The sequence below is a fragment of the Salipiger marinus genome (assembly GCF_035481585.1).
Taxonomy (GTDB): domain Bacteria; phylum Pseudomonadota; class Alphaproteobacteria; order Rhodobacterales; family Rhodobacteraceae; genus Salipiger; species Salipiger marinus.
The window spans coordinates 114,276-278,992 of sequence record NZ_JAYKSL010000007.1 but is presented as its reverse complement, the minus strand read 5'-3'; the positions used below and the strand labels follow the sequence as shown (position 1 = coordinate 278,992).

The window sequence follows — 164,717 nt, the reverse complement described above, 5'->3', positions numbered from 1 at the left end:
TCTCGATGACAATGCTGGGTCAGTTCTCAGTGACATCCAACATCCTCGGCCATGCGCGGCTTGAAGTAGACACCGTCGGCCCAGATGTAGAGGAACCGCCGGGTTCCGAGGTCGCGCTTTTCCCAAGCCTCGTATTCGGACCACCAGTTGGCTTTCAGGCGGGTGACGGTCTTAGCCGACAGGCCCTTGGCGTCCGGCCCCAGCAGGGCGGCCAGCGCCTCGCCGAAATCGCCGGTGGAGACCCCCTTGAGGTAGAGCCAGGGCAGCAGTTCCTCGACCGATTTGGCCTTGCGCAGGTAGCGCGGCAGGATGCTGGGCGTGAAGGAGATCCTCTCCGCTCCCGGCTTGCGATCCCGCACCCGCGGCACCTTCACGGCGACCGGACCGACCCCGGTCAGGATTTCGCGCTCCGGCAAATGTCCGTGCCGCACCAGCCTGGCCCGACCGTCATCGAGCCTTTCCTCAGCGAACGCGGCGAGGAGCGTTGCCAGCTCGGCCTCAACCGCTTGTTCGATCAGCTTGCGCGCACCCTCCCGGATGAGGTCCGTCAGCGGATCCGGCGAAAACCCGGATGGATCGGGCAGCGTGCTGATGGTAGTCTCCGACATGTGGCATATCCCTTTCTCGGCTGAGAATTGACGGCGTCTGAACACCGCCATGGTATGCCGCCCCTCAGGGCATCACCAACTTTCGCGCGTTACTCGCGGAGAATCTCCCAGATCCCAGGTCCCAGATCACAGCGTCCTGTTGGCCGGCAGAGGCTATGATGTTGACTCAATTAAAAAAAGGAGGTGCGGAACGTCTTCACCCAAATTCCAATGCGCAAATCACGCAGAATGCGCATCGGAGTCGATCATGCGCTGTATGCCCTGCGGAACTTGGTCGAGCGGTGCTTCAACATGCTGAAGAACGCTCGCCGCGTCGCAACCCGCTACGACAAGACCGCCGAGAGCTTCCTTGGCTCCATAGACATCACGTCCATCCGCCTCTGGGTCCGTCTTTTGTCAACATGACCCAGCTTCCGGCGAGCTCGACGCTGTTCGATTGGTTTGGTCACAACAGCCTTCTGCAAATTAGAATTTGGTATAAAGTTGAACATTTTCAGTTGATTGGCGATGTCTTAAATATCTTCAACAGGTTTCCGAGACGCCATTTCCAATCTTTCAACCACATGCAGTCCTTGACAGACTGGTTCCTCCGCCTGCACAGTATTGGTAACGTTCCCAAAGAGTCTTGTGGAGGAGGTTCTCTTGGGGTCGTCTTGGAAACCGGCGTGAACTGAAACGTGCCGGGCCATTTTATCAGGGAGGAGATTATGCGCGATTTGAATGCGGCGCTGGTAGGCGCCTTGTTGCTCGCCGGTATGGCGACGACAGTGAGCCATCCTGCAATTGCACAGAGCAGCGACCCTGTCAGGGGCGGGATCTTAATACAATCCACGGATGTCGAGCCAGCAAGTTTTGATCCCGGGTTTGGTAACGCACCGGGTACAGACATTCGAGCCTACCGCCTGATCTATGAAAATCTTTTCATTCAGGATGAGCAGGGAAAGCTGATACCACAGCTCGCAACGGATTGGTCCATCTCTGAAGACGATACCACCATGACGTTCCAGCTGCGCGAGGGTGTGACATTCCACGACGGAACGCCGCTCAACGCTGAGGCTGTTACCTATAACCTCAACCGGATGATCAGTAGCGAAAACCCGACGCGGAACGGTGAATTTCTAGGGGACTTGGCGTCGGCCGAGGCGGTAGACGAATATACACTGAAGCTGACAATGAAACAGCCATCAGCGGTCATCATTTCGGCTCTTGCCAATGAATCCGGAATGATTGGATCGCCAACTGCAATGGAAGAGCATGGCTCCGATTTCGGACGCAACCCGGTCGGAACTGGTCCATTCAAATTCGAATCCTGGTCGAGCGGTGATCATATTTCGTTCACGAAATTCGAAGACTACTGGCAGACGGGTGAGAATGGTGACGACCTTCCGTATCTGGACGGGGTTGAAGTGCGCGTCATCGTGGATGCGACGTCGAAACTGATCGCGGCCGAGGCTGGGACGGTGCATATCATCGACACGATTCAGCCCCGCGATTATGCCAAGATCGAGGAAAACCCTGAGCTGTCGTTGGTTGCCGGTCCCGAGACGCTGTTCAATCTGGTGTCTTTCAACCTAACTCAACCGCCCTTTGACAACGTCAAGCTTCGTCAGGCGGTCGCTCATGCGATCGACCGCGAATCTCTCCTCAAAGTGATCTATCCGGAAACCGGTATGGTCATGAAGGGTCGCTTTCCTCCCTATGCTCAAGAATATGCCGAGAATCTGAATGATGTGACCTATGATCCAGAGTTGGCGGCAGAACTCTACGCCGAGTCTGGATATGATGGCCCCCCCATCACGTTGACGCTGATTCAGCGTGACCCTGATACGACCATTGCGCAGGTTCTTCTGGCACAACTTCAGCAGGCTGGAATTCCGGCCAAATTGGAGCTGCTCGAACGCCTGTCCTGGACCGACAAGGTCTATGGTCACCGTTACGAAATGGCGCTTCACCGCTGGGGCTCTCCGGCTGCCAATTCGGATATTTCCAATCTCTATGGCCGGAACGGCGGGGCAAACCATACGGGTGTTGATGCTCTATACGACCTTGTCGACCAGATTCGGGGCACGCTTGACGATGATAAACGCAATGGCCTGTTAGCCGATCTTCAACAGTACCTAATCGACAATGCCATTCAGGTGACACTTGTCGGACAGAGGGAGCACTGGATCGTCAACAACAAGGTACATGGTCTGACCCAGGAACAGAACGGCGCGTTCAATCTCAAGGCCGCCTGGCTCGAACAGTGAGGATTGGAAGATGACCGATGCCCGGCCCGTGCTTGTCGAACTCAAAGACCTCAGTATTTCCTTCGGAAGCCGTTCAAACCCGATCCAGGTTATTCAGGATGTGAACCTGATTATTCGAAAGGGAGAAACTGTTGCCCTGGTAGGCGAGTCGGGGTCGGGCAAATCGGTCACCAGCCTTGCCATCATGCAACTGCTGCCATCGGTACGCATAGGTGGCAGCGTCCTCTGGCACTCCGAGAGTGGTGTGAGCGACCTACTCACACTGTCACCCAAACAAATGCGCGCATTCCGCGGCGGCGCAATCGGCATGATCTTTCAAGAGCCGATGACCTCGCTCAATCCTCTGTTCAAGGTTGGTGACCAGATCATCGAGGCCGTGCGGCTCCACAGGAGCGTCAGTCGGCGCGAGGCCCGCCAGATTGCCGAAGATGCACTCAGGCTGGTGGGTATTCCTGAGCCTGCAACCCGGCTGGACAACATGCCGTTCGAAATGTCCGGTGGTATGCGGCAGCGGGTTATGATCGCGATGAGTCTGGTCTGTCGGCCTGCCCTGCTGATCGCTGACGAGCCGACAACGGCACTGGATGTGACAATCCAGGCGCAGATCCTCGAATTGTTGCGTAGGCTGCAGGCCGAACTCGGCATGTCGATGTTGTTCATTACTCACGATTTTGGCGTTGTGTCGGAAATCGCCGAAAGAATAGCTGTGATGTATGCGGGACAGATCGTGGAAACCGGCACGGCAGAGCAGGTGCTTCACGCACCGGTCCATCCCTATACTGCGGCCCTGTTGGAAGCCATCCCACGGACGGATTTCAAAGTCGACAGGCTAGCGTCGATCGAAGGTGTCGTGCCTGACCCGATGTTTTGGCCCACTGGCTGCCGGTTCGCGCCCCGCTGCACGGCGGCAAAGACGGGGCTTTGCACCGACAACGTTCCGCCCCTTGCCGAGGCCGACCCAGGCAGGCGTGTACGTTGCGCGCGGTGGAAGGAATTTGTGGAGAAAGCCTATGCCTGAGAATTCAGAAACACTTCTGGATGTCCAAGGGCTGACAAAGCTGTTCCCTGTCCGGGGCAAGACCGTTCTGCCAACCTACAGGTATGTGCAGGCTGTCAAGGACGTGTCGTTTCAGGTCCGACGCGGCGAAGTGCTCGCGATTGTCGGAGAAAGCGGATCGGGCAAGACGACGCTTGGGCGGATGCTGATACGATTGCTTGAACCCACCGCCGGCAGCATAGATTTCGACGGCACCAGTCTCTTGGCCCTGAACAAGACACAGCTTCGTCTTGCGCGCAGCCGGGTGCAGTTCATATTTCAGGATCCGTATTCGTCTCTCAATCCCTACATTTCCGTTGGCGAGGCCATCGGAGAAGTGCTGGAAGTCCATAAGATCACCCACACGCCCCATGAGCGTGATGCCCGTGTAGCCGAACTGCTTGAAATGGTCGGTCTACGGGGTTCAGCGGCAACCCGGTATCCCCATGAATTCTCGGGGGGTCAGCGTCAGCGCGTGGGCATCGCCAGAGCAATTGCCGCAAATCCCGATTTCATTGTCGCCGACGAGCCGGTTTCGGCCTTGGACGTTTCAGTGCAGGCGCAGATCTTGAACCTGATGTCAGACCTGCGTGCCCGCATGGGGCTGACGATGGTTTTCATCTCTCATGATCTCGCGGTCGTGCGGCACATCGCCGACCGTGTCGCGGTGATGTATCTCGGGCACTTGATGGAGATTGCCACGGCCGAGGATCTGTTCCGGAAACCGATGCATCCTTATACGGAGGCGCTGTTATCGGCCGTTCCGGCAATCGACCGCAACAAGGTGAAAGAACGTCAGGTTCTGCACGGCGACATTCCCTCGCCGCTCTCTCCGCCGTCCGGATGCGTGTTCCGCACGCGCTGTCCCTATGCCATCGAAGCTTGCGCCAAAACCGTTCCGGTCCTTGAAACCTGCGGGTCGACCCGCTCACGCGCCTGCATTCGACAGGACATCATGAACCTCTCCGAGAGGGAACCGGCATGATAGGGCAAGGAAATGGAACCGCGTATGTGGCGAGGGAGGTATCGATGCGGGAAAGGGTAAAGCGCCCTCCGTCATCGACGATGACAGAAAGTTTCTGGAAGCCCAAAACGGATAGCGCCGTCGAGCACCGTTTCAGCCATGAACTCTGGATTCACCTAGTTCACGTGCGCATGCTCGAAAAGCAGGGAATAGTGTCGTCTTCCCATTGCTCCGACATTTCTGCGGTAATCGTGGAGCTTGAGGACCTCGGAGCCGGGGTGCTGGAAATAGACGGCACGGTCGAAGATCTATATTCCTATACAGAACGGTATCTTGCGCGTCGGCTGGGGCCTGATGTGGGAGGGAGGCTTCATACCGGCCGTAGCCGCAACGACCTCGGCGCCACGTCTGGACGGATGGTGTTGCGCGAGACGATGCTGCGCCTTCTCAGCGAATTCGCAAGGCTGCGACATGCGGTTCTAGATCTTGCCGAAGATCATCGTGAAACCGTGATGCCGGGCTACACGCACTGCCAGCACGCTCAGCCCATAACGATGGGATACTATTTCCTCGCATTTGCCGATCACCTGCAACGCGACTGGCATCGGTGTATGGAGGCGCTGCGCCACACCAATCAGTCACCTCTCGGCGCCGGTGCCTTGGCCGGAACCAGCTTTCCGCTAGATCGGGTCTATTGCGCGGAAAACTTGGCTTTCGATGGCCTGCTCGAAACAGCCTATGATGCCGTATCCAGCCGTGACGACGGGCAAGAGGCCACCGCCGCTCTGGCCGTGCTGATGACCGCGGTTTCCCGGCTGGCCGTCGATCTGCAAAGCTGGAGCACGCAGGAGTTCGGGTTCATCGAGCTGGCAGACGAACATTCGTCGGTTTCAAGCATCATGCCGCAGAAGAAGAACCCGATTTGCCTTGAACATCTTCGGGCTGAAGCGGCGCGCGTTACCGGATGTCTGACGGCGGCGCTTGCCGTTGCCAAGAACACGACGTTCTCCGAAGTGATCGACGGTGCTGCGGGGGTTGAAACCCCCGTTCGGGAAGCGGCTGAGATCACGATCCGCAGCCTCCGTCTGATGACAGAAGTGCTGGAACGGATGTCAGTTTTTCCCGAACGCATGGCAATTTCGGCGGCCAGGGGGTTCGGGACGGCGACGGAACTGGCGGATACGATGGTGCGGGACTTTGGCCTGTCGTTCCGCACCTCCCACAATATCGTTGCGGCGGTGGTTGGCAAGGCAATCGGGAATGGCAAGCGGGCCGACCAGATCACGGTTTGCGATGTCATCGATGCGGGACAGGCCGTTCTTGGCAGGCGGCTCGACATCTCGGAAGCATCCCTGCGCCAAGCGCTGAATCCGGTGCTGAACGTGGCCCGCCGCGACATTATCGGTGGGCCTGCTCCCCATGTCGTAAGCGAATGTCTGCGCGACCGCCGTAAGGTGCTCTCTGACCACCGTGCCATGATCGACGCGATGCAGACGAAGATAAGGGAAAGTCGGGCCGCCGTCTTTGCCCGGGAACGCGCGGGGGGGCTGGGATGAGCTCCTTTTTATGGACCCGTCGATGTAAAGGAGGACGCGCGGATGCTAAGACTTCTCGTTCGTAGATTGCTTCAGGCAATACCGGTCATGCTGATTGTCAGCGCCGTGATCTTTGCAGTGGCGGTGGCGCTGCCCGGCGATCCGAGCCTAATTATCCTTGGGGAAAATGCCCCCGAGGCGGCACGCGAGCGGATCAGACAAGAATTGGGTCTCGATGATCCGATCGTCATCCAGTTCTGGAACTGGTTGACAAACGCAATCACCGGCGATCTGGGCAAATCTTTCAAGTCTGGCGAGGCTGTCGTCAGTATCCTGATGGACCGAATTCCGGTCACGCTTGAACTTGCGACCCTCTCGCTGGTGTTTTCCGTCGTGATTGGTGTGCCGCTCGGAATGATCGCAGCGATCCGGCGCAACACCTGGGTCGATGCCGCAGTTAGCGTACTTTCGGTTTCGGCCTTGGCGATGCCATTTTTCTGGGTCGGCATCCTGTTGATCATGCTGTTCACCCTTCGCTTGGGCCTGCTACCGCCTTCTGGCTACGTGCCCTTCACCGAAGACCCCGTGGCGAACCTGACCCACATGATCATGCCGGTCGTCACGCTTGGATCCGCCTATGTGGCCATTGTCGCCAGGCAGACGCGAGCGGCGATGATCCAGGTTCTTTCAGCCGATTACGTCCGCACGGCACGTGCTAAAGGGGCAAGTGAATTCCGCGTGGTGGCCATCCACGGGTTCCGGAACGCCCTGGTCGCGATCGTGACGGTCGTCGGGTTGCAGTTCGCCGGTATGATGGGGGGCGCCGTGGTGACGGAGACGGTGTTCCAGCTTCCGGGGCTCGGGCGGATGATCACGAATTCGATCTTCGACCGTGACTATGGGCTTCTTCAGGGCGGTGTGCTGATCGTCGTTTTGGGGGTCATCATTGTCAATCTTCTGACCGATCTTCTTTACAACTTGCTTGACCCGAGAACGGAACAATGACCCTTTCCCCCTCTTCCGTGGCAGACGAGCACAAGTCCCGGCCCAGAAAGCGCAACCAGGCCATCGGCGCCACCATTCGGGTGTTTCGCCACCGACTGGGGATGATTGGCGGCACGGTCATGGTCCTGCTTGTTCTGGCGGCGGTTCTTGCCCCCGTGATATCGCCGCACTCTCCCTTTGAGATCAATTACGAAAGCTTCCTTCAACCGCCGTCCTGGACACATCCGTTCGGCACCGACGAACTTGGACGCGACATCCTGACCCGTGTTCTATACGGGAGTCAGGCATCCCTGCAGGTTATGGCGATCTCGATCATTGGGGCTCTCCTGATCGGTTCGGCCGTGGGTGTCATCTCGGGTTATTTCGGTGGCTGGTTGGACGAGATCCTGATGCGGATCGTCGACGGTCTGCTCAGCTTTCCGGCAATCGTCCTCGCGTTGGCGATTGTGGCCGCACTGGGGCCCAGCCTGACCAACGCCATCATCGCCATCGCGATCGTCAATGTGCCCGATTTCGCCCGACTGGTCCGAGGTCAGGTCATCGCGATCCGCAGCTTTGAGTATGTGCAGGCAGCCAAGGCCATCGGCCTGTCGCCTGTGCGGCTGATGTGGCGGCATGTGTGGCCCAGCGTGCGTGGCAGCGTCATCATCTATTCTACGCTGAAGGCCGCGCAGGCAATCATCACCGAAAGCGCGCTGTCGTTTCTAGGACTTGGCGTTCAGCCGCCGCAGCCAACCTGGGGCTCCATGCTGTCGACGGCCATGCGTTATGGCGACCAGTGGTGGATGAGCGTTTTTCCCGGCCTTGCCATCTTCGTAACCGTGCTGGCGCTGAACCTACTCGGTGATGCGCTGAGGGATGTGCTCGATGCGACGACACGCTGACGGTGCCAAGGCCCGCGCAGCTGAATCAGAGACTGAAACCCGAGAACGCCTCTGCCCCGTCAGACGGCATGACCCTAACCGACTGGAATTGAGTAATGTTGCTTGAAGGAGTGAGCGTCGTTGAGTGGAGCGATGACATCGCCTCACAGTTTGCGGCCCGGTTGCTGACTGATATGGGGGCGACGACCCTAAAGCTGGAGCCGCCCGGCGGTTCGGCCCAACGACGCAAGGGGCCATTCTGGCCACAACAGGAGAACGGCCAGTCCGATCCGGCAAGTGCCTTTTTCGATTTCCTGAACGCGGGTAAATCCTGTCGCACCGCCGGTTCGGCAACTCAGGACGCGGCCAACGAGCTGCTGGGCGCCTTGGAAACGGCAGGTGTTCTGGTGGAAAGTGGGCTTGACGCCGCATTAGGCAGTCAGGGCATCACGACCGAAAGCCTGCGCCGAAAATTTCCGGGGCTGGTGGTCCTGAGCATCTCTCCGCTGGGGCTTGAAGCGAAGGCGGATGTGCCGGACAGCGATTTCCTGCTTCAGCACCGCTCGGGCTTGACCCATTGCATGGCCCGGCCCGTAAGTGATCCGGCCAGTCAGCCCCCTCTGGCGGCCGCGGATCATGAGGCGCCGCTCGCCGTCGGCGTCTGTGGCGCGCTTTCAGTGGTCTGGGGGCTTCTTGTCGCCGAAACCGGAGAGAACGCACCGCGGATAGATCTTGCCAGTCAGGATTTCTACACGAGTCTTTTGCTCGACGAGTTTCGGCAATGGATACGCGGCGAACGCAACTTCGCGCGCGGGCGCGGCCCGCGTCAGGGCGTAGCGCCAGCGGGGGGAATAAGCTGGCTGCTGCCGGCGCGGAATGGCTATTTCATGGTGTCGCCCCGCGAACAGCATCAATGGGAACGGTGGGTGGAGGTTCTGGGCAGCCCTGACTGGGCCCGCGATCGAGATCTTTGTGGCACCGTCGACGTGCGCAAAAGCCAATGGGAAGAGCTTCTGGCGCTGATGAGCGATTGGTCTGCATCTCAGGCTGCGGAGGATATCGCGGAAAAGGCGCAGGCCGCCGGCGTCGCCTGCTTTCCGGTCAGCAGACCCGCGCAGCTGCTCTCGAATGCCCAGCTTCTTCACCGTCAGTTCTTTGACCGGCTGTCTGGCCCGGACGGGACCAAGGTTCCGGTTCCCGGGCTGCCCGGGCAGATCGTCACGACCTCCGGGAGGCGCTTGGGGCGGAACCGCCTGCTTTGATGCCTTGTCGTGCTCCAACCGTTTAGAAATTCAGAAGGACCCTGAGATGTCCAAAGAAAAACTTACCGGTCTCATGCCCCTCAAGGGTGTGCGGATCGTGGACTTCAGTTGGGTCGTCGCCGGTCCGATGACGACGAAGATGTTGGCGCTGATGGGCGCCGAGGTCATCAAGATCGAATCCCACACCCGAGCCGAACACCGCAATCGGGGCGATTCATTCCAGATGCTGAACAATAACAAGCTGAGCTGCACCATCGACATCAGAACCGAGGCTGGCCAGGATCTGTTGCACCGGTTGGTGGCTGTCAGCGACGTGGTGGTCGAGAATTTCTCGGCAAGGGTGCTTCAGAAATACCGCCTTGGGTACGACGAGCTGAGCCGGATCCGCAATGACCTGATCTATGTTTCGGCCTCGGGCGTTGGCCGCAGCGGGCCACAGCGCAACGCCCTCGCCTATGGCACCATGCTTCAGGCCTATAGTGGTCGGGCGGGGCTGATCGGAGAGCCAAACCCCATGGTCGAGGCGATGGGAATTCTGCCCATCTGGACCGATCCCGTCACCGCGATGTGGGAGACATTCTCGATACTCGCGGCGATCCGCCATCGTCGCAAGACGGGTGAAGGGGCATACATTGATCTTTCAATGCTCGAAAGCACGGTCAGCCTGCTGCCCGAGGCGATCCTGCGGCTGTCGCTGGACAGCGCGGGAGACGGGCCCGGCGGAACCTCCGACGGGCAATCCGCCCCGGGCGGATGTTTCCGCTGCGCCGGCGCCGATGACTGGCTTGCTCTGGCGGTGCAGTCAGATGATCAATGGTCGGCGCTTTGCAGTCTGATGGGCAAGCCCGATTTGGCGGCCCGTTTCCCGACGCACGGGGATCGTCTTGCCGCACGCGAAACTTTGCACGAAACGATCGCTCGCTGGTGCGCGACAAGCGATTCACGGGAGCTGGAGCGTCGGCTCGCCGCGACCGCGGTCCCAGCCATGCGCACCCGGAACTTCAGCGAAGCCATCGAGGATCCGGACCTGAGCCTCCGGGGCGGCTTCGTCGAGATGGAACCCGGCAAGTACAGCTATTCCTTGCCCTGGCGCGATGCCGACACGGGCTGGCGCGGCAATCTGGAGCCTGCGCCGGAACTGGGCGCCGATAACGACCACGTCTTCAGGTCAATCCTCGGCCTTTCTGACACCGAAATCGAAACGCTCAAAGAGAAGGGACTCGTCGGGTGAATCCCTGCCTGCACGGTTCCCGTCCACAACTGAAAGAACAAGCATGCCGATAAACTTCGAGAAACGCGATGGTGTCGCCTACATCACCCTGAACAACCCGGCTCAGGCCAACGTCATGGACCGTGAAACCTCTGACGAATTGGCCGAGGCCTGGCAGGATCTGTGGGAAGACCGCGACATCCGTTGCGCCATCCTGACCGGCGCGGGCGACCGGCATTTCTGCGGGGGTCACAAGTTGCACTTGGCCCCCGAAATCACCGAGGAGGAACGAGAATACCTTCAGACCCGGCGGGCGTTCTGGCCCTTGGGCCGCACGATAAATGGCGAGAAGATCGGCACCGATGGCCGCATGGGGGATCATTACCCGCGCGTCTGGAAGCCCGTGATCGCTGCAGTGAACGGTTGGGCTGCGGGTGCCGGATTCTACACATTGTTGTCCTCGACGGACATTCGCATCGCCAGTGCCGAGAACGCGAGGTTCAAATTCGCGCTGCTTTCCCAAGGCTGGGTCGGCCACGGGCCGGGCGCGACGCTGCTGACACGTCAAATCCGCTATGCCGATGCCATGCGAATTCTGCTGACGGACGAACCCTTCGACGCGCACGAGGCGCTGCGCATCGGCATCGTCAATGAGGTGGTTCCCCATGAAAAGCTGATGGAGCGGGCAGAGGAAATCGCCCGGAAGATCGTCGAGCTGCCTCCCGTCGCGGTGCGCATGATGAAGGAGTTCGTGATCCGCTTCGGCGAAATGCCGACGGATCAAGCCTGGCAGGTTCAGACGATGATGAACTCTCTTCTGATCCACGCCACAGCCGACGGCGAGGAAGGGCGCCGCGCCTTTACCGAAAAGCGAAAGCCGGAATTCACTGGAGCGCTTCGGCGCCGCGGAGAGTCGTGGGAAGAGCCGACGGGGGAGGATGCCGAGCGCCTCGACCGGGTTTTCCGGAGCGGCAACTACTGAACGCCTTCAGGCGGAACAGACACAACGAGGTGCGCGATGAACTCGGATCCACGGTTTCCCGAGCGGATGAAGGTTGTCGAAATGCAGGGTCCCGGCGGCCCCGGGGTGCTGGCCCTGGGGCTCCGGCCGATGCCCGCGGTCCGAGCGGGTGGTTTGGTCGTTCAGGTCGCGGCAGCAGGCGTCAATGGGCCCGACATCATGCAGCGTCTGGGTTTGTATCCGCCGCCCGAGGGGGCCTCGGATCTGCTGGGCCTGGAGGTCTCGGGAACGGTGGTGCAGGTTGGCGACAATGTGTCAGGATGGAGTGTGGGCGATACCCTGACCGCCCTGACGAACGGGGGCGGTTACGCCGAATATGTCGCGGTCGACGCTGCCCATTGTTTGCCTCTTCCGCCAGGTGTCTCGCTGCGCGACGCTGCCGGTTTGCCCGAGACCTTCTTCACAGTCTGGAGCAACATCTTTTCCGGCGGCATCCTGCCTGAGGGCGGGACACTTCTGGTCCATGGCGGTGCGGGCGGCATCGGTTCGACGGCCATCCAGATCGCGAAAGCATGCAATGCCCGCATCTTCGTCACAGAAAGTCCCCAAGAACGCTGCGCTTTCTGTCGCAGGCTAGGGGCTGACCGGGTTATCGACTATGCCGAGGAGGATTTTGTCACTGTTTTGCGCTCCGAGGCAGGTGGCGCAGATGTAATCCTCGATATCGTCGGTGGCCCCTACATCGCGCGCAACATCAAGGCAGCGGCACCCGGAGCGACGATCGTGCAGCTTGCCTTTGCACAGGGGTCAAAGGTCGAGATCGACCTCATGCCGGTCATGCTGAAACGGCTGAAGCTTACGGGTTCAACCTTGCGGAGCCGCAGCGATGCCTCCAAGGCAGAGATAGCAGCGCAACTCGTGCGCCATGTGTGGCCCCTGTTCGCAGACGGTCGTGTCAAGCCCCTGACCGGCACCGTCCTGCCGATGTCAGAGGCACGGGCGGCCCATGAACTAATGCAGTCGGCGGGACATGTAGGCAAGATTCTTCTCGTTCCTGACTCCCGGATGGCATCGGGGGACCAGGCATGACCGCCGCCTGTCGTCACTGCCGCACATTGTGCCCGGTAGAGTTGCGGACAACGACATCGCCGGGCGCGACGCGGATAATTTCGGGCGACGGTCGGTGATCGTCGATGATGGACCTGAACAATCTGATGAGCTCCCGGACAATCGTATCCCGTGGCATCCGCAGTGTCGTCAAAGAGTGCGAAGGCCAACCCGCCATCGCGATGTCGTCGCAACCGGCGATCGAAATATCTTCGGGAACCGAGACATGAAAATGGTGCCGCATCCCGTCCATCAGTCCAAGCGCCAGAATATCTGCGGCGCAGAATACGGCATCAAGGTCGTCCAGCCGCGCCACGACGTCCGCCGCCGCTGCCATTCCCGCCTCATAGGTGAAACCCTTGGTTCCGAACAGCAATGGCTGGTTCAAACCCGTTTCGGCACAACGTGCGCTGAATCCCTGATGCCTCTCATGATCGGTAGAGGAGTCCATCCCCGAGGAAAGATATGCCAACCGACGATGACCGAGGCCGATCAGGTAATCTGCCATACGGGCGCCTGCGGCTCGGTTATCATATGCAACGCCCAAAACAAGGGAATCCGCAGGCACCCGGTTGAAATAAAGCAATTTATTCCGGGCTGTCGGCGACAGCGCGATCGAATCCGCATCCGAAAAGCTGGATATCACCAGCACAGCAAGAGGATCATATGCCATCAGCATATTCAGGCCCTCCTGCAATTCATGGACATGCTCACCAGCGACAAGCATCAGCGTCAAATTATCCTCGCGCAAATGCTCGGCTATACGGTTGAGAATCTCGTAATAGAATGGCGAACTGATCCGCGACACCAGCACGCCGACGATGCGGCTTTTCTTGCCGACAAGACTTCTGGCGAAAGGATTTGCTTTGTAGTCCATTTCAGCGGCGCGGGTCAGAACTATTTCCCGGGCGCGATCAGAGATCGGCGAACCTTTCTGAAAGGCGCGACTGACCGTCGAAACCGACATACCGAGATCCTCGGCAAGATCCTTGAGCGTCACACGCGGATGCGGCGGGCGGTCTTTTTCGGATCTGTCTTTACCGTTCACTCTGTCCCCACCCAACGTCGATTGCAAATCCAGCGGATGATCAACTGCATGTCACTCCGCCTGCCAATTTTGGTTTCAGATGCCATTTTCGTCCAGCCTTTATCGTGTGGCGCCGCGCCGATTCCAAGCTGGCGAACTCTAAGGGAACCACGCGGTAGGCGCATCCGGAAACTTCACCGATCCGGCGGGCGCCTTCGCGCTACGACCGTCAGCAGACCTAAATGAAAGGGAGGAAACCATGTCAGATTATGCATCCACCGCAAGCCGCGTCAAGGATCCCGGAATTCGGGAACTCTATACCGTCGAATGCCGCTGGCAGGCCTGGCTTGATGTCGAGGCGGCACTGGCGCGCGCCCAGGCCGAAATCGGCATGATACCGGCCGAAGCGGCCGAGGCCATCACCGCTGCAGCCCATCTTGATCTTCTGGACCGCGGGCGCATCGACGAAGCCTTTGACCGCACCGCACACACTTTGGTGCCGCTGATCTGGGAACTTTCCCGGAAGGTTGGTGAACCACACGGTGGCTGGGTCCACTGGGGGGCCACGACGCAGAACATTATGGAAAGCGGCGACCTGCTGATCCTGCGGAAGGTGCACGAAAAACTGCGCGGTCAGCTTCGCACGATCCTCGCCGCCATGGCGGACATGGCCGAGCAAACAGCCGATATGCCGCTGGCAGGCCGCACCCATGGCCAGCATGCGGTCCCGGTCACCTTCGGCTTCAAGGTTGCAGGATGGATCGATCAGCTTTTGCGGCAGTTGCAACGTATGGACGAGGCCGAGCCGCGCATCTTTTCCGCCGTGCTCGGCGGTGCGGCCGGCACCTTTGCCTCGCTCGGAAAGGACGGGCGCAAGGTCCAGGAGGGCCTTGCGCGTGAACTGAACATGACGGCCCGCAACGTTCCATCGCGGGCAATCATGGATGGCTTCGCCGAGAACATCCTGCACATGGGCATGCTCGCGTCGATCTGCAGCCGGATCGGACGCGAAGTCTATGAACTCATGAAGACCGAATTCGGTGAAGTCGAGGAGCCTGTGCCCGCCGGAACAGTGGGCAGCTCTACCATGCCGCAGAAGCGCAATCCCAAATTCGCCCAGGACATCGTCGGCTATGCCGCCGAGATCCGCTCGCAGGTGCCGCTTGCGCTTGAAGCGATGCAGACAGAGCACGAGGCCGATCGCACCACTCACCTGATGATCGGAACGGCCGAAAGCAGGGCGTGTATCGCGGTCGGCGACATGTTGGCCCGGATGGTCGAGCTGTTCCCTGGTCTTGAACTGCACCCCGAACGGATGCGCCAGAACCTGGACATGAGCGGTGGTCTGATCATGGCCGAGGCAGTGATGCTGGAACTCGGACGCCAGATCGGCCGACAGGAGGCGCATGATGTCGTCTATGACGCGGCCCAGGACACAGTGACCCGGAAGCGGTCTTTCTCGGAACTGCTGTCCGAGGATCCCAGGGTCAACGCACACCTCGACGCTGCTGCCATCGAACGGCTTCTCGATCCCACGGCCTATACAGGATTGTGTGCCGAAACCGCACGCGCGACCGCGCAGCAGGTGCGCGACTATTTTCGGTGATTTTTAGTCAGCCGACCGGTGACGCGCCGGTCGGTCATCCTCCCCCTGATCTTTCCGGACAATCCAACCAGTCACAGGAGCTCTCATGATAATCACCGAAATCATCACCGAAGAATACAGATGGCCCCGGGCCCGTCCGATCACCAACGGGCTGCATACCTACACTGATGTCGAATTCGCGCTGGTGCGAGTCAGAACCGATGAGGGGATCGAGGGTATCGGCCTCGGTAGTGGTGGTGACATCTGGCGCGCGACCATAGAGCATCTCAAACCGCTGCTGATCGGCCAGGATCCGGTCAATGTCGAACGTCTCTGGGCACGTATGTGGGTGCCGAAACTGATCGGTCGGCGTGGCCTGACCACGCGCGCCATTTCATCCATAGACATCGGATTGTGGGACATCCGCGCCAAGGTTGCCAATCTTCCGCTCTACAAGCTGCTTGGCGGCTACAGGGATTCCGTGCCGACCTATATCGCTGGCGGCTACTACGAAGACGGCAAGGGCCTGAAGGAACTTGCGGCCGAGATGGAGGAAAACGTCAGACTTGGCGCGCGCGCGATCAAAATTAAAGTCGGTGCTGTCCCGATTGCTGAGGATGTTGAACGTATCAGGGTCGTCCGCGATGCCATCGGACCCGAGGTCAAGCTTCTGGTCGATGCCAACTGTGCGTATCGCTGGTACGATGCCGTCCAGTTGGCCCGCCGCATTGAACGCTATGATATCTTTTGGTTCGAAGAGCCCGTGGCCCCCGACGATTACGCAGGACACCGTAAACTTGCGAACCAGACAATTATCCCCATCGCGACTGGCGAGAACGAATATACACGCTATGGCTTCCGTGATCTCATCGCCCATGAAGCTGCAGCCATCTTCAATGCAGATGCGAAGATCCTGGGCGGTGTAACTGAATTCATGAAAGTTGCCGCTCTTGCGCAGGCTAACGATCTGGACATCGCTCCCCATGGTTCACAGGACATCCATGTTCACCTTGTTGCCGCGATACCGAACGGTTTGATTCTAGAATATTACCGCGAGAATTTTGATCCCATGTGGGGTGAGATTTATCGCGACACGCTGGTTCTGAACAAGGACGGCACCGTCAGTCCTCCGAACGTGGCCGGGATCGGTGTCGATCCGAATTATGACGTGCTGAAGCAGTACCGCGTTGCCTGAATTCAGCTTTCCGCCGGAGAACGGCCGAAGATAACCAGCTCGATATCTCATCTGTTTAACTTGAAACTTGGGAGCTGACCATGCGTATTGAATCTGTCGAAAGCCTGTTGATCGATAGGTATTTCTTCGTCCGCATCACAGCCGAAGACGGCACTGTGGGAATTGGCGAAGGTGGCGCTTGGGGATTCCAGGAGGCGACGGCCGGAGCCGTCATCCGCTTCAGGGACTATCTGCTGGGAAAGGACCCCTTGCAGATTGAACACCACTGGCAGTACATGTACCGCTGGGCGCACTTCAGAGGGTCGGCGGTGATGGCGGCGATCAGCGCCATCGACATTGCCTTATGGGATATTGCGGGCAAACGGTTCGGTGTGCCCGTGCACCAGCTTCTTGGCGGAAAGATCAGAAACCGCGCACGGTGCTACTATCACGTATTTGGAGAGACCAAAGAGGAACTTTTTTCAGGTATCGAACGGGCCAAGTCTCTTGGTTTTACCGCTGTCGGTCATCTGACGCCATTCCTCGACACACCACGTCAAGAGCCATACTATCAGTCCCATGCCGAACTTATCGGTGACGCCATCGACACCGTTCGACAATACCGCGACATTGCCGGTCGGGAGGTGGATTTGTGCATCGAAATACATCGTCGATTAAAACCCTACGAGGCGGTACAGCTTGGCCGCGGCATAGAGGACTTTCACCCGCTGTTCATCGAGGATCCTGTAACTCCCGACAATCTTGACGAGATGTCCTATGTAGCCGGCAAGATTGCGATACCCGTGGCAACTGGTGAGCGACTAACGTCGCTCTGGGAGTTTCAGATGCTCCTGGCGCGGAACGCCGTTCAACTGGTGCGACCGGACGTCTGCATTGTTGGCGGGATTTCGGGCGCCAGGAAGATCGCCGTCTTGGCGGAGGCTTCCCATGCGGGTGTCGTGCCGCACAATCCGCTCAGTGCGGTCTCCACGGCGGCCTGTCTCCAGATAGCCGCAACGGCACCAACCTTCGTGGTGCAAGAGTTTCCGAACGATACATGGAACGTGACGGAGCAGCGGCCAGAGACGGACCTTCTGTTCGAGGGCGCCGCACGTCACGATGGCGAAGGATTTCTGAAGATCAGCGACACGCCGGGGATAGGAATCGCCCTGCGTGACGATGCCGAACAGAAATTCCCTTACAGACCACTTGGCCTGGTCACCAGATTGCACAAGGATGGTTCGGTGGTTGATCAGTGAGACGAGCTCAAGCTTGGTTCACGGTCTCGCTCCACCTCCCTGGGTGGACGATCTCGGGACTGGGAACCTGCCGGGCCTGTGGTTGGTGACACGCGTGGCCGCGACCTGTGCACAGAGGGCGGCCAAACGCCGGCGGGCGCGGGGTATCGCCATCGGCTGATGGGAGTTGTCCCACTCACTCGCTGGGAGAAGATGATGCGAAATTTTCGAATCAGCGTTCCGCAGTTGAAACACACCCTGCTGATCTATGCGGGCGCGGTTCTCTGCGGGGCCATCGGTAACTGGCTTGATCTGCCGTTGCCTTGGATGACGGGCGCGATGGCCTTCGCCACAGTCGTGCGCCTTTCGGACCTACCAGTTCAGGTGCCGCTGGTCACGCGTCCAATAGGCCAGATGATTGTGGCCACCTCGGTAGGCCTCTCGTTTACACCAACTGCAGTTGCAGCGCTGTCTACCCTGTTCGCTCCGATGATCACTGCGGCGCTTCTCACCATAGTCGCTGGTTTCACCGTAGCCGCCCTTCTGATGCGCATGGCACGGGTGGATGTCATCACGGCGACACTTTCCTCGATCCCAATGGGACCGGTCGAGAGCGCCAATCTGGCCCAGCATCATGGCGTTGCACCCGGACCGGTCATCCTTGCTCAGACCTTACGCATCATGATGCTGGTGATCTTCATCCCGCCGGCCTTGGTTGCGTTGTCCGACGGCATTCACGACCCTATTGCAGTGCTCCGCATGATCCCTTGGACGGTAACTGGGGCGTTGTTGTTGTGCAGTTTTGGGGTGGCTGGGGCGTTCGTGGCCCGTGCGCTGAAGTTGGGAAACCCCTTCTTCGTGGGATCGCTCGGCGGTGCCGCTTTGGCAGCATCGCTGGGTTTTCCGGTTACGGCCTATCCTTATCCGCTTCTGGTCGGCGCCCAGATCTTTCTTGGAGTCTGGTTGGGCGCGGTGTTTGATCGCGATCTTTTGCGCCAGTCGGGTAACTTCGTCCTCGCTGCGATAGGATCTTCGCTCGCCATGGTAACGCTCTGCGCCGGAATGGGCTTGGGCTTAGCCTGGATCACCGGTCAGCACTGGCCGGTGATGATTTTATCAACCGCTCCCGGCAGCGTGACCGAAATGGCGCTGACTGCCAAGGTGCTGCAGGAGGGTATCGCCGTGGTGACCGCGTTTCACCTGGTCCGGATTTTCATCATCCTGCCGACCGCCCCATGGATCATCGGCATGACCGCCCGGTTGGCGGTTTTATGGGGACTGCATCCCCACAGTGGGGAGTCAGGGGGCTCTGCTTCGCAAAAGGAGTGAAGGCCCAGAGTTCCATGCTCTTCGAACTGATGGCCAGGCGCTACGAGATCAAGAGCCTCGTGATCGCCGAGGTTCCATGTCTACNTCGCAAAAGGAGTGAAGGCCCAGAGTTCCATGCTCTTCGAACTGATGGCCAGGCGCTACGAGATCAAGAGCCTCGTGATCGCCGAGGTTCCATGTCTACGACTAGTTCTACGCCTATGCCTGCGACTGGTAGCTTGCAGTTGGTCGAGGCGTTCGTTGAGCGGCTGGACGGTGCGCCGGTCGGCGAGCGGCGTCGGTGGTCGGATGAGTTCAAGGCGCAGGCTGTCATAGCGGCGCTGGAGCCTGGCACCAATGTTTCCGCGTTGGCCCGCCGTCTGGGGATTTCGCCTCCGCAGCTGTTCGGCTGGCGTAAGGCCTTCCTGGACAAGCAGAAAGAGGATGTCTCCCCAGAGGCGCCTGTGCCGCTGGTAGAAATCGTTGTAGGCGATGTCATCATCCGCGTCGGGCCCGATCTTGGCGAGGCTGCGTTGCGCCGCCTCAACCGGGCGGTGCGCCGGGTGATCGTCACCCGCCGCCCCAAATACGTGTTCAAGGTGTTCAAGGTCACGTCCAGTCCGCATGATGGCCCCGCCCCCTCGATTGGAGGGGGCGGACCCGGATCGGGAAACTCCGGTCAACTGTTGGTGGCACCGGCCCAGAGGTTGATGTCGCCCTCGACGGCGTACCGGTCGATCTCGGCCAATTCCTCGGCAGTGAATTCGACGTTGCCCAGTGCACTTACACAGTCGATGACCTGCTGCGGCTTCGATGCGCCAATCAGCGCCGAGGTGATCGTCCCGCCCCGCAAGCACCATGCAATCGCCATCTGCGCCAGTGACTGGCCGCGGCTTTCGGCGATACGGTTGAGTTGACGGATGTTCTCGATGTTATCTTCCGACAGGAAGTCCTCGCTCAGGGTGGCACCGCGTGAGCCACGGCTGCCTTCCGGCATGCCTTTGAGGTATTTGTTGGTGAGCATCCCCTGCGCCAGCGGCGTGAAGACGATCGACCCCATGCCAAGCTCGGCCAGCGTTTGCTTCAGACCGTCGCGCTCGAGCCAGCGGTTGAGCATGTTGTAGCTGGGTTGGTGGATCAGGCAGGGCGTGCCGAGTTCCTTGAGGATCGCGGCGGCCTTGCGGGTCATCTCGGAGTTGTAGCTCGAGATCCCCACATAGAGCGCCTTGCCCTGACGCACGATGCTGTCGAGCGCGCCCATGGTCTCCTCCAGCGGCGTGTTCGGATCGAAGCGGTGCGAGTAAAAGATATCCACGTAGTCCACGCCCAGACGTTTCAGTGACTGGTCGCAGGAAGACATCAGATACTTGCGCGACCCGCCATCGCCGTAGGGCCCGGGCCACATGTCCCAGCCGGCCTTGGAGGAGATCAACAGCTCGTCGCGGTAGCCCTTGAAATCGGTGCGCAGGATTTCCCCGAAGGCTTCCTCGGCCGAGCCGGCGGGCGGGCCGTAGTTATTGGCCAGATCGAAATGGGTGATCCCGAGGTCGAAGGCGGTCTGGCAGATCGCGCGCTTCGTGTCATGGGCGGTGTCATGGCCAAAATTGTGCCACAGGCCCAGCGAGATCGCCGGAAGCTTGAGACCGCTGGTTCCACAAATGTTGTAGATCATGCTGTCATAGCGGGTGTCGCTCGGGACGTAGCTCATGGATATTCCTTCCATTTCTGGTCATAGGATGGCAAGCGGGGCAGTCCCCCGCATCGGGGCCGGTCAGGCTGACGCCTGTTGTGGCCCCCATGTTGCGAAGCGCTTCGTGGAACGGAAGCGATTGTATTTGAAGGGGGCGGGGTCGACCGTGGGGCGTGTGCCCGTCACCAGTTCGGACATGAGCTGCCCCACCGCCGGCCCTGCCCCGAAGCCGTGGCCCGACAGGCCCGCAGCGATATAGAGGCCCGGCACCTGCTCGACACCGTCGATCACCGGCACACCGTCCGCCGTGGCATCGATTGCCCCGCCCCAGGCGTGGGTGACCTTCGCGTCCTTGAACGCGGGGAGCGTCTCTCGCATGCCCTTCAGCGCACGTTCGAGCATCCAGTCGGAGGGATCGGGGTTCAGCACCCGCACCGCCTCGAAGGGGGTGACCTGATCGAGGGACCAGCGCTTGCGCGCCATCAGTTCGTCGAAGAAGTCCTTGCCGAACCGCAGACGCAGCTCGCGCCAGCTTTTCATGAAAACCGGCAGGTAATCGGAGAACAGGCGGAAGCTGTCGGGCGTGATCGGGGCGATGTTGATGTTGCGCGGACCCACGGTATAGCCGCCGTCAGAGCGTTTGCGCAGGCCGAAGTCTGCACCGCCCATGGGGAAATCGGGTCCATTGTGCTGGTTGGCCGCCACCTCCAGCCGCGCCGCCGCGGCAATGATGTTGAGCTGCGGCAGATGCACGCCCATGTTGAGCAGGAACGGACGCGTCCAGACGCCGCCCGCGACCACCACCGAAGTGCACCGGATCGTGCCCTTTTCTGTGACGACCGCCGAAATCGCGCCGCCAGATTTCTCGAAGCCACGCACCGCGCATTGGGTGACGATCTTGGCGCCCAAACGGCGGGCCGCCTCGGCGAAGGCGGGAACGGCAAGCGCGGGTTCCGCACGTCCGTCGGTCGCGGTATGCAGCCCATAGTTCTGGCCGCTGGCGATGCCCGGAATCATGTCCTTGATCTCGCGGGATGTCAGCTCCCGCAGAGGCAGGCCGTGTTCCTTGCCGGTCTTGGCCCACCCCTTCGCCTGCTGGATCTCCCAGTCCTTCTTGCAGACGTAGACGATACCGGTTTCCTTATAGCCCGCTTCGATGCCGAAACGATTCTTGAGCGTCCGCCAGAGGTTGAGGCTCTGGATCGTGAGCGGCATCTCGAGCGGATCGCGCCCCATCTGACGCGTCCATCCCCAGTTGCGTGACGACTGCTCGGCGGCAATCTCGCCTTTTTCACAGAGGGTAACGCGAACGCCCTTCTCCGCGAGGAAAAGCGCGGTCGACACGCCTGCCGTCCCCCCGCCGATGACGACGACATCAGTTTCGGCCGGAAGATCGGACTCGCTCACGACGGTGTTCAGCGAGGGGACAAACCCTCTGGTTTCACTGTTAATCATGGGAATTTCTTTGCTCAGGAGGAGATGGAACGGGCGAAGAAGCGGGGCGCGGGAAGACACGCCCCGCAAAGGGGGGCAGACCCTTCAGGCCCCCAGACCATAGGTCGCCTTGGCGATCTCCGCGCTGATGCGACCCTCCGCGATGTCGCGTAGGACAGCCGCTTCGGGGCGTTTCGCAGGGTCGCCGTAGCCACCGCCACCGGGGGTGGTGATCGAGACGATCTGCCCGGGCTTCAGGTCAACCATCCCCGCGAAACTCGTGCGCCCGTCGCCGAAATCGAGCGTGGTGCCCTTGGCGCTCAGGCCCCCGTCGAGACCCCAGGGCTGCGAGCCCACGCGGGAGCTCTCGACGGTGAAGCGGCAGGCTTTCTCGGCACGGTAGACGCGCCGCACCCCCATACCGCCGCGGAACTCGCCCAGGCCGGCGCTGTCGTCCACGAGTTCGTAGCGCAGCAAGGTGAGCGGGTATTCCAGTTCCAGCGCCTCGACCGGAAGGTTCGAGGTGTTGGTCAGACCGACATGGATGCCCGAGAGTCCGTCCGCAGTGGGACGCGCCCCGCCGCCCCCGCCGATGGTCTCGAGGTAGACCCACATGTTGCCGTCCTCGTCCGCACCGTTGAAGATTGCGCCGGTACAGCAGCCGTTGCCCGCCGCCATGACCTTGCCGGGCAGCGCCTTGGCCAGCGCGCCGTAGACCAGATCGGTCACACGCTGGGACGCAGCGATCCGCCCCTCGACCGCGGCCGGATGGGCACAGTTGAGGATCGAGCCCTTGGGCGCCGTCACCGTCAGCGGGCGCGCGAGACCCGCGTTCGGCAGAACGGTCGGATCGAGTACGGATTTCACCGTGAAATAGGCCGCAGCCAGAAGCGAGGTGTAGATCAGGTTCAACCCGCCACGGACCTGCGGCGGTCCGTCGAAGGCCAGCAGCATCTCGTCACCCTTGACGGTGATGTCGACCTTGAAGGTCATCGCGCCGGGCCACTGGTTGCTGTCGAACTGGTCCTCGAAGCGGTAGGTGCCATCGGGGATCGCCTCGATCGCCGTACGCATCTTGCGCTCGGCATAGTCCTGCAGGGCGTCACCTGCTGCTAGGACTTTCCCAGTGCCGTATTTGGCACAGAGGTCGCTCATCCGCTGCACGCAGAGCCGGTTGGCGGACATCTGGGCCCGCAGGTCCGATATGCGTTCGCGCGGCACCTGACAGTTGAGCAGGAACATCTCCTGCAGGTCCTTGTTCAGAACGCCTTCGCGGTAGAGGCGCACCGGGGGAATGCGGATGCCTTCCTGATAGATGTGCTCGTGGCCACGGTCGGCGAAGTCCGAGTGGTGCGCAGTGTTGACCGCCCATGCCACCAGCATGCCGTCGACGAAAATCGGCTCGGCCAATACGATGTCGGGCAGGTGCGTCGCACCGCCGGCATAGGCGTCGTTGGCCATGAACACATCGCCCGGCTTAATGTCGGACATCTCGAAGCGGTCTTGTATCGCGGGTATTACTCCGAGGAAGGAGCCGAGGTGCATCGGGATATGTTCGGCTTGGCACAGGGTGTTGCCGCGATGATCGAAGAGTGCGGTGGAGCAATCGCGCCGCTCCTTGATGTTGGTCGAGTAGGACGCGCGTACCAGCGCCTCGCCCATTTCCTCGACGATCGATTGCAGGGCGGAGCCGATCACCTCGACCGTGATCGGGTCGATGGCCATTTTCTCGGTCGCGGTCATGCCTTCACCTCCAAGATCAGGTTGAGATAGCTGTCCACGATGCCCGTCATATCGGGTAGGATGACCGTGGTTGTATCCATTTGTTCAACGATTGCAGGGCCTTGGATCACGTTCCCCGGGCGCAGCTTTTCGCGGGCGTAGACCGCGCAGGACAGGAAGTCCGCAGCCTCCGCCATATAGACATCGCGGGTGGCGATCTGCGCGGCGGAGGCGTCGGGGCCCTCTTCCGGCTGAGGCTTGAACTGGGCCTTGTTGACGACACCAGCGGCCTCCAGGCGCAGGGTGACGAGCTGGATCTGCTCGCCTTCCGCCACGAAGCCGAAGCGTTGGCGGTGGGCCGCCTCGAACCCTTCCTCGAGCGCCTTGAAGGTCGCGGAGGTGATCGGACCGGCGGGCACGGCCACGGAAAGCTCGTAGTTCTGGCCCATGTAGCGCATGTCGGCGGTGCGCGTCATCACGCGGCGGTCGGCGGCAATGTCCTCGGCATCGAACCACGCGGTGGCCTGCCCCATAAGGTCGGCGAAGCCTGCGTCGATGGAGGCCAGCGCGCTGTCGTCGAGCGGCAGCAGGCGCGAGATCGCGAAGTCCGCGCGCAGGTCGGTGAGCAGCAGGCCGAGTGCGCAAAGCGTTCCCGGCGTCAGCGGCACGATGACCTTGCCCATATCGAGCTCGCGGGCCAGACGGGCCGCGTGCAGCGGCCCCGCGCCGCCGAAGGCCATCAACGCGTAGTCCCGCGGGTCATGGCCGCGCTGCACGGAGATCACGCGGATTGCCTTCGCCATGTTGGCAGTCACGACCGAGATGATACCCTGCGCGGTTTCCATAACGCCGAGACCGAGCTTGTCGGCGAGACGCTGCACGCTCTCGACGGCCAGATCGCGGCGCACCTTCATGCGGCCGCCGAGGATCTCGACGGGATTGAGGGTCTGGAGCACGATGTTGGCGTCGGTCACCGTGGGTTCGGTCGACCCGAGCCCGTAGCATACCGGCCCCGGATGGGCGCCGGCCGACCGCGGTCCGACCTTGAGCAGGCCGCCGCTGTCGACGTTGGCGATGGAGCCGCCGCCAGCCCCCACGGTATGGATGTCGAGCATGGGAGCCTTGATCGGGTAACCATGGACATCGGCCTCGCCGGTGAGCTGGCAGACGCCATTCTGCAGCAAGGCCACGTCGGACGAGGTGCCTCCGACATCGAAGGTGATGATATTGTCGAAGCCGGACATCTTGCCGATGGCCTGCGCCGCGACCACGCCGGTGGAGGGACCGGACAGCACAGTTCGCACCGGCAGGTTCGCCGCGGTGTCAAAGCCGATCACGCCGCCGTTTGACTGGGTGAGCTGCGGCGCGATTTCAAGACCGATCTCCGCGAGGTTCTCCTTAAGACGGCGGATGTAGCGCTGCATGACCGGACCGAGGTAGGCGTTGACCACGGTGGTCGACAGCCGCTCGAACTCGCGGAACTCGGGCGCGACATCATGCGAGGTCGAGACGAAGACGTCGGGAAGCTCCTCGGCGATCACGCGTTTGGCCAAGTCCTCGTGCTCGGTATTGAGGAAGCCGTAGAGGAAGCAGACTGCGAGCGATTTGATGTCCTGACCGGCAAGCGCGCGCAGCTCGGCGCGCAGCGCGGCCTCGTCAAGCGGCACATCGACTGTACCATCGTATTTCATCCGCTCCGGGACTTCGCGGCGCAGGTCGCGCGATACGAGCTGTTCGGGCTTTTCCGCGTTCATGTCGTAGAGGTTCGGGCGTTTCTGCCGGCCGATTTCCAGCAGGTCTCGAAAGCCATCGGAGACGATGAGACCAGTCTTCACGCCGCGCAGCTCGATCAGCGCGTTGGTGGCAACCGTAGTGCCGTGACCTAGGAAGGACAGGTCTTTGGCGGTCTTGCCGACCTGGTCAAGGCCCTCGACCACCCCCGTGGTGATGCCGCGCGAAGGATCGTCTGGCGTGGACGAGACCTTCCAAATTTCGACCTTGCCGCTGTCTTCATCGAAGAGGCACACGTCGGTGAACGTGCCTCCGGAATCTACGCCAATTCTCCAGGCCATTTCTGCCTTCCTACCTTTGGTTCAGGCCGCGCGCGCGGCCGATTTCTGGAATATGTCGCGCCGCGGCGCGACACGTGAGGACGCCTTTTGCTTCCGTAGAGGGAAGGGACTCCGGCCTCGGTTCACACGAAAAGTCGGTTTATCCCCGCCCACCCACGAATTGAACGTTCTGCAAAACGTGCAGACAAAGCGATCAAGAAGCGTCACTGCAAGATCAAGGCAGCCGCAGTTCTTACGGCGCTCCTGCACCGTGCGTGCACCCAAGCGAAGCAGGGTGCCGAGTGCGTTCGGCATAGTGCCAGAGCACGCGCTACGGTGAACTGACAGGATTTCAGTAATCGACGGCATCGACCTCTGCCTTGCTCGTATGTGGTGCCGGAGAATCGTGATCGTCTCCGCTGCAGAGCCTACCGTTGCTCATTTGTGGTAGAAAGTGAACGAAAATTTTTTCTTGGGTGACATATTGCGTGGATCTCGGCGCAAATTTACTGAAAGATCCGAAATTCATGCCAAAAGTGAGCAAATTCTATCATATTTTGTGACGTTAAGTGAAACTTTCTTGACGAAAGAGGTTCGGTTGTGCCTGCATGCACGCATCATTGTGTACGCATCAATGATCGGCGCGGCGTACGCCTCCGTCCGAAACGATAGCAATCGCAGGGAGCTTTACCATGACACTCACTCGTCGCGCGTTCATGCGCACCGCCACCGCTACCGGCGCGCTCGTCGCGTTCGCCAGTCCCGCCCTAGCCAATGTCCGCTGGGACATGTCGGACGAATACGGTGCGACATCCTCCACCGGTCAGGCGTGCAGCTTCTTCATCAAAGAGATGAACAGGCGGGTCGGCGACCAGCTGACTATCAACTATCAGGGCGGTGGCGCGCTCGGCTATAAGTCGATCGACCACTTCGACGCCGTGCAGGATGGCGGTGTGCAGGCAGCGGTCACGCTGATGACGCAGCTTGGCGGCATCGACCCGCTGTTCAACCTCTCCTCGCTGCCTTTCATCGCCGCCAATCTCGACGAGGCCTATCTGCTCTGGCAGGCCGCGCGAGAGGAGTACGCGAAAGTGTTCGAGGAAAACGACATGGTGCTGCTCTGGGCCATGCCCAACGCGCCTTCGGGCATCCACGCCAAGATGCCCATCACCTCGACCGATGCTCTCTCCGGCCTGCGCATCCGCACCTATGACGTGAACGGCACGCAGACCCTCAAGAACGCCGGCGCGGCACCGTTGCAGGTGGCATGGTCCGACCTGATCCCGCAGCTGTCGACTGGAGGCCTCGACGCCGTCCTGACCTCCGCGGATGGCGCGATCCAGCTGTCGATCTGGGACTACCTCAGCGACTTCAGCGAACTCAGCTATGCCATGGGCTTGTTCATGTGCCACGTAAACAAGGACGAGTTCGACGCCCTGCCCGAAGAGGTTCAGATCGCGATGCTCGAGAGCGTCGATGCCTGCGACGCCTTCAACTGGGACACCATCCGCGCCTCCATCGACACCGCCTACACCACGATGGCCGAGAACGGCATGACGGTCACCCGCAATGGGGATGTTCCGGCAGAGGTCTTCGAACATCTGCAGGCCGCTGGCGAACAGGTCCGCGAGAGCTGGCTGGCCGAGACCGGCGAGCGCGGCGCGGCGATCCTCGCACGTTTCGAGGAGCTGAAGTCCCAACAGGGCTGAGCCACTCCTTCCCCGCTGCGTCCCCTTCCGGGGGCGCGGTTCTTGCGACTGTTGAACCATGGAGCACGCCGTGAGCCCAGAACTCCCCGAGATCGAAGAGCACCATCACCCCGACCGCAACGACGATCCGGTCTGGCTTGCCGCCATTGCCCGCGTCTCGACGATCCTCAACCGGACCGCAGCCGTCGTCTCTGCCGCCCTTCTGGTTGGAATGACGCTGCTCATCCTGCTCGAGATCTGCATGCGGATGTTCTCCACCTCGACCTATATGGCTGATGTCCTTGTCGGCTTCGGCGTTGCCGCCATTACTTTCCTCGCGGCTCCCTGGGCTCTCGAGGAGGGCGCCATGATCCGCGTGACCGCGCTCACCGACCAGCTGTCGGGCGTGCTGCGTTGGATCGTTGAAGCCTTCGCGATCTCGACCTCCGCCGGCATCATGGCCTTCCTCGCGATACACCAGTGGTCCGCGGTCACGAAACTCTTCGCGCGCGGCTCGGTGAGCGAACACCTGATTCCGATTCCTCTGTGGATCCCTGAAAGCTTCTTCTTCGTCGGCCTCGTCCTGCTCCTGCTGCAGATGGTCGTGCGTGCGACCCGTCTCGTCGTGGTCGGCCATGCCGACGAACACGCCCTGACCCTCTGACCGGAGAGACCCCATGTCCATCACGTTTTCCGCCACGGTCATCCTGCTGCTTCTCGTCGTCTTTCTTGGCTCCGGCGCATGGATCTTTTCCGGCCTGATGCTGGTCGGCGCCTCGGCGATGTATTTCGTCCTCGATTTCAGCGACGCCCGCATCGGCACCATCGCCACCAAGGTGATCTCTTCCTCCGCCATTTCCTGGGAGCTGGCCGCCATCCCAATTTTCATGTGGATGGGCGACATCATCTTCCGCACCGATATCTCGCAACGCCTCTTCCGTGGCCTTGCGCCGCTGGTCGCACGCATCCCCGGCGGCCTGCTGCATACCAACGTCTTCGGCTGTACCGTCTTCGCGGCGATCTCGGGGTCCTCCACCGCCACCACTGCGACGGTCGGCAAGATCACCATCCCCGAATTGCAAAAGCGCGGCTACGACTTGCGCCTCGCCGCAGGCTCTCTCGCCGGCGCGGGCTCTTTCGGTCTGCTGATCCCGCCCTCGATCGCCATGATTGTCTACGGAGTGCTTGCCGAAGTCTCCATTGCCAAGCTCTTTGCCGGCGGTGTCCTTCCCGGTCTAATGATGGCCGGCCTCTATGCGGGCTACATTGCGCTCATCGCGATCCTACATCCCGAGCGCGCCCCGCGTTTCGAAGGCACCGTAAACGCGCGCGCCATTGGCCGTGGGCTCGTGGAACTGCTGCCGATCATGCTGCTGATGTTCGTCGTGCTCGGTTCGATATACTCGGGCATCGCCACGCCTTCCGAGGCGGCGGCGGTCGGTGTCTTCGGGGCGATGGTGATCACCGTGGTCACCGGGCAGTTCACGCTCAAACTCATGCGGGACAGTCTAGCGGCGACCATCCGCGTCTCGGCAATGATCCTCATGCTGATCGCTGCGTCCTCGTTCCTCTCCGCTGCCATCGCGTTCCTGCAGCTGCCCAATCAGATTACCGGAGCCATCTCGGCACTCGACCTGTCGCCTTACGGCGTCCTGCTGATCCTCGCGGGTCTCTACATTGTGCTGGGCATGTTCCTTGATGGCACCTCGATGACCGTGATGACGGTGCCCATCGCGGTTCCGCTCATCGTGCAGGCTGGCTTCGACCCGCTATGGTTTGGCATCTACCTCGTCATCATGATCGAGATGAGCGCCCTCACACCTCCGGTCGGACTAAACCTCTTTGTTCTGCAGGGTCTTACCCAGCGATCGCTTGGCGAAACCGTGCTCGCAACGATGCCCTTCTTCCTGCTGCTGTGCCTCGGAACGGTCATTCTTGCCGTCTTTCCGCAGATCGTTCTCTGGTTACCTAGCCTGCTTTGACGCAAATAGCTTAGATACCGGTAACTTCATCACACCGACTAAGCACCAGATTAGGAGGTCCACTTGCGGAAGTCAGAGGACACATTGAATGAAGAGATGCTGCCGGCAGAACGTCGTCAACATCTCATCGACTGGTTCAAGCAGAACCAAGCGGGATCCGGTCAGGATCTTGCCCGGATGCTGGGCATTTCAGTATCAACCATTCGCCGCGATCTTGACGTCTTGGCGAGCGAGGGTCTCGTTCGGCGCACCCATGGTGGCGCAGTGGCGATCCGTTCGCGCTCGAGCTACGAGCCGTCCACCGATCTGTCACAGCGGATAGCGGTCGAGGAAAAGCTGGCTATCGTGGGTGAGGCTCTTACTCTCATCGAGCCGGGCCAGTCCCTCCTGATCGATACTGGCGCGGTCATTTGTCACCGTCTGGCCGACGAGATCGCAAAGATTGACTTTCCACTGACGGTCATCACAAACGATCTCTACGTAGCCAAGCAATTGACGTACCGCGACAATATTACCCTGATCGTGCCAGGAGGCGCATGTCGTGTCGGCTCTTTCAGCTTGTTGGGGGAACCCGGCCTGGGTTTCCTGAAGAATATCCACTGCGATATCTTCTTTACGTCGGCCACCGCAATCGACGAAAGCGGCACGTCGGAGACAAATCTGGAGCTGGGGCACATGAAGCGAGCAATGGTCGCCGCGGCAAGAGAGGTCGTGCTCATTGCGGACAGCAGCCGGTTCATGTCCTGCGCGCTCCACCGCACGGTCCCCATCAACTCCATTGATCTCATCATAACAGACGGAGGGCTGCTCGAAGAGGACCGCGCTAAGTTTCCGCCGCACAAGCCGCGCTTCAAGATCATCGACAGGCCTCAATTGGCCGTGCCGGACGCGGATGATGTTGGTCCGAATACGCCCTCCTGAATTGTAGATTTAGAGATGCCGAACATCTGAGCCAGCCCCATTGCTCTGCCCCCTGAAAACTGGACCGTTCGAAGCTGGAGTTTTCGGCTAAGCTTTCCTGGCTGGGAGAGCAGCGCAAACCCCCAAGGACTCTCGTTATGAACGAGAGACGACCGGGGGCAGGTCAGCGGTCGTCCTCGGCGCCCCAGAGATTTCTGGTGCTGGCAGACGGCACGTAGTTTGAAGCTCGAAATGCCGAGCGTCTTGGCGCCGACTTCGGAATTCTAGCAATAAAAGCCCAGGAAATAGAGAGCGGGCGATCCGTCCGGCAACTGGCCGGCCTCGTTCGGAAGGAGGTTGTCGACCGGCTCTGTTGCACAAAAGAGCCTTTCCTCGCGTTCCGCAAAGCAAAGGCTATGGCCTTTGAGCGCCGTGGCCGAAGGTGAGAGATATGTGGGAGGCATTCCGCCAGAACTCCGAAACCATCGGGGTCCGACCGGAGCGGACACTCCCGCTGCGACGGCGGCCTCCTCGCTGAACAGCCCCGCTGCAATCTCCCGCCAGAACCGGCACAGATGCTCACGCTGCCAGACTGGCGGCCGACCTGGCGAGGATAATTTGCTTCGCGTCAAGCGCTCTGACTTCCGTCTTCCAGTCGTCATCTACACCTCCAAGGTCAAGGTGTTGCGACGACCGGTTGAATCCGCCCAATACTGTTCGCACGACTATAAGAAGATCCTGCGCGAGCATGGGTTCAAGGTGTCGATGAGCGGCAAGGGCAATTGCTACGATAACGCCGCCGTTGAGACCTTCTTCAAGACGATCAAGGCCGAACTGATCTGGCGCCGCACGTGGGAGACCCGACGCCAGGCCGAAACCGCCATCTTCCAATACATCAACGGCTTCTATAACCCGCGCCGTCGGCACTCAGCATTGGGAGGCAAAAGCCCCTTGGCCTTCGAACGCCAAGTGGCCTAAACGAGCACTCGGAGCGGCACAAGTACGTGACAGGTCCAGTCTTACGGTACATCCAGCCCCGGTTCAGACCGACAGCGTCGCCTCGACCGCCCTGCGCCATGCGGCGTGGCGTGTTTCGCGCAGCGCGGTGGGCAGGGACGGGGTGAAACGGGTGCCGCAGGTCCAGTCCTCCGAGAGGCGCTCCGCGTCAGGGTAGATCCCGGCCCGATGCCCGGCAAGCCACGCGGCCCCGAGCGCCGTCGTTTCGAGCCCCTGAGGCCGATCCACCGGCGCGCCGATGATGTCGCTGAGGAACTGCATGGCGTAATCCGAGGCGCTCATGCCGCCGTCCACCCGAAGGATGGCATCAGGACTGTCGCGCATCGCCGCCTCGAACCTGCCGCCCATGTCGGCGCGCATCGCGTCCAGAAGGTCACGGGTCTGGAAGCCGACCGACTCCAGCGCAGCACGGGCGATTTCCGCAGGGCCCGAGCCACGCGTAAGGCCAAAGACCGCGCCGCGGCACTCTGCGTTCCAGTAAGGCGCGCCGAGCCCGGTGAAGGCAGGAACGAAGATCAGATCCTGTGCCGGATCGGCGCGCTCTGCCAGCCTCTGCGTCTCGGAGGCCTCGCGCACGATCATCAGCCCGTCGCGCAGCCATTGCACCACAGCCCCTGCGATGAAGATCGACCCTTCGAGCGCGTAGGTCGGCTTGCCGTCGAGCTGGTAGGCGATGGTCGTCAGCAGCCGGTGCGTGCTGCGAACGGGCGTGTCGCCGGTATTGAGCAGGGCGAAACATCCGGTGCCGTAGGTGGATTTCATCATGCCAGGGCGAAAGCAGGCCTGCCCGACGGTCGCCGCCTGCTGGTCCCCCGCGATCCCCAGAATGGGGATGGGCCGGCCAAAGAGATCGGGGCGCGTCATCCCAAACTCGGCCGCGCAATCGCGCACCTCGGGCAACATCGCGGCGGGAATGCCCAGCCGGTCGCAGATGGTGGTGGACCAGCGCCCCTTGTGAATGTCGTAGAGCATGGTCCGCGCGGCATTGGTCGCATCGGTCGCGTGCACCGCCCCGCCGGTGAGGTTCCACACCAGCCAGCTGTCGACGGTGCCGAAAAGCAGTTCTCCGGCTTCGGCCCTGGCGCGGGCGCCGTCGATATGTTCAAGAATCCACGCGATCTTGGTGGCCGAGAAATACGGATCAAGCAGCAGGCCCGTGCGGTCCGTCACCGTTTCTTCGAAACCCTCGGCTTTCAGGCGGCGGCACAGGTCGGCGGTGCGCCGGTCCTGCCAGACAATGGCATTGTGAATGGGTCGCCCGCTGGCGCGCTCCCAGACCAGAGTCGTTTCGCGCTGGTTGGTGATGCCGATGGCGGCGATCTCGGCGCCGCCCGCGCGTTCGATGGCGGCGCGGCAGGTCGCGGCGGTGGTGGACCACAGGTCCGACGGGTCGTGTTCGACCCAGCCCGAGGCGGGGAAATGCTGCGCGAACTCTTCCTGCGCCGAAGCTTTGATGCGCATCTTCTCGTCAAAGAGGACGGCGCGGGTGGACGTGGTGCCCTGGTCGATGGCGAGGATATGGCGCATGGCAAGCCTTTCCCGTGAGGCCGGGAGCCTTTTCGGTTGGTCGGAATGTCTGGGGGGAGGGGATGCCGGGGCCAGCACATGGCCCCGGCGCGGCAGGTTTACTGCCAGCTCTTGATCAGCTCGTCATAGGAGATGGTCTTGGGTTCTTCATCCTCGTTCTCGAGCTTGGCCTTGGGCGAGCCTTCCTGAGACAGCCAGTATTCCGGGTCCTGCTCCTCGTTGAGCTTCGGACCAATGTCGCCCTGGATGCCCGCGCGCTCGAGACGCTCCATCACCCGCTCTTGGTCCGCGCAGAGCGCGTCGAGCGCCTCTTGCGGGGTCTTCGCGCCGGACATGGCGTCCCCGATATTCTGCCACCACAGCTGCGCCAGCTTGGGGTAGTCGGGAACGTTGGTGCCGGTCGGCGACCATGCCACCCGCGCGGGCGAGCGGTAGAATTCCACCAGGCCGCCCAGTTTCGGCGCGCGCTCGGTGAAGCTCTCGTGGTTGATCGAACTGTCGCGGATGAAGGTCAGACCCACATGCGACTTCTTGGTGTCCACGGTCTTCGACGTGACGAACTGCGCATAAAGCCATGCCGCCTTGGCGCGGTCCTCGGGGGTGGATTTCATCAGCGTCCAGCTGCCCACGTCCTGGTAGCCGATCTTGGTGCCTTCTTCCCAGTAGACGCCGTGCGGCGAGGGGGCCATGCGCCATTTCGGCGTGCCGTCCTCGTTCATCACCGGCAGGCCGGGTTTGACCGTGTCGGCGGTGAAGGCGGTGTACCAGAACATCTGCTGGGCGACGTTGCCCTGCGCCGGGACCGGGCCTGCCTCGGAGAAGGTCATGCCCATGGCGGCGGGCGGCGTGTATTTCTCCAGCCACTCGATGGCCTTTGTCACCGCATAGACCGCTGCGGGGCCGTTGGTCGCGCCGCCACGGGCCACGCAGGAGCCCACGGGCTGCGAGTTCTCGTTGACGCGGATGCCCCATTCATCGACCGGCAGGCCGTTGGGCTCGCCCTTCGATCCGGCACCGGCCATGGACAGCCACGCATCGGTGTAGCGCCAGCCGAGCGACGGGTCCTTCTTGCCGTAATCCATGTTGCCATAGACTTCGGTGTCGATGCCCATGTGCGACAGGTCGCGTCCGGTGAAGAATTCTGCGATGTCCTCGTAGGCGGACCAGTTCACCGGAACGCCGAGGTCATAGCCATAGGCTTCCTTGAAATCGGCCTTGTTCTTCTCGTCGTTGAACCAGTCGTAGCGGAACCAGTAAAGGTTCGCGAACTGCTGGGTCGGCAGCTGATACAGCTTGCCGTCCGGCGCCGTGGTGAAATCGGTGCCGATGAAATCGTCCAGATCCAGCGTGGGCGAAGTCACGTCCGCACCCTCGTTCGCCATCCAGTCGGTCAGGTTGCGCACCTGCTGATAGCGCCAGTGGGTGCCGATCAGATCGGAGTCGTTGACATAGGCGTCATAGATGTTCTCGCCCGACTGCATCTGCGTCTGCAGTTTCTCGACCACGTCGCCCTCGCCGATCAGGTCGTGGGTGAGGTTGATGCCGGTGATGTCCGAGAATGCCTTGGCCAGCACCTGACTTTCATATTCATGCGTGGTGATGGTTTCCGAGACGACCTTGATATCCATGCCGCGGAACTGCTCGGCGGCGTCGATGAACCACTGCATCTCGGCTTCCTGCTCCTCGCGGGTGAGCGCGGACTGGTCGCCGATCTCGGCATCGAGGAACGCGCGTGCGGCCTCCATGTCGGCGAAGGCGGCGGTGCCCATCAGGGTCATCGCCAGCGCCATCGCGGTGGTGTTTCTAAAGTTCATGGTTCTCCTCCCATTTTGAACCCGTTGGAATATGCCGCCCCGGCTACGCGGGGTCGGCGGATGCATCGTCAGACCCAGCGGAACACCGCTGCGGCGTAGACGAGACAGACGGCCATAGCCCAGGGCTGGGTGTCGACTCCGACAAGCCCCAGCCAGGCGAGATTGATGAAGGCGCTGCCAAGCAGCGTGACGAAAAGCCGGTCTCCGCGCGTGGTCTCGGTGCGCAGGATGCCGACACGCGGCGTTTCGGGAAATTTCACCGCAAGCACGGTGAAGATCACCAAGAGCAGCGCGATGATCGCGAAGAAGGCCGCCGTGGGCCAGGTCCATGCCATCCAGTCCATGTCAGGGCTCCTTCAGACTCGGCCCAGGGCAAAGCCCTTGGCGATGTAGTTGCGCACGAAATAGATCACGAGCGCGCCGGGGATGATGGTCAGGATGCCCGCCGCTGCCAGCAGCCCCCAGTCGATGCCGGATGCCCCCTGCGTGCGGGTCATGATCGCGGCGATGGGTTTCGCGTCCACCGTGGTGAGCGTGCGCGACAGCAGCAGTTCCACCCAAGAGAACATGAAGCAGAAGAAGGCCGCGACCCCGATGCCGCTGGCAATGAGCGGGGTGAAGATCTTGATGAAGAAGCCGCCGAAGCTGTAGCCGTCGATATAGGCGGTCTCGTCGATTTCCTTGGGCACGCCGCGCATGAAGCCTTCGAGGATCCACACCGCCAGCGGCACGTTGAACAGGCAATGCGCCAGCGCCACCGCGATATGGGTGTCGAAGAGCCCCACCGAGGAATAGAGCTGGAAGAAGGGCAGAGCGAAGACTGCCGGCGGCGCCATACGATTGGTCAGCAGCCAGAAGAACAGGTGCTTGTCGCCCATGAAGTGATAGCGGCTGAAGGCATAGGCCGCGGGCAAGGCCACCGCGAGGCTGATGACCGTGTTCATCACCACGTAGATCAGCGAGTTGACATAGCCCATGTACCAGCTCGCATCGGTGAAAATGGTCACATAGTTCTGGAAGGTCAGCTCGCGCGGGAAGAGGGTGAAGTCGCCGAGGATCTCGGCATTGGTCTTGAGGCTCATGTTCAGCAGCCAGTAGATCGGCAGAAGCAGGAACAGGAGATAGAGCGTCATCACCACGGCGCGGGAATTGACCCGGAAGCGGGGGCGTGTATTGGCGCCTCCGGCGGTGAGCTTTTCGGGGATGGCGGTGGCGGTCATCTTACATCCCCTTTTTGTCGAGGTTGGTCATCACGGTGTAGAACACCCAGGAAATCGCCAGGATCACCAGGAAGTACATCAGCGAGAAGGCGGCGGCGGGGCCGAGGTCGAACTGCCCGAGGGCCATCTTCACAAGGTCGATGGACAGCAGCGTGGTGGCGTTGCCCGGCCCGCCCCCGGTGACCACGAAAGGCTCGGTGTAAATCATGAAGCTGTCCATGAAGCGCAGCAGGATGGCGATCATCAGCACGCCCATCATCTTGGGCAGCTCGATGTAGCGGAACACCTTCCAGCGGCTGGCCTGGTCGATCCGCGCGGCCTGATAATAGGCGTCGGGGATGGATTTGAGGCCCGCAAAGGCCAGCAGCGCCACCAGCGAGGTCCAGTGCCAGACATCCATGACGATGATCGTGACCCAGGCGTCGAAGATGTTCTGGGTGTAGTTGTAATCCACCCCGAGCTTGGCCAGAGTATAGCCCAGCAGGCCGATGTCCACCCGCCCGAAGATCTGCCAGATGGTGCCGACCACGTTCCACGGGATCAGCAGCGGCAGCGACATCATCACCAGCACGAAGCTGGACCAGAAGCCCTTTTTCGGCATGTTGAGCGCCACGAAGATGCCCAAGGGAATCTCGATGGCAAGGATGATCGCCGAGAAGGTCAGCTGGCGGCGCAGCGCGTTCCAGATGCGCTCGTCGTTCAGCATCTCTTCGAACCATTCGAGCCCGGCCCAGAAGAACTGGTTGTTCCCGAAGGTGTCCTGCACGGAATAGTTCACCACCGTCATCAGCGGGATCACCGCCGAGAAGGCCACCAGCAGCAGCACCGGCAGCACGAGGAACCACGCCTTGTTGTTCTGTGTCTTGTTCATTGTTTCCTCCCCGGGGCGTCTCCCGCGCTCCTTCGGTGCTCAGGCGGCGCCCGGCACCCTCCAGTCGTTGACGTAGACGTTCACATGCGCCGGATCGAAGGTGACGCGGGTCATGTCGGGCGAAATGCTCTCGTCCTCTCCGGCAAGGACGTTCAGATCCTGCCCGAAGAAATCGGCGCGCACGATCTTGTGGCGGCCCACGTCCTCGACGCGGCGGATCTTGACCGGCAGGCCCTCGTCACGGCTGAGGCGCGCGAACTCGGGGCGCACCCCGATCTCGACCTTGCCCGACAGGCCGCTATACCCGCGCGTCAGGCGGATTTCCGAGCCATTGACCATCGCCGTGCTGCCGTTCACCTGCGCCGGGATCACGTTCATCCCGGGCGAGCCGATGAAATAGCCCACAAACGTATGCTCGGGTCGCTCGAACAACTCCTCGGGCGTGCCGATCTGCACCACGCGGCCGTCATACATCACCACTACTTTGTCGGCGAAGGTCAGCGCCTCGGTCTGGTCATGGGTGACATAGATCATCGTGTGCCCGAACTCGTGATGCAGGCGTTTCAGCTGGGTGCGCAGCTCCCATTTCATATGCGGGTCGATCACCGTCAGCGGCTCGTCGAAGAGCAGCGCGTTGACGTCCTTGCGCACCATGCCGCGCCCGAGGCTGATCTTCTGCTTCTCGTCCGCGCCAAGGCCGCGCGCCTTGCGCTTCAGCATGTGTTCCATGCCGATCATCTTGGCGATCTCGCCCACGCGCTCGGCCACATAGGCCTCGTCGCGGCCCCGGTTGCGCAGCGGAAAGGCGAGATTATCGTGCACCGTCATCGTGTCGTAGACGACCGGGAACTGGAACACCTGCGCGATGTTGCGCTCGGCGGTGGGGGCGTGGGTCACGTCCTTGCCGTCGAAGAGGATGCGCCCCTGCGACGGGTGCAGCAGGCCGGAGATGATGTTCAGCAGCGTGGACTTGCCGCAGCCGGAGGAGCCGAGCAGCGCGTAGGCCTCGCCGTCGATCCAGTCGTGGTTCAGTTCCTTCAGCGCGAAATCGTCCTCGGACACGGGCTGCGGCTTGTAGCTATGTGCAAGATTGTCGAGCGTGATGCGTGCCATGATCAGCCCCCCCTCAGGCCGCAAGCGCATAGGCGGCGGGCGCGACCAGCGCGCCGTCTTCGCCGAAGATGTAGACATGCCGGGCGTCGAGCCAGAGGTCGAGATCGGCGCCCAGCGTCAACTGGTGCACGCCGTGGATCAGGCCGACCCAGCGTTCGCCGTGGTGATCGAGATGCACGAAGGTTTCCGAGCCGGTCAGCTCTGTCACGGTCAGCTTCGCGGTGAACTTCATCGCATCGGGCGCGTGGCGGCGGATTTCCAGATGGTTGGGCCGGAACCCGGCGGTATAGCGCCCGTCGGGCAGCTCTGCGAGCTTGCCCTTGGCCTCGGTGCCCTGTCCGTCGCCGAACATCAGGCGGCCCCCCGTCTTTGACACGGGCAGGAAGTTCATCGGCGGATCGGAGAACACCCCCGCCGTGGTCGCGTCCACGGGCTGGCGATAGACCTGCGGCGTCGGGCCGAACTGGGTGATCCGCCCCTCATGCAGCGTGGCGACATTGCCGCCAAGCAGCAGCGCCTCTTCGGGTTCGGTCGTGGCATAAACGAAGATGGCGCCGGATTTCTCGAAGATCTTCGGGATCTCGACCCGCATCTCCTCGCGCAGCTTGTAATCGAGGTTCGCCAGCGGCTCGTCAAGCAAGACCAGCCCCGCGTTCTTCACCAGCGCCCGCGCCAGCGCGCACCGCTGCTGCTGGCCGCCGGACAGTTCCAGCGGCTTGCGGTCCAGCATTGGCGTCAGCTTCATCAGATCGGCGCTTTCACGCACGCGGGCGTCGATCTCGGACTTGCTCACGCCCATCAGCTTCATCGGAGAGGCGATGTTGTCATAGACCGTCATCGACGGGTAGTTGATGAACTGCTGGTAGACCATCGCCACCTTGCGGTCCTGCACGCGCATCCCCGTCACGTCAGCGCCCTGCCAGATCACCTTGCCGGTGGTCGGCACATCGAGTCCGGCCATAAGCCGCATCAGCGAGGTCTTGCCCGCAACGGTCCGCCCAAGCAGCACGTTCATCGTGCCGTTGTCCAGCGTCAGGTCGGTGGGGTGGATGTGAACCTGCCCCTCGACGACCTTCGACACGCCTTGAAGTTCAAGCGTCATCGCATCCTCCCTGTGACCGCTTCACCCGTCGGGCGCGCGGCATCTCCTCTTATTCCGCGGCGGCGTATCGCGCCTGCTCGCGGCTCATCCAGTCGTCGAGCGCGGCGACCTGATCCTCCTTCAGGCGCAGCCCCAGCTTGTTTCTGCGCCAGACCACATCCTCGGCGGTCCGGGCGTATTCCTTGCGCATGAGCCAGAGCACTTCGCGCTCGGTCAGCGTAGCGCCGAACGCGCGGCCCATATCATGTTCCGTAGCGGCACCCTCGCAGATCGTCGCCGCCTCGGTGCCGTAAGCACGGACGAGGCGGCGGGCCCAGGCGTCCGTCAGGAACGGGTGCGCGGCCTGCACCTCGCGGATCAGCCCGTCGACGCCGTCGACCGGGAAATCGCCGCCCGGCAGGGGCACCCCCGCCGTCCAAGGCGCGGTCTCGCGCCCCAGCGCGGTGCCGATCTTGTCCAGCGCGCTTTCGGCGAGCCGGCGATAGGTGGTGATCTTGCCGCCGAAGACGTTGAGCATTGGCGCGCCGCTCTGCTCCAGCGTCAGCGTGTAATCCCGCGTCGCCGCCGTGGCGCTGCTGGCGCCATCGTCATAAAGCGGCCGGACGCCGGAATAGGTCCAGACGATGTCCTCGCGGCCAAGCTGGCGTCTGAAATACTGGTTGGCGAAGGCCAACAGATAATCCTGTTCCTCGGGCGTGCATTCGGGGCGCTGCGCGGGGTCGAGGTGATCCTTGTCGGTGGTGCCGATCAGGGTGAAATCGGTCTCGTAGGGGATGGCGAAGATGATCCGCCCGTCGGTGCCCTGAAAGAAATAGCATTTATCGTGATCGGTCAGCCGCGGCACGACGATGTGGCTGCCGCGCACGAGGCGCACCCCCTCGCGGCTGTTGGCGCGGATGGTGCCGCGCAGGATCTCGCCCACCCACGGCCCGCCTGCGTTGACGATCATCCGGGCGCGGTGCCTGTGCTGCGCGCCGGCCGCATCCTGCGTCTGGATTTCCCAGTGATCGCCGCTGCGATCCGCCGAGATCACTTTGGTTCTGGTCAGGATCTGCGCGCCGCGCGCTTCGGCATCGCGGGCGTTGAGCACGACCAGCCGGGAATCCTCGATCCAGCAGTCGGAATATTCGTAAGCGGTCTCGAACCGGTCCTGCAGGGGCGCACCCTCGGGGCTGCCTTTCAGCGACAGCGAGGTGGTGCCCGGAAGGATCTTCCGCCCGCCGAGGTGGTCATACATGAAGAGCCCGAGCCGGATCAGCCAGGCGGGGCGGCGGCCCTTCATCCACGGCATCACGAAGGTGAGCAGCTTCGATGCGGGCGTTTCGGATTCGAAGCGCATCGACGGATGCCAAGGCAGCACGAAGCGCATCGGCCAGGAAATATGCGGCATGGCGCGCAGCAGGGTTTCGCGTTCGATCAGGGCCTCGCGGACGAGACGGAATTCGAAGAATTCGAGATAGCGCAGCCCGCCATGGAACAGCTTGGTGCTGGCCGAAGAGGTCGCGGAGGCAAGATCGTTCATCTCGGCAAGCGTCACGGAATAGCCCCGCCCCGCCGCGTCGCGGGCGATGCCGCAGCCGTTGATCCCGCCGCCGATCACGAACAGATCGACCATGCCGGACCGCCCCTCCTTCGTGTGATCGATGCCCCGCACAGTCTTCTCCTCACGCTGGCGTGCCGGATTTGTGCGCGGTTTCTTTCGAGAAAGCAAGAATGAACTTTCGCTCTCTTTCGTTTTTTGGCAAAACCGCACATAACCGCGCATACATCCACAGCAGGGTAAGGGACGCGGCAGGGTTGCGCCGCGCAAGGCAGCGTGCCAGTTTTCGCCATCAGCACGGGCCCGGACATGTCGCAGAACTTTCGCCACACAGAAATCCTCGAGATCGCCCGCAAGGACGGCAAGGTCACCGTCGAGGGCCTTGCGCAGCATTTCGGGGTGACGCTCCAGACCATCCGGCGGGACCTCACCGATCTGGCCGAGAACGGCAAGCTCGAGCGGGTGCACGGCGGCGCCATTCCAGCGTCGGGCACGGCGAATATCGGATACGAGGAACGGCGCAGCCTGCATGCCGAGGGCAAGCAGGCCATTGCGCGCGCCTGTGCCGCGCGCATTCCCAACGACATCTCGCTGTTCCTGAGCATCGGCACCACGACCGAAGCCGTGGCGCAGGAGCTGCTTCAGCATCGTGGGCTGCTTGTGGTCACCAACAACATGAACGTCGCGAATACGCTTGCGCTGAACCCTGCCTGCGAGGTCGTCGTCACCGGGGGCAGCCTGCGCCGTTTCGACGGCGGCCTGATCGGAAGCCTTGCCACCGAGACAATCCGGCAGTTCAAGTTCGACCTGTCGGTGATCGGCTGTTCCGCCATCGACCTCGACGGCGACCTGCTGGATTTCGACGTGCAGGAGGTCGGCGTCAGTCAGGCAATCCTGCGCCATTCGCGCAAGACCTTCCTCGTTTCGGATCACTCGAAACTGCACCGGAGCGCGCCGATCCGAATTGCCTCTCTGTCGCAAATCCAGAGCGTCTTCACCGACGCTCCGCTGCCGCAAGCCTTGGTGAAGTCCTGCGCAGACTGGAAAACCGAGCTGGTCGTGGCACCCGGGGGCGGTTGACGCATCAAAGCCCCTGTGACCTGCCGCCGGCAGGGCGGGCGCTGCGCGCTAGAAGGGCGGGATGGGCAGCAAGTCCATGCGCATCAGCGGACACAGCCAATAGCTCATGGGGGTCCAGATACCATCCGCGCTGCAGCTTGGTCAGGCCGGGACGGAACAGCGGGCTCTTCGGGATCAGCATCTGCATCATGCCGGTGAGCGGGCTTGCGCGAGCAGATCGTAGATCGGGATCTTCAGCAGCGCGAGGCCCCACCGTCCTGCGCGGCGGCCGAAAAGGGCAGCAGCGCGGTTCCGCGCGGTCAGTCGGACGGCGGAGGCGCGTCCGGACCCGGACGGCTGGCGCATTCGAGGAAGATCCGCTTGCGGCAGGCGGCGCAAATGGCGTCGTCAAGCTGAGGCACGATCCGGGCGATGGCGTCGCCCTTGGACAGGTGCAGCCGGTCGCGGGTCAGATTGCGGACGACCTTGAAGCGTGCAAGCTTGGTGAGGGTGCGCGGGGTCTTTACCTGAAGGTGCAGGGCTCCGCCCATGCGCTGGCGCCGCTGCGCCTCGTCAAGGATCAGATCGGCCCCGGCAAGGTCGATGTCGCCGCCACCCTTGACGATGAACAGCATGGTTTTCTGCAGCGGCCGCTCGCGGTCCAGCCGCCGGAACTCGCGGCGCAGGAATTCGACGGAACCGAAGAAAAGCGGCCCGTCAAGCCGACAGACCATCAGCTGCGGGCATTCTTCCAGCCCGTTGGGGGCGGCGTGTTTGAACACCCGGCCCGGTGTGGCGGGATCCGGGGCGCCCTGTCCGAGAAAGGGCCGCGCGGCGCTGCGCAGAAAGAAGCCCAGCGACAGCAGAACCCCCACATAGATCGCCGTTTCCAGATCGACCAGCAGCACGGTGACGAAGGTGACCCCGGCGATGATCGTCTCGGTCGAGGAAGAGGTGACGAGATGGCCGATCTCGCGGAAGTCGATCAGCCTCAGGGCGACCAGCATGATCACCCCGGCGATGCCCGGGATCGGCACCATGGCGAAGGCCGGCGCGACCATGAGCAGGATGCCGAACAGGAAGACACAGGAAAACAAGGCCGCAAGCGGCGTCCGCGCGCCTGCGTCATAGTTGATCCCGGACCGGGTGAAGGAGGCCGAACTGGGATAGCAGCGGAAGAAGCTGCCGATCACGTTCGACAGGCCCTGAGCGAGGAATTCGCGGTTGCCGTCGATCATCTGCCCCGAGCGCAGCGCCAGCGCCCGCGAGACCGACAGCGCCTCGAGCAGGCCGACGATGGCGATGGCCATGGCGCCGCCGCCAAATTCGCGCAGATCGCCCAGCGAGAGCTCGGGAAGGGCGGGGCTTGGCACGATCTCCCCCAAAGGGCCGATGGTGGCGATGCCCGCCCCGGCGCCGCCAAGCGCGAGGCTGAGGCCGGTGGCGCCCATCAGTGCCGCAAGATAGTTGGGCCATAGCGGCCGCCAGAGCCGGATCGCGAGTCCGATGGCAAAAGCCGCTCCGGACACCACGAGCGCCCGCCAGTCCGCCGCCAGCGCGCCCTGCGGCAGGGCCGACAGGAAGGCGCCAAGATCGCTCGCAGAGGGCAGCGGCGCTCCAAGCACATGCTGCAGCTGGCTCAGCGCGATGAGCAGGGCGGCGCCCGTCACGAAGCCGGTCATCACCGAATGCGAGACAAAATCCACCAGTGCGCCCAGTCGGGCGAGGGCGAAGGCCAGCTGGATGAGTCCGACCATCAGGCACAGGGTGATGGCGGCGGCAATGTAACCGGGCGATCCCGGCACATGGTGTTCCGAAAGCGTGGCGAAGAGCATGATCGACAGCGCCGTGGTCGGCCCGGACACCGCATGCCAGCTTGAGCCCAGCAGGGCCGCGATCAGGCACGAGACCATCGCGGTGTAAAACCCGTATTCCGCTGGCAGCCCGGCAATGGCGGCAAAGGCCACGCCCTGCGGCAACACCAGAGTGGCCCCGGTGAGTCCCGCCATGAGATCGGCGCGCAGCGCGGGACGGCTGCATTCTTCGATCCAGTCAGGCCTCAGGGCGGTCGCCCGCACCCGCAGAGGGCGCGGCGGCTGGCTTGCGCGGGGCATCGGATCAGGCGCGGGCGACGGGCGCCGGGGCGGTTTCGGCATGGGCCAGTTCGGCCTGCATCAGCTGTTCGAGCAGCCGCAGCTTGACCGGCCCGGCCTCGGGCGCGTCCCAGAGGTTTCTCAGCTCCGCCGGATCGGTCTCCAGATCATAAAGCTCGCCCCATCCCAGCCCCTGAAAGACCGAGAGCCGGTAGCGCGCATCGCGCAGGGTGCGGATATTGGGGCAGACATCCAGCCCGTCCATCCGCGCCTGATGGGCATACTGGATCAGCACGGCCTCGGGGGCGCTCGCCTCGGACAGCAGGTCGCGCCCCTGCATCCCCCAGGCCTGCTCGATGCGGGCGCGCTCGAGAATGGTGGCGCCGATGTCCAGCGTCTGGCCAAGCCGGTCGCTGCGCGTGCCTTGTTCGCCCTGCGGATCGGCCCAGACGAAGGGCACGCGGGTGATCTGCTCGTATTGCTCGGATCCCTTGAACAGCAGCCGGTGATCGCCGAGGTGATCGCCATGGTCAGAGGTGAAAATGGTGACGGTCCGCTCGCCACGCCCGCTGTCGGCCAGCGCCGCCTGCACCCGGCCCACCGCGTCGTCGATCATGCTGACCATGCCGCAGGTCAGCGCGTGCGCCTCCTGCGCCTCGCGCGCCGTGCAGCCGATGGCGTTCATCCCCTGCAGGTTGGCGGTCCCCGCCTCGCGCGCGCCCAGAACCCCCGCCACATGCGGCGGCGGCGTCCAGTCATTGGCGGTGAAGGCGGCGGGCACCGGCATGTCGGCGGGATCATACATGTCCCAATAGGCGCCCGGCGGGTTGAACGGGTGATGTGGGTCGGGCCAGCTGACCATCAGGAAGAAAGGCCGGTCACCATCCCTGCGCGCCTTGAGCCAGGCGCAGGCGCGTTCGGCGATGTAGGAGGTGGAATAGAGTTCGGGCGGGATCGCGGTGCGCACCGCCTGCGGACAGGTGTAATCATGCGGCAGCTGGTTCTTGGCCCCCATCTTGCCGCCCAGATCGGGATCGCGCGCCAGCGCCCAGCGGGTGTAGTCGCCGCCGACATGATCGCCATGGCCGGTGACCAGTTCGACATGGTCGAAGCCATAGAAGGGCACCGGCACCGCCGGCATCTCGCCGGACCAGAAATCCGGCTCCTCGACGTGATAGAGGGGCGCAGCGAAATCATGCCGCACGGCCTCGCGCAGCGCGCCGCCAGCCTTGTGATAGCCGGGCCGCGCTTCGGGCGGGGTCAGGACCGGGGCGATGCCGGTGAAGGTCTGCAGGTGGCTTTTGCCGATCAGCGCGGTGTCATAGCCCGCGTCGCGCAGCAGCTCGACAAAGGTCACGTTGCGCTGCGACAGCGGGATGCCGTTGAAGCGCACCCCGTGGCCCGAAGGCATGCGCCCGGTCATCAGGCTGGCGCGGTTCGGCATGCAGACCGGGCTTGCCACATAGAAGCGGTCGAAAGCGGTGCCGCGCGCCGCCATGGCATCGATATGGGGCGTCCGCACGACCGGATGGCCGTAACAGCCCAGATAATCGGCGCGGTGCTGGTCCGTGATGAACAGGATGAAGCTGGGACGGTCGGACATCAGGAGGCCTCGGCGGGTTGGAGTTTCGCGGCGCGGCGCCAGACGGCGAGCGCAACACCCAAGGCCAGCGCGGCAAGGCCAGCAAGCACATAGGGCGACAAAAGGGTGAAGGCGCAGGCAAGGCGCAGCAGGCGCTCCCAGACCGGCAGGCGCTGCCGGTCGAAGCCGATCAGCGCGCTGGAGGCGAGGTAGAGCGAGGCCGCGAGCGTCAGCAGCGAGAAGAGCAGGAAGCCGAGCGGGGCTGCGGCAGCCGCCTCTGTCCCCAAGAGCAGCGCCGGGTTGTAGACGAAGGCGAAGGGCACGAGGAAGATCATCGCGCCGATCCGTGTCGCCTCCACCGCCGTGCCGATGGGCCTGCCTTTGGAGATCGAGGCGGCGGCATAGGCGGCGATGGCTACCGGTGGGGTGATCACCGAGGCGACCCCGAAGAAGAAGACGAACATATGCGCGGTCAGCAGCTCCACGCCAAAGCCGGTGAGCGTGGGGCCCATCACCGCGACGATGGCGATATAGGCGGGCAGCGTCGGCATCCCCATGCCGAGCACGATGCAGCCCGCAGCGGCGATCAGCAGTGCCGCCATGAGCGAACTGCTGGCAGCATTGGCAAGAAGCACCGCAAATTTTGTGGGAATGCCCGTCGCATTCAGCGTGGAGACCACGATGCCCACGATGGCGATGGCGATGGCCAGCTGCGCGACGGTCTTGCCGCCCTCGGCCAGCGCCTCCACCAGCTTCCACGGCGCGCGGCGGATCTCGGGATTGATCAGGCTCATGGGGATCAGCAGCAGGATGGCCGCGATGGAGGCGCCCGCTGGCGAGAGGCCCGAGAGCAGCAGCCAGACGATCAGCGCGATGGGGCCGAAGACCAGCGCGAGGTTGATCCAGTCCTGTCCGGCGGGCGGGTCAAGCGCATCTTCGTCCGCGCCCGAGGTGATGCCCAGCTTTTCGGCCTCGAAGAACACCGCAAGGAAAAGGCTCACATAATAGGCGATTGCAGGGATCAGCACGGCAAGGATCACCGCAAGATAGCTGACCCCCACGATATCGGCCATGACCAGCGCCGCAGCCCCCATGATGGGCGGCAGGATCTGCCCGCCGGTGGAGGCGGCGGCCTCCACCGCGCCGGCGAAATTGCCGGAAAAGCCCCGGCGGCGGATCATCGGGATGGTCACCACGCCGGTGCCGACGACATTCGCCACGGCGCTGCCCGAGACGGTGCCGAACAGCGCCGAGGCGGAGATCGCCGCATAGGCCGGGCCGCCGCGGAACCTACGCATCAGGTGGAACGAGATGCGGATCATCGAGCCGCCCGCGCCGCAGCCTTCCAGCACGGCCCCAAGGATGATGAAGGGCAGCACCGTCGACAGCACGATGCCCATGATGTTGCCAAGGATGCCTTGGCTTGCGTCATACCAGATGTTCTGGGCGATGAACTCGTTCATGTCGCCGACAAGGGTCTGGAACACACCCGGCCAATAGGGGCCGGTGGCCAGATAGGCGAAAACCGCGGCGCCGAGCAGGGCGATGGGGGCCCCCCAGAGCCGCCAGCAGGCGATGATCGACAGCCCGGCGGGAAGCGTCGCCAGCCATGCCTCGCGCGCGGTGAAGAACATGAAGCTGTCCTTGAGGATCATCGACACCTGATAATAGTCCCAGGACACCCAGCTCATCAGCGCGAGTGCCAAGGCATAGCCGGGCAGATGGAAGACCGTCAGCCGGCCGTCCCGGGCCAGACGGTGGGCGTCCCAGAGCAGGAAGCTCAGGAAGCACAGCCAGTAGAAAAGCGGTCGGAACCAGTCGAGCGGGAAGGGGCCGACGCGTGGCAGAATTCCGTAGGTGGGCAGGACATTGGCCAGTCCGGCAAGGGCGATGACAAGTCCAACGGCGAGGCCTGCCCGATGCAGGGCCTTCACCCTGCCTGTGGTCATGTCGGTCATGAGCTGTTCTCCTGAGGCGGTCCGGGTCCGGCCCGCGCGGCCGCGATGCCCGGCCCTGTCCCGGGCCGGGCGCGGTCGCGCAGGATCGGGGCGGTGTTACTCGGCCTGCAGCGCCTCGGGGATGGCGATGCCCTGTTCCTCGTAATAGCGCGCCGCACCGGGATGGACCGGCATGTTGGCGCCTGCGAAGGGATCGTCGGTATTGATCCGCGCCAGCAGGGCATTGGCCGCCTTCATCTCGTCGAGATTGTCGAAGAACGACCTGGTCAGCGCGTAGGCCGCTTCCTCGGAGAGATCCTTGTGAGCGCCCATCATCATCACGGTGACCATGATGTGCTGGTCGGCGTCGCCATTGACCTGCCCCTGATAAGTGCCTGCGGGCACGACATCGGTCCGCACCGACTGATCCGCGAGATAGGCGGCCCAACCCTCGCCCGCCACGACCTCTTCGGGCACGCCCAGCACCCGGATGTCACGCTGCAGGCTGAGTTCCTGCACCGACTGCTGGCCGATGGCGGCGGACATGATGAACATGTCGAACTGACCGTCCTGAAAGGCCTGGCTGGAAGCTTCCCAAGGCAGGCGGATCCCTTCGTAATCGGGGCCATCCTCGAAGCCGCCGGTCGCCTCGTGCACCATTCCACGGGCCTGATCGGTCGCGGCCCCGGCGGGCGGGCCGATATAGACGCGCTTGCCCCGGATATCTTCCCAGCGTTCAATGCCGCTGTCGGCCCAGACGATGGGATGGAACGAACCGCCGGGGAAGGTGAACAGCATCCGCATATTGGCGGCGAAGGTCTTGGCCTGATCCGCTGCTTGGGCATAAGGGCCGGCGCCGCGGGTCATCGCGCCATAGGCGGGGGGCGGCACTACTGCAAGGTCAAGCTGGCCTGCGCCCACCTTCATCGCCGAGCGGGTCAGCGCCTGCCCCAGCGAGACCTGCAGGTCATAGCCTGCATCGCTGGTGAACTGCGCCCATGTCTGCGGTACGATGCCGGTGAGCGAGGCGCTGCCCGCCCCCTCTATGCTCAACGTTTCGGACTGGGCCGGAAGCGCCGCGCTGGCACACGCCACCGCCACGCCGATGACTCTCAGGGTCTTGAACATCCGCTCTCCTCCGGTTTCAATTTCTCCTCTGGGGCGGAAGGCTATATCCTGCGCGCAGGAATGACCTATTCCTTATTGGCTTCTTCCATATCAATATTGGTATGAAGCGGGGCGCGGGACAGGCGCTCTCTCAGCATGCCCATAAGCATCCGGAGCGCCGGACCCTCGGGAGATCCGGGCAGCGTGGTCAGCCCCACCGGTCCCTTGAGGGCCGGGTCATGGATGGGCAGGATCACCACATGCCCTGCCGCCCGCGCGTCGGCCACCAGCGCCTCGACGGTCACCACCACATGCGCCGAAGCGCGGATGGTCTTGTTGACGAAGCCCGCATCGATGGATTCCAGCGCAAAATCGGGCGCGACAAAGCCACTTCTGAACAGGAAGCGCTCCAGCTCCTGCCGGATGATCGTGCCGGGGATCGGCGCAAGCATCGGCTCCCTCAGCAGCGCGCCGAGATCTGGCGTGGCGCCGCCCTGTGCAAAGGGATGGTCCGCCCCCACGGCAAAGACGATCGACTCGTCGTAAAGATGCTGGAAACTCAGCCCATGCATGGCATTGGAATCCGCGAGCCGCCCGATCACGACATCCAGCCCGCCCTGACGCAGCCGCGCCAGCAGGTCGGAATTGGCCCCCGAGATCACGCGCACCGTGCTGCGGGGATAGAGCGTCTGGAAATCCTCTACGATCTTCGGCAGGGTCAGGCCGCAGACATTGGGCAGGGCCCCGACCCGCAGCAGTTCGCGGCTGTAACCCATGTCCTGCGTCGCCTGCAGCCCCTCGGTGAGCAGCGCCATCGCCGCCTCCGCCGCATCGAAGAGCTTGCGGCCATGCGCGGTCAGGATCGCGCCGCGCTGCGACCTGTCGAACAGGCTGACATCCAGCGTCGCCTCCAGTTCGCGGATCGACCGCGAGACGGCGGGCTGGGTCAGGCCCAGCACCTCGGCTGCCGCCATGAAACTGCCGCGCTGCGCCACCTCCAGAAAGCAGCGGACCTGCCGAAAGCGCAGCCGGGACAAAAGTCGTGCGGGTGTGTTGATGGCATGTCTCCCGATTGCCTCTGCCCCCAGCTTTAGCGGCATTCAGGGCACACTGCCAAGCCGGGCGCCGCCGTCACAGGCCGCTGACCTGCCGCATCCGGGAACGCGGCGCGCGGAAGTCCGGCGGCTCTGGCCGTCCTGCTGTGACCGCGCAGAAGGTCCGTGCGGTGAAGCAGCCGACTCTTGCGCCCGCCCGGCCTCGGGATCCTTCCTCGCGCGGGCGACGGCACAGCCGCAACCGGGAGGGGAGACACAGACGAAGGCGCCCGCGCCGATCGCCCTCCAGCGCCGCGCCGCCTCCAACCGGTCGTGCAGGGTGGAGGACCGGCCGTTCAAGGTCATCCCCGCTGGGCCAGACACTGCGTGCAGGTTCCGGCCCAGACTTTCTGGCCGCGGAACGTGGCGCGCGCGGCCTCCCTCGCCGAAACCCCCGGAGCCTGCAGAGACCGGGCAGGGCGCCGCACCGGCCTCGGATTTCCTGCCCGCCTCCATGCTGCGCCGCGTCGATGGTTCGGAGAGCGGGCCGTCATACTGCCCGTCGCGGGCCGGATCGTGCGACAGCGGGTCAGAGTCCCCGGTCCTGCCTGACGAAACACCCGGCGCGCCACCGGAAGCGCGCAGCGGGCCCGAGCAGTGCCGCTGAGCGCTCGAGCTGGCGGCCTGCCGAGACCTTCGCGGCCGCAGGTCAGGTCGCGCGGGACACTGCCGGGCCGGTTCATGGCTGCTCGGCTCGGCAGCGGCGCGCGCGGTCTTTGCGCAGCTGCAGCGGTTGGCGAGGTATGGAAAACCCGGCTCGACAGGAGGGCGGCGGCTTTCCTACGGTCGTTTGTATGTCAATGGATTTCATCACGCCTTCCGCTTTCGTCACCCGCCCGCGCATGATGGCGGGGCGGGCAGGGCCGCGGCACGGTCCTGCTGCAGGCAGTGTGGCGCTTCCGCGACGCGCGCAGGCCCGGCGCGCTGGTCGTCTTCAGAGCGGGCGCCCAGGGACGCGTGGCGCGTCTGTTCATGACTTTAGCCCGGGCCCGCCGGGCGGGGCGGTGGAGGCGGTCCTGGTCTCATGCGGCTGCGATGCCGCAGCGGCGCAAGGCCGCGCTCCGGCCCGGGCCCTGTCACCCCCGGGGCCCGACCTGAGGCAGCCCATGCCTGCCCCGCAGCCAACAGGTTTTCCATAACGATACAGGATTTCGAGATGAGGTATTTCCGGACCGGTCAGGTGCCTGGCCTTTTGCGGCGCCGCGCGCCGCGAGCCTTGCCATCGCAGACCCTCTGCCGCGGCGGGGCCGCGACATGACGATGGCCCGGTCAGCGGCTGGCTGGTCGATCCTTGGCGCGTTGTCGCGCCTGCGCGGGCCGTGGCGGGGGCGGCAGTTCGGCGATCCGGGCCGTCCGCGCGCGATCTCGCCGCGCCTGACGGCGGCGGAGGCGGAGGCGCTGCGGGTGCGGCTGACCCCGGTGCTGGCGCGGCTGACGGCCGAACGCGCCGCCATCTTCCGCCGGGCCGAGACCGAGCTGAGGCTCAAGACCGGGGTGGCGGCGCTGGCGGGGCTGGGGCTGGGCTGGACCATGGGGGGCCTTCCGGGCGCGCTGGGGCTGGCGGCGCTGGCCGCAGTCTTTGCCGTGCTGCTGCTGGTGGGCCGGGTGCAGGAGGCGCCGTGCAGCATCGCCAAACATGTGATCCTGAACAAGATGGGGCAGATGCTGCATGGTCTCTCTTCGGTCGCGCCGGGGGCACGGGCGCAGGCCCTGCCGCTGGGGCGGATCGACAGCTGGCGGCTTTTTGGCCCCGTCCATACCGTCACCATCGACGACTGGCTCGAAGGCCTGCGCGACGGGCAGCGCGTCGCCGTGTCGCGCGTGGGGCCGCAGTTCGGCACCACAGGCAACCGCAGCACCGAAAACGGCGCTGGCTAGTGTTTCGTCGTCACCGAGAGCACCGCCCCCGAGGCACCCGACGACCTGTCCGACGCCCTCACCGTGGTTGTGGCCGAGGATGCCCCCGCGCAGGCGCGCGCTGCGCCGGGCCAGACGCATGGCCTGTCCGTAAGCCAGACCGGGGATGTCGGGTTTGATGCGCGTTCGGTCACCGAGGTAATGGCTGCATAGATCGAGCCCAGCACGAAGGTGGCGACCAGCAGCGGCAAGATCAGCCCCTTGAGAGGGCGGAGTTTCTCCGCCGCGGGGATGCTTTCTTTGGTGGGCGGGGGGCCATGCCTTCCGAGAGATAGGACCGCAGCAGCACATAGCCGACATAGAACGAGGCCAGCATCAGCCCGGGCAGGAAGGAGGCGGTGAAGAGGTCGCCGATCGAGATATTGGCCATAAGCCCGTACATGATCAGCACGATGGAAGGCGGGATCATCGCGCCCAGCGACCCGCCGGCGCAGACCACGCCGATGGCAAGGTTGCCGTCATAGCCCTGCCGCAGCATCTGGGGCAGGGCAATGAGGCCCAGCAGCACAATCTCGCCGCCGATGATGCCGGGCGGCGAGGATCACCGAGACGAAGATGGTCTGCATCGCGACCCCGCCCCGGATCCGCCCGCCGATCAGCTTCAGCGCGTCGAAGAGGTCGCGGGCCACGCCGGAGCGGTCGAGCATTGCAGCCATCAGCACGAACATCGGCACCGAGACGAAGATGAAGCTGTTGACGAAGGTGTAGATGCGGCTGGTGATCACCGTGATCGACATGGGGCCGAAGAACCCCAGCGCATCGACGCTGTCGCGCAACCAGGTCGCGGTCACGCGGAACATTCTCCTTTTTGGCAGAACGGGCGCCCGAAGACGGGTAGATCAGTTCAGACGAAGTTGGGTCACCGGATCGACCGGCGTCCCCTCGAACTCCAGGTTCACCTCACCGTCGATCATCGCGACGGTGATCTCTAGGGCGTTTCTCAGTAGCGATTTCACAAGTTGCTGCGCTTCTTCAGGCGGACACTTCAAGGCGTTTTCGGCCAGACCCTCTTCGGTGTCTGCTGCCCAGCGGGACAGATCATTTAACAGCCACTCCATCTGGTGGGATGGCACATCGGTGATGCGTTCAATCTCATCCAGAACCTCGTCTCCGCCTTCCGTCAGCAGATGCGGGCTGACAAGGCTGTTCCGGAGGCACTCGATGTCGTATTCGCCGAGGCCTTCCTTCTCCAAACCGGCGTTCCGGAGCCAACCTGCGATGGTTTCGCGCGACTGCCAACGGACGGTCCAGGTCTCTTCGCGCGCGCACCACTGCGCGGAGGTGAAGATCGACTTCTCGTATTCTTCGAAATGTACATGGATCGCGACGGAACGGTTGGTCGCCTCACGGATTTGAAACTTGGGCATGGGAGCATCCTTCTATCATCATTGTCTCCGACTGCAATTTTGACCGAGACGCTCGATGAGGGCGATAGCAGGGCTGGTCTCCGGTGTACCAGAAGGCAGGGTTATCCACATTATTCCGACATGGCCACGACAACGGCGCCGCCTCGAGGCGTGGCGCGGGGGAAATCGAACGTAGTCGCGTCGTTGAGCGCCGGGAAAATCCGGATTTTTCCTGACGGCAGCATCCCGACACATGGTCACTGACATGAGAAGTGGTCGCGCGTTTTCGAACCAGGTGGTCAGCTGTTGCGCCAATGAAGACTGCCCATGATGACATCGGCGCGCGGCTTCACCTCGCGGATTACCCGCTCGAGCGGATTGGTGGAGGGGATTGGAGGCCAGTGCTCCCGGGAAACAACATGTAAGCCAGCACGTCGTCGCGGGAGCAGTCCATTAGGGCGCCAAGCTTAGGCTGTTCTGGACCTGTCAAGGTTTGGTGCCGCTTCTTTGATCACGTAATGTGCAGCAAAGGAGATGAACCATGGGCACAGGCAGGACGGATGAATTTCGCAAGGATGCGGTGCGGATCGCGCTGACCAGTGGGCTTTCGCGGCGTCAGGTCGCGGATGATTTGGGGGTCGGCTTGTCGACCTTGAACAAGTGGGTGAACGCATATCGGGACACGGGTGTGGTCTCGGCCGAGGACCGCGAGCTGGCGCGGGAGAACGAACGGCTTCGGCGCGAGATCCGCGCTCTCAAGGAGGAGAGGGACATCCTAAAAAAAGCCACGGTGGGTTCAACCGGTCAGCGCAACATCATTGCTTTGAGATGTTCTGAAAGGACCCACGATGGCACGAACCGGTCGCCCTGGCTTGTCGCACGAACAGAAGGCTGAACTCTGGCGGCGTTGGAAGGCAGGGGAGACGCTCAGCGCGATTGGGCGTGCCCTGGGCAAGCACGCGGCCTCGGTGTTCGGTGTTGTCGCGGCGAAGGGAGGTTTTGCGCCGGTCGCCAGTATAGCGCGACAATCTGGATGAGACGCCGTATTGCCGCATCCAGAGATGTTCCTGTGGGATCATGTCGTTGCCTCAGCCATTTGTTCCTCGGGATTCTTGCTCCCGTCGATGTCAGGCTCGGCTGGTTCCCGATGACCCCTGTCGCGCGAAGCCTCCATATCGCGCAGCGCGTCAGGGGTCATCGGCGGGTGGGCGTGCCGGTTGACGCCGAACACCAGTACCCTGGCCATGTCTCCTCTCCAGATTTTCACGCGACGCTGCACCGTGCGGATCAACCCGTCAGGATAATCATCCGGATGAGCCGCCTGAAGCCTGCCCAGGAGCTCGCGCCCGGTTTGTGACGGATCTTCGTGGAACCACGCCTTGAGCTCGTCGGTGACCTTGGCCAGCGGATCGGGGCGGCGGCGCCCGCGGGGGCAAACGGTTTTTTTCGCGACGTGGGCCTGACCTCACCTTCCTTCCAGGCATGGCGCAGACCACTCAGGAAAGCTTCGACGTCCGCCTTCCGGGCGAGATGTGCAGTCCCTCCTCCGCCAGCAGCCTGGCAAGCATCCCCCAGCTAAATCCACTCAGCTTCAGCTGACTCAGTACCCGCCGCAGTTCGACAATCCGAAAAACCAGCGGGACGGGCCAGTCCGGAGAAAGGGCTTCGGCCTGGGCGATGAGCCGCTCGCTCAGCGGCGGCATCGGGGGCTGGGACATCGGCGGCTCGCTCTTGTGTATGCTCAGAATGTATCTGTGCATGCAGGCGGAAAATTCAGCCCCAAACCGATATAAGCTGCTGAATTTATTATGATTTCGTGTTCTCACGAGTCGGCCTTATGCTGGGCGCCAGTTTGGGGGGCAACACCAATGCAGGGAGACCGCCCAGCCCAGCACGGATCGCCGCCGACGCTGCACCCGTCCTGCAGGGTGCCTCCTCTGTTGTACCAGCCCTGGTGGCTCCGTGATGCTGCACGATGCCTCCGTGATGCAGAACCGGTGCAACAGAAAGACGTGCAGGTGCAGGGGCGAAGCAACATCTGCAGAGCAAGACACCTCGGACCGCCGGGGTAAAACCTTTTGATGGAGGCTTCATGGCCCGCCCCCGCAAATCCGCTGCCGACATGCGTTTCCGCTGGGATGCGCTTTACGTCACCGCCGCCGAGCGCGCCGCCATTGCCGGGGCGGCCAGAGCCGCGGGCCAGTCGGTCCGGGCCGCGCCTTTTCCGCCGCGAACCGCCTCCGGAGATCCTGCGCGGCAATCCCGCAATGGCGCGCGGCGCGATCCGGCTCGCGCCCGGAGCCCTGAAATACCGCTCAGCTGTGCTGTCCTACGCGGCGGAGGACATCGACACCCTCAAATCCAATGCAGGTGACCCGGCTTTGCGCGGTGCCGTCAGTCTCGCGCTGGCGCTCTGCCTGGTGATCGGCTTCGCCGGGGTTCCGGTCCGCTTCAGCGCTAGCCCAACCGCCGACGTGCCGTAATCGATCCGCTCGGGGCGGTCTGGGAGCCGATGCTGCTGCCGATCTTCGAAGGCGATCCGGCCGTCCAAGCCGCGACGCTCCTTCGCCATCTACAGATGGCCGATCTGGATGCCTTCCCGATAACCTGACCTAGCGAAATCAGGGCCGCCGCGTCCGCCACTGGCGTGCCCTGCACGGTCCAGAGTGCCTCGTGATCTTCCGGCAGGCGCTTGGGCCGGGCGGTGCCGTGGCGTCCCCGGTTCCGGATGCAGCGTGATCCTGTCGAGGGGGGCCGACCGGTGCGGTGCGGGATCGAGCCACAATCTGCTGCAAGCTGCCGCGTCGCGCGCAGGCTGCGCTGCCGAGCGTCTTGTTTTCGGCAGGATGCGATGGCGGGGATGGCGTAGTCTGGTCCTTGACCAGACGAGGACGGGAGAGGCGGATCATGCGCGAAAGCGGGGCGACCGGCGGCAGGGCCCGGCCTGACGCGGCGGAGGTCGGGCAGCTGACAGAGATCTGGCGCTATCCGGTCAGTTCGCTGGCGGGCGAACGGCTGGCCTCGGTGCGTCTGACCCCTGAGGGTGTCGAGGGTGACCGGGCCTGCGGTATCTTCGCGCGGGAGACTGGCGCGAACATCTATCCGGCCCGGGATGCCCGCTGGAATGCGGCGCCGCTGGCCTCGGCGCGTCTGGTCGACGGACGCCTTGAGATCAAGGCGGGGGGCGGGGCGTGGATGGCCGCGCCCGCTGCGGCTGAGCGGCTGACCGAGGTCTTTGGCCATGCGGTCGAGCTGCGCGCCTATGACGGCACCGACCGGCCGCGCTACGGGCGGGCTCCGCTGCATCTGCTGAGCCAGCAGGCGCTGCACAGCCTGCGCCGGCATCTGCCCGGCAGCGCGATCGACGCGCGGCGGTTCCGGCCCAATCTTCTGGTCGATCTGCCGCATCTGGCCGGGGATATTCCGGAATACGCGCTGCTGGGGCGGGAGTTCACCTTGGGCGGGATGCGGCTGCGCGGCACGGTGCCCTGCGGGCGCTGCGGATTCACGACGCTGCCAGCGGACGAGCTTCCGCGGGATCCGGACATCCTGCGCGCGCTTGTCCGCCAGTATGAACGCAATTTCGGCATCTATTGCGAGGTGCTTGAGGAAGGCGTGATCGAGCTGGGGGCGACGCTGCGCCTTGCGGCGCCGCCCAAGCGGGTCGTGATCGTCGGCGGCGGGCAGGCGGGCGCGACCTCCGCCCGGGCGCTGCGGCGGCTTGGCCATGCCGGACCGATCCGGATCCTCGCCGAAGAACGCCATCTGCCCTATGAACGGCCGCCGCTCTCCAAGGCCGGAGCACCGGCGGCAGTGATCCTTGGCGCCGAGGAGGCGGTGCGGTCGGGGATCGCCGTGGATCTCGGCACTCCCGCCGCCGCGCTGGATCTGCAGGCACGACAGGTTGAGACGGCGGAGGGCGAGGTCATCCCCTATGACACGCTCATTCTGGCGACCGGCGGGCGCGCGCGGCGGCTGCCCGGCCTGAACCGGGGCCATGGCCGGGTGCACGCGCTGCGCCTGCGCGAGGATGCGGAACGCCTGTGGCAGGTGCTGCAGCCGGGGGTGCGGCTTTTCATCCTCGGGGGAGGCTGGATCGGGATGGAACTGGCCGCGGCGGCGCGGAGGGCCGGGGCCGAGGTTGACCTGTTCCTCAGGGGCGACAGGCTTGCCCCGCGGGTGCTGCCCGGCATCGTCGCTGATGCGCTTGCGGATCTGCACCGCGCGAACGGCGTCCGGCTGCATTTTGGCGCGGATCCGGCCTTTGAAGAACACGCGGACCGCATCGCCTGCCGCAGCGGCGGGCAGGATCTGAGCGCGGATCACCTGCTGGTCGCGATCGGCATGGTGGCCAATGACGGGATTGCCCGCCGGGCGGGGCTGGACTGCGCCGACGGGATCATCACGGACGAAAGCGGCGCCACGCGCGATCCTGCGGTCTTCGCCATCGGCGACGTGGCGCGTCCGCCGGGGGGCCGGATCGAATCCTGGCAGAATGCCGAGCGGCAGGCCGAAGCCGTCGCCCGCCATATCCTTGGCCTGAGCCCGCCTCCATCGGAACCGCCGCGCTTCTGGTCCGAGCAGTTCGGGCGGCGGTTGCAAATCATCGGCCGCCCGTCGCCCGAGGCGCCGCTGGTGACCGAGGCCGAGGGGTTCTGGGATTTCGGCCATTTCGCCATCGGCCTTGACCGCCCCGAGCAGATCCACCGCGTCGCCCGGCGGATGAGGGAGGCCCCCCGCGCCAGCACGGCAGCCGCCCCGGTCGCGCCGGTGGCGCGGAGGCGGCATCGCCTCTGCGCCGCGGAGGATCTGCCCGAGGGGGCGCTGGTGCGGATCGCGCATCCGGGGCACGGGCCGCTTTGTGCCACGCGCCAGAACGGCCGCGTTCATGTGACCGACGACCGCTGCCCCCATGCCGTCGCCGCCCTGTCCGAGGGCTTCGTGGACGGCGGGCGGCTGATCTGCCCGCTGCATTTCGCCGAATTCGACCTGACGGATGGCAGCCCGCATCACGCCCCCGAAGGCTGCGGCGCGCTGCGGATCCACCCGGCAACGGAGCAGGACGGCCAGATCCTCGTCGATCTGCCGTGCTGAACATCAAACAGAAAAGGGGCCAGAAATGACCGAGATCGTAGACATGCTGGCGCGCCGCGGCAGGCTTGAGCGGGCCTTCATCGGCGGTGACTGGGTCACCCCGCAGGGGCAGGCCACCTGCGAGGTGGTGAACCCCGCGACCGAGGCCGCGCTCTGCCGCATCCGTCTGGGCACTGCCGCCGATGCCGACCGCGCGGTGACGGCGGCCACTTCGGCCTTCCCGGGCTGGAGCGACAGCGCCCCCGCCACCCGCGCGGCCCTGCTGGGCCGGATCGAGACGCTGATGGACGCGCAGGCAGAGACGCTGGCCGAGTGCATGAGCCTCGAAATGGGGGCGGCGCGCAGCTATGCGCGGAGCGCTCAGGTGCCGCTTGCCATGGCCCATGTGCGGACCGCGCGCGAGGTTCTGGAGGGGTTCGAGTTCCAGTCGCCACGCGGGACCACCGCGATCCGGCACGAGCCGATCGGCGTCTGCGCGCTGATTACCCCGTGGAACTGGCCGCTTTACCAGATCACCGCAAAGCTCGCCCCGGCCCTCGCCGCAGGCTGCTGCGTGGTGCTGAAACCGTCCGAGCTGGCGCCGCTCAGCGCGCTGCTGCTGGCCGACCTGATCGCGGAGGCGGGCTGTCCGCCCGGCGTCTTCAATCTGGTGCAGGGCGACGGCCCCGGCGTCGGCGCCGCGCTGGCAGCACATCCCGGCGTGGACATGATCTCGATCACCGGCTCCATGCGGGCCGGGATCGAGGTCGCGCGCGCCGCCGCCCCGACCCTCAAGCGCGTGACGCAGGAGCTGGGCGGCAAGTCGCCCAATATCCTCCTTCCGGATGCCGATCTTGCGCGCGCGGTGCCGCCGGGCGTGGCGGCGGCCATGCGCAATCTGGGGCAGTCCTGCAGCGCGCCGACCCGGATGATCGTGCCGCGCGCCGCGCTGCCGCAGGTCGAGGATCTGGCGCGGGAGGCTGCGGCACAGATCGTGGTCGGCGATCCCTTCGACCCAAAGGCGACGCATGGCGCCATCGCCAACCGCGCGCAGTTCGACCGCATCCAGACCTTGATCGGCGTCGGCATCGACGAGGGCGCGCGCCTTGTCACCGGCGGCCCCGGGCGGCCGGACGGGCGGGAGACCGGGTTCTTCGTCCGGCCCACGGTCTTTTCGGACGTCCGCACCGACATGCGCATCGCGCAGGAGGAGATCTTCGGCCCCGTCCTGTGCCTGATCCCCTATGACGATGTGGACGAGGCCGTGCGCATCGCCAATGACACACGCTTCGGCCTTGGCGCGCATGTGCAGGGCACCGACCCCGCGCAGGCGCGGGCCGTCGCGGGGCGCATCCGTGCGGGGCAGGTGCATCTGAACTATCCCGCATGGGATCCGCACGCGCCCTTTGGCGGCTACAAGCAGTCGGGCAATGGCCGCGAATACGGGCGCGAGGGGCTGCTGGAATATCTCGAGGTGAAATCCATCCTTGGCTTTTACGCGCCCGCAGCGTCCTGACCGCAGATTGCGCCGCGTCAGGCCCCCACATCGCCATCATCGGCTGCCTGCCGCGCGGATTCGGCACCGAACGCCTCGGCCAAAGGGCGAGGCTTGAGCCAGAACAACAAGGCCGCAGCCAAATGGCGGCCATCCCCAGCAGGAGCCCCGCAGCATGTCGAACCTGATCACCATTGATCCGAATCCCAGCTTCGTCCCCAAGGAGTCGCAGGCCGCGCCCGAGCGTCTGATCTCGGGCACGCCCAGCTTCAAGTCCTGGCCGCAGGATGCCTCGCGCGGGGAGAAGGTCCTGACCGGGGTGTGGGAGGCGACGCCGGGCGAGACGCATTCGATCAAGGGCACGATGTTCGAATACTGCCACATCCTGTCGGGCCGGATCGAGATCGAGGAGACGGACGGCGCGACGCAGGCCTTCGGGCCGGGCGACAGCTTCGTGATGAAGCCCGGCTTCGTCGGCGTCTGGCGCACGATCGAGACCGTCCGCAAGATCTATGTGTGCGTCTACGACTGACCGGTCGGCGCGGCAGCATATGCCATCGTCACGTCGCATTACGGTCGATCCTGCCGCAGGATCGGCGGATTCGACAGGATGTCCGCCCCTGGCGGGTCAAGCATGAGAGGCGGGCAGCCCCAAGGCGCGGCCCTTTCCTCTTCAGCGGAGTGTCAGCCCAATGAACGAGATCACCCACACCCAGCCTCGCCCCGCAGGATCCAAGCCGGAGCGGACCGCATGATGACCCGGCCCGGGATCCTCCCCCCTGCCACCCCCGCCCCCGCCCCCGCCCCCGAGACTGGCGCAGAGATCGCGCTGTCCGTCCGCGGCCTGACCATCGCGCTGCCAAAAAGCATGGAGCGCCGCTTCGCCGTGGAGGACGTGTCCTTCGACCTGCGTCGCGGCCAGATCCTCTGCGTGGTGGGCGAATCCGGGTCCGGCAAGTCGGTGACCGCGAACACGCTTCTGGGGCTTTTGCCGCGGGCGATGAAGACTACCGCCGGGTCGATCACGCTGGAGGGGCGCGAGGTCATCGGCATGGGTGCCGAAGATCTGCGCGATCTGCGCGGGCGGGTCGTCTCGATGATCTTTCAGGATCCGCTCTCGGCGCTGAACCCGCTGATGACGGTCGGCGCGCAGGTCGACGAGGCGATGGCCGCCCATGGGATCGGCACCCCCGACACGCGCCGGACCAGCACGATCGCGCTGCTGCAGGAAGTGGGGCTGCCCGACCCCGCGCTGATGTATCATCAGTATCCGTTCCGCCTGTCCGGCGGGCAGCGCCAGCGGGTGATGATCGCGATGGCGCTGGCGCTGGAGCCGACGATCCTGATCGCGGACGAGCCGACCACCGCGCTTGACGTGACCACGCAGGCGCAGATCCTGACGCTGATCCGCGACATCCAGCGCCGCAAGGGCATGAGCGTGATGTTCATCACCCATGATTTCGGCGTCGTCGCCGAGATCGCCGACAGCGTGGTGGTGATGGAAAAGGGCCATGTCGTCGAGGAAGGCCCCGCCGACCGGGTGCTTCGCGCGCCGCGTCACGAATATACGCAGCGGCTGATCGCGGCGGTGCCCCATCTGCGCGGCGACGACCGGCCCAAGCCCGCAGGCGCAGAGGAGGCGCCGGTGCTGGAGGTCCGGAACCTCGTGAAGACCTATGCCAGCGGCAGCGCGCTTCTGCGCACCCGCCGGGTCGTGCCAGCGGTGCAGGACGTCTCGTTCCGGCTGGCGCGCGGCAGCACGCTGGGGATCGTGGGCGAAAGCGGGTCGGGCAAATCCTCGCTTGGGCGGCTGCTGGTCCGGCTGATGGAGGCCGATAGCGGCCAGATCCTGTTCGAGGGCGAGGACATCGCGCCGCTGCCTGAACCCAAGTTCCGCAGCTTCCGCCAGAAGATCCAGATGATCTTTCAGGATCCCTTCGCCTCGCTCAATCCGCGCATGACGGTCGGCACGATCCTGACCGTGGGGCCCATGGCCTATGGGGTGAAGGCCAGCGATGCCCGCGCGCAGGCGCATGAGATGCTGCAGCTCGTGGGACTCGATCGGGGGGCCTTCGGGCGCTATCCGCACGAATTTTCGGGCGGGCAGCGCCAGCGCATCGGCATCGCCCGCGCGTTGATGTTCCGGCCGCGCCTTCTGGTCGCGGACGAGGCGGTCTCGGCGCTCGACGTGTCGATTCAGGCGCAGATCCTCGAACTGCTGGAGCGCATCCAGCGCGAGACCGGCGTCTCCATGGTCTTCATCACGCATGATCTGCGCGTGGCCAGCCAGATCTGCGACGAGATCGCGGTCATGCACAAGGGCCGCATCGTCGAACACGGGCCGCCCTCGCAGATCTTCATGTCCCCCCGCTCGGACTACACGCGCGAACTGGTGGCCGCCATTCCGGGAGAGGATTTCCAGCGCGGCGCGACCGCGGTGGCACTGACCTGACAACGACAACAAACGCCTAACAACATGGGAGCCGACAAGATGACCAAGGACCTCAAGACCCAGCTTTCACGGCGCCACGCGCTTGGCATGATGGGGGCAGGCGCCGCCGCGCTGTTCACACCCAACCTTCTGGGCAGGCCCGCCTTTGCGCAGACGCCGCCCGACAGCCCCACGGGGCGCGTGATCGTCGGCCTGTCGCAGGAGCCCACCGTCTTCAACCCGCTGATGCCCAAGATCGAGGTGGACGACAACGTGCATTTCTCGATCTTCGACGCGCTGTTTCGCATCGACGCGACGGGCGAGATCGTGCCCAACCTCGCGACCGAAGTGCCGACGCTGGAAAACGGCGGCATTTCCGAAGACGGGCTGGAATGGCGCGTCCGCCTGCGCGAGGATGTGAAATGGCACGATGGCGAGCCGTTCACCGCCGAGGACGTGAAATTCACGCTGGAGCTGATCGTCGATCCCGACTTCCGCGCATGGCGCACCAGCGGCCACGATCTGGTGCGCGACATCACGGTTGTCTCCCCGACCGAGATCAGCTGGCGGATGGAAGAGCCCTTCGCGCCCTACCTGTCCTTCCTGACCGAAACCTTCATCGTGCCCGCGCATATCCTCGCCGCAGCGGGGAATCCGAACGAGGCGCCCTTCAACCTTCAGCCGGTCGGCACCGGTGCCTTCAAATGGGGTGAACGGACCGCGGGCGACAACCTGACCCTCGTCGCCAATCCCGACTATCACGGCGACGGGCCGTATATCGAAGAGCTGATCTTCCGCTACATCCCCGACATGACGGTGCTGTTCACGCAGTTCCAGAGCGGATCCATCGACGTGGTGGGCCGGTCCTACATCACGCAGGACAATTACGAGGCGGCCCAAGCCCTGCCGGACCGTCAGGTCGATCTGGTGCCGGCGCCATCGGTCGAGTCGATCTACCTCAACCTCGAGCGGCCGCAGTTTCAGGATCCGGCCGTGCGTCAGGCGCTTTATCACGCGCTCGACCGCGCCTCGATCATCGACGTGCTTTATTACGGCCTGCCCAAGGCGACGGAAACCTTCATGCCGCCGCAGTCCATGTATTATCACGATGGCCTGCCGTCGCAGGAGTTCAATCTGGACCGCGCCCGCGAGATCCTTGACGAGGCGGGCTGGATGCCCGGTTCTGACGGCGTGCGCGAGAAGGACGGCGTGCGGCTGGAATTCACCAACTCGACCACGACCGGCGCGCATCTGCGCGAGCAGACCCAGCAGTTCGTCCAGCAGACCTTCGCCGAGATCGGCGTGCGGATGAACATCGAGAACATGCCCGCCGCCGTGATGTGGGGCGATCACTGGGTCCTGTCGCAGTTCGACACGGTCATGGTGGGCATCACCTACCTGATCGCCGCCGATCCGGACGTCACCAACCGCTTCCACACCGATGCCATTGCGGCGCAGGGCGGAAACGGCTCGAACACCGGCCAGTATTCCAACCCCGAGGTGGATGCGCTGCTCGAAAAAGGCGCCCGCACCTTCGATCCCGAAGAGCGCAAGGCCATCTACCGCGAGGCGCAGGAGATCATCCGCGGCGAGCTGCCGTTCCTGCCGCTGTTCTCCTACACGCAGGTCTATGGCCGCAAGGCGGGGCTGGAGGGGTTCGTGCCCAACACCAACACCCGCAGCGAAACGTGGAACGCCGCCAGCTGGTACTGGAGCTGACGACCGCCGCTGCCCGCGCGTCGCGCGCGGGCAGCCTGCGCTGGCGACGGCGCGCCCGCTAGTCCCGCAAGGAGGGGAACATGGCTGCATTCCTGCTCAGACGCCTGCTGCAAAGCATCGTGCTGCTGGGGATCGTCTCGATCATCGGCTTCACGGTGCTGAACCTGATCCCGGGCGGCCCCTTGGCGCAATACGCGCTTGATCCCGGCATGACCGAGGCCGACCGTCTGCGGATCGCCGCGCAGATGGGCCTCGACCGGCCGCTTTACGTGCAATACCTCGAATGGGCCTCGCGCATGGTGCAGGGGGACTGGGGCACGTCCTATCGCGACGGCAACGCGGTGCTGACCGTGATCGCCCGCCATGTTCCCGCGACGCTGCTGCTGATGGGATCGTCCACGGTCATCGCGGTGGGGGTCGGCACTTGGATCGGCATCCGGGGCGCGACGCATCGCAACTCGGTGCTGGATTACATGTCGACGGTCGGGGCGATGATCGCGCTGTCGATCCCGACCTTCTGGTTCGGCCTGATCGGCATCTACGTCTTCTCGCTGCGGCTTGGCTGGCTGCCCTCGGGCAACATGTATACGATCGGCGACGGGTCACTGCTGAACATGCTGCACCATCTCATCATGCCCTCTGTCGTGCTGGCGCTGGTCCATATCGCGATCTGGAGCCGCTTCATGCGCTCGGCCACGCTGGACGCGATCAGTCAGGAATTCGTCAAGACGGCGCGGGCCAAGGGCGTGCCCGAACGGCGCGTCGTCATGAAACATGTCGTGGGCAACGCGCTGCTGCCGATGATCAGTCTGGCGGGCGTGCAGGTGCCCTCGCTGCTGACCGGCGCGCTGGTGACCGAAACCGTGTTCAGCTGGCCCGGCATGGGGCGGCTGTTCCTCGATAGCCTGAGCTACAGCGACTATCCGGTGGTGATGGGCCTGCTGATGTTCTCGGCCATCCTGACGATTGTCGCCAACTTCATCGCCGATGTCACCGTGGCATTGGTCGATCCGCGCATCCGCCTTGCCTGATGGCCGGCACCGGGAAACGAAAGGCTGCACCATGACCGCGATGACGGCATCCCTCCCTCCCCAAACGCGCTGGTGGCAGAGCCGCGTCGTGCGGCGCTTCACCCGCAACTGGCTGGCGCTTCTGGGGCTCGCCATGATCACCCTGCTGACGCTGGCCTGCATCTTCGGGCCGGCGCTGCTGCCCTACGATTCGCTTTACGTCGATCTGCGGGCGCGCTTTTCAGCGCCCCTGACCGGGGATCACTACCTTGGCACCGACCCGCTGGGGCGCGACATCGCGGCACGGCTGCTGATGGCGGGCCGCATCTCGCTGATGGTGGGCTTCTTCGCGATGCTGCTGGCGACGCTTCTGGGCACGCTGGTCGGCGTCATCGCGGGCTATAGCGGCGGCTGGGTCAACGCGGTGCTGATGCGGACGGTGGACGGGTTCCTGTCCTTCCCGACGATCTTTCTGCTGCTGGCGCTGGCGGTCGCGCTGCAGCCCACGCCAGTGATGATCACCCTCATCATCGCCCTGACCGGCTGGATGGAGGTCGCCCGCATCGTCGAGGCCGAGGTCCGCTCGCTCAAGGAGCGGGAATTCGTGATGGCAGGCCGGATGCTGGGCCTCAGCCGCACGCATATCATGTTCCGCGAGATCCTGCCGAACGCCATGGGCCCGATCATCGTGGCCGCCACGCTGACCGTCGCCCGCGCGATCCTGCTCGAAGCCTATGTCAGCTTCCTCGGCTTCGGCATCCAGCCGCCGCTGCCCAGCTGGGGCAACATGCTGAACGGCGCGCAGCAATATCTGGGCACGGCGCCTTGGCTTGCCATCATCCCGGGCGCGGCGATCACCATCGCGGTGACCAGTTTCAACTTCATCGGCGACGGGCTGCGCGATGCGCTCGACGTGCGCAACGACACTCTGTGAAGGAACGCCCCATGACCGACGCGACGCAACGCGCCCGCAAATCGACCCCCTACTGGTGGGAGGCGGCGCCGGTCCGCCCGCTGCCCGAACAGCCGCTGCAGAAACAGGTCGACGTGGTCATCCTCGGCGCCGGATATGCCGGGCTCTCCGCCGGGCTGACGCTGGCGCGGGCGGGCCGCTCGGTTGCGGTCTTCGACGCGATGAACCCGGGCGAGGGCGCGTCGTCCCGCAATGGTGGCATCACCTCGGGCAGCATCCGGCCGGGCTTTGCCAAGCTGACCCGCAGGTTCGGCGAAAAGACCGCGCTCGCCATCGAGGCCGAGGGCAAGCGCGCGCGCGAATTCCTGTATGACTTCCTGAAAACCGAAGAGATCGACTGCGATTTCCGCCTGACCGGCGCGTTTCGCGGCGCCTTGGGCTTTGACCAGTATGACGTGATGGCCCGCGCCGCCGAGACGCTGGCCAAGCGGCTGCAGATCGACACCTATGCCGTGCCCCATGGCGAGCAGCGCGACTATATCGGCACGGAATTCTACCGGGGCGGGGTCGCGCGGATGGATATCGGCGGGCTGCACCCGGCAAAGTTCCATGCGGGCCTGCTGCGCGTCGCGCTGGCGGCGGGGGTGGCGGTGCATTCCCACACGCCGGTGACCGCCATCACCCGCGACGGCGCCGGGTTCGAGGTGACGACCCGCGCGGGCAAGATCGCCGCGCGGCAGGTGCTGGTTTGCACCAACGGCTATACCGACGGCGCGGCGCCCTTCCTGCGCCGCCGTCTGGTGCCGGTCCGCAGCCGGATCATCGTGACCGACCCGCTGCCCGCGGATCTGATGAACCGCCTGATGCCCAAGCGCATGATGATGAGCGAGAACAGGCAGTTGGGCTTCTACTACCGGCCCACGCCGGACGGCAGCGCGATCCTGCTGGGCGGGCGCGACAGCAGCTTTGCAGGCGATCCGGTGGAGCCGATGCTGCGCCTGCGCGCGGGCCTGACCGAGCTTTTCCCCGAGCTGCGCGATGTCGGCTACACGCATAGCTGGTTCGGCAATGTGGCGATGAACCGCGACATGCTGCCCCGGATGTTCGAAAAGGACGGCGTGCTTTATGCCAGCGGCTTCTGCGGCTCTGGCGTGGTCTGGGCACCGTGGCTGGGCCGGCGCGCGGCGCAGCGGCTGTTGGGCGAACGGGTCGAGGAGCCCAGTGCCTTCGACATGCGCCCGCCCGCCGCCGTGCCGTTCTTCAACGGCAAGCCATGGTTCATGCCCGCGATCATCAAGGGCTTTGCGCTGCAGGACCGTCTCGCGCTGTCGCGGGCGATACGGTAGGGGGCGGCCATGGCAACGCTGCTTCTGACCAAGGCACAGGTGCGCCAGCTGCTGCGGATGACGGATGTCATCACGGCGGTGGAGGCGGCCTTCCGCGCCTTCAATTCGGATCAGGTCGCGCAGCCGGGTTATATGGGGCTGCACCTGCAGCCCAAGGGCGCGGAGATCGATTTCAAGGCCGCGCTTGACCGGGCGGGGCAGATGGTCTCGCTCAAGGCGTCCTCCGGCGGGTTCCGCGACAACCCTGCGCAGTTCGGGCTGCCGAACGGGATGGGCACGGTCCTGCTGTTCGATGCCCGCAATGGCGCGCTCGTCTGCGCGATGGATGGCAGCCTGCTGACCGGCTACCGCACCGGCGCGGCGGGGGCGGTGTCGGCCCGGGCGCTGGCGCGCCGCGATGCGCGCCGGGTCGGGGTGATCGGCACCGGCACGCAGGCGCGCATGCAGATCCGCGCCCTGCGCGAGGTGCTGCAGATCGAGACGGTGCACGCCGCCAGCCGCAGCGCTGAGGGGCTCGCGTCATTCTGCGCCGAGTTGCAGGAGGCCTTCGGCCTGACCGTCCTGCCGGGCAGCCCGCAGGAGGTGGCCGAGGCTGCCGACATCCTGATTACCACCACCCGCGCGACGGGCGTTGTCGTCCAAGCGGGCTGGGTGCGGCCCGGCACCCATGTCATCGCCGTCGGCGCCGATCAGGCTGGCAAGCAGGAACTGGACCCCGAACTTTTCCGCGGCGCGCGCATCGTGGTCGACAGTTTCGCCCAATGCGCGGCCAAGGGCGATCTGCAGCACGCCCTCCGCCATGGCACGGCCGAGGGGCCGCAGACCGAACTGGGCGAGATCCTGCTGGGCCAGCAGCCCGGACGCAGCGATGACGCGCAGATCACGATCTTCGACAGCACCGGCATGGCCATTCAGGACACGGCCACCGCCTCCGCACTCCTGTCGCGGGCCCGGGCGCAGGGCATCGGCACTCTTTTTGATTTTCTCGGGCAGGACAGCTGACGGATGCAACCGGACCTGACAGAAGCGCCGACGCTTCAGGACATTCTGGCGGCGCGGACGCGCATCGCCCCCCATATCCGCCGGACCCCGATCCTGCGCGCGGACCGGATCGAGCCTGCGGCGGGCTGCAGGCTTTATCTCAAGCCCGAGACGCTGCAGATCACCGGCGCGTTCAAGCTGCGCGGCGCGCTGAACACGGTGCTGCAGCTGAGCCCGGAACAGATCGCGCGCGGCTTCATCTCCTCCTCGTCGGGCAATCACGCGCAGGGCCTGTCCTATGCCGCGCGGATGCTGGGCACGAAGGTGCTGCTGGTCCTGCCGGTGGGCACGCCTGCGCTGAAGGTCGAGAATACCCGCGCGCTTGGTGCCGAGGTCATCCTGTTTGACGGCGACAACGCCGCCCGCTGGCGCGAGGTCTACCGCATCGCCGCCGAAAACGGCTACGAGGTCATCCACGGGTTCGAGGATCCGCGCGTGATGGCGGGGCAGGGAACCATCGGCTGCGAAATCCTCGAAGATCTGTCCGAGGTCGAGACCGTGCTGGTGCCGCTTGGCGGCGGCGGGCTCATCTCCGGCGTGGCCACGGCGATCAAGGCGCTGCGGCCCGAGGTGCGGGTCGTGGGGTGCGAGCCTGCGCTGACGCCGAAATATCACCGCAGCCGGGCAGAGGGGCAGCGGGTGTCGCTGCCGCTGCGCGACACGATCGCGGACGGCCTGCGGATCAGCGTGCCCGGCCGCAACCCTTGGCCGATCATCGAGCGCCATGTCGACGAGATCGTGCTGGTCGGCGAAGAGGACATCGTGGCGGGCATGAAGGCGCTGGCCAGTGATGCCAAGCTGATCGCCGAACCCGCCGCCGCCATCGCGATCGGGGCGCTGCTGGGGGGCGCGGTCAGCGTCCGGCCAAATGAAACGGTCTGCGCGATCCTGACGGGCGGAAACTGGGGCCTTGCCGATCTGGCCCGCGTGTTTGGCGCGTCAGGCCCGGGATCATGACCGCGCCGCGCGCCATCATGGCGGCGGCGGGTGCCCCTGCGGCCACCACGGGGCATCTGTCCGGACGGCGCGCGCCGACCGCCGGATCGCGCCGCGCGCTGCCGGGATCGGGCACCGGTCTTGGCCAAAATGGCACAGGGTTCCGTGCAGATCCGGTCTCGCGCCGGGAACGGATTTGGGCGAACCTGCGCGCGACACCCGCCGGGCGCGGGGACGGACGCATCGACAGGAGGCACAGATGAGCGAAGATGCGAGAGGGGCGGCGGGCGCTGACGCCGCGTCGCAGGATCACGTGCTTCAGCTTGACAGTTTCGAGGTGCAGGTGGTGCCGATCACCCAGCAGCTGCGGCCATTCCTGCACGAACTGACGGTCAGCGTGCGCTGGCCGCATCGCAACAGCGACCTCGATTTCCTGATCCGGCAGGGCGAGGGCTATCTTGCGCTGGACGAGATCGGGCGCCCCGTCGGGTCGGCCATGCATTTCCCCATGGGCGCGGATTTTGCGCTTCTGGGCATGATGGTCACGCCGCCGCGCCTGCAGGCCCGGGGGGGCGGGCGGTTCCTGCTGCGCACCATCATGCGCGACTGCGCGGGGCGCGACATGCGCCTGAACGCGACGCGCTCGGGCTACCGGCTCTATCGTGAGGAGGGGTTTCTTGATGTCGGCAAGGTCTGGCAGCATCAGGGGCTGGTCGGCGACGTGCCCGTCCCGGATCCGCTGCCCGGGGTCGAGATCCGCCAGATCACCCCGCAGGACCGCGCCGCCATCGAGGCGATGGACGCCCATGCCTACGGCGCGGATCGCGGCCCGATCCTTGCCGCCCTGATGCAGGCGGGGCACGGGCTGATCGCGCTTTGCGCGGGCCAGCCCTGCGGCTTTGCGCTGGTGCGGCCGTTCGGCAAGGGGCAGGTGATCGGCCCTCTGGTTGCAGAGGATGAACGGATGGCCGTCGCGATGACCGCGCGCCTTCTGGACGGCGCGCGGGGATCCTTCATGCGCATGGACACGCCTTTCCCGGGCACTGATCTGCGGGCGTTTCTGACCGCGTCGGGCATGACGCAGTTCGACACGGTGACCGAGATGCGCGTCGGCCCGCAGCGGCGGGCCGAGACGGGACTGGTGACCTTTGCGCTGGCCGCGCATTCCCTGGGCTAGGGGCGGTCAGGTCAGCCGGTCCTTCAGCCGGAACCACAGCCCCGCCAGCGGGAGGAACCACGGCTTGCCGTTGAGGGCGGGCACTGCGGGCCAGTCCATCCCTTCCAGCGGGTTGGTGTCCGTGCGTCCCATCGCCTGATCGGCCAGCACCTGCCCCAGCAGGGTCGACAGCTGCGCGCCATGGCCGGAATAGCCCATACCGTAGATCATCCCGTCGGCCTGCCCCGCGCGGGGGAAGCGGTCGCGGGTCATGCCGACAAGCCCGCCCCAGCAATAGTCGATCTGGATCCCGGCCAGATGCGGGAAAATCTCCGTCATCGCGGCGCGCAGGATCCGCCCGGACTTGGCGTCCGAACGCTGGTCCGACCGCGCCGAAAACCGTGCCCTTCCGCCGAAGATCAGCCGGTTGTCGGGCGAAAGACGGAAATAATTGCCGATGAGGCGCGAGGTCACGCAGGTTCGGTGGCCGGGCAGGGTCGCGGCAACCTCGGCGGGGCTCAGCGGTCGGGTGGCGATGAGGAACGACGCCATCGGGATCATGCGCTTGCGGAAATGCCCCAAGGGCGCGCCCGGCACCTGCGCGCTATAGGCCCCGGTCGCGGCGATCACGCGCTCGGCCTTGATCTGCCCGCGCGGGGTGTCCAGCGTCCAGCCCGTGCCCGACCGGCTGCGCCCGGTGACGGGCGCGTTTTCCCAGATGCGGGCGCCGTGGCGCTGCGTGGCCTCCGCCAGCCCGTGCAGGTAGCGGCCCATATGCATCATCGCCGATTTCTCGGACAGCATCGCGCCATGGAAGGCGTCGGATCCGATCTCTCCGGTCAGCGCCTCCTTGGACAGCCAGCGTGTTTCGGGATCCACCTCGCGCGCCAGAAGCTCCTGATTGGCGCGCAGCCCCGCGACATGGCCCGGCTTTGAAGCCAGCTTCAGCTTGCCGGCGCGGCGTAAATCGCAGGAGAGTCCCTCTTCCTCGATCAGCTCGGCGATCATGTCGATGGAGCGGTCATAGGCGTGATAGAGCGCGCGCGCCCGCTCGGGGCCCAGATGGGCCACCGCATCGGCATAGCCATGGGCGATGCCGTTGTTCAGGTGCCCGCCATTGCGCCCCGATCCGCCAGCCCCGACATGGCTCGCCTCAAGCACGGCGACCGTGACCCCCGCCCGCGCCAGCCTGCGGGCCGCATTGAGCCCGGTGAACCCCGCGCCGATCACCGCCACGTCGAAACGGCCCTCGACGGGCCCCGCCTCCGCGCCAGCGAAGACGGGGGCGGTGTCGTGCCAGTAGGACAGCATCTTCATGCGCTAGAGACCCAGAACGCCGGGCAGGCCCGAGATGTCGGCGATCTCGGTATAGCCGTAATAGGGATTGGCGGGCTCGTGGCCGCGATTGACCCAGACCTTGTTGGCAATGCCAAGGTCATGCGCCGTCATCAGGTCGTAGCGGAAGGAGGAGGACACGTGCAGCACATCCTCGGGGCCGCAGTTCAGGGTGTCGAACATATACTCGAAGGCCCGCATGTGCGGCTTGTAGGCGCCAGCGCTTTCCGCCGTCAGCACATGCGCGATGGGGGCGCCAAGTTTGGCGATGTTATGGGGGATCTGGTCGTTCATCGCATTGGTCAGGGCGACCAGCGGAAATTCCTCGGCCACCCGGGCAAGGCCTGCGGGCACGTCCGGGTTGGGCCCCCAGCTTGGCACGCGGGTGTAGATCTCTGCCGCCACGGCGGGATCGAAGGGCAGGCTGTTGCGCTTGCAGGTGCGCTGCAGGGCGTTATGCACCACCTCGGCATAGGGTTTCCAGTCATGCAGCACCTCGTCCAGGCGATAGGCCGAGAAGTCGCGGATGAACACCTCCATCTGCTCGGGCGAAAGCCGGTCGCCGTAGTGGTCGCGCGCCGCCCCGGCCATGTCGAAATAGATCATGGTGCCGTGGCAGTCGAAGGTGACGAATTTGGGGCGGAAGGTCATGGTCGTCTCCGGTTCAGGATGATGGCCCATCATCACGGCCTTTTCGCGACGGGACTCGCTGCGTTCGCCCGGGCCAAGGCAGGAAATTGCGTTTCTCGGGCCAGTAGCGGCACGGCCTGCCGGTGGGCGGGAGAAGTCGGCTGTTGCCACGGCGCGGGCTGGGGCATGTTCAGGTTGCCACGCAGAAGGAGGCCGCCTCATGAATTCCCCGATCCCGACCGCTGAGACAATGCTGGCCCGGCTTGTCGGTTTCGACAGCGTCTCTGGCCGCCCCAACGGGCCGATCATCAGCTTCGTGCAGGACTGGCTGGCGGGGCACGGCCTGCGCGCCCATGTGCTGCCCGGACCCGAGGGGGACCGGGCGAACCTCTTTGTGACGATCGGGCCCGCTGACCGGCCCGGTTATGTTCTGTCGGGCCATCTGGACGTGGTGCCTGCGACCGAGCCGGGGTGGCAGGGTGATCCCTTCACCCTGCGGTCTGACGGCGCGCGGCTGATCGGGCGCGGCGCCTGCGACATGAAGGGGTTCGTGGCGGCGATGCTGGCCATGGCCCCCGAGCTTGCGGCGATGGATCTGCGGGCCCCCGTTCACCTTGCCCTGTCCTATGACGAAGAGCTTGGCTGCCGCGGCGTGCGGCATCTGCTGTCCGCGCTGCCGGAGCTTTGCGCGCCGCCCGCAGGCGCGATCATCGGCGAGCCGTCGAACCTGACGCCGGTGCTGGCGCATAAGGGCAAAGCGGCGGTCCGGCTGGTCGCACGCGGCGTGCCCGGCCATTCCTCGCGCCCCGATCTGGGGGCGAATGCCATCCACGCCCTTGTTCCGGCGCTGGCGGCAGCGGTGGCGCAGGCCCGCGCGCTGGAGGCCGGTCCGCAGGATGACCGCTTCGCGCCGCCCTTCTCCAGCCTTCAGGTGGGCACCGTCGCGGGCGGGCAGGCGCTCAACATCATTCCCGACGCGGCCACCGCCGAGATCGAGGCCCGCGCCATCGCGGGGGTGGAGCCGCTGACCCTGCTCGACCCGGTCCGCGCGGCGGCAGGGTCGGCGGGGGTCGAGGTTCAGGAACTGGCGCATTATCCGGCGCTGGCGCTTGATCCCGGCCATCCCCTTGCGGCGCTGGCCCGCGATCTGTCGGGCCGGGCGCCTCTGGGCGCGGTGAGCTACGGAACCGAAGCGGGGCTGTTCCAGCAGGCGGGCATTCCCGCCGTCATCTGCGGGCCCGGCGATATCGACCGCGCGCACAAGCCCGAGGAATATCTGACCCGGGACGAGCTGGCCGCGACCTGCGCCATGATCCGGCGCTTGGGCGAGCATGCCTGCGCCTGACCGCATATTCTGCGGCATCTGCCCGTTGGCGGGGCGCAAAGCTGCGACGGCCTGCCCGGATCGAGCCGAAGATGCCGCAGCCTCTCGCCTACCTTTAGGGAAACACCACAGAGAATCCCGCAATGACCCAGTTTGACACCCCCGATCCCGTCGCCATCGACCTGGTGCGCTTCGAGACCGCCCATCTGCCCGGCGCGCTGGCCCTGTCGCAGGCGGTCGGCTGGCCGCACCGGGCCGAGGACTGGGCGCTGACCCTGTCGGTCTCACAGGGGGTCGCGGCGGTCGTGGACGGGCGGATCATGGGCACGGCGCTCTGCTCGCTGCACGGGCCGGTCGCCACGCTGAACATGATCATCGTCGATGCGGCCCTGCGCGGGCGCGGCATCGGCCTTCGCCTGATGGAGGCGATCATCGACCTTGCCGGGGATCGCGAGCTGCGTCTGGTCGCGACCGAGGAAGGCAAGCCGCTCTATCGCAAGCTCGGCTTCGCCGATGCGGGCCGGATCCTGCAGCTTCAGGGTCTGGCCAAAGCCGCCCCGCCGGAACGCCCCGTGGAGGCTGGCCCTGCCGATCCCGAGCGTCTGGCGCGGATGGATTTCGAGGCGAGCGGGATGGCGCGGGCCGCGCTGCTGGGCCGCATCGCCCGCGAGGGCAGGACGCTGCGCACCGAGGGCGGCTTTGCCCTGCTGCGCGCCTTTGGCCGGGGCCATGTGCTGGGCCCGGTGGTCGCGCGCGATCCGGGTGCCGCCCGCGCGCTGATGGCCGCCGGGGCCAGTCACCTTGCGGGCCGCTTCCTGCGGATGGATCTGCCCGAGGCAGAAGGGCTTGCCCCCTTCGCCGAAACGCTCGGGCTGCGCGCGGCGGGCGGCGGAACCGCCATGGTCCGCGCCGCCTGTCCGCGCGCGCCCTCCCTTTACCAGACATATGCCCTTATCTCGCAAGCCCTTGGCTGAGCGCAGGAGTTCTTCATGCTGACCCGTTCCCCCGCCGCCAATTCGCTGGTCGAACTCGACCGGAGGCACCTTGTCCATCCCGTATCCTCCTTTCGCGGGCACGAGGCGCGCGGGGTCCGGCTTCTGACCTCGGGGCAGGGCGCGACGGTCACCGAGTCCGAAGGGCGGCAGCTGATCGACGGCTTCGCGGGCCTGTGGTGCGTGAACGCGGGCTATGGGCAGGAGAGCGTGGTCGAGGCCGCCGCCCGCCAGATGCGTCAGCTGCCCTATGCCACCGGCTATTTCGACCTTGGCACCGAAGCCCCCATCCGTCTGGCCGCCGCCTTGGCCGAACGGGCGCCGGGCGATCTGGACCATGTCTATTTCACGCTTGGCGGTTCGGACGCGGTCGACAGCACGATCCGCTTCATCCGCTATTACTGGCATGCCCGCGGGATGCCCGGACGCGACCAGTTCATCTCGGTCGCCTCGGGCTATCACGGCTCGACCAGCATGGGCGCGGGACTGACGGCGCTGCCGCTGTTCCATGACGGTTTTGGCGTGCCCCATGAGTGGCAGCACAAGATCGCCTCGCACGACCTTTACCGCAATCCGAACGGCGCGGATCCGGCGGCGGTCATCGCGGCCTCGGTGGCGGAACTGCGCGCCAAGGTGGCCGAGATCGGCGAGGACCGTGTCGCCGCCTTCTATGTCGAGCCGATCCAGGGCTCGGGCGGGGTGCTGGTGCCGCCGCCGGGCTGGATCGCCGCCCTGCGCGCGGTCTGTGCCGAACTGGGCATCCTGTTCGTTGCGGACGAGGTCATCACCGGCTTCGGGCGCACCGGCCCGCTTTTTGCCTGCGAGGACGAGGGCATCGTGCCCGACCTGATGACGGTGGCGAAGGGGCTGACCTCTGGCTATGCGCCGATGGGCGCGGTGCTGATGTCCGATCACGTCTATCAGACCATTGCCGATTTCGCCGGGGCCAAGGCTGTCGGGCATGGCTTCACCTATTCCGCGCATCCCGTTTCGGCGGCTGTCGCGCTGGAGGTGCTGTCGCTTTATGAAGGCGGCCTGCTGGAAAACGGGCGGGTGATGGGCGACCGGCTGCAGTCGGGCCTGCGCGGGCTCTTGGATCACCCGCTGGTCGGGGACGTGCGGGGGCGCGGGATGCTCGCCGCGGTCGAACTGGTCACCGACAAGGCGGCGAAAACCCCGCTTCCGGCAGAACTGGGCGCTGCGACGCGCCTGTTTGACCGGGCTTGGGATCAGGGGCTGATCGTCCGGGCCTTTCCGCAGGGCGTTTTCGGCTATGCGCCGCCCCTCTGTTGCACGGCAGAGGAAATCGACCAGATCGTGGCGCGGACCCGCAAGGTGCTGGACCTGACGCTGGACGACCCCGAAATCCGCGCGGTGCTGGGCTGATGGCGCTTCTGTTCGTGTCGACACCCGCCCGCCTGCCGGTCTGGCAGCAGATGTTCGACGCGGCAGGCCTGCGCATGATCGCGGGCGAGGCTGCCGTCACCGACCCGGCCGAGGTGACCGCGATCGCCTGCTGGATCCCGCCCGCAGATCTGACGCGCTATCCCAACCTGCGCGTGGTCCTGTCCGTCGGCGCGGGCGTCGATCATCTTCCGCCCCTGCCCGAGGGCGTGGCGCTGGTCCGCACGCTGGCCCCCGGGATCGAGGCGATGGTGCGCGACTGGGTGGTGATGGCGACGCTGATGCTGCATCGCGACATGCCGACCTACCTGCAGCAGGCCCGCGCGGGACTGTGGCAGAGCCAGCCGGTGCGGCTGGCCTCCAGCCGCAGGGTGGGGATCATGGGCATGGGCCGGATCGGGGGTCTGGTGGCCACCAGCCTCTCCGCGCTTGGGTTCGAGGTTGCCGGACTGTCGCGCAGCGGACGCGACGGGGCGGTGCCGGTCTATCCCACCGCGCGGCTTGATGACTTTCTGGCCCGCACCGATCTGCTGGTCTGCCTGCTGCCGCTGACCGCAGAGACGCGCGGAATTCTGGGGCGGCAGGCTTTTGCCGCGCTGCCGCGCGGGGCGGGGCTTGTCCATGCCGGGCGCGGTGCGCATCTGGACCCTGCCGCGCTGCGGGACGCGCTGGATGAGGGACAGCTGTCGGGCGCGATGCTTGATGTCACGGACCCCGAGCCCCTGCCGCCGGATCACTGGATGTGGCGCCACCCGCGCCTCGTGATCACCCCCCATGTCGCAGCACAGACCGATGCGGCGGAGGGTGCGCAGCACGCCATTGCGGTCATGCGCGCGCTGCAGAGCGGCGCAGCGCTGCCGGGGCGGGTGGATGCCGCCCTTGGCTACTGATGCAGGTCAGGCCTGCTCGTCAAAGAGCCGCGTCAGCGGGATGTGCTGCTTGGAAAACGGCGTCTTCAGCACCACGAAGCTGAAAAACTTGTCGATGCCAAGCTCGCGGTCGATCAGCCCTTCGACGATCAGCTGGTATTCGTCGATCCCTGCCGTCACGAACTTTACGAGGTAATCGTAACCGCCCGAGACCAGATGGCATTCGACGCAGTTGTCGATGTTGCCAAGCGCCTCCTGAAAGCGGGCAAAGTCGATCTGGCGGTGGTTCTTCAGCGTGAATTCGGTGAAGACGGTCAGGGTCGGCCCCAGCCGTGCCAGATCGATCTGCGCCGAATAGCCGGTGATGTAGCCAGCCTGCTGCAGCTTCTTGACGCGCATCAGGCAGGGCGAGGGCGACAGGCTGACCTCGTCGGCCAGCTCGACATTGGTGATCCGGCCATTGCGCTGCAGGACAGCCAGGATTTTGATGTCGATCCGGTCGAGTTTGTAGGCAGGGGTCATCATGGCTCCTATGCCGGGGCAGGGCGTGACAGGCCGCCGTAGGATGGCGGGATCACAGCACTTCATTTACCAGCCGGTTTCAACAGAAAATGCCGTTTGTGGGCGTTCTGCGACAGATCCCGCTGCGCACGCGCCGATATGGTCGCCACAGCCTGAACGGAGTGCCCCATGCCTGCCCCATGTCTTGCAATCGCGACCCCCGATGCTGTGCCGTCCGACGCCGATTGCGTGGTGATCGGGGGCGGGATCGTCGGCGTTTCCGCCGCCTACTGGCTGGCGCGGGCCGGCCAGAAGGTGGTGCTGGTGGAAAAGGGCGCCGTGGGGGCCGAGCAGTCCAGCCGCAACTGGGGCTGGTGCCGTCAGCAGAACCGCGATGCGCGCGAACTGCCCCTGTCCACCCACAGCCTGTCCCTGTGGGAGGAGATGGGCGCCGATCTGGGCGACAGTCTGGGCTTCTCGCGCTGCGGCCTGCTGTATCTGTCGAACAACCCGGACGAGATCGAGGGCTGGGCCAGATGGGGCCGTTTTGCCCGGGGCGAGGGCATCGACACGCGGATGCTGACCGCCGAAGAGGCGAGCACGCGCGGCGCGGCGACAGGCCGGTCATGGGCGGGCGGGGTCTGGTCGCCCACGGACGGCACCGCCGATCCGGCGCGCGCAGCACCGCTGATCGCCAAGGGCGTGATGAAGCATGGCGGCCATGTGGTGCAGACCTGCGCCGCCCGCGGGCTGGAACTGGAAGCCGGGCGCGTCGCGGGGGTGGTCACCGAAAAGGGCACCATCCGCACCCGCGCGGTTGTCGTCGCGGGCGGGGCTTGGGCCGCGAGCTTCATGTATCAGCTGGGCGTCGCCTTTCCGCAGGCCGCCGTGCGCAGCTCCATCCTGTCGGTGCGCGCGGGCACGCCGGATCTGCCCGACACGCTGCATACGGCGCCGATCACGGTGACGCGCCGCGCAAATGGCGGGCATACGCTGGCCGTTTCGGGGCTGGCAAATCTGGACCCGACGCCGGGGGCCCTGCGGGGGATGCAGCATTTCCTGCCGATGTTCGCCCGGCGCTGGCGGGTGTTGCGCCCGGGCGGGGCGCAGGCATGGCGCGCCGGGTTCGAGACGCGGCAGCGCTGGTCGCTGGACGCGCCCACCCCGATGGAGCGGATGCGGATCCTCGATCCCCGCCCCTCGGCGCGGCTGATCGAGCTGACCCTGCGCCGCGCGCGTGACCTGCTGCCCGCGCTGCGCGACGCCGAGGTTGATGCGGCATGGGCGGGCTATATCGACAGCACCCCCGACGGCGTGCCGGTGATCGACGGCGACACGGGCATTCCCGGCCTCGTGCTGGCGGCGGGCCTGTCGGGCCATGGCTTCGGCATCGGGCCGGGCGTCGGGCATCTGGTGGCCGACATCCTGCTGGGCCGTCCGCCCCTCACCGAAGTCAGGCAGTACCGGCTGGCGCGTTTCGGGGGCAGCCAATGGGGCAAGGTGGCCGAATTCTGATGACCGGAGCGGAGACGACGATGAAGACCTACAGGCTGGCCATGATCCCCGGCGACGGGATCGGCGTCGAGGTGACCGGCGCCGCGATGCAGATCCTTGAGGCCACAGCCGCGCGGTGCGGCTTTGCGCTGGCGCCGCAGTGGTTCGACTGGTCCTGCGCGCATTATATCGCCACCGGGGCAATGATGCCGTCAGACGGGATCGAGACCCTGCGCGGGTTCGACGCGATCTATCTCGGCGCCGTGGGCTGGCCGGAAAGCGTGCCTGACAGCGTCTCGCTGCACGGGCTTCTGCTGCCGATCCGCAAGGCTTTCGACCAATATGCCAATATCCGCCCCCATCGCCTGCTGCCCGGGGTCGAGGGGCCGCTGCGCGCGCAGGCTTTCGACATCCTCTGCATCCGCGAGAACACCGAGGGCGAATATTCTGGCGCGGGCGGACGGGTGCATCAGGGCCGACGCAACGAGGTGGCGGTGGAAACCGCCATCTTCACCCGCAACGGCGTGGAGCGCATCCTGCGCTTCGCCTTCGATCAGGCGTGCCAGCGGCGGGGCCATGTGACCTCGGTCACAAAATCCAATGCGCAGAAATTCTCGATGGTGTTCTGGGACGAGGTGACGCGCGAGGTGGCCGCCGACTATCCCGACGTCACCGTCGCCCACATGCATATCGACGCAATGGCGGCGCGGATGGTCATGGCGCCCGAAAGCCTTGACGTGGTCGTGGCCTCGAACCTCTTCGGCGACATCCTGACCGATCTCGGCGCCGCGATCCAGGGAGGGCTGGGTTTTGCGGCCTCGGCCAATATCTGCCCCGATGGCAGCGGTCCGTCGATGTTCGAGCCGGTCCATGGCTCGGCCCCCGACATCGCCGGACGGGGCATCGCCAATCCCATCGCCGCGATCTGGTCCGCCGCCCTGATGCTGGACCATCTGGGCGAGGCCGAGGCCGCGCGCGCCATCCTTACTGCCATTGAAGCCACCACCGCGAAGGGCATCGGCACCGTGCCCGGGCGGGACGCGACCGACAAGGTCACCGCGCAGATCCGCGCCGAACTGGAGACGCTCCCATGAACCTGCAGGATCCCGACCTGTTCCGCATCGCCGCCCTGATCGACGGGCGCTGGATCGCGCGGCCCGAACTGGAGGTGACCGACCCCGCCACCGGCGCGAGTCTGGGCCGTCTGCCCGACTGTACCGCCGCCGAGACCCGGGAGGCCATCGCCGCCGCCGCGCAGGCGATGACGGGCTGGGCCGCCCGCACCCATGCCGACCGCGCCGACATCCTGATGCGCTGGTATCAGCTGATCCATGACCATGCCGAGGATCTGGCGCAGATCCTGACCGCAGAGCAGGGCAAGCCGCTGTCCGAGGCGCGGGCCGAAGTGGGCTATGGCGCCAGCTTCGTGCGCTGGTTCGCTGAAGAGGCGCGGCGGATCAACGGCAAGATCATCCCCTCGCCGCAGAAGGGCAAGAAAATCCTCGTGACGAAAGAGCCGGTGGGCGTCTGTGCGATCATCACGCCGTGGAACTTTCCCATCGCCATGATCACCCGCAAGGTCGCGCCGGGTCTGGCGGCGGGCTGCACGATGGTCATCAAGCCTTCGGATTTCACGCCTTTCTCGGCCCTCGCCCTCGCCGTTCTGGCGGAACGGGCGGGCATTCCGGCGGGTGTGCTGAACGTGCTGACCGGCAGGCCCGAGGCCATCGGGGCGGAACTGACCGCAAGCCCGGTGGTGCGCAAGCTCTCCTTCACCGGCTCGACGCGCGTCGGCGCCTATCTTGCGGCGCAATGCGCGCCGACCCTGAAGCGCCTGAGCCTTGAGCTGGGCGGCAACGCGCCCTTCGTCATCTTCGACGACGCCGATCTGGAGGCGGCGGTCGAGGGCGTGATGCAGTCGAAATTCCGCAACGGCGGGCAGACCTGCGTCTGCGCGAACCGGATCATGGTCCAGTCGGGCATCCATGATGCCTTCGTCGCGGCACTTGCGGCCCGGGTCGATGCCCTGATCGTCGGGTCGGGCACGAAGACAGACGTGACCATCGGACCGATGATCAACATGGCCGCCATCGACAAGATCTCCGCCCATGTGTCGGATGCGCTGGACCGGGGCGCCCGCCGGGAAACAACGGCGCGCGACCTGCCACGCCAGTATGCCGACCCGGTGGTCCTGTCCGGGGCCACGCCCGAGATGCGGCTCGCCTCGGAAGAAACCTTTGGTCCAGTTGCGCCCATCTTCCGCTTCGAGACCGAGGAAGAGGCGCTGGATCTCGCCAATGGCACCCCTTTCGGGCTTGCCGCCTATTTCTATACAGGTGACATGGCCCGCGCCTTCCGGTTCGGGGAAGGGCTGGAATTCGGCATGGTGGGCCTGAACACCGGTGTCCTGAGCAACGAGGTGGCGCCCTTCGGTGGCGTCAAGGCCTCGGGTCTGGGACGGGAAGGCGCGCAGGAGGGTATAGACGAATATCTCGAGACCAAGGCGCTGCACTGGGGCGGCCTGTAAGCGCTCTGCTTCCGTGTCCCACGACAGGGCGCCCTGCCTGCCGCATCGCCCTGTCGTCCTTGGCAGGGCGACTGGGCAGAAGCTCGCAATGCCTTGCCCGCGCCGCCATCCGCTGCCGCGGGCCGGACAGGCGGGCAAGGCTGCCGCCTGATCCGGCGGACGGAGGGCGCCGTCCCGGCCGGGCTGCAGGACCGCTTGCGGCATGCGGCGGCAGACTCGGCAATGGCAGTAGCCGGTCAGGCCGCCCCTGTGCCGCGCAGGCCGAGCATCTGGCGCGCCTCTACGGGGCTGGCGATGTCCAGCGACAGGTCCGACAGGATCCGGCGGATCTTCTCGACCTGCTCGGCGCAGGTCCGGGCCAGCTGCCCGCGGCCCAGAAACAGGCTGTCCTCCAGACCGACGCGGACATTGCCGCCCATGATCGCGCCCATGGTCAGCAGCGACATCTGATGCCGCCCGGCGCCCAGCACCGAAAAGCGGTAGGTCTCGCGACCGAAGAGCCGGTCGGCGGTCTGCCGCATGACCATCAGGTTTTCCGGATCGGGGCCAAGCCCGCCGAGGATCCCCAGCACGGTCTGGATGAAGAACGGCGGCTTCACCAGACCTTCGTCGACAAAGTGCCGGAGGGTGTGCAGATGCCCGACATCGTAACATTCGAATTCGAACCGCGTGCCGTAGTCCTCGCCCAGAACCCGCAGGATGTGCTTGATGTCACGGAAGGTGTTGCGGAAGATCATGTCCTCCATGCCCTCGATATAGGGCTTTTCCCAGTCATATTTCCATGTCTGGATCCGGCGCGCCGCCGGATGGATCGAGAAGTTCATCGATCCCATGTTGAGCGAGCACATCTCTGGCTTCAGCTGCAGCGGATAGGCCAGACGCTCGTCCAGCGTCATCCGGGTGCTGCCGCCGGTGGTGATGTTGATCACCGCATCGGTGCGGTCGCGGATGCGCGGCACGATCCGGTCGAACACGGCGGGATCGGCGGTCGGGCTGCCATCCTCGGGGTTGCGGGCATGCAGGTGCAGGATCGCGGCCCCGGCCTCGGCGGCGCCGACCGCGTTCTCGACGATCTGGTCGGGGGTCAGCGGCAGGTGCTCCGACATCGAGGGGGTGTGGACCGAACCGGTCACGGCACAGGTGATGATGACCTTCGGGGGCGTGGACGCCATGGGATGTCCTTTCAGGGCTGCGCCGGATCCGGCGCGCTGTCGAGCAGCGCGGCGAAGCGGCGGATGTTGGCGAAGCCGGGCTGCATGCGCCGGGCCTGCGCCTCGTGGACCAGCGCCACCACCAGATCGTTGACCGGCGTGGCAAAGCCGTGCCTGCGCCCGGCGGCGCAGACCAGACCGTTGATATGGTCGATCTCGGTGTCCCGGCACTTTTCCAGATCCTGCAGCATGGAGGCGCGCAGCCGCCGGTGCGGGTTCCAGATCCGGTGCACCATGGTGAGCGTGGCCGCATCGCCGGGGCAGGCGAACTGCCGGAAGTCCTCGCCCTGCAGGGGAGCAAGGTCATGGCCCTCGGCCCGGGCGGCGCGGGCGACTTCTTCGGCGATCCGCAGCACGGCGCGGAGCGCGGTCGGGTTGTCCAGCACCTCGCCGAAATCGCAGCCCAAGGCCGCGGACAGGCCGCTGAAGGTGGCGTTCATCAGCAGCTTCGACCAGCGCACGCCCATCAGATCGTCAAGCAGCCGGGTGTGACCGACGCAGCCCAGATAGGCCTGCGCCAGATCCAGACGGGGGCGGGGCGGGCCGTCGATCTCGCCGATCTCGAAGGCATGGTCGCGGACCACCTCCGCGGCGGTGGTCAGGCTGGACTGGCCGGGGCCAAGCCATGTGGCGCCAAATCCCACCGTGCCGCCGATGACGCGCCGCGCGCCCAGTGCGGCGACCACCGCCGGTTCCGGGATGCCGTTCTGCAGGGTGCAGACCAGACTGTCCTCGTGCAGATGCGGGGCGAGATCCGCCAGCACCTGCGGGTTCGTGGTCTGCTTGGTGAGCAGGAAGACCAGATCATAGCTGCCCCGCATCTGGTCCGGGGTCAGGGCGCGCACCGGCTGGCAGAGCGTGATCTGGCCGCTGATGCAGGCGCCATGGGCGTTCAGCGCCCGCACATGGGCGGCATGGGTGTCGACCAGTTCGACTGGCCGACCTCCTTTCGCCATCAGCGCCCCGATGACGGTGCCGAGTGATCCGGCCCCGATGATCGCGGCCCGGGTCATGGCTGGCTGGCCGGGGCCGTGGCATCGCTTTCGCGCTGGATGCGCAGGGCGACGGCGCGGGTCGAGGGGCTGACCTCGGCCTCGAAATAGGGCTCCCATGCCTCCTTGGGCGGGCGCGGGGTCAGGTAGACGGCGACCAGCGTCGCCCCCAGAGAAAAGGCCGCGCCCCAGGCAAATGCATTGGCCGATCCGCCCAGCCGGGCCGCGATGAACACCGTGGCCCCGACCGCGATGCCCGCATAGGCCCCCGCGCGGTTCATCCGTTTCCAGAACAGCCCCAGCCAGACCGGCCACATGAAGGCCGCGCCGAAGGCGCCATAGACATAGGTGAAGCCCATGGCCAGCAGCAGCGGCGGCTTGATCGCGCTGATCACGGCAAGAAAGCCCAGCCCCAGCACGGCAAGCCGCAGATGCCGGGTCGCGGCCCGGTCATCGACCGGCTGACCCGGCTTCAGCTGGCGGTAGATGTCGTAATAGATCGACGTCCCGCAGTTCAGCAGCATCGAATTGGCGGTGGAGACCGCCGCCGCCAGCAGCGCGATCAGCGTCATGGCGCCCACGAAGGCGGGAGCATGGCTCTGGACGATCAGCGGCATGATGTAATCGGTGGTGCGGCCTTCGGGCAGGCTGGGCAGCAGCGCCTTGGCGCCAAGGCCGATGACGATCAGGCAGGCGAAGATCGGGATCAGCGCCAGCAGCGCCCACATCATCTGCAGCACGGCGGCCTTGCTGTTCTTGGGCGCCAGAAAGCGGTTGATCCAGTGCGGCGCGACCGAGGCGCCCACGGCATTCGCCATGAAGATCCCCAGCAGCACCGACCAGCCGAACGTGCCCGCAGGCGACAGCATGATGCCCGGCTCCATCGGTTCGCCGCCGACATTGATCGGCGCGGTGGTGACGGCGATCGTGTCGAGGATGGCCCCCAGCCCGCCGGTCGCCGCCAGAACCGCGCCGGTGCCGAAGGCGAGGCCGGTCAGGATCAGGATGGCGTTGAGCGTGTCGGTGGCCGCGACCGACCAGAACCCGCCCAGAGAGGTCAGCATCAGGATCGCGAGAAAGGCAAAGATCGCATATTCATACGGGATGCCGGTGATCGTGTTGAACACGATGCCGAAGCCCACGACCTGCAGATGGCAGAAGATGAAATAGCCCACGAACATCAGCGCTGCGACCAGAAGCTGCAGATAGCTGGTGCGGGCGAACGGCTCGAACCGCATGCGGATGAATTCGGGAAAGGTGCGGGCGGGCATCTGCGGGCGACGGACCCGGTTGGCAAGGATCGGCATGACGGCGGTGGCCAGAAACCAGCCTGCCACCCAGCCGATGATCGCGGCGGCCCCGGTGCGGTAAAGAAAGCCCGGCACGCCCATCACCGAGGCGACGCTGACCCATGTCGCCACCGTGGTGCCGATGCCCAGCAGCAGGCCCATCCGGTGACCGCCGGTGGTGAAATCGGACAGGGTCTCGACCTGCTTCATGCTCTTCATGCAGGTCCAGACCAGAAAGGCCAGATAGGCCCCGAAGATGATGTAATAGGACGCGCTCATTTGTCCGCCCCGTCATAGCGCAGCAGGCTGCCGGTTGCGCCCCACCGTCTGACCCCCGAGGCCTCGATCCGGCTGCAGAGCCAGAGCGACACCCCTATGCTGAAGGCGATGCTTCCTCCCCAGAAACACAGTGCCACGATCATTTTGAACTCCTCCCTCGCATGTCGCCCCGGCCGGATGGCCGAAACGGGCCTACAGCGTCTCCACGTTTCCGCAGACGCTGATCGACTGGCCTGAAATGTTTCGTCCCGCAGGCGCGCATAGGAACAGCGCAAGGCCTGCCACATCCTCCGGATCCACCATCCGCCGCAGCGAGATGCTGGACAGGTACTCCGCCTCCATATCCTCCACAGGAATCCCCCGGGCGGCGGCGCGGGCACGGATCACCTCCTCCATCCGCGCGCCGCGCACCGGCCCCGGCAGGATCGCGTTCACCCGGATGCCGTCCGGCCCCATCTCCTTGGCCAGACTGGCGGTGAGGCCGACGACCCCCCATTTTGCCGCCGCATAAGGCGTGCGCAGCGCATATCCCAGCCGACCGGCCACGGAGGCGATGTTGAGGATCACCCCGGACCGGCTGGCGCGCAGCAGCGGCGCGGCGCGGCGGATGGTCAGGAACTGCCCCATCACGTCCACGTCGAGGGTGCGGCGGATGTCCTCGACCTCCAGACTGTCGATCGGCCCGGTCGGCCCGGCGATGCCCGCATTGTTGACCAGCACGTCAAGCCCGTCCAACCCGTCGAACAGGGCGTCCACCGCGCAGGGATCCGACACGTCGGCGTGCTGGGCCGTGACGCCGGGATGGGCGGCGGCGAAGCGGTCCAGCGCCTGCTGGTCCAGATCGCAGACCGTCACCTCGGCGCGGGCCTCGTGAAAGGCCGCGGCGATGGCCGCGCCCAGCCCGGAGGCCCCGGCGGTGACCAGAACCTTCAGGCCCGGCTCGGGACGCAGGCGGTCGAGATGGCTCATCGCGCCCGGTCCTGCGCTGTCGGATCCGCTGCCTTGGTCCCGCCCGCCGCGGCAGGCGCGCCGGACCTCTCGGTCGGATCCGGATGCTGCTCCGTTTCGGGGAAGGCGGTGCGGAAGGCTTCGATCTGCTCGGCGTCCAGCATGGCGGTCTCTCTGTCCGGAAAACTTGTCGTCCATGCTTGTCATGGCTTGCGGCGGCAGCGTATGTCGATGATGCACGTTCTGACCGGAATTTTATGTATGAATGACACAGATCAGACGCCACCGGGCGCGGCCCCGCAGGATCCCTCGGTGGAGCGTGCGCTCAACCTGCTCATCGAGACCACGCATGATCTGTCGCGCACGCTGGCGCTGGAGGATCTGATGAAGAAGATCGTCAGCCGCGCCCGCGACCTCGTCGGATCCCATCTGGCCTGGGTGACGACGCTGGACGAGGAGGCGCAGCTGTTCCACAATCTTGCGACGGAGGGGCATCTCTCCCCCGGCACCGCGCGCATGACCGCGAGCATCGACCGGGGGGCGGTCAGCGTCGTCATGGCGACCAAAAGCTTCTTTGCCACGCAGGATTATCTGGCCGATCCGCGGTTCAGCCATTCCGAAAGCCTCGACCGGCAGTTCCGGGCAGAGCGGATCATGTCGCTGGCAGGCTTTCCGATCCTGTCAGAGGGCAAGGTGCAGGGGCTGCTTTTTGTCGCCGACCGCTATGCCCGCCATTATACCGGGCGCGAGGTGTCGGTGCTGGGATCCTTCGCCCTGCATGCGGGCGTGGCCATGCGCAATGCGAAGAACTTTGCCCAGCTGACCCGCGCCCTGACCGAGGCCGAGCAGAGCCGCCAGTCGCTGGAGGAGCATATCAGCAGGGTGGAGGTTTCGGCGCAGGCCCATGACGAGATGATGTCGCTGCTGGCGCAGGGGGCGGATCTGTCGATGTTCATGCGGCGCATGGCGGCGCTTGTCGATGGCGCGATCCAGTATCGGGACGACACGCTGAGCCTGCGCCACGAGGTCGTGCCGCCGGGCTATGACGGCGGGCTTGTCGCGCGGCTGCGGCAGGGCGGGCTGGATCAGGCCCGGATCCTGTCGGCCATCGCCACCTCCCGTGCCCATGGCCGCGCCGCCCCGGTGCATGAGGAAGCGGACGAGCGTTGTCTGGCGCTGGCTCTGCACAATGGCGGGGGCCGGGGTGACAGCCTGATCATCTGCCTGCGCGGGCCGGTGGATGACATCCAGATGCGCAATCTCGAACGCAGCGCCGTCGCCCTGTCCATCGCCAAGCTCTGGACCGAAAAGCGCGAGACCGAGCGGCAGATCGCCTCCTCGACGCTGCTGCGGCATCTGGCGCTGGTGACCCAACCCGACGCGCCGACGCTTGCTGCGGTGCGGGACCGGCTGAAGCTGGCGCCGGGCCAGCCGGTGCAGCTGGCGCTGATCCTGCTGCGCGGCCCGGACCGCCGCGGCCAGATCGACACCCTGCGCCATGCCGGCGCGCGCCTCGACATTCTTGTGGATGTCATCGACGATCACGGTCTGGCCATCGGCACCGCCGAGGCGATCGCCAGCTTCCTTGCAGCCCTCACGCGGGCTCGGCCCGACCAGAAGGCCGGGGGGCTGCTGTCCGATCCTTTTGCGGAGCTGGACGGCACGGCGGGCCATTACGCCCGTGTCGCCAAGGCGCTGCGGGTCATGTCGCGGCTGGCGGCACTGGACCGGTTCCTGCCCGAACGCGAGGTGAACCTGTTCGCCCGCATCTTCGAGACGGCGGATCCGGCGCGGATCGCCGAGTTCGTGGCCAGCCGTCTGGCCCCGATCGAAGGCCGCGACCCGCAGGGGCGCGCCCGGCTGAAGGCGACGCTGCTGGCCTATTTCGACAACCAGCACAGCCTTGCGCTTACCGCGGCGGCTCTGGGCATCCATGTCAACACCGCGCGGCAGCGCCTGAACACCCTCGCGCAGGTCACCGGAGGCTGGCGCGATCCGGTGGTGGCGATGGATCTGCATGTCGCCCTGCGTCTGGACGCCCTGACCGCCGGCTCCCCGGTCTAAGCGCTCCGCAACGACGTGGAGGGCGGTTTATCCCGCTCTGGCCGGCCCGATCTGACAGCCCGGGCAGCACAGGTCTTGAGAGGGTCGCCAGCACTGCGGGTTTCCGGCTGGCCATCGCACTGCCGGTGTGGTGGCGCCGACAGCTCCGCTCGCATGGTTTTTCCCTCCCGCCAGGACAAGCCGGCACAAGATGCGATCCCGAGGGCGGCACCGGTGCCGGGCGGTGCGGCCCTGCGGAAGGATCAAGCGCTGCAGGGCGCAGAGGCGGGGCTCCTGTCGCCGCAGGCAAGGTACCAGACCGCCACGGTCATCGCCGTTTCGGCCTGTGTCGAAAATTCCGGAAGCTTGGATCTTGGTGGCTGGACTGCGACCGGCTCTGTAGGTCTCTGATAGCGTGTGCTGAGGTGGCAACAAGACCGGTCTGCGCCCGGGGGCGGCGCGGCTCATCTCGCCATAGGCTTCTTGCCTGCGCGGATTCACGGCGCCGTGAAACTTCCGCACGCATGCAGCCGTGTCTCGCCAAAAAAGAAAGGCTGATAATGGCGAAAATTCTTATCGTAGATGATGATGCCGCCGTCGCGGCGACCATGAAGGCAATTCTTGGATCCGCCGGTCACGACGTGACGGTGGAGAGTCACTCCGACCTTGTCCCCAAGATTCTTGCCAAGGAAAGCTTCGATCTGATCATTTCGGATCTGTTCATGCCGCATTTTGACGGGCTGGAAATGGTCCTGCAGATCCGCAAGCTGTGCAAGAAGACGCCCATCCTGATCGTCACCGGAGGATCCCGGTATATCCTTACCGGCACTGACGAGCTGCGTGGCATCACCAGCAGTGCCGAGCTTTTCGGGGCGAACGCGATCCTTCAGAAGCCCTTCAAAAGCGCAAAGCTGCTGAGCACCGTCGAAGATTTGCTTTAGCCTCGCGCCACCGCGCGTCCCCGAGATGTCGCGGCCCGTGTCTACGACGGCGCCTCGTAGGGGGCGCCGCGTCAAGGTCGGGACCATGCCGCTGTTGCGCGGGCATGGCACTGCGTGGCGTCCACGGCTGTAGGCCAGGCAGCATGTTCAAGACCAACCGTCCTGATCCCGGCCGGAGCCCCGGCGCGCTGCGCTGTGACCGGGGCAAGCCGGGTCAGGTGTAGCGGTTGCGCTGCGGATCGGGGTCGCGCCAGCGCACCGGTTCGGCCGGGCGGGTCGCGGTCACCCAGTCGCGGAGGAGGGCTGTCCGTGCCGCCTTGCGCCGCTGCGCCAGCGCGATGCGCCCCGGCTCCCAGCCAGCCAGCAGATCGCGCGACAGGTCCAGCAGCAGGTCGCCATGGTCGGGGCAGGAGGCAAGGTTGGTGGTCTCGTCGGGGTCGCGGTCCATGTCGAAGAGCTGCGGGGGCAGGCCGTCATACCACACCAGCTTCCAGCGCCCGTGCCGCAGCATCCTGTGCCGCTGCGGCGGCAGGGAGATGTTCATCAGCCCGCCGTAATAGCTGCTGACGCTGGTCTGGGGGCGGGTGCGGTCGCGCAGGTCATGGCCGCAATGGCCGGGCAGCCGCGCGCCGCCCAGCGACAGGATCGTGGCGGAGAGATCCATGAGGTTGCACACCCGCCTGTCCACCTGCCCCGCCTCGAAGCCGGGGCCGCGCAGGATCAGCGGCACCTTGGCACTTTCGTCATACATCGTGCTTTTCCACCAGAGCCCGCGTTCGCCAAGCGCCTCGCCATGGTCGGAGGTGTAGATGCTCACCGTATCCGGCCGCTCCGCCACCGCCTCGAACACGCGCCCCGCCAGCCGGTCGATGCCGCAGACCAGCGCGTAATAGGCGGTGCGGCTGGTCTGCGCCGCCTCTGCCGAAAGGTCCGCCAGATCCCCTGCGGCGCGCCATGCCGCGATGGCGGGGGGCTCCTGCTGCGGCACGGGCAGGCGGGGCGGCGGCACGCTCCCGGCCAGCGCGTCGAAATCCGCGCGCGGGGCGATATAGGGCGGGTGCGGGCAGAACAGCGAGATCAGGCAGAAGAAGGGCCGCCCGGTCTGCTGGCGCTGCCGGGTCAGATCCTCCAGCGTGTCCAGCGCCTGAGCGGTCACCGCCGCATCGAAGGCCTGATAGGAGGTCTCGCCCACGCCGGAATGTGCCAGCTCCGGGCCGCGGTTGCCGCGCCCCTTGGTCAGCGGGCCGATGTCAGGGGCGCCGGATCCGGGCCAGTTCGGCCCGATATCCCCCAGCACCCGGTCGAAGCCGTGGCTCTGGTCGGGGCCGTAGAAATGCATTCTGCCCACCAGCCTGCAGTCATATCCCGCCGCCCCCAGCGCATGGGCAAGGGTCGGGATGTCGGAGGGCAGGTAATCGTCATTGCCAAGCACCCCGGACTGATGCGGCTCCAGCCCCGAAAGAAACGCCATGCGCGACGGCACGCAGAGAGGGGACGGGCAATAGCAGGTGTCGAACCGGGTGCCCGTCGCCGCCAGCGCGTCCAGCGCGGGTGTCCGCGCCGCACCATCGCCTGCACATCCCAGCACCCGTGCGGCATGCTGGTCGGTCATCACCATCACGATGTCGGGGCGAGGGTCGGTCTGGGGCATGAGGTGAACTCCGTCTTGGCGGTGCGGCGGGGGCGATCCTGCTCCGACAGCAGCGGCTGATTTTTGCGGGGTCCAAAACTGGTCTGGACAGATAACAAGAATCATTCATATTGGTTGGACCTTTTCGGCGCAAGAGCGGGAAAGCCAACAGGGAGGACTGTTATGTCGACGAACACCCGGAAGGCGGGCGTGAGCCGCCGTGCCTTTGCCATCGGAGCGGGAGCGGCCCTTGCCGCCGGACATCTTGCAGGGGCGGCACACGCCCAAGGATTTCCGTCGCGGCCTGTCAAGATCATCGTGCCGTTCAAACCCGGCGGGCGCACCGATGTGGTGGCGCGGATGCTGGCGGAGAAAATCCAGTCGAATGGCTGGCTGTCGCAGCCCATGGCCATCGTGAACGCGGATGGCGGCGCCGGCAGCAACGCCGTCAACCTGATGGGACGCGACGCGCCTGACGGCCAGACCATCCTGCACTGGCAGCATCAGCTTCTGATCGCGATCGCCATGGATCTGGGCAATTTCAGCTTGGGCGAGTTCAAATCCATCGGCTATACCGGCGGCGGCAGCCCGGTCTGGACCGTCAGCGAAGACAGCCCCTATCAGACGCTCGACGATCTGGTGACCCATCTCAAGGACAATCCCCGCGGGCTGGTCGAGGCGGTGGGCATCGGCACCATCCCGCATTTTGTCGGCGCCATGCTGGCCAATGCCGCCGGGTTCGAAACGCGCTACGTCACCGCCAATTCCGGGGCTGACCGTCTGCGGATGATCCTTGGCGGCAATGCCGATATCGCGCTGTTCGCGGCCTCGGAATATCTGGCCCAGCAGGAAGGTCTGCGGCCGCTGGTCTATTTCGGCACCGAACGGCTGGCGCAGCTGCCCGATGTGCCGACGGCCACGGAACTCGGCTATGACGTGACATGGGCGAATCCGAACTGGTGGCTGGCCCCGGCGGATACCCCTGACGAGCACGTGGCGATGCTTGCCGAAGCTCTGGAAAAGGCCATCGCCGATCCCGAGATCGTCCAGTATTTTCAGGACAACACGCTGGAGGCCTACTGGATGGGCCCCGAGGAATCTGCCGCCGACGCGCAGAAGACGCTCGACCGGCTCAAGGAAATTGCCGCGACCATCGGTTGAGGCAGAGGCTCTCTCCGCAGGGCGCGGTGGCGCCCTGCCCGGACAGGCGGAGGCAAGAATGACCCCCATAACGAGACGCGCAGCTGGCGACCTGCTGCTGGCGGCGCTGTGCATCGCAGGTGCGGCGCTGCTGCTGGCGGGGGCCGCAAGCCTGCCGCCGCCCCGGTTCGAACCGCTGGGATCGGCGGCGATGCCGCGCGCGCTGGCGGTGGTGCTGATCGTGCTGTCGCTGCTGATGGCGGGCCGGTCGCTGGTCACGCTGCGCCGCCCGGGGCCCACCCCCGACGACGACCTGCCGCAGCCCGAGGGCACCCGGCAGGGGCGGTCGGTGCTGACCTTTCTGGCGCTGGTCGCCTATGTCGCGGCGCTGGATCTGGGACGGGTGCCGTTCTGGATCGCCACCATGGTGTTTCTGGCCGCCATCGGGCTGATCCTGACCGGCGGCAACCTGCGGGCAGGGGCGGTCTATGCGGTGCTGGGGGCGGCACTTGGCGCGGCGCTGGCCTGGGCGTTCCAGAATTTCCTTTACATCTCGCTGGGGTAACATGACCGACGCATTTCTTGCCCTGATGGACTGGCATCTGGTGATGCTGCTGGTGGCGGGCACTGGGCTTGGCATCGTGATCGGCGCCATTCCGGGGCTCACCGCCACCATGCTGATCGCGCTGACCCTGCCGCTGACCTTCCACATGGAACCGGTGGCAGCGATCACGCTGCTGATCGGGGAATATGTGGGCGGCATTTCCGGCGGGCTGATCACCGCGATCCTGCTGCGGATGCCGGGCACGCCCTCGTCCATCGTCACCACCTTTGACGGCTATCCCATGGCGCAGTCGGGCCGGGCCGAGCGGGCGATCGCGCTTGGCATCATGGCCTCGGTGGCGGGCGGGCTGGTGTCATGGGCGTTTCTGGCGGGCATGTCCCCGGCGCTGGCGCATTTTGCGCTGCAGTTCGGGCCGTGGGAATATTTCATGCTGGTGCTGATGGCGCTGCTGATGCTGGCGGCGCTGACGCAGGGATCGCTGGTCAAGGGGCTGCTGGCCGCAGCGCTTGGCATGGCCTTTGCGCTGCCCGGGGTCGACAATTCGGTGGGCCGGGCGCGGCTGACCTTTGACACGGATTTCCTGCTGTCGGGCTTCGGGCTGCTGCCGGTGCTGATCGGCGCCTTTGCCATCTCGCAGATCCTGCGCGATGCGGCGGCGCCGCCCATGCCGAACATGCCGGTGCCCAAGGGCCGCCTGCCGGTGCAGGCCGGGGATCTGCGCACCCATGGCCCCAACATGCTGCGGTCGTCGCTGATCGGCACATGGATCGGGCTGCTGCCGGGGATCGGTGGCAATATCGCGGCACTGGTCAGCTACACCACCGCCAAGCAGATGTCGCGCGAGCCGGAAAAGTTCGGCACCGGACATGAAGCGGGTGTGGTGGCGGGCGAGACCGCCAACAACGCCGCCATCGGCGGCGCGCTGATCCCGCTGATCACCATGGGCATTCCGGGATCGGTGACCGAGGCGATCCTGATCGGCGCGCTGACCATCCACCAGCTGCAGCCCGGTCCGCTGCTGTTCCAGAACTCGCCGGAAATCGCCTATGGGATCATCGCGGCCTATCTGCTGGCCAATGTGGTGATGCTGGTGCTGATGTGGGGGGCGGTGCGCTGGATCGCGCAGCTGGTCCGTCTGCCGCGCGCGGGGCTGATGGGGGTCATCCTGATCTTCTGCGTGACCGGGTCCTATGCCGTCAATTCCAGCTTCGCCGATGTCTGGGTGATGATCGGCTTCGGGCTGGTCGGGCTGGGGCTGGAGGCGGCGCGGGTGCCGCTTGGTCCCTTCGTGATCGGCTTCGTGCTGGCCCCCATCGCCGAAGAACAGCTGCGCGCCTCGCTGATGCTGGCGGATGGCAACTGGCTCGACGTGCTGCACCGCCCTTGGGCGCTGCTGTTTCTGGCACTGGCGCTGGTCACGCTGATCTGGCCGCCCTATGCCGCGCGGATGGCAAGACGGAGAGCCCGGACATGAGCGTATTGGACCTTCCCGGCGGCGGGCGCCGCTATCTGCAGGTGGCGCAGCTGCTGGCGGATCAGATCACCGCAGGCGCGTATCGTGCTGGCCAGCGGTTGCCGCCCGAACGGGATCTGGCGACGCAGCTGGATGTCAGCCGCACCACCGTGCGCGAGGCGCTGCTGGCGCTGGAGATCATGCGCTTCATCGAGATCAGGGTGGGATCGGGCGTTTTTGTGCTGTCCGAACATCTGCGCGAGGCAGAGCGCGGCCAGCTTGCCGTCAAGGGCGAAACCGGCCCCTATGAGGTGCTGGAGGCGCGGCGCATGGTCGAGGGCCAGTCCGCCTATCTGGCGGCGCAGCGCGCCACCGAGGCCCAGCTTGACGCGATCGAAGCGCGGCTGCGCCGGATGGAAGAAGCGATCCATGACGTGCCCGCCTATGACGCGGCGGATGCGGAATACCACGCGCTGATCGCCGAGGCTTCGGGCAACAGCGTGCTGGTCACCTATGTCGGCCATCTGTGGCGGATGCGCAATTCGGCGCTGTGGCGGCGCTGGTATGGCCAGACCCGCTCGGTCGAGAACCGCCGCCGCACGGTCGAGGATCACCGCGTGATCTGCCGTGCCCTGCGCCGCCGCCGCCCCGAGGCCGCGATGTCGGCCATGCAGCTGCATATCGATGTCCTGACGGACCGCCTGATGGAATTGCAGCTTTCTCCCCCAGACCAGACCGAAGACTGAAGGACAGCAGGAATGACTCAGACCGACGCCAGACCGGATATCGTGGTCATCATCACGGACCAGCAGCGCTATGACACGATCCGCGCGCTGGGGTTCGACCATATGGACACGCCCAATATCGACCGGCTGGTGGAGCGCGGCGTCAGCTTCACGCAATGCCATGTCACCGCGCCCTCCTGCGTGCCCTGCCGGGCGAGCCTGTTCACCGGCTATTACCCGCATACCAATGGCGTCTATGCCAATGGCCAGCCGTGGAGCCGCAGCTGGGTCGAGGATCTGCGCAGCTCCGGCTATCGCACGGTGAACATCGGCAAGATGCACACCATCCCCTATGACGCCAAGGCGGGCTTCGACGAACGGTTCGTGGTCGAGAACAAGGACCGCTACATGGAGGGCCGCTGGTTCTTCGACGAGTGGGACAAGGCGCTGGCCAGCCACGGTCTGCGCAAGCAGCAGCGCGAGGATTACCGCAAGCGCGAGGATTACCGCGACCGGCTCGGGGCCTTCACATGGGATCTGCCCGCCGCGCTGCAGTCGGACAATTACGTGGGCGGCGTCACGCAGTGGTGGCTGGAGACAAAGCCGGTGGTGGAGCCGCTGTTTCTGGTGGTGGGGTTTCCCGGGCCGCATCCGCCCTATGATCCCACCCCCGAGCTTGCGGAAAAATACATGGCGCGCGATCTGCCCCTGCCGCAGGTCACCCCCGAGGAACTGGAGGATCTGCATCCGGCGTGGAAGGAAAAGCGCCTGCATGACGTCGAGGTGGATCACGATTCCGTCGCGTGGAAACTCGATCCCACGCCCGAGGAACTGCACCGCCAGCGCGCCTATTATTACGCGAATGTCGAACTGATCGACACGCAGGTCGGCCAGATCCTCGACACGCTGGAGCGGCGCGGGCGGCTCGACAACACGATCATCGTCTTCACCTCGGATCACGGCGACAATCTGGGCGATCACGGGCTCAGCCAGAAATGGGCGCCTTATGACCAGATCACCCGCGTGCCGCTGATCGTCTGCGCGCCGGAGCGGTTCGCGGGCGGGCGGCAGGTGGACGGGCTGGTGCAGCTTTTTGATCTGGGGCCGACCATCCTTGAATGGGCGGGGCTGAGTCCCGATCCCAGGCTGGAGGCGGAAACGCTGGCCCCCGCGCTGGAAGGGGCAGAGTTTGCCGGGCGCGATGCGGTGTTCTGCGAACAGGGCGGCGATGTGAACATGACCGGCACCAGCCTGCTGACCATGATCCGCACCCACACGCACAAGATGGTGCTGTTCCACGGCGCGACGGACGGTCAGCTGTTCGATCTGCAGGACGACCCCGGCGAGCAGCGCAACCGGTGGGACGATCCCGCCTGTCAGGGGATCAAGGCCGATCTGAAGGCGAGGATGCTCGACTGGCATATCGACAGCGGCTGGCGCACCCGCGACGCGCGGCGCGGCATCGTGGCCCCCGCTGGCGAAAGAAGCTGGCAGTGACGGCGGGGCGGGGCTGAGCATGGCGAAGACGACCTGCTGCGGGGCGGCGCGCCCCGCTGCCGCGGCCCCGGGCTGGCAGGCGGCGGCGGAGGCGGTGCCCCGGGCCAATCCCGCGCGGGCGGCAGATCTGCGCGCCCGGCTCCGCCCCATCCCGGGCGGCTTCTTCGACATGGGCGCGCGCAGGCCGCGCTTTGCCGCCGATCTGGACAGCCCGCGCCGCCGGGTGAAGCTGCAGCCCTTCCTGATCTCGCCGCATGTGGTCAGCACCGCCGACTTTGCCCGCTTCGTCGCGGCGACGGGCTGGCGCACCCTTGCCGAAACCGAGGGCTGGAGCTTCGTGTTCCACCTGTTTCTGGGGGACCGGGCCAAATCCTTTCGCAGCCCGCCGGGGCTCGACTGGTGGCGGGCCGTGCCGGGCGCCTGCTGGTCCGCGCCCGAGGGCCCGGGCAGCAGCATCGCCGGGCGCGAGGATCACCCGGTGCTGCATGTGTCATGGTTCGACGCGCTGGCCTATTGCACATGGGCCGGGCTGCGCCTGCCCACCGAGGCAGAGTGGGAGCGGGCCGCGCGCGGCGGGCAGGCGCGGCGCAAGTTTCCATGGGGCGACGAGCTTGTGCCCGGCGGCACGCATCGCATGAACATCTGGCAGGGCACATTCCCGCATCACAACAGTGCCGAGGACGGGTTCGTGGGCACGGCGCCGGTCGATGCCTTTGCGCCCAATGGCTACGGTCTTTACAACATGACCGGCAATGTCTGGGAATGGGTGGCCGACCGCTTCGGCCCGCCCGCCCCAGGGCCGCAGCCTCTGGTCGATCCGGAAGGCCCCGCCAGCGGCTCCGCCCGCGTCCAGCGCGGCGGATCCTACCTGTGTCATCTCAGCTATTGCGACCGCTATCACGTGCATTCCCGCACCGGCAATCCGCCCGACAGCACCACCGGCAATCTCGGCTTCCGGGTCGCGGCCTCGGTCTGACGGCAGGGACGGTTGCGGATGGACCCAGGTCTTCGCCTTGATCGGGTCTGCGCCGGGGGGGCGGGGTGACAAAGGTCTGCCTTTGCCTGCAGCCCCCAAGCCCCTGCGTCACGGACGGGAACAGGAACCAGAAACAGGCCTGTTGCCGCCTGCGCACGCACCTTTTCCGTCACTGCCGATTTGAGGCGAGCCCGATTTTCGCCGGTCCCCTAAGCCTCTGGCGCTCTGGCATCGGGTCCACTTTGCCTCCACGCATGACGCTGCAGACAAGGCCCCTGCGGAACAGCCAGAGCCCGGTTGGGTCCGTTTGCACGTCTGGTGACAGGGCGGTGTCCGAAGCCTGCGGCACCGCGCGTTTCGCTGACGGCGTGGTGCCGGCCTTCCTGTTCAAAGGAAGCTCTCGCACCAGATCTGGCTCTGCGAGACGAGGATGGGTCGGCGCTCCACTGCGCTGCGCCAACCATCGGATCTGCCCGTGCGCATGGCTTCGGCCATGGTCATCGAAGCGGGCCTCCTGCATCCCGCGCAACGGAACCCGCAGGTTGATGGCTCACCCTCTGGACTTCGGGCCGCCCCGGAGCAGCTATCTTGCGGCCACGTCCTCGACCGCACCCTCCGCTTTCTTCCAAGCAGAAAAGCCGCCTTCAAGATGGCAGACCGGGTGCAGCCCCATGTCCTGAGCGGCCTTGGTGGCCAGCGCCGAGCGCCAGCCGCTGGCGCAGTAAAAGACGATCCGCTTGCCGCTTGCGAAGACCGGCTTGTGATAGGGGCTTTCGGGATCGATCCAGAATTCCAGCATGCCGCGCGGGCAGTTGAAGGCGCCGGGAATGCGGCCCTCCCGTTCCAGTTCCCGGCGGTCGCGCAGGTCTACGAACTGGACGCCGTCATCGTCCAGCAGCGGTTTCGCCGCCGCAACGGGCAGGGTTTCGATGTCTGCTTCTGCTTCGGCGATCAGCGCCTTGTAGCCTCGGGTGATCATTCTGTGACGCTCCTCTCTCCGCATCGACTATCGCGCGGTTCGCTCCGGTGATCCAGACTGCTGGCGGTATCGGTCAATGCGGAAACGCGATTGGACTTGCGCGGGGCATCGCTGCAGATGGAGGGCATCCTGAAAGGACAGTGATCCATGGCACCCGAGATGTTCCCGCACATGCACCCGGCACAGCGCTGGCGGGTGTTGATACCACGCCCGCTGACCCCGGAGGCCGAGCGCGTCGCCGGAACGCGGTTCAACCTGCGGCTGGCGTCGCGCCCGCTGTCGGTCGCGGAAACCCTTGAGGGCGCGCGCGCCCATGACGCGCAGGGCATGATCATCGGAACCAACCTGACCCTGTCCGCAGAAACCATCGCGGCCCTGCCCGCAGGGCTTTGCGTGATCGCGACCACAGGGGCCGGGCTGGATCATATCGACCTTGACGCGGCGCGGGCGCGCAATATCGCCATTCACAACGTGCCGGAAATCGGGGCGGAAGACACTGCGGATCTGACGCTGATGCTGCTGCTCATGGCCTGCCGCCGCGCCACGGAACATGCGGCGACCCTGCGGGCGGGCTGGCCCCGGCGCATGGGATATGCCGAGAAGCTGGGTCTGCGGGTGACCGGCCGCAGGCTCGGGATCGTCGGAATGGGCCGGATCGGGCAGCTTGTGGCCGACCGGGCCAAAGGCTTCGGCATGCAGGTCATGTATCACCAGCGGCGGCCTGCGGCGGGACGGTCCGAGCCGTTTTTTTCGGATCTCGACGCCATGTTGCCCCGTGTCGACACGCTGAGCCTGCATCTGCCCGAGACCGAGATGACGCGAGGCCTGCTGTCCGCCGCGCGGATCGCGCGGATGCCCCACGGGTCGGTGCTGGTGAATGCCGCACGTGGGGGTCTGGTCGATGAAGGCGCGCTGATCGAGGCTCTGGCCTCAGGCCAGCTTGCGGCGGCAGGGCTTGATGTCTTCTGCAGCGAGCCGGGAGGCAATCCCGCGCTGCTTGCCCTGCCGAACGTCGCCGCAACCCCGCATGTCGGATCCGCCACGGAGGAAGCCCGCACGGGCATTGCGCTGCGCTGTCTCGACCTTGTGGAAGAAGAGATGGCGCAGCGGCTTTCCTAGCTTTCCGGCTGGTCCGGATTGGGGAACAGCCCGAGGATCCGGTCATGCACCCGGCGCACCACCGGGTCATTGATGCGCTGCGGGCTGAAGGCCAGCCAGAACTCCGACCGCAGATCGCGGGGCAGGGCGATCTCGCGGTAGACGACATTGGCAAGCTGAAGATCCCGGGCCGATTCCGTGACCAGCGCCACACCTGCATCGACATTCACCAGAGAGAGCATGGTCAGCGTCTCGCCGAAATACTGGACAAAATTCGGCTGCACCCCGGCTTCCACGAACAGGGCCCGGATGCGATCATGGCCATACCAGCCCGCGCCGGGCGAATACATGAGCATGTCGCGCCCTTCGAGATCCCTGAGCGTGAGATCGTCGCGCGTGGCAAGCGGGTGGTCCCGGTAGATCGCCAGCAGATACCGCTCGCGCCGCAACAGGCGGAACTGCAGGCCTTCGCGGCTTGGCGGCGTCCGCAGGATGCCAAGGTCGTGCCGTCCGGAGGTCAGCGCCTGCACCTGATGCAGCGTGAGCATTTCCTGCAGCACGAGGCGGATGGCCGGGAATTCCTGCGACAGCACAGGCACGATCCGGGGCAGCAGGCCCAGAGTGGCGATCGGCACGAACCCCAGCGTGACCGAGCCCTGCTGGCCCGTTGCGACCGCCCGCGCCACCAGCGCGCTGTCTTCGGCCCGGCGCAGCAGATCCCGTGCTTCCAGCAGGAACCGCTCCCCGCCGGGTGTCAGCCGGATCTGCCGCCCCGACCGGTCGAAAAGTTCGATGCCGATCGCATGTTCCAGCTGCTTGATCTGGCGCGACAGCGGCGGCTGGGTCATGTTCAGCCGGTCTGCCGCGCGGTGAAAGTTCATCTCCGAGGCGACCGCGACAAAACACCTAAGCTGCTTGAGTTCGAACATCGTCTGTCTTCCCTCGCGCCGTTCTGCGCCGCCGCCGTCTCACTCCGGGGGCATGGGGGCCTGTGCCGTCCTGCGCTGCCTGCGGCTGCGGGCGACGCGGCCCGCCGCATAAAGCAGCAGATACAGCACCGCAAGCCCGAGGAACAGCGCCGCGACGGGCCGTTCGAGGATGGGAAGGAACTCTCCCCGCGTGGACATCAGCGCGCTGCGCAGGTTCTCCTCGATCATCGGGCCGAGGATGAAACCGAGGATCAGCGGCGCGAACGGGTAGCCGAAGCGCAGCATGCCATAGCCCAGCAGACCGAAGGCCAAGAGCGTCCAGACGTCGAACAGGCGGTTGTTCGCGGCAAAGGCGCCCACGACACACATCACCAAGACCAGAGACAGCAGATAGTGCTTGGGCACCGACAGGATGCGGATGAACAGCCGGATGCCGAAATATTCGAGAAGCAGCATCACGATGGCCGCCAGCAGCAGCGCGGTGAAGATCGTGTAGACCAAGGGACCATTGGTGGTGAAGAGCAGCGGTCCGGGCTGGATGCCGTGGATCAGGAAGCCGCCCAAGAGCAGCGCCGTAACGGAGTCGCCCGGAATACCCAGCGCCATCAGCGGCACAAGCGCGGCCCCGATCCCGGCGTTGTTCGACGTCTCTGACGCGACCAGCCCCTGCGGATTGCCCTTGCCGAAACTGTCGGGATCCTTGGCGGCGCTGCGGGCCGCCATATAGGCCAGCAGGTTCGACGAGGCCGACCCGATCCCCGGCAACAGGCCTACGGCCACGCCGATGGCGCTGGACCGGGTGAAGTTGCTGAACCACGCCCTGAAATCGGCAGAGCTGACGCCAAAGAAGCCGGAGAGGCGGAAGGCGGGCGCCGCTTCCTCCTGCGCGTCCTGCGCACCTTCGGCGTATTTCAGCACCTCGGAAACGGCGAAGATGCCCAAGAGCACCGGCAGCAGCGACAGGCCGCCGTCCAGCGCGTGGATGCCGAAGGTGAACCGGGTATAGGCATCGACGGGCGCGAGACCGATCATCGCCACCAGCAGTCCGATCAGGGCGCTGGCAAGGCCCTTGGCCAGATTGCCGCCCGAAAGCCCGGCGACCAGCGTCAGGGCGAAGACCGCGATGGCAAAATACTCGAAGCTGCCGAACTGCAGCGCAAAGCGCGCCAGCGGCGGCGCGACGAGGAACAGCACCGCACACCCCACCAGCGTGCCCAGAAAGCTGTAGAAGATCGCGATGCCAAGCGCGCGTCCGCCCTCGCCGCGCTGGGTCATCGGGTATCCGTCGAAGGTCGTGGCGATGGAGGAGGGCGTGCCGGGGATGTTGAGCAGGATCGCGGTGATCAGCCCGCCCGAGATGCCGCCGATATAGAGCCCGACCAGCAGCGACAGCGCCGTGACAGGATCCACGCCGAAGGTCAGCGGCAGGCACAGCGCGACTGCCATCGTGGCCGTCAGCCCCGGAATGGCGCCGAAGATGATCCCGACAGCCACGCCGCCGAAGATGGCGAGCAGGGGAGCAAGCGCGAAGACATCGAGAATGCCTGAAAGGTTCTGCATGGTTCTCTCCCTCAGAACGGACCGCGCGGCAGCGGCAGGCCGAACCCGACCCTGAAGATGGCGTGGATCATCCCGGCGGCGACCAGTGCCACGAGAGCAAAGGCCAGCGGCCGCCTGCGTTCGGCCGGGGCGAGCACGCTGATCTGGACGAACAGGAAAGCTGCGGTGCTGGCCAGAAACCCGGCAATCGGCAGGGCGGCGACATAGGCCACGACCGCGGCAAAGGCCCCCCAGACCCGCCAAGTGGATCCGGAGGGGGTGTCGGTTTCGACCTGCTGGCGGCGGCGGAGCGCGGATCCCGCGATGATGGCGGCGCTGAGCACCAGCGCGGCGGAGACAAGTTCCGGGAAGAAGCCGGAATCAACGCCAGTCTTGAACCGCGCCTCGATGCCGCGCGCGATGAGATGGGCACCAGTCCCTACAGCGGCAAGACTTGCCGCGGATACAAGGTCACGACGAAGCTCTGACATGACGTCTCCTTCTTGGGCGCTGCGGGGACTGCGGGGCAGCGGGTGCCCCGCCGGTCAGAACTCGACCTTTTCCATGACGGACAGCACGTCGCGCAGCCGGGCATTGGCGGCGTCGCGGTCCAGCCAGTGCGGCTTCTGGTAGTAGGCCTTGTAGATCTCGTCGGCATAGGCCGCGTCGCCCTCGACGACCTGCTGGATGGCCGCGGCGAAGCTGTCGATCACCTCCGGATCGACGCCCTTCGGGAAAAGGTAGAAATATTCCAGCTGAAGCTCGATGTCGTAGCCCAGTTCCCGGAGCGTCGGCACGTCCGGCAGCACATCGGTGCGTTCTGCCGCCATGGTGGCGAGGATTTTCAGCTCGCCGTTCTCGGCATAGGGCAGGACCTGCCCGATCGGGTTCTGGCTGACATCGACATTGCCGCCCAGAATGGCGGTCAGGCGGCCCGAGGCTCCGCCCACATCGACGAAATTGAACTCCGCTCCCGCCGCGTTCAGCTGGCTGCCGATCAGATAGGTGGTGGCGCCGGTATTTGCAGTGAGGTCGATGCTGCCCGGATCGGCCTTGGAGGCGTCGATCAGATCCTGCATCGACGCCCATGGCGCATCCCCGGCGACACTGATGACCGCGCCCGGCTCCTCTGCCGCGATGCCCACCATGTCGAAATCCTCGAAACTGAAATCCGCCATGCCCGAAGCCGTGCTGGCGAGGAAAGAGGTGTTGAAGAACAGCACCGTCTGCCCATCCGGGTCTGCATCCATGACCTGCCGCGCGGCGATGGTGCCGCCCGCCCCGGTGATGTTGACCACCGGCATGGAGCTTCCGAGGGCCGGTTCAAGGTATTTGGACAGCAGGCGTGCGTTGAAATCCGTATCACCCCCTGCGCCGAAGGGCACGATCACTTGAATAGGCCCGTCCGGCCAGTCGGCGGCGGATGCCGTGCCTGCGGCCAGAGCCAGTGTCGATGCCGCAGCGAGTCCAAAAAGATCACGACGTTTCATGCAGGTCTCCTCCCTGATTTAAGTCTCTGTGCCGGGGCATGGCGCTGCCGCTGCCCGCTCCGCTCCTCCAGCGGGGATGCGATCGGCGTCGCGTGCGCCATGCCGCCTTTTGTCAGCTCGACATCTGGTCGAAGCAGTCGAGCGTTCGCGCCGAATAGACCAGCGCGGCCCCGGCATTCATGGCAATCGCCACGCCAAGCGCTTCGGAAAGTTCTTCCTTGGTGGCGCCATGCTTGATCGCCGCCTCGACATGGCTGGCGATGCAGCCGTCGCAGCGAGTTGTGACGGCCACGGCCAGCGAGATCAGCTCCCGCGTCTTGCCGTCGAGGTGCTGTGCCTTCTCGCCGGAGGTGGCCAGAGCCATGTAGCCCTTGATGGCCTCCGGCGCCGCCTGTGCCAGCTCGCCGACGCGGCCTTTTACGTCCTTGCGGTAGGTTTTCCAGTCCAGCATCGTCTTCTCCTTGCTGCTGTCTCGTGAATGTCGTGAGGTCCGGGCCGCTCAGGCTGCGGGACGGGCCCGGAACAGGCCTGCATCCTGCAGCGGCGGGCGGGCGCGGATGGCCGCCTCCACCGGTTCGATGCCCCAGCCGGGCGTATCCGGCACCTGCAGCATCCCGTCCCTGACCTGCGGGACGGCGGAAAACAGGTCCGCATCCCAAGGCGTCCGGTCGATATCCAGTTCCATGATCCGCAGATTGGGCACGGCGGAGCAGAAATGCGCGTTCATCATCGTGCAGAGATGGCCGTAGAAGTTGTGCGGCGCGACATTGACCTCGAACGCCTCCGCAAGGTTCGCGATCTTCATCGACTGCCAGACCCCGTTCCAGACTGTGTCGACGATGGCGACATCCAGCGCCTGCGCCTGAAAGAAGGGCAGAAACTCGCGGATGCCGATAAAGGTCTCGCCAGTGCTGATCGGATGCGGGCTGCGGGACCGGATATAGGCCAGCGCCTCGGGGCTGTAGCTGTCGATCTCGACCCAGAACAGCGGCAGGTCGGCGATCGCCTGCAGGGCGCGGACATAGCCTTCGGTGCGGAAGTTGAAGTTGAGATCCAGCAGGATCTCCACCTCCGGTCCGGCCCCGTCGATCATCGCTTCAAGATGGGCGCGCAGGTCGCGCAGCAGCTTCGGCGTGGGGTTCAGTTCCGGGTGGAAGGGGGCTGCGAAGCCGGGCCGCCACGAACGCGGGTTCTCGCTGTTTTCGTCCAGCAGAAACAGGTTGGTCTTGGCCGCCTTGTAGCCGCCCTCGCGGGCCTCTTTCCCCGCTTGGCGCACGCCGTCCAGCGTGGTGATCCCGTTGCCATAAACTTTCGGGTGATTGATCCGCCAGGATGCGCAATGCGACCAGTAGACCGGCACCGCCGGACGCATCCGCCCGCCCAGCAGTTCGAAACAGGGCACGCCCAGCACTTTCGCCTTCGCGTCGAGCAGCGCGTTTTCCAGCGCGCCGATGCCCTGCGACGCGATGCCCCCGGCTGCCGGGCGGATCAGGCAGTAGGCCTCGGCGTGAAAGCGTTCGTGATCCATGACCGACAGGCCGATCAGCCGGTTCCCCAGCTTCGCAATGACCTCCGACACGCCCGGAGAGCCGAAGCCTTCGTCATATTCGCTCCAGCCGATGGTGCCGTCCTCGGTCGTGACCTTGCAGAAGTAGTAATTCCGCCAGCCCGCGTCGCAGCTGAGCGTCTCGACCTTTGCGATCTTTGTCATGGGTCCCCTCCATTCCTGCCGGACGTGCCAAGGGCCGTCCTTCATTTCCTGCTCGTCCGGTGTGGGGCGAGCGCCGATGTCACTGCCATTCCCGATGCCAAGCGGCACGCGGATCGTGTCGCCCGCGGTCGCCTAGGCGTGGGCTGGCTTGTCCAGATGCGCCCGGAGCGCGCTGCGGATCTCGTCGAGGATCTGCGGCTCCTCGAGGGCGGGAGGCACCCGGACCTCTTCGCCGTCGGCAAGTTTCTGCATTGTCCCGCGCAGGATCTTGCCGGAGCGCGTCTTTGGCAGCCGGGTGACGCAGAGCGTTTCGCGGAAGGCTGCTACCGGCCCCACCCTGTCGCGGACCAGCGCCACGAGTTCCCGTCCCAGCGTCGCCGCATCGCGGGCCACGCCGTCCTTCAGGACGACAAAGCCAAGCGGCACCTGCCCCTTGAGGTCATCCGCGCGGCCCACGACCGCACATTCCGCCACATCCGGATGGGACGAGATCGCTTCTTCGATGCTGCCGGTGGACAGGCGGTGCCCTGCGACATTGATCACGTCATCGGTGCGCGCCATGATATGGACATAGCCCTCTGCATCCCGGAAGCCGGCGTCAGAGGTCGCGTAATAGCCCGGAAACTCCGCGAAATAGGTCTCGTGATACCTCTCCTTCGCGCCCCAGAGCCCGGTGAACCCGGCGGGCGGAAGGGGAAGCTTGCAGACGATGTTGCCCAGCGTGCCCGGCGGCACCTCGCTTCCTGCATCGTCAAGGACGCGGATGTCGTAACCCGGCATGGGCACCCCCGCGGCGCCGGGCCGGACCGGCAGCAGGCCCAGGCCGACCGGGTTGCCGGTCATCGGCCAGCCGGTTTCGGTCTGCCACCAGTGATCGACGACGGGGCGCCCGAGTTTCTCCCGCGCCCATGCCACGGTGGTCGCATCGGACCGCTCTCCGGCGAGGAACAGCGTCCGGAAGCCGCTCAGGTCATGAGGCGCGATGGCCAGGCCGTCCGGGTCGACCTTGCGGATCGCCCGAAGCGCCGTCGGTGCGGTGAACAGCGCGGCAACCTCATGCTCTGCGATCACCCGCCAGAAGGCGCCCGCATCCGGGGTTCCGGTCGGCTTGCCTTCGTAAAGCACGGTCGCGCAGCCATGCAGCAGAGGCCCGTAACAGATGTAGGAGTGGCCCACGACCCAGCCCACATCGGAGGCGGCCCAGAAGGTCTCGCCCGGTTCAAGTCCATAGTGATGCTCCATGCTCCAGCGCAGCGCCACCATGTGTCCGCCATTGTCCCGGACGACGCCTTTCGGACGTCCGGTCGTGCCGGAGGTGTAAAGGATGTACAGCGGATCCGTCGCCGCCACCGGGACGCAGTCCGTGGTCTCTCCGGCAGCCAGCGCCGCGCCGACCACCGTGGCATAATCCTCGTCACGGCCCGCCAGCAGGTCGCAGCGCTGCCGCTCCCGCTGCAGGATCAGGCAATGCGGCACATCATGCGCCGCCCTGTCCAAGGCGGCGTCGAGCAGCGGCTTGTAGGCCACGATGCGCGCGGGTTCGATGCCGCAGGAGGCCGAGACGATCGCGGCGGGCTTCGCATCGTCAATCCGCAGCGCAAGCTCTTCGGCGGAAAAGCCGCCGAAGACGACGGAGTGGACCGCCCCCAGCCGGGCCGAAGCCAGCATGGCCACCAGCGCTTCCGGCACCATCGGCATGTAGATGAGCACCCGGTCCCCACGTCCGACCCCACGGGCGCGCAGCACCGAGGCCAGCGCCGAGACTTCGGCGAGCAGCCGGTCGTAGCTGTAGACATCCTTTGTCCCGGTGACCGGGCTGTCATAGCGGATCGCCGCACGGGCTCCGTGCCCGGCCCGGACATGCCGGTCGACGCAGTTGTAGCAGGTGTTGCACTGCGCACCCTCGAACCATCGGCCAGACGGAGCCTCGGCCGTCGCGAGGATCTGCGCAGGAGGAACGTCCCAGTCGATCGCTTTTGCGGCCTCTGTCCAGAAGCCTTCAGGATCCTGCCGCCATTCGGCATAGGCTCCGTGATACCTCGTCATGTCCTGTATCCTCCCCGCATCGTCGTTTCGGACTGATGTGCTGTGACGAGACTACGGAGGAGACTGATCCTGATCCAATGCGTTGTCTGGCTTCACTGATACGCCTGAGGTATCAGAGGCGGTGCAGCGCAAAAACCCTCTGAAAATCCGCCTCTCCCTTTGGCCGTCGCGATCTGTCCAAGGCGGGGCTGTTCCCGCGGGACGGCGCGGCTAGACGCCGACCCCGTCCCCGTCTTCATGGACAGCATCGCCCCATGGGGTCATGACCTCGGTCACGCCGCAGTTGCGGGTGCCCTTGCGCATCACGGCTGCGGGCACGGCAAAGGCATAAGGATGCACGGTCGCCTTCGCGGTCTTCACCGGACCAAAGGCCCGCAGCGCCGCCTGCACCGTCTTGGGCAGGGCCTCGTCGACCACCACGCCGCTTGGCCCGGACGCGTCAAGGCGCGGCGTGTGGAAGGCCTCCTCCAGATCCATCCCGAAATCGCACAGGAAGCTGATGAGGTTGGTCACGGCGGGCAGGATCTTGCGCCCGCCCGAAGCGCCGATGGCGAACATCCGGTCGCCGCTCTGGCCAAGGGTGGGGCAGATGTTCATCAGGCAGCGCTTGCCCGGCGCCAGAGAGTTCGGCCTGCCGGGTTCGGGATCAAACCACATGATGCCGTTGTTCAGCAGCATTCCTGTCTGGGGCGAGACGACATGACTTCCGAACATCGACAGCAGCGTCTGGGTCACGTTCACCATATTGCCATGCCGGTCCACCACGCTGAAAGTGGTGGTGCAGGCTGGCGCCTGCGCAACCTCGCCGGTGTCGCCGGAATGGTCCAGCCGGTGGCGGTAGGCGCTGCCAAGCGCGGCGGCCATGCTGGCGTAACTTTCCGGCGAGGGCGCGGCGCCGGGAGTGAAGCCTTCTTCCATCAGCTTCAGCGCCATGACCAGATCGGCCCCGGCGGACAGACCGGACGGCGCGTGGATCACGGCATCGCGGTAGCGGATCCTGCGCGGCGCGCAGGCGGTGGCGCGATAGGCGGCAAGATCGTCCAGCGCCAGCGACCCGCCCTTGGCCTGCACGTCCTCCACCAGCTTCCGGGCGCTTTCGCCCTCATAGAAATCCCGTGCGCCATGCTCCGCAAGGCGCTGCAGCGTCGTGGCATGGGTTTTCTGGTCCAGACGCGCGTCGGAAAGCGCCGTCCAGCCTGCGATGTTGGGCCACTGCCCGTCCACAAGGAAGAGGGCGGCGGCATCGGGATCCTGTGCAAGCTGCCGCGTGGCCGACGCGATCATCAGCGAGGCGTACCAGTCCATCAGCATCCCCTGCTCCGCAAGGGTCACGGCGGGGGCCAGAAGCTCGGACCACGCTACCCGGCCATATCTGCGATGCGCCAGATCCATGCCCGCGACGGTGCCCGGCACGGCGACCGCGGTGGCGCCGTAGACGTTACGATCCTCCTTGACCCGGGTCCACGGAAAAAGGTCACCTGCCTTGTGTCCGGGCTCCAGAGGATAGGTTTCGGGTTTCAGTCCGGCGGGGGCGCGCATGCCGAATTCAATGGTCTCGGCGCGCTGCTCGTCAGCGCGCCAGAGGGTCATCATCCCGCCGCCCATGGGGCCGGACATCCACGGTTCCACCACACCCACGGCGAAAGACGTCGCCACCGCCGCGTCGATGGCATCGCCGCCCGCCGCCAGCACTGCGGCCCCGACCTCCGCCGCCTTGCGGTGCTGCGAGGCGACCACGCCGCCCTCGGTCCAGATCACTTCCTTGCGGATTTTCTGCGTCTTGGAGAAGTTGCTCATGTCCAGTCTTTCGTCATCCTATCGCGCCGTGGCGCCTGTTATGTCCCCGGCGGGTGGCCCCGGCGCTGGCGGGCCCCGATCATAAGCGCCGACCCTGCCAGCACCGGGGCGAGACCCGACAGGATCAGCCCCGTGGCATAGCCGTCGGAGGCGGAGAACACCGCCTGCATCAGCAGCGGACAGGCCACATAGCCGCCGAACAGCACGAAGGTGCCCGCTGCCGTGATCTCGCCCACGCGGCCCTCGGGGGCGGTTTCCGCAAGCCCGGTCAGGAAGACGCCGTTCCACGACACCACCGTGATGCCCGCAAGTGCGGAAAGCAGCACGATCCACGCCGCGCGACTGTTGGGCCCGATGGTGGCCAGCAGCATCATGGTGGCCCCCGACAGGACGCAGAGTCCCGACAGCGCCCGGACGGGATCGCCGATGCGGTCCGACACCCAGCCCATGGCGATCCTGCCTATGACCCCCATGCTTTGCAGCAGGGCAAATCCCGCGCCTGCGGCGGTCAGCGACCAGCCCGCGTGATCGGACAGAAAGACCGGATAGAAGCCCATCAGCACGCCCTGCGCCACGCCAAGACAAAATCCCGCCATCGTCAGGAGCCGCAGCTGGCGCGCGCGCATCAGCAGACCGATCACCCGTACCGGAGCCAGCATCAGATCCCGCATGGGCAGGCCGCGCTCGGGGGGCGGGCTGCTGTCGACCGAGCCCCGCCAGCGGCCAAGCGCTGCGGCGGCAGCAAGTGCCAGTGCCGAGGCTGCGGTCAGCGCCGCCGGGATCCCGCCAAGGTGCAGCGCCACGGCGGGCAGCAGCAGCCCGGCAACAAGCCCGCCAAGCGGCACGCCTGCCTGTTTCACCGAAAAGATGGTCGCGCGGCGGTCCTTTGGCACCACCCGCATCAGCAGGTCAGCGCCCGCCGGGGTCGACGTGCCATAGCCGAGCCCGATCACGAAACCTGCCAGCAACATCCCCTGCCAGTGACCAAGGCCGCAGAGCAGCAGCGCCAGCGCGCTGATGACGCACCCCAGCTGGAGCTGCCGGATTGAGGTGAGCCGGGCAGCAGCCGCTGGCCCCCAGAGAAAGAAGACCATCGATCCGAAGGCCGTGGCAGAGGACAGCTGGCCCACGGCCTCCGGCGGCATGCCGGTCGCCGCCGTCAACGGCAGGCCCAGCAGCGGCAGGGTCCGGCTCATCAGGGCCAGCACTGCCTGCACCAGCGTCACGGTGACCACGACCGGCACCCATGCGGGTGCGGCGGGGCGGCGGAGTTCGGTCACGGGCGGCGGTCCATACGGGCGGCTTCTTTCGGGTCAGCGGGCGCAGCTCAGATCACCCACTGGAACCCGTCAATCTTGATGTCTTCACCTGTCACGAAACAGGGGTCGGACAGGCACAGAAACGCCACGACCTGCGCCACGTCGGCGGGCGTGCCGGTGCGGCCCAGAGAGATGCCCGCCTCCAGATCCGCCTTGCGGGCGCGTATCAGATCATTGGAGCGCTCGGTCTCGATCACGCCGGGGCAGACGGCATTGACCAGCACATGTGGGGCCAGTTCCTTGGCCAAGGCGCGCGTCATGCCCAGAAGGCCTGCCTTCGCCGTGGTATAGGCGAATTTAGACACGGCCGAAGTGACTCCGCCGGTATAGGCGTTGAGCGAGGACATCATGACGATCCTGCCCGCCTGCGCCCGCACCATCCCCGGCGCTGCCGCGCGGGTCCAGTTGAAGGCGCCCTTGAGGTTGATGGCGATGGTGCGGTCAAAGCTTTCTTCGGTGATCTCGCAGATGCCGTCGGTGTTCGACCGCCCCGCATTGTTCACCAGCACTGCCAGCGGACCGGACGCGGCTTCAACTTCGGCCACAACCTCCTGCGCGCGGGCAAAATCGGACACGTCAGCCACGAAGGTGCGGCAGGATCGGCCCATCGCCTCGATCTCGGCCTTGGTCCGGGCAAGATCTTCGGGGATGAGATCGGCCAGCACGATGTCGCAGCCCTGACGGGCCAGTTCATGGGCGCAGCCGCGCCCGATGCCGCGTCCGCCGCCGGTGATGAGGGCTGTCTTTGTCATGCGCGTTCGCTTTCCTTGGCGGTTGGTACGGGCGGAAAGACCTCGCCCGCAAAATGGCAGGCCACGCTTTGCGCGCCCACGATACGGTCGGCGGGATCGTCCTGCCGGCAGACCGGCTGGACATGCGGGCAGCGGCCCTGAAACCGGCAGCCCCGCGGCAGGTTCGACGCATCCGCCGGTTCGCCCTTCAGCCAGAAGTTTTCGGTCACGCGCGGGCCGTTGACCTTGGGAATCGCGGCCAGAAGCGACTGGGTGTAGGGATGTTTGGGGTCATCCATCAGATCCGCGACCGGCCCCATCTCGACGATGCGGCCCAGATACATGACCGCAACGCGGTGGCACATCAGCCGCACCACCGACAGGTCATGCGAAATGAAGATATAGGTCAGATCGAAGGTGTCGCGGAGGTCGCGGAACAGCCGCAGGACCGTGGCCTGCACCGACACGTCAAGGCCCGCCGTGGGCTCGTCGAGGATGACGACCTCGGGATTCAGCATCAGGATGCGGGCAAGGCCCACGCGCCGCTGCTGCCCGCCCGAGATCTCGTGCGGAAAAAGATCGGCATGACCGGCGGGAAGCCCGACCGAGGTCAGGATCTCGGCCACCTTTTTCAGCCGTTCCCGGCGCGGGAGATCGGTGTGAATGATCAGCGGCTCTTCCAGAGACTTGCCGATCTTCCAGCGCGGATCCAGCGAGGCGCCGGGATCCTGATAGGCATATTGCAGCCTGCGGCGCAGTTCGCGGGCCTCGCGCGGGGTGCGGCCCGCGATTTCCTTGCCCGCGAAGGTGATGGATCCCGAACTGGGCGCCTGAATTCCCATCAGCGTCTTGCCGAGCGTGGATTTACCGCACCCGGATTCGCCCACGAGCCCAAGGATTTCGCCTTCTGCAAGATCGAAACTCACCCCGTCCAGGGCCCTGATCTCGCCCAGCTTGCGGGCAAAGGGGCCACGGATCGGAAAGCGGACGGTCAAGTCCGTGACGGTCAGGATTGGCGCGTCGGTCATGCGTGGGCCTCCTTCCGGGCCGGAGCGGCGGCAGTGCTGAACAGCGGATGGACGCAGCGCACGATATGGGCGGGTCCGGCAAGGTCGGCGGGCGGTCGGCTGCGGCAGGCCTCGGTCGCGCGGTCGCAGCGGGTCTGGAACCGGCAGCCCGGCGGCGGGGCGTAAAAGCTGGGGAGTTCTCCCGGAATACCGGTCATTCCGCCGCCGCCTTCTGGAAGCGAGTCCAGCAGCTTTGCGGTATAGGGATGCGTCGGGCGGTTGAAAAACTCCGCCACGGGGGCGGCTTCCACATCCTGACCTGCATACATCACGGTGATCCGGTCGCAGATCTCGTAGGCCGAGCCAAGGTCATGGGTCGTCAGCATGACGGCCACGCCGCGGTCATTGGCAAGATTGCGCAGAAGGCCGAGGATCTGCGCCTGAATCGTCACGTCCAGCGCGGTGGTCGGCTCATCTGCGATGATCAGGTCAGGTTCGGGCAGCAGGGCCATGGCGATCATGAGCCGCTGACGCTGCCCGCCCGACACTTCGTGCGGGTATTTTTTCAGAAGTTGATCGGGGCGGGGAAGCTGGACGAGGTTCAGCATCTCCATGATCTTTTCCCGGTCGGCCCGGCGGCGGGCGGGCGGATAGGGTGTCAGGAGCGTGGGCAGGCGCGAGGGTGCGGCGGCGCGGCGCGGCGACTTCCATTTCATCAGTTCCTCGATCTGCTGGCCGATGGTGAAGACCGGGTTCAGAGAGGTGAAGGGATCCTGCGGGATGAACGTCACGCGGCGGCCCCGGACGGACTGCTGCTGCGCGGCCTGCGTCGCATCCAGCATGTCGATGCCGTCAAAACGGATGCGCCCGCCGCGGATTTCCAGCGAATGCCGGGGCAGGACGCCAAGGATGGCGCTGGCCAGCGTGGTCTTGCCGCAGCCGGATTCTCCGACAAGGCCCATGATCTCGCCCTTGTTCATGGTCATGTTGGCACCGTCGAGGATATGGGCAAAGCTGCCATCCCCGCGGAACCCGAGGGACAGGCCCTCGACGGTCAGGAGAGCGTCGGTCATCGGCTGCCCTTTCTCAGTTTCGGGTCGAGGATGTCGCGCAGGCCGTCCCCCAGCAGGTTGAAGCCCATGACGACCAGAAAGATCGCAAATCCCGGTGCTGCGGCATACCACCATGCCTCGGGCAGGAATTCCCGCGCCTCCGAAATGGTCCGGCCCCATTCGGGGGTGGGCGGCGGTGCGCCAAGTCCAAGAAAGCCAAGCGCGGCGGCAGTGAGGATCGTGGCGCCCATGCCGATGGAGGTGCGCACGATGATCGCGGAGGCGGTGTTGGGCAGGATGTGCAGCACCATCACCCGCCAGTCCGACGCACCAAGCGCCAGCGCCGCCTCGACAAAGGTCTGGGCCTTGAGCGATCTCGTCTCGGCATAGACAAGCCGCGCCCAGAACGGCCAGTAGGTGAGCGACAGCGCAAGGATGACGTTTTCCACCGAGGGCCCGAGGGTCTGGGCAATGGCGATCGCCAGCACGATCTGCGGCACGGCAAGAAACACGTCAGAGGTCCGCATCAGGAACCCGCCCGGAAAACCGCCGTAATAGCCTGCGATCAGCCCGATGGGGACACCGATGGCGACGGACACGCCAACGGCGATCACCGCGATGGTGATGGTGATGCGGGCCCCGAAAAGGATGCGGGAGAACACGTCCGACCCCATGCGGTCTGTGCCGAAAAGATGCTCTGCCGACGGAGGCTCCAGCCGCTGGCTGAGGTGAAAGGCGGTCACGTCCTCGGGATAGGGGGCAAGCCATGGCGCGAGGATCGCCACCAGCACGAGTCCAAGGATCAGCGCGGCCCCAAGCGTGGCGGCCCGGTCCGCCAGAAGGCGTTTCAGAGCGGTCATTTCAGGGTCCTCGGGTCGATGAAGGTGTGGATGATGTCGACAAGCAGGTTCACGCCAATGAACACGACGCCCACGATGATCGAGAAGCCAAGGATCGCCTTGGTGTCCGATTGCAGGATGGACTGCACCGCGTAGGTGCCAAGGCCCGGCCAGTCGAACACGGCTTCAACCACCACGGCGCCCGCAAAAAGCGTGCCGAAGATCAGGCCGATCTGCGTCACGGTGGAGATCAGCGCGTTGCGCAGCACGTATTTCCAGATGATGAGCGGGGTCGGAAATCCCATCGCCCGCTCGTAGAGCACGAAGTTGGAGTTGATGACCTCCAGAACGCCCGCGCGGGTGAAACGGACCAGCGTGGCGGCGGCGGGCAGGGCAAGCGTGATGGCGGGCAGCAGCATGTGGTGCAGCGTGTCCCGGAACGAGGTCCAGTCTCCGGTCAGCACGGAATCGATCAGGTAGAAACCGGTCACCTCATCCGGCCCCCAGCCCGCGATCCGGCCATTGAGCGGGGTCCAGCCCAGCTTGGTCGAGAAGAACATCTGCAGTTCCATCGCCAGCCAGAAACTTGCCACGGCGAGGCCAGAGATCGACAGGAGCCGCAGGGTCTGGTCGATCAGGGAATTGCGCCTCACCGCCGAGATCACCCCGAGCGGAACGCCCAGACCGATGGCGATCACCATCGCCGCCATGGTCAGTTCCAGCGTCGCGGGCAGGCGGTGCAGCAGGTCATCCGCAATCGCGCGCTGCGTATAAAGGCTGTTGCCCAGATCTCCGGTCGCAAGGTCGGCGACATAGCGTCCGAACTGGACGAAAAGCGGCTGGTCAAGGCCCATCTCGGCACGCAGCGCCTGAACCTGCGCTTCGGTCGCGTTCTCGCCCGCCACGATCCGGGCCGGATCGGTCGGGATCACGTTCGAGATGAAGAATACCACGAAGACAAGGCCGAAGAGCGTCGGGATGAACCAGACGAGGCGGGACAGGATGATTTCCAGTCTGCGCATGGAGGTGGCTCCGATCGGGCTGGATATGGGCGTGCTGGATGAAGGGGGGCGCCGCCGGTCAAGGCCCGGCGGCGCCCGGGGTCACGGAAGGATCAGTCCTCGAGATAGGCCCACCGCATGTCCTGACCGTTGCCGACCGGGCAGAAGCGGACATTGCGGACGTTGGACCCATAGGGCCCGAACCACTTGGTGTTGTAGATCCAGATGCCCGCGGCATCCTCATAGACCTGCGTGGTCGCGTCCGCGTAAAGCTGGGCCCGGACATCCTGATCGGTGGTCACCAGCGCCTCTTCCAGCATCGCGTTCACCGCGTCGTTGTGATAGTCCGAGACGTTCCGGGTGGGGGCGTAGCGCGAGGCGTAAAGCTCTCCGACCCAGTTGTTGGGATCGACGTAATAGGTGGACTTCCAGTAGGGGACCATGTCCGGCATGGTGTCCGGGTTCTGCATGTCGGAGGAGATCACCGGCCAAGGCGAGCTTTCGATCTCGACCGTGATCCCAAGCTGCGACAGCCCGTTCTGCATCAGCGCAGCGGCCTGTTCGGTCTCCGAGAAACCGGCCAGCGTGCCGATCTTGATCGTGCGGATCTCCTCGCCATGTTCGGCCTTGTAGGCGTCAAGGAATTCCTGCGCCTTTTCGAGATCGTAGTCATATCCGGGCACGTCCGGCGCGCCCCAGAGGTTGCCCGGCAGGATCGTGGGGTTGCGGGCCACGGTGCCCTGCATGATCTCGTTGATATAGCCGTCGTAATCGAAGGCGTGGACCATCGCCATGCGGAAGTTCTTGTCGTCCAGCGGTGCGCGGCCGTTATGCAGCGCGATGTGGAAGACCCGCATGGATTCTTCTTCAAAGATCTGCACGTCCTCGTCGGCCCGCAGGCGTTCCACCTGATCGGGGGCAAGGTAGCCGTCGAGCCCCTGATAGTCGCCGCGCATCAGGCCCTGAATGCGGGTGTTGGTTTCGAGCACGGTGCGGAATTCGATCTCGTCGAAATACTTGTCTCCCCAGCCCGCGAAATGCTCGGGAAAGCGTTCGCCGATGAAGCCGCGCGCCGGGTCGTAACGCTGCAGCATGTAGGATCCCGAGCCGGCGACATGGTCGATCATGTAGGCCTGCCCCATGTCGCCATCGACTTCGTTTTCCTGCACCAGCGTCGAATTCACCACAAGGATGTCGGGCACCAGCGCGGCGAAGATGGCCGATGGCTCCTTGAGGGTGAAGGCGACGGTATGGTCATCCACCGCTTTGGTCATGCCGGGGTCGATCATCGGCAGGAACAGCGAGCCCGCGCCGCGCTTGAGCGCCAGCATCCGTTCGAACGAATAGACCACGTCTTCGGCGGTCATGCTGGTGCCGTCGTGGAAGGTCACGTCGTCGCGCAGGGTGAAGGTCCATGTCAGCCCGTCCTCCGAAATGGAGTGATCGGTCGCCAGCCACGGGATCAGTTCCGGCGGGTTGTCGACCCAGCGATAGAGGCCGTCATAGAAGTTCAGCCGCGACGCCACGCGGGCCACATCGCGCACCGTGTGCGGGTCAAGCGTGTCATAGGCGGAATTGTTGGCGTGGACATAGCGGTCCTGCGCCATCCCATAGGTGGGAGTCATGAGGGCGAGTGCGGAGCACAGCGCCAGAACAGTCGTTTTCATGACGGTTTTCCTCTGTTGGGGGGGTTGTTTTCTTTGTATTGGCCGCACCGGAATGCACCGGAGCGGCGGGGGCCCCAAAGGGCCGGGACGGGCTCAGCCTTGTGTCTTCACCCAGTCCACGATTTCGGCATGGGTGGCGAACCAGACGCCCCCCTTGGCCTTGGCCAGCTTGATGAGCTCTTCAAAGATCCAGATCCGCGAGCGGTAGCCGGTGATGTGCGGATGCATCGTGAGCTGGAAAATCCCGCCCTCGGCATGCGCCGCCTCGAATTCCCTGCGAAAGATGTCGAAGACCGCCTCGGGCGGGGTATAGGGCCGCAGAGCGGAGAACCGGTTCATGTTGAAATAAACCGCATCGTCGCGGATCCATTCCACAGGCAGTTCCACCACGCCGGTATCCTCGCCATCAAGCAGCAGGCGGTAGCAGTCCACGTCCGCCATCAGCGAGCTGTCATAGGCAAGCCCCATGTCGCGGGTGATCTCCAGCGTGGCCTGCGAAAAATCCCAAGACGGCGTGCGGATTCCCACCGGGCGGGCGCCGCTGATCTTTTCCAGCATGTCGGCAGAGCGCAGCTGCAGGTCGCGCTCCACCTCCGGGGGCAGGACCGAGTTGCGTTCGTGGATCCAGCCGTGGATGGCGACCTCGTGCCCTTCGGCCACGAACATGCGGGTCTCGTCCGGATAAAGCTGCGCCACAACGGCGGGGACATAGAAGCTGGCCTTGATGTCGTGGCGGCGGATGATGTCCATGATCCGCGGAATGCCCTGCCGGTTGCCATATTGGCCCCGGCTCATGGCGCTGATGGAGGTGCCGCCATCGCGCAGGTCGTTGGTTTCGTGATCCACGTCAAAGGACATGGCCACCGCGCAGGTTGCGCCATCGGGCCAGTGCGCGGGCTTCAGCCGGTCGCCCGCGCGCACGCGGTCAACCTTGCCGCGCCAGATGTCTTCGGGCCAGTCCCATGGGTTTTCGGAATGGGTCATGATCTTGGATCCTCAGGGAAAAGGGTGGCCGGACACCGGCAGAACCTGCCCGGTGATGAACCCCGCCCGGTCCGATGCAAGAAAGGCGCAGGCGGCGGCGATGTCGGCGGGTTCGCCCAGACGGCGCATGGCGATGCTCTCGACCATCCGAGTCTGGCCCTCCTCGCCATAGCTCGCCCATTGTTTTTCATAGTCGGGCGACGTGCGCAGGAAGCCCGGCGCCACCGAATTCACCGTGATGCCGAAGGGACCAAGTTCCAGCGCCATCTGCCGGGTCAGGCCGATAAGCCCGTGCTTGGCCGAACAGTAGGACTGGATGCCCGTCAGGCTGGGTTTCAGCCCGGCCCCCGAGGAGATCGTCACGATCCGTCCAGAGCGGCGGGCCTTCATCGCGGGGATCACCGCCCGCATCAGGTTGAAGGCCGACATGACGTTGCCGTCATAGACCGACATCCATTCGGCATCGGTGACGTCTTCCAGCGGTTTTTTCGTGGTGCCGCGCACGCCACCGGCGGAATGCACCACCACGTCGGGGGCAAGCGGAGCGACCCGATCCTTCGCGGCGGCGAAATCCGCAAGGTCGATCACTTCGGTTTCCACTCCCGGAGTGGCGGCGGCAAAAGCGGCGAGCTCGTCCCCCAGAATGTCTACCGCGACGACGCGTGCGCCAGCTGCGGCGAATTCGGCAGCGATGCCTGCCCCGATGCCGCGCGCGGCCCCGGTGACAAGCACGGTCTGCCCAGTGAAATCAAACCGGATCATTCCGCCGCCTCCCGCATCTGCATGGAGCGCAGGAGCCCGGGCACGCGGGCCTTCACCGCCTCGATTGCCTCCCAGATTTCGGAGCCATCGCCCTTGCGGGCATTGTCGGGCAGGGAGGCAATCCTGTCGAACACCTCGCGTTTCACGAAATGGCGCCAATGGACCGGCATCATCGTCAGCGCCTGAGTCAGCGCGGCATAATTGGCATCGGTCCAGACCGCCTCATAGGCGCGGCGGCTGGCATTGTAGCTGTAGGTCGTGACCGGTGGAGTGACGTGGGATTGACGCAGCGCGTGGGTTCCGGCCTCATCCAGATGGCCCTCGCGGTCCACGACGACACCATACCGGCTTTGTGCCGCCTCCGGCGTGACCGAGCCGCGCAGCACGTCGCGCACCACAAGCTCGATGGGACGGGCGAAGGGGTCGCCATAGCCCGCACCCCCGCCGGAGGTCAGGTTGAAGATGTCGCCCGGTCCCATGCTCACCACATCGGTATTGCCAAGGTTGATCCGCTCGCCCTTTTGCGTGATGCGGGTGAAAAGCGACGGCGCCCCGGGTTCGCCGCCGGAGCCGCCCCATGCGGCAAAGGTCGTGCGGTCGCGGTTGCGCGCGGTGATGACGGTGTCGGGGGTGAAGACCTCGACCTCCAGCTCGGTCGCCATGCCGCCGCGGGCGGTGCCGGGGCCGCCGCTGTCGGGGACAAGACCGTAGCGGCGGAACTTGATGGGCACCTCGACCTCGTTGATTTCCACCGGCGTGTTCTTGAGAAAGGACGAATTCGCCCCAGACCCATCGGTGCCGTCGCCAAAGGCCGAGCCGCCCGCGCCGCCGGTGACCGGATCGATGGAGGCCATGGAAAGCCTGCCACTTGCCGCGTCGAAGGTCTTGACGTTGACGATGCCCCCGCCCCCCGCCGCGCCCACCGGCAGCCGGTCCGGGGCCGCGCCATGGAAGGCGCCCATGATCACGCCCTGCAGGCGCCCGCAGGTGAGCGAGCGCATCCCGACGGCGGCGGGATAGTCCGGATTCAGCACCGTGCCTTCGGGAACGATGCAGGTTGCGGCGCGCAGGATGCCGCCATTCAGCGGGATCGAGGGATCAAGCGTGTAAAGACAGTAATTGTAGCCCACCATCAGCAGGATATGCCGTGGATTGCCGCCGGTGGGCATGTTGAGCGCGGATTTGAGCTGCGGATCGGATCCGGTAAAATCCATGATCACGCCGTCGCCGCGCACCTTCAGCGTCAGGTCCAGGCGGACCGGCACACCGCCGGGACCATCCTCGTCGAGGTAATCCACGAACCTGAAATCGCCGTCTGGCAAGCCCGAGATCACTGCCCGCGCCCGTGCTTCGCCCACGTCCAGCAGATCCTCGATCCCGTTCTTCACGGTCTCGACGCCGAATTTCCGGATCATCTCGTGCATCTTCGCCTCGCCGGTGTTCACGGCGGCGATCTGGGCGTTCAGGTCGCCCCGGTTCTGCTCGGGCATGCGGACATTCAGCATCATCGTCTCGATGAGCTGCGCATTCATCACGCCGCGGCTGACCAGTTTGGTGGGCCTGAACCGGATGCCCTCCTGATGCACCTCGGTATTGGCGCGCGACAGCGAGGCGGGCACGGCACCGCCCATGTCGGTGTTGTGGATGTGCCCCACGGCAAAGGCGATGACCTCGCCTTCCCAGAAGATCGGCTTCCAGATGTGCATGTCCGGCGTGTGGCTGCAGACAAATCCCGAATAGGGATCATTGGTCACGCAGATGTCGCCCTCTTCATAGTGGTCGATCATCTCCAGCGCGCCTTTGTAATCAAGACCGATGAACCATGTCGCGCCAAGATCGCGCGGGCTGGCGAAGGTCATCCCGGAGGGGGTGACAAGCCCGGTCGTGAAATCCTCGGTCTCCTTCACGAAGGTGGAATGCGCGGTGCGGAACAGGGTGAAGGCCATGCTTTCGGCCACGGCCTGCGCGTGGTTCTCCAGCACTTTGAGGGTCACGGGATCAGTGCGCATCGGTGGTCTCCGAAAGAGCGAGGATCAGGTTGCCATGGCCGTCCACCTCGCCGGAAAAGCCTGCAGGGACGATGGTGGTGGTGTCGTCCTGCGCGATGACACAGGGACTGGCGAAGGTGGCGCCGGGCGTCAGGTCGGCCCGGGCAAAAAGCGGCACCTCGCGCCACGCTCCGTCAAGCCATGCGGTCATGGATATGGCGGCAGTGACTGGCCGGCAGACCGGCGCGCTGCGGGGCAGGGTGGGCTTGGCGGAATGACCGGTGACCACGAGGTTGATGGCGATGATCTGGATCGGCGCCTCCGGGTCCGCATGGCCGTAAAGGCGCCGGTGTTCGGCGTGAAAGGCCTCTGTCACGGGGGCAATGTCGCCCTTGGCAATCGCCGCCGCGTTGATCGGGATCTCGATTTCGAAGCTCTGCCCGCGATACCGCATCTCGCCCGAGGCATGAAACACCGGGGTGCCTTCGTAATGCTGTTCTTCCACCATCCAGTGGCGGGCCTTTTTGGTCAGGCGGCTGACGGTCGCGGCGATGCGCGGCGCCGTTTCTGGAACAAGGTCGTAATAGGCCGTTTCGGTGAAATCGTTGCGCACATCCGCCGTCAGCCCGCCAAGCGCCGACAGCACGCCGGGCGCGGGGGGCACGATCACCCGTTTCATGCCAAGGTCGCGGGCCAGAAAACAGGCCATCATCGGGCCGCCCCCGCCAAAGGCCAGCAGGCTGAACTCGCCCACGTCAATGCCCCGCCGCGAACAGAGCTTGGAGACCTCGCGGAACATTCCCGACACGGCGATCCCCACGATCCCCTCGGCGGTCTGTTCCAGCGAGGTGCCAAGCCGGTCCGCCAGCGGCTGGATCACCTCCACCGCCTTGGCGCGGTCGACAGAGACCATGCCATAACCAAGCGCCGACAGGTCCAGCAGGCCCAGCGTCACGAAGGCATCGGTGATCGTTGCCTGCGTGCCGCCCCGGCCATAGGCCGCAGGTCCGGGGGTGGATCCGGCGCTGTCCGGTCCCACGGTCAGCATCCCCGCCGCATCGATGCGGGCGATGGACCCGCCGCCTTCACCAATGGAGGTGACCGACACCGTGGGCACGAAGATCGGGAAATCGCCAACGACTTCATTCATCCCATAGCCGGGCTGGCCGCCGGTGATCAGCGCCACATCCGCCGAGGTGCCGCCGATGTCGAGGCTGAGGATCCTGTCCTCTCCTGCCTCGCGCGCCACGAAGGCGGCGCCCATGACACCTGCCGCCGTGCCGGACAGCAGCATCTCCACGCAGGCCGTTTTGCCGATCTCAACCGACATGATGCCACCGTTCGATTTGGTGATCATCGGCTCCGGCGTCACGCCGATGCCCGACAGCGCGGTCTGCAGCGCCCCCAGATACTGGGCCACGCGCGGCTGGACATAGCCGTGGATGACCGCTGTGGAGGTGCGTTCGTATTCGCGGATGATCGGGCGCACCTCATGCGAACAGAAGACATGCAGATCGGGGGCGATTTCGGCGATCAGGCGCTTGGCCTCCCGCTCGTGGGCGGGGTTGCGGTAGGAATGCAGGAAAGAGATTACCACGCCCTCGGCGCCGCGCGCTTTGGCGGCAGCGACGGCGGTGCGCAGGCTGTCCGGGTCCAGCGGGCAATCGATGCTGCCATCCGCCAGCATCCGTTCCGTGACGCCAAAGACGAGATCCCGGGTCACCAGCGGCTCTGGCCGGGACGACAGCAGGTGGTAGGGATCGGGCATCTTGAGACGGGCCAGTTCCAGCACGTCACAGAAATTCTCGGTGGTGAAAAGGGCGAGCCGGATGCCCTTGCGCATGATGATCGAGTTGATGCCGACCGTGGTGCCATGGGTGAAATAGGAGATGTCGCCGGGACTGATGCCGAAGCGGTCTTCCAGAGCCTTCAGCCCGTCGATAACCTCCTGACCGGGCCTGTCGGGTGTGGTCAGGACCTTGACGGTGCCGATGGTGCCCGCCGCCTCGTCAAATGCGCAGAAATCGGCAAACGTGCCGCCGATGTCCACGCCCACGCGATAAGCCATCACACGTCTCCCTGTGGTGTCAGAATGTCATTGGTGTCTTTGGCAGGCTCCGGTCGGTAGCCGAGGCGTGCGCTGATCCGGGCCGCGCCCTCCAGCACGGCGGCGAGCATCTCGTCGCGGCGCTGTTCGTAGCGGGCGGTCACGGTGGCCACGTCGATCACCGCCACGACCTGCCCCTCGGCGTTCCGGATCGGGGCGGCGATCCCGGCGCCGCCGGTGGCGTATTCGTCGACGATGGTGCCGTAGCCATCGCGGCGGATCCGCTCCAGCGCCGCGCGGATCGTGGTCTCGTCGGTCGGGGTCTTGTCGGTGAAGGGGCGCAGTTCGGTCCGGGCGAAATAGGCGTCGATCACCTCGGGCGGCTGGAAAGCCAGCAGGACGCGCCCCATCACCGTGCCATAACCGGGCAGCGAGGACTGGTCGGAGGCGTCATAGCGGATCGGCTGTCGGCTGACGGCCTTGGCCAGCAACCGGGCATTCTGCTGTTCGGTCCGGACACAGACAAACACTGTCTCGTCCAGACGGTCGCGCATGTCTTCAACGATGGGAACGGCGACGGAGGTCAGAAACCCGACATGCCCGCCGACCCAGCCGAAGCCCTGCCGGAAGGTTTCCACAATGGCATAGCGGTCGGTGGCGTCCTTCTTGACATAGCCGCGGGCGACCAGCGTCGCCAGCAGCCCGTAGGTCGAGGATTTCGGAGTGCCCAGTGTCGCCACCAGTTCATTCAGGCGCATCGGCTCGGTCCTGCCGGAGAGAAGCTCCAGAAGATCAAGAACACGGGCTGCGGATTTGACCTGATCGTTCATATATGTGAACCTTGTTCAGAATTTCATTCAGTTGATGAAATGTCGCCTCGATCTGTCAACAGATTTTTCGGCGGCCTTGCCGCAGCCGGGGTGAAACTAGGGCATGCCGCGATGCCGCATCAGGGTCAGACCGACTGGGGCGCATCACCGTTCTTGGGCAGCGGAAAAATCTGCATTTCAGAGTAAAAACAGCTGCTTTCCCGGTTGGGCGCCACCCTGCTCCGGGACCGCTGATCCGTTCCGCGCCGCGGCGTTACCGTTGGGGAAGTTAATTTTTAGACGCCCCCGAAATGGGCGAAATGCGAGACACCCTCCGGAAAGCACGCGATTCGCACCTGGGCGCAACGCCCGGTGGATGGCCTGCGGCGTGGCCGAACAGGCAACACTGGCTGCCGTGCCACTAGCGGACGGAGTCACATTTGCGGCTACCGTGGCGCGCTGTCCGGGGCCGAGCAGTGCCGGCGGGGCAGGCCAACGTAAGGCGAGGCTCCTCGACCCTATGGGCGAATTCAGCCAGTTTTCGTCCCTACCCTCAGCAATGGGGGGTAGGGCTTTGACCGCCTTCAGCCTCCTGTTCAGGTAGGTTTTGGCGTGGCGCTATGTAGAGGCGCACTCCCGGGTCGAAGCACGGAAGGCCGCGATCATTGCCTTGGTCACCGGTCCCACCGGCCATTCGCTGCGCTGACCCTGCCGATCAAGCGAGATGACGGGCCGGATCTCCACGGAGGTGCCGGTGACGAAAACCTCCTCGGCCCGGTCCAGATCCTCCAGTGTGATGGTGCTCTCGGAGACGTTCAGCCCTTCGCGCATCGCCAAGGCGAAGACATGGCGCTTGGTCAGGCTGTCAAGAAAGCAGGTCGGCACCGGCGAGACGAGCGTGCCCTCGCGGACCAGCACGATATTCGTGACGGTGGTCTCCGCGACATTGCCGTGGCTGTCCAGCATCAGCGCGTCGTCATGGCCGCTGCGGGCCGCCGCCGCGCGCGACAGCGTGCCGGTCATGTACAGGCCCGAGCATTTCGACGCGGTGGGAGCGGTATCCGGCGCGGGGCGCCGCCAGTCCGACAGAACCAGACGCAGCCCGCCGCCGCCTTCACCCAGGGCACGGTCCACGGGCCAGTCCCACGCGGCGATCGCAGTATGGATGCGGCACTTCTGCGCCGCGACCGACACGCTTTCGCTGCCTCGCCAGGCGAGAGGGCGGATATAGGCGTCACGCAGGCCGCTCGCCCAGAGAACCGCCTCTGTCGCGGTGAGCAGGTCTTGCATGGTCCAGGGCAGGGCATAGCCAAGAATTCTGGCCGACCGGTCAAGGCGACGGAAATGCTCCTCCGCGAGAAACACACGCCCGTCATAGGCGCGGATCCCCTCGAACACCGCCCCGCCCATGTGCAGCGAATGGGTCAGTACGTGCAGGCTTGCCTCGATCGACGGGATCAGAGAACCGTCGCGCCAGACATAGGTATCGGTATCGGGGCCGACAGAGTTTCCGGACGTAGACCCGTGCTGCATTTGTGGGCTTCCTCTCGCAGAATGACAGCGGCAGTGTCGGCTTTGGCCCGCGCTCTGACGAGTGAGCAGATTTCAGGAGAGCATGAGAAAGCATCGTTCGCCTCACGCTCCGGTCTGGGGCAGAACCTTTCTGTGGGGGAGCATGGACAAGAAAACACCCTATCGCCTGACCATCCCGCTGAACGCACTGCGCGCGTTCGAGGCAGCGGCACGGCATCGGTCGATCAAGGAGGCGGCGCTGGAGCTTGGCGTGACGCCGTCGGCGGTCAGCCACCAGCTGCGCGGCCTGGAGGATAGCCTGAGCCTGACGCTGATGCGGCGGGTCGGCCCGGCGCTGGAACTGACCGAAGCTGGCGCGCGGCTTGCCCCGGCCCTGACGGCGGGGTTCACGCAGATCATCGAGGCGGTGGGCGACCTGAAGCACGACCGTGGCAGTGGTCCCCTGCGCCTCTCGATGCTGCCGACCTTTGCTGCGCATTGGCTCTCACCCCGTCTGACGCGCTATCCGTTTGAGCGGGCGGGCTTCGATCTGTTGATCTCGACCACGCAGGAGGCGGTGGATCTGTCGGCAGGCGTGGCCGATGTGGCGGTGCGGCACGGGACCGGCTGCTGGGACGGGATGCGCGCTGACCTGCTGTTTCAGGAAACGGTCGGCCTGTTCGGTATGCCCGTGCTGGCCGGTCTGTGTGCAGACGACGTGCGTGCCCGGATCGCGGGCATGACCCTGTTCCTGTCGCAATACCGCAAGGAGAATTTTGCGCGCTGGAATGCGACGCTGCCGGGCGGCCCGATCCGGCCTGCGGCGGTGATGCGGGTGGACTCGTCCGGGCTTGCCCTGCGGGCCGCGATGGATGGCGCGGGCGTGGCACTGGCAGGGGCGGAGATTGCGGCGTTTGATGCCGAAACGGGGCGGCTGGCCGAGCTTTTTGCACATCGCGCTCCGACGGGCGGCGGCTATTATCTGGTCTATCCCGAGGCGTCGGCACGGGACAGGCGCATCCGCAACCTCAGCCGCTGGATGACCGAGGCGGCGGGGCAGCGGCACGGAGGTGCTTCTCCATGAACAGGCTGGCGGCGCTTTGGGCATGGGCGCCGAACTGGCCGCAGGCTGTGAAGCCGGACCGGGCATAGAGCCGGTGCGCATTGGTCAGCCGCGCGCCGCTTTCAAGCTTCAGCAGATTGTATCCTTCCTGCCTTGCAGCCCGTTCAACCGCCTGCAACAGGCGCGCGGCGATGCCCAGCCGGCGAGCTTCGGGGGCGACATACAGTCTTTTGATCTCGGCGAAGTCGCGGTGCAGGATCATTGCGCAGCATCCGACTGCGTGCAGATTCATACGGGCGATGAAGACGCGGGATTCCGGTGCCGCAAGGGGCGCAAGTGACAGGGCGCGCGGCGGCGGCTCCGGGAGCAGCGACTGCATGAGCTCATGCGCCGCCTGCAACAGCGCGCGTGCTTCCGGTGAGTTTGGGTCGTCAAGCCGCACAGCGATGTCCATGGCCGATCCTTCTTGCGGTCGCTGCAAATGTCGTAAGATCCCGGCTCTGCGCCAGGCAATTGAGGTTCTCTCACTCGTTAACAAATAGTCATCAGGCGACGGTTTTGCCCGTCTGTGGCTAGAATGCTCCCGAACGTCACCTCACAAAGAAGCCCCGATGACCGGCATTACCATCAGGCCGCTGACCCGCCACGATCAGGGCGTGTGGCAGTTCCTTTGGCACGAGGCGCTGGTATATTTTGGTGCAGACGATGCTGCGTTTGAGACCATGCCGGTGCTTTGGGACCGGCTGCTCGCGCCCGATGAGCAACTGAAGGGATGGCTTATCCTGTGGCATGGCGTTGCGGCTGGCCTCGCCCATGTCGTCCTGCGCCTGCACACGTTCAGCGCGCGGCCGGTCGGCATTCTGGAGGATCTCTGGATCTCGCCCCCCGCCCGCAGGCAGGGGCTTGCCGAAGCCTGCATTGCCCATCTGACCCGCGAGGGCTGCGCGCAGGGCTGGATCCGGCTGGAATGGGAAACCGATGAGAACAATCTGGTGGCGCAGGCGCTGTATGATCGGATGGCAGCCGCGGTGCCGGTGAAACGCTACAAGGTCGATTTGATCTGAGACTGTTCAGGTCAGAGTGATGCGAAAGCTGTCCCAAGGTGCAGGCTCGGCGAGTGTCTCGTAAAGCCGCCTTGCCGCGATGTTGTCCTGCGGGACCAGCCAGCGCAGATGCGTCCAGCCGCGCACCATGCCTATCTCGGTCAGCCGCCCGATCAGGGCGCGGGCAAGGCCGGTGCCCCGCGCCTCGGGCGCAACGAACAGATCGTCAAGCTGCCAGGCGTTTCGGCCCGAGATGATTTCGGGCAGGTCGAAGGCCAGCGCAAAGCCGAGGAGACCAGTACCGGCATCGGCACCAAGCAGCAGGATGTTCAGATCGGCATCGGCACTGGAAATCAGGCGCTGCGCGTCCGTCTTCAACATTTCGGACCCACCGGCGCCCATCGCCCTGCGGTATCCGGTGACCAGAGCCGCGAGCCCGGGGGCGTCGCTTTTCTGCAGCGGGCGGATACGCGGGGTCATTCACCACTCCAGTAGTCCACGGCATCACCCTGCCGGAACGAGGCTGCGACCCTGCGCGCCGCCTTGTCGCCGCCGGGGGCGGCCCCGGCAAAGACGGTGATCTTGCCGCTGTCGGGATATTCCATCACGTCGGGCTCGCGCATCGTGCTGATCGCGAGATAGCGCAGGGGCTGATCCCCTGTGGCGGTCAGCTGATGCGCGGTCTCGGCCCCGCCCGCCGGGCAGACCGCCACCATGCCCGCCGCGACCGCATGGCTTTCGGGGCCAAAGCGCAGCGTGCCGGTGCCGGAGAGGATCACGAACATCTCGTCATTGGCGTGATGGCTGTGGAAGGGCCATGCCGCCTTGCCGGGCGGCACCACGACCAGCCGGGCGCCCAGATGGGTCGCGCCAAGCGGTGCCGCGATGGCGGCCATCGCCGCCTCGAAACGGGTGCCATGATGCTGCGGCGACAGGGTCAGGTCGGTCAGGCGGATCACGGGGGACTGGGTCATGCGAAGGGCCTCCTGACTGCAGCGAAGCACCGGCCAGACGGATTTGGCAACTGAGATGCGTTCACGCGCCCACAAACAAAGCTCAGTTGGCCGCGGGCGGCGGTTGCCAGAGTCTGCTTGGCAAAGTGAGACGAGACGGATGAAATGCGGCGATCATTGCTTTGTCACGGGCGGCTGACGAAGGGTCAGGATGCCACAACTCCGGCGGGGCCGGGGCGCGTCCCCGTTATGCCCGATGAAGACTTCACGGTGCTTGCCGATGATGGCTATCGTCTTCACGGCAGCATCTGGCACGGAACGGGCGAGGGGCCTGTCGTTGTCATTCATGCCGCGACTGCGGTCAGGGCGCGATATTACGCCCGCTTCGCCGCTTGGCTTGCCGGGCAAGGCTGCACGGTTCTGACCTTCGATTATCGCGGCATCGGGGCGTCGCGCCACGGGACGTTGCGCGGCCTACAGGCCGGCTGGACCCATTGGGGCGACCTTGATGCCGGGGCAGTGCTGACCTACGCGCGGAGTCGCTGGCCAGGCCTGCCGCTGATGGCGGTCGGGCATTCGATCGGCGGCTTCACCCTCGGCCTTGCGCCTGCCTCGCTGCATCTGACGCGCATCGTGACGGTCGGCGCGCAATTCGCCTATTGGCGCGACTATGCGCCGAGCCACCGGCTGCCGATGTACCTGAAATGGCATCTCGTCATGCCGCTGCTCACTCGCATATTCGGCTATTTCCCCGGCGCAAGACTGGGCTGGCTGGAAGACGTGCCGCGCGGCGTGGCGCTGGACTGGGCCGGGATGGGCCCACGGTTCGAAGTCAGCGTGACATCAAACATTTCCCCCGCCGAGCTTTCCACGCGTCACGGCGTGACACAGGCGCGGCTTCTGGCCATAGGCTTGGCGGACGATCCTTTCGGAACCGAAGCTGCCACAGAGCGGCTGCTTGGGTATTATTCCAGCGCCGACCGGACTCATTTGCGCATCGCGCCAGATGGGTGCGGGGTGCCCGAGATAGGGCATTTTGCGTTTTTTCACAGCCGCTTCGAACAGACGCTCTGGCCTTTGACCACAGCATGGCTGCTGGACGGGCAAGTGCCCGGGGATGCCCCGGGCCGGATAGTTGCCCTGCCATCAGCCAGACAGGCGCCAGCAGCGACGGTTCCATGAAAGCTGCTGACCGCGGCCCGACGCGCCGCCGTCACCGGAGGAGATGCGGCGCGATAGTCTGGCCATTTTGGCGTTGGCCGTGGCGCTCGCTATCTGCCTCGGCATCGCGCGGTTCGCCTATGCGCTGCTGCTCCCTGAAATGCGGGAGGATCTGGGCTGGACCTATGCCGAGGCGGGCTGGCTGAACACTAGCAATGGCGCAGGATACCTGGCCGGGGCTTTGATGTGCGCGTCCGCGATTGCGCGCGCAGGGCCTTCCGCACTATGGCGGCTGGACTCTGGGTTTGCGTGTTCGTGCTTGGGCTTTGCGCGGCAACCCGGGAGACAGTAACCCTGAACGTTGCGCACGGACTTGCCGGGCTGGGCGGCGGTCTTGCCTTCTTCGCGGGCAGTGTCCAGTCCACGCAGATCGCACAACGGCACTCGGCAGCTGGCGCCTTGGGCCTGTTCTATGCCGGGCCGGGATTGGGAATAGTGTTTTCCGGCCTAGCAGTTCCCGTTGCGCTAAAGGTGTTTGGGCGGGGTTCCTGGTCCATTGCACGGACCGTGCAGGCTGGGCTCGCACTGGTGCTTGCTATCGTTTTGATGTGCCGCCGCGCGTCACTCAGGGCGGGGCCAACTCCGGTTCAGGCCGGCACAAAGCAAGGCAGGATCTGCTCCAGAATGATCTGGCTGCTCGGCGGCTATCTGATCTATGGCGCGGGCTATGTCGCCTATATGCTCTTCATGATTGCTTGGGTGCAGGATAGGGGCCGAGAGGCGGGGATTCAGGCAGCGTTCTGGGCGGTGATCGGAGCCGCCGCGATGGCGTCACCTTGGATTTGAACTCCGTTATTGGAGCGGCAAAATCACGGCACTGCCTTTTCAATCCTGAGCGGGGTCACGGCTGTAGCAGCCATCCTCCCGCACCCCTCTCTGCCAAGCTCGGAGCCTGATTGCCGCGCGACGGCCACCACCAGAAAGGCGATATGGCTCCGGTATTCGTCGTCATCAAGACCCCCTCCGACGGCATGCTTGAAGCTGTCTTCTGCGACTGCGGCGACAAGAAACACCGTCACGACGGCGACGAAGACGATGGCAACCAGCTGTCCAAGGACAGAGTGGGGCCACCAGTGCCTCGCCCCTCCACTACGTCTGGCGTGAAGAGGTAGCCCGCAAGGCGCACGGCCTGAATGTCGTTCGGCTTGTCCAGGGCCGCATCGATCTTTCGGGGGAGACGGCTGACGTCCACGCTCTGTTCGATCGGCCCGGCAAGTCCGGCATAGGTCATCGAGAGCAGATCTTCACGGCTGAGCACCCGACCGGGATAGCGGCAGAAGGCCAGAAGCAGATCGAATTCCGTGGTGGTCATCGTGACCCGGGTGTTGCTCGGGGTATGGACCTGCCGGCGCACCGGATCGTCACGCCAGCCGTCGAACCGCAGCGGCCTTTCGGGGCGTCGCACTGGGGAGGGAGGACCGATGCAGCAGGCTGCTGACGCGGGCGGGCACCTCGCGCGAGTTGAAAGGCTTTGTCACGTAGTCATCCGCCTTGATCTCCAGCCCGACGATGCGATCGGTTTCGTCTCCGAGCGCCGTCAGAAAAATCACCGGAACGTCGCAGTGGGTCCGCAGTCGGTGGCAAAGCTCGAGCCCGTCGGTGCTTGGTAACATGATGTCCAGAGTGGCGAGATCGACGGAGTCTTGCCGGAGGGGGAGTCCGTCTGAGTACCGTCGGTTGCGGTGGATACTCTCTATCCAGCCGCCTCGAGTGTCTGCGCCAGCATATCGCCGATCTCAACGTCGTCATCGACGATCAGTTGCCTGTTGCGGCTTTGCATTGATCATCCCCACCACTCCCTTCCCGTTTAAACCATTATCCTTTTCGCCGGATAGGATGAGATCTTTAGTTTTGTTGCAGTCGGCTGGTGCGGACCGGAAGGGCGGGTTTCCACCTCCTGCGCAATGGTCCGGTGGCTCCGCGATCAGTTTCTGACCGGATCGGACGGTTGCAGGTTCGGCCGCTGACGCGGCGCCTGCGGCCTTGCTCCGGCAGCCTCTCTGGCATGTACCGGCAGGCAGCGTGATTTTTGTGGGACGAGCCGGAGTTGTTCGAAGGGGTGACGTTCTGTCCAAGCGGAACCGATGGCTGCGGGGGCACCGCTCCGGAGGGCGGTTCGCTGTCTCCGGCGCGAAAATGCGCAGCAGGACAGCATGGGCCGGTACGGTCGGCAGTTTTTCCAGAGAGCGCTTTACAGGTGCCACCGAATCTGAATAGCCTTCAAGTAAATCAGTTTACTAAACCGATTTACTGTTCAATGTGGCGGTTATGGAAGGGATGGCATGGCAAATCTGCAGGACGTGGCCAAGGCGGCTAAGGTCTCGAAGACCACGGTCTCGCGCTATCTCAATGGCTCGCTTGACCTGCCCGAAAAGACCGCCGCTGCCATCAATGGTGCCATCAAAGCGCTGAACTATGTGCCCAATCCGCATGCCCGCCGCCTCAGCCTCGGGCGCTCCGACACCGTCGCGCTTGTGGTGCCCGACATCTCGACGCCCTTCTTCGCCACATTCGTGGCCGCGGTGGAGGCCGAAGCCGTCCGTCGGGGCCTGTCCCTTGCCCTGCATGCCACGCTGAACCGGCCCGACCGCGAGATGACCTATCTCGACCAGATCCGGCAGGGCCATGCCGACGGGCTGATCTTCATCACCAACCACGAGGGCAACAGCGCGCTGGCGGAAAGGATCAACCTTGCCGGCCCCTGCATCGTGGTCGACGAGGACGTGGCCGAGGCGCGGGTGCCGAAACTGTTCTGCGACAACGAGTCGGGCGGCTATCTCGCCGCGCGGCATCTGGCCGAGGCCGGACATCGGCATGTGCTGTTCATCGGCGGCGTCGATCAGATGATCAGCGGCGCGCGGCGCTACACCGGCTTTGTGCGCGGAATGCGCGACGTGGCGGGTGACGCGGCCCGGATCGAGCGCAGCTGCGGCACCTACACATTCGAGGCCGGACGCGCCGCCGGGCGCGCCTTTGCCGCGCGCGGCGCGGACCGCCCCACCGCGATCTTTGCCACCTCGGACGAACTGGTCATCGGGCTCTACGAGGTGTTGCGCGAGGCGGGCCTGAGCGTGCCACGCGACGTCTCCGTGGTGGGGTTCGACGATGTCGGCCCGCTCCATCTTTTTGCACCGGCCGTGACAGCGGTGCGTCAACCGGTCCGGGATCTGGGCAAGCGCGCCCTCGAGCTGCTGCTCGACCCCCGGCCGGAGGACACTGAAAGGCTCCCGCAAGAGGAGCTGCTTCCTGTCACGCTGATCGAGCGGGACTCCGTTGCGCCGCCGATCGGACAAGACTGACGCAATTTCCATCAGCGAGGACATGACATGCATTCCCCCTTCACCCGCCGCACGCTCGGCCTGCTTCTGACATCTTCCTTTCTCGGTGCCGCAGCGCTGCCTGCCACCGCGCAGGAGGACAAGACTTTCGCTCTGGTGCAGATCAACCAGCAGGCCCTGTTCTTCAACGAGATGAATCGCGGGGCTCAGGAAGCCGCCGAGACGGCTGGCGTCAATCTGGTGATCTTCAACGCCAACAATGACTCCGCCGCGCAGAACAGCGCGATCGAAACCTATATTCAGGAAGGCGTCGACGGGCTTGCCGTGGTCGCCATCGACGTGAATGGCATCATGCCGGCGGTCGAGCAGGCCGCAGCAGCGGGTATCCCCGTCGTTGCAATTGATGCCATCCTGCCCGAAGGCCCGCAGAAGGCGCAGATCGGGGTCGATAATGCCAAGGCAGGCGCCGATCTGGCCGCCTATTACAACGCGCAGGTCAGCGACAGCGCAAAACTGGGCATCGTCGGGGCGCTGAACTCCTACATCCAGAACGTCCGTAAGGACGGCTTCGAAGAGGCGCTGGACACAGGCAAGGTGACCGTCGCCGGCACGGTTGATGGCCAGAACGTTCAGGATGTGGCGCTTGGCGCGGCCGAGAACCTGATCACCGCCAATCCTGACCTCTCCTCCATCTACGCCACCGGCGAGCCTGCGCTGATGGGCGCCATTGCCGCCGTCTCAAGCCAGGGTAGGCAGTCGGACGTGGCGATCTATGGCTGGGATCTGACCGCGCAGGCGATCGATGCCATCGACGAAGGCTATCTCAAGGCGGTGATCCAGCAGGATCCGGCTGGCATGGGGGCTGCGGCGGTGGAGGCGCTGATCACGCTCTCGGAGGGCGGCGAGGTCGAGAGCGAGATCTCGGTGCCGGTGACCATCGTCACCCAAGAGAACGTCGACGACTTCCGCACGCTGTTCGAATGACCATGACCGCGACCGAAAAAACAGAGGAGGGGAGGGGGCATGCCCCCCTCCCGGCCACTCCGATCCTGCGGCTAAAGGGCATCCACAAGACCTTTGGCTCGCATCAGGCGCTGCGCGGGGTCGATCTCGACATCCGGCCCGGCGAATGCCTCGGCCTGATCGGCGACAACGCGGCCGGGAAATCGACGCTCTCCAAGGTGATCTCGGGCACCTATGTGCCCGATGAAGGCGAGATCGAGATGGACGGACGCAGGGTCCGCTTCGCCACCCCGTCCGAGGCGCGCGACCTTCATATCGAGATGGTCTATCAGGATCTCGCGCTCTGCGACCATGTCGACGTGGTCGGCAATCTTTTCCTCGGGCGCGAGCTGAAGCGGGGGCCTTTCCTCGACCAGACGCGGATGCTCGCGGAGGCCGAAAAAATGCTCGCCGCGCTCGAAATCCGTATTCCCCGCCTCACCGCCAAGGTCGAGAAACTGTCTGGCGGGCAGCGGCAGGCCATCGCCATCGCCCGCGCCGCCAGCTTCGAGCCCAAGGTGCTGATCATGGACGAGCCCACCTCTGCGCTCGCCGTGGCCGAGGTCGAGGCGGTGCTGGCGCTGATCAATCGCGTCAAGGCGCGTGGCGTCGCCGTCGTCCTGGTGACCCATCGGATGCAGGATCTCTTCCGGGTCTGCGACCGGGTGGCTGTCATGTATGAGGGCACCAAGGTGGCCGAGCGCGCCATTGCCGACACCAATCTGCAGGAACTCGTCGACCTCATCGTCGGCAAGGGAGGCCACTGATGGCGACCTATACCGAGCGGCAGGCCGGTTCGAAACTGGCCGATTTTATCTCTGAACATGCGCAGGTTCTGTCCATCGCGATGTTCTTCGTGCTCTGCATCCTGTTCTTCGGGAGCATGACGACCACCTTCCTCACGACTGGCAACCTGCTCAACGTGGTGCGGCAGGCGGCGCCGATCCTTGTGGTTGCCGTGGCTATGACGCTGGTCATCGCGACCTCGGGCATCGACCTGTCGGTCGGCTCGATGGTGGCGCTCATCAATGCCCTTGCGGCAATCGTCATGGCGGCGGGGCTGGGCTGGCCTGTCACCATCGTCTTGATGCTGATCGCGGGCGCCCTGATCGGCGGCGCGCAGGGCTGGTTCATCTCCTATCAGGGCATCCCCGCCTTCATCGTCACGCTTGCGGGGCTGTCGATCCTGCGGGGCATCGCGCTTTACATGACCGAGGGCTACTCGATCCCGATCCGGGATGCCGACGGGTTCTTCTGGCTCGGGCGCGGCGAGATCGCAGGCTTTCCGGTGCCGGCACTGATCGCCATACTTGTGGCCATTCTCGGCTTTGTCGTCATGCTGCGCACGCAATACGGGCGGCAGGTGATCGCCGTCGGCTCGAACATGGAGGCGGCGCGGCGGGTCGGCATGCCCGCCAAAAAGGTGCTGGCCTCGGTCTATGTGGTCTCGGGTCTTGCCTGCGCGGTCGCGGGCATGCTGATCGCGGCCCGGCTCGGCTCTGGCTCGTCCAACGCGGCGCAGGGTTTCGAGCTCCAGGTGATCGCGGCGGTGGTGCTGGGCGGCACCTCCCTGATGGGCGGCAAAGCGTCGATGACCGGCACCGTGCTCGGCACCATGACCATCGCGGTGATCGGCAACGGGCTGATCCTGATGCACATTTCGCCCTTCTTCACGCAGATCGTCACCGGCACGATCATTCTCGTCGCCATCTGGATGAACACCAAGCTGTTTGACCGCAACTGGCGCTTTGCCCGAAAGAAATCCGCATGAGCGAGCTGTCTTCCTGCCATGTCGGTTCAGGCATGGTGATGACCGTGGACGGACCCATCCCGTCGTCCCGTCTGGGTCACACGCTGATGCACGAGCATCTGCAGAACGACTGCCGGTGCTGGTGGAACCCGCCACAGGAGCCGGAGCGGGCCTATCTCGCCGAAGCGGAGGTCAGCATCGAGCTGCTTTCGGAACTGCGTCAGGATCCCTTCGTCAACAGGCATAACATCGCGCTGGATGACCTCGAGCTTGCCATAGAGGAGGTGAAGGCCTTTGCCGCGGTCGGCGGTCAGACCATCGTCGATCCGACTTGCCGAGGGATCGGGCGGGACCCGCTCAAACTCCGCCGCATCGCCGCCGAAACTGGCGTGCAGGTGGTCATGGGGGCGGGCTATTATCTTGCGTCCTCAATGCCGGAAACGGTGGCGGGGCTGGGCGTGGACGACATCGCCGACGAGATCGTGGCCGAGGCGCTGACCGGGGTCGATGGCACCGACGCAAAGATCGGGCTCATCGGCGAGATCGGCGTCTCGTCCGATTTCACCGCCGAAGAGGAAAAATCCCTGCGCGGCGCGGCGCGGGCGCAGGTGCGCACCGGGCTGCCGCTGATGGTGCATCTGCCCGGCTGGTTCCGGCTGGCGCACAAGGTGCTTGATATCGTCGAGGAAGAAGGGGGCGACCTGCGCCACACGGTGCTGTGCCACATGAACCCCTCGCATATGGATCCGGTCTATCAGGCGACGCTGGCGCAACGCGGCGCCTTCCTCGAATTCGACATGATCGGGATGGATTTCTTCTATGCGGATCAGGGCGTGCAGTGCCCATCTGATGACGAGGCAGCACGTGCAATCCTCGGTCTGGTCGAGGCAGGCTTTCTCGACCGCATCCTGCTGTCGCAGGATGTCTTCGTGAAGATGATGCTGACCCGCTATGGCGGCAACGGCTACGCCTTCGTGACCAAGCATTTCCTGCCGAGGCTGCTGCGCCACGGGCTCGACCCGGCCGCGCGCGACACGCTGATGGTGACGAACCCGCGCCGCGTCTTTGACGCGACGCTCTGATGATCTCCTGAAAGGACTACGACATGAGCACCAAGGTACTTCTGGTGGGCGAAAGCTGGACGACCTCGGAAACCCACTACAAGGGCTTCGACCAGTTCGGTTCGGTGCATTTCCACACCGGGGCCAAGCCACTCCTTGACGCGCTGAAAGGCAGCGCGTTCGACATCGACTACATGACCGCGCATGAGGCCGCCGAGGGGTTTCCCTTCGAGATCGCCGGTCTTGATGGCTATGACATCATCATCCTGTCGGACATCGGCGCCAATACCTTCCTGCTGCCGCCCGATGTCTGGCTACGGTCGAAATGTGTGCCGAACCGGCTGCGCCTGCTGAAGGACTGGGTCGCAAAAGGCGGCAATCTGATCATGATGGGCGGCTATTTCTCGTTTCAGGGCATCGATGGCAAGGCGCGCTGGCGCAAGACGGCGGTTGAGGACACACTGCCGGTCACCTGCCTGCCGTGGGACGACCGCGTCGAGATCCCCGAGGGCGCCGTGGCCGAGATCACCGCTCCCGGGCATCCGGTGATGGCGGGCCTTACCGGCACCGCATGGCCGCCGATCCTTGGCGTCAACGAGGTCGAGCTGCGCGACGGAGCCGAAGTTCTGGCCAAGCTCCCGGACGAGCAGGGCGGCCACCCGCTGCTGGTTCTGGGGCAGCACGGGGAAGGGCGCACCGCTGCATGGACGTCGGATATCGGGCCGCACTGGCTTTCGCCCGAATTCTGCGAATGGGAAGGCTACGCACTGCTCTGGAAGAATGTGTTCGGCTGGCTTGTCGCGCGCTGATCCAGCGTGTGGGGCGGGGCAGGGGCTTTGCCCCGCCCCGAGGCACGTTCAGTCCGCGAGGATCGCCGCCATCTCGGCCCTGTCCGGGAAGGCGGCGACGGTGCCGGGCCGAGCCACTGTCCGTGCCGCCGCCTGTGCCGCATGGGTGAGTGCCCTTGCGTCAAGCTGGCCTCCGCGCAGCATGGCCGAGGCCAGCGCCACGGCCATGAAGCAGTCGCCCGCGCCGGTGGTGTCGATCACCGTGCAGGGCTGCGCCGGCACCTCGCTGCGTGTGTCCCTGCGGATCAGCGCCGCGCCGCGGCCACCAAGGGTCAGCACCACGTCCTGCACCCCTTCCGCCAGCAGCGTCTCGACACCGCCAAGCGCCTCGGCCTCGCCTTCGTTGACGAAGACCATGTCGACCAGCGGCCAGAGCCTGCCGAAATACGGTTGCAGGGGTGACGGGTTGAGCGCGGTACGCAGGCCCAGCCCATGGGCATGGCGCAGGGCGGCCTCGGTGGTCTCGGCCGAAAGATTGCCCTGCATCACCAGCAGGTCGCCCGGCGCGGCCCCCTCCAGCGCAAGGCGCGCCTGCGCAGGGCTCAGCGCCGAGGCGGCTTCGCGCGTCGTGATCACGGCGTTTTCGCCCGCCTCAGCCATGAGGATGATCGAAAAATCCGTGGCAACCTCTTCGAGCACGATCAGCTTGGCTTCGAGCGGCTCGACCGCCAGACGCCGGGCGATTTCGTCGCCCCGCGCGCCGCGCCCGACCGCCGCCGCGAACCTGCACGCCAGCCCGGTCCGTGCCATGGCCACCGCCTGGTTTGCGCCCTTGCCGCCAAGATCGCGGGAGAGGGTGCTGCCGAAAATCGACGCCCCTGGCCGGGGAAAATCCACGATGGAGAGCGTCTCGTCGAGTGCCACGTTGCCGATGACGAAGGCCTTCATCATATGTTCCTTCTTACCTGAAAGGTCTTGAAATGCAGCTCATCTCCGACCGGACTGCCGGTGCTATCAGAGATATCTTCGGACGCGACAAGGCATTGATCGGCATGATCCATTGCCCGCCCTTCCCGGGGGCGCCGCGTTACCGCGGCGAGACGCTGGACGCCATCTACGACATCTGCATGCGTGATGCCGAACGGCTCGTCGAGGGGGGCCTGCACGGGCTCATCGTCGAGAATCACGGGGATATCCCATTTTCCAAGCCGGAGGATATCGGCCCCGAGACGGCGGCCTTCCTGTCGGTGATCACCGACAGGATCAGGCGCGCCTTCGGGGTGCCCATGGGCATTAACGTTCTGGCCAACGCACCGCTGCCCGCGCTGGCCACGGCGGTGGCCGGGGGCGCCGATTTCATCCGGGTGAACCAGTGGGCTAATGCCTATGTCGCTAACGAGGGGTTCATGGAAGGTCGTGCCGCCGAGGCACTGCGCTACCGCGCGCTGCTGCGCGCCGAACGGGTCAAGATTTTCACCGACGCCCATGTGAAGCATGGCAGCCACGCCATCGTGGCCGACCGCTCGATCCCGGAACTGACCCGTGACCTCGCGTTCTTCGACAGCGATTGCATCATCGCCACCGGCCAGCGCACCGGCAACAGCGCCACAATCGAAGAGATCGAGGAGATCGGCGGCGCGACCCACCTGCCGCTGCTCGTCGGCTCGGGCGTGACCGAAGACAATATCCTCGAGATCCTGAAGCGTACCAATGGTGTGATCGTCGCATCCTCGCTGAAGGAAGGTGGCGTGTGGTGGAATCCGGTCGATCCGGCGCGGGTGAAGAGCTTCGTCGCCGCCGCGCAGGAGGGGCTCGATGCCTGAGCCCCTCAGCAACCGCATCCTCGCCGAGAACGCGCAGGTCTTCGAAGCCATGGTCTCGCACCGTTTCGTGTGCGACATTGCGGCGGACCGTCTGCCGCCCGAGGTTTTCGACCGGTACCTGCTGATCGAGGGCGCCTTTGTCGAGACCGCCATCGCCATTTTCGGGTATGCGGTGGCGAAGTCCTCGGAACTGGAGGACAGGCGCAAGCTGATCGCGTCTCTGGATGCCTTAGCCAATGAACAGATGCCCTATTTTGAAAGGGCCTTCGCCCGGCGCGGTCTGGGCGCGGATCCGGCCCTGCAGGCCGAGCCCCGCGTCGCGGCATTTCGCGACGGCATGCTGGAAATCGCCCGGGAGGGCGATTTCCCCGCCATCGTCACCGCCATGTTTGCCGCCGAATGGATGTACTGGACATGGTGCCGTGCCGTTTCGGAGGCTCCGATGCGTGATCCGATGGTTCGCGACTGGGTCGAGATGCATGCCGCTCCGGGATTTGCCGCGCAGGCGCGCTGGCTGCGCGACAGGCTCGATGCCTTGGGCGACGACATGACGCCCGCGCAGCGGGATAAGGCGGTACGGATTTTCGGTCATGTGCAGCAGCTCGAAATCGATTTTCACGCGGCCGCCTATCCTGCCGAAGCAATCAGCGCGGCGTAGATCTCGACCGCTTCGGCCAGCCGCGAAAGGCGCACGTATTCATCCGTGCCATGCGGCTGGTCCATCCCGCCGGGACCGAGGATCATCACCGGCGGATCGCCAAGCGCGGGCTTGAGAATCGAGGCATCGGTGAAATAGGTCGCGCAGGAGAGGCTGTCCTGTCGGCCGGTGATCCCGCGCGCGCTCCGCGCTGCGGCGGCGAACCACGGATTTTCCGGATCAGTCCAGACCGAGGCAAGGTCGAGCAGGGTCTCGATGCCGATTCCGGCATCGCAGCGCGCAGCGATCTCGGCGGTGAGCTCCGCATGTGAGATGCCTTCTACAGAGCGCAGGTCTACGGTCAACTCACAGAGATCCGGCACCGAATTCACGTTGATTCCGGCGCGGATCGTCCCGAGATTGCAGGTGGCACGGCCCATCTGCGGATGGAATGTCTCGGGCTGGTAGGCGCAGAGCCGCGCCAGCGTGGGCGAGAGCGTGGCGATGGCATTGACGCCCAGTTCAGGCGTCGCGCCATGCGCGGTGCGCCCTTTGGCGGTCAGCTTCAGCCAGAGCGCGCCCTTGTGGCCGGCAAGCGGCTGGTTGTCAGTCGATTCTCCCACCACCAGCGCACCGGTTTTTGGCAACCTGCCTGCTTCAGCGAGCCAGCGCGCCCCATCGCAGCCCGTTTCTTCCCCCGCCGTCAGGATCACACCGGTGCCCGTCTTTGACGCATTTCGCGCCGCCGCGACCAGAAAGGCCGCGATGCCGCCCTTCATGTCGCTGCTGCCGCGCCCGTAAAGCTGGTCGCCCTCGATCCGCCCCTCATGCGGGGGATGCGTCCAGGGCGCGCGGCCCAGCGGGACGGTGTCGAGATGACCTGAAAACACCAAGCCCCCCTCCGGGCCGCGCTGTGCCACGAGGCTGCTGCGCCCCTCGCCATGCGAGATCAGGTGACAGTCAAAGCCGATGCTTTCGAGCAGCCCCGCGCAGTAGCGCATGGCCTCGGTTTCCCGGCCCGGAGGATTGATGGTGTCAAAGGCGACGAGCCTGCGCGTCAGTGCGGTGACATCGGAAAGTTCGGAACGCGGCATCATGGCGTGGCGCGCTCCGGATGCGCCGTGTCATGCGTCCGAGACGAACGGGCCGGGGCGGGGGGCGTGGTCATGTCATTCTCCTGATCTGGTGGCCCGCACAGGAACAGGCTCAAGGTCTGGCCCGAAGGCTAAAAGGTCCGGGGCCGGTTAGTAAACCGGTTTATTTCCTTTCATGCGCGGAGACCCATGCCATTTTGCAGCTCGCTTGAAATCTCATCAGCGGAGGGCGGCGCCTCCCCTCGCGACCATCTGCGCCACTGCGCCCCTCATCCTCGCCGCTCGCATCACTGCTAAAATAGCGGCCCTTCCTCTCTGACGGTCGCATCCAGTGCAATAAAGCGTAAAAGTAAATTGTTGAAATCGAAAACATCTGCGTAAGGAACGTATCTTGACGCGTAGATCCGGCTTCATGGCGCCATGCAAAAAGCTGGTCGATCTGGCCAAATAGACAGGAACTGGAGTGGTTTTCGCTCTGCTTGCTAGCACTATGAGTAAAACTCGCTCAAAAAACATGCAAATTTTGATGCGCGATCATAAGTTATCATTTTGTATATTTGCATTATCAAGCATTTTGGCCAGCGTCGAGAAGGTCCAAACTCCATACTCCAACAGGGAACAGACATGACCTCGCTCAGCAGACGGACGTTTCTCCGCTCCACCGGCATGGCAGGCGTTGCCACGCTGGCTTCGCCGCTGATTGCCCGCGCGCAGTCAGACACGATCAAGATCGGCGGCCTGCACGATCTGTCCGGCGCGCTCGATTCCGTCGGCGTGCCGATGAATCAGGTGTTCCAGCTGGCCATCAAGGAGATCAACGAGGCGGGCGGCCTGCTGGGCCGGCAGGTGGAGGCGGTGATCTACGACCCGCAGTCCAACATGTCGCTTTATTCGCAATATGCCACGCAGATGGCGCTGAAAGACCGCGTCGACGTGGTCATGGGCGGCATCACCTCTGCCAGCCGCGAAACCATCCGCCCGATCTTCCACCGCTACGACACGTTCTATTTCTACAACACGCAGTATGAGGGCGGCGTCTGCGACCGCAACGAGATCACGCTGGGCACCACCCCGGCGCAGACCGTCGCGCGGCTGATCCCCTATTCCATGAACCTCTACGGCAAGAAGGTCTACACCATCGCCGCCGACTACAACTACGGCCACATCACCTCGGCCTGGGTGAAGCGCTATGTCGAGGAAAATGGTGGCGAGGTCGTCGAGACGGAATTTTTCCCGCTCGACGTGTCGCAGTTCGGCTCGACCATTTCCAAGATTCAAAGCGCGAAGCCCGATTTTGTGCTTTCGGCGCTCGTAGGCACCTCGCATCTTGGCTTCTACCGGCAATGGGCAGCATCGGGCATGAAATCCGAAATCCCGGTGATGTCGACCGTGCTGGGCGCGGGCGGATCCGACCAGCTGATCCTGACCGCGGAAGAGGGCAACGGCATCATGGCCTCCTTCGGCTATTTTGAAGGCATCGACAACCCGACCAACAAGGCCTTCCTCGACAAGGTTGCGGCGGAATATCCCGACAAGGACTGGGTGATGTCGGAAATCTCTGAAGTGACCTATGAGGGCGTCCGGATGTGGGCCGATGCCGTGGCCGAGGCGGGCAGCACCGACCGCGACGCACTGCTGGAGGTGCTGACCTCTGGCAAGACCTACGACATGCCCGCCGGGTCGGTGAAGATCGACCCCAAGACCCAGCATGCGATCCGCGACGTCTATATCGCCGAGCTTCAGGATCAGGTCTTCGAGATCAAGGAAAGCTATCCCGACAGCCCGCCCGCCGACACGCAGATGGTCTGTGACCTGATCGCCAATCCCGACTCGAACCAGCACTTCGAGATCAGCCTCTGATCGCGCGGGGCGCAGGAGACGAGAATGGACTATACACTCGTAATCGCACTGGAAATGGTGCGGGCCGTCGCGTGGCTGATGCTGCTGGCCTCGGGGCTTGCGATCATCTTCGGCATGATGCGCATCATCAACTTCGCCCATGGGGAATTCCTCATGCTGGGGGGATATACCGTGGTCATTTCCAGCGCACACGGGGTGAACGAATGGATCGCCATCTTCGTGCTTGCGCCCCTTGTGGTCGGGTTCTTCGGCGTGCTGGTGGAACGGCTGGTGATCCAGCGGCTTTACGGCAGGATCCTTGACAGCCTTCTGGCCACCTGGGGGCTGTCCATGCTGATGATCGGTGGCGTCACGATGATCTTCGGCAACTCGGTCACCGGAGTGGCGACGCCGCTTGGCGGCATGAGCATCGGCGCCTATCAGGTGCCGCGCTACAACTTCGTGCTGATCTTTGCCGCCATCGCGCTGCTGCTCGTGATCTGGGCAGTGCTGCGGTTCACCAAGGCCGGGCTGATCGCCCGCGCCACCATGCAGAATCCCGACATGTCCGAGGCCTTGGGCATCCCGACGCGCTGGGTCTACATGGCCACCTTCGGCATCGGCTCTGCGGTGACCGGCTTTGCGGGGGCGCTGCTGGCGCCGATGACGGGGGTGGTGCCCACCATGGGCGTCAACTTCATCGCGCAAAGCTTCATCACGGTCATTACCGGGGGCGCTTCGGTCATCACCGGCACGCTAAGTGCCGCGGGGCTGCTCGGCTCCATCAGTCAGGGCATGACCTTCCTGACCGGGCCCGTCTATGGCGACGCCGCGCTGCTGCTGGCCGCGCTGGTGCTGCTGCGGCTGCTGCCGCAGGGCATCACCGGCCGCATCTTCAAGAAATCCCTATAAGGAACCGGGCCCCATGGAAAAGCCTGTTACCAAAGATCCCGGCTTCTACGTGATGGTGGCCATCGGCCTCGCCTTCATGTTCATCGCGCCGGTGATGCTGGATCTTTTCACCATCATGCAGATCACTCAATATGTGGTGCTGTCGGTCTTCGCACTGTCGCTTGGCTATATCTGGGGCTTCGGGGGCATCCTCAGCTTCGGACAGGCCGCCTTCTTCGGATTGGGCGCCTATACCTTCGCCGTCGCCTCCATCAACATGGGCAGCACCACCATTCCCATGGTGCTTGCCTTCGTGATCCCGACGCTGTTCGGCGCGGCACTGGGATATTTCATGTTCTACGGGCGGTTGTCAGATGTCTATCTGGGCGTGGTGACGCTGGTGGTGGCGCTGATCTTCTGGAAGCTCATCAACCACACTGCCGGGCCCGAATATGCCATTGGCGCGGCGCGGCTTGGCGGGTTCAACGGCATCCCGTCGATCCCGACGCTGCACATCCCCGGCGATCCCGACGCATGGCTGGATCCGGGCCAGATGTTTCAGGCTTTCATGGGTTTTCTCATCGTCATCTATGTGGCGCTGCGCTTTCTGATCGCGTCGGATTTTGGCCGCGTCTCCATCGGCATCCGCGAAAACGAGACCCGCGCCGCCCTGCTTGGCTATGACGTGCGCAAGCAGAAGGTCATCGTCTTCGCCATCGGGGGCGGGATCGCCGGCATCGCCGGGGCGATGTGGGCGACCTATCAGGCCTTCATCGATCCCAATTCCGTCTCGATGGAAATGTCGGCCAAGGCGCTGGTCTGGGTCATGGCGGGCGGTGTCGGCACGCTGGTCGGTCCGATCATCGGCTGCATCCTGCTGCAATGGCTGACGCTGAAACTTGGCACCGTGGACGTGGTGAATTCGATCGCGGTGCTGGGCGCCATCATGATGGTGCTGGTGCTGGCCCTGCCCAAGGGCATCGTGCCCACCGTCCGGTCGCTGGCGCTTGGCGGCTACATCCTGTGGAAACGCAACCACGGCCAGACCGTGACGGGAAAGGTGGTCAAGGAATGACAGAGCACATCCTTACCACCCGTGGCCTGACCATGCGCTTTGGCGGCGTGACCGCGGTCGATAACGTGGACTTCGACCTGCGCGAGGGCGAGCTGCGCTGCCTGCTGGGGCCCAATGGCGCGGGCAAGTCGACCTTCTTCAAATGCCTGACCGGGCAGTTGACCCCCACCACCGGCAAGATCACCTTTGCCGGGCAGGACATCACCGGGGCCCACACCCACCGCATCGTCAACCTTGGCGTCGGCATCAAGACGCAGGTGCCCAACGTGTTCGACGGCATCTCGGCCTATGAGAATGTCCGCCTCAGCGCGCGGCGCAAGCATCTGGCGCCGATGGCCAAGGATCTGGCCCATACCACGCTGGAACGCTGCGGCATCTCGCATCTGGCCAAGCGCGAGGTCGGCCTGATGAGCCATGGCCAGCGCCAGTTCGTCGAACTGGCCATGGTGCTGGCGGGCGAGCCTCGGCTGATCCTTCTGGACGAACCCGCCGCAGGCATGACCGGCGACGAACGCGACAGGCTGGCGCAGCTTGTGCTCGACTCCGCGCGCTCTGCGGCGGTGGTGGTGGTCGAACATGACATGGCCTTCATCCGCCAGATCGCGAAATTTGTCACCGTCTTTAACCGTGGCGCCATTTTCCGCGAGGCGATGATCGAGGACATCATGCGCGACCGCGAAGTTCAGGACATCTACCTTGGGAAACAGGCCAATGCTGCTTGACGTAAAGGGTCTTTCCGCCGCTTACGGGCTTGTTCCGGCGCTGCACCGCGTAGATTTCCACGCGCAGCCGGGCGAGGTGGTGGGCATCCTCGGCCATAACGGCATGGGCAAGACCACGCTGATGCGGTCCATCATGGGTTATGTGAAGGTCACCGGCGGCGACATCCGCTTCGACGGCACATCGGTCCTTGGCATGGCGGTCAATGCCCGCGCCAGACTGGGCATCGGGCTTGTGCCGCAGGGCCGCCAGATCTTTCCGAACCTGACGGTGCTCGAGAATCTCGAGGTGGCCATTCCCGGCGGCAGGGCCGAGGTCGCCCGCACCGTAGACGAGATGCTGGACCTGTTCCCGCGCCTGAAACGGCTGCTGGACCGTCGTGGCGGCGCGCTGTCGGGGGGCGAACAGCAGCTTCTGGCACTGGCCCGCTGCCTGGCCCGCCACCCCCGGCTGATGCTGCTCGACGAGCCGACCGAAGGCATCCAGCCTTCGATCATCGACGAAATCTCCGAGACGCTGGCCGCGCTGACCCGCAGGATCGACATCACCATCGTGCTGGTCGAACAGAACCTCGACTTCATCACCGGCCTGTCGAACCGGGTTTACGCCATCTCCAACGGCGTGCTCGACCGCGAAATCCCGAAAAGCGAACTCTCCGACGCAGGAGCCGTCAGCGCGTTCATGGGCTTTACCGCCTGATCCCCGGCGCCCCCTCGGGGCGCCCTCTTAACATCGTTATCAAGGAATGACCGGATGTCCGTAAAACTTCCGACCGAAGACCAACTGTCCGATGTGGCCAAGCGGCTTGGCTTCAGCCTGTCGCCCGAGGACGTGAAAAGCTTTCAGGGCCTGATGCAGGGCTATGTCGACGCTTACAACGCCGTCGACCTGATGATCGACCCGCTGCCCGAGGTCACCTATCCCCGTACCCCCGGCACCCGCCCGGCGGTCGAGGACAACCCGCTAAACGCATGGTATGTCAAATCCACCGTGACCGGCGCAGCCGAGGGCAAGCTCAAGGGCAAGACCGTCGTGCTCAAGGACAACGTGATGCTGGCGGGCGTGCCGATGATGAACGGCTCCTCGACGCTGGAAGGCTATATGCCCAATGTCGACGCCACCATCGTGACTCGGATGCTGGATGCGGGCGCGACCATCGTCGGCAAGGCGCATTGCGAGTGTTTCTGCATGTCCTGCGGGTCGCACACCTCGGCGCTGGGTCCGGTCTGCAACCCGCATGACCCGACGCGGTCGGCGGGCGGCTCCTCCTCCGGCTCGGCGGCGCTGGTGGCCAAGGGCGAGGTCGACATGGCCATCGGCGGCGATCAGGGCGGCTCCATCCGCATGCCCTCGGCCTTCTGCGGCACCGTCGGCATGAAGCCCACGCACGGGCTGGTGCCCTATACCGGCATCGTCCCCATCGAAATCACCGTCGATCACGCGGGCCCCATCACCGCGACCGTGGCTGACAACGCCCTGCTGCTGGAGGTTCTGGCGGGATCCGACGGCTATGACAGCCGCCAGATTGATATCTCCGTGTCGGACTACACCGCCGGTCTGGGCAAGCCAGTCACCGGCATGAAAGTGGCGCTGCTGAAGGAAGGTTTCGGTCATCCGCATTCCGAAACCGCTTCCGACGACAAGGTGCGCGAGGCGGCAAAACGGCTGGAAGCGCTTGGCGTCACAGTAGAGGAAGTGTCGATCCCGCTGCACCTCATGGGCCCCGCGATCTGGACCCCGATCGGGCTGCAGGGGCTGACCCAGACCATGATGCTGGGCGACGGCTACGGCACCTCGCGCCCCGATCTTTACGTCACCAGCTTCATGGATTTCCACCGGGGCTGGCGGCAGCGCGCCGACGAGCTGTCCGAAACGCTGAAGCTGGGGATGCTGTTTGCGCAATATGCCGATGACCAGCATGGCAAGCGCTATTACGGCAAGGCGTTCAACATCGTGAAGACCCTGCGCGCCGCTTATGACGCGGTGCTGGCCGATTACGACGCGATCCTGATGCCAACCGTGCCGATGGTGGCCACGCCGCTCCCCGGCAAGGACGCTCCGCGCGAAGAAATCATCCAGCGCGGGTTCGAGATCCTGAACAACACCGCCCCTTTCGACATCACCCACCACCCGGCGCTGTCGGTGCCCTGCGGCAAGGTCGACGGTTTGCCCGTGGGCATGATGCTGGTGGGCAAGATGTGGGACGAACAGACCCTGTACACCCTTGGCCATGCCTTCGAGACGTCGGGCGACTGGACAGGCTGGTAACCGCCCCCCGGTGGACCTGCCCGCCCCCTCCGGCGGGGGCGGGCCTTTTCCCTGCAAGGACATTCCGATGACAGAGCACACATCCCCGGCCCCGCTGATGCTCGACTCTGTGCTGGGCCAAGCTTCCGATCCGGACTGGCACGACCGGCTGCACGCGCTGGACCATGCCGGAGGGCTGGAATATGTCGCGATCCCCGAAGCCGAGGCCGCGCGCCGCCGCATCCGCCTTCGCACCAACCGGGGCCGCGACTGCGCACTGGCCCTGCCCCGCGCGCAGGGGCTGAGCGATGGCGCGGTGCTGTTTCACGACGGGCGGCTGGCAATCGTGGCGCGCATCGACGGCGCGGCGCGGATGCGGCTGAAGCCCGCAACGATCGAGGACGCACTGCGGCTCGGGCATTGGTGCGGCAATCTGCACTGGAAGGTGCAGTTCGGACAGGACGTGCTGGAGGTGGTTCTGGACGGTCCCGCCGACCGGTACCGGGACCGGCTGCGCGACCTTGCGACGCTGGCCGATTTCGAAATTCTGGACGCGGGATGAGCCTGTCCGTTCTCCGCGCCATGCAGTTGGCCGATAGCGGTTTTCCCACGGGCGGGTTCGCGTTTTCATGGGGCCTAGAAAGCGCGGTGGCCGACGGGCAGCTGGATCTGCGCAGTCTTGCGGACTGGGTCGCGGTCGAGCTGCGCAGCCGCTGGCACCGGGGCGACCGGGTGGCGCTGGCGGGTGGACATCGTTACGAAGGTGCGGCGCTGACGCGCTGGTTCGACACCGTGGACGGCCTGATGCCGGTGGACCGGCTGCGCAGCGACAGCCTCGACGCGGGCGATGCGCTCTTCGCCGCCGCCCGCGCGCTGCGCATCCCGATGGATCCTGGCGCCTGCGCCGCGCAGGCGGCGGGGGTCGGGCATTTCGCGGTGGCCCATGGCAGCTTTCTGCGGCGCTGCGGGCTCGACCTGCTTTCGGCGCTGGCCGCCTCCGCGTTTGGCATGGCGCGGGGGGCGTTTTCCGCCGCCGTTCGGCTCGGCCTCGCCGGCGCCATTTCCACCCAGCGGGATCTTCTGGCGCTGGCACCGCTCATGGCGGAACTTGCCACCGCTCCCGCGCCGGACGACCTGCCTTCTGGCTTCATGCCGCTGTCAGATGTGGCCCTGATGCGCCCGCGCGACGGGCGGCTTTTCATCAACTAGGAGACGGCGATGCACCTCACTCCCACCGAACTGGAGCGGCTGACCATCTTCACCGCCGCGGAACTGGCCCGCCGCTATGTGGCGCAGGGCATCCGGCTGTCCCATCCCGAAGCGGTGGCGCTGCTGGCTGACGAACTGCTGACCCATGCCCGCCACGGCAACACCCACAGCCAGATCGTCAGCCACGCCGCGACCCTTCTCACCGCCGCGCAGGTCGAACCGGGCGTGGCGCATCTGCTCCGAACCTTCTCGGTCGAGGTTTCCATGGCCGAAGGCACCAAACTTGTCACCGTCTTTGACCCCATCGCCCCCGCCCCCGGTGATCCCGTCCCCGGCGAGGTGATCCCCGCCGAAGGCGAGATCGAGATCAACGCAGGTCGCCCGCAGCGCAGGCTTTCGGTGCTGAACACCGGCGACCGCACCATTCAGGTGCGCAGCCACGCCCATTTCTTCGAGGTGAACCCCGCGCTGGATTTCGACCGCAGCGCCGCCTTCGGGATGCGGCTCGACCGGCCTTCGGGCGGGGGTGAACGCTTTGATCCCGGCATCGAGAAAGAGGTGGTTCTGGTGCCTTTTGACGGCAGGCGCGTGGTCCATGGCTTTGCCGGGCTTACCGAAGGCGCGGTGGAGGGCGGGCTTGACGCCGCGCTGCAGGCCGCAACGCAGAAAGGCTATGTCAGATGAAGCTGTCGCGCGCCGCCTATGCCCGGCTTTACGGCCCCACCACCGGCGACATGGTCCGCCTTGGCGACACCACGCTGCTGGCCGAGATCGAATACGACCACACCCATTACGGCGATGAACTGACCGCGGGCGCGGGCAAGATCATGCGCGACGGCGAGGGTTTCTGCACCACCGGCACCGCAGCGAATGGCGCGCTGGACATGGTCATCATGAACGCCGTCATCATCGACGCCGAATTGGGCATCGTGAAGGGCGACATCGGCATCCGCGACGGTCGCATCGCGGGCATCGGCAAGGCGGGCAATCCCGACATCATGGCGGGCGTGACACCGGGGCTTGTCACTGGTCCCAACACCACCGTGGTGCATGGCGACGGGCATTTCGTCACCGCCGGCGCCATCGAGGCGCATGCACATTTCCTGTCGCCGCAGCAATGCAATCATGCGCTGGCGGGGGGCTGCACCACGATGATCGGCATGTCGCCGGGGCCCAATTTTGATGTCAGCTGTTCGGGGCCGAACGTGCTGGGGCGGCTCATTCAGGCGGCAGACGAATATCCGCTGAACTTCGGTTTTCTGGGGCGCGGCAATTCCAACCCCGAGGCGGTTGCCGAAAGCGTCAGCGGCGGCGCGCTTGGCGTCAAGATCCACGAGGATTTCGGCGCCTCGCCAGCGGTGCTGGACGGCACGCTGACCGCAGCCGATGCGGCGGATTTCTCGGTCCATCTGCATACCGACACGATCAACGAATTCGGCTTTTACGAAACCACGATGGCAGCCATCGCCGGGCGGTCCATCCACATGTATCACACCGAAGGCGCGGGCGGCGGCCACGCCCCCGACATTCTGGTCGTCAACGGCTATCCGAACGTGCTGCCCTCTTCGACCAATCCCACCAACCCCTACACGCTGCCCGCCCTCGAAGAGGGGGTGCCGATGACCATGCTCGCCCATATGATGAGCTTTGACCTACTGGAGGATGTGGCCTTTGCCGAAGCGCGCATCCGCCCGCAGAGCATGGCTGCCGAGGATCTGCTGCATGACATGGGCGCCATTTCCATTTTCGCCACCGACACGCAGGGCATGGGGCGGCTGGCCGAGAACCTTGCAAAATGCTGGCAGCTTGCTTCGGTGATGAAAGAACGGGTCGGGCGGCTGCCAGAGGAAACCACCGCCCGCGCCGACAACATGCGCATCCTGCGCTACATCGCCAAATACACCATCAACCCGGCCATCGCGGCAGGCATCGATCACGAGGTGGGCAGCATCGCTCCAGGCAAAATGGCCGATCTGGTGCTCTGGCCGTTTGGTTTTTTCGGCGCCAAGCCCTCCACGGTCCTCAAGTCCGGCACCATCGTCTGGGCCACCATGGGCGATGGCAATGGCAGCTTTTCGGGGGCGGAGCCCATGATCCACCGGCCAATGTGGGGGTCGCTGGGCAGCGCGAAGCACCGGCTGGGCGTTACTTTCGTGTCGCGGCTCGCGATCGCGGCAGGGACCGAGGCCAAGCTGGGGGTGCGCAAGCCTTTCGTGCAGATCCGCAACACCCGCGCCTTGGGCAAGGCGGACATGATCCGCAACACCGCGCTGCCCCGCATCACCGTCGATCCGCAGACCTTCGAGGTCGAGGCGGATGGCGTGCCACTGGTGGCAGAGCCGGCCCGCAGCGTCCCCCTTGCAAGAAGGTATTTCCTCAGATGACAGCCGCCCGTGTCGGAATAGGGGGCCCGGTGGGCTCCGGCAAGACCGCCCTGATCGAAGCGATGCTGGCTGACTTAGCCGCCGCAGGCATCGACACCGCCGTGATCACCAATGACCTTGTCACCGACGAGGATGCCGAACGCCTGCGCCGGGGCGGCAGGCTCGCCCCGGACCGGGTGCGCGCGGTGCAGGCGGGGGCCTGCCCACATACCGTGATCCGCGAGGATCCAACGCTCAACATGGCCGCCGCCGACCGGCTGGAGGTGGAATATCCCGGGCTTGACCTGATCCTGCTGGAATCCGGGGGCGACAATCTGGCCTCGACCTTTTCCCCAGATCTGGTCGATTTCTGGATGTTCGTCATCGACGTGGCGGGGGGTGATGACATTCCCCGCAAGAAGGGACCGGGGATCCTGCAGGCGAACCTGCTGGTCATCAACAAGACCGATCTTGCCCCGCATGTGGGCGTGGATTTCCCCAAGATGCTGGCCGAGGCGATCGCGGTGCGTGGCGGCGGTGCGGTGCTGCCCACCATCTGCCGTAGCGGCGAAGGCGTGGCCGAGGTGGTGGCCCATCTGCGCCGCGAGGTGCTGTTCAAGTGAAGGATTTCGCCGGTCCGGCGCCGCAGCTTGCCCTGACCTGCGGGCTGGCCCCCGATGGCGGCACGCAGATCCTTGCCCGTCACGTCGAATGGCCGTGGTCGCTGCCGCGCGGCTTCCGGCGCGAGGGCAGCCACGGAGCGCTGACCGTCCTGCCGCAATGCGCGGGCGCCGCCCTGCTGCCCGGCGATCACTGGCGCCACGAGGTAACGGTGCAGACGGGCGGCAGCGTCGATCTGGTCAGTGCGGGCGCGCTGATGATCCATGCCGACCGCAGGCAGGGGCGGCAGGCCCGTGCCGACTGGCTGCTGCGGGTAGAGCCGGGCGCGCGCCTGCGCCACCTGGCCGATCCCGCCGTGCTGATGACCGGAGCGCGGATGCGCCAGCAGATCGAGGTGGTGCTGGCGGCGGGGGGGCGTCTGGTGCTGTTTGACGGGACCTGCCGCCAGTCCCCCCGCGCGGCGGAGGCGGGCGGCGTCTGGCAGTCCGATCTACATGTCACCGATCCTGCGGGCCGCACCCTGCTGCGTGAACGCCAACACGTGACAGAGGCTGATCTGCTGGCGCTTGCGGCGCTGCCCGGCGGCATGACCGCCTTTGGCACAGTGCTGCTGCTGGGGGATCCCGAGGCGGGGCGGATCTTTCCCGATGGTCCGCTGGCGCTGGAGGGCGCCTATGCCGCAGCGGGGGCAGCGCGCGGCGGCGCAGGGGTGGTCCTGCGCATCGCCGCGACAACCGGAGGCGCGCTTGACCGCGCCTTCCGGCAGATCCGTGCCCGGCTTAGCTGAAGCGGGACAGATCGGGACGTCGGGTGTGAACGTCACTGACCCGCTGAAAGGCGGCCCCGGCCCGGAACAGCGTCGCTTCGGACAGCGCGGGGCCCATCAGCTGAAATCCGATCGGCGCCCCCCGGCTGTCAAAGCCGCCGGGCAGTGTCAGCGACGGCAAACCGGTGAAATCCGCAGGGGCGGTGAATTTCAGCATCTCCCCAAGGTTTTCGCCCTTGCCCGCCGTTGGCGCCCCATAGGGGTTGTCCAGTTCCGGCATCGGTCCGGTGGTGATCGGGAACAGCACCATGTCGACCCCGTGCATCGCCCGTGCGACGGATCCGTTATAGACCAGCCGCCACTGCATCGCCGCCCCAACCTCCTTGGCGCTCAGGCCAAGCCCGTAATCCAGAAGTTCGGTCAGATGCGGCGCATAGTCCGCGCGCTGTTCGGGGAACCGGCCCTCATGGGCCAGTGCCACCTCGATGGCGCAGAGGATGGTCCACTGGTCGACCGCCTCGGCAGGCCACGGGAAGGAGACCGGCACGATCTCGGCCCCCAGCGACTCGTAGATGGCGATAGCCTCGGCGATGACCTCCGCCGTCTCGGGCGCGCAGCCGTCGATCACCGCCGCGCGGTCGATGCCGATGCGCAGGCCCCGGATCGGCGCGGCACAGGCGGCAAGGTAATCGGGCACCGGCGCCATCAGCGCGGTGGGATCGTTTGCGTCCGGCCCGGCGATGGCGGTCATGATCGCCGCGCAATCCTCGGCGGTGCGGGCCATCGGTCCCACATGGTCAAGGCTGTCGGCCAAGGCGTAGACGCCATGACGGCTGACCCGGCCCCATGTGCCCTTCATGCCGGTGATGCCGCAGGCGCCGGACGGAAAGCGGATCGACCCGCCCGTATCGGATCCGGTGGACCCGAAAGCCATGCCCGCCGCCACCGACACGCCCGAGCCCGAGGACGAGGATCCAGACCAGCAGGCCGGGTTCCACGGGTTCTTGGGCACGGCCATCCGGTCATTGTGCCCGGAATAGGCGCCTTCGGTCATGCCCAGCTTGCCGATGATGACGCAGCCCGCCTGCTCCAGCCGCTCAGTCACGGTGGCGTTGCGCCCGGTGTGGTTTTCCTTCAGCAGGGCCAGCCCCGCCGAGGTCGGCGCAAAATCGGTCTCGCACAGATCCTTCAGCGCGAAGGGAATGCCGTGCAGCGGGCCCCGGTCAAGCCCGGCGGCGCGTTCTTTGGTGGCAAGCGTGGCCTTTTCCAGCGCGCGCTCGCGCGTCAGCGTGATGAAGGCGTTCAGCTTGCCCTCCACCGCGTCGATGCGCTGCAGCACGGCTTCGGTCACCTCAAGCGGTGTCGCCTGACCGCTCGCGATCAGGGCGCTGGTTTCGGTCAGCGACAGGTCGGGGATGTCCCGGGAGGACAGATTGGCCACCTTGCTGTAGGCGTTCATGGGGGTCTCCTTGATTCCGTGCAGATACTTAAAAAGGAAATTATAGAAAAATCTATTATATTGCACGACGGACCCGGATTTGCCGCCGTCTTGCGGTTTCAGCCCCGGACTCTGCGTAGAGAATAAGCATCCAACCCCGGAGCCCCGTGCCGCCGCGCCGCTTCATTTGCGGGTTAGGGCAAGCCGCGTTACCGATCTGTGACATGAAAATCGGGCTCATCCTCTCTCATGGTGGACTTGCCGGCATCTGGACCCTCGGATGCCAAGGAGCAGCCCTGCTTGCCGCTGCCGAACTCAACGCTGCGGGCGGAGTGCTGGGTCAGGAGATCGAGATCATCCCGGTGGATTCAGGCGCGACGCAGGCCAGCGCCTTTCGCGCGGCGCAGGGTCTGGTGCTGACAGAAAACGTGGATGCGGTCATCGGGCTGCAGTCCAGCGACCTGCGTCCGGCGGTGCGGCGCGGCATCGGCGGGCTCGCGCCCTATATCTACACCCCGCATTACGAAGGCGGGTTCTGCGGACCGGGCACGGCGCAGCTTGGCATCACCGATGGCGAGGTTCTGAATCCCAGCCTTGAATGGATGTCGACGCATCGCCGCGCGAGACGGTTCTTTTTTGTCGGCAACGATTACATCTGGCCCCGCATCGCCCACGGCACCACCGAAGAGGCGGTGCAGCGCGCGGGTGGGCGGCTGGTGGGCGACGGGCTGCTGCCCTTTGGCCATCGCGACTACGCCGAGGTGCTGGACCGCATCCGCAAGGCGCGGCCCGATGTCGTGGTCATCGCCATGCTGGGCGAGGATTCGGTGTGTTTCAACCGCGCCTTTGCCGAAGAGGGCTTCAGTGGCAGGATGACCCGGCTCAACCTTGCCTTTGACGAGATGCAGCTGCTGGCGCTGGCTGATGGCGGCGCAGAGAACCTGTTCGCCGCACAGTCCTATTTCGACAGCAGCCGCGGCTACGGGCGCGAGGCGCTGGCGGAAAATTACGATGCGTGCTTCTCCGGACAGCGCCCGACCATGACGGCGAATTCAGTGCATTTTTACGATGCGATCTATCTTGTTGCGGCGCTGGCGCGGCAGGTCGGGCGGGTGGATGGCTGCCGCATGGCCCATTTCCTGCGCCCGCGCCTGCAGCGCGATCACGCTTACCGGCTGATCGGGCGCAGCGATGCCGATGCCAGCGTGCGGCTGGCCGAGGCGGATGGGGTGGATTTTGTGGTGCGCAAGGCCTTTGCGACCTGAACGGGACAACATGGACACGGCGACGGTCTGCGGGGAAACCTTTGCTCGGCAGGTGATATCCGTTTCAAATGTTGTGGATTTACCTAGTCGCCGATACTATATCGGCACTGGAATTCAGGTTATTCGAGGACGCACCATGGCAAGCCCCAAGCTCACCGAGCAACTCGGATACCTGATCGCACGCACCAACCGCCTGATCGAGGATGACCTGACCCGGCGCCTTCAGGCCAATGGCATTGCGGTGGACCAATATCGCGTCCTGAAGTCGCTGGAAGAAGAAGGCCCGCTGCCCATGGGCCGCCTTGCGGAGCGGGTTCTGGTGGAGCCTGCGACCCTGACCAAGATCATCGATCGCATGGTGCGCGAGGCGCTGGTGTTCCGGGTGCCGGACGAAAAGGACCGCCGCAAGGTGCGGGTGGCCCTGTCCTCCAGCGGCGTGGCAATGTGCCGCCAGCTGGAAGCCATCGGCGCCGATCATGAGCGCCACATTGCCGAGGTTTTTGGCACGCTGGAGCTGGGCAATGTCCGGCGCGTGCTGTCCGATCTGGGATCCTGACCCGCGCGGCTCAGGGCCACATCTGCGCGGCATGAAACACGCCCAGACTTCTCCCGACATTCTCGCGCCTGTCTCGCCCTGTCTCGCTCAGGCGGCCTTCGACCGACAGATCTGGCGCCCTTTATACACAGTGCATTGGCGATGATGACGAGCTTTCGCGCGACCGCAGCAACGATGATCTTGTGCGGTTCTCCTTCGGTGGGAAGACAGACGGCAAAAGCTCTGAGGGTGGAGAGATAGTCAACGATGACGAACGTAGGGACTGAAGTCCTCGGCATTTTGCCTCGGTGACCAGCGCCTGTCAGGCGCCATGGCTTAACCAATGGGATGAACTGCCTTCCCATAAGCTCTTAGAGCAACCCCTGCCGCTGCCGAGCGGCTAGGCTTCATAATCAGTAGATGACAACGGCCGCGAGAGCGAGGGCCAAAAGGAATACCTGGGAGCATCGGTCATGGCGGCGCCTCCAGCCACTGAACCTGCCGAACATGATCTCGATGCGGTTTCTCCGCTTGTGGTGCCGCTTGTCGTATTTGGCCGGGGTTTCTTGCGGCTTTCGGCCAGGAATACAGGCGCGCATCCCCTTTTATGCAATGCTGTTCTGACCCAATCGGCGTCAGAGTTGCGGTCCGCGAGCAGAGCTTTGACACTGGGTGGGCTGCTCAGCAGAGCCCGCGCGCCCGTATAGTCGCTCATCTGTCCGGCGATGACGTGCAGGTCGATAGGCTGCTCCAGGCTTTCACAGATCGCGTGCAGTTTGGTGATCATGCCGCCCTTGGTGCGACCAGCCAGGCAACCACGCCCCCCTTTTAGACGGCCATGCTGGTCGCCGTTCATTGTGCCTTCAGGTAGGTCGCGTCGATCATGACGGTCTTCTCTTCGACGCGCTCGGACGCGAGACCGACCGTCATCCGCGCGAAGATGCTTTTCTAGCTCCAGCGCTCCCATCGCCGATAGGGCAGCTTGTTGCTGCCATATGCTTCCGGTGCGTCGCATCAGCGTAATCCATTGCGATTGATGAAGACAATCCCACTCAACAGACGTCTATCATCGACTCCAAGCTTGCCGTGCAACTTCAGGAAGAAAGGGGAAGGCTGGGCCATCTGCTCGTTGTTCAGCCAGAAGAGGTCGCTCATGCCCTCCGTGCCTTTCTCCGAGGCGATGAATTCCGCCGCGTGTGGAGATCAATGATTCCTGTCAGATCAGCGCCATCTCGTCCATTCCACTCAAGACATCCGCCAGCACCTCCAGCGCGTGCCGCAGGTCGTCAAGCGCAGCAGTCCCGCCGAGGCAGACCCTGACGCCGGTTTCATGGTAGGCGAGCGGCTGCAGTGGGGCAGGGGCTGCCAGCGTGATGCCCTCCTGCGCCGCTTGTGCCGCGAGCCCGGTGGCCGAGCGGCCAGCCGGCGTGCGCAGCCAGACGTGAAAGCCGGGCACCGGCACTGGTGCCAGCAAGGGGCCAAGGATATCCTGCGCCATGGCGGTGCGCTCTGCCGCGACCGCCCGCTTCAAGGCGATCTGGCGGTCGAGCGTGCCGTCGCGCATCATCCGGATCACCGCTTCGGCCATCACCGCGCTGGCCATCCAGCCGGTGGAGCGGATCGCGTTGACGGCCCGGTCATGGAACTGAGGCGGTGCCACCATCGCACCGATCCGGAGGCCGGGGGACAGACATTTGGCAAAGCTCACCACATAGAAACTGCGCTCCGGCAGGAAGGATGACAGCGGTGGCACGGGCTCAGGCGGCAGAAAGCCGTAAGCGTCATCCTCGACAATCCAGCCATCATGCCGTGCCACGATTTCGGCGATCTCGCGCCGACGGGCCGCCGGTGCGACGGCACCAGTGGCGCATTGCAGAGTTGGCGTGCAGTAGAGCACCTTGGAGCCGGTTTCGCGAAAGGCGAGGTCCAGCGCCTTGGGAACCAGCCCGTGCTCATCCATCGCGACACCACGCAGCGCATAGCTTTCCATCTGTGCCAGCGCCATCATTCCCGAATAGGTCAGGTTCTCCGCCAGCACCGGGGCGCCGGGCCGCGCCAGCAGCCGCATGGCGATCGAGATGGCGTGCTGCGCCCCATGCGTGACGTAGAGGCTGGAGGCGGTGACCGGCATCAGACGCTCCGACAGCCACGCCGCCATCGCGACACGGTGTTCCTCGCGGCCCTGATGCGGCAGATAGTCAAGCAGCTGCGCCAGCCCGTCCTCGCCCGCGATCTCTGCCAGCGCCTTGCCAAGCGCGCGGTCCTCGCCGGTGGCGGGCGGTGCATTCAGCGCCAGATTGACGCGGCGCGGTTCGCCCGCCGCCGGCTCGCCGATCCCGAGCTCGGGGGTTGCTGGCAATACGAAGGTGCCGCGGCCGACCTGCCCCGAAATGAGGCCCCTGCGCTCTGCCGCCGCATAGGCCTTGGACACGGTGCCGATGCTCAGATCCAGTTTCAGCGCCATTTCGCGATGCGTCGGCAGCTGCTGCCCGGCCGCGACCAGCCCCGTGGCAATGTCGTTTTGCAGCGCCGCAACGATCTGCAGGTAGCGGGGCCCCTCACCGAAGGGCAGCCGAGGATACCAGTTCATGCCGTCCCTCTATCCAGTTTCTGGGGCGTAGAGCTATGACAATAGCGCGATTGTCGCAATGGTGAAATGTTCGCTTGAGTGGGCATGGCGAAATATCGGAAACTGCATGCCTTTCCGCCAAAGTATGAGCAATATTCCATCGAATCCCGGTGACGTGTGGAAATATTGTTACATTATTTGGTGCAGCTTTATATCTCGAAAACTTCGATTGTCTTTTTACAAGATCGTGGGAAGACCAAACGGATCTGCCGGGAGGAGGCCGTGCCTGCCGTGCCTTCTGCGGATCGTGCCGACTGGAAGCTGCTTCGGCATGGTGCAGCGGCCGGGGCCGCCCTAAACCATACCCACCTCCCGCGCTGCCCGCCACAGCAGTGTCAGGGCAGTCCATGTCAAAACCACCAGCACCAGCCTGTCGAACATGCGCGCATCAATGCGTCGTGCCGCGGCATGACCAAGAGTTAAGCCCGCCGCCACCGCAGGCAAACCCAGAAGACCGGTAGCCAGTGCCGGACTGCCAAGGATGCCTGTGGCCTGCAGCAGCGGCAGCTGCACGGTGGCGAAGCAGAGGAACATGACCCCGGTGGCAAAGATGAACTCGGGCCGCGGCAAGCGCATGGAATGGAAGAAGGTGATGCCGATGGGGCCGGCAATCCCGGTGGCACCGTGCAGAAGCCCTGCCGCGATGCCAACGCCCGGTGCGATCTGCCGCGCCGTGGCTGGTGGCAGCAGGGGGCGGCTTCGCCGGAGGTGCAGCCCAAGATACAGGATCAGCATCGTCGCCAGAGCCATTTCCAGAACTGCGGGCGGCACCTTCACCAGCAGCCAGCTTCCAATGGCGACCCCGACTGCACCGGCTGTGACAAAGCCCGCAAGCATGTGCAGATCCACCCGTGTCTTCCGGAACTGCCAGACCTGCCACGCATTTGCCAGCGCGACCGGCAGCACGCAGATTGCCAGTGCCTGCGGTAGCCCCACGAGGAGCGTCAGTCCGGGAATCGCGATCATCGGGAGACCAAGGCCGAGGATGCCTTTGACGAAGGCACCCGCGAACAGCAACGCGACAGCGGCAAGCGCGATCATTCCTCGCTCCCAGAGAATGCTGAGACAATGTGCAGGCGCAGCACCCGCGCCTTGACGACGCGCCTCGCCCAAACTCTCGGCACAATACAGAAATTTCCTGAAATTTTGGGACAGCTGTCGATCGGGCTTGCCATATTGTCTCACTATGTATGCTGCATCTGCATGGTTTGCATTACTATTATGTTGACATTTAAGCAATGACAGATAGCAATATGTAACAATCGAGCGGCCCGCCTAGGGGCCGCAAGTCAGGGAGGACATCGATGACTTTTTGTAGCCGGAGCATAGCGCCCCTGTCGCTCGCCATGGCCTTGGCCACTGGCGGTGCCGCCGCGCAGGACATGACGGAAATCTCGATCGTGGTGTTTGGTCCGCCGTCACTGGGGGCATTCCTGCCCCCGATCATCGAAGCGCAGGGATTTGATACGGCACACGGGCTGGACATCACCTTCGAGGAGCGCACGCCGGATGCCTATGCCGCGCAGTTCAATTCTGGCGAGTTTCAGGTCGGCGGATCTGCGGCCTTGCTGACTGTCGGTCTGGCAGAGGCACGCGGCGTGAAGGCCACCTATCTGTTCAACCTGTTCGACTTCTGGGGTGCGGTCGTGACCACCCGCGACGACGTGCAGAGCCTTGCCGACCTTGCTGGTAAGGATCTTGCCGCCGCCACCGGCACCACCAACTATCAGATGTTCCGCTGGCTCGCCGAGCAGCAGGGGCTGGATCTTGGGGAGGTGACCGCGATCAATACGGCAACTCCCGGCCTTGTCGGCTACGTGATGGCGGACCGTGCTGCGGCGGTGCAGCTTTGGGAGCCAGCTTTCACCTCGCTGACAGCCCAGAACCCTGATGTGCGTTCGATCGACCTCGATATCGTGGAAACTTGGGAAAGTTTCGCCGGATCGCCCAGCATCCCTTATCTTGGGGTGGCCGCCCATTCCGACTGGGTCGAGGCGAACCCCGAGGCAGTGGAGGCGCTGTATGCCGCCTATAAGGAGGCCGCAGAATGGACCTCTGCCAATCCGGACGAGGCTGCGGCGATCATCGCGGGTAGGGATGGCAGCGACTCTGTCATTGCAAATTACGCCGAGCTTATCCGCAACAACGACCGCCTTGGCCTTAACGTGCAATGGGCCAGCGACATGGGTACGGAGATCCGCAAGGTCTACGAGGTCGGCACTGGCATCGGCTATCTGCCGCAGACGCCGAGCGAGGCCACCATCTACGGGGCGGGCGGCGACAAATGACCGACATCACCCCCACCACCAGCCCTTATGCAGCGTCGGCTTTTGGCGCGGCACGGGGGCTCTTTTGGACAGCGGCACCCTTCGTGCTGATTGCCGCTGCATGGCAGTTTGCCGCACTGTTCTTTCCACCGTTTCTGTTCCCGTCGCTCATCGATGTGGCGTGGCGGGTGGTCGAGATCCTGACGACATGGTCTCAATTTTCCAGTGTGCTGGCCACTGCGCTGCGGATCCTCGCAGGCCTTGCAGGCGCCTTTGTCATCGGAGCAGGTCTCGGCGTGCTCATTGCCTCATTCAGGACAGCAGACCGGCTGCTGACGCCGGTGCTGACGTTCTTTCAGGGCATTCCGGCGCTGTCTTGGGTGGTCTTCGCGATCATCTGGTTCCACGGCATCGAATTCCGCATCCTGTTCATCATGATCATGACCACGCTGCCCGCCTTCACCTTTCAGGTCGTCGGCGCGCTGCGCGGGATGAACAAGGATCTGCTGGAAATGGTGATGAGCTTTCGGCCCAAGCGTCACAAATATTTCTCCGCCATGGTTCTGCCAGCGGTCCTGCCCGAAATCCTGACGGCGTGGAAGGTCAACCTTGGCAATGCCAGCCGCGTCGTCGTCGTGGCAGAGCTTGTCGGCTCGTCCGGCGGCGTCGGCTATCAGCTGTTGCAGCAGCAGCAGGTCTTCGACATGGCAGGCGCGCTGGCATGGACCCTGCAACTGGTGTTTTTCGTGCTGCTGTTTCAGTGGCTTCTGACACAGATCGAACGCGCGGCTTTCCGCTATCGCGCCGTATCGGAGCGCTCGTGATGTCTGCAGCTGTCAAGACCACTCCCCCCGCAACTCCCACTGAAACGGCAGACAAACCCATGCCCGAGATTTCCTTTGAGGGGGTCGGCAAGCGCTTTGGTGCGCTGGTGGCCGTCGATCATCTGAGCCTCGACATTGGCAAGGGGCAGCTTGTCGCCCTGCTGGGCAAAACTGGCTGCGGCAAGTCCACCATGTTCAACATGATTGCCGGGCTGATGGCCCCGTCCGAAGGGCGGGTCACCGTCATGGGCGATGATCCCTTCACCCATTTCGACCGGTTCCGCGGCAAGATGGCTATCGTGTTCCAGAATGACCGGTTGTTGCCGTGGCGCAGTGCGGTCAGGAATGTGGAGCTCGGGCTTGAGATCCTCGAGTTGTCGAAGGAAGAGCGTCGCGAACGCGCGCTCTACTGGCTGCACAAGCTGGGGCTCAAAGGGCATGAAGAAGACTTTCCGCACGCGCTTTCAGGCGGGATGCGGCAGCGGGTGTCGATTGCTCGGGCCTTCGCGACGGATGCTCCGCTCCTGCTCTGTGACGAGCCGTTCTCGGCGCTGGACGAGATCACGTCGAAACGGCTGCGGACGGAATTTGCCTCGCTCGTGCGGGAAAACGGTAAGACGGCGGTCTTCATCACACACTCGATCAACGAGGCCTTCGACATCGGCGATCGGATTCTCGTGCTGAAACGTCCTGCGGAGATCGCGCATGACATCCAGATGTCTGCAGAGGTGCCCGACGAGGAGCGCGAGCGGATCAGGCGGACGATCCACGACTCTCTTTCCGCCTAAGTCACGGTGTGTGTCGCGCCCGAAGCCGGGCGCGGCCCATTCCACCCAGATCGGCGGAAGGCGCACTCCACTGCAAAGTATGTGGGGAACAATGTCCGCTCTTTCCGAAGCGGCGTGCTGCAAGACCGCATCAAATGCCGCTGCACGGCCTTGGCGCAGCGTGGCTTCTGCTTTGGCCGTGGCGGTCAGATTGAGACAATCACGATCTTGGCGGCGAGCGCGAATGCTGCAGCGAAACAATTAAACATGCTCGACGAACTTCTCTGTTCCAAAACGCTTATGTAGCGATTAAACCACTATTATTCTAAGCTAATTAGCTGATTTTTCTGGAATTGACACATAAAATCGTCGGCCTTGTATCAATTATACTTTGACAAAGAGCTTTTTGATTCCGTATTGTCCAACTAGTTGAAGAGAGAGGGCTCCATGATCTACGAAATCCGCGTTTACGAGCATGCCGAAGGTCAGGCCGACGCTGTGCTGGAGCGTTTCCGGCGCGAGGTCGCGCCGCGTTTTGCTGACCATGGCATTGAACTGGTCGGTGTCTTTTCCGACGTCGCTACGCAGGAATTGACTTATCTCACCCGCTTCCCCGACGAAGCAGCGCGCAAGAAGGGCTGGGAGTCCTTCAAGACCGATGCCGGCTGGCTGGCCGCCAAGGCCGCGAGCGAAACCGACGGGCCACTTGTGCTGAAACAGCGCGCGACGGTGCTGAACCCGGTGATGTCAGGTCTCGTCATCGGCTGATCCGCAATCCGACGGCGCGAAGGAGGAGACGCGACGTGAAGCCATCCAGTTTTGACTATCTTCGGCCCAAAGATGTGCCGGAGGTCTGCCAGGTTCTGGCCGACGATCCCGAAGCGCGGGTGCTGGCAGGGGGGCAGACGCTGATCCCGATGTTGGCCATGCGGCTGGCGCGCCCGACCACGCTGGTGGATGTGAACCGCCTGCCGCAGCTGCACGGGATCACAGAACAGGGCTCCCAGATCCGCATCGGTGCCGCCACAATCCAGGCCAAGGCACTGCACTCGGATCTTCTGAAGCGGCAGGTGCCGCTGCTGGCCAAGGCGCTGGCCCATGTGGGCCACCCGCCCACCCGGGCGCGTGGCACGGTCGGCGGCTCGGTGGCGCATGGCGACCCCTCCGCCGAAATCTGTCTTGCCGCTGCGGTTCTGGACGCCGAGATCGTCTATGCCACCGCTGAGGGCGAGGAGCGTTTCGCGCCCGAGGAATTCTTCATCGGCCCGATGCTGACCACTGCACCGGCGGGCTGCCTGACCGAGCTGCTGTTTCCGAAGTGCCCCGCTGGCCGGGTGGGCACGGGATTCCATGAAACCGCCTCGCGCCGCAGTGACTACGCTTTTGCCTCTGCTGCCGCTCAGGTGGTGCTGGACGAGGAAGGGCGCTGCATCGACCTGCGGCTGGGGATCGGCGCGGTGGGCGACGTGCCGCAGAGGCTGGAGGCTGAGGGGCAGGGCATGACCCTCACCGATGCACGCATTGCCGAGATTGTCACTGCCGCGCTGGAGGATCTGGAAACCGTCGATGATCTGCACGCCACTGCCGCCTATCGCCGCCGGGCCGCCGCCGAACTGGCCCGCCGCGCCCTGCGCGAGGCACGCGACGACGCCATGGGAGACATCGCATGAAAGTAGAGCTTACGGTCAATGGCCAGCCACGCGTCGCGGACTTGGAACCGCGCGTGACGCTGCTGGACTGCTTGCGCGACCATCTTGATCTCAAGGGCACGCGGGCGGGCTGTGAACATGGCGTCTGTGGCGCCTGCACGGTGCTGGTGGACGGGGTTGCGGTGCGATCCTGCCTGATGCTGGCAGTCCAGTCCGATGGGCTCGACATCCGCACCATCGAGGGCATTGCCCCGACGCCGGGCGAACTGGACGTGGTGCAGGATGCGTTCTGTGAAACCCATGGCCTGCAATGCGGCTACTGCACCGCAGGCATGATCGCCGCCGCGCATGGCCTGCTCCGCCACAACATCGACCCGACCGAGGAGGATGTGCGCGAGGCCATCTCGGGCAATATCTGCCGCTGCACCGGCTATGGCCAGATCATCGAGGCGGTGCTGCTTGCCGCGGAACGGTTGCGCGGCCGCAACCTGCGGCCCGGTGAAACCCCCGTCACGGAGGCTGCGGAATGACCGAGCAGACCCCCCCCCGCCGCTACGTGTCCACCAACCGCCGCGTGCGCGAAGATCGTCGGTTTGTCGCCGGGCGCGGACATTATGTGGCCGATATCGACCGGCCCGGCATGCTGCACGTGGCCTTCGTCGCCTCGCCGCATCCCGCCGCGCGCATCGTCGGCATTGACAGCGACGCAGCCCTTGCCCTGCCGGGTGTGTGGGATGTGGTGACCGGCGACGACATTTCCCGCGCCACACTGCCCCTGATGAACGGGCTCGAAACCCCCGCCGTGCGCCGCTTTCCGCTGGCCGTGGGCGAGGTGCGCTATGCTGGAGAGTGGGTCTGCGCCGTGGTGGCCGAAAGCCGTGCGCTGGCTGAGGATGCCGCCGAACGGGTGCGCGTGCAATATGACCGCCGGGCCTTCGTGCTGGACGCCGAAAAGGCGCTTCTGCCTGATGCGCCGCCGGTGCATCCCGATCACGGCTCCAACCTGCTGTTGGACAAGACCTTCACCTGGGGCGCCGTGGACGAGGCCTTTGCCGAAGCGGAAGACCAGATCAGCCTGCGTGTGATCTGGGGTCGCAATTCAACCGTGCCGATCGAAACCTTCGGGGTAGTCGCGGAGTGGGATCCCTGGGGCGGCGTGATGGACATCTGGGCGTCGATCCAGATGCCGAAATACGCCGATCAGATCGCCCGGGCGCTTGGCCTGACCGGCAATGCGGTCCGGGTGCATTACGATGTGGATGTGGGTGGCAGCTACGGGGTGAAACGGGGCATCAAGCATACCGTGCTGGCGGCGCATATCGCCCGCAAGCTGGGCCGCCCAGTGCGGCTGATCGAGGACCGGCTCGAAAACATGCGCGCTGGCGATGCCCACGGCCCCGAGCGCATCTTCGACATCGACGTGGCCTTCAACCGCGACGGCATCATTAAATCCATGCAGATGCGGGCGCTGGATAATGCCGGGGCGTATGCGGGCCGCGCGCCGTTCCAGCTGGGCAAGCCCATTGGCGCCATCGTTGGTCCTTACCGGATCGGCAGTGTCCGCTACCGCGCCATGTCGGTCACCACCAACAAGACAGTGCAGGAGGCCGTCCGCGGCTTTGGGCAGTCGCCGACGAACTATGCCATCGAAACGATGATGGACCGCGTTGCGGAACACCTTGGGATGGACAGGCTCGAGCTGCGCCGCCGCAACCTGATCGAAGCTCATGAATTTCCCTACGAAATTCCCTCCGGCACCAAATATGACA

At 65.0% G+C, this 164,717-nt stretch carries 145 protein-coding genes and 11 pseudogenes (1 of these 156 only partly in view); 87 read left to right on the top strand and 69 right to left on the bottom strand.

Annotation, left to right across the window (positions count from 1 at the left end; translation table 11 throughout):
* Positions 1 to 32: 32 nt before the first annotated feature.
* Positions 33 to 608, bottom strand: a pseudogene (locus tag VK682_RS12065) (transposase); the annotation flags it as partial.
* A gap of 118 nt (positions 609 to 726) precedes the next feature.
* Between VK682_RS12065 and VK682_RS12060 the strand changes: the two are divergent.
* From VK682_RS12060 to VK682_RS12010, 11 genes and pseudogenes are all read left to right on the top strand, one after another.
* Positions 727 to 1,013: pseudogene (locus VK682_RS12060) on the top strand (transposase); the annotation flags it as partial.
* A gap of 302 nt (positions 1,014 to 1,315) precedes the next feature.
* The gene (locus VK682_RS12055; RefSeq protein WP_324782003.1) at positions 1,316 to 2,857 is read left to right on the top strand and encodes an ABC transporter substrate-binding protein; all 1,542 of its coding nucleotides are present in this window, start codon (positions 1,316 to 1,318) and stop codon (positions 2,855 to 2,857) included.
* Between the two features lie 10 nt (positions 2,858 to 2,867).
* Positions 2,868 to 3,875, top strand: coding sequence for an ABC transporter ATP-binding protein (locus VK682_RS12050; RefSeq protein WP_324782002.1), 1,008 nt, complete (start codon positions 2,868 to 2,870; stop codon positions 3,873 to 3,875).
* Entirely contained in the window at positions 3,868 to 4,878 is a 1,011-nt protein-coding gene (locus tag VK682_RS12045) for an ABC transporter ATP-binding protein (RefSeq protein WP_324782001.1), read from the top strand. The genes VK682_RS12050 and VK682_RS12045 overlap by 8 nt, the downstream gene beginning before the upstream one ends.
* A 44-nt stretch (positions 4,879 to 4,922) precedes the next feature.
* On the top strand, positions 4,923 to 6,413 hold the full coding sequence (argH, locus tag VK682_RS12040) for an argininosuccinate lyase (protein WP_324782000.1): 1,491 nt from the start codon (positions 4,923 to 4,925) through the stop codon (positions 6,411 to 6,413).
* Positions 6,414 to 6,455: 42 nt separating this feature from the next.
* Complete coding sequence (locus VK682_RS12035) at positions 6,456 to 7,397, top strand: ABC transporter permease (protein WP_324781999.1); 942 nt, start codon at positions 6,456 to 6,458, stop codon at positions 7,395 to 7,397.
* A complete protein-coding gene (locus tag VK682_RS12030; protein ID WP_324781998.1) occupies positions 7,394 to 8,281 on the top strand; it encodes an ABC transporter permease in 888 nt (295 codons plus the stop codon). The genes VK682_RS12035 and VK682_RS12030 overlap by 4 nt, the downstream gene beginning before the upstream one ends.
* A 95-nt stretch (positions 8,282 to 8,376) precedes the next feature.
* Entirely contained in the window at positions 8,377 to 9,522 is a 1,146-nt protein-coding gene (locus VK682_RS12025; RefSeq protein ID WP_324781997.1) for a CoA transferase, read from the top strand.
* Between the two features lie 46 nt (positions 9,523 to 9,568).
* A complete protein-coding gene (locus VK682_RS12020; RefSeq protein ID WP_324781996.1) occupies positions 9,569 to 10,753 on the top strand; it encodes a CaiB/BaiF CoA transferase family protein in 1,185 nt (394 codons plus the stop codon).
* Between the two features lie 43 nt (positions 10,754 to 10,796).
* On the top strand, positions 10,797 to 11,714 hold the full coding sequence (locus VK682_RS12015; RefSeq protein ID WP_324781995.1) for an enoyl-CoA hydratase/isomerase family protein: 918 nt from the start codon (positions 10,797 to 10,799) through the stop codon (positions 11,712 to 11,714).
* Positions 11,715 to 11,750: 36 nt separating this feature from the next.
* Positions 11,751 to 12,782, top strand: coding sequence for an NAD(P)H-quinone oxidoreductase (locus VK682_RS12010; protein WP_324781994.1), 1,032 nt, complete (start codon positions 11,751 to 11,753; stop codon positions 12,780 to 12,782).
* Between the two features lie 13 nt (positions 12,783 to 12,795).
* Here the strand turns inward: VK682_RS12010 and VK682_RS12005 are convergent, their stop codons facing one another.
* Positions 12,796 to 13,848: a LacI family DNA-binding transcriptional regulator gene (locus VK682_RS12005; RefSeq protein ID WP_324781993.1), complete on the bottom strand. Its 1,053-nt coding sequence runs from the start codon at positions 13,846 to 13,848 to the stop codon at positions 12,796 to 12,798.
* 238 nt (positions 13,849 to 14,086) lie between these two features.
* On the opposite strand from VK682_RS12005, the gene VK682_RS12000 reads away from it, so the two are divergent.
* From VK682_RS12000 to VK682_RS27365, 5 genes and pseudogenes are all read left to right on the top strand, one after another.
* Positions 14,087 to 15,433, top strand: coding sequence for a class-II fumarase/aspartase family protein (locus VK682_RS12000; protein WP_324781992.1), 1,347 nt, complete (start codon positions 14,087 to 14,089; stop codon positions 15,431 to 15,433).
* Positions 15,434 to 15,518: 85 nt separating this feature from the next.
* Positions 15,519 to 16,607: a mandelate racemase/muconate lactonizing enzyme family protein gene (locus VK682_RS11995; RefSeq protein ID WP_324781991.1), complete on the top strand. Its 1,089-nt coding sequence runs from the start codon at positions 15,519 to 15,521 to the stop codon at positions 16,605 to 16,607.
* Positions 16,608 to 16,687: 80 nt separating this feature from the next.
* Complete coding sequence (locus tag VK682_RS11990) at positions 16,688 to 17,845, top strand: mandelate racemase/muconate lactonizing enzyme family protein (RefSeq protein WP_324781990.1); 1,158 nt, start codon at positions 16,688 to 16,690, stop codon at positions 17,843 to 17,845.
* Positions 17,846 to 18,040: 195 nt separating this feature from the next.
* Entirely contained in the window at positions 18,041 to 19,153 is a 1,113-nt protein-coding gene (locus VK682_RS11985; protein ID WP_324781989.1) for an AbrB family protein, read from the top strand.
* A pseudogene (locus VK682_RS27365) lies at positions 19,060 to 19,575 on the top strand (transposase); the annotation flags it as partial. The gene VK682_RS11985 and the pseudogene VK682_RS27365, both read left to right, overlap by 94 nt.
* Positions 19,576 to 19,811: 236 nt before the next feature.
* Here VK682_RS27365 and mgrA read toward each other — a convergent pair.
* The 4 genes from mgrA to VK682_RS11965 all read right to left on the bottom strand — a co-directional run bounded on the left by mgrA (position 19,812) and on the right by VK682_RS11965 (position 26,050).
* A complete protein-coding gene (gene mgrA / locus VK682_RS11980; RefSeq protein ID WP_324781988.1) occupies positions 19,812 to 20,840 on the bottom strand; it encodes an L-glyceraldehyde 3-phosphate reductase in 1,029 nt (342 codons plus the stop codon).
* A gap of 63 nt (positions 20,841 to 20,903) precedes the next feature.
* Positions 20,904 to 22,277 carry an NAD(P)/FAD-dependent oxidoreductase gene (locus tag VK682_RS11975; protein WP_324781987.1) on the bottom strand — a complete coding sequence of 458 codons (1,374 nt, stop codon included), beginning with the start codon at positions 22,275 to 22,277 and terminating at the stop codon, positions 20,904 to 20,906.
* Between the two features lie 84 nt (positions 22,278 to 22,361).
* Positions 22,362 to 23,999: a hydantoinase B/oxoprolinase family protein gene (locus tag VK682_RS11970; protein WP_324781986.1), complete on the bottom strand. Its 1,638-nt coding sequence runs from the start codon at positions 23,997 to 23,999 to the stop codon at positions 22,362 to 22,364.
* Positions 23,996 to 26,050 carry a hydantoinase/oxoprolinase family protein gene (locus VK682_RS11965; RefSeq protein ID WP_324781985.1) on the bottom strand — a complete coding sequence of 685 codons (2,055 nt, stop codon included), beginning with the start codon at positions 26,048 to 26,050 and terminating at the stop codon, positions 23,996 to 23,998. Before VK682_RS11965 ends, VK682_RS11970 begins: the two co-directional genes overlap by 4 nt.
* 671 nt (positions 26,051 to 26,721) lie before the next feature.
* On the opposite strand from VK682_RS11965, the gene VK682_RS11960 reads away from it, so the two are divergent.
* The 4 genes from VK682_RS11960 to VK682_RS11945 all read left to right on the top strand — a co-directional run bounded on the left by VK682_RS11960 (position 26,722) and on the right by VK682_RS11945 (position 30,620).
* Complete coding sequence (locus tag VK682_RS11960) at positions 26,722 to 27,738, top strand: TRAP transporter substrate-binding protein (protein WP_324781984.1); 1,017 nt, start codon at positions 26,722 to 26,724, stop codon at positions 27,736 to 27,738.
* A 70-nt stretch (positions 27,739 to 27,808) separates the two neighbouring features.
* Positions 27,809 to 28,381, top strand: coding sequence for a TRAP transporter small permease (locus tag VK682_RS11955; RefSeq protein WP_324781983.1), 573 nt, complete (start codon positions 27,809 to 27,811; stop codon positions 28,379 to 28,381).
* Positions 28,382 to 28,394: 13 nt separating this feature from the next.
* Positions 28,395 to 29,699 carry a TRAP transporter large permease gene (locus tag VK682_RS11950; RefSeq protein WP_324781982.1) on the top strand — a complete coding sequence of 435 codons (1,305 nt, stop codon included), beginning with the start codon at positions 28,395 to 28,397 and terminating at the stop codon, positions 29,697 to 29,699.
* Between the two features lie 63 nt (positions 29,700 to 29,762).
* On the top strand, positions 29,763 to 30,620 hold the full coding sequence (locus VK682_RS11945; protein WP_324781981.1) for a DeoR/GlpR family DNA-binding transcription regulator: 858 nt from the start codon (positions 29,763 to 29,765) through the stop codon (positions 30,618 to 30,620).
* Positions 30,621 to 30,792: 172 nt separating this feature from the next.
* Here VK682_RS11945 and VK682_RS11940 read toward each other — a convergent pair.
* Together VK682_RS11940 and VK682_RS27360 are read right to left on the bottom strand one after the other, a co-directional pair.
* Positions 30,793 to 30,964 (bottom strand): annotated as a pseudogene (locus VK682_RS11940) (DUF932 domain-containing protein); the annotation flags it as partial.
* Between the two features lie 9 nt (positions 30,965 to 30,973).
* Positions 30,974 to 31,261, bottom strand: a pseudogene (locus tag VK682_RS27360) (IS30 family transposase); the annotation flags it as partial.
* 43 nt (positions 31,262 to 31,304) lie between these two features.
* Here VK682_RS27360 and VK682_RS11935 point away from each other — a divergent pair.
* A pseudogene (locus tag VK682_RS11935) lies at positions 31,305 to 31,577 on the top strand (integrase core domain-containing protein); the annotation flags it as partial.
* A gap of 63 nt (positions 31,578 to 31,640) precedes the next feature.
* Here the strand turns inward: VK682_RS11935 and glpK are convergent.
* The 8 genes from glpK to glpD form a co-directional block, all read right to left on the bottom strand.
* Entirely contained in the window at positions 31,641 to 33,143 is a 1,503-nt protein-coding gene (glpK, locus tag VK682_RS11930) for a glycerol kinase GlpK (RefSeq protein ID WP_324781980.1), read from the bottom strand.
* 98 nt (positions 33,144 to 33,241) lie between these two features.
* Positions 33,242 to 34,957 carry an ABC transporter substrate-binding protein gene (locus tag VK682_RS11925; RefSeq protein WP_324781979.1) on the bottom strand — a complete coding sequence of 572 codons (1,716 nt, stop codon included), beginning with the start codon at positions 34,955 to 34,957 and terminating at the stop codon, positions 33,242 to 33,244.
* 68 nt (positions 34,958 to 35,025) lie between these two features.
* Positions 35,026 to 35,301 carry a DUF2160 domain-containing protein gene (locus tag VK682_RS11920; RefSeq protein WP_089846426.1) on the bottom strand — a complete coding sequence of 92 codons (276 nt, stop codon included), beginning with the start codon at positions 35,299 to 35,301 and terminating at the stop codon, positions 35,026 to 35,028.
* A gap of 12 nt (positions 35,302 to 35,313) precedes the next feature.
* On the bottom strand, positions 35,314 to 36,177 hold the full coding sequence (locus VK682_RS11915; protein WP_324781978.1) for a carbohydrate ABC transporter permease: 864 nt from the start codon (positions 36,175 to 36,177) through the stop codon (positions 35,314 to 35,316).
* A gap of 1 nt (position 36,178) precedes the next feature.
* On the bottom strand, positions 36,179 to 37,048 hold the full coding sequence (locus tag VK682_RS11910; RefSeq protein ID WP_089846424.1) for a carbohydrate ABC transporter permease: 870 nt from the start codon (positions 37,046 to 37,048) through the stop codon (positions 36,179 to 36,181).
* Between the two features lie 39 nt (positions 37,049 to 37,087).
* Positions 37,088 to 38,161, bottom strand: coding sequence for an ABC transporter ATP-binding protein (locus VK682_RS11905; RefSeq protein ID WP_324781977.1), 1,074 nt, complete (start codon positions 38,159 to 38,161; stop codon positions 37,088 to 37,090).
* Between the two features lie 13 nt (positions 38,162 to 38,174).
* Entirely contained in the window at positions 38,175 to 39,263 is a 1,089-nt protein-coding gene (locus VK682_RS11900) for an ABC transporter ATP-binding protein (RefSeq protein ID WP_324781976.1), read from the bottom strand.
* A 49-nt stretch (positions 39,264 to 39,312) separates the two neighbouring features.
* On the bottom strand, positions 39,313 to 40,878 hold the full coding sequence (gene glpD / locus VK682_RS11895; RefSeq protein WP_324782007.1) for a glycerol-3-phosphate dehydrogenase: 1,566 nt from the start codon (positions 40,876 to 40,878) through the stop codon (positions 39,313 to 39,315).
* A gap of 234 nt (positions 40,879 to 41,112) precedes the next feature.
* On the opposite strand from glpD, the gene VK682_RS11890 reads away from it, so the two are divergent.
* Positions 41,113 to 41,883: a DeoR/GlpR family DNA-binding transcription regulator gene (locus VK682_RS11890; protein WP_089846416.1), complete on the top strand. Its 771-nt coding sequence runs from the start codon at positions 41,113 to 41,115 to the stop codon at positions 41,881 to 41,883.
* A 299-nt stretch (positions 41,884 to 42,182) separates the two neighbouring features.
* Here VK682_RS11890 and VK682_RS11885 read toward each other — a convergent pair whose 3' ends face one another.
* From VK682_RS11885 to VK682_RS11865, 5 genes are all read right to left on the bottom strand, one after another.
* Positions 42,183 to 44,018, bottom strand: coding sequence for a SulP family inorganic anion transporter (locus VK682_RS11885; protein WP_324781975.1), 1,836 nt, complete (start codon positions 44,016 to 44,018; stop codon positions 42,183 to 42,185).
* A complete protein-coding gene (locus VK682_RS11880) occupies positions 43,981 to 45,558 on the bottom strand; it encodes a sulfatase family protein (RefSeq protein ID WP_324781974.1) in 1,578 nt (525 codons plus the stop codon). The genes VK682_RS11885 and VK682_RS11880 overlap by 38 nt, the downstream gene beginning before the upstream one ends.
* Positions 45,558 to 47,495 (bottom strand): TRAP transporter permease, encoded by a 1,938-nt coding sequence (locus VK682_RS11875; RefSeq protein WP_324781973.1) that lies wholly within the window; start codon positions 47,493 to 47,495, stop codon positions 45,558 to 45,560. The genes VK682_RS11880 and VK682_RS11875 overlap by 1 nt, the downstream gene beginning before the upstream one ends.
* 96 nt (positions 47,496 to 47,591) lie before the next feature.
* Positions 47,592 to 48,602: a TAXI family TRAP transporter solute-binding subunit gene (locus tag VK682_RS11870; protein ID WP_324781972.1), complete on the bottom strand. Its 1,011-nt coding sequence runs from the start codon at positions 48,600 to 48,602 to the stop codon at positions 47,592 to 47,594.
* 65 nt (positions 48,603 to 48,667) lie between these two features.
* On the bottom strand, positions 48,668 to 49,681 hold the full coding sequence (locus tag VK682_RS11865; RefSeq protein WP_324781971.1) for a LysR substrate-binding domain-containing protein: 1,014 nt from the start codon (positions 49,679 to 49,681) through the stop codon (positions 48,668 to 48,670).
* 1,248 nt (positions 49,682 to 50,929) lie between these two features.
* On the opposite strand from VK682_RS11865, the gene VK682_RS11860 reads away from it, so the two are divergent.
* Positions 50,930 to 51,553, top strand: coding sequence for a hypothetical protein (locus VK682_RS11860; protein WP_324781970.1), 624 nt, complete (start codon positions 50,930 to 50,932; stop codon positions 51,551 to 51,553).
* 155 nt (positions 51,554 to 51,708) lie between these two features.
* On the opposite strand, the pseudogene VK682_RS11855 reads toward VK682_RS11860, so the two are convergent.
* The 3 genes and pseudogenes from VK682_RS11855 to VK682_RS11845 form a co-directional block, all read right to left on the bottom strand.
* A pseudogene (locus VK682_RS11855) lies at positions 51,709 to 52,350 on the bottom strand (TRAP transporter large permease subunit); the annotation flags it as partial.
* An 81-nt stretch (positions 52,351 to 52,431) separates the two neighbouring features.
* On the bottom strand, positions 52,432 to 52,959 hold the full coding sequence (locus VK682_RS11850) for a hypothetical protein (RefSeq protein WP_324781969.1): 528 nt from the start codon (positions 52,957 to 52,959) through the stop codon (positions 52,432 to 52,434).
* Between the two features lie 308 nt (positions 52,960 to 53,267).
* Positions 53,268 to 53,416: pseudogene (locus tag VK682_RS11845) on the bottom strand (transposase); the annotation flags it as partial.
* Positions 53,417 to 53,479: 63 nt separating this feature from the next.
* Between VK682_RS11845 and VK682_RS11840 the strand changes: the two are divergent.
* Positions 53,480 to 53,725, top strand: a pseudogene (locus tag VK682_RS11840) (transposase); the annotation flags it as partial.
* 61 nt (positions 53,726 to 53,786) lie between these two features.
* Positions 53,787 to 53,945, top strand: a pseudogene (locus VK682_RS27355) (IS30 family transposase); the annotation flags it as partial.
* A 68-nt stretch (positions 53,946 to 54,013) separates the two neighbouring features.
* Here VK682_RS27355 and VK682_RS11835 read toward each other — a convergent pair.
* Both VK682_RS11835 and VK682_RS11830 read right to left on the bottom strand, forming a co-directional pair.
* Complete coding sequence (locus tag VK682_RS11835; RefSeq protein WP_324781968.1) at positions 54,014 to 54,184, bottom strand: hypothetical protein; 171 nt, start codon at positions 54,182 to 54,184, stop codon at positions 54,014 to 54,016.
* A gap of 250 nt (positions 54,185 to 54,434) precedes the next feature.
* Positions 54,435 to 54,656, bottom strand: a complete 222-nt coding sequence (locus VK682_RS11830) for a hypothetical protein (RefSeq protein ID WP_324781967.1) — start codon at positions 54,654 to 54,656, stop codon at positions 54,435 to 54,437.
* Positions 54,657 to 55,205: 549 nt separating this feature from the next.
* Between VK682_RS11830 and VK682_RS11825 the strand changes: the two genes are divergently transcribed.
* The 12 genes from VK682_RS11825 to VK682_RS11770 all read left to right on the top strand — a co-directional run bounded on the left by VK682_RS11825 (position 55,206) and on the right by VK682_RS11770 (position 70,079).
* A complete protein-coding gene (locus VK682_RS11825) occupies positions 55,206 to 55,421 on the top strand; it encodes a hypothetical protein (protein WP_324781966.1) in 216 nt (71 codons plus the stop codon).
* Between the two features lie 424 nt (positions 55,422 to 55,845).
* Positions 55,846 to 58,032: an FAD-dependent oxidoreductase gene (locus VK682_RS11820; protein WP_324781965.1), complete on the top strand. Its 2,187-nt coding sequence runs from the start codon at positions 55,846 to 55,848 to the stop codon at positions 58,030 to 58,032.
* 25 nt (positions 58,033 to 58,057) lie between these two features.
* Positions 58,058 to 59,527, top strand: coding sequence for an aldehyde dehydrogenase family protein (locus VK682_RS11815; protein ID WP_324781964.1), 1,470 nt, complete (start codon positions 58,058 to 58,060; stop codon positions 59,525 to 59,527).
* A 154-nt stretch (positions 59,528 to 59,681) separates the two neighbouring features.
* Positions 59,682 to 60,038 carry a cupin domain-containing protein gene (locus VK682_RS11810; protein WP_324781963.1) on the top strand — a complete coding sequence of 119 codons (357 nt, stop codon included), beginning with the start codon at positions 59,682 to 59,684 and terminating at the stop codon, positions 60,036 to 60,038.
* Positions 60,039 to 60,374: 336 nt separating this feature from the next.
* Positions 60,375 to 61,958: a dipeptide ABC transporter ATP-binding protein gene (locus VK682_RS11805; RefSeq protein ID WP_324782006.1), complete on the top strand. Its 1,584-nt coding sequence runs from the start codon at positions 60,375 to 60,377 to the stop codon at positions 61,956 to 61,958.
* Positions 61,959 to 61,997: 39 nt separating this feature from the next.
* Positions 61,998 to 63,656 carry a peptide ABC transporter substrate-binding protein gene (locus VK682_RS11800; protein WP_324781962.1) on the top strand — a complete coding sequence of 553 codons (1,659 nt, stop codon included), beginning with the start codon at positions 61,998 to 62,000 and terminating at the stop codon, positions 63,654 to 63,656.
* Positions 63,657 to 63,736: 80 nt separating this feature from the next.
* Entirely contained in the window at positions 63,737 to 64,687 is a 951-nt protein-coding gene (locus VK682_RS11795; RefSeq protein WP_324781960.1) for an ABC transporter permease, read from the top strand.
* A gap of 40 nt (positions 64,688 to 64,727) precedes the next feature.
* Positions 64,728 to 65,600 (top strand): ABC transporter permease, encoded by an 873-nt coding sequence (locus tag VK682_RS11790; RefSeq protein WP_207543616.1) that lies wholly within the window; start codon positions 64,728 to 64,730, stop codon positions 65,598 to 65,600.
* Positions 65,601 to 65,611: 11 nt separating this feature from the next.
* Entirely contained in the window at positions 65,612 to 66,925 is a 1,314-nt protein-coding gene (locus VK682_RS11785) for an NAD(P)/FAD-dependent oxidoreductase (RefSeq protein ID WP_324781959.1), read from the top strand.
* Between the two features lie 9 nt (positions 66,926 to 66,934).
* Entirely contained in the window at positions 66,935 to 67,927 is a 993-nt protein-coding gene (locus tag VK682_RS11780; protein WP_324781958.1) for an ornithine cyclodeaminase family protein, read from the top strand.
* Between the two features lie 3 nt (positions 67,928 to 67,930).
* Entirely contained in the window at positions 67,931 to 68,923 is a 993-nt protein-coding gene (locus VK682_RS11775; RefSeq protein WP_324781957.1) for a threonine ammonia-lyase, read from the top strand.
* 238 nt (positions 68,924 to 69,161) lie between these two features.
* A complete protein-coding gene (locus tag VK682_RS11770; RefSeq protein WP_324781956.1) occupies positions 69,162 to 70,079 on the top strand; it encodes an N-acetyltransferase in 918 nt (305 codons plus the stop codon).
* A gap of 6 nt (positions 70,080 to 70,085) precedes the next feature.
* Here the strand turns inward: VK682_RS11770 and VK682_RS11765 are convergent, their stop codons facing one another.
* Complete coding sequence (locus VK682_RS11765) at positions 70,086 to 71,375, bottom strand: NAD(P)/FAD-dependent oxidoreductase (RefSeq protein ID WP_324781955.1); 1,290 nt, start codon at positions 71,373 to 71,375, stop codon at positions 70,086 to 70,088.
* A 3-nt stretch (positions 71,376 to 71,378) separates the two neighbouring features.
* On the bottom strand, positions 71,379 to 72,044 hold the full coding sequence (locus VK682_RS11760; protein WP_324781954.1) for a haloacid dehalogenase type II: 666 nt from the start codon (positions 72,042 to 72,044) through the stop codon (positions 71,379 to 71,381).
* 199 nt (positions 72,045 to 72,243) lie between these two features.
* On the opposite strand from VK682_RS11760, the gene argE reads away from it, so the two are divergent.
* From argE to VK682_RS11740, 4 genes are all read left to right on the top strand, one after another.
* Positions 72,244 to 73,368: an acetylornithine deacetylase gene (gene argE / locus VK682_RS11755; RefSeq protein WP_324781953.1), complete on the top strand. Its 1,125-nt coding sequence runs from the start codon at positions 72,244 to 72,246 to the stop codon at positions 73,366 to 73,368.
* Between the two features lie 122 nt (positions 73,369 to 73,490).
* A complete protein-coding gene (locus tag VK682_RS11750; RefSeq protein ID WP_324781952.1) occupies positions 73,491 to 74,321 on the top strand; it encodes a GNAT family N-acetyltransferase in 831 nt (276 codons plus the stop codon).
* Positions 74,322 to 74,336: 15 nt separating this feature from the next.
* Complete coding sequence (locus tag VK682_RS11745; RefSeq protein WP_324781951.1) at positions 74,337 to 75,725, top strand: aminotransferase class III-fold pyridoxal phosphate-dependent enzyme; 1,389 nt, start codon at positions 74,337 to 74,339, stop codon at positions 75,723 to 75,725.
* Complete coding sequence (locus VK682_RS11740) at positions 75,725 to 76,633, top strand: 2-hydroxyacid dehydrogenase (RefSeq protein ID WP_324781950.1); 909 nt, start codon at positions 75,725 to 75,727, stop codon at positions 76,631 to 76,633. Before VK682_RS11745 ends, VK682_RS11740 begins: the two co-directional genes overlap by 1 nt.
* A 6-nt stretch (positions 76,634 to 76,639) precedes the next feature.
* Here the strand turns inward: VK682_RS11740 and VK682_RS11735 are convergent, their stop codons facing one another.
* The gene (locus VK682_RS11735; protein ID WP_324781949.1) at positions 76,640 to 77,134 is read right to left on the bottom strand and encodes an Lrp/AsnC family transcriptional regulator; all 495 of its coding nucleotides are present in this window, start codon (positions 77,132 to 77,134) and stop codon (positions 76,640 to 76,642) included.
* 168 nt (positions 77,135 to 77,302) lie between these two features.
* On the opposite strand from VK682_RS11735, the gene VK682_RS11730 reads away from it, so the two are divergent.
* From VK682_RS11730 to VK682_RS11720, 3 genes are read left to right on the top strand one after another with little or no spacing between them, the layout of a single operon-like run.
* On the top strand, positions 77,303 to 78,628 hold the full coding sequence (locus tag VK682_RS11730) for an NAD(P)/FAD-dependent oxidoreductase (protein ID WP_324781948.1): 1,326 nt from the start codon (positions 77,303 to 77,305) through the stop codon (positions 78,626 to 78,628).
* A 20-nt stretch (positions 78,629 to 78,648) separates the two neighbouring features.
* On the top strand, positions 78,649 to 79,701 hold the full coding sequence (locus tag VK682_RS11725; protein WP_324781947.1) for a tartrate dehydrogenase: 1,053 nt from the start codon (positions 78,649 to 78,651) through the stop codon (positions 79,699 to 79,701).
* Entirely contained in the window at positions 79,698 to 81,134 is a 1,437-nt protein-coding gene (locus VK682_RS11720; RefSeq protein ID WP_324781946.1) for an NAD-dependent succinate-semialdehyde dehydrogenase, read from the top strand. Before VK682_RS11725 ends, VK682_RS11720 begins: the two co-directional genes overlap by 4 nt.
* A gap of 236 nt (positions 81,135 to 81,370) precedes the next feature.
* Here VK682_RS11720 and kce read toward each other — a convergent pair whose 3' ends face one another.
* The 6 genes from kce to VK682_RS11690 are packed head-to-tail and all read right to left on the bottom strand — an operon-like array spanning position 81,371 to position 86,017.
* Positions 81,371 to 82,306: a 3,5-dioxohexanoate:acetyl-CoA acetone transferase gene (kce, locus tag VK682_RS11715; protein ID WP_324781945.1), complete on the bottom strand. Its 936-nt coding sequence runs from the start codon at positions 82,304 to 82,306 to the stop codon at positions 81,371 to 81,373.
* 11 nt (positions 82,307 to 82,317) lie between these two features.
* A complete protein-coding gene (locus VK682_RS11710; protein WP_324781944.1) occupies positions 82,318 to 83,358 on the bottom strand; it encodes a ketopantoate reductase family protein in 1,041 nt (346 codons plus the stop codon).
* Positions 83,355 to 84,905: a sodium:solute symporter family protein gene (locus VK682_RS11705; protein WP_324781943.1), complete on the bottom strand. Its 1,551-nt coding sequence runs from the start codon at positions 84,903 to 84,905 to the stop codon at positions 83,355 to 83,357. The genes VK682_RS11710 and VK682_RS11705 overlap by 4 nt, the downstream gene beginning before the upstream one ends.
* Positions 84,902 to 85,048 (bottom strand): hypothetical protein, encoded by a 147-nt coding sequence (locus VK682_RS11700; protein WP_324781942.1) that lies wholly within the window; start codon positions 85,046 to 85,048, stop codon positions 84,902 to 84,904. Before VK682_RS11700 ends, VK682_RS11705 begins: the two co-directional genes overlap by 4 nt.
* A gap of 49 nt (positions 85,049 to 85,097) precedes the next feature.
* Positions 85,098 to 85,874, bottom strand: coding sequence for an SDR family oxidoreductase (locus tag VK682_RS11695; protein WP_324781941.1), 777 nt, complete (start codon positions 85,872 to 85,874; stop codon positions 85,098 to 85,100).
* Complete coding sequence (locus VK682_RS11690) at positions 85,871 to 86,017, bottom strand: hypothetical protein (protein ID WP_324781940.1); 147 nt, start codon at positions 86,015 to 86,017, stop codon at positions 85,871 to 85,873. The genes VK682_RS11695 and VK682_RS11690 overlap by 4 nt, the downstream gene beginning before the upstream one ends.
* Positions 86,018 to 86,114: 97 nt before the next feature.
* Here VK682_RS11690 and VK682_RS11685 point away from each other — a divergent pair, with 97 nt between their 5' ends.
* Both VK682_RS11685 and VK682_RS11680 read left to right on the top strand, forming a co-directional pair.
* A complete protein-coding gene (locus VK682_RS11685; RefSeq protein ID WP_324781939.1) occupies positions 86,115 to 87,917 on the top strand; it encodes a helix-turn-helix domain-containing protein in 1,803 nt (600 codons plus the stop codon).
* A gap of 539 nt (positions 87,918 to 88,456) precedes the next feature.
* A complete protein-coding gene (locus VK682_RS11680) occupies positions 88,457 to 88,837 on the top strand; it encodes a response regulator transcription factor (protein WP_324781938.1) in 381 nt (126 codons plus the stop codon).
* A 214-nt stretch (positions 88,838 to 89,051) separates the two neighbouring features.
* Here VK682_RS11680 and VK682_RS11675 read toward each other — a convergent pair whose 3' ends face one another.
* Positions 89,052 to 90,488, bottom strand: coding sequence for a sulfatase-like hydrolase/transferase (locus VK682_RS11675; RefSeq protein WP_324781937.1), 1,437 nt, complete (start codon positions 90,486 to 90,488; stop codon positions 89,052 to 89,054).
* Between the two features lie 162 nt (positions 90,489 to 90,650).
* Here VK682_RS11675 and VK682_RS11670 point away from each other — a divergent pair, with 162 nt between their 5' ends.
* From VK682_RS11670 to VK682_RS11645, 6 genes are read left to right on the top strand one after another with little or no spacing between them, the layout of a single operon-like run.
* Positions 90,651 to 91,628, top strand: coding sequence for a tripartite tricarboxylate transporter substrate binding protein (locus tag VK682_RS11670; RefSeq protein WP_324781936.1), 978 nt, complete (start codon positions 90,651 to 90,653; stop codon positions 91,626 to 91,628).
* 58 nt (positions 91,629 to 91,686) lie between these two features.
* Positions 91,687 to 92,172: a tripartite tricarboxylate transporter TctB family protein gene (locus VK682_RS11665; protein ID WP_324781935.1), complete on the top strand. Its 486-nt coding sequence runs from the start codon at positions 91,687 to 91,689 to the stop codon at positions 92,170 to 92,172.
* A 1-nt stretch (position 92,173) separates the two neighbouring features.
* Positions 92,174 to 93,646 (top strand): tripartite tricarboxylate transporter permease, encoded by a 1,473-nt coding sequence (locus VK682_RS11660; protein ID WP_324781934.1) that lies wholly within the window; start codon positions 92,174 to 92,176, stop codon positions 93,644 to 93,646.
* On the top strand, positions 93,643 to 94,371 hold the full coding sequence (locus tag VK682_RS11655) for a FadR/GntR family transcriptional regulator (protein WP_324781932.1): 729 nt from the start codon (positions 93,643 to 93,645) through the stop codon (positions 94,369 to 94,371). Before VK682_RS11660 ends, VK682_RS11655 begins: the two co-directional genes overlap by 4 nt.
* A gap of 12 nt (positions 94,372 to 94,383) precedes the next feature.
* The gene (locus tag VK682_RS11650) at positions 94,384 to 95,847 is read left to right on the top strand and encodes a sulfatase family protein (RefSeq protein WP_324781931.1); all 1,464 of its coding nucleotides are present in this window, start codon (positions 94,384 to 94,386) and stop codon (positions 95,845 to 95,847) included.
* Positions 95,848 to 95,866: 19 nt separating this feature from the next.
* A complete protein-coding gene (locus VK682_RS11645) occupies positions 95,867 to 96,823 on the top strand; it encodes a formylglycine-generating enzyme family protein (RefSeq protein ID WP_324781930.1) in 957 nt (318 codons plus the stop codon).
* Positions 96,824 to 97,406: 583 nt separating this feature from the next.
* On the opposite strand, the gene VK682_RS11640 is transcribed toward VK682_RS11645, so the two are convergent.
* Entirely contained in the window at positions 97,407 to 97,802 is a 396-nt protein-coding gene (locus VK682_RS11640; RefSeq protein ID WP_324781929.1) for a rhodanese-like domain-containing protein, read from the bottom strand.
* 147 nt (positions 97,803 to 97,949) lie between these two features.
* On the opposite strand from VK682_RS11640, the gene VK682_RS11635 reads away from it, so the two are divergent.
* Positions 97,950 to 98,921 carry a 2-hydroxyacid dehydrogenase gene (locus tag VK682_RS11635; protein ID WP_324781928.1) on the top strand — a complete coding sequence of 324 codons (972 nt, stop codon included), beginning with the start codon at positions 97,950 to 97,952 and terminating at the stop codon, positions 98,919 to 98,921.
* On the opposite strand, the gene VK682_RS11630 is transcribed toward VK682_RS11635, so the two are convergent.
* From VK682_RS11630 to VK682_RS11530, 21 genes are all read right to left on the bottom strand, one after another.
* Entirely contained in the window at positions 98,918 to 99,829 is a 912-nt protein-coding gene (locus VK682_RS11630) for a LysR family transcriptional regulator (RefSeq protein ID WP_324781927.1), read from the bottom strand. The genes VK682_RS11635 and VK682_RS11630 overlap by 4 nt on opposite strands.
* Positions 99,830 to 99,868: 39 nt before the next feature.
* The gene (locus VK682_RS11625; RefSeq protein WP_324781926.1) at positions 99,869 to 101,389 is read right to left on the bottom strand and encodes a tripartite tricarboxylate transporter permease; all 1,521 of its coding nucleotides are present in this window, start codon (positions 101,387 to 101,389) and stop codon (positions 99,869 to 99,871) included.
* 11 nt (positions 101,390 to 101,400) lie between these two features.
* A complete protein-coding gene (locus VK682_RS11620; protein WP_324781925.1) occupies positions 101,401 to 101,859 on the bottom strand; it encodes a tripartite tricarboxylate transporter TctB family protein in 459 nt (152 codons plus the stop codon).
* A 54-nt stretch (positions 101,860 to 101,913) separates the two neighbouring features.
* Positions 101,914 to 102,858, bottom strand: a complete 945-nt coding sequence (locus tag VK682_RS11615) for a tripartite tricarboxylate transporter substrate binding protein (protein WP_324781924.1) — start codon at positions 102,856 to 102,858, stop codon at positions 101,914 to 101,916.
* 112 nt (positions 102,859 to 102,970) lie between these two features.
* On the bottom strand, positions 102,971 to 103,309 hold the full coding sequence (locus tag VK682_RS11610; protein ID WP_324781923.1) for a carboxymuconolactone decarboxylase family protein: 339 nt from the start codon (positions 103,307 to 103,309) through the stop codon (positions 102,971 to 102,973).
* A gap of 48 nt (positions 103,310 to 103,357) precedes the next feature.
* Positions 103,358 to 104,569, bottom strand: coding sequence for a mandelate racemase/muconate lactonizing enzyme family protein (locus VK682_RS11605; RefSeq protein WP_324781922.1), 1,212 nt, complete (start codon positions 104,567 to 104,569; stop codon positions 103,358 to 103,360).
* Positions 104,570 to 104,701: 132 nt separating this feature from the next.
* A complete protein-coding gene (locus tag VK682_RS11600; protein ID WP_324781921.1) occupies positions 104,702 to 106,615 on the bottom strand; it encodes an AMP-binding protein in 1,914 nt (637 codons plus the stop codon).
* Between the two features lie 210 nt (positions 106,616 to 106,825).
* Entirely contained in the window at positions 106,826 to 108,412 is a 1,587-nt protein-coding gene (locus tag VK682_RS11595; RefSeq protein WP_324781920.1) for a gamma-glutamyltransferase, read from the bottom strand.
* A gap of 38 nt (positions 108,413 to 108,450) precedes the next feature.
* Positions 108,451 to 109,692: an MFS transporter gene (locus VK682_RS11590; RefSeq protein WP_324781919.1), complete on the bottom strand. Its 1,242-nt coding sequence runs from the start codon at positions 109,690 to 109,692 to the stop codon at positions 108,451 to 108,453.
* Between the two features lie 47 nt (positions 109,693 to 109,739).
* Entirely contained in the window at positions 109,740 to 110,483 is a 744-nt protein-coding gene (locus tag VK682_RS11585) for an SDR family NAD(P)-dependent oxidoreductase (protein ID WP_324781918.1), read from the bottom strand.
* Entirely contained in the window at positions 110,480 to 111,490 is a 1,011-nt protein-coding gene (locus tag VK682_RS11580) for an ABC transporter ATP-binding protein (protein ID WP_324781917.1), read from the bottom strand. The genes VK682_RS11585 and VK682_RS11580 overlap by 4 nt, the downstream gene beginning before the upstream one ends.
* The gene (locus VK682_RS11575) at positions 111,487 to 112,542 is read right to left on the bottom strand and encodes an ABC transporter ATP-binding protein (protein ID WP_324781916.1); all 1,056 of its coding nucleotides are present in this window, start codon (positions 112,540 to 112,542) and stop codon (positions 111,487 to 111,489) included. The genes VK682_RS11580 and VK682_RS11575 overlap by 4 nt, the downstream gene beginning before the upstream one ends.
* Positions 112,539 to 113,381, bottom strand: coding sequence for an ABC transporter permease (locus tag VK682_RS11570; RefSeq protein ID WP_324781915.1), 843 nt, complete (start codon positions 113,379 to 113,381; stop codon positions 112,539 to 112,541). Before VK682_RS11570 ends, VK682_RS11575 begins: the two co-directional genes overlap by 4 nt.
* Entirely contained in the window at positions 113,378 to 114,382 is a 1,005-nt protein-coding gene (locus tag VK682_RS11565) for an ABC transporter permease (protein WP_324781914.1), read from the bottom strand. Before VK682_RS11565 ends, VK682_RS11570 begins: the two co-directional genes overlap by 4 nt.
* A gap of 92 nt (positions 114,383 to 114,474) precedes the next feature.
* Entirely contained in the window at positions 114,475 to 116,028 is a 1,554-nt protein-coding gene (locus VK682_RS11560) for an ABC transporter substrate-binding protein (RefSeq protein ID WP_324781913.1), read from the bottom strand.
* 93 nt (positions 116,029 to 116,121) lie between these two features.
* On the bottom strand, positions 116,122 to 117,012 hold the full coding sequence (locus VK682_RS11555; protein WP_324781912.1) for a polysaccharide deacetylase family protein: 891 nt from the start codon (positions 117,010 to 117,012) through the stop codon (positions 116,122 to 116,124).
* A gap of 12 nt (positions 117,013 to 117,024) precedes the next feature.
* Positions 117,025 to 117,774 carry an SDR family NAD(P)-dependent oxidoreductase gene (locus VK682_RS11550; protein ID WP_324781911.1) on the bottom strand — a complete coding sequence of 250 codons (750 nt, stop codon included), beginning with the start codon at positions 117,772 to 117,774 and terminating at the stop codon, positions 117,025 to 117,027.
* Entirely contained in the window at positions 117,771 to 119,783 is a 2,013-nt protein-coding gene (locus VK682_RS11545) for a hydantoinase B/oxoprolinase family protein (protein WP_324781910.1), read from the bottom strand. The genes VK682_RS11550 and VK682_RS11545 overlap by 4 nt, the downstream gene beginning before the upstream one ends.
* Positions 119,773 to 121,830 (bottom strand): hydantoinase/oxoprolinase family protein, encoded by a 2,058-nt coding sequence (locus VK682_RS11540; protein WP_324781909.1) that lies wholly within the window; start codon positions 121,828 to 121,830, stop codon positions 119,773 to 119,775. Before VK682_RS11540 ends, VK682_RS11545 begins: the two co-directional genes overlap by 11 nt.
* On the bottom strand, positions 121,830 to 122,639 hold the full coding sequence (locus VK682_RS11535; protein WP_324781908.1) for an IclR family transcriptional regulator: 810 nt from the start codon (positions 122,637 to 122,639) through the stop codon (positions 121,830 to 121,832). The genes VK682_RS11540 and VK682_RS11535 overlap by 1 nt, the downstream gene beginning before the upstream one ends.
* A 597-nt stretch (positions 122,640 to 123,236) precedes the next feature.
* Positions 123,237 to 124,151 carry an aminotransferase class IV gene (locus VK682_RS11530; RefSeq protein WP_324781907.1) on the bottom strand — a complete coding sequence of 305 codons (915 nt, stop codon included), beginning with the start codon at positions 124,149 to 124,151 and terminating at the stop codon, positions 123,237 to 123,239.
* 142 nt (positions 124,152 to 124,293) lie between these two features.
* On the opposite strand from VK682_RS11530, the gene VK682_RS11525 reads away from it, so the two are divergent.
* Complete coding sequence (locus VK682_RS11525; protein ID WP_324781906.1) at positions 124,294 to 125,214, top strand: LysR substrate-binding domain-containing protein; 921 nt, start codon at positions 124,294 to 124,296, stop codon at positions 125,212 to 125,214.
* Here the strand turns inward: VK682_RS11525 and VK682_RS11520 are convergent.
* Positions 125,159 to 125,647, bottom strand: a complete 489-nt coding sequence (locus VK682_RS11520; protein ID WP_324781905.1) for a GNAT family N-acetyltransferase — start codon at positions 125,645 to 125,647, stop codon at positions 125,159 to 125,161. The two genes, VK682_RS11525 and VK682_RS11520, sit on opposite strands and share 56 nt — an antisense overlap.
* 157 nt (positions 125,648 to 125,804) lie before the next feature.
* Here VK682_RS11520 and VK682_RS11515 point away from each other — a divergent pair, with 157 nt between their 5' ends.
* The gene (locus tag VK682_RS11515; RefSeq protein ID WP_324781904.1) at positions 125,805 to 126,257 is read left to right on the top strand and encodes a GNAT family N-acetyltransferase; all 453 of its coding nucleotides are present in this window, start codon (positions 125,805 to 125,807) and stop codon (positions 126,255 to 126,257) included.
* Positions 126,258 to 126,263: 6 nt separating this feature from the next.
* On the opposite strand, the gene VK682_RS11510 is transcribed toward VK682_RS11515, so the two are convergent.
* Both VK682_RS11510 and VK682_RS11505 read right to left on the bottom strand, forming a co-directional pair.
* Complete coding sequence (locus tag VK682_RS11510) at positions 126,264 to 126,716, bottom strand: GNAT family N-acetyltransferase (RefSeq protein ID WP_324781903.1); 453 nt, start codon at positions 126,714 to 126,716, stop codon at positions 126,264 to 126,266.
* Positions 126,713 to 127,210, bottom strand: coding sequence for a cupin domain-containing protein (locus tag VK682_RS11505; RefSeq protein WP_324781902.1), 498 nt, complete (start codon positions 127,208 to 127,210; stop codon positions 126,713 to 126,715). Before VK682_RS11505 ends, VK682_RS11510 begins: the two co-directional genes overlap by 4 nt.
* A 228-nt stretch (positions 127,211 to 127,438) precedes the next feature.
* Here VK682_RS11505 and VK682_RS11500 point away from each other — a divergent pair, with 228 nt between their 5' ends.
* The 3 genes from VK682_RS11500 to VK682_RS11495 are packed head-to-tail and all read left to right on the top strand — an operon-like array spanning position 127,439 to position 129,196.
* Positions 127,439 to 128,371: an alpha/beta hydrolase family protein gene (locus tag VK682_RS11500; RefSeq protein WP_324781901.1), complete on the top strand. Its 933-nt coding sequence runs from the start codon at positions 127,439 to 127,441 to the stop codon at positions 128,369 to 128,371.
* 43 nt (positions 128,372 to 128,414) lie between these two features.
* The gene (locus VK682_RS27350; protein ID WP_380716709.1) at positions 128,415 to 128,702 is read left to right on the top strand and encodes a YbfB/YjiJ family MFS transporter; all 288 of its coding nucleotides are present in this window, start codon (positions 128,415 to 128,417) and stop codon (positions 128,700 to 128,702) included.
* Positions 128,636 to 129,196: a YbfB/YjiJ family MFS transporter gene (locus VK682_RS11495; protein ID WP_425262618.1), complete on the top strand. Its 561-nt coding sequence runs from the start codon at positions 128,636 to 128,638 to the stop codon at positions 129,194 to 129,196. The genes VK682_RS27350 and VK682_RS11495 overlap by 67 nt, the downstream gene beginning before the upstream one ends.
* A gap of 229 nt (positions 129,197 to 129,425) precedes the next feature.
* On the opposite strand, the gene VK682_RS11490 is transcribed toward VK682_RS11495, so the two are convergent.
* Together VK682_RS11490 and VK682_RS11485 are read right to left on the bottom strand one after the other, a co-directional pair.
* Positions 129,426 to 129,722 (bottom strand): winged helix-turn-helix domain-containing protein, encoded by a 297-nt coding sequence (locus VK682_RS11490; protein ID WP_324781900.1) that lies wholly within the window; start codon positions 129,720 to 129,722, stop codon positions 129,426 to 129,428.
* Between the two features lie 49 nt (positions 129,723 to 129,771).
* Entirely contained in the window at positions 129,772 to 130,098 is a 327-nt protein-coding gene (locus VK682_RS11485; protein WP_324782005.1) for a response regulator, read from the bottom strand.
* A gap of 594 nt (positions 130,099 to 130,692) precedes the next feature.
* Between VK682_RS11485 and VK682_RS11480 the strand changes: the two genes are divergently transcribed.
* The 6 genes from VK682_RS11480 to VK682_RS11455 are packed head-to-tail and all read left to right on the top strand — an operon-like array spanning position 130,693 to position 136,310.
* The gene (locus VK682_RS11480) at positions 130,693 to 131,709 is read left to right on the top strand and encodes a LacI family DNA-binding transcriptional regulator (RefSeq protein ID WP_324781899.1); all 1,017 of its coding nucleotides are present in this window, start codon (positions 130,693 to 130,695) and stop codon (positions 131,707 to 131,709) included.
* A 27-nt stretch (positions 131,710 to 131,736) separates the two neighbouring features.
* Positions 131,737 to 132,672 (top strand): substrate-binding domain-containing protein, encoded by a 936-nt coding sequence (locus tag VK682_RS11475; protein ID WP_324781898.1) that lies wholly within the window; start codon positions 131,737 to 131,739, stop codon positions 132,670 to 132,672.
* Positions 132,669 to 133,457, top strand: a complete 789-nt coding sequence (locus VK682_RS11470; RefSeq protein WP_324781897.1) for an ATP-binding cassette domain-containing protein — start codon at positions 132,669 to 132,671, stop codon at positions 133,455 to 133,457. Before VK682_RS11475 ends, VK682_RS11470 begins: the two co-directional genes overlap by 4 nt.
* Positions 133,457 to 134,461: an ABC transporter permease gene (locus tag VK682_RS11465; protein WP_324781896.1), complete on the top strand. Its 1,005-nt coding sequence runs from the start codon at positions 133,457 to 133,459 to the stop codon at positions 134,459 to 134,461. Before VK682_RS11470 ends, VK682_RS11465 begins: the two co-directional genes overlap by 1 nt.
* Positions 134,458 to 135,522, top strand: a complete 1,065-nt coding sequence (locus tag VK682_RS11460; protein ID WP_324781895.1) for a phosphotriesterase family protein — start codon at positions 134,458 to 134,460, stop codon at positions 135,520 to 135,522. The genes VK682_RS11465 and VK682_RS11460 overlap by 4 nt, the downstream gene beginning before the upstream one ends.
* Positions 135,523 to 135,545: 23 nt before the next feature.
* Positions 135,546 to 136,310: a glutamine amidotransferase gene (locus VK682_RS11455; RefSeq protein ID WP_324781894.1), complete on the top strand. Its 765-nt coding sequence runs from the start codon at positions 135,546 to 135,548 to the stop codon at positions 136,308 to 136,310.
* A 48-nt stretch (positions 136,311 to 136,358) separates the two neighbouring features.
* Here the strand turns inward: VK682_RS11455 and VK682_RS11450 are convergent, their stop codons facing one another.
* Positions 136,359 to 137,237, bottom strand: coding sequence for a ribokinase (locus VK682_RS11450; RefSeq protein WP_324781893.1), 879 nt, complete (start codon positions 137,235 to 137,237; stop codon positions 136,359 to 136,361).
* Between the two features lie 32 nt (positions 137,238 to 137,269).
* Here VK682_RS11450 and VK682_RS11445 point away from each other — a divergent pair, with 32 nt between their 5' ends.
* Complete coding sequence (locus tag VK682_RS11445; protein WP_324781892.1) at positions 137,270 to 138,112, top strand: BtpA/SgcQ family protein; 843 nt, start codon at positions 137,270 to 137,272, stop codon at positions 138,110 to 138,112.
* The gene (locus VK682_RS11440) at positions 138,105 to 138,770 is read left to right on the top strand and encodes a TenA family protein (RefSeq protein WP_324781891.1); all 666 of its coding nucleotides are present in this window, start codon (positions 138,105 to 138,107) and stop codon (positions 138,768 to 138,770) included. Before VK682_RS11445 ends, VK682_RS11440 begins: the two co-directional genes overlap by 8 nt.
* Here VK682_RS11440 and VK682_RS11435 read toward each other — a convergent pair.
* Positions 138,740 to 139,846 (bottom strand): M20 family metallopeptidase, encoded by a 1,107-nt coding sequence (locus VK682_RS11435; RefSeq protein ID WP_324781890.1) that lies wholly within the window; start codon positions 139,844 to 139,846, stop codon positions 138,740 to 138,742. The genes VK682_RS11440 and VK682_RS11435 overlap by 31 nt on opposite strands.
* Before the next feature lie 621 nt (positions 139,847 to 140,467).
* On the opposite strand from VK682_RS11435, the gene VK682_RS11430 reads away from it, so the two are divergent.
* From VK682_RS11430 to VK682_RS11375, 12 genes are all read left to right on the top strand, one after another.
* A complete protein-coding gene (locus VK682_RS11430) occupies positions 140,468 to 141,703 on the top strand; it encodes an urea ABC transporter substrate-binding protein (RefSeq protein ID WP_324781889.1) in 1,236 nt (411 codons plus the stop codon).
* A 24-nt stretch (positions 141,704 to 141,727) separates the two neighbouring features.
* Positions 141,728 to 142,594, top strand: a complete 867-nt coding sequence (locus tag VK682_RS11425) for a branched-chain amino acid ABC transporter permease (RefSeq protein WP_324781888.1) — start codon at positions 141,728 to 141,730, stop codon at positions 142,592 to 142,594.
* Between the two features lie 13 nt (positions 142,595 to 142,607).
* On the top strand, positions 142,608 to 143,648 hold the full coding sequence (locus VK682_RS11420) for an ABC transporter permease subunit (protein ID WP_324781887.1): 1,041 nt from the start codon (positions 142,608 to 142,610) through the stop codon (positions 143,646 to 143,648).
* Positions 143,645 to 144,370: an ABC transporter ATP-binding protein gene (locus tag VK682_RS11415; RefSeq protein ID WP_324781886.1), complete on the top strand. Its 726-nt coding sequence runs from the start codon at positions 143,645 to 143,647 to the stop codon at positions 144,368 to 144,370. Before VK682_RS11420 ends, VK682_RS11415 begins: the two co-directional genes overlap by 4 nt.
* Positions 144,360 to 145,067 carry an ABC transporter ATP-binding protein gene (locus tag VK682_RS11410; protein WP_324781885.1) on the top strand — a complete coding sequence of 236 codons (708 nt, stop codon included), beginning with the start codon at positions 144,360 to 144,362 and terminating at the stop codon, positions 145,065 to 145,067. Before VK682_RS11415 ends, VK682_RS11410 begins: the two co-directional genes overlap by 11 nt.
* Before the next feature lie 54 nt (positions 145,068 to 145,121).
* Positions 145,122 to 146,636 (top strand): amidase, encoded by a 1,515-nt coding sequence (locus tag VK682_RS11405; protein ID WP_324781884.1) that lies wholly within the window; start codon positions 145,122 to 145,124, stop codon positions 146,634 to 146,636.
* Positions 146,637 to 146,703: 67 nt separating this feature from the next.
* Positions 146,704 to 147,177, top strand: a complete 474-nt coding sequence (locus tag VK682_RS11400) for an urease accessory protein UreE (protein WP_324781883.1) — start codon at positions 146,704 to 146,706, stop codon at positions 147,175 to 147,177.
* Positions 147,174 to 147,824 carry an urease accessory protein UreF gene (locus VK682_RS11395; RefSeq protein WP_324781882.1) on the top strand — a complete coding sequence of 217 codons (651 nt, stop codon included), beginning with the start codon at positions 147,174 to 147,176 and terminating at the stop codon, positions 147,822 to 147,824. The genes VK682_RS11400 and VK682_RS11395 overlap by 4 nt, the downstream gene beginning before the upstream one ends.
* A 9-nt stretch (positions 147,825 to 147,833) precedes the next feature.
* On the top strand, positions 147,834 to 148,508 hold the full coding sequence (gene ureB / locus VK682_RS11390) for an urease subunit beta (protein WP_324781881.1): 675 nt from the start codon (positions 147,834 to 147,836) through the stop codon (positions 148,506 to 148,508).
* Complete coding sequence (gene ureC / locus VK682_RS11385) at positions 148,505 to 150,208, top strand: urease subunit alpha (protein ID WP_324781880.1); 1,704 nt, start codon at positions 148,505 to 148,507, stop codon at positions 150,206 to 150,208. The genes ureB and ureC overlap by 4 nt, the downstream gene beginning before the upstream one ends.
* Positions 150,205 to 150,810 (top strand): urease accessory protein UreG, encoded by a 606-nt coding sequence (gene ureG, locus VK682_RS11380; protein WP_324781879.1) that lies wholly within the window; start codon positions 150,205 to 150,207, stop codon positions 150,808 to 150,810. Before ureC ends, ureG begins: the two co-directional genes overlap by 4 nt.
* Positions 150,807 to 151,595, top strand: a complete 789-nt coding sequence (locus VK682_RS11375) for an urease accessory protein UreD (RefSeq protein ID WP_324781878.1) — start codon at positions 150,807 to 150,809, stop codon at positions 151,593 to 151,595. Before ureG ends, VK682_RS11375 begins: the two co-directional genes overlap by 4 nt.
* Here the strand turns inward: VK682_RS11375 and VK682_RS11370 are convergent.
* On the bottom strand, positions 151,588 to 153,033 hold the full coding sequence (locus VK682_RS11370; protein ID WP_324781877.1) for an amidase: 1,446 nt from the start codon (positions 153,031 to 153,033) through the stop codon (positions 151,588 to 151,590). The two genes, VK682_RS11375 and VK682_RS11370, sit on opposite strands and share 8 nt — an antisense overlap.
* A gap of 203 nt (positions 153,034 to 153,236) precedes the next feature.
* On the opposite strand from VK682_RS11370, the gene VK682_RS11365 reads away from it, so the two are divergent.
* Together VK682_RS11365 and VK682_RS11360 are read left to right on the top strand one after the other, a co-directional pair.
* Positions 153,237 to 154,277 carry a substrate-binding domain-containing protein gene (locus VK682_RS11365; RefSeq protein ID WP_324781876.1) on the top strand — a complete coding sequence of 347 codons (1,041 nt, stop codon included), beginning with the start codon at positions 153,237 to 153,239 and terminating at the stop codon, positions 154,275 to 154,277.
* Positions 154,278 to 154,413: 136 nt separating this feature from the next.
* Positions 154,414 to 154,833: a MarR family winged helix-turn-helix transcriptional regulator gene (locus tag VK682_RS11360; protein ID WP_324781875.1), complete on the top strand. Its 420-nt coding sequence runs from the start codon at positions 154,414 to 154,416 to the stop codon at positions 154,831 to 154,833.
* Between the two features lie 392 nt (positions 154,834 to 155,225).
* On the opposite strand, the pseudogene VK682_RS11355 reads toward VK682_RS11360, so the two are convergent.
* From VK682_RS11355 to VK682_RS11345, 3 genes and pseudogenes are all read right to left on the bottom strand, one after another.
* Positions 155,226 to 155,967 (bottom strand): annotated as a pseudogene (locus VK682_RS11355) (IS5 family transposase).
* 61 nt (positions 155,968 to 156,028) lie between these two features.
* Positions 156,029 to 157,402, bottom strand: a complete 1,374-nt coding sequence (locus tag VK682_RS11350; protein ID WP_324781874.1) for an aminotransferase-like domain-containing protein — start codon at positions 157,400 to 157,402, stop codon at positions 156,029 to 156,031.
* 333 nt (positions 157,403 to 157,735) lie between these two features.
* Positions 157,736 to 158,482 carry a sulfite exporter TauE/SafE family protein gene (locus VK682_RS11345; RefSeq protein WP_324781873.1) on the bottom strand — a complete coding sequence of 249 codons (747 nt, stop codon included), beginning with the start codon at positions 158,480 to 158,482 and terminating at the stop codon, positions 157,736 to 157,738.
* Between the two features lie 263 nt (positions 158,483 to 158,745).
* Here VK682_RS11345 and VK682_RS11340 point away from each other — a divergent pair, with 263 nt between their 5' ends.
* From VK682_RS11340 to VK682_RS11310, 7 genes are all read left to right on the top strand, one after another.
* Positions 158,746 to 159,729, top strand: a complete 984-nt coding sequence (locus tag VK682_RS11340) for an ABC transporter substrate-binding protein (protein WP_324781872.1) — start codon at positions 158,746 to 158,748, stop codon at positions 159,727 to 159,729.
* A complete protein-coding gene (locus tag VK682_RS11335) occupies positions 159,726 to 160,532 on the top strand; it encodes an ABC transporter permease (protein WP_324781871.1) in 807 nt (268 codons plus the stop codon). The genes VK682_RS11340 and VK682_RS11335 overlap by 4 nt, the downstream gene beginning before the upstream one ends.
* 59 nt (positions 160,533 to 160,591) lie before the next feature.
* Positions 160,592 to 161,320, top strand: a complete 729-nt coding sequence (locus VK682_RS11330; RefSeq protein WP_324781870.1) for an ABC transporter ATP-binding protein — start codon at positions 160,592 to 160,594, stop codon at positions 161,318 to 161,320.
* 426 nt (positions 161,321 to 161,746) lie between these two features.
* Positions 161,747 to 162,067: an NIPSNAP family protein gene (locus VK682_RS11325; RefSeq protein ID WP_324781869.1), complete on the top strand. Its 321-nt coding sequence runs from the start codon at positions 161,747 to 161,749 to the stop codon at positions 162,065 to 162,067.
* Positions 162,068 to 162,102: 35 nt separating this feature from the next.
* Positions 162,103 to 162,969 carry an FAD binding domain-containing protein gene (locus VK682_RS11320; protein ID WP_324781867.1) on the top strand — a complete coding sequence of 289 codons (867 nt, stop codon included), beginning with the start codon at positions 162,103 to 162,105 and terminating at the stop codon, positions 162,967 to 162,969.
* On the top strand, positions 162,966 to 163,478 hold the full coding sequence (locus VK682_RS11315; protein WP_324781866.1) for a (2Fe-2S)-binding protein: 513 nt from the start codon (positions 162,966 to 162,968) through the stop codon (positions 163,476 to 163,478). The genes VK682_RS11320 and VK682_RS11315 overlap by 4 nt, the downstream gene beginning before the upstream one ends.
* Positions 163,475 to 164,717, top strand: partial view of a xanthine dehydrogenase family protein molybdopterin-binding subunit gene (locus VK682_RS11310; protein ID WP_324781865.1) — the 5' portion only. Its footprint extends 1,166 nt past the window's final position; 1,243 of the gene's 2,409 nt are visible here — the first part of the coding sequence; it begins with the start codon at positions 163,475 to 163,477; its stop codon lies beyond the right edge, outside the window. Before VK682_RS11315 ends, VK682_RS11310 begins: the two co-directional genes overlap by 4 nt.

Excerpts from the sequence above, each read along its gene's own strand:
- VK682_RS12055 (WP_324782003.1), top strand. The coding sequence starts at position 1,316 with ATGCGCGATTTGAATGCGGCGCTGGTAGGCGCCTTGTTGCTCGCCGGT.
- VK682_RS12050 (WP_324782002.1), top strand. The coding sequence starts at position 2,868 with ATGACCGATGCCCGGCCCGTGCTTGTCGAACTCAAAGACCTCAGTATT.
- VK682_RS12045 (WP_324782001.1), top strand. The coding sequence starts at position 3,868 with ATGCCTGAGAATTCAGAAACACTTCTGGATGTCCAAGGGCTGACAAAG.
- argH (WP_324782000.1), top strand. The coding sequence starts at position 4,923 with ATGCGGGAAAGGGTAAAGCGCCCTCCGTCATCGACGATGACAGAAAGT.
- VK682_RS12035 (WP_324781999.1), top strand. The coding sequence starts at position 6,456 with ATGCTAAGACTTCTCGTTCGTAGATTGCTTCAGGCAATACCGGTCATG.
- VK682_RS12030 (WP_324781998.1), top strand. The coding sequence starts at position 7,394 with ATGACCCTTTCCCCCTCTTCCGTGGCAGACGAGCACAAGTCCCGGCCC.
- VK682_RS12025 (WP_324781997.1), top strand. The coding sequence starts at position 8,377 with ATGTTGCTTGAAGGAGTGAGCGTCGTTGAGTGGAGCGATGACATCGCC.
- VK682_RS12020 (WP_324781996.1), top strand. The coding sequence starts at position 9,569 with ATGTCCAAAGAAAAACTTACCGGTCTCATGCCCCTCAAGGGTGTGCGG.
- VK682_RS12015 (WP_324781995.1), top strand. The coding sequence starts at position 10,797 with ATGCCGATAAACTTCGAGAAACGCGATGGTGTCGCCTACATCACCCTG.
- VK682_RS12010 (WP_324781994.1), top strand. The coding sequence starts at position 11,751 with ATGAACTCGGATCCACGGTTTCCCGAGCGGATGAAGGTTGTCGAAATG.
- VK682_RS12000 (WP_324781992.1), top strand. The coding sequence starts at position 14,087 with ATGTCAGATTATGCATCCACCGCAAGCCGCGTCAAGGATCCCGGAATT.
- VK682_RS11995 (WP_324781991.1), top strand. The coding sequence starts at position 15,519 with ATGATAATCACCGAAATCATCACCGAAGAATACAGATGGCCCCGGGCC.
- VK682_RS11990 (WP_324781990.1), top strand. The coding sequence starts at position 16,688 with ATGCGTATTGAATCTGTCGAAAGCCTGTTGATCGATAGGTATTTCTTC.
- VK682_RS11985 (WP_324781989.1), top strand. The coding sequence starts at position 18,041 with ATGCGAAATTTTCGAATCAGCGTTCCGCAGTTGAAACACACCCTGCTG.
- mgrA (WP_324781988.1), bottom strand. The coding sequence starts at position 20,840 with ATGAGCTACGTCCCGAGCGACACCCGCTATGACAGCATGATCTACAAC.
- VK682_RS11975 (WP_324781987.1), bottom strand. The coding sequence starts at position 22,277 with ATGATTAACAGTGAAACCAGAGGGTTTGTCCCCTCGCTGAACACCGTC.
- VK682_RS11970 (WP_324781986.1), bottom strand. The coding sequence starts at position 23,999 with ATGACCGCGACCGAGAAAATGGCCATCGACCCGATCACGGTCGAGGTG.
- VK682_RS11965 (WP_324781985.1), bottom strand. The coding sequence starts at position 26,050 with ATGGCCTGGAGAATTGGCGTAGATTCCGGAGGCACGTTCACCGACGTG.
- VK682_RS11960 (WP_324781984.1), top strand. The coding sequence starts at position 26,722 with ATGACACTCACTCGTCGCGCGTTCATGCGCACCGCCACCGCTACCGGC.
- VK682_RS11950 (WP_324781982.1), top strand. The coding sequence starts at position 28,395 with ATGTCCATCACGTTTTCCGCCACGGTCATCCTGCTGCTTCTCGTCGTC.
- glpK (WP_324781980.1), bottom strand. The coding sequence starts at position 33,143 with ATGCGCCATATCCTCGCCATCGACCAGGGCACCACGTCCACCCGCGCC.
- VK682_RS11925 (WP_324781979.1), bottom strand. The coding sequence starts at position 34,957 with ATGAACTTTAGAAACACCACCGCGATGGCGCTGGCGATGACCCTGATG.
- VK682_RS11920 (WP_089846426.1), bottom strand. The coding sequence starts at position 35,301 with ATGGACTGGATGGCATGGACCTGGCCCACGGCGGCCTTCTTCGCGATC.
- VK682_RS11915 (WP_324781978.1), bottom strand. The coding sequence starts at position 36,177 with ATGACCGCCACCGCCATCCCCGAAAAGCTCACCGCCGGAGGCGCCAAT.
- VK682_RS11910 (WP_089846424.1), bottom strand. The coding sequence starts at position 37,048 with ATGAACAAGACACAGAACAACAAGGCGTGGTTCCTCGTGCTGCCGGTG.
- VK682_RS11905 (WP_324781977.1), bottom strand. The coding sequence starts at position 38,161 with ATGGCACGCATCACGCTCGACAATCTTGCACATAGCTACAAGCCGCAG.
- VK682_RS11900 (WP_324781976.1), bottom strand. The coding sequence starts at position 39,263 with ATGACGCTTGAACTTCAAGGCGTGTCGAAGGTCGTCGAGGGGCAGGTT.
- glpD (WP_324782007.1), bottom strand. The coding sequence starts at position 40,878 with ATGGTCGATCTGTTCGTGATCGGCGGCGGGATCAACGGCTGCGGCATC.
- VK682_RS11890 (WP_089846416.1), top strand. The coding sequence starts at position 41,113 with ATGTCGCAGAACTTTCGCCACACAGAAATCCTCGAGATCGCCCGCAAG.
- VK682_RS11885 (WP_324781975.1), bottom strand. The coding sequence starts at position 44,018 with ATGCCGAAACCGCCCCGGCGCCCGTCGCCCGCGCCTGATCCGATGCCC.
- VK682_RS11880 (WP_324781974.1), bottom strand. The coding sequence starts at position 45,558 with ATGTCCGACCGTCCCAGCTTCATCCTGTTCATCACGGACCAGCACCGC.
- VK682_RS11875 (WP_324781973.1), bottom strand. The coding sequence starts at position 47,495 with ATGACCGACATGACCACAGGCAGGGTGAAGGCCCTGCATCGGGCAGGC.
- VK682_RS11870 (WP_324781972.1), bottom strand. The coding sequence starts at position 48,602 with ATGTTCAAGACCCTGAGAGTCATCGGCGTGGCGGTGGCGTGTGCCAGC.
- VK682_RS11865 (WP_324781971.1), bottom strand. The coding sequence starts at position 49,681 with ATGCCGCTAAAGCTGGGGGCAGAGGCAATCGGGAGACATGCCATCAAC.
- VK682_RS11860 (WP_324781970.1), top strand. The coding sequence starts at position 50,930 with ATGACGATGGCCCGGTCAGCGGCTGGCTGGTCGATCCTTGGCGCGTTG.
- VK682_RS11850 (WP_324781969.1), bottom strand. The coding sequence starts at position 52,959 with ATGCCCAAGTTTCAAATCCGTGAGGCGACCAACCGTTCCGTCGCGATC.
- VK682_RS11835 (WP_324781968.1), bottom strand. The coding sequence starts at position 54,184 with ATGGCCAGGGTACTGGTGTTCGGCGTCAACCGGCACGCCCACCCGCCG.
- VK682_RS11830 (WP_324781967.1), bottom strand. The coding sequence starts at position 54,656 with ATGTCCCAGCCCCCGATGCCGCCGCTGAGCGAGCGGCTCATCGCCCAG.
- VK682_RS11825 (WP_324781966.1), top strand. The coding sequence starts at position 55,206 with ATGGCGCGCGGCGCGATCCGGCTCGCGCCCGGAGCCCTGAAATACCGC.
- VK682_RS11820 (WP_324781965.1), top strand. The coding sequence starts at position 55,846 with ATGCGCGAAAGCGGGGCGACCGGCGGCAGGGCCCGGCCTGACGCGGCG.
- VK682_RS11815 (WP_324781964.1), top strand. The coding sequence starts at position 58,058 with ATGACCGAGATCGTAGACATGCTGGCGCGCCGCGGCAGGCTTGAGCGG.
- VK682_RS11810 (WP_324781963.1), top strand. The coding sequence starts at position 59,682 with ATGTCGAACCTGATCACCATTGATCCGAATCCCAGCTTCGTCCCCAAG.
- VK682_RS11805 (WP_324782006.1), top strand. The coding sequence starts at position 60,375 with ATGGAGCGCCGCTTCGCCGTGGAGGACGTGTCCTTCGACCTGCGTCGC.
- VK682_RS11800 (WP_324781962.1), top strand. The coding sequence starts at position 61,998 with ATGACCAAGGACCTCAAGACCCAGCTTTCACGGCGCCACGCGCTTGGC.
- VK682_RS11795 (WP_324781960.1), top strand. The coding sequence starts at position 63,737 with ATGGCTGCATTCCTGCTCAGACGCCTGCTGCAAAGCATCGTGCTGCTG.
- VK682_RS11790 (WP_207543616.1), top strand. The coding sequence starts at position 64,728 with ATGACGGCATCCCTCCCTCCCCAAACGCGCTGGTGGCAGAGCCGCGTC.
- VK682_RS11785 (WP_324781959.1), top strand. The coding sequence starts at position 65,612 with ATGACCGACGCGACGCAACGCGCCCGCAAATCGACCCCCTACTGGTGG.
- VK682_RS11780 (WP_324781958.1), top strand. The coding sequence starts at position 66,935 with ATGGCAACGCTGCTTCTGACCAAGGCACAGGTGCGCCAGCTGCTGCGG.
- VK682_RS11775 (WP_324781957.1), top strand. The coding sequence starts at position 67,931 with ATGCAACCGGACCTGACAGAAGCGCCGACGCTTCAGGACATTCTGGCG.
- VK682_RS11770 (WP_324781956.1), top strand. The coding sequence starts at position 69,162 with ATGAGCGAAGATGCGAGAGGGGCGGCGGGCGCTGACGCCGCGTCGCAG.
- VK682_RS11765 (WP_324781955.1), bottom strand. The coding sequence starts at position 71,375 with ATGAAGATGCTGTCCTACTGGCACGACACCGCCCCCGTCTTCGCTGGC.
- VK682_RS11760 (WP_324781954.1), bottom strand. The coding sequence starts at position 72,044 with ATGACCTTCCGCCCCAAATTCGTCACCTTCGACTGCCACGGCACCATG.
- argE (WP_324781953.1), top strand. The coding sequence starts at position 72,244 with ATGAATTCCCCGATCCCGACCGCTGAGACAATGCTGGCCCGGCTTGTC.
- VK682_RS11750 (WP_324781952.1), top strand. The coding sequence starts at position 73,491 with ATGACCCAGTTTGACACCCCCGATCCCGTCGCCATCGACCTGGTGCGC.
- VK682_RS11745 (WP_324781951.1), top strand. The coding sequence starts at position 74,337 with ATGCTGACCCGTTCCCCCGCCGCCAATTCGCTGGTCGAACTCGACCGG.
- VK682_RS11740 (WP_324781950.1), top strand. The coding sequence starts at position 75,725 with ATGGCGCTTCTGTTCGTGTCGACACCCGCCCGCCTGCCGGTCTGGCAG.
- VK682_RS11735 (WP_324781949.1), bottom strand. The coding sequence starts at position 77,134 with ATGACCCCTGCCTACAAACTCGACCGGATCGACATCAAAATCCTGGCT.
- VK682_RS11730 (WP_324781948.1), top strand. The coding sequence starts at position 77,303 with ATGCCTGCCCCATGTCTTGCAATCGCGACCCCCGATGCTGTGCCGTCC.
- VK682_RS11725 (WP_324781947.1), top strand. The coding sequence starts at position 78,649 with ATGAAGACCTACAGGCTGGCCATGATCCCCGGCGACGGGATCGGCGTC.
- VK682_RS11720 (WP_324781946.1), top strand. The coding sequence starts at position 79,698 with ATGAACCTGCAGGATCCCGACCTGTTCCGCATCGCCGCCCTGATCGAC.
- kce (WP_324781945.1), bottom strand. The coding sequence starts at position 82,306 with ATGGCGTCCACGCCCCCGAAGGTCATCATCACCTGTGCCGTGACCGGT.
- VK682_RS11710 (WP_324781944.1), bottom strand. The coding sequence starts at position 83,358 with ATGACCCGGGCCGCGATCATCGGGGCCGGATCACTCGGCACCGTCATC.
- VK682_RS11705 (WP_324781943.1), bottom strand. The coding sequence starts at position 84,905 with ATGAGCGCGTCCTATTACATCATCTTCGGGGCCTATCTGGCCTTTCTG.
- VK682_RS11700 (WP_324781942.1), bottom strand. The coding sequence starts at position 85,048 with ATGATCGTGGCACTGTGTTTCTGGGGAGGAAGCATCGCCTTCAGCATA.
- VK682_RS11695 (WP_324781941.1), bottom strand. The coding sequence starts at position 85,874 with ATGAGCCATCTCGACCGCCTGCGTCCCGAGCCGGGCCTGAAGGTTCTG.
- VK682_RS11690 (WP_324781940.1), bottom strand. The coding sequence starts at position 86,017 with ATGCTGGACGCCGAGCAGATCGAAGCCTTCCGCACCGCCTTCCCCGAA.
- VK682_RS11685 (WP_324781939.1), top strand. The coding sequence starts at position 86,115 with ATGAATGACACAGATCAGACGCCACCGGGCGCGGCCCCGCAGGATCCC.
- VK682_RS11680 (WP_324781938.1), top strand. The coding sequence starts at position 88,457 with ATGGCGAAAATTCTTATCGTAGATGATGATGCCGCCGTCGCGGCGACC.
- VK682_RS11675 (WP_324781937.1), bottom strand. The coding sequence starts at position 90,488 with ATGCCCCAGACCGACCCTCGCCCCGACATCGTGATGGTGATGACCGAC.
- VK682_RS11670 (WP_324781936.1), top strand. The coding sequence starts at position 90,651 with ATGTCGACGAACACCCGGAAGGCGGGCGTGAGCCGCCGTGCCTTTGCC.
- VK682_RS11665 (WP_324781935.1), top strand. The coding sequence starts at position 91,687 with ATGACCCCCATAACGAGACGCGCAGCTGGCGACCTGCTGCTGGCGGCG.
- VK682_RS11660 (WP_324781934.1), top strand. The coding sequence starts at position 92,174 with ATGACCGACGCATTTCTTGCCCTGATGGACTGGCATCTGGTGATGCTG.
- VK682_RS11655 (WP_324781932.1), top strand. The coding sequence starts at position 93,643 with ATGAGCGTATTGGACCTTCCCGGCGGCGGGCGCCGCTATCTGCAGGTG.
- VK682_RS11650 (WP_324781931.1), top strand. The coding sequence starts at position 94,384 with ATGACTCAGACCGACGCCAGACCGGATATCGTGGTCATCATCACGGAC.
- VK682_RS11645 (WP_324781930.1), top strand. The coding sequence starts at position 95,867 with ATGGCGAAGACGACCTGCTGCGGGGCGGCGCGCCCCGCTGCCGCGGCC.
- VK682_RS11640 (WP_324781929.1), bottom strand. The coding sequence starts at position 97,802 with ATGATCACCCGAGGCTACAAGGCGCTGATCGCCGAAGCAGAAGCAGAC.
- VK682_RS11635 (WP_324781928.1), top strand. The coding sequence starts at position 97,950 with ATGGCACCCGAGATGTTCCCGCACATGCACCCGGCACAGCGCTGGCGG.
- VK682_RS11630 (WP_324781927.1), bottom strand. The coding sequence starts at position 99,829 with ATGTTCGAACTCAAGCAGCTTAGGTGTTTTGTCGCGGTCGCCTCGGAG.
- VK682_RS11625 (WP_324781926.1), bottom strand. The coding sequence starts at position 101,389 with ATGCAGAACCTTTCAGGCATTCTCGATGTCTTCGCGCTTGCTCCCCTG.
- VK682_RS11620 (WP_324781925.1), bottom strand. The coding sequence starts at position 101,859 with ATGTCAGAGCTTCGTCGTGACCTTGTATCCGCGGCAAGTCTTGCCGCT.
- VK682_RS11615 (WP_324781924.1), bottom strand. The coding sequence starts at position 102,858 with ATGAAACGTCGTGATCTTTTTGGACTCGCTGCGGCATCGACACTGGCT.
- VK682_RS11610 (WP_324781923.1), bottom strand. The coding sequence starts at position 103,309 with ATGCTGGACTGGAAAACCTACCGCAAGGACGTAAAAGGCCGCGTCGGC.
- VK682_RS11605 (WP_324781922.1), bottom strand. The coding sequence starts at position 104,569 with ATGACAAAGATCGCAAAGGTCGAGACGCTCAGCTGCGACGCGGGCTGG.
- VK682_RS11600 (WP_324781921.1), bottom strand. The coding sequence starts at position 106,615 with ATGACGAGGTATCACGGAGCCTATGCCGAATGGCGGCAGGATCCTGAA.
- VK682_RS11595 (WP_324781920.1), bottom strand. The coding sequence starts at position 108,412 with ATGAGCAACTTCTCCAAGACGCAGAAAATCCGCAAGGAAGTGATCTGG.
- VK682_RS11585 (WP_324781918.1), bottom strand. The coding sequence starts at position 110,483 with ATGACAAAGACAGCCCTCATCACCGGCGGCGGACGCGGCATCGGGCGC.
- VK682_RS11580 (WP_324781917.1), bottom strand. The coding sequence starts at position 111,490 with ATGACCGACGCGCCAATCCTGACCGTCACGGACTTGACCGTCCGCTTT.
- VK682_RS11575 (WP_324781916.1), bottom strand. The coding sequence starts at position 112,542 with ATGACCGACGCTCTCCTGACCGTCGAGGGCCTGTCCCTCGGGTTCCGC.
- VK682_RS11570 (WP_324781915.1), bottom strand. The coding sequence starts at position 113,381 with ATGACCGCTCTGAAACGCCTTCTGGCGGACCGGGCCGCCACGCTTGGG.
- VK682_RS11565 (WP_324781914.1), bottom strand. The coding sequence starts at position 114,382 with ATGCGCAGACTGGAAATCATCCTGTCCCGCCTCGTCTGGTTCATCCCG.
- VK682_RS11560 (WP_324781913.1), bottom strand. The coding sequence starts at position 116,028 with ATGAAAACGACTGTTCTGGCGCTGTGCTCCGCACTCGCCCTCATGACT.
- VK682_RS11555 (WP_324781912.1), bottom strand. The coding sequence starts at position 117,012 with ATGACCCATTCCGAAAACCCATGGGACTGGCCCGAAGACATCTGGCGC.
- VK682_RS11550 (WP_324781911.1), bottom strand. The coding sequence starts at position 117,774 with ATGATCCGGTTTGATTTCACTGGGCAGACCGTGCTTGTCACCGGGGCC.
- VK682_RS11545 (WP_324781910.1), bottom strand. The coding sequence starts at position 119,783 with ATGCGCACTGATCCCGTGACCCTCAAAGTGCTGGAGAACCACGCGCAG.
- VK682_RS11540 (WP_324781909.1), bottom strand. The coding sequence starts at position 121,830 with ATGGCTTATCGCGTGGGCGTGGACATCGGCGGCACGTTTGCCGATTTC.
- VK682_RS11535 (WP_324781908.1), bottom strand. The coding sequence starts at position 122,639 with ATGAACGATCAGGTCAAATCCGCAGCCCGTGTTCTTGATCTTCTGGAG.
- VK682_RS11530 (WP_324781907.1), bottom strand. The coding sequence starts at position 124,151 with ATGCAGCACGGGTCTACGTCCGGAAACTCTGTCGGCCCCGATACCGAT.
- VK682_RS11525 (WP_324781906.1), top strand. The coding sequence starts at position 124,294 with ATGGACAAGAAAACACCCTATCGCCTGACCATCCCGCTGAACGCACTG.
- VK682_RS11520 (WP_324781905.1), bottom strand. The coding sequence starts at position 125,647 with ATGGACATCGCTGTGCGGCTTGACGACCCAAACTCACCGGAAGCACGC.
- VK682_RS11515 (WP_324781904.1), top strand. The coding sequence starts at position 125,805 with ATGACCGGCATTACCATCAGGCCGCTGACCCGCCACGATCAGGGCGTG.
- VK682_RS11510 (WP_324781903.1), bottom strand. The coding sequence starts at position 126,716 with ATGACCCCGCGTATCCGCCCGCTGCAGAAAAGCGACGCCCCCGGGCTC.
- VK682_RS11505 (WP_324781902.1), bottom strand. The coding sequence starts at position 127,210 with ATGACCCAGTCCCCCGTGATCCGCCTGACCGACCTGACCCTGTCGCCG.
- VK682_RS11500 (WP_324781901.1), top strand. The coding sequence starts at position 127,439 with ATGCCCGATGAAGACTTCACGGTGCTTGCCGATGATGGCTATCGTCTT.
- VK682_RS27350 (WP_380716709.1), top strand. The coding sequence starts at position 128,415 with ATGCGGCGCGATAGTCTGGCCATTTTGGCGTTGGCCGTGGCGCTCGCT.
- VK682_RS11495 (WP_425262618.1), top strand. The coding sequence starts at position 128,636 with ATGGCGGCTGGACTCTGGGTTTGCGTGTTCGTGCTTGGGCTTTGCGCG.
- VK682_RS11490 (WP_324781900.1), bottom strand. The coding sequence starts at position 129,722 with ATGACCACCACGGAATTCGATCTGCTTCTGGCCTTCTGCCGCTATCCC.
- VK682_RS11480 (WP_324781899.1), top strand. The coding sequence starts at position 130,693 with ATGGCAAATCTGCAGGACGTGGCCAAGGCGGCTAAGGTCTCGAAGACC.
- VK682_RS11475 (WP_324781898.1), top strand. The coding sequence starts at position 131,737 with ATGCATTCCCCCTTCACCCGCCGCACGCTCGGCCTGCTTCTGACATCT.
- VK682_RS11470 (WP_324781897.1), top strand. The coding sequence starts at position 132,669 with ATGACCATGACCGCGACCGAAAAAACAGAGGAGGGGAGGGGGCATGCC.
- VK682_RS11465 (WP_324781896.1), top strand. The coding sequence starts at position 133,457 with ATGGCGACCTATACCGAGCGGCAGGCCGGTTCGAAACTGGCCGATTTT.
- VK682_RS11460 (WP_324781895.1), top strand. The coding sequence starts at position 134,458 with ATGAGCGAGCTGTCTTCCTGCCATGTCGGTTCAGGCATGGTGATGACC.
- VK682_RS11455 (WP_324781894.1), top strand. The coding sequence starts at position 135,546 with ATGAGCACCAAGGTACTTCTGGTGGGCGAAAGCTGGACGACCTCGGAA.
- VK682_RS11450 (WP_324781893.1), bottom strand. The coding sequence starts at position 137,237 with ATGAAGGCCTTCGTCATCGGCAACGTGGCACTCGACGAGACGCTCTCC.
- VK682_RS11445 (WP_324781892.1), top strand. The coding sequence starts at position 137,270 with ATGCAGCTCATCTCCGACCGGACTGCCGGTGCTATCAGAGATATCTTC.
- VK682_RS11440 (WP_324781891.1), top strand. The coding sequence starts at position 138,105 with ATGCCTGAGCCCCTCAGCAACCGCATCCTCGCCGAGAACGCGCAGGTC.
- VK682_RS11435 (WP_324781890.1), bottom strand. The coding sequence starts at position 139,846 with ATGATGCCGCGTTCCGAACTTTCCGATGTCACCGCACTGACGCGCAGG.
- VK682_RS11430 (WP_324781889.1), top strand. The coding sequence starts at position 140,468 with ATGACCTCGCTCAGCAGACGGACGTTTCTCCGCTCCACCGGCATGGCA.
- VK682_RS11425 (WP_324781888.1), top strand. The coding sequence starts at position 141,728 with ATGGACTATACACTCGTAATCGCACTGGAAATGGTGCGGGCCGTCGCG.
- VK682_RS11420 (WP_324781887.1), top strand. The coding sequence starts at position 142,608 with ATGGAAAAGCCTGTTACCAAAGATCCCGGCTTCTACGTGATGGTGGCC.
- VK682_RS11415 (WP_324781886.1), top strand. The coding sequence starts at position 143,645 with ATGACAGAGCACATCCTTACCACCCGTGGCCTGACCATGCGCTTTGGC.
- VK682_RS11410 (WP_324781885.1), top strand. The coding sequence starts at position 144,360 with ATGCTGCTTGACGTAAAGGGTCTTTCCGCCGCTTACGGGCTTGTTCCG.
- VK682_RS11405 (WP_324781884.1), top strand. The coding sequence starts at position 145,122 with ATGTCCGTAAAACTTCCGACCGAAGACCAACTGTCCGATGTGGCCAAG.
- VK682_RS11400 (WP_324781883.1), top strand. The coding sequence starts at position 146,704 with ATGACAGAGCACACATCCCCGGCCCCGCTGATGCTCGACTCTGTGCTG.
- VK682_RS11395 (WP_324781882.1), top strand. The coding sequence starts at position 147,174 with ATGAGCCTGTCCGTTCTCCGCGCCATGCAGTTGGCCGATAGCGGTTTT.
- ureB (WP_324781881.1), top strand. The coding sequence starts at position 147,834 with ATGCACCTCACTCCCACCGAACTGGAGCGGCTGACCATCTTCACCGCC.
- ureC (WP_324781880.1), top strand. The coding sequence starts at position 148,505 with ATGAAGCTGTCGCGCGCCGCCTATGCCCGGCTTTACGGCCCCACCACC.
- ureG (WP_324781879.1), top strand. The coding sequence starts at position 150,205 with ATGACAGCCGCCCGTGTCGGAATAGGGGGCCCGGTGGGCTCCGGCAAG.
- VK682_RS11370 (WP_324781877.1), bottom strand. The coding sequence starts at position 153,033 with ATGAACGCCTACAGCAAGGTGGCCAATCTGTCCTCCCGGGACATCCCC.
- VK682_RS11365 (WP_324781876.1), top strand. The coding sequence starts at position 153,237 with ATGAAAATCGGGCTCATCCTCTCTCATGGTGGACTTGCCGGCATCTGG.
- VK682_RS11360 (WP_324781875.1), top strand. The coding sequence starts at position 154,414 with ATGGCAAGCCCCAAGCTCACCGAGCAACTCGGATACCTGATCGCACGC.
- VK682_RS11350 (WP_324781874.1), bottom strand. The coding sequence starts at position 157,402 with ATGAACTGGTATCCTCGGCTGCCCTTCGGTGAGGGGCCCCGCTACCTG.
- VK682_RS11345 (WP_324781873.1), bottom strand. The coding sequence starts at position 158,482 with ATGATCGCGCTTGCCGCTGTCGCGTTGCTGTTCGCGGGTGCCTTCGTC.
- VK682_RS11340 (WP_324781872.1), top strand. The coding sequence starts at position 158,746 with ATGACTTTTTGTAGCCGGAGCATAGCGCCCCTGTCGCTCGCCATGGCC.
- VK682_RS11335 (WP_324781871.1), top strand. The coding sequence starts at position 159,726 with ATGACCGACATCACCCCCACCACCAGCCCTTATGCAGCGTCGGCTTTT.
- VK682_RS11330 (WP_324781870.1), top strand. The coding sequence starts at position 160,592 with ATGCCCGAGATTTCCTTTGAGGGGGTCGGCAAGCGCTTTGGTGCGCTG.
- VK682_RS11325 (WP_324781869.1), top strand. The coding sequence starts at position 161,747 with ATGATCTACGAAATCCGCGTTTACGAGCATGCCGAAGGTCAGGCCGAC.
- VK682_RS11315 (WP_324781866.1), top strand. The coding sequence starts at position 162,966 with ATGAAAGTAGAGCTTACGGTCAATGGCCAGCCACGCGTCGCGGACTTG.